This window comes from Amphibacillus marinus (assembly GCF_900110345.1).
Lineage (GTDB): Bacteria > Bacillota > Bacilli > Bacillales > Amphibacillaceae > Amphibacillus_D > Amphibacillus_D marinus.
Genome location: NZ_FODJ01000002.1, coordinates 1 through 230,686 on the forward strand (window position 1 = coordinate 1; position 230,686 = coordinate 230,686).

Below are 230,686 nucleotides of genomic sequence, written 5' to 3' on the forward strand. Positions count from 1 at the left end.
AGTCTTACAGGTAGGTTGCCCACGTGTTACTCACCCGTCCGCCGCTCATTCCACAGCTCGTCACCCCGAAGGGATCTAAACTGCTTCCTGCGCTCGACTTGCATGTATTAGGCACGCCGCCAGCGTTCGTCCTGAGCCAAGATCAAACTCTCATTAAAGTGTTTGCGCTTCAATAGTTATCCTATTTGAATGCTCTTTGCTCGCTTAAAAGCACTAGCTTTTGTCTTACTTCTTTTCTTAACATACTGGTTGTTTTGTTCAGTTTTCAATGTTCAATTGGTTGTGCTGTTCTCTTGCGACAGCTTTTATATTATATAACAGCGTCTCAACTTATGTCAACACTTTTTTTATGGTGGGCCTAAGTGGACTCGAACCACCGACCTCACGCTTATCAGGCGTGCGCTCTAACCAGCTGAGCTATAGGCCCTTATGGAGCGGGTGAAGGGAATCGAACCCTCATCATCAGCTTGGAAGGCTGAGGTTTTACCACTAAACTACACCCGCTTAAAAACATATAAATGGCGCGCCCGAGAGGAGTCGAACCCCTAACCTCTTGATCCGTAGTCAAACGCTCTATCCAATTGAGCTACGGGCGCCTGTGTTTCAGCAACGGAATTAAATATAACATGAAACGCAATCTCAAGTCAATAACTTTTTATGCATTATTTCTTAAGCATTTACAATATCCTTTTCCACCTATACACAATGTGATTTCATTACATAAATTATGCCCTTTTGGACAAGTTCCTTCTTTAATAAATACATTCCCTAAATTAGCACAGCCTAACATCAAAATTCGTTATTTAATAAAAAACAATTGACATTTACGTTACGTAAAGGCTTATTCTTGTCATTAGGAGGTGAACACAATCGAATACACAATTAATAAAATAGCACAACTTTCTGGTATCAGCGCGCGCGCACTACGATACTATGATGAGATTAATTTGCTTAAGCCCGCTAGAATAAATTCTTCCGGATACAGACTATATGGTGAGAAGGAAATTGATTTACTTCAGCAAATTCTTTTCTACCGCAGCTTAAATGTGCAGCTTGAAGAAATTAAAACCATTCTTACTGCTCCCCATTATAATGTACCAGAAGCATTAGCTGAACATCTGCAAAAGCTATTGTTAAAGAGAGCTGAGATTGACCGTTTAATAGAAGCTGTTAAGAAAACAATAAACCACCATAATGGAGAGGTGACTATGACCAATCAAGATAAGTTTTCTGTCTTTAAACAGGATCTGGTTAATGAAAATGAGTTAAAATACGGTAAAGAAATAAGAAAAAGATATGGAGAAAATGTTATTAATGCTAGTAATAAAAAATGGCTTAAGCTTTCTGAAGATCAATTTAGAAAAATGGATATGATTGAAGAACGCTTAATTGCCGGACTAAAACAACTAAAGAAACACGGGGAGATACCTTCTCCTGAGGCAGAAGCCGTCTTCAAGGATCATAAAGCATGGCTAATGTTTAGCTGGGCAAGCTATAGTTCGGAAGCACACAAAAGGCTGACTGACATGTACATTGCAGATCAGCGGTTTGCTTATTATTACAATCAGAAAGCTAATACAGAAGTCACAACATTACTTCATGAGGTAGTTCATTTCTACGCAACATAACAAAAGGTGCCATACGCCTTTTGTTATGTCTCCAATATTCAAGGCTTTTATTAAAACCTTTGGCTGATTAATAAGGGCTCGCCAAATGGTTACTCATAGTAGCTCACCACAATAATGTCTAGTTGATAAATAATAGTCATTTAATTAGATTCATTCGCCAGAACCATTTTGAAAAAAACCCATCACTAAACTAACAATGGCTAGAACAATTAGACCTGCAATGACAACGACGTTATTTAACTGGCTCGCTACCAACCCTTAACTTAACCATTTCATTAAAAGCAAATTTGATTTATACTAACCTTAAATACAGGAAGGAGAACAATATGAGTAAAACATTCATGGACTACAAAAAGATGATTAATGAAGTAGCTTTACTTGAGAGAGAAAATGAACTAGTCTTGCTTCTGCCTATCAAGGAAAACAAATGGTCGATTAGAGAAATCATTGGTCATCTTTATCATTGGGATGACTATAACCTACAAACCATGGTCAGCCAAATGCGGAATGGCGCAATCCTTCCCAACTTTCCCGATCATGATCAACACAATCAAAAAGGACTTCAATCACTGGAAGGTAAAACAGCCCACCAAATTCTCACTCTTTTTATTGAGAAGAGACAAGCTATAATAGAAGCAATTGAAAAAATTGATATGATGGATAGATTTACAATTGGAAGTAGCAAGCGAGCATTTTCTTCTGAAACCTTTATCAAAATATTCGTAAAACATGATGCACACCACTTGAAGCAAATTAAAGATTTTTTAGTAACCTGTCATTAAAACTATTAAAGAACCTTTCCAACTGAAAGGTTCTTCTTGCATAGCAACTTCATTTTTCTATAATAATGAGCCTTTAATGCATCAAGAGAAAAATAGTAACCTTATTTTTTGTGCGTATTATTGTCCATTTTGTAATTTTAAGCCAAAATCCCCAGCAAGAACAACACGTACATTAACGCGTTAATAAAGCCACCTATTTTTAAATAACGGTTTTGTTTTATTCCTTTCAACGGATTGTTAACAGCATGAATAGGTTCTATGAAGCGCTAAGCATATTTTTTAATAAGATTGCTTTAAATACTCGACTTGGTAGATGACTTGTATTTCTTTTAATATTCGAGTCGAAAATTTCGTGAATTTTAACGATCTGACTTTTCCGTTTCTAATTAGAGCACCGGTCAGGTAAGCTGACTTATCCATGCCAGCATCATATAGCAACCCAGCTCCTTTACTGGGATGAGGATAAAACCATTTCATAATGGCTTGCAGAAAAAAAGGAATACCATTTTTGCGACCCTTTCTTAACGTATTGTTTCCACCAGGATCGACAGCAAGTATTTTTATTCCATCAGCGGAAAGTTCAGCAGCTACCTCCTGTGACCATAAGGATAACGCCAATTTACTTGTCGCGTAGGGACCTATTAATTTCTTAAACTTGTTCGGGTGGATAAGTTCCTCATAGGTAATTTCCCTAAGAAAATTAAACACATTTGTGCTTGTATTGACAACCATTTTATTAGTACCTTTTTTTAGTAATGCCTTTAATTCAGACAGGATTATATAGGGTACCACTGCTTGTATCTCAAAGTGCATTTCTCTAGATTGGGCTGAGTAATACAACTTGTCAAAGCTTCCTCCTGCGTTATTAAATAAGACATCAATTGCTTGCTCACTTTCTTTTATATTTTCAATTGCTGCTCTTAACTCACCAAAATTAGCAAGGTCTGCTTTATAAACTCTAACGCGCTGTTCAAGAATCCTTTGTTGTAATTCATATTCTTCTACAGGAAAATCGGATCTAATTAAAGCGACAATTTGCCAACCCTCACTAATCAATTTCTTTGTCAGTTCTAAACCAATGCCACTATTGGCTCCTGTAATCATTGCTGTTTTAACATTATTTTCATTGTTCATTTTAGCTCTCCTCCCTTTATAATCATAAGTATAAACTTTAGAGTTGACTCTAAAGCAAGGGGGTGTAATGATTATAAATATTAAATTTTCTAAAGGAGTACTAGTTGTGACCTATTCAATAAAACAGCTCGCAAAGATTGTTGCTATTTCACCGCACACCATTCGCTATTATGAAAAAATAGACCTGCTCCCAGCAGCTGTTAGAAATAACAGCAGCTATCGTATCTATAACGACGAGGATGTCGAGCGCCTGAAATTAATTATTTGCCTTAAAAACATAGGCATGTCATTAGCCGATATAAAGCCTTATTTAAACCTAAAGGATTATGAATTACTTTCGGACTACCCTAAGCTAATGGAAAAGGCGTTAAAACACAAAGAGAAAATGCTAAATCAGATAGAAGAATTACAGAAAGTCGTAAAAATTATTGATAGTAAACTTGAGCAGGACACTTTTAGAAACGTTCGCTAAAGCACTAGTGTCGGAACATCAATAATTGTTTTATTGTTCATCAAATCTTCCGTTGATATATGCGGTTTTCTATGGAAATTCAAGCAAAAGTATCCCAAATTCAACATTGGTCGAGTATTAATGAAGTTGTACAAACGATAAAAGCTGGTACACAAAAGGGGAAAGTTGTGTTATCTATTCAAGAAGCAGAACAATAATGGAGAGGCTGTCTATTTATGTCCGAATGACCTTGACAGTCCTTGTCGAGATCATTCACATATTACATACAGTTATCGTTCTAGCAAAACACGACCAGCACCAAGATTTGTTATACAACCAAAAGAAGCACCAAAGCTCGTTAAGCTTTGGTGCTTCTATAATGCGGTCGAGAGGACTTGAACCTCCACGGGTTATTCACCCACTAGGCCCTCAACCTAGCGCGTCTGCCATTCCGCCACGACCGCATGATTAAATGATAAAACAGATGAGCCATGAAGGATTCGAACCTTCGACCCTCTGATTAAAAGTCAGATGCTCTACCTACTGAGCTAATGGCTCTCTATCGTTAATGCCACATCTATCGCTCTTAATAGAAAAGCCTTTAAAACCTGTGGTTCCAAAGGTGTGTAATCCATTGTATCGCTAAAGAAAAAATGGCTGGGCTAGCTGGATTCGAACCAACGCATGACGGAACCAAAAACCGTTGCCTTACCGCTTGGCTATAGCCCAATATTTTTTATGGCGGTCCGGACGGGACTCGAACCCGCGACCTCCTGCGTGACAGGCAGGCATTCTAACCAACTGAACTACCGGACCTAACTTGTACTAAAATGGTGACCCGTACGGGATTCGAACCCGTGATACCGCCGTGAAAGGGCGGTGTCTTAACCGCTTGACCAACGGGCCATCAGACAAAAAAATAATGGCGGAGAAGGAGGGATTTGAACCCTCGCGCCGCTTACACGACCTACACCCTTAGCAGGGGCGCCTCTTCAGCCACTTGAGTACTTCTCCATATTGGCTCCACAGGTAGGATTCGAACCTACGACCGATCGGTTAACAGCCGATAGCTCTACCACTGAGCTACTGTGGAATAATTTAAAAATATGTATTAGCGACGTTAAAAACTATACTACACATTAAATTAAAAGTCAACTCATTCAGATATTTTTTTCAAAAAAGCTAAGCTGTGCGATATAAGCTGACTTAGAATAAAATACCATGAACTACCGAACTCGTCAATAGTTTTTCTTATTTTAAATAAATTATTCTGCCATTACATCGTCCACAGCGATAGCGTGCTACATCCATCCGTTTTTTTCTTGTGTAGTTTTGCTTACATGCTAGGCATTGATAGTGATGGTGTGCCCGCTCTTGCTCTTGATAAGATGGCAGTGTCTTGCAATGTCTTGGTGACCCAGTTTGCTTTAATAATTGCTTAAAATCTTCATCACCATGCCGATAACCCTTGCCTTCGATATGAAGATGGTAATGACATAATTCATGCTTAATAATAGCAATCAGTTCATCTCTGCCAATTTCTTTATAATACTTTGGATTTATTTCAATTCGGCGATTATGAAGCAAATATCTTCCGCCAGTTGTTCGCAACCGCGAATTAAAGCAAGCTTGATCAGCGAACGGCTTATGAAAGTATTGAAGAGATAACTGAGCAACGAGTCGTGTTAATTCTTTATCTGTCATGACTGAGTACCCCATTTTTCATCTTTTACATATGCTATTTTATCAGACGTTTAGGCAAGGAGGATCAATTATGCCCACCTGGTTAAAAAGGCAGTTAGCTTATGCGTTTAAACAAAAGGATGTCGACCAAATTATCATTTTGAATCAATGCTGGTTTTTTTATTATGCTGAGCATATTTAAACAGAGGGCGCCGAAAACGGCGCCATGTCACTTTATTTCTGAATCATCGTGAGCGCAATTCGCTCCTTTTGTAAATCGACCTCTTGAACCCACACCGTTACCACATCGCCGACGGAAGCAATATCCATTGGATGCTTAACAAAGCGGTCCGACATCTTAGAGATGTGGACAAGTCCATCCTGCTTTACTCCGATATCAACAAAGACACCAAAATCAACAACGTTTCTAACCGTTCCTTGTAGCTCTAATCCCGGCTTCAGGTCTTCCATAGTTAGAACGTTCTTCTTAAGTAATGGTTGTGGGAAGTCATCGCGTGGATCACGTTCCGGACTACTTAGCGCCTTAACAATATCCTGTAGCGTTAAAAGACCTAAATCAAGCTCACTAGATAGCATTGCTAAGTCTAATTGCTTTAGTTTAGCTTGCAAGTCTTGAGAACCGAGATCGTTAGTAGAGAAACCTAACATAGTCAATAATTTTTTAGCTACCTGATAGCTTTCTGGGTGGATCGGTGTTCGGTCTAAAGGTTCTTCACCATCATTAATGCGTAAAAAGCCAATTGCCTGTTCATATGTTTTTTGACCAAGTCTCGGAATATCTTTTAGCTGCTTTCTGCTTGAAAATTTCCCAATCTCATCGCGTTGCTTAACAATATTGCTAGCGACTGTTTTGCTTAGCCCAGATACGTATTGTAAAAGTGAGACAGAAGCTGTATTAACATTAACTCCTACTTGATTAACCGCTGTTTCGACAATAAATTTAAGCGACTCATTTAATTGTTTTTGGCTAACATCGTGCTGATATTGGCCAACCCCAATTGATTTTGGATCAATTTTGACTAATTCCGCTAATGGATCTTGAACACGGCGGGCAATTGAAACTGCGCTTCTCTCTTCAACCTGAAGATTAGGGAACTCTTCCCTCGCAAGCTTTGAAGCAGAATAAACACTTGCACCAGCCTCATTGACAATAATATATGGTGTGGTAAGCTGTGCTTTTTCAATCAGATTAGCGACAAATTGCTCCGTCTCGCGCGAGGCTGTCCCGTTGCCAATCGCAATAAGCTCAACGTCATATTCGCTAATGAAGGCTTTTACTTTTTGCTCAGCACCGGTAATATCATGCTTTGGCGCGGTCGGATAGATGACATCAACAGCAACCATCTTACCTGTTTCATCGATCACAGCCAGTTTACAACCTGTTCGAAAGGCAGGGTCTATTCCCAAAATTGTCTTACCCTTTAATGGTGGCTGTAAAAGTAAATTATTTAAGTTTTTCGCAAAAATATCAATTGCTTGTGCTTCTGCCTTTTCCGTCAATAAAGACCGGATCTCACGTTCAATTGATGGTTGAATTAAACGCTTGTAGCTATCCACAATACTTCCGACCAAGAAGTCACGTACTGGAATTCCAGTTGCATCCTTCACTACCTTTCTGGTAAGAAAACCATGAATTCGCTCACTTGGTGGCGTAATCGCGACACGAATAACACCCTCTTTTTCCCCACGATTCATCGCTAACACACGGTGGGCAACAACTGTTTTAACAGACTCGTCATAGTCGTAGTACATTTCGTATACCCGCTTCTCATCCAGCTGTTCATCCTTTACAGCAGCAGTAATCTTTCCCTGTTCAAAGGTTGTCTTTCTTATGTATTCACGATATTGCGCCTCATCAGAAATCCACTCGGCAATAATATCACTTACACCAGCCAAGATCGCCTCTACATCAAATAATTCATGCTCATCCGATAGAAACGGCTGTGCCTCCTGATGGAGATCTGCTACCTGCTGCTTAAAAATTAGTTCCGCCAACGGTTCTAAGCCCTTTTCCTTTGCAATCGTTGCCTTTGTACGTCTTTTTTGCTTATATGGACGATAAAGATCCTCGATACGTTGAAGTTGCTCAGCCACCTCAATTTCTTGCTTCAACTCAGGTGTTAATTTTTCCTGCTCGTCTATTAAACGGATAACTTCTTCTTTACGCTGAGCAAGCTGCTGAGCATATTGCCACTGGTCTTCAATATCCTTAATCTGCACTTCATCTAAGCCACCCGTTTGCTCCTTACGGTAGCGAGCGATAAAAGGTACTGTATTACCTTCAGTAAGTAGATGAATGACTTGTTCAACAATATTTACTTTTAAAGACAGGCGCTTGGCTACATCCGTCATAATCTTTTCTTCTGCCATGTTAATTCCTCCGTTCTTATCTTTACTATTTTAACAAAAAAAAGAGCCATTGACGAAAAAAATGAGATTTGTAAATTATTAATGAGAATAAGCTCTTTTATTAGATAGCGTGTCTTAATTAACCACTTGTATTGGTCTAGTAAAAAAGAGCCACTTTCCCGCTGACACCCCTTAGAAAACAAAAACCACTTTCTTGTGGGAACTTCCGACTCGCACTATCCCCGCAGAACTCGGCTCCTTTTTTTGCTACCGCCTAATTGGAGAAATTATCTTACCAACACTATTTGATATACAACCCAAAAAAACAAGCCTAATCCATTAATAGATTAGACTTGTTAATATTTAATAACGATTAATGTTGTATCGTCTTCACGTTCATTACTCATTTTCGCAGCAAATGCTTCAGTTATATCTGCTACATTTTCCTTTTGAAACAATTTATACGTTAAATCGCGGGAAATTACACCATCAGAAAATAAGGCGAATTTCGTTCCTTGCTCTAACGGCTCCTGAACCTCTTTAAGCGGTCTGGCATATACACCTAAATAGCCTGAAATAGGAATAGTGCGTTTTTTAACTGTATCAGCTCGAATGGTCATCAAGCCAATGTTCCCTATTGAAGCATATGTATATTGCTTATTTCGATAATCCAGTCGTAAAACACCTAAGACAACACCACGTTTGCCTACCAATGCCTCATTACTTGCTTTCACCATACTTTTCGTGTCCCGATAAGGATTCGTTCTAATGGTATCCATAACAGCCTGTGAGGATTCTCTTGCCAATTCACCACTACCTAATCCATCGGCTAGAGCACAGATGAAGAAATCATCGTTCTCATAATAATAATAGCTGTCACCACAATAATAGTTACCTTGCTTCGCTCTTTGATATACTGCGACAGACACGTGTTTTGGCTCTACCATTAATCATTAACTCCAATACCATCAGCTTGTAACGCTTCTCTAAGCTTTAATAAAGCACGTCGTTGAATTCGCGACACGTGCATTTGTGAGATCTCAAGAAGGTCACCAGTTTCTTTTTGACTCTTGTTCTCAAAATACGTATATTGTAAAATCTTCTGTTCACGTTCACTTAAAATAGGCAAGACCTTTTCAAGCAATAAACGCAAATCGGTTTTTTCAAATTCTTCATCTTGATTTCCAATTAGGTCTAAAATCGAGACGGTACTTCCATCCGAATCCGCTTCAATTTTTTTATCAACTGATAAAGCTTTATAACTTTGCCCCATTTCCATCGTCTCTAAAATCTCCTCTTCGGAAACTTCGAGATACATGGCAATGTCACTCACCGATGGGGAACGCTGATTCTTAGTGGTCAAATATTCTGTTGCTTTTTTTATCTTTGGTCCTAACTCTTTAATCCGACGGGGGACATGTACACTCCATGTTTTATCTCGGATAAATCGTTTTATCTCACCGATTATGGTCGGAATCGCAAACGATTCGAAAGATTTACCTAAAGTTGGATCATACCTTTTTATTGCCGCCAATAACCCGAGCATACCTACCTGGACAAGATCTTCGTGAATCGAATTGTTCTTTGCGTATTTTCTAGCAATTGAATGAACAAGATCCTGATAAGTTAAGACGATCTTCTCTTGAATGACTTCATCCCGAGGGTTCTCTTGTAGGTGTTGTATCCATTGGTAAACCTCATCCCCACGTCTATTGTGTGGTTGGGATTTGGTCGTCATCTAAGTCCACCTCATTTAACGAGAGTTTTTTAGTCATAAGTACAATGACTCCATAATCATTTTTTATTTCAACCTTATCCATTAAGGCATCAATAAGAAATAATCCAAATCCACCTTCACGCAAACTCTCGATTGGTTCTGTTTGCTGATATGGCCCTGTTGCTTGCTTAATTTCTGTTAGATCGAAGCTTCCACCATGATCGGCAACCATAATTTCTAAACGATCTTGATAAATACCAAATCCTACCGTTACCTCGCCGTCTTCATTAGCTTGATAAGCATGAGTCGTTGCATTTGTCATCGCCTCTGATATCGCCACTTTAAGATCCTCAATCTCTTCATAAGAAAAACCCATCCGATTTGCAATCCCTGAAATACTAAGTCGTACTACACCAACGAATTCAGGCTTTGCAGGCAGTTTCATTTCAATAAAGTCAAAGCGTTCCATTTAATTTCCACCCCGTACTGTTGTATCAATATCAATTATGCTATCCAAGCTTGTAATCTTAAATAAACGGTGCACTCTTTCTTGTAGCTGGATTAATTTTAATTTACTATCGTGCTCCTTTGCTGATTTCAAAGCACTAATAAACACGCCTAGACCTGTACTATCCATATAATTCACTTGCTCTAAGTCCACAATAACCTCAGCATTTGCAGTCTTCGTTAATGGCAATAACGATTCTTTTAGAATCGGCGCTGTATACGCATCTATTTCACCAGTGAGAACAAGTGTGGTACTCTGATCTTGTTCAACAACCTCTACGTTCAAATTAATATTCATTTACCTTCTTCCCTCCAGCTTGTCGATTAATTTATGTATTACCCCATTCTCGTAAGATTAAACTTCTTTTCTAATTATTATTAAAGTAAAGTCATCTCTTAGGTGGAAATCCTGTAGTCGTTCAAAATATTTATAAACACCTTCTACTGCATCTTGTGCTGGTAAATGAATATAATCTTTAATAACCTGTAAAAATTCATCTCGTTCCACAAAGCGATCGCCTAAACGACACTCTGTTACACCGTCCGTCAATAAAATAATACAATCACCCGTACGAATATGGCTGACAAATTGTTGATAATTCGCATGTTCTGTTGCACCTAATACTAGCCCTTTGGCTTTAATCTCTTCGAACGTTCCTTTCGCTGCATGGTAATAAAAACCAGGCTCATGACCGGCTGAAGCATACGAAAATGTTTCATGCTCAGGATTATATAGCCCATAGAACATCGTAATAAACATACTCGGGTCAACATTGCGTTCTACTACTCGATTCAAGCTTTCTAAAATTACTGAAGGCTCTCGTTGATTCTCCGGGAAGCTGTCCATTGAATATTTAATCATCGACATCGCTAGAGCAGCTGGAATCCCTTTGCCGATGACGTCAGCCAAAGCTATACCAAGTGTATCATCTTTATCCGTCACAAAATGATAATAATCACCATTCATTTGATTAGCAGGAACACTAATTGCACCAATATCCAGACCCTTGATGCATGGTTTTACCGTTGATAACAGTGTCTTTTGCATATTAGCTGCAACAGCAATTTCCGATTCAAGCGCCAATTGTTTCTCACGCAAAAAGTGATTTTCTTGTAACGCTAACCCATACGAGATCATTGCTTCTAACAAAAAATTAAGTGAATCATTAATTTCGCGTGGCAACTCAGGATACAATTCTTTTAAAGCTTCGATATGCACATGAATAATTTCCTCAGGTGAAATATTGTGCTGCACGGAAAGCTTACTAAATTGCTCTGCTTGATATAAGGCTCTTTCGTCTTTTGTTAATAAGTATTCTTTTAATAGCTTACGATAATTGTCTAAATCAAGCTTTATTGCTTTCATCCTTATCCCCCCAAACCTTACCTAACCCATTTAATAGCTTGGATTTCAGTTCCTTTGCCCCATTCCGAATGTATTTCAAAGTGATCCATCAATCGTTTGACACCAGGTAAACCAGCACCAAGCCCGCCAGAAGTTGAGTAACCATCCTGCATAACCTGACTAATATCGCGAATTCCTGGACCTTCATCTGAGGCAACTACTTTTAAACCTTGTTTATCTAATTGATCAATAACCTCGAAGCATACCTTGCCTTTACCTGCATACAAATAGATGTTTCTTGCTAGTTCAGATATAGCAGTTGCAATCCGCGCTTGATCAACAGTACCGAACCCTAATTCTTTTGCCCGTGTCCGTCCTAGCTGTCTCGCCCCTACAATATCCAATTCTTTATTGATGTTTACGCAGGGTTTAAAGTCCATATTCACCCCTCCAGTTCCTGGCGAAGTTTGATCAACCCTTGTTCTAAATCTAAAGCCGTTTGAACATCCTGCATGTGAATGCCTAACTCAATTAGCGTCATAGCTACAGCCGGCTGAATACCCGTTAGTACCACTCTCGCTCCCATCAAATCAGACATCGTCACGACATCACCCAGCACTTTAGCAATGAATGAGTCAATTATATCCACAGAAGTTAAATCAATCACAACACCAGTTGCACCACTCTTATGAATTTTGTTTAGCAGATCTTCTTGAAATTCAATTGCACTTTGATCATCTAGGTCAATTTGTATTGAAATGAGTAAATAATTGTGTAGCTTTAGAATTGGTATTCGCATCTTATCACTCCTTCTCTATTGATCCGATAATATCTTCAATGACTTCCTCTTTATTAGACTCACGATGTATTGTTCGACCCGTTAACTCTAGTGCTGTTTCAAAGCCTTTTCTTAGTGATGATTTAGTTGGAAATTTACCTAAGTCGATACCAAGGTTAACAATAGTTTGAGCAATCTCAGGTCTAATACCCACTAATATACATGTAGATCCAATTAAACGAACGGCTTCAGCTGCTTGAATAATATGGTGAGCAACCATTGTATCGACAACTGGAACGCCAGTGATATCAATTAGCACGACTTCCGCGTTATGTTTAATTACCCCTTCTAGTAAGTTCTCCATAATCTGTTTTGCTCGTTCGGTGTCAATTGTTCCAATTAACGGCATGATGGTAATATTGCGCATGACAGGAATAAGTGGTGCTGATAATTCCTGTAACGCTACCCGTTGTAACGAGACAGTGTGCTCCCAGCTTCCCGAGTACTCATTAACGAGTTTATTGATAATTGGATCAACCCAGCTATCTACCCGATCAAGAATAATTGAGAAGAAATCGGTATCGATCTTTTCATTCTGACCAAGGACAAAGTCAATGGTTACACGTCTAAACGTTTGTAGCCCATCTGTTAAGTAAGACAATGGCCAACCTAAATTTACAAGTCGCTCCGAGAATGCCTCTAGCCCCTTTGTTAGGCTTTGTTGGTCTAAGCTATCAAAAATAACATTAACAAACTCTCTGTTCGTACTTTGGAATAGATCCTCAGAAATTGAAGAGGTATAATCGTTTTTTCTTTTCTCTGACACAATTTCCAACCAATTCTTAATAATAACGTCACTGTTCTCCATGATAATCTTATTTACACGTGTGGGCAAAATGATAACCACCTTTACCTAGATTTAATTACTAATGCTCTTTAATTGTTACAGTTTAATACATATACCCTTATAATTTAACATTTCCAACATAAAAAAACTACTATCAAGTGTTTTATCACCTAAGGTAAATTGTGCAAATGTTTAACAGTTGTAAATCGCGGGAAGAGATTTTACGAAGATACAATAAAAGCACTTGTCTCTAAAATTAGACAAGCGCTTCGAACATTTAAATATTTGCTAAGCCCAGACTAATCTCTAAGGCTTTATCAATTTTCTCCATCATGTGTGCATCTAAATGGGTAATTTTATCTGTTAATCGTTGTTTATCAATGGTTCGCACTTGCTCTAGTAAAATAACAGAATCTCTTTCAAATCCGTACTTGTCTGCCTTAATCTCTACATGTGTTGGTAGCTTTGCCTTTTGGATCTGCGCCGTAATAGCCGCTACAATAACGGTAGGACTAAAGCGATTCCCAATATTATTCTGAATAACTAATACAGGACGTACACCACCCTGCTCTGATCCCACCACTGGCGAAAGATCAGCGAAATAAACTTCGCCTCTTTTTACGATCAAAGCATCACACCCCGCTCACAAGGCGCTCTAGAGTTGTTTCAGCCTCCTCTTCAGCTAGGAAAGATTCTGAAGCGATATTTAAGTTAATCTTTGCCATTTCAATATAGCCTCGTTGCATTGACTCACGAATGTGTTGTTCTTTTTTGTCACGCACGTAAGATTTTGTTGCTTCATAAATGATGTCGTTAAGATCACTGTCTTCTTCTCTAATGAGTCCATCCACCTCGTTTAATAGGTTCTCTGGTAACCGTACAACAATTTCCTGCATGTTAGCTGACAAACCATACACCTCCACTACAAGTTACAAACGATTATTATAGTCTTTTTTATCATATCATTCCCATAACCAATTGCATAGGGATTTTTTATAGTTTTCCAATTAAATTAAGATTACAGCACCTTTGCTGACTATTCTTGAGTGAGATAAATCCGAGGCAGCCGGGCTGTAAATAAACAAGCAACCTCATAATTGATTGTATCCAAATGGCTTGCCACTTCCTCAAGACTCACTTCTTGGTCACCTTGTTTTCCAACAAACGTCACTTCTGTACCAATAGGATACGCACGATCTAGCTTTACCATACATTGATCCATGCAAATTCGGCCAATTAGCGGCATTCGCTTACCGTTAACGAGCACGTCTAGCCCTTGCCACTTTCGTTGAATGCCATCAGCATAGCCAAGCGGAATTGTGCCTACCCATTCGTGCGCTTCTGTATGATATGTCGCGCCATAGCTTATCCCCTCATTAGCGGCTAATTGCTTAACATGCGTAAGCCTTGTCTTTAGACTTAGTGCCGACACCAATTTAAAGGGCCGCTTTTGCTTCATATAGATTGAAGGGTAAAGACCATACATACCAATCCCAAAACGAACCGCATCATACATTAAATTAGGCTGACGCATTGCAGCCGCACTATTACCAGTATGAACAATTACTTCGCCCGTATGGTGTTGTTTAAACTGGGCCAACAACTGATTAAAGCGATTGTTCTGCTGATCGTAGTATGCTAAGTCAGGTTCATCAGCAGTCGCAAAGTGAGTAAATACGCCCTCTACCTTGACTTTACTTTGATCCAGCAAGCGGAAGAAATCGGCCATTTCTGCAGTTGTTCTAATGCCTAGCCGACCCATTCCAGTGTCAAGCTTAACATGAATGGATACCGATCCACTTGTTTGCTGTTGGTAAAAAACAGCTAACCATTCCGGTTGAAATACTGTTAACGTAATCTTTTGATCTATAGCAACCTGAGCGAACTCCGGTGCGACCCAGCCCATCACCAGAATTGGAGCTGTGATCCCATTAGCTCTTAGTGTAACAGCTTCATCCAAAAGAGCGACAGCAAGTGAAGTAGCCCCTGCTTCAATTGCTGCATTTGCAACCTCAACAGCGCCATGACCATATCCATTTGCTTTGACGACTGCTATAATAGCCGTCGATTTATTTAGCCTAGCTTTTAATGCTAATACATTTGCTTTAATTGCTGCTAAGTTAATTTGCAAGCAAGCATAGCGATAACTCAATGATTTCATTACGGCTTCCCCCAATAACTATCCTGTTTATTCAAAACATAAGGCAGTCACGTACCCATGCAAACAAAATGTTTGTTTTATTATCTTTTTTTCATCATATTGTGTCAAGCAACCTGATAGGTTTTAAACACATTTCAAATCAGCAAAACGTGTATGCCAAAATAAAAATGCACCCAATAAAATAGTGTAGATTCACTTCCAGTCTACGTTCTATTTTACTGCGTGCACATAGCTTACTGCTCTGCATATGTTTATTTTTCCATTTGTTGCCCCATAGATTGGGCGACTTCAATCATCTCTTCACGTGTGAGCTGTTCACTAGCTAAATAATAATCAACGCCATTCTCCGACCATGTTAATGATTGATCAGTCATCGCTCCAATCGTTTTTCCGATGTGGACAGGTACTCCTGCTGATAGCTCCGGTTCACGTACAGCTACCATTGCCGTTTCATTATAATCTTGTACAATAGTAAATTCTTTTTCCCCTTGATAAGTTAAGACAACTCGCTTACCCTCTTCTCGATCAAATTCGGCTGTTTCACTAAGTTCAGCTCCCATTAATGCTGTAGGATACCGGACGATAAATTCACTCTGACTATGCTCACCCTCTATTAATCCAACTGGTAAACTAAAAATCCCACTGGTAAGGTTGGCATCAACCTCAAAAAAGTTTGGCTCAAACTCTACCCCAAGCTCAAATGGCTCGAAGGTCACCTCAACAGCGACATTATGATCAGCATCATATATTTTCACAAGATAAGGTGTCAAAGAATCTTGATCAAAGTAAACTTCCTGAATCGGTAACGTTTTATTATGTTGGTAATTTGTTTGGGTCTTAAAAACATAGTATTGGTCTGTTACTTTAAATTCAGCCTGATCATCATTTAATACATCCGCCACTAATGAATGATACAAATAAGGTTGACTAGCATTGCTCGGCCAGTCACTTTGAAATCTAAAGCTCTTATTCAATGCTGGTGTTAACACAAACACTCCATCATCATTCTTTAAAATGATCTGACTGCCTTCCTCGTCACCCTCATTATGCATGAGGACACGATAAAAATGATCAGATTGATAAGCGAGGTCAATCTCATAAAGCTGTGCTGTCTCCCCAGTTAACATTTCCATCTTGGCTTTTGTTTGATAGCTTGTAAGGTCTCCTACAACCTCTTCAAGCTCTTTCTTCACATCCTCTTGGGAAGCTTGACCACAACCCGCTATGATAAAAATCGATAAAAGGATGAGTACCACCCTGACCACTCTATTCATTAAGTCAACTCCTTTTACTCTAGTCAGAGAAAAAGGGAATGAAAGACCGCTATGAAGAACATGTACGAAAAAGCTTGCGGAAGTCATCTAAATACATCGGTTGCAAGTAAGTCTACCTTAGCATGCTCATCTTCAATTGCTAACTGTGCAATCCTATCATGCCGGTAACAGTAATTTGTAATAATTCACAATGTGTTAAGCTGGCTGATGCCTGTGCAAATTGCTTACCATTAGAGCTTGGCACAATTGTATGCGCAGCTTTTAAGACATGATTCACGCACTGAAGCAAAGCAACCGCAATCGTAAATGAACGCGTTGTAATCGCATCGAAAGCTTAATTAATACATCGGGCCACCTCACCTAAATGCCATGTTAAAATGGTCGGTGACTTTGTGCTTTAAAGTTAACAAGGCTATTGTAAAGGAAATACAAATCATCAACCTAACTGTCTCTCGATGGCAATGGCTCATTGTCAATCACGCTCCGTAGTTAACCCGCTCTCGATTCCAAGTGCTAGAATACATAAATGCACAAATGGGTAGCTAGTTGCTTAACACTTGCCATTACTAGCATTAGCAGAAAAGTGATTTCTTGTAGTAATTGGCATTACTTTGTTTTTAGTTGCCACCGTAGACCGAACATTTCCAGACCAGAAAGCTACTTTTGTGGCTATTACACGGGCACCTGGCATCGTTCGAGAGCCAGCAGTTATTAAGTCGTTATCCTTATGGCTATATTTACTTCGTTTAGTTATTCGCTGCCGGCCTGTGCTTGCAGCCATACTTTAGTTTTTGCTTGATTTATTAAATAGTCTGGTAGACCAATCTGACCAATGACTCATTCCTCTAAAACTAAGCAGATTGTTTGATAACGCACTCGGTTTCTGATCTTTAATTTAATTGGGCACAACTACTTTTGCCGCCAATAATACTACAGACGTTTCCGCCGGTAAGCGCACATCGGTTGACAGCGTATTCGCCAGGACCTCTAAACCTGGGTATTAGACCTTATCCAAAATATAATAAGGTATTACACCATCATCCTTTAGCTTAGCATGCTGTACAAGCAGAATCACCTTACCACTATAACCCAGTTTTTTGTCACGCCATGACCATCACTAATGTCATTTCAAGACACAACGACCACTCCTATTTGCATACCAGGTTCTAGTCTTTTTCACGTGATCAGCAACTGCTCGTCCGTCATTTCCCATCAATAATAACCCTGACACCCGATAATCAGACATCTCAATACGATCTTATTCGTACAGCTCATCTGCGGTTAAACCAATCATTTTTGTCCCTCCTACCCGCACTACACTATATGAGTTTGTCCGCCTAAATATGCAAGAGGATCACCGGGTTAATCTTCCAAGATGACTTGCGCTATCGCATAATCCTTACTATGTGAAATAGATAGATGGCTTTTCAAATCCTTATTTTTCACGAAAACTATATAAGGTCCCCCTTGTTGGTTAGTGAAAATTTCAATATCATGAAAGCCAACTTGACCAATTCCCGTACCATATGCTTTAGCAAAGGCCTCTTTAGCCGCAAAGCGACCAGCTAGAAATTCAAGCTGACGTCTGTTTGTTTGTTTTGTTTTAAATAATACCTGTTCTCTATCCGTTAAAATTTTTTTTATGAACCGGGGCTGCCTTCTTAATAACTGCTCAACCCGAATAAGTTCGACGATGTCAATTCCAGTACCTAAGATCATTTCTTCACCCTTCTTTATCACTCATTAAGTTTATCTCGGTTAGTATTATTGAACATGTAATGCAATGATTTGTCAAAGGGCCCTGTTTTAGAGTATGATTTGATAGTAAGATTAATAAAGTTTTTTACAGTCAGTTAATCTGCTGTAAAACTGATTAGCATGTCGTCATAAAGATAAGGAGTTTTACTATGTTTTTTCGAAATGAATCGTTTAAAGACTTTATTCGGTACTATCCTGTTGTATCTAGCATTCTTGCGCTTCAAATTATTATTTGGGTACTGATGTACTTTAATACCGGAATTGGCGAAGTGATTTTTAAAGAAGGTATTGGCTTTAATTATGCCGTTAGTCAGGGCGAGTACTGGCGCTTAGTTACACCGATTTTTCTGCACGCTCCTGCTGGCTTTGCCCATATTGTTTTTAACTCCTTTGCCTTAGTCCTGTTTGGACCAGCCCTTGAGCAAATGCTTGGCAAGCTAAAGTTCGTCCTACTTTATTTAGGCACAGGGATTATCGGAAATGTGTTTACTTATTTTGTCGGGGATATCATGCAATTTCACCTTGGCGCATCAGGTGCCATCTACGGATTACTTGGGCTCCTAATTTATATGGGCTTTTCAAGTAGTGGGCTCATTGATCCTGGCAGTAGACAAATTGTCGTCATTTATGCCGGACTTGGTCTTGTGATGACCTTCTTACAGCCCAATATAAATATAGCTGCACATATCTTCGGCTTCATTGGTGGGCTAGCATTGGGACCTATTCTTGTTCACAATGTTAATCCGTATACGATTAAGTATCGACGTCGACAACATGCTACTTCCAGCGGTGCGACGTTCAACCCTAATCGCTGGCGTGGTAGGCGATTTAGAATTAATCCAAATATTAGCGCCATTCTCTGGTGGATCATTATTGGCTTAGCTTTACTTGGATTTTTAAGCGGCTTTCTATTTTAATTTTTTTTTGAAAAAAGCGTCCAACTCTCATTGTTGAGAGTTGGACGCTTTTTATTAATTAGAACCGCGTTTGTTTTGGAATTTACGATTTCGGCCCTGTGGTTTAGGTTTTCTTGAAAAACTACGTTTATTGTCACCTTTGCCACGATAGTTTTTACGGTTATCATTGCCTTTATACTTACTTTGACGTTTTACACTTACCGGCTGAACCGAAGACAACGTAACTGGTGTTTGTCTGCGCTCTTTTGTCATCATTTTCAACGCAGCCGCTAAAACAGTTACCGAATCATACTGATCAAGTATTTCACTAGCAGTCTCACGATAGTCCTCTAGCTGACCTTTATCAATCATGCGCACTAATTTCTCAACTGTAATCTGTTGCTGACCACGTCGTGCTTCATCAATGCTTGGCGTTTTCATTCGCTTCATTTTACTCTTTGTTACTTTCTCAATTAAATGAAGGTGAGACATTTCTCTTGGTGTAATAAATGAAATAGCTACTCCAGCTTTACCTGCACGACCAGTACGACCAATACGGTGAACATAGCTCTCAGGGTCTTGAGGAATATCAAAGTTATAAACATGTGATACACCCGAAATATCTAGTCCTCTTGCCGCTACATCAGTTGCAACTAAAATTTCCACTCGACCAGATTTAAATTTATTTAATACGCTCATCCGCTTACCTTGGCTTAAATCACCATGGATACCTTCAGCACGGAATCCGCGAGCCTGAAGCCCGTCCATTAATTCATCAACACGCTTCTTAGTTCGACCAAATATAATCGCAAGCTCTGGCACATGAATATCAAGCAGGTTTGTTAAGGCATCGAATTTCTGCTTTTCGTGCACTTCAATAAAGTTCTGATCAATATTTGAAACAGTCATTTCTTTTGCTTTCACCTTGACTTCTTCTGGTGAGCGCATTAACGTCGTAGCAATTTGACGAATTTCCTTAGGCATCGTTGCCGAGAACAACAATGTTTGACGTTCTTCCGGAATTGCCTTAAGAATATCACGAATATCTTCAATGAATCCCATATTTAGCATTTCATCTGCTTCATCCAACACTGCAGTATGGACTTCACTAATATTAATTGTTTTACGGCGAATATGGTCTAATAACCGTCCTGGTGTTGCCACTACAATGTGTGGGCCGTCTTTTAGTCCGCGAATTTGTCGATCCATTTGTTGGCCACCATAAATCGGTAACGTTCTTAAACCTTTAAACTTCGCCAAACGATGTAACTCTTCAGAAACCTGAATAGCTAGCTCTCTTGTCGGAGCAACAATTAGCCCCTGAATTTTACGTTGCTTCTTGTCAATCTTCTCGATCATCGGAATCCCAAAGGCAGCTGTTTTACCGGTTCCTGTCTGAGCTTGCCCAATGACATCCTTACCTGCTAATCCTAATGGAATTGTTTGTTCTTGAATTGGAGTTGCTTCTTCAAAGCCCATCTTCTCCAATGCTTTCATAATTGGTTGCGAAATACCTAGTGATTGAAATGTTGTCAATTTACGTTCATACTCCTTTTTTCTTGTGAATCTCATCTTGCGCACGTTACAACACGTTAACAATATGACCTATTTAAAAAAATAGATGCTTCTCGTTCTGTTGTCTAATTAAACGTCGCAGCTAAACAAAGCTTAATTTAAGCGTCTATTATTTCAATGGCAAATTAATGACATATTAATTGCCTTTAGATTTATAAAGTTTAAATCTAACTCTTAGCGGGCGCTACCCTAGCCGTCATTAACGTGAAAAAGCCTTCCTCCACACAAGGAAGAGGCTTGTTTACGAGCATTCAATGGATTCCTATATAGTAACATATTATAAACATTAATTCTAGTTGTCTGATTAGCTATTTTAACATTAAAAAAATGTAACAGCTTTCATTGCTATTCTAGCTTGATACTTGAAAAAATATACGTAAGTCTTTACTATAATAGTAAACGTTCTAATATTTTTTGCACTTTTTCTAAAAAAGAGACACTCGTAGCACTATAAAAAAGAATAGGTGATAACATGACATTTCAACTTATGACCGACAGTGGCGCTGACCTTTCAGCTAGAATGAAAACTGAGTGGGGGATAAAGGTTGTTCCTCTGTTTGTTCACTTTGGCGAACAGCAATACGCATCGGAACAGTTAACAACTGCAGTTTTTTTGAAAAAGCTAAAGGAATCAAGCCAATTCCCTAGCTCATCAGCTCCTGGCCCACACGAATATCATCAAGCTTTCAAAGCAATTGAGCCAACTAAGCCAATAATTCACATTAGTATCTCTTCCGGTGTCAGTAGTTCCTATAATCATGCGATCATGGGTCGAGACATGCTTCTTGAGGAGGAGCCAAATCGAAAGATTGTCATTATTGATAGTAAATCTGCATCAACTGGCATGATGCTTCTTATTAATGAAGCATTAACGAAGATGGCAGAAAATCTTTCATTTGAGCAAATTAGTATACACCTTGCGGAAAGGGTAAACCATCTGCGAACACTATTTGTACTACAGTCCCTTGACAACTTAATTCGTGGTGGAAGACTAGATAAGGTTAAGGGTGCAGTTGCTAAGACCTTAAATGTTAAATTAATTCTACACGCTAGCTCTGAAGGGAAAATTGAAGTGCTTGAAAAGGTACGCGGAAATAAAAAAGCGACAAGACGCTTTATTGAAAAAATTGGTGAGTATGTCAGTCGTACATCCAATCAGACCCTTGCTATGACGCATTGCAATGCCGCGGATCGCCTAGAAGAATTCTCCACAAAGTTAAAGGATACCTATTCATTTGAGCAAATATTGACTGCTGAAACGGGACCTGTTATTTCGGCTCATGCTGGTCAGGGAGCGATTGTCATATCCTTTTTCAGTGATCATTCACGAAATAATGACTAATTTAATCTAGTAAATCGCTCTAAATAAAACACCAATCTGCAGCTATAAAGCAGATTGGTGTTTACTTATTGCTAAAGCCTCATCCTGTTTAGTCAGATAAGAGAAAACCGCATTAACGACAATATCTTTATCATCCCCTAAGCAAATTAAGTGCTTGGAATCAGCATAGTAAATGACATCAATATCAACAGGAATCTCCTTATTCAAATAATGGGTTGATTTATATGGTACTAAGCCGTCTTGAATGCCTTGAAGGACAAGCACTGGACAGTTGATCTGACTTAATGAATGCTTGGTTTCTTTCATACACTTGAGAAACTCAATATAAGCACGGGCTGGAATTGCACCTCGTTTATGCTTGTATTGCTGATAAGTAAAATTAGCCTCAATCTCACCAAGCATGCGATCCTTAATAATTTGACTTGCTTCAATCGTCATTTGAATGAGATTTAAGTATTTACGTGAAGGTGACAACAACACTAAGCGCGCTGCCGAAAATTTAGCTGCAAGTTGTGCCGCAATCATTCCGCCCATTGAAAAACCAATTAAGAATACTTGATCCACCTTCTCGGCAAGATTTAAGTAAGCTTGTTCAGCATAGTTAAGCCAGTCTTTATGTGTGACTTCATCCAATAAAAGCTCCATTCCATGCCCTGGTAAAGTTGGAACAGCTATTTCCCAATTGGTATTTTTCTTAAGGTAGTCTGTCAGTGGCGCAATTTCATGCGGACCACCAGTAAAGCCATGGATACATAAGCATCCAATCATATTTATCACTCCTATTTTCTTGTATAACAATAGTCTTGCCAAATTTGACAAGACTATGTCTTAACACCTTTAATAAATGAGCTTATCCCTTTTACAATTGGGGTAAATTGTTGATACGTATTAGCAACCTGCCCTGCTGTGTTAAACACCTTATCTAGATCAAACTGACCATCATTATTCTGGAAATACCCCATCACACCTTTAGAGGTTGGGGCTGACTCCATTCCCATCCCTTGACTAGGTGGCGGATACCAACTTTGTTGAAATGGCATTCCAGGCTGCGCTTGATAGGACTGAGGGTTAAAGTGTTGTTGAGGTGGATACCCTTGATTTTGCATCGGCTGTGGATATGGATAATAAGGCATACGATTTACACCCGGTGGGCCCGAATATCTTGACCGCATAATAAACACCCCTAATTTTAATTATTTTCTAAATTATTGTATGCCCTTTAAAGGAAATGGTTCATTTTTTGTCGAGCTGATTAATTAAGTATTCAATTTTATATTTTTGAAAACCAAGAATCTTTTCATTGTTCATCATCACTGCGGGAGTAGCATAGATATTATGCTCTTGCAACTCACTTAGATAGGTTTTATTTTCGCTAATATTTTTCTTAGTATATGAAATATTAAATTGTTCAATTAAGTCAATAACCTGTTCACACTCAGGACAATTATCACTGACATATACAGTAACTTCATTTAGAGCCATTATTAAACCCCTTTCTCTACTCGCTGACTGAAATAGTATTAGCTATTTATATATTCTTTAGGATTTTCTGCCTACTATGCTACTACATATATACCCAGCTTATATTAAGTTAAACATGTCACGCAATATTGCAATAAACCATTATTAACTAACTCAACTTTCACATCAACATATTCAGTTTCAGCTAAAATGGCTGCATGGCCGACGAACGATTAAGTCTACGCATTGCCATGACCAGTAGCTATTGTGCTGAATAATTCCCTTCTTATAAAGCTATCGTTATTAACTCGCAGAGAAATATGTTCCGCTTTTTGGTGCGCATTACTTCACAAAGTAATGCTTAATGGCTTTTCTTCAGTGTGCGAAAGTTGCGTTACTAATAATTAAAAATGAGCAATCTCAAGTAAAACCGAGGCTTTCTTTAGCTTTACTATTGCTCCATCCGCTTAGAAACAGCGAATTTACATGTACAAAAAAACGAGTCCAGGAAATAAATAATTAGATAAGCAAAATCCGAACATTATGCCTGAAAACATATAGCGCTTCGGTAAAACACTGCGCTTAGTCAGAATGTTCGGATTCCCAGTTTCAATATTTAGTTATGCCTTAGCCTTGCTCATTCATGACTTAATCTGTTTTTTTTAGCTCATCTGCATAAATACCAAGTTGCTTAAGCAACTTAATAGCACCCTTTTTTTCATCGGCAGATAGACCGGCGGTAATTTTTTCAATCTGCCGCCAATGCTCGGGAAAAATATCCTCTAACAAGGCTTTCCCTTTCTCAGAAATTGAAGCGTAAGTAATTCGTCGATCCTTCGCACATTGAATTCTGTTAATAAATTCTTTTTTCTCAAGCTTATCTACAACATATGTAATACTTCCACTTGCCAAAAGAATCTTGTCGCCAATTTTTTGCAAAGGTTGTTCACCTGAATGGTATAACAATTCTAACACGCCAAACTCTGTTGTGTTTAGTCCATTTTTCCGAATATCCGCCGCTACCAAATCAGCAACAGAGCGATACGCCTTTGATAGCACGACAAATAGCTTTAATGATGGGTCTTGCTTACGCTCTTGATACTGCTTCCTCTGTTTATCCATTTAAAATCCCGCTCCTACTTCACAATGTGGTTGACATAAGTATACCGCATTAAACCATAAATGATAATAAAAATGCAACTAATTGGATTAATAACTGCATTGCCCACATTAATATATAATAGAATTTGCTCTAGGAATAGTAACGATGGTTGCTGATATAACTTACTTGCGACTTTCTTTGCTCGGTATGATAAGCCAGCCTGACATAGGAGATAAGTGGCAATCACATAAACAGGTAGGAGGATAAACAGATGGATACGACTTGCAACCCAAAACCAACTAGCCAACCATAAGAGCGCAACCCAAACAAGCGTACCTAGAAGAAGCCACTGTGTATAAACCTGCTTCCATTTCTCCATTTGCCAAGGTAATACTAATAGTAATCTCTCTTCAAAGAGCAGGTTAAAGAAGCTGACAGCCATTTTAACAAACAGAAAGATAGAAATAGTTATCCCGATTGCAAAGATATAAAGTGAGTTTACACTCAGTGCAAGTGTAATAACAATCAAGCTAGCAACAGCCTTAATTAATTGTTCCTTCTCTCGAGCGAACATTAGCAAGATAAGCCGATGATAACTACCTTTATCCGATTTGAATGGCAGTTGCATCATTTTATTACGAATAAAATGATGATAGAAGCCTAGCCTTTTCATTGGAGTAGACTTTATCCCAGAAGCAATTCCGACAATCCCACTCTGCCAAATAAGTCGATTATTAACATCTACCGCCTTTGCTAAATCATGAACTTGTTGGCCTTTAATCATATAAAAACCATTTAAACAAATTAAAAAGATACTTACTACGATCGCAAATAAATATTGTAGGCTATATAAAATAGCAATAATGATGACTACCCCAATTACAATACTAATAAATTGGATAACAATCCATTTCATATACCAACGCCCATGAAATAAATACCATTGCGGCATAATCATTAGACATTCAATACCGACTAAACTAACCACTAACCTTATGACAAACAGATTAGTTAAGGGAGTTACAATTGCAATTACCAAACCAACTAATACGTACATAGTTAAGATGGTCTTCATCCGCTCAAGGAAATGGTATTGATACATACGCTTCCGTTGATAAGGTAATACATCTAGCAACAAATCGGCATCAGAGAACAGTAAACCTGGTCTTGCATAACTTAAAGACAGCGGTCTAAAAACACCAATAACTATTATCGTTATCAAAAAATGATCTTCTCCTAGACCCGTTACCCTTAACAGTAAATCCATGTAATTAAAAAGGTAATCTCTAATCAATAATAAGGTAATAAACCCAAAAGGAATAAGGTATATGACTTCTACCCAACTTAAGATGAGATTCCAGGCTAACTTATTTAGTTCCTTCTTTTTCCTACGGCGATTTTTACTTAACCATCTTAATGTCAGATAGACGGATTGGTATTTCATGATTGATCAAACCTTCTTTTTAATTCAAGGAAATTCTCAATTTTACCATGATCAATAATCTCTCCCTGTTGCAGCATCATATAATAATTGGCAAGCCCTTCTAAACGATCCAACTGATGGGTGGTTAACAAAATGGCAGTGCCTCTTTCTGCCTTTTGCTTAATTTCAGCGATTAAAAAGTCTGTCGCAAATACATCCAATCCCATAAACGGCTCATCAATAAGCAGTAAATCGGTTTCAGGTAAAAGTGCACAAATAGCTTGAACTTTCTGACGCATACCTTTCGATAATGCTTCGGGATATTGATTTACTTTATCATGAATTTCAAATGTATTTATGTAGTGTTCAATGCGTTGATTTGTCTTGTGAGGGTCTAGTTGATAGCTCTCTATATAGAGCTGAAAGTGCTGTTGAACGGTTAATTCAGAGAGAAGAAAAGGTTCTTCAGGAATATAAGAAATGCTTGACTTAAATGCTAAAAAGCTAGTAATCTGATCATTCCCAGCTAATTGAATTGTGCCTTCTCTTATCTTTAAAATACCTAAGATAGCTTTTAGTAATGTTGATTTCCCAGCACCATTGTGGCCAAGCAATGCTGTCACACTGCTCGGCGGAAGTTCAAAGCTGATCCCTTTCAAAATAGCCTTATTTTGTATATTCACAGTCACTTGGTCTAAAATTAAGACCGTCATATCGTGATCCCTCCCTAGTTCACAATTTTTTTTCAAAGTAGTGCAAGGTATTCATCGTCTGTGGGTCCTGCCTTGATTGAATATAGTGAAAACCATTTCGTTTAAATAATGCTTGAGCATTGGTATTATTCCAGAATGTATCCGTATTTAAAGTAGCGATACCAGACTGTTCAGCCAGCTTACCAGCATACTTAAAAAATTGGTTAGCCAGTCCTTTACCACGGTATTCAGGATCAATCGCTAAACGCTTTATCGTAAATGCTGAATAGGGCTGTGTCCATTTAATTAAATGATACTCCTCATGCCCACGCTTACTAATGGTACAAATCCCGAGCACCACACCGTTCTCTTCTAGAACAAACAATTCTCCTCTTTTAATATCCTTGGCATAGTCAGCCTCGGCGGGATAACCTTCATGCCATTGCTGACTGCCTTGGCTATTCATAACCTTTACAACCTTGCTAATCAGTGTCATAATCTCGCTCATATCAAATGCTGTTGCCAATCTAATCATACTGTTGCTCCTCTCCACAAATATAAGAATAGACCAAGACAGAAAAATAATTCAGCTAAGAAAAAATCCGAACGTCAATGTCTTAAAGCATTTTGCACTTTGTTCCATTAAGATTGTTCGGATAATTCAGTTCAATATTTAATTATGCACCGGTCTTTTCCTGCTTCAGATCACCTTAGTGCGTTGTAATTTCCTAGCCTCAAACTGTCCGAATATAAACGCGATACCAAATCCAATTAAGAAACTGACCATACTGGTAATTAGATCCATTACCCCTACTGGCCAGCCAGGGAAAATAACAATGCCTGATCCTATTACAAGTCCGATTACAACAGCGTAAGTAGCATGCTGATAATTCAATAAGCAGTATTTAATAAGGCGACTTGTTAACACAATACCTGTTCCCATCCCCAGTGATACAACAGCTAAAATCAGAAAATCTCGTGTATTAACAGCATTCAAAATAGTGTGATAGGCCCCAAGTACAATTAATACTAACGAACCGCTGAGACCAGGCAAAATTAAAGCTATACTCCCTACTACGCCTGCAAAAAACAATTGCAAGTAGGTAAGAAAATCAGGGTCACTGATCACAGTAATATTAGTATCCTGTACAAATATCATTGAAGCTGTTAAAAGCAGTCCCATCATTAGCAGTCCATAATGGAGCTGTTTAAAATTAACTTTAGCATTTGATTTAACGAACAAATAGGGCACAACGCCCAAAACAAGACCTTGAAAGGCAAAAGAAGTCTGCTTAGGATAATATAAAAATAACCAATCTAATAAACCCGCTAACAAAAAAACAGAAGCAACCATACCCAACCCTAAAGGTATCAGAAACCCTAGATGATTCCGCCAATTCTTACTTAAAAATCCATTGATCTCCATAATTAACTGATCGTATATGCCCAGTACGAGTGCCATTGTCCCACCACTCAAACCTGGCACAATAATACTTGCCCCAATTACCATTCCTCGAAACAAATTTATAAACGCCATTTACTGTTCCCCAGCTTTCTATATTTTTAACCTGACTCGTATTATATCAAAACTTGAAAGAAGTGACTATATTTTTTACGATTAATAGGGAGTAACTACCTTTCAAGAAAGTGTATCATTACGCAATTGACGTTTTCTTCTTCCCTATTAATTGTTAGCGACTCAGCCATGCACATAAAGGTAGGACCAAAGTGCGGACAATCTCTGAACGAATCAGGTCTTTACTGCCTGCTAATCTGCAATAAACTCTAAATGAGGTACCCATTGCGCCATGTGGTCTTTGATATTGTGATAATGTCTCTTTACATCTGGTAACTGTGATTCAGTAACCTTATAAAGTGGTTGCATCTTGTAATTATGTGGTACAGTGTGATTGAGTTCAACATAAGTGGGGAGAAATTTCGGGTTCTTTAGTGTAAGCTCACTGCCAGTCTTCTCAATTGTAATTTCAACCATCCCGCCAATTTGTCGGTATAATTGATCCTGCCCCGATAAAAAGTTGCCTAAAGAATAGCTAACAAAAGTGCGTTGCCCACCTTCACCAATTATCCATTCTACTGGTTGCAACACATGTGGATGATGCCCAATTATTATATCGACACCTTGATTTGATAAATATTGCACCAAATCTCTTTGTGCTTCATTCGGCATCCGAACATACTCTTCGCCAAAATGCAGGTGCATAACAATAGCATCGGATACTTCCTTAGCTCGCCTAATATCTTCTGTTATTTGTTGTCTATCAATTAAATTAATGAGATATTCCTTCCCTTCTGGTATACGAATTCCATTCGTCCCATAACTATAACCGAGAAAAGCAACTTTAATTGTATTTTTTTCAATAACCCGAATTTGTTGTCGGTCTTCCTCACTACGATACGATCCTATATAATCAATGTTTAGTTCATCCCAGTAATTAAGTGCAGCATAAATAACAGCTTCACCTCTATCTAAGGTATGGTTATTCGCTAAATTGACAAGATCAACATTCAGATAAGCAAGCAGATCACCAACCTCGTGGGGACTATTAAAGCTGGGGTAACCTGATAAACCAAATGCTTCTCCTCCAATCATTGTCTCTTGATTAGCAGTCAAGATGTCCGGTTCCTGCAAATATGAATAAACATTCTCAACCATTGGGATAAAGTTGAACCCATTGTCAATTCGTGCATCATCATAAACACGATCATGAATAAGAATGTCTCCTATTGCACCAATCGTTACCTGATAGGTGCGCGGTATCGACGCAACCTCCCCTTTGGTATAAATCTGTATTTCCCTTCCTTGGTAGCTTTCCGCATATTTAACCCTACAGCCTACAGCTATTACAAGTAAGCCAATTAACATAAGAACATGCCTACTTTTCTTTATTCGTTTTGTCGTCAAGTTTGGATTCCCCTTTATTCCTTTTCATAGAAGCGCTATAATAAACTAATCTATTAGTTTATCATTATACCAAGAAACGTTGAGAGGATGTCTACTATAATGTTGATGACGAATAATCTTATGCGGGCAATTACCTATGCTACTAAAATGCACGATGGTCAAAAAAGAAAGGTTGATCAGTCCCCTTATATCGCTCACCCTTATCGCGTTGCCATGCTCTTAGCTTCTTATCATTGTGATCAAGATACCGTTATTGCTGGTCTTCTTCATGATGTCGTTGAGGATACCGAGGGAACGATAGAAGATATAAAGCATTTATTCAATGAAAACATCGCCACCCTTGTGCACTATGTAACCGAAATGGATAAGAACGTAAACTGGGAAGAACGCAAGCTTGCGAGTATAAAAAAGATGCAACATGCTCCTCTCGCTGCAAAACTGGTCTCCTGTGCAGATAAAATTGACAACCTTCAATCAATGATTGATAGTGAGCAATTGTTAGGCGTTTCAATCTGGCATGCTTTTGTTAGAGGAAAAGAAAAGCAGATCTGGTACTATACTCAAATGCACCAGAGCATTGCCACCGATGCAGATCACCCCTTAATCACTATGTTAGCAAGCTTACTTCATACGTTTAATAATGGTTAGCTGAATATACGTGCTAGCCATGACATCCTTTCATTTGCTTTAGCCGCACAAGCACTTTAAGTAATGGCCGCTACTACGCTCTTAAAGAGGTAAATCCCTTTAATCCACAACAACCCTACGTACCCCCAGAAATTAAATCACCACTAACCAGCAAAAATACGAAGTAAATCAATGATTTTTTTAACATAAATACAATTATTCGTTATAACTCCCTCTCATAACCATTCAAATTTTAAGCATTATGACGTATTCAGCAAGATACTGGACGATTCATTGGCATAGCGTAGCTGCATTTATCTAATAATTAAATATGCGCTAATATCCTCAATTGTCGTGATTTTCATCATTTGAAGAAAATATTTAATCCGTATACCATTATATAAGTGCATGCCAAGGCCATGCAAAAGTCATGGTTTACTATTTTTATATTGTGGTATAGAAAATAAGGACAACAGAAATCATCTTTTATTTATTGGTGCACACTTGATTTCTAATTAACTTAGGAGGGTTTTTTAACTTGAAGAATTTTGTAAAGTTATTTATGTTTGCTGCTTTGATCACTTTTTTAGCAGCGTGTGGAAATGGAGCTACGAATGATGATGGCGATGCTGGAGGAGAAGGTCGACTAGAAGAATTGCGCGAAGCAAACGAAGTAACCATCGGCTTCTCTAATGAAGCGCCTTATGCATATGAAGAAAATGGTGAATTAAGAGGTGCAGCAGTTGATATTGCCATTGCAGTTTTTAATGAACTTGGGATAGACAATGTTGAAGGGCAACTGGCCGATTGGGGCCAATTAATTCCTGGGGTTCAGGCTGGACAATTTGACGCCATTACAGCTGGTATGGCGATTACACCAGATCGCGCCGAAAACGCACTATTCGGTGAGCCCGAAATGATGTATGGTGAAGGCATTGTTGTTGAAGCTGGGAATCCACACGGTATTTACAGTTTTGAAGACATTGCAAACAATCCTGACATTACCGTTATTGTGATGGAAGGGGCAACAGGCTATGACTTCTTACTTGAGTCTGGAGTAAGTGAAGATCAAATTGATACAGCAGGTGATATTCCATCAACGTTTTCAGCGCTTCAGGCGGGGCGTGCTGACGTCACGACAGGAACTGATGTCACGATGCGCCAAGCGTTAGAATCATTAGGATCTGCTGACCTTGAACTGGTTGAGGACTTTGAACAGCCAGATATCGAAGGGGTGCCAAGCTATGGTGCAGCAGCATTTAGCTTAGATAACGAGGAACTTCGTGATGCCTATAACGAAGCACTACAAACATTGAAGGACGATGGAACGGTAGCAGAGTTGTTAGAAGCTAACGGATTCCACCCAGAGCAGAACTTCGCACCTGAAGATGTAACAACGGAAAGTATTATTAGCGGCGAAAACTACTAATCATTCAAGTTTACTGTTTTTAATATAAGACACCATGGTCCGGTTCCCAGTAGCCAAGGGGACTGGACTATCTTTTTCTAAAATGCTCATTAAATCTAACTACCTAAGGAGTGAATACAATTGAATCCTATTACAGAGATAGCACCTCAACTATTACGCGGTTTACAAACGACTTTAACCGTGCTACTTGCCTCAGCACTATTCTCTTACTTAATGGCCTTTATTGGAGGACTTTGCCGTCTTTCAAAAAATTTCTTACTTCGTAAATTTACAGGCTTGTATATTGAAATATTTCGCGGTACCTCGCTAATCGTTCAACTCTTTTGGCTCTACTACGCCATTCCAATTTTATTCGACATTGACCTTGCCTCCAATTGGGTTATTGGCGTTATCGCAATTGGGTTGAATTATGGCGCTTACTTATCGGAGGTTGTGCGCAGCTCTATTTTATCAGTTGCCCCTGGCCAGTCGGAAGCAGCGACGGCATTAAACATGTCTAGCTTTCAAAGAATGCGATTTGTAATTTTTCCGCAAGCAGTTCGGATGATGCTTCCTGAATTCGGAAACTATACGATTCAAATGCTTAAGGGGACAGCATTAATTTCATTAATTGGCTTGCGCGATATTTTCTATTACGGCGATATTATGCGCAGTACTAATTTAGCCCACGCCCCTCTTATTTATGCAGTTGTATTAATTTTTTATTTTATTTTGGCACTACCCTTAATTTTCTTTACGAGAAAAGCTGAAGAGATTGCTAAGAAAGGAGTGGCAAGCTAATGTGGAGTTGGGATCGATTTAATGAAGCTTTTCCTCATGTATTACAGGGCTTAACAATGACTGTTTGGGTAACCCTATTAACCTTCCTATTCGCCTTAATATTTGGTTTTGTTTGGTTATTCCTGAGACGTATTCCTTTGCGACCATTAAATTGGACGGTAACATGGATAATGGAATTTATTCGTTCAACACCGCCTATTATTCAATTATTCTTTATGTATTTAGCTTGGCCCGTCCTCCCCTATATTGGCGTAACACTTAGTCCAATCACCTGTGCCGTAATTGGCTTAGGTATCCATTTTAGTACTTACATCGGAGAGATCTATCGTTCAGGGATTGAGAGTGTCGGAAAAGGACAATGGGAAGCCGCAACTGCCCTTAATTTTTCACTGATTGATAAGTGGCGTCGCATCATATTACCACAAGCGATTCCACCGACAATCCCAATGCTTGGCAACTATTTTATTATTCTATTCAAAGAGGTACCTATTGCTGCAACGATTAGTGTCCAAGGGATTTTGTACATGGCAAATACCTTTGGCGCAAGGAATTGGGCATACATTGAGGCATTAACGATTGTTGGTATAATTTTACTCGCCTTAAGCTACCCTTCAGCCGTGTTAATTCGCAAACTAGAAGTAAAAATGAACACACGATTTGATAAAAATGCCGTAATTAAAAAGATTGAAAAAGGAGTGAGGCCATCATGACCGAGCCAATTGTTCGTTATCAAGATGTGCATAAGTCATTTGGAGATATTAACGTGTTAAAAGGAATTGATTTAGATATTTTCCCAGCAGAAAAAGTAGCCATTATTGGTCCGAGTGGTTCAGGTAAAACAACCATTATTCGGATGCTGATGACGTTAGAGGAACCTTCTTCTGGTGATATTATCGTTGACGGTACTAATCTATGGAAAATGAAAAAAAATGGAACGATGGTTGAGGCTAATGAGAAGCATCTTCGCTCAGTACGGGGTGATATTGGGATGGTGTTTCAGCACTTTAACCTATTCCCCCATATGACCATTTTAGAAAACTGTATGACTGCCCCAATCCACGTGAAGGGTGAGGACAAGCAAGAGGTTGAAGAACGTTCCATCCAAATGCTTGAACGGGTTGGCTTGGGCGATAAAATTCATAATTATCCAAGTCAGCTGTCAGGTGGACAGAAACAGCGGGTTGCTATGGCACGTGCACTGGTAATGCGACCGAAAATCATGCTATTTGATGAGGTAACTTCGGCCCTTGATCCTGAGCTAGTTGGTGAAGTACTCGAAGTTATTCGTGACATTGCTGAAAATGATGATATGGCAATGGTCCTCGTGACTCATGAAATGGATTTTGCACTTGATATTGCCGACAAAGTGCTGTTCTTAGACGAGGGTGTGATTGCTGAGCAAGGTTCAGCAACAGATGTGATTGAGCACTCGCAAAACGAGCGGTTAAGGGAATTTTTGAGCCGATTTAGAGGCTGATTTTTTTAAGAATGACATCATAATGTGAATGAGTGATCGTGACATGATCACTCATTTTTTATGTTATGCAACTTTAACAATAGTCTTGTCGTCTTTATTGTGAAAAACAATTTAGGAGGCATAGGCAATGATTAAAATAGAAAGTCTCTCCCATCACTTTGAAATGGGCAAGAAGGGCAAAAAAACGACATTACCTGTTTTAAAAAATGTTAGTTTCGCTGTAAATGCAGGGGAGATTGTTTCTCTAGTTGGAAAAAGTGGTTCAGGAAAATCTACATTACTAAATCTTATCGGAGGCTTTATCCATCCGAATTCCGGGATAATCACCATTAATGGACAAGCGGTCACTCAGTTCTCAGAAGCTGACTGGGCAGACTTCCGATTAAATCACATCGGCTTTATCTTTCAAAACTTTCAACTGATCCCCAGCATGACTGCATTCCAAAATGTTGAGCTTCCGTTAATCTTAAAGGGTATTCATGATAGCGATAGAAAGATGAAGACAGAGGAAACACTTAAGCGGGTTGGCTTAGCTGATTACCATGATCATTACCCTAGTGAGTTATCAGGTGGTCAGCAGCAGCGTGTTGGTATCGCACGCGCACTCGTGCTTGATCCGCCATTAATCCTTGCTGATGAGCCGACAGGAAGCCTTGATAGTGAAACAGAAGCTAGCTTATTAGATTTTATTTTACAGCTAAACAAGGAGAACGGGATAACTTTCCTGATTATTACCCATGATCATGAGGTCGCCCAAATTGGTAATCGGACCATTGAAATACATGATGGTGAACTGGTAAAGGGGGCATATGCACATGAGCTTCAAGGATAAAATTAGCTTCGTCCGACAAAATATGCGAAAAAACAAAATGCGCCTATTTATGACTATACTAGCTACAGCAATGGGCTGCACCTTTTTAATTGTACTTGCCTCAGTAGCGTTTGGGTTGCACGATACCCTTTTACAGGATTATATGGAGCACGATCGCATTAATGAAATTGAAGTTTATGGTACAAGTGATCCTGGGCGGGATACTATGCATTTAACTAATGAAGATATTAATTATTTTGAATCCTTAGACCATGTTAAAACGGTTCGGCGCTCAACAACCTTACAACAATATCCACTGATGTCTATCGACAATTATCAGCTTGCTACAGAGGCTAAGAGCGTTTACTATCCAGCTGAACAGGAAGCAGGATTTACGTTAACGGAAGGGCGCTTCCCTGAGCAAGACAACGAGGTCATTGTCGGTTATCATTTTGCGTCTTTGTTAGCACCAACAAATAATGATAACGAGGAACTATACGATGATTATGGCTTACTTAAAGAAGCCTATCAATATGATGGACCAATTGTCGGCGATACTTTTTCCTTAGAAATTGAAAAAATTGATCAGGATGGCGCGGTGGAAATTGGCAAATTCGATGTGATTGTAAGCGGAATTGTAGAGCAGCCAAAACGGGAATGGTTTACTGAATCTACTGTTTACATTTCGGAACAGCTGCTAACAGATATTGAAGCATTTACTGAAACGACAGCAGGGAGCCCCTATATAGAATATCAAGAAGGCCCTGTGTCAGATGAGCGCACATATAGCGATATCGTCATCCACTCTACAACAATACAATATTTGCAGGATCTAACTGAAAAGCTTGCTGAGGAGAATTATTATGTCTATTCAGTTGCTAGCCAAGTACAACAAATGAATTTACTCTTTAATATTGCGAAGGCTGGTCTAATTTTTATTGGCACAATTGCGATCCTCATTGCCTCAATCGGTATTTATAACACGATGACGATGGCGGTTACTGAACGTGCTGGGGATATTGGGATAATGAAGGCAATCGGTGCAAATCCGAAAACAATTAAACAAATTTTCTTAATTGAGAGTAGCTACATTGGGTTGCTTGGTGCATTTTTCGGAACGGTAGTCGCCTATCTGCTTAGCCATGTTGTCAATTGGGTGATTCCAGTGATACTAGAGTCCGCTTTTGACGACACCATACCAGAGGGATTTAAGTTCTCGAGCATCCCATTTGTACTTGTGCTGATTACGATACTTATTTGCTTAGCTGTTACGCTTATCTCTGGCTCACAGCCAGCTAAACGAGCAACACAGGTTGATGTATTAAAAGCAATGCGTCGAGAGATTTAAACATAGTAAAAAAGACTGTCAGAGTTAAACTGACAGTCTTTTTACAATAATGCTACTTTTTCTTCGCAGCCTTCTCGCGTTCATTTTTATTTAAGATTTTTTTACGTAAGCGAATTGATTCGGGTGTTACTTCACAGTACTCATCATCATTCAAGTATTCAATCGCTTCTTCTAGCGTCATTTGTCGTGTTTTACGAATCGTAGACGTTTGATCCTTAGTGGCTGATCGAACGTTTGTTAAATGCTTTTCCTTGGTAATATTAACGGTTAAATCGTTATCACGATTATGCTCGCCAACGATCATCCCTGCATAAACCTCAGTACCAGGTTCAACAAAGATGACACCACGGTCTTCAAGATTCATAATACCATAGGTTGAAGCCTTACCGTTTTCCAGAGCAACAAGTACACCTTGACGTCGTCCACCAACCTGGCCATCAACAACTGGCTCGTAGCTATCAAAGGTATGATTAATAATACCGTAGCCACGTGTTTGGGTCATAAATTCGGTTGAATAACCAATTAACCCACGTGAAGGAACCTTAAATTCAAGGCGAACTTGACCGTTGCCTTGGTTAACCATATCCAGCATTTCACCTTTTCTAGAACCTAACGATTCCATAACAGCACCAGTATGCTCCTCAGGAACATCGACTTGAACGCGCTCCATTGGCTCTGACTTAACACCGTCAATGTCTTTAATAATAACCTGTGGCTTTGATAGTTGAAGCTCATAACCTTCACGACGCATATTCTCAACTAAAATAGATAGGTGGAGCTCACCACGCCCCGACACAATCCATGCATCTGGAGAATCAGTTGAATCAACGCGGAGGCTGACATCTGTTTCAAGCTGCATCATTAGTCTTTCTTCAATTTTACGTGAGGTAATATATTTACCTTCTCTACCAGCAAACGGGCTATTATTTACGACAAAGGTCATTTGTAACGTTGGCTCATCAATGTGTAAAACTGGTAACGCTTCTAATTGGTCAACAGGACATACTGTTTCTCCGACATTAATATCCTCAAGTCCAGCAAGGGCAATAATATCACCTGCTTTAGCTTCTTGAATTTCAATCCGCTTTAAGCCTAAAAAGCCAAACATCTTACTAACCCGGAAGTTCTTTGTTTGACCATCCATTTTCATTAAAGTTACCTGCTGACCAACTTTAATTGAGCCTCTTGAAACTCGACCAATTCCAATTCTGCCTAAATAATCATTGTAATCCAGTAAGGTCACTTGAAACTGAAGCGCTTCTTGGTCATTGTTAACTGGAGCTGGGATATGACTCATAATGGTTTTGAAAACAGCTTCCATCGACTCTTCTTGCGCTTCAGGCTCTTCGCCTGATGTTCCATTTAATGCTGAAGCATAAACAACTGGAAATTCAAGTTGCTCATCATCTGCACCTAATTCAATAAATAAATCCAACACCTCATCAACAACATGCGCTGGGCGTGCGTTTGGACGATCGATTTTGTTTAACACAACAACAGGTGTCAGCTTTTGCTCAAGTGCTTTCTTAAGTACAAAGCGCGTTTGCGGCATACAGCCCTCATAGGCATCAACGACAAGTAATACACCGTCAACCATCTGTAAAATTCGTTCTACTTCTCCACCAAAATCAGCATGACCTGGTGTATCTAGGATATTAATTCGTGTATCATTATAATTAATCGCAGTATTTTTTGCTAAAATGGTAATACCACGTTCTCTTTCAATATCATTCGAATCCATCGCACGTTCGTCAACCTGTTCGTTGTCTCTAAACGTACCTGAGTAGCGAAGCAACTGATCGACCAAGGTTGTTTTCCCATGATCAACGTGGGCAATAATAGCAATATTACGAATATCTTCTCTTAATTGCATCCTTCTACATCTCCTCTTTTTATCGCAAACGATCATTTAACACAGTAACTGAACAATTGTAGCATAAAACGACAACGAAGTACATGTTTTAACAAAAAAATACGTTACTTCAGTATTTTTTAACAATAGACTTTTTCTAACTTGATCCTAATTGTGGTATGCTATAGCTATGACTTCCTGTTCCCTCTAGTGTTTGAAGGCATTGATAATATGAAATGAGGCTTATTTATGACTGAAGAATTAAGTAACCCAGAAGTGTATGATTTGGATGAGGAAACATTGTTTGTCGTTTCCCAAACCTTTAAGGCTTTAAGCGATCCAACCCGGATTCGTATTCTTCACTTACTCGCATGTAAAGAGCATTCTGTTAACGATATCGCTAAAAGTTTGGATCTAAGGCAATCTACAGTGTCACACCAGTTGCGCTTTCTTAAGAACTTACGGTTAGTTAAGTATCGTCGTGAAGGAACAACCCTTTATTATTCGCCTGAGGATGAACATGTGTTTGATATGCTTAATCAAATGATTGAACATGCTTGCCATAATTAAAGCTTTGCATCTGAGCCAAGCGAAATTTCATAACTATGAACACCCAACTAAGTGAAGATAAGCAATGAGCGAGACGCCTGCGGGAAGGGGATGAGCTGAAAATCCACTTTTGGTGCGCATTACTTCACAAAGTGGGGATGTTAGACTAAACCCGTCCTGTCCTGGGACAACGTCTAACTGACATACATCCCGTAGGCCCGAAGCCAGCCTCATGGAAAGCGAATCCATTGCTTTTCAGAACAATATAGCGCGCTGAACTGATAAGAAAGTCAACTAAACAGAAAGTGCCTTGATCAATTATCTAATCGATCAAGGCGTTCTTATCATTTTCTGATATAATGTTGAATTGCTTCCTGCTCAAACGACCACGACCCGTTTTTCTGTTACATAAATGCGTTCTAATCGTTCACCTAGCCGGCTAAGTAGTTCATTAGTAATTGTGCCTGCCAAATCTGCAACTTCCTCTGCGCGCACCACTTCATGACCATCTGAACCAATTAACGTGACAACTTCATCTGGTTGAAGATTAGCCAATGTTGAGACATCAACAGTTAATTGATCCATACATACTCGACCAATAACCGGCACACGCTTGCCTCGAATCAACACGTACGCAGCTTGGTTTGATAATGCCCGTGGAAAGCCGTCCGCATAGCCTATTGAAATAGTAGCAATCTTCATCTTCTGTTTGACTAAATAGCTACGCCCGTATCCTACCTCTTCACCGGGATAAACTGACCTGACAGCAATAACCTTTGCCTTTAACGCCAGGACTGGCTTTAACGCAAGTGAGCTTCTTGTTGGCTCAAGAGCAGTGCTTAATACCCCATACAAGGCAATTCCAATTCTAACGATATCACATGATAGCTCCGGGTAGTTGAGTAAACCATAACTACTCTGAATATGTGTTGGTGGGCAAGAAAGCCCAGTTTGTTCGAGCTTATTAATAATGGTATAGAACCGTTTAATTTGTTGATTAGAAAAATCAACATGACGATACTCTAAGCTGTCCGAAACCGACAAATGCGTATAAATTCCGGTGACAGCAAGATTATGGTAGCTAAAGATAGTCGTAATTTCACTAATATGATCATAGCGCTCACCTAACCGATGCATACCGGTATCAATTTTAAGATGAACTTTAATTGGTTGATTACCTTGTGCAAGCCTCTTAGCATGATCATGGTCAACAATTGTCTGCGTTAAATCGTACATTCTTATCGTTTCGCGTCTAGCTGGAGAAGTATAGCCTAAGATCAGAATCTCCCCTGTTACATTGTGTTGTCTTAGCGAAATCGCCTCATCTATCGTAGCAACAGCAAAGGCTTCTGCACCAGCTTTACTGAGATGCTCAGCGATCTCAATCATCCCATGCCCATAGCCGTTTGCTTTGACAACCGCCATCACCTTTGTTTGGTTACCAGAGGCTTTTTGCAAAACTTTAAAATTATGTTTTAAATGGTTAAGATTTAATTCAAGCCAAGCTCGTTCACCTAACACCATTGCTTGTCACCTCTTTTTTAATCTTTAACCATAGCAAACTTGCTATGAAACTTGCAACTGCGACAGCAACAAAATGGATGAAGCTATTCACAACTAAAATATCCGTTAAATTAACCACTTGAGCAATCGCTCGAATAACGACAATCATAGCGGGATGAATTAAATAGACTAGCATAGCTAAGTCTCTCAGCCCTGATACACTCTTGCCCTGCCAATGAAGCAAGGCATGAAACAAGAAAAACATTGTCGGAATTAGTAAAATATACATACTATCATGTCGTTGCAATGCAAATGTATTAAGAACAAGTGCTTCGATAATCATTAATGATCCTGTAATGATTAAGCCTAACAGACTTACTTTTAATGCGAGTTTTTTACCTTTTTTAGCAATAACTGTGCCTAATAAAATAAAAATCGGTGCAAAAAAGACGCCATTTCTGGTATATGTTGAAATATTGAACAAGACACCATAAATTGAGTTTATAGTTGGCATTTGCTCAATTAAGCCATAGTAGCTATCGCCAAACAAACCGATCATATATAGGAGAGTGGTAAGCAATAGCGCTTGTCTAGTAGTTAAATAGTTTAATAGCAACCACACAATCATCATGCCTAGCATAATTGCAGGTAGATACCACAGATGATAAAAGGTACCATCAAATACAAGCTGTTTTACAAGCGTACTACCATCTAGCCATGATTGGTATGAGCCTGTATAAATATTTAATGGAACATAGAGCAAAATGGCAATGAGATAAAGGATGGCTACTTTTTTTAAAAAAGCTAGTATTTTTGTAAAAGACACCTTCCCTTTTTCAGCACGACCAAACATAAAAAAGCCTGAAGCCATAAAAAAGAAAGGTACAGCTACACGACCGATGGCACGTGTTAAAATAAAATCCCCGCTAACACTATAACTTGATAATGGTGAGGTATGAATTGCCACAACTAAAATGGCTGCAATTAATCGAAAATAATCAATTCCGCGATAATCTGATTTGGTTGATTGCATTTCCTCTATTCCTCCCACAGTGTCACAATTACACTGTCACGATTATTTCCTGAAATCATGTATTGCATACGTTCAGGTATTTCAAATGTGGTCGTCTGCTTTACATCAATAGAAATGCGCACAATTGTAAAGCACTGCCCATTTACTTCAATTTCTAATGACTTACCCAGACCTTCAAATTGCTCGAGAAAATCAATATAGTCTTCTAAAGTAAACTGCTTTAATTTAATTAACTCAGCATGTGGGTGGCCCACATAACGAAAATGCCAAGGCTCATGACCAATGTGAGTACGGTTTGTTCCCCATACTGGATAGCGTTCGATAAAGCCATATTGACTTGCGAGTTGTTTAAACTGCCTGAAGACTCCTTCATCTGGGAACGCGGGGCGAATAAAATCAATTTGTTCATTCGCCTCTGCTAAGTCGATTGCTAATCCCGTCTGATGCTCACTACAGCCTGGCTTTGCTACATACAGATTAGTAAATTCACGCCCATGCTTAACCAAACTATTTTGATAAATAGTGCGTTGCTCCTCAATTGAGCGATAGCCACTAGTCGGAACAATTTGCTCTTGCCCGTTTACTTGTGAAACAAGCAATTCAAGCTGGCTTGCCGCCTTCTTGTTAAACAGGATAGCTGCATACGAGCTAGTTACAGGAGCAAGTTCATTAACAGCAGTCGCTCGCTTAATCGGATTCTCTGCATTTATTAGCATTAATTGCCCTTGGCAAACATCCTGCCATGTTAAAGCTACCGTGCTCATGCCTGCAAAGCCAGTTCAAGCAACTGTTTAACAATATCCTCAAACGACATCCCAATACCTTTTAACATATTTGGATAGCGACTAAATTCTGAAAAACCTGGTATAGTATTTACCTCGTTAAAAACAATTTTCTTTTCAGGAGTTAAAAACATGTCTACTCGTGCAAAACCCGTACAGCCTAGAGCTCGATAAATTTGCTCAGCCGTTTCTTTAATTTCAGTAGCCAACTCATTAGTAATGCGGGCAGGCATATGAATTTTTGCTGTTTTTAACGAATATTTCTCAGTATAATCAAAGAAACCATCCACCAGTTCAATTTCATCTACCTGTCCAATTGTCAACGTGTCATTGCCTAATACAGCACAGCCAACCTCAAAGCCTTCAACACCTTGCTCAATAACTACTTTGTTATCGTATTTAAAGGCAAACTTAACTGCTTGCTCAAGCTCATTCTCTGCCATCACCTTCGTAATCCCAAATGATGAACCGGCATTTACAGGCTTTACAAATAACGGATAATTTAATGGTTCTATTTGCTTTAACAATGCTGGCTTGGTTGGCTTTTGATAAAGAGTGAGCGATGGTGTCACTTCAATGCCCGCTATTTTAACTAGTTTATGTGCCAATTCCTTGTCCATACATAATGCTGAACTAATCGTACTACAGCCAACATAAGGAATACCGGCTAGTTCAAGCAGGCCTTGAATGGTACCATCTTCACCATTTTTCCCATGTAAAATTGGAAAAGCGACATCTATACGCAGAACAGTTAGTTGACCATTTTGATTAATTAAAACACCCTTATGCTTCCGATCAGGAGAAAGAATGGCTGGACTACAGCTGGCTTTATCCTGCCACCATGTATTTTGGCGAATTCCCTCAATAGAGCCATCATACTTAAGCCATTCTCCTTCTCGAGTAATTCCGATTAGTACAAGATCAAACTCCGATTGATTAACGCCATTTATAATTGCACTTGCAGATTGCAATGACACATCATATTCTTCTGAATAACCACCGAATATAATAGCAACTGTTTTTTTCATGATGATACCCCTTTTTTATATTAATTTAATGGTTACATTAAAGGACGAACATATTGACGAGAAAGTTGCATTTTTCTTTTGAAAAAGGGCATAACAGCTTTGTCCTTTTTTAAAAAACGCCGCCTCTTGACCGTTGAAAAGGACCGCTATTGGATAAATAGCAGCCCAAAACTTAATTTATAAGATAATGGTAAAACGAGCACCGCCTAATGGCGATTTCTCACAGTGGACCGTGCCGTTGGAGCGCTCAACGATTGCCCGCGCTATTGCTAGACCTAAACCTGTTTCGCCACCCTTTCCCTTAATAAAGCGCTCAAATAAATGAGGGAGAAGGTCATTTTCTATCCCTGGCCCATCATCATCAATATGAACATGAATACGACCTGAGAACTGGATAACCTCGATAAACACCTTACTCTTCGCATGACGAATAGCATTAGAGACAATATTCATCACTGCCTGGAGCATTTTCTCATCATCAACGTAAATGGTAGCATCCTCTTCAATATGATGATTCAGTGCAATTTGTTGATCAAGTGCTAACGGCAAGGCCCGATCAACGGTAGACTGAACTAACTCACTTATAAATAACGTTTTCTCTTGATAAACATTTTCATCACTATCGAGCTTAGCTAGAAGAATCATTTCATTTATAATCTGCTTTAATCGACTAATCTCAGCCACCATTACTTCTAAACCGCGTTCTGCCTCAATATTTTGAAAAACACCATCTTTAATGCCCTCAGCATAGCCCTGGATCGTCATTAGTGGTGTTTTTAATTCATGACTAGCATTTTGGAAGAATTGCTGCTGTGACTTCATATAGCGTTCAAGCTCTGTCGCCATATCGATAACACTTTCTTCTACTTCTTTAATTTCACCACTTGCTCGTACCCGTTTAATATCGTCGAACTTGCGCTTTTCTATCTTTTTCAATTGGAACTTAAGCTGTGTTAACGGTGTAACAAGGCGATGTGTTAAATAGTGCGTTAGTAAAATAATAATAAGAATCCCAACAAGAAACACGATCATTAACCGGTTAAAAAAAGTTTGTTGTACTTCTTGTAAATCGTCAAGTGGTGTCACTAAAACGACATCCTGCGCAACGAGATCAGGATACATCGGGAAAATTGAGACGACATATTGCTGCTTCCCGTCATGCCAGAGTGGTTGATCAGACTGTGTTAAATCGTAAGTAGTCACCCAATCAACAATTAAATCAACATCCAAAGAAGGCGTATATAGCAAGACCTGATGGCGAACATGGTCATAAACGAACATATATAATTCTTCATTGTCGAGCCATTGTTGAAAGCTTACCTCAGCTGATAAAATACTAGAAAACACTTCAGCTTTCTCTTGCATCTGATTCTTCTCATTTTGAATTAAGTAATCAAGCAATAATGAATGAACCATAACCGCAACAATGGTCATCGTAATCACTAATAACGTTGTAAATGCCAACGTCAGTTGGGTTTGAAGTCTCATGTATTAGCCTCTTCTTCATGGCTAAGTCGATAACCGTAGCCCCAGACAGTTTCAATTGGAACACCATCCATTTTTTTACGAAGTCTTTTAACCAGATCATCAACAGCACGATCACTGCCAAAATAATCATCACCCCAAATTAGGGTTAATAGCTCTTCTCTGGAAAAGGCGCGATTTTGATTTTGGATCAGGTTTGACAGCAGCTCGTACTCCTTCGCGGTCACCTCAATCTCATGATCAGCCCAGAAAACCCGGCGATCATTATGACGTACGATCAAAGCACCCATTTGCAGTTGCTGACCGGACTCATGAGGCTTCTGCTCATAGTGAATCGTCGTTCGTTTAAATAAGCGCTTAACCCGCGCGACTAATTCTCTTGGACTAAATGGTTTTGTCAAATAATCGTCACTACCGAGCTCCAAGCCAAGAATTTTGTCAACCTCTTCATCTTTAGCAGAAATAATAATAATTGGAACATTGCTCTCTTGCCGAATTTTCTTACATAATTCATAGCCATCCATGCCTGGAAGCATAATATCTAAAATCCACATATCAGGTTGTTTGCCTCGTGTTAATTCCCAAGCTTTTTCGGCATTGTCAACCATTGAAACATGGTAGCCATCTTTTTTTAAATAGGCCGACACGATATCACGAATATTAGGATCGTCCTCGACAATAAAAATATAATTAGACATCCGGACACCCTCCTTTCATCTCTCTTTATTTTCCCATATCTCTACTTCTCTGACTAGTTAAATATCTTCCATACTTTTTTCACAATTATACCGAATTATTGCCGAAGGTGCTCGTTATACTAAGAAGTGTAGACAAAAACAAACAAAAAATTTAAAAGCTTGAAAGGAGTGGCTACAATGGACGAGTTTTTTCATAATCAAGAACAAAAGGAGGAGCACATTGAGGAGAGAACGGACCATTACCATCCCTCAAACTCAAATAAAAAACCAAAAACGAGTCTTTTAGCAATTTGGTTAAGTGGCTTAACAGGTGGGTTAACAGTTGCCATTATTGGTTTTCTCCTTTTGTTCAGTGGGATGATTCCTCTTAATACAGTGAATTTAGAAAACGGTACAAGTAGTAATAATGAACCCACCCAGAACCTGATCCAGACAGTAACAGGAGATGATGGTGTCTCATCTGAGGTATTAAGCAATGTTGCGGGTGCAGTCGTGGGTGTAGCTAATATCCAATCGGCTGATCTTTGGGCAGAAACAGCTGATGCTGGAACAGGCTCTGGTGTCATTTATAAAGTAGAAAATGAGCGTGCCTATGTCGTTACCAACCATCATGTTATTGATGGGGCTACCGACATTGAAGTTATCCTAACAGACGGAGAGCGGGTTGACGCTGAGCTTCACGGTTCAGATGAACTAACAGATTTAGCCGTTTTATCAATTGATGCGTCATACATTGATACTGTTGCTGAATTTGGCAATTCTGCTGATCTTATCGTCGGTGAAACAGCAATTGCAATAGGCAACCCATTAGGCACTGAATTTGCCGGAACTGTTACTAAAGGTATTATTAGTGGCTTAGATCGATCACTTGAAATTGATTTGAACAATGATGGCACTGCCGATTGGACTGTTGACGTTATTCAAACGGATGCTGCAATTAACCCCGGTAACAGTGGTGGCGCTCTAATTAATGCACAAGGCCAAGTTATTGGGATTAATTCAATGAAGATTGCATTGAGTTCTGTTGAAGGCATTGGTTTTGCAATACCAATTGATGAAGCACAGCCTATTATTGAGCAACTTGAGCAAGAAGGTGCTGTCTCTAGACCGTTTATGGGTATTAGTGCAATTGACTTTTCATCAGTACCACCACAGCACGTTGAACGCACATTGAATTTGGCTGCCGATCAGCTATCTGGTGGTATTGTAATAGCGGAGATCCATAACGAATCCGCAGCATCTCAAGCCGGTCTTGAAATCTATGATGTGATTACTGAGCTAAATGGTGAACCCATTAACGATATGATGGCGCTAAGACAATATTTATACACAGAAACGGAAATTGGTGATACGATCACTGTTTCATTCTACCGCGATGGTGTTGCCCAAGAGACAACTGTTACCCTCCAGGGTGAGTAGGTATTCATTCATAGAGGTTACCCCATCTCCTTTATGAATTTTATATAAATTAGTGAATGAATGTTATCATCTCATTCACAACCGCTTTTAGTAGATCATTCAAGTACAAGGCATGTCTATTCTACCCCTCTTTAATAGAAAATTGATTCTACCAAAAAGCAAGTCCCTAGCCAACTAAGCGGCTAGGGACGTTTTATTTTTCCAAGACCATATCAACATGCGGGATATTATCCTCGAGGTAGTGAGCGGTCACTTCTTTGAAACCAAATGATTGATAGAAATCCAGTAAGTACACCTGAGCATGGATTTTAATTAATTCTTCCTGCCAGTCATCATAAATAATTTCAATTGCTTTCTTTACTAACTTACGACCATAGCCATCTTTTCGATAGCGGTTGTCAACCATAATTCGACCAATTGAAGGCTCAGCATATAATACACCGCGTGGGATTAGCCGAGCATAAGCAACAATCGTTTCCCCTTCCTGAAGGAACAAGTGATAACAATCTGGATCGTTGCCATCTATTTCAGGGTATGCACATTCCTGTTCAACAACAAATACTTCCACTCGTTTTTTTAAAATCTGATAGAGCTCAGCTAATGATAGCTGTTCAAAACGTTTAACTGACCACTTCATGCTCATCACCCTTCTCTAACAGCATGTCAACATGCCAGATATTAAATTCTAAATAAGGCTCGGAAATAACTTGAAAGCCATACGATTCATAAAGGTCCTTTAAGTAAGACTCAGCTTGGATTCTTACTACCTGTTCGCCCATTTGTTCAGTAAGGTGGTGGACGCCTTTATCTAATAGCTCTCTACCATACCCAAAGCCTCGCTCACTCTCTTTCACAATAACTCGTCCCAGTGAGGCCTCCTGATAATAGTTTCCACTGGGAATTAACCGCATATAAGCAACTATTTGATCATTTTTTTGTAAGAAAATATGTGTGGACACTTGATCGTAATCATCAAGATCACGATATGTACACTTTTGTTCGACAATAAAGGTATCCACTCGTAACTTTGCAATCTGATACCATTCTAATGTTGTAAATTCCGTGAATTTCTTCATCTTCCATTTCAGCATCAAATCACCCCTTCTTACTATTTCTTTTTCATTTTTCAACATTTTGCGGTAAAATTATCATAACAAACTTGGAGGGAAAGTGGTATGGAAATGACTAGCATTGGCTTTATTGGTACAGGTGTAATGGGCCGTAGTATGGCCTTAAATCTATTAAAAGCAGGACATGAGCTACATATTTACACAAGGACAAAGCAAAAAGCAGCGCCGCTATTAGCGGAAGGTGCAACTTGGCATGATTCAATCGCTGAGCTGGCTCCAGCTGTTGATGTTATGATTACCATCGTTGGTTATCCAAGTGATGTTGAAGCCGTTTACTTAAGCGAATCTGGTATTATTAATAATGCCAAGCCTGGCAGCTTGCTCATTGATATGACGACATCAAAACCTTCGCTTGCTGAAGAGATTACGCGCACTGCACAGGCTCGTGGCTTAATAGCTTTGGACGCGCCCGTCTCAGGCGGTGATATTGGCGCACGAAATGGAACCCTTAGCATCATGGTTGGCGGTGATTCTGAAGGATTTGAACGTGCCCTCCCATTGTTTGAAATTATCGGGGATAAAATTATTCATCAAGGACCAGCCGGAGCCGGTCAACATACAAAAATGTGTAATCAAATTGCCATTGCCTCAACTATGTTAGGTGTGACCGAAGCCATTGCTTATGCACGAAAGGCTGGTCTGAACCCAACTCGTGTCCTCGACAGCATTACAACAGGGGCAGCAGGAAGCTGGTCGTTAACTAACCTAGCACCGCGTATGATTAAAGGTGATTTTGCTCCAGGCTTTTATGTCAAACACTTTATTAAAGACATGCTTATTGCCTTGGATACCGCCGAAGAAATGGGCCTTGAAACACCAGGGCTACAGCTTGCCCATTCTTTGTACCAGGATTTAGCCGAGGCTGGTGATGAGGATAGTGGTACACAAGCATTAATTAAGCTGTTTTCATAAAAGCTGAACGTCTATGTTAACTGAATTATTTTTTGGTTTTGCGCGGATAAACTAGCAAGAACGCTAATTTATCCGCTCTTTTTTAACTAGGTACCGCACGGTTATTGTTTAAATTTCCAAGACTCCTTAAGCTATTTCCGCGCACCTCTTCTTTTTTCAACGATTCTTATCGTTACTTCCTTTCACCACGACCACTTACCCTAATTCAGTGCCTCTTCAGCAAATCATTTAAGAAGTTTTTCTGTACTAGCGCTTGAAAGGCATTAACCTGTGGTAAAGTGTCTGCACCCTCACCAATCGTTAACCAATTCGAACGCTTTACTGGTCGATTGGCTAGAACGATAGGTTCAATAATAAATTTGCTTTGATCAAAATCTTTAATTACAGTCTCTGGTAAGACACTTCTCCCGACCCCATGACTAACCATTTGTTTGCATGTTTCAATTTGATCAACTTTAATAGTAGCCAGAGTGTTCTCAAGGAAACGACCTTTAAGCCATTGATTAATGTCGACATGATAGCTACTATCAGACTGGTGCTCGATAAATGGGCGGGCATCTGAACGTTCGTTTATTTCAACATAATAAAGGGGGGCATCAAATAAATGATACGTGTTTTTAGCATCTGGGCGCTGACCTCTAGTGAGCTTGACGTGATAGTTACCTTGTAGGACATTATCTGACAATCCTACTGTTACTTCCACACGAACAGCCGGATAACTGGTCATAAATGTTTTTAATAACTGGGGCATAATGTACTGACCAATTACTGAAGAGACGCCAATTGTAATCGTACCAGATACCTCTTCTTTTAATGCTTCTATCCGTTGTTTCACCACTAATTCCTCAGCTAAGTAATGCTTAGCAAAAGCCAACACCTCTTCACCAGCAGGCGTAAGAACCATTTTTCTGGCGGTACGAACAAAGAGTGGTTCACCCCAATAACGCTCAATTTGCTGTAGGCGTTGACTGACAGCAGGCTGAGAGATATAAAGCGCCTCTGCAGCACGTTGAATTGTACAAAATTGATTTACAGCAACAATTAATTTTAGATCATCAGCCTTCATCTAATCACCTATCTATAAGTTTTTCTTATTAAAATATATAATTATTATATCTTATTCTTATTGAAAAAGCACTGCTATACTTATATGCTGAGGGGGAATTTGATGAAGCAATATATTGGTATTTTAGTAAGTTTTTTTTGTTCAGAAATAAGTAAAACCCTTTATTTCGTGACAATTGCTTGGTTATTATATCAAGTAACCGGTCGGGCTGATTTTACTGGGTTGCTTGTTAGTCTTGGCTTTTTACCAAGTTTACTAAGCAACATATATATCGGTGTCATCGTTGATCGTTTTTCGACAAAGCTCATTGCTTCTATCGCGCTAATTGGAAACCTAATTGCAGTTAGCTTGATGTTCGCAAGCTTGTCGCTTGGATCATTAGTTCCAATTATTGTTTTTTCTATTCACATGTTCCAGCAATTAATGGGAACTGTCTTTCGTACGACGCTACAAGCACATAGTGCGAAGAGTTTCCCACCACAACAGCTTCCTAAAGTTATTGCTTACACCAATGCAGTAACCATATTCGGTGCATTAATTGGTGCAAGTGTTGGTGGTTGGTTAATTAGACAAGAATGGTTGATATTGACAGTTAGCTTAATTATTGGCTTTTATTTACTTGCAGTAGTTACCGTCAACTTTATTAACAGTTCCGCAGTGACAAATCAAGACAAACCAAAAAAAACCAGCCTACATCGCCAGCTTATTGATGGACTACATTACCTAATTAAACATCCCTTTTTATTTCGCTTATTTAGCATGACCATGGTCGGACAGCTTGTCTACCATACGAGCATTGGCTTCCTCTCTGTTTACACCATTGACCACATTAATGAGCAGGCAACAACTTATGGTTGGCTCGATGCAACGCTATCTGTTGGTGGGGGGTTAGCTGGGCTCGTCGGCTTTTGGTGGTTTAGAAAAACAAGACAGTTTCATACCGTTGGTTCGCTAATTCTTACTGGGGCTGGGCTCCTCATCCTTGCCTTGCCAAGTAACTTTACTTTTCCCGCTTTTATCGGGGTAAGTTTAATCGGGTTAGGAACAACTTGGATTCGGGTGTTGTTACAATCCACCCAGCAAATCCTCACCGCCAGGGCCTATCATGGACGGATGTCTAGCTATCGAATGCTAATTAATCACGGTTCCATTGTCATCTCGGCACCATTTCTTGGCTGGATTGCTAATCAATATCGGGCAGCGAATGTCTATGCTTTTCTATTAATTCCTGTGGTGGGCGCCTTAATAATTGCTATCCTTCCACGCACTCTTTCTTTACTCAAGCAAGCAGTTACTCAAAGTCTCTCATAATACTGACTCACGATCCAAGCCAAATCATCATTGCCATATGCCTGCAAAGCTTCTAGTAACAGAAAGGTATCAATATCACCTGCCAGATTTAACTCGACCACGTCCTCCATAATGGTCGTGAGTTTACTAGAGGCTTTCTGATTAGGATATGCTTCTTGATAAAGTTTATAGGGGTCTAACTTATGATTTAAGCACCATTGGGCAAACAGGAGGATCATCTCATTTTCACCTTGCTCATACTGTTCGATAACAAATTGGTCCCGTTCGTTAGTCGCCATATTTTCACGCCCTTTTTCTTCACAATATAACGAGAATCTGGTTAGCTTGCAACTTTTTTGCTACTCTATAAAAAAAGCGATGGGGACGATCAGATATAAACCCTGTTCTTTATTAATAATATTAGATAAGTTAAACTACTGTTTTAAATAACACCCATAATTAACTTAAAGGTTGAAAAAGTATGATAAATTCCTTATAATATAAAGTCGCAAGAGACTATGATGATTACGCCTTAATCCGTATCTTGCAAATACGATGAATTAGGTGATTAGAAAATGAGAGAATATCAAATTTTATTGTACTATCAGTATGTAACAATTGAAGACCCAGAAACATTTGCCAAAGAGCATAAAGCACTTTGTGATTCGCTGGGCCTCAAGGGCCGAATTCTTGTTGCTACTGAAGGGATTAACGGGACATGTTCAGGTCCCGTTGCAGCAACAACAGCCTATATCGAGGCGATGCAGGCTGACCCACGCTTCAGTAATATGCCGTTTAAAATTGATGAAGCTGATGGGCATGCCTTTAAAAAACTTAAGGTCAAGCCACGAGCGGAGCTAGTTACGTTGAGACTAGGTGTTGAGGATATTGATCCGCACCAGGTTACAGGCAACTACCTCAATCCTAAATCATTCTATGAGGCAATGCAGGATGAGGATACCGTTGTGATTGATGCACGTAATGATTATGAGTTTGATCTTGGTCATTTCCGTGGTGCAGTTCGTCCTGATATCCGTAATTTCCGCGAGCTACCGCAATGGATTGATGAGCACAAAGAGAAATTCGAGGGTAAACGTGTTCTCACCTATTGCACGGGCGGAATTCGCTGTGAAAAATTCTCAGGCTGGTTAATTGAAAAAGGCTTTGAAGATGTTCACCAATTGCATGGTGGCATTGCAACGTATGCAAAGGACCCCAGCACGAAGGGACAGCTTTGGGATGGCAAAATGTACGTTTTTGATGAACGTATTAGTGTACCGATTAATCAGGTAGAACATGTAATTGTTGGGAAGGACTACTTCGATGGTTCACCTTGCGAGCGCTATGTCAACTGTGGGAACCCTGAATGCAATAAACAAATTCTAGCTTCTGAAGAAAACGAACACAAATATTTAGGTGGCTGTACAGACAAATGTCGGACCCACCCACGTAATCGCTATATTGAAGCGCACAATCTAACATTAGAAGAAGTAAATAGACGTTTAGCTGCTCTTGAAGCAGAAGCTTTATCATAAGAAAAGGTGGGGACTTAGTCCTCACCTTTTTCAACTCATAAATTCGCTTGCAAGGATGCCCCTCATGCCCAAACAATCTTACCCAACCATTGTTTAGCACAAGAACCCAAGAGAAACCTATCCTTTGACAAACGGATTGGTGCTTGCTATCTTTATCTCAAGGAGGCGAATGTACGTGAGTGTTCATCAGTTTTCAGCAAAGCTTAGCAATGGACAAGTTAAGGATTTATCTGATTATCATGGTAAGGTGCTACTGATTGTCAATACGGCAACGAAATGCGGGTTGAAAAATCAATTTAACGGCTTGCAGCAGCTCTATGACGATTTTAAGGATCAGGGCCTGATCGTACTCGGTTTTCCAAGTAATCAATTTTTAAATCAGGAACCGGGTGATGATGACCAAATTCAACAGACCTGTCAATTAAATTTCGGTGTTGATTTCCCTCTCTTTAGTAAGATCAAGGTTAACGGCAAGGATGCGCACCCACTCTATCAATATCTAACAAAAGAGGCTTCGGGCATTCTAGGTGGAGCAATTAAATGGAATTTCACCAAATTTCTGATTGATCGTAAAGGTGAGATTATTAAGCGTTATGCACCCACAACAGAACCAGAGGAAATGGTTGAAGATATTAAAGCATTACTATAACTAAGTGAAAAAAATCCTTCGAAAAATATAGAAGGATTTTTTTATTATGCTCATTCTTTTTTTGCATAGGAATACCAATCTTGCACACGCTCTATCTCAGGCAGTTTAATGCCCCGAACAAGATAATGTCGGCCAAGAAAATTGTTTAATATCGATGCTTTAATGTTGGCATAGCCTAATCTTCGTTGAATTAAACCAGCATAAGCGGACATGGCCTGAATGCGTGGTCTCTTTAATAAAATCGTTTCTTTAGACAACCAACCCCAAGATTGTAAGGTCAGCTGTTGGCCATTTAAATAACATCCACTCACTTGATATTCTAAAATTATATACAAAAAGCTAGGAATAAGAAAAACGAGAAGCAAGAGATACGGTAATGATAACAAATACCAAACAACTAGACCAACGACTAGTGTTAGTAAACTTGCTAAGCCGATGTTCAAATAAAGATAGCGACGTGAGATCCGCGCAACTTGTTCAGGCATATACGTATATTCAGGTAAAATCTCAGCTAAAAAAATTGCAATCTCCTTTTTCTTAATTAATGGAAAAAGGATCGTTCGCATACTTTCTTTTTGATCAGCTTCACCACCAGCAATCTCTAAATAGATAGTTGCAAACCGTAATGGTAACCGCAGTAAATTTTGCTTGACGACCACACCTTGAATACGCTTTAACGGGAAGGTAAGTTGTTTCTTCTCCCATAGTCCCCGTGTGATTAATATTTCATCCTCATACCTGACCACGGTAAAATCGCCATACTTTATCACCGAGCCAATGACACCTGCTAGCCAAAAGAGCAATAATACAAATGTACTAAGAATAATTAGCGTAATAATCGATTGCGCGGTCAGCCATGATGATACGAAGTCAATGATTTGTTCGGGAATAAATTCTTCCACTCCTAACCCAAAGATAAAGAGAATACTCATTAACACACCAAGTCCACCAGATGTGGAACCAAAAAGAAAAAGGTGCTTGTAGCTTGCTTCATATTTGGGGAGTTTCCTTTCTAACGCAAAGTCATAGTCATACGAGTTACCATCTTCATCATTGACTTGAAACTGTTTTAACAGCTTTCTAATTGCTTGGGCATCAGTCATAGAAAGTGAAGTGAGTTTAGCGTCAACTTTCATATCTCTTCCAGCCGTTTCAATTTGCAGCTCCGTCAAGCCAAGTAAGCGATGCAAGATATTTTGATTAAAGTTAATCGATTGAATGCGCTGTTTAGCAATTGAACGTTTTTGCCTGATAAAAATACCTTTTTCAATCAATAAGCCATCTGTGTTTACCATATAAGTAAATCGCCACCACGATAGCCAGCTGTATAACAGGCTGATAATGACGAACACACCAATTGCAATAAAAATATACTGCTCATAGCCATCAATATTAAAGTAAACAAAAAACGCTGATAAAAATAGCCACAATGATTCTTTTAAGATTTTAAATAGTCGAAAAAACAACGCACTTATATGTAAACGTTTTGACTCAAACATCATCCTGTTCCACCCTTGCTAAGATAGAAATCTGATCACGGAGTTGTTCTGCCTCTTCCTCACTAAGTGCCGGGATCTGATGGGTCGTTGCCGCTGTTGAGATTTCTAAGCTTGCTAGCCTAAATTTCTTTAAGATCGGTCCTTGCTTTGTATCCACGTGCTGGACACGAACCATTGGTACTAAGGTACGTTCAATAATTAACATACCATGCTGAATATAAATCTCCTGCTCAAATAACTGATAACGCCATCTTCGCCATCTAAATGCCGGAATAGCTATGGCAAGGATAGCAATTATTATGGTGACAATTGAAGATGAAATCAGTATCCACTTTGACCAATTGTGAGCATAAGTAAAATAAGCAATTATCCCTGTTACGACAATAAAAAAGCACAAGTAAATTAAACCATGAAGTCTCCAAACCTTTATTGCTGATTGCTCTATTCGTTTCTCTGGCGCCTCACGCATTATGTATCACTCCTCTTCCATATAGACCCATTATAACGGATTGCCCACTATTAACATAGATATATTTCTAATTAAATTCAATAAAACGGAAATCAAACATTTATCTAATGCCACGGTAATTTCACTCAGCAAGCTTAAATATTAAAAAACACCATAACAACTACCTAGATACACGCTTAAACCCCAATCTAAGAAAAAAACTCCCTACCACGTTAGTGCGCAGGGAGACATCTTACATCATACTAACTCTTTAATTAGGTTCGCCATTTCAATGGCAGATAGTGCTGCTTCTGCGCCTTTATTACCAGCTTTTGTACCAGCGCGCTCAATTGCTTGCTCAATCGACTCGGTTGTTAACACACCAAAGATCGCAGGCACCCCTGTTTGCATACCCACTTGTGCAATACCTTTAGCAGCCTCGTTGCAAACATAATCAAAATGTGGGGTTGCACCACGAATAACAGTGCCAAGTGTAATAATTGCATCATACTTCCCTGACTCAGCCATCTTCTTTGTAATCATCGGGAGTTCGAATGCCCCAGGCACCCAAGCCACTGTTACATCTGCTTCCTTAACACCGTGACGGTATAGCGCATCATAGGCCCCGCTTAATAGTTTACTCGTTATAAATTCATTGAATCGTCCGACAACAATACCTATTGATAATCCTGTTCCAACTAATTGTCCTTCTATTCTATTCATCTATTTAGTTCTCCTTCACCATGTAATAGGTGCCCTAATTTAACCTGTTTTGTCATCAGATAGTGACTATTGTTTTGATTAGGGCTAATCTCAATTGACTTTCTCTCAACAACGCTGATTCCATATTGCTTAAGGCCCGTTACTTTTCTCGGGTTGTTCGTTAAGAGCTTAATTTGATTAACGCCAAGTTGCTGTAATATTTGAGCTGCGCTAGCATAATCGCGTAAGTCATCAGCAAAACCTAACTGTTGGTTAGCCTCTACCGTATCAAAGCCAGCTTCTTGTAACTTATAAGCCTTTAGCTTATTGACTAACCCTATCCCTCTGCCCTCTTGACGAAGGTAGATAATAATCCCATTGCCTGCTGATTCAATCTCTGCTAAAGCTTGCTCAAGCTGGGGACCACAATCACACCGCTCAGATCTAAACACATCACCCGTCAGACATTCTGAATGAACGCGTACAAGTGGTGGTTCTCCGGCATTGACCTGACCTTTTACCAGCGCAATTTGCTCCTTACCACTCCCGTTTTCTGTATAAGCGATCATTTTAAAAAGCCCATATGCAGTCGGTAGTTCAATTTCAACTTCGTGATTAATTAGCTGATCATATTGCTTACGATAATGAATTAAATCTTTTATTGTCACAATTTTCATGTTCTCTTGTTTAGCAAGTAAGATTAACTCAGGTAAACGAGCCATTTGACCATCCTCACTCATAATCTCACAAATTACTCCTGCTGGTACGGAACCAGCTAGCTTCGCTAAATCAACAGCTGCTTCGGTATGACCAGGGCGGGCTAGCACGCCCTGCTCCTTAGCAACAAGCGGAAAGATATGGCCTGGTCGTTTAAAGTTGTCGGCTTTCGCATCTGGCTTAAGTAAGCCTTGGACAGTTTGAGCACGTTCATAAGCACTTATGCCTGTATGCGTATCTGCGTGGTCAATGCTAACTGTAAAAGCCGTACCATGCTGATCAGTATTTGTTGTTACCATTTGATTAAGCTTTAGCTGCTGGGCCCGTTCCTGTGTAATTGGTGTGCAGATAAGCCCTTTACCTTTAGTCGCCATATAATTAATCGCCTCAGGTGTAACATGCTCAGCAAGCATGACAAAATCACCCTCGTTCTCACGATTTTCATCGTCAACCACAATAATTATTTCGCCTTTCTTTAATGCCGTTAATGCACTTAATATGGTATCCATCTTCTCACTCCTCATCACCATTAAAAGCCGTACCGTTCTAGTGTTTCCTTGGTTATCTGATTCTTACTTTGGGCAATCTGGCTAGTCTCTAACAGGCGACCCAAATATTTAATTAATAAATCAAACTCCAGATTGACAGCTTCACCTTGTTTCCTCTCACCTAGGCTCGTTGCCAGTTGTGTTTCTGGAATTAGCGCTATTACAAATGTCTTATCTGTTACGCTAAAGATCGTTAAAGACGTACCATCAACAGTTACTGATCCTTTCTCGACTAGATAAGCTAAATCTTCAGGATTAATGGCGATTGAAACGTAACGGGCATTCACCTCAGACCAGACACGCTCAATTATACCAACGCGGTCAATATGTCCGGAAACAAAGTGACCACCAAAACGGCCATTTGCAGCCATTGCCCGTTCTAAGTTCACGACAGTGCCTGACTTAAGCTCAGCTAAGGTCGTACTTCGAAACGTTTCAGGCATCACATCAGCGATAAACTGCGATGCTGTAAATGCTGTAACAGTTAAACAGACGCCGTTAACCGCAATGCTATCACCAATTTTTACATCTTTAGTAACAAGCCTTGCATTCACGATTACTTTGAGACTAGCACGACTATGTTTAATGGATGAAATGGTCCCTTTCTCCTCAATAATACCAGTAAACAATGTTACTCAACCCCCTTGATTGGGCGTGCAATAAGCTTGATATCTCGGCCAACCTGCTCAACTGCTTCAAAAACAAGCTGATAGCCATCCTTCATTTTCAGTGGTGATTTGCCACCAGTAACTGCAATTGCATCTTGCCCTGTTAAAAGCTTTGGTGCGATATACCAATGACAAACTTGAAAAGCGTTAGCCTGAATAAAGCTGGTGAGAATTTGACTACCACCTTCAACATAGACAGACTGAACACCATGATTACCAAGGGCATCTAGGAGGGTGTTAATCTCAATTTCTTTGCTTTTTAACTGTATTACTTTTATATGGGGATATTTTCCCCTGAATAGCTCTACATCTGCTTGACTTCCACAAATAAGCCATGTTGGAGCAGCATTATTAAGAATATGACGATCTCCTTTTATCTCTAAATGAGTTGCTAAAACAATTCGAATGGGATTCTTTCCGTTCTGGGGCTGGCGAACGGTTAAATGGGGATTATCGGTTGCAACCGTTTTGCTTCCGACTAATATGGCATCATACTTTGCGCGTTCATTATGAACATCCTCACGTGCCTCAGCTGAGGTCACCCAGCAGCTATCACCGGTTTGAGTAGCCACTTTTCCATCCATCGTCATTGCCGCCTTTAAAATGACAAATGGACGCTTATACTTTAAATAGTGAAAAAATGGTTCGTTTAATTTTGCGGCTTCTTCCGCACCAAGCCCAACCTCAACGTGTATACCAGCCTGCTGAAGTTGGTTAATTCCTTTACCCGCAACTTGAGGATTGGGATCTGCCATAGCAATGAAAACGCGGCTTACTTGTCTGTCAATTAAAAGCTGTGCACATGGTGGCGTTTTGCCGACATGTGCACACGGCTCTAGTGTCACGTAAACATCGGCTCCCTTTGTTTCTGCTCCTGCTTGTATTAAAGCATATACCTCGGCATGAAGCCCACCCGATTTTAAATGACTTCCCAGACCGACAATTCGCCCATTTTTAACCACAACAGCTCCAACAGAGGGGTTCGGGCTTGTTTGGCCAATTGTCCCACTTGCTAAACTTAGCGCTAACGCCATATAATCTTCTTTTTTCATTTTTTCACCTCCCTAATTATCTGAAAATAAAAAAGCCCTAGATACAAACTTTATCTAGAGCTTTGTGCAAGTTAAATAAGCGTTTATTGCCCATTTCAAAACAATAAACGTCAATATGCTATAGTCTCTATCATCATTTTCTATAACATAAAGTAGACATAACAAATAGCGTTACATCGTCCATTCTTTTTCTCATCCAGACTTTAACTGTCGGCTTTGGAATCTCACCAAATCCACCTTCTCAGCGCAAGCTGATCCGGGTCACGGACTTGAGGTATAGCGGCTACCTCTCACCGTCGGTCGGGAATTACACCCTGCCCCAAAAGAATTTTTCCTATTCGATTGTGAATAGTTTATCATACTTGATTTAAAAAAGCACTTAATTAATTTATAGATTTGTTATAACTATTAAATGAGTTCGTGAAATAGATTGGATTGGTAAAGGCAATTAATTTGGATTGCTGCTTCGCTTGCTCATATAGCTCTGCTCTTATCCATTTTAAATCTTGATACATTCCCGAGAACGTAAGTGAAAAGGTATTTTTCTCCACTGCTAAACGCCCTTTATTTGACACAAGCTCCAGTTGTATAGCTTGGTCATCTCTTAACCAACGTTCTGACCAAGCTCTTACTTCGATCGATTCACCACTAGCTTGAATGCAGTCACCGATTGAATAGATTGTTCCCGCAACGGTAGCCTCTAATAATAATGGCGGACCATATGAAACTGTTAAAGCGCCATTTCGAATGGCAGTAATAAATGTCTCTCTAAAGCTTGCTTGATTAACTATACTTGCCTCATCAACATGTACATATGTATAGGCTAGAGCCAGTTGTTCTTCCTGATTATGATGCCAATCTCGCCCTGAAGTTGCTGATATAGTATAGCCTTTGTTTAACAATGTCGTCCAAAAATCAAATGCCATCTTATTATAGTATCGATTATTCGGATCGCTACCATTCCACACCTCAATAAAATCAATAGCATCAAGATGATTCATCATGAACTCCCAATGGCACCCAGTTCCTAATGGATTTCCAATTCGAAATGGATGCGCTATACCTGCAATAGCTCCATTTCGGTGAATATTGGCTAAACCACGCTCTAGATCAGTTGGACCAATAGAGCGCCAATCTGTATAGGTAAGCTCTTCATACCCTAATGTAAGCAGATGACCATAAAAGGTTGTCCATTCAAGACCATATAAAAGTTGTACCGCTGTATTTTCGTTTATCGCTCTTAATTCTTCAAGTGGGCTAATCGTATTGTGATCGGTAATGGCAACAACCTCTAGTTCAAGCTGTTCCGCCTGTTCAACAATTTCAGTTAGAGATTGACGACCATCACTATGATTGGTATGCACATGCAATTCCGAGCGTAGCCATTTCTTTGCGACTTGTGAAGTGGATGAGGCGTGCTGATCAATCTGGTTAAGCGGGATCTCATCGATAGTTAGACTATGTTGCCAGGGCGAATAAAGCATTGAGCTTGGCGTCTGATTCCTCCCTTCAACTTCAACCTTTAGCTTAAAGGTACATGTTTCAGTTACAAGTGCATGTGCGCTAATGGTGATGGCCCACAAACCTTCTGGTAAACTCCCCTTTAACATACCAGGCGATGCGCTTTGCTCACTTAGGGTAACTAGCTGTGTAGCCTTATGACAGTGGCGTGCTCCCCTAAAGCCATTGGGGTCATCAACCGAAAGCGTTAAAAGATTCTTTATTGGCAAGTGTTTATTAATTTGATTAGCTTCTGTCTCAGCTTCAACCCAACCCTGATAGTGATCGAGCGCCTGTGAAATAATTTGCTTTGCTTGGTTATTATCGTCTAAGAAAGCGGGTGAAAAAGCAAAGCTAATCATTACTTGATTTGACTCCATTGGTACAAAAAAGGTGAATGATGAATGGGATTGCGTGCTTGATTGCTCTAGTGTTGTTGTTGTTTCAAAGATTGTCTGCATAATGGGATACTCCTGTGGTCTTTCGCCAAATTACTTGCTCTGATTGCTCGTGAGTAAGCTGCACTTGAAAGGTTTCATTGAGATGAACGTTAATCCCGGTCTCTTGGTCATATGAAAGAACTTTAATTCCTTTTACAGTAACTGATGGTACTGCATCGTTAATCATTCGAACAGACAGCTTTTCCATATCCGAAAAACGTTTCTGTTCTGGCAGTGGGATGGCTACTGTGAAATGGCGATAAGGACCTGTATAGGCAGCCCAAAAATGATTATTACGCCATTTGTTTAACGAGCTTGAATAGATTGTTATATCATTCTTTAATTGGCAAGTGAAATCAATTGCCGGTATTCCTAACTCGATATTCCAAACAGAAGCCTGCACAAGCAGATAATTCTGCAAGTCTGTTAATTGCTCGCGAGCAAGCTGACGATTTGCCTCCCAAAACATCACGTCATTAATGTAAGGGAATTTCTCCATCACAATTTCTCTTGGTTCCATTGAAAGTTGCCAATGATAGCTCGGTAAGAGCGAGAATGAATAGTCACTGGTAATCTGATCGGTAAAGTTTCCGTTACATGTAGCAGTTTGCAGAATCGGGCGACGATCTTCTATTAGTTCACCATGATAGCGTTTAATTTCATGCTCCGCACCTTGATACTCGATATGATCAATCTTATTTTCCTCAGTCAAATAAACGCGTGCCATATATTCAATATCAAGAAGTCGGCCCCACTTTGCCATTAGTAATTTAGCTGGTGTCCCTTCGTCTTCATGACTAAACACAATATGATATTCAATTACCTTACCATAGGCCCATTCCTCAATAAAATAGATCATTTCTAACGGTATGTCTGTATATAAATTGTCATAATCACTGTAAACAGCCCGACCATAAAGCTTTGGGGCATACTGAAGTGCAAGTTCTTCATCTGACTGATAATCTAACTGTTTTATGATAATTGAATCGACATTTACAATAGGTAACTGGACTGCCTGTGGATGACATGCCTCAAGTTTAAGTTGATGCGTTCCTGATGGAAGCGACCCTAATAATTGTTTATAGTTAAAGGGTGTTTGCCCATAGAAAATAATGAAATCCTGTTGATACGCTTCGTTTAAGTAGAGTCTAATCATAACCCCTTCATTATTCAGCTGTTGCCAGTTTGTATTTGCAGAGGCAATTAATTCAATTGCATAGTGGCCATCTTCCTCTACTTGAATCGATCCGCTCCATGTTTCACCTAACTGTAATGCTTTGTCAACAATAAGTCGCTCCTCCATTTTTTCAGCTCCTTTTTATATTAGCTCAACTCTTTTTTCGAATGCTTCATGTTACTCCAAATGTAAAAACAACCAACAGCAGAGCTCAACAGAAACATGAAAACAGCTAAGCTACTCGACTGGCCAATCTCGTTAAATACCGAAAAGTGCTGTTGCATCGAAACCCCTAGCATTTGTGGGGCGTTGCGGTCAATGAGAAAGGGTGCGGTGAAACTACCGATAATCCCCATAAACAAAAAGGTAATTGCCACTAGCATCGTCTTGTAAGAAAGCGGTAAAATAAAACGAATAAATAGTTGCCATTTCGTTGCACCAACATCTCTTGCCCCTTCAATGATCGAATTAGGAATACCTTGCAAGGCAGATAAAAGTAACATTGTCGTAAATGGAATGTTAAACCAAACATTAATCATAATTAAACCTCGTACATGATAAATAATTGGCAGCATATTATCTGTCCCAATTAAACGCGCAACCCAACCATTATTACGGTAGAAGTTAATAAAACCATATACTGCAATAACACCTGGAATAAACATCGGAATGAGATAGAGCTTATTAATTAGCTTTGAAAAAAAACGCGTACTAAATCGCAAGTAGAGTGCAATTCCATAAGCAATTATTAGAACAAAAAAACAGGAGATAATTGTCACAAACATGGTGTGCCGGATGTTTTGACTAATAAGTGGTTCCGTAAAAATGTAGCGGTAATTGTCCCAGCTCCATTCCCCAGCCCGATTTTGAAGGCTTGTCCGAACAGACATCATGACCGGATAGGCAACTAATACAAGTAATGTTAGGAAAGAGGGCATAACCAGCCCTATTCCTAACACCTTTCCTTTCAAAAGTCTGCTCATTGCGCAGCCACTTCTCTTTGCCAGCGCTTGACTAATTCCTCACTTAGTTCACCACCATTAAAGATGCGATAGCCATCGCTTACGTCACTAAATCGTTCTTGATCTTCTTCTGAAAGAAGATCCCACCTAATACCAGGGTAGCCATACATTTGATCAATGACAACCTCTTGTGCCTCAACAGTTAAAACAAAATCTAGAAAAGCTTCCGAAGCTTGTTTCCGTTCATCAACCCCGTTATCAGCAATCATTAAATAGCTTGGGCCACCAGTAAACGCTGGATTAATCTGCTTAAGCTTTGTTGAGCTTGGTAGCATGTTCGTATTTATTTGTTCTAATGCCATGTCGGACCACGCTGGAATCATATCCACCTCTGAGCTAGCAAGTAAATCTAGTGTCCCTTGATTCTTCTGTGGATAGATACCATCATTATACAAAGAAGATGCTAAGTCTCTTAGTAAAGCAAAACCAGGAGCCCAATCATCCATAATACTCTCATCTTGAATGTTCATTGCCTCATCTGGTAGTTGATTATAAACTGCCGTCAGCACAAACGAGCTTCCAGCGCCGCCGGTACTCGGATCATTATAGGCAAACCTCCCCGGGTTATCCTTTATCCACTGATAGAGCTCTTCGGCTGTGTCAGGAACATCAGCAACAGCATCTTCATTGTAGGCTAGCACCACAGAAGAGGCACGGTAAGGAACAGCCATATTATTAGCACCTGTTAAATTTGATTCGTCAATATTTGATAGGTTAGGAATACCTTCCTCATCCAACTGATAAAATAACCCCCCTTCATTTTCACTGCGAATAATATCAGACAGGGTCCCTTCATAAATATCAATGCCCGAATCGTTATTTGATTGCTTGGCCGCTATTAACCGATCCATTGTTGATTGTCCACCTGTCCCTGAGGGAATGAACACAAGGTTAACTTCGATCTCGTCTTGTGTCTCTTCAAACATTGGGATTACTGTTTCCCAATAGGCCTCAACATTTTGTGAGCCCGTACTATAAATTGAAATGGTGGTTCGACCATCAGCATTAGCTCCCTCACCTTCTCCACAAGCTCCTAAAATTAAGCCCATCAGAATAAGCCCTATCACTACACCTATTTTCTTTACTTGTCTAAATTGTTGCATATGCCTCATTCCTCTCCAAATAGTTTTCATTGCTATCTTGAAATGATTGAATTCTTGTCAGCGTAACGTGTACAATCCGTCCTAGCTCTACTGTGTTAATCTCATTTTTATCAATAAACATTTTTAATTGACCAAAGATGGTATGTAGCGTTACCTCAACATAATGACCGAGCATCATTATCTTTGCTACTTTAGCTTCAATACTTGGTTTCCCTTCACTTAACTTAACATCCTCTGGACGAATACCAACAGCCACCTCGCCAATTAGCCCTCGTTCATTGGGGAAAATTAGCTGATCAATTCTAATCCCGTCTGGTTGCGCGTAGCCCTTAATAAAATTCATTCGACCAATAAATTGCGCGACAAATAGTGAAGCAGGCTTATGGTAAATCTCATAGGGTTGTGCGACTTGCTCAATCTTCCCCCGATTCATCACAACGATTCGATCTGAAATTGATAGAGCCTCCTCCTGATCATGTGTGACAAATAGCATGGTCAAATTTTGTTCGGCTTGAATTTCTCGCAATTCCTCACGTAACTCATGGCGTAATTTTGCATCTAAGGCTGAAAAAGGCTCATCAAGTAATAATACTTCTGGTTCTAGTAATAAGGCACGTGCTAAAGCGATCCGTTGTTGCTGGCCTCCTGAAAGCTCACTTGGGTATTTCTTTTCACTTCCTGTCAAGTGAACAAGGTTTAGTGCCCAATCGACTCGTTCAGTAATAAATGATTTTTTCTTCTTTTTAAGCTTTAAGCTAAAGGCTAAGTTGTCATAAACCGTCATATGAGGCCAAAGATTGTAGCTCTGGAAAACCATGGCACTCGGACGTTTTTCTGGGACGACATTCGTCACATCTCTATCGCCAATTCGAATAATGCCTTCGCTTGGGTCAACAAATCCTCCTACGCTTCGTAATACAGTAGTCTTACCACATCCTGATGGGCCTAAGAGTGTCACAAGCTCACCTTTTGCTACCTCAATTGATATGTCTCGAACACCTTCACCTGTCTGATAGATTTTGGATAAGCCTTCTACTGATAATTGTATGGACATGATTCTCTACTCCTTTTGTAACTATTTCAACTTAAACCCGTTAGCAAAGGATTCTGCTCCGACAAATTTTCGAGCTGCTACAAGTAACAAGATAGTCGGTAACGTTAAAATGACTGAAAATACTGAACCAGCTGTACTTGGATAATCGGCAATAATTGAATACATAATGACTGGCATTGTCCGATAATCAGGAATACCAACTAAAAACGTACCTTCCGCTTCATTTAAAGAAGATAAAAAAGTAAATACAGAAGCAACAATAATGCCTGGTTTTGCCATCGGTAACGTAATGTGCCAAAAGACCTTTAATGGTGATGCGCCTACATCACGAGCTGATTCTTCTTGTGAGCGATGAACATTCTCAAACGCAGCCGAAGGAATCCAGGTCATATACATGAGGGTGTTAATGAGATGAATAAGAACAATCCCAACAAATGTATTCATTAAGTTAAGCTGGTAAAATAGGACAGCGATTGAAACGTACAGACCCATTTTAGGAAAAGCATTTGTTAACAAAAATGAAAATAGAAAAAAGCGCCTTAAAGGAAATTGGATGCGCGCAAATGCATAAGCTGCTGGAATACAAATAAGTAATGAAATTAGTGTTACAATTGTGGCAATAAGAAAGGAGAGCCAAATTGAACTAATAATCGCATCGTTTTGTAACACAAATGTCCACCATGTTAGGGACCATTCACTCGGCAAGCGATCTGGGTATTGCCACTCGCCTGAAAATGCCAGCAGTAGTAAATTTAATAATGGACCAAAGAAAAAGATAACAAAGATGAAGAAACAAACAAACCCTGTAAACTTAAGCTTGCCTATTAATTTAATAAACCACAAAAAATCACCTCGCCCTTCCTGCCTGACTTATTAAATAGAAATATAGACCTCTATAGATAATAAAGGGGATAAATAATTAGTTTCATTACTTATACACAAAAGAGGTCTATACCTCTTTAATTAAAATATAACATTAGAGTATTAAGATAGGGTTAGCTGAATGTATAGCTTGTGTTAAGAATCATGGCTAATCCATTTATTTTCCCAAGAAAAAGCCTGATTAGAACTTCAGCACAAACATCCAGACGTTACCATAACCCATTAGCGTGTGCTAAATATTAGATTAGAGCTACAGGAGAATATGACTGGTGTGTCTAATTAGTAGAGGGATAGAATGACAATATAAAAAACTACTTAAGGTTAGTGGTGTCCCTTAAGTAGTTTGCTTAGTTAATAGTCTATTCTTGTTCGTGAGATCGTAAATTTAAAAACGTCATTGCGAAAGTAATCAAAAGAATATAAAACAGGTATATTATGACGATCATAGTGTAGTTGCTTTAAAAGCAAAACAGTTGAATCTGGATGTATTAATAATTTTTGGCAATTTTGATCGGTATGTAGCGGCACGATAATCTCTGATGTAGCATGCCGAATACTAATCTTTGCAATACTTTGTAAATATTGAAACAAAGAACCAATTGAACCTTTTTGAATAATGTCATCTTTCACAAGTTTTGCGGGAATAATATTCTTTGAGAAAACAACTGGCTCATTATTTGCTGTTCTAATCCGTTCATGAATGATGACCTCATCATCTGATAGCAGATTTAATTGCTTAGCCCAATCCTTCTCTGGTTGCTCAATAACGAGCTTCTCCCTTTGTTCACCGTCTTCAAGACCGGCGTGTTTAATCATATCGGTAATACTCATTAATTTCTCCAAACTATTTGGCATTATCGGTAGTTGGTTAACGACAAATGTCCCAACGCCATGCTTGACATCTAATTTCCCTTCATTTGCTAATCGCTGAATGGCAGCTCTTACTGTCACACGACTTACTTTGAATTGTTTAGCTAATTCAACTTCAGCAGGTAGACGATCACCGATACGAAAACGCCCAGCTTCGATATCCAATTCTAGCTCTTCCTTAATCCTGATATATTGTGGCTTCATCACAATCATCCTTTTTTTAACTTTAAACTTTAATTAGCATATCACCAAATCAGTTAAAGTTCTATCAAAAATTCATATCTTCTTGATCAAACCAGACTGCTTTAAAGTCAAGCCAACCTAATGCATTAATGTGAATATTTTTAAAATAGCTCGGATAAATTGCATATTGGTTCAGGCGATAAAGATACATACCATAGAATTTTGCACTAACTTTTTCTTCAAGTTCATCAAGTAATCCCAACGCTTCATTAGGTTGGCGCACCGTTGTCAGACAATTCTCTACCTGACCTTTAAGCGTTGGTGGAAGATGATGTGTTAGCAGACTTTGACTACCCAAAAAAGCTTTAAAATAGGATATTAAAGGATGATCATGAGCAATCTGTTCACCCAAGAGCATATCATATTGATGAAGCTGTTGTTGGAAAAAGTTTTGATAATCAAATACTTTTAATTGTACACGTACACCAATTTTATTTAACCGCGCACAAATCCAATTAGCATCCTGTTCGTTTCCTGCCCCTTGATAACAAGCAAGTGTTAAGACTTCACCTTGATACTGACTTGCTTCAATTAAGTGCTTGGTATCAGGTAAACATTTCCTTGTTTTTTCATGTTGCTCTAATTCTCTTCGCATGCGCGATGCCGTTAGATAGCGATTGCCACCCAATTGTTTAATTAGCTCTGCCGGCTGAACGGCGCTAATAATTGCTTGACGAAGTTGCTCATTTTTTGCTAATGGTCCCGCTTGGGCATTAAAGGTTAATAATTTACTACCGTGATCAATATGCGTATATGCTTGAAAATCTCGTTGTTCATGTTTATAAGGGTAATGATAGAAATTTAAGTTAGCGTACTTAGCTTTGACATCAATGTCAGTATTGTCATATAAGCTCGGAAAGAAATACAAGGTAATCTGATCCAGAAAAGGGCGAGTATGATAATAGTTATTATGCACAGCTAGATTCAGCTTTTGCTCAGTGTTTTCAATTAATTGATACGGTCCCGTCCCAACCATCTTTCCTGCTTGATCCTTGATGAAAATTGCCCCAGCTAGCGTCGTCAAACATGCTAGTAAAAAGGGCATCGGTTTATTAAAGCGGAGCTTAACGGTTAATTCATTAATTGATGCAATACTATCAAGGTGCTCGAACACCCAATGGTACGGGGAGGCATTATCATGTTGGTGAAGTTGGATACAACGACAAACATCAGCAGCAGTTACGCGTTCTTGATGATGAAAGTAGACTGCTTTCCTTATATATAAGGTCCATTTAGTAAATGATTTGTTTACTGCCCAGGTATGAGCTATCCCTGGCCTAACCTCTTGTGAACCTGATTGAAATTGAACAAGCGTATCATACAAATATGACATAAAATGATTTTCTGTACGTCGATCAACGCGGAGCGGATCTAGAATGGGCAACGGTCGATAAGACGGAAAGCGTAAATGATCAGTATCCTCTTGATCAACGTAGCTCAAGATAAAGTCCAGAAAGGTAGCTCTTGTTAAGAATGAATGGTCAGTTTGATATTTTTGGAGAAATGATAGTGCCTGTTCAATTGATTTTTCTAAGACTAACCGTTTTGCTTCAGTTTTAACAACCTGTTCAAGAGTACAAACAAATATAATTTGCGAACGATTCCCTCGGCCAAGTCCACTGTACCATTCAATCCATTTATTATCTTGCATTTTTTTAATAATGTTTTTAACATGTCGCTCAGTACAGTGTAAAAGTCTTGCTAGCTCAGGAATAGTAACAACAACTGTAGCCTGTTGCCCTTGCTTTTCTTTAAGCTCCCACAATAAGGAGAAATACTCTATCAATTTAAAATCACCTACCTTTACTAAAAGGGGAAATAGTTATGACTATAGATTACTCTTTTTTTCATCTTTTTAAAAGCTTATCTTAAGAAAGGGAGGTTTTATTAATGAAGCTTATCTTAGCAACATGGAACAAACAAAAGCAAAACGAGCTGAAAAAAGGGTTAAACCAGCTGCCAATCATAATTGAAGGATTATCTTCTTCGATACCAGATATTGATGAAGTTGGACAATCCTTTCAAGATAACGCTAAACTCAAAGTAAATGTCATTCGTAATAAATTTCCTAAAGATATTATTCTTGGGGAAGATTCTGGACTTGCAGTTGATTACTTAAATGGGTTCCCAGGTGTAAAAACAGCTCGATTCATCTCTGGCACGGATGCTAAACGAGCCCTTTACCTTATGGAAAAACTGAAGGATCAACCAGTTAGTATGCGTCAATGTGCATTTCACAGCATAATTTACCTTCATTTTCCTGATCAAACGCATGCTTTTGCTGCAGGCCGGATGCAAGGCTGGATTAACAGAAATCCTAGTCATTCCATTGAAGGTTATCAAAGTGTTTTTCAACTTGCTAACGGACAATTTTTAAATCAACTTGCACCTGTAGCCTATTTTGCATTTTCCCATCGACAGCAGGCTTTAAGACAAGCCTATCTCTTAATTAAAGAATGGCTAGAGAAAGCTGGTGATTGCTATGAATGATAAGAAGAAAAAGGTAATGGCTTTAGCAAGTTTAACGGGGCTTGCAATTATGGGTGATGCCATGCTGCTAATTGTTTTACCAATCTATTGGATGGACTTCGGACTTACTTCAATCTGGCAAGTTGGTGTGCTTCTATCTGTTAATCGTTTCATTCGCTTACCAATTAATCCATTAGTAGGTTGGCTTTATAGTAAATACTCATTGCGTCTCGGTATTGCGATTGCCTTAATTTTAGCAGCGATCTCCACCTTTTCCTATGGGATAATTCAGCACTTCTATCTGCTACTTATCATGCGTATGCTTTGGGGTATCGCTTGGTCCTTGCTGCGCCTTGGCGGCTATTTGTCCATTGTTAATCTATCTACAGATCAGGATCGTGGTCAGCTTATTGGACTTTATAATGGCACTTGGGGCATTGGAAGCTTAATCGGCATGCTAGTTGGTGGTTTCCTCATTGAATTTGTCACTCTCTTCTGGATTTGCACAGTTTTTTCGTTATTGTGTAGTTGCTCACTCTTATTAATTAGAAAACATATCCCTGCAAACATCGGGAATAACACAACAACAAGTGGCAAACTACAGAGATCTTCATTTAAAATAACCAAAGAAGCTTTGCTGGTTTTGACAACAAGTACAGTCATGGGTCTGCTTATTTTTGGCTTATTTTCTAGTACACTGAGCTTACTAATCGACCTAAATTATCAAGGAAATCTTACTGTTTTATCACTAACCCTCTCCGCCTCAGCTATTGCTAGTGTTATTCAAGCCATTAGATGGGCATGGGACCCGATATTGGCACCCGCTGTTGGCCGTTATCTTGACCATACAAAAAGCAAGAAACAATTTCTTGTGACAGCCTTAATTTGTTTAGCAATCCTATTCTCTGTGCTGACAAGATCGATTCCTCTCCAATGGCTAATTATTATTTTATTGCTATTTCAAATCCTTTCGACTTCATTTGTGACAACAACTGATACGCTTGCCAGTAGCTTTGCTGCTCGCAAAAAATCGGTTTCGATCATGACCCTACACACTGTTCTAGTTGATCTAGGTGCTGCTCTCGGGCCATTGCTTGCCTTTAATCTGCTTGAGATATCCTCGCTGGCAACGGTTTATTTATTAGCTGGCATTGTATTAATTGGATTGGCAGTTGGGTGGTTAGTTAAATTTGACAAAAGAACCCTTGACTCAAACTAGTACATCACTGTATGATGTACTTAACAACATAATGTTAGAGGTGTAATAATGGATCGCGAACAGCTTCGTGGTAGCTTAGACTTAATTATTTTATCTAGAATTATTAAACAGGATAATTATGGTGGTGGTATTATTCGGGAGGTAAGTGAAGCAACTAATCAGCTTATTACGATAGGAGAAGGGACACTTTATTCGCTGCTTAAGCGTTTAGAAAAGAAAGGTTACGTAAAAAGTTATTGGGGTGACCAGCATTTAGGTGGCAGACGGAAATATTACGCCATTACCGAGCAAGGAAGCGATTTATTCTATCAGAAATTAGCAGGATGGCGAGCGATTAATACATTAATCGAGTCTGGACTTGAGGTGAAGTAAATGGGTAGAATCAATGACTACGTTAAGCAAATATTACAACGCATTGAAGTAAATGAGCAAGAATACCAAGCCTTGCATATTGAAATGACAGCTTACTTGCATGAGCGAAAGGAACTTTATCGCAGTGAAGGGTATTCTGAAGATCAGGCAACCGAAATGGCACTTAAGAAGTTCGGAGACTCAAAATGTGTTGGGCAATCACTAGCTAGTTCCTTATTTCTGCAAAGAAAAAAAGCATTATATAGTCTACTATTATTTTCACTTGCTTACACTGTTATTACTACGGTTGTGTTAAGTTATTTCAATAATTATCATCCTTTAAGATGGTTACTTTTCACCAGTTTGCTGGCGACCATTACCTTCGCTTTAATAAAACGTCCACTATTTATTGCTAGACATCGCATAATCTTTATTTTATTTTGCTTTCTTTATCTCATAGCGTGGTTCTATGGTCTTTTCTTAATAGATGTTGTCCCAAATAGCATGTTCACTTGGCTACACGTTGTCCTTTCTTTGCTGTATTTGATCTCTATTATAATAAATATGATCTTAGGTGCCCTCTTTCAACCAATTAATAAACATTTTTCTGACGAAAAGTTAAAAACGAGAAGGCTCATTGTGATCAGTAACTTAATTAGTGGGTTAATTATTTGCAGCTATGTGCTTTCCTTTATAGCAGGATCTTTAATTTTCCTTACTTTTAATCATTTTGCTCGACTGTTTCCTGTTCTCATCATCCTGCTCCTTTGGGTCGGTTCGCTATTACTAAGTGGAAATAGACCGAAGCTCGCTTGGCTAACCACCATTATACAAGCAACACTAGCTATTTACGTATTGTCGATTTGGTTTAGAATAATCTTACTATAAGCAAAACAGCCCCTTACCATGTCTTGGTAAGGGGCTGTACGAGTCAATCTTCACCGATAATCCGAACTTCACGCTCAAGGATTACACCATAATTTTCTTTTACTTTTTTTTGCACCATTTCAATGACAGCAATATAATCCGTTGCGGTTGCGCTATTCTTATTGACAATAAACCCTGCATGTTTAGTTGATACTTCAGCACCGCCAATTCCTTTGCCTTGTAGCTGGCTATCTTGAATAAGCTGTCCAGCAAAATAACCTGGCGGGCGCTTAAATACGCTACCACAGGATGGGTATTCTAGCGGTTGCTTGGATTCTCGTCGCTCTGTTAAATCATCCATAATCGCTTTAATTTGGGCATGGTCATTCTCTACTAAAGCAAAACGAGCCTCAATCACAATATAGCCATTATCCGGGATATTACTTGTGCGATAATCAAGTTCCAATTGATCCGCAGCTAAAGTTAACAGCTGCCCAGTCAGGTCAATAACAACAGCTTCTTTTAAGCAATCCTTTATCTCACCCCCGTAGGCCCCAGCATTCATGTATAATGCGCCACCTACTGTTCCTGGGATGCCACAGGCAAATTCTAATCCTGATAATGATTGGTCCAGCGCATAGTACGAAGTGTCAATAATACGGGCACCACTTTGGGCAATGACAGTATTATGATCACGCGCTATTTTATTTAGCTTTTTTAAATTCATTACAATCCCACGAATTCCACCATCGCGCACAATTAGGTTCGATCCATTACCAAGCAGGGTAAACGGGATCTGCTCACGATCAGCCAACTTAACAATTGCTTGGATTTCCTGAATAGTTGTCGGCATAACAAAGTAGTCAGCCTGACCCCCTAACTTCGTATAAGTATGGTTACATATTAATTCATCTATTAAAAGGTTCTCTTCTCCAACAATTTCAATTAACGCATTTTTTAATGAATGACTTATCGTCATCTCAATCATCCTTTAAGCTTTTGTTGCAAATTCAACTTTGCACAAAGTCAATTATAACAGGACTGGCAGGCATGCGCCAATAGCAATTATCGACGATTTTTGTCATTGTACTATCGCACCAAGCGTTGCTTCAAAATGACCCAGCGCCCATTCATGGCCTGCTTGATTGAAGCTAGCAACAGCATCTTTATGAATAACAATTTTAAAGCCCTTATTATAGGCATCTATTGCCGTATGAAGGACACAAATATCGGTACAAACGCCTATGATGTGTAATTCATTAATATTGCGCTCACGTAGCTTAATTTCTAAATCCGTTCCAACAAAAGCACTATATCGCGTTTTATCTAAATAGTAGACATTATCTTTCTTTTTAATTGATTGATAGTAAGCTTCTAATCTGCCATAAAGTTCACGGCCTTGCGTACCGGCGATATTATGTGGCGGAAATAACTTAGCTTCAGGATGAAGATGATCACCTTCTTCATGGCGGTCAATCGTAAATACAACATAATCATCATTCTCAATAAACGATTTCGTTACCTCAATCACCTTATCCTCAATTGCCTGGCCGGGATCACCACAGGTTAGCTTCCCGTCTGATGCAACAAAATCATAAGTATAATCAACATGTATCAGCGCACGTTTCATTATTGCTTCACCTCTGTCATTTTCTTTCTATTTTAGCTTTATTGGTAAGGTACTGCAAGATGGTGGGGAATCAAATAAGAGCGATCACCCTGTATTCGGCAGGATTCGCTCTTATTTTAATTTACGTGCGCTATTCATTATTTGCGTGCGATTTTACTCATTTGCGTGCGTTCGCACCCATTCAGCGAGATTCGCTCCCATTTCAGGACGTTCGCTCTTATTTTAATTTACGCGCGCTATCCGCTATTTAGGTGCGATTTTACTCATTTGAGTGAGTTTGCACCCATTTGGCAAGATTCGCTCCCATTTTAGGACGTTCACAATTCCGTTCTCTACAAATCTTAATCTGCCATCAACGCAATCATCAGTGCTTTTTGTGCATGTAGACGATTCTCTGCCTCTTGAAAGACGTATGACTGATCACCGTCAATGATATCAGCGGTCACTTCCTCGCCTCGGTGGGCGGGGAGGCAATGCATAAACATATAGTCTGGCTTTGCATGCTTTAATAACGCAGGATTTACTTGGTAGCTTGCAAATAAGGCTTCCCGTTTTTTCTGCTCACTTTCCTGTCCCATACTTGCCCACACGTCAGTATAGACGATGTCAGCATTTTTAATTGCCTCTATCGGGTCAGTCGTTATGGTAATCGTCACCTGATTTGCATCAGCAATTTCCTTGGCACGATCTACAATTGCTTGTTTGGGTAAATAGCCTTCAGGTGCGGCTGTACTAAAGTCCATGCCCATCTTTGCAGCACCGATCATGAGCGAATGAGCCATATTGTTACCATCACCAATATAAGCAATTTTTAGACCTTGTAGCTTCCCTTTCACCTCTTCTATTGTCTGAAGATCAGCTAATACTTGGCAGGGATGAAAATCATCTGTTAAGCCATTAATCACTGGAATTGTCGCGTTGTCTGCAAGTTCTTCAATATCAGACTGTTGAAAGGTTCGAATCATAATACCATCTAAATAACCGGACAATACTTTGGCCGTATCTCCGATTGGCTCACCGCGCCCAAGCTGAAGGTCAGCTGAACTAAGAAATAATCCAGTACCTCCAAGTTGATAAATACCCGCCTCAAATGACACGCGTGTTCGTGTTGATGATTTTTCAAAAATCATTCCTAATACTTTCCCCTTTAACGGCTGATAAATTTGACCAGCCTTCTGCTTTGCCTTTACGTCCTTAGCTAATTGAAGTAAGTATACAAGCTGATCAGTTGTATAGTCTAATAATGTTAAACAATCCTTACCCTTTAAACTTTCAATTGCTTCTACAAACATGGTGACACCTCTTCTTTTAATCTATTTAACTGTTTTCCCTCTTCTAAGTATATACTAAGCGATTTTGGCTCTCCTTGATTAGCCTGTAAAGCATTTAGATAGGCAGTTAGTGTTTCACTGCGGCTTAATACAACAGCACCAACCATTAATCCTTGGGCTCGTATTAGTTGTGATTGATCATCACAAATTAAGTTAAAGTGTTCGTCTTCAATTGACTTAACAGCTTCCTGACTGGATAAAACCTGATCAACCTGATAACCTAATTGTGCCAGTTGATTAGCAGTTTGGGCAGTAGCGGAGACCTTTCCAGCTGTTTTTTCTAAAGCAGTCACAAGCCCTTTGCTAACCTGTGCCAGTGATAAAAATAGCCCTCTCTCTCTCGTAACAGGTAAAAAGTATTCTTCCTTCCAGCCAAATGCTTTTGCTAATGCAATATCCACTGTTTCACCTAACCCAATTGCTTCTCCAGTAGATTTCATTTCTGGTCCTAACAACGAATCAACTCCCGGCAGCTTAACATTTGAAAAAATCGGCATTTTCACTGCGAAGAACGGAATATCATTATGAAGACCCAACTGCCAATTCTGCTGGCTTAGCTTTTCTCCCATTTGGACCTTAACCGCTAAGTCAATTAAATTGACACCAGTCACCTTACTGGTAATAGGAACTGTCCGTGATGCTCGTGGGTTAACTTCTAGAACATAAATGATTTGACGATCCTCACTTAAAACAAACTGAATGTTCATCATACCCTTAACTTGTAGTGCTTCAGAAATCCGTTGGGTATACAACTCGATCAAATATTTTTCCTTTTGTGTAAGACTAGGGGAAGGAAAGATAGCAACACTGTCACCGGAGTGCACACCAGCCTGCTCAATATGTTCAAAAATGCCCGGGATAATAATATCCTTGCCATCACAAACAGCGTCAACCTCTACTTCTAATCCTTCAATAAAACGATCAATTAGCAACGGAAAAATCTTTGTGGAAGTTAATTGCTGTTCGAGCTGATTTAAATATTTCTGTAGCTGATCACCATTGTGCACGACTACCATGCCCTGGCCGCCGATGACATAAGATGGACGAATAAGAACAGGATAACCTATTTTTTCAGCTGTAGCTTGTGCGTCTGCTTTTGAGTTAACTGTAGCACCAGGAATATGTGGTATATTCAATTGATTTAATAGGTGATAAAACTGCTCACGATCCTCGGTTTTCTCAATCATTTCAATATTTGTGCCAATGATATGAATACCATTCTTAGTTAAACCTTCAGCTAAATTAATTGCTGTTTGCCCACCATATTGAATGATCACACCATCAGCCTGCTCTTTGGCAACAATTTGACTAACGTCTTCTTCAGTTAACGGCTCGAAGTAAAGGTGGTTAGCTGTGCTATAGTCCGTACTAACTGTCTCAGGGTTATTGTTAACAACTACCGAGTCAATCCCCTGATTTTTCAGCGAAAATGCCGCATGGACAGAACAGTAGTCAAACTCAACACCTTGACCAATCCTGATTGGACCAGATCCTAGTACAACTACACGCCGTGCCCCCGTTAGTTGCTCAACTTCATCATGCTCTTGCCAGGAACTATAGAAATAAGGAGTATCCGCCGAAAATTCTGCCGCACAAGTATCAACCATTTTATAGCTTGCCTGCAATTGAAAATGAATTAGTTTATCTTGAACTAATGTTTCATCAACTGCAAGAATCTCAGCTAGGCGTTTATTAGATATTGCATATTTCTTTGCCTGCTCAAGATCAGCTTGTGATAGTTGTTCCCAGCTTGTCTTTGCTAAACTTTGCTCAAAATCAAATAATAGCTTTAATTCATCTAAAAAGTATCTAGTAATGTCAGTTAATGCTTGAAGTTTCTCAATACTATAGCCCCGCTTCAATGCTTCAGTTAACATAAACAAACGTTGATCACTAGGATTAGTAATTTCTAGTTCAAGCTCACTATCTGTTAAATGTTCGAGCCCTGGTAACTGGATACTATTTAATCCAATTTCAAGTGAACGGATTGCCTTATTTAAAGCAGCTGGCAAATTACGAGCTAAAGCCATCACCTCTCCAGTTGCTTTCATTTGTGTGCCCAATTGTCGATCTGCTTGATAAAATTTATCAAACGGCCAGCGGGGGATTTTTAAAGCGATGTAGTCAATTGCTGGCTCAAAGCTAGCATATGTATCACCGGTAATTGGATTTAAAACCTCATCTAGGTGATAACCAAGCGCTAATTTAGCAGCAATCCGAGCAATTGGATAGCCTGTTGCTTTTGATGCTAAGGCACTCGAACGACTCACTCTTGGGTTAACTTCAATAATAATATAATCGTTATTAATAGGGTTTAATGCAAACTGAATATTACAGCCACCAATTACGCCTAGTTCACGAATTACTTTTATTGAAGAATTGCGCAGCATTTGATGCTGTTGATCAGTTAATGTTTGCGTAGGGGCAACGACAATACTGTCACCAGTATGGACACCGACCGGATCAAAATTCTCCATGTTACAGATAATGACGCAGGTATCATTTGCATCACGCATCACTTCATACTCTATTTCCTTCCAACCTTTAACACTTTGCTCGACTAAGACTTGTTTAATTGGACTTTGATGCAACCCGTTTTTCACAATTTGCTTAAGCTCTAACTCATTGTTGGCAATTCCTCCACCAGCTCCACCTAACGTATACGCTGGACGAATAATTAACGGATAACCCATTGTTTCCGCAAAACTGCACGCATCGTCCAGCGAAGCAACTGATTGACTTTTTGCAATTGGTTCACCAATCACATTCATCATTGATTTAAAAATTTCTCTATCCTCACCTTTACGGATCGTGTCGAGTGGTGTCCCTAATAAGGTAACATTATACTTCGCTAATACACCCGCTTCTGTCAATGCCATTGCTAGATTTAAACCTGTTTGCCCACCTAAAGTAGGTAATAATCCATCTGGCATTTCCCGGGCAATAATTTGACTAATTGCGTCGAGAGTTAGCGGTTCTAAGTATACCTGATCAGCAATATTCTCATCAGTCATGATGGTAGCAGGGTTATTATTAACAAGAATAACTTCTATTCCTTCTTCTTTTAAAGCCAGACATGCTTGTGTCCCCGCGTAATCAAATTCGGCAGCTTGGCCTATGACAATTGGTCCTGAGCCAATAACAAGCACCTTTTTTATCTCTGTTTGTTTAGGCATGCTGCTTCTCTCCCTTATAACTCAACGCATCAATAAATGCTTCAAATATATAATGTGTATCTACAGGCCCAGGGTGGGCTTCCGGATGAAATTGAACGGTTTGAATTGTTTTTGATTTATGTTTAAGTCCCTCAACTGATTGGTCATTGACATTGATATGGGTTATTTGCCAATCACTCTTACTAACAGATTCCTCAGCAACTACATAACCATGGTTTTGCGAGGTCATCATTACCTTACCAGTAATCATATCTTTAACAGGATGGTTACTGCCACGATGTCCATAAGGTAAACGAATGGTTTCAGCCCCGAATGCTAATGCAATTAACTGGTGACCTAAACAAATGCCTAAAGTTGGATAACTCTCAGCAACTGCTTTAACTGTTGGGAGGTAGCTCGTTAAACTCTTTGGGTCACCTGGTCCATTTGAAAACACAACAGCATCAGGGTCCAGAGCTTGAATTTCAGTATAAGGTGTATCATATGGTACGACAGTAACATCACAACCAGCCGCAAGAAGTGCTCCAGTAATCGACTGCTTATGACCATAATCGAAGACAACGACATGCTTCGCTACCTTGTTATTTAACGCTTGAAAATGCTGCTGCTTTTTTACTGAAACCCATTCGACGACGTTAGGGTTTACTTGTTTCTGCTTTGGACAATCTGAAGGATCATCTGTTATTCTTCCGTATATCTCACCATGCTCACGAATAATTTTCGTTAAAGCACGGGTATCTATATCATAGAGAGCAGGAATTGCGGCAGCTTTAACAAATGTTTGCAACGAATAATGTGACTGACTATGTTCTGGATCAAAACATGGTGTGGCAATAATTAATCCTGCTAATGCCGTATAAATACTTTCCTTAGCATGGTCATTACAACCATAGTTACCTATTAACGGGTATGTTAGCGTAACGATTTGACCAGCATACGAAGGATCGGTTATCACTTCTTGATAGCCCGTCATAGCTGTATTAAAAACCATCTCCCCTTCTTGTTGGATCGGTTCACTTAACCACTTGCCCGCTAGTACATCACCTGTACTTAATACCAAAAAGGCTTTATTTTTATTCAAGATCAATTCCTCCCCAAACATTAACTAATAAATATACCTAATTATTTATATTTATACATTACTATTGATATAGAAAGACTTGATTCTCATCAAGTCTTCGCTCGTTCATTTTAATTTATAATGGGAATATTAATTTGCTTTAACAAGCCAAACTTTTGATTTAGCCATTGCTGATTTTGCTTTAAGAGTGATTCCGCTTGAGTCAACTGCGTCTGCACACGCCCTTTTGCCGTGCCACCTTCAACATCCCGTGCATCGACAACAGCTTTCGGTGTTAACACCTGATAAATATCTTCATCAATATTTTGAGAAAACTGCTTAAATTCATCAATAGTAAGCTCCAATAAATATTTATGCTGTTCAATGCTGTACAGGACAGTTTGCCCAACAATAGCGTGTGCCTCACGAAAAGGAATATTTTTACCTACTAAGTAATCTGCTAAATCAGTGGCATTAGAATAATCTTTAGCTACCGCTTCATACATCACTTTCTTATGGACCTGCATGGTGTCAATCATTGGCGCAAACAAGGCCAAGGCACCCTTAAGGGTCTCAACTGCATCAAACATTCCCTCTTTATCCTCCTGCATATCCTTGTTATAAGCAAGTGGAAGTCCTTTTAATGTGGTGAGCATTCCAGACAAATGCCCGAAGACGCGCCCCGTTTTTCCGCGAACAAGTTCTGGTACATCTGGATTTTTTTTCTGTGGCATCATACTACTCCCTGTACAGAACGCATCATCTAATTCAATAAAATTAAACTCAGCACTTGACCATTGAATAAGCTCTTCTGAAAGTCGAGATAAGTGCATGATAATTAGCGAAGCATCTGCTAAAAATTCGACGACAAAATCGCGATCACTAACTGAATCTAAGCTATTTTCCGTAACCCCGTCAAAGCCCAATTGTTCGGCAACAAAACTGCGGTCAATTGGAAACGACGTCCCGGCCAGCGCCCCTGCCCCTAAAGGAGAGCGATTAACGCGTTTCCAGCTATCTATTAAGCGTTCCGCATCACGGTTCAGCATGAATACATAGGCCATAAGATGATGCGCGAATAAGACTGGCTGTGCTCGTTGTAAATGGGTATATCCAGGCAAGATGGTGTCTAAATGCTGCTCTGCCTGATTAATTAATGCCCGTTGTAAATCTGTTACTAACTCAATAATGATTACAAGGGCTTCTCGCAAGTATAAGCGCATATCAAGGGCAACCTGGTCATTCCGACTTCGACCAGTATGGAGTTTCCCACCAACTGCACCGATCTGATCAATTAGTAATTTTTCTACATTCATGTGGATATCTTCATTGGCAACTGTCAATTCTGCCTGACCTTGCTCAATTCTTTTTGCCACCGCTAGCAGTCCATTCACAATGGTATCAGCTTCTTCCGCTGTAACAATGTCACACTTCGCTAGCATATTAATATGGGCAAGGCTGCCTTGGATGTCATACATGGCTAGCTTCTGATCAAAAGTAATTGAGGCAGTATATTCATCTACAAGTTGATCAGTTGGCTTTGTGAATCTTCCGCCCCATAGTTTCATTGCTTGACCGCTTCCTTTACATCTATCGTTGTTTTCGTAATTGATGGCTTTGCTTGTTGGTGCAAGCCGGTAACTGCCTCATGCACTTGAGTTGGTAAGCCCCAAAGCTTAATAAATCCTAGTGCAGCTTCGTGATCAAACGCATCACCATGTGAATAGGTTGCTAAGTCCATATCGTAAAGTGAGTATTCCGACTCGCGTCCGACGACAAGAGCGGTTCCTTTATAAAGCTTTACGTTGACATTTCCAGAAACAAACTTTTGGGTTTGTTTAATAAAAGCTTGTAGTGCATTTGTTAACGATGAGTACCAAAGACCGTCATAAACCGTTTGGGCTAGCTTCTGTTCGATGATTGGCTTAAATTGAGCAACCTCTCGAGGAAGTGTTAAAGCCTCCAACTCTTGATGAGCTGCAATCAACGTCACTGCAGCAGGTGCTTCATAAATTTCTCTTGATTTAATACCAACCAACCGGTTTTCGACATGATCAATTCGGCCAACGCCATGTTTGCCAGCAAGCTTATTTAATTCTAAGATTAACGTATCTAGTGCTAAAGCTTTATCATTAATTGCTACTGGCTTACCTGCCTTGAAAGTGATTTTCACAATTTCAGGTTTATCCGGTGCGTCTACTGGATCAGTTGTTAGATCAAATGCATCTTTCGGTGCTTCAATCCAAGGATTTTCCAGAATACCACATTCATTTGATCTCCCCCAAAGGTTTTGATCAATACTATATGGGCTTTCTTTTGCTACTGGAACTGGGATGCCATGTTTTTCAGCATAAGCTAATTCTTCGTCACGCGTCATTTTCCATTCTCTTACTGGAGCGACAATTTTCAAAGCAGGATTTAATGCCGTAAAAGCAACATCAAAACGAACCTGATCGTTGCCTTTTCCTGTACAGCCATGGGCTACTGCTACAGCCCCTTCCTTTTCTGCAATATCAACTAATACCTTAGCAATTAGTGGTCTAGACAATGCGGAGATTAACGGGTATTTACCTTCATAAAGTAAATTTGCTTGTAGTGCTGGTAAAACATACTCTTCAGCAAATAAAGCTTTCGCATCGACCGAATAAGATTTTATTGCACCAACATCAATTGCTTTTTTCTTAACAAACTCTAAATCTTTACCTTCTCCTACATCTAGCCCGACTGCAATAACATCATAATTATATTGATCCTGCAACCATTTGATGGCAACAGAAGTATCCAATCCACCTGAATATGCTAATACTATTTTATCCTTTTTCATTTTACTCTCTCCCCTTAGTCTTTTTCTTTAACTATTCGCTTCAATTCATCTTGTGTATTATTATGCATTAAAAAGAATAAAAATTCAACCCTATTTTTTGTATTTTATAAAAGTATTTATTTTACCTTTCCATTAGTGATGTATAAATAAACTAATTAAAGTTAACCGTTATGTATTATCTACAATAAAAAAAGTAAATTCATATTTATTCAATGTAACCTGTTTTAATTTCTAGCGACTAATGCTTTAACAGTTACGAAATGGAGGGATTAGTTTGAAACTATTTATTCGTTTATCGTTAATACTTGTGACAATTGTGATTTTAATTAGCTGCAGCAATGAAGAGACCCTCGATTATAGTGGGTCAATACAACTTAACAGCTCTGATGAGAGCACAATGCACTTTGACTCTGATAGCAATGAAGCTGTGAGTCGATCAGAGGTTAGTGTCAACTTAGACACAGTTAACCGGCAAATTATTTTTAATGCGTATCTCGACTTAAAAGTAAAGGAATATAGTGAAGCATTATCGTATATAGAAGAACAGATTAGCGCTTTGTCAGGCTATATTATCACTCAGCAGACAAGTCAGATTGATGAAAACTTACGAGAAGGACACCTCTCTATTCGGATCCCCCAAGAATCACTTCAATTATTTATTGAACGACTTAATACTGAAGAGATTTTCATTACCTATCAGGATATCAGTGGAGAAGATGTAACCGAAGAGTATATTGATTTAGCAGCTCGACTTGAATCAAAAGAAATTGTTGAAGCAAGATTATTAACGTTTATGGATGAGGCTGACTCAAGCGAAGATTTATTAAATATTTCAAATGAATTAGCTGATGTTCAGCTTGAGATTGAGCAAATTAAAGGGAGAATTCAATACATCGAGAATCGTTCTGAGTTAGCGACGGTTACTTTATCAATGATCGAACAAAGAACCGATCCAGTGCATGAACAAGATTTAAATATTTGGGAGCGAACGAAAGATCAATGGATGAGAAGCTATAATTTCATTGTTATTGCTAGCGCAAATATATTTGTCTTGCTAGTTGGGAATCTCCCACTAATTGGCTTATTAATCACCCTTACTTGGCTAGCCTTCTTTTACTACAAAAAAAGAGGCACTAAGTCTGAATAAAAATTAACAAGACAGCTAACTAATGCTTATCGCAGTTAGCTAGCTGTCTTAACTACTTGTTATTCAAATACAACGCTTTTTAACTTTACTTTTCGGTCGTAGCGTTCAAATGCTAGTTGAATCAAACGATCAATTAATTCAGGATAAGACACGCCGGTTAGACTCCACAAGCGCGGATACATACTTATTTTAGTGAAACCAGGTAACGTGTTTACTTCATTAACAACCAGTCTTCCATTAGCCTGTAAAAAGAAATCCACCCGTGCTAAGCCTTCACAATCTAGCACTTTAAAAACTTGCAGAGCTGTTGTTCTCACTTTTTCAGTATCAGCAGGACTTAGTTCTGCCGGAGCAGACAATATCGCGCCATTCTCATCAATGTATTTAGATTCATACGAATAAAATTCAGTTTGAGGCAGAATCTCTCCTGGTAATGAAGCAATCGGATTATCATTACCTAAAACGGCACACTCAATTTCTCGCCCAATTACTGCTTCTTCAATTAGAATCTTATCATCATATAAAAACGCTGATTCAATCCCCTTATAGAACTCGTTTTCAGTGTTAGCTTTACTCACACCAACAGATGACCCTTGATTCACCGGCTTAATAAAAACAGGTAACCCTAATTTTTCAATTACTTGATCAAAAATAATATCCTGTTTTTGATAAGCTTTAAAAACTAATCCATTGGCAACAGGGATTCCTGCATCCCTCAAGATGCGCTTGGCAAAATCTTTATCCATACTAACTGCTGAGCCGAGTAAATCCACACCAACAAACGGCAGGTTAATCGTTCTTAAAATACCCTGTAAACTACCATCTTCACCCAACGTCCCATGGACAACAGGAAAAATAACATCAATTTGATTAATAGCTGCCTGCGTTGACAAATCAATAATTTGTGCGCTCGCTTCTCCAGGTACAACAGCTACTTCTCGATTAGAGTTAGTAAGGGCTATCTCTTTAGGATTAGATTCATTTATTAAGTATGTCTCAGGATCGTATAAGAACCATTTCCCCGTCTTAGCTACACCTAATAAAACAATATCATATTTATCTCGATTTATTGCACCTACAATATTCTTTGCCGATTGCAGTGATACTTCATGCTCGGCTGACTTACCACCAAAGATGATACCTACCGTCTTTTTGCTCATCTCAATAATTCTCCTTATTTTTCATCAATCTACTATACCTGTAGCTCTGTTTTTGGCTTTTTAAATAAGACCAGCAGACCAGCAATTAAATAAAACAAGCTTCCAAATAGGGCAATGCCGAATTGAAGAAAACCAATTACACCTCCGACAATTAGCACTAATATCCCAGCCGGTTTCGGTCTTTTATTTCCTTTAAGCAAGAAGATACTTACCATTCCCACTATTATTGAAACACCACTGATTGCTATAATTGAAATTCCCCCAGGGAATAGCATGTCAGAAAACTGTTCAAATGTTGGGATATCGTCATCCTCGACCTCTAGACTAATTTGTTCATATGCTGCCAAAGCAGCTTCTTCATCTTGATTAATGATCAACATATTAATTCCAGTAATAGAGAAAAAGGCAAATACTGTTGCTCCCAAAATTATTAACGCTATTTCAATCTTACGACTAATCATTTACTTACTCCTCTCACTTAATAACGCTATTTATCATTCTAACACATTATGCTTAAACAGACTTAATCTGTTTATATTTAAATTAAAATCAGTTAAATCTCAGTTTTAAAATGATTACCCATTCGAGCGCAATCTGAAATAACATGCGCATAGTTCTCAACAACAAATACCGCTTCATTGTAACCGCTATCACTATTCAGAGAAAAAATTTACATAAAAATTCTATTGAATTTTCTGAAAAATAGGTTTATGATAATTTACATAACGTTATATGTTAACTATCTTTACACGGGAGGAGTGTTATTATGAAAAAGATTGAGGCTATCATTCGTCCAGAAAAATTTCAGGTGTTACGTGATGCTTTTGCTGAAATTGGGGTGGCCGGGATTACTGTTACCGAAGTAGCTGGAACCGGTAAACAAAAAGGTCAGACTGGTGTTTTTAGAGGAACCACTTTTGAAGTTAAAGTACTCCCTAAAATCAAAGTAGAATTAGTCGTTCCAGAAGCAAAGAGCAACGAAGTCATTGATTTAATTATTGAAAAGTGTAAAACTGAGCAAATTGGTGATGGAAAGATTTTTGTTTATCCTGTTGAAGATGCCATTCGTATTCGGACCGGCGAACGAGGTCGAGAAGCAGTTCTTTAGAAAATAATAACAAGGAGAGGGTCTTTTATGGTTAAGAAAATTGCATTTTTATTAATTATTGGATTATTACTTGCTTCACCTATTTCTGCTAACACTGGAGAAGCTGCCTCTGTTGACGCGTTAAACATGATGTGGGTTATGTTAGCCGCTTTTCTTGTCTTTTTCATGCACGCGGGTTTCGCTATGGTTGAATCAGGTTTTACAAGAGCGAAGAACTCATTAAATATTATTATGAAAAACCTTTTGACAATTAGTATTGGACCAATCGTATACTTCGTGGTTGGCTACGGGATTATGTTTGGCTCAACAGCTGGATCTTTTATCGGTGCTGATGGCTTTTTCTTGAGCGGTGTTGACGACATTGGTTTCTTTGTCTTTCAGGCCATGTTTGTTGCAACGTGTGCGACCATTATCTCTGGAGCAGTAGCGGAGCGCATTAAAATCGGTGTTTATGCCCTTATTGTGGTGGCTATGACCAGTTTTGTTTACCCGGTAGTTGGGCACTGGATTTGGTCTGACAATGGTTGGTTAGCCGAATTAGGTTTCAGTGATTTTGCTGGATCAACAGTCGTTCACTTAACAGGTGCGGTTGGCGCATTTACTATTGTTAAATTTTTAGGAGCCAGAATAGGAAAATACAGTGGCGATCAAGTTAATGTGATTCCTGGACATAACATTCCAATGGGTGCACTTGGAGTCTTTATTCTTTGGTTAGGATGGTTTGGCTTTAACGGTGGTAGTACATTAGAAGCCGATCCTTCACTCGTACCTATGGTAATTGCAACAACTTTAATGTCTAGCTCAGCAGCTGTTATCTCTTCAGCAATCTATTCAAAGGTTAAATTCAAGCAACTAGATGCTTCACTCGTATTGAATGGCGCATTAGCAGGTCTAGTCGGGATTACTGCCGGGGCGGCGGAAATGTCAATCGTTGGCGCAATTGTTGTTGGATTGATCTCAGGTGTTATCTTAATTGAAGGTATTTCATTTATTGATGCAAAACTCAAAGTCGATGATCCCGTTGGCGCAACAACAGTTCATGGTATTTGTGGTATTTGGGGAACAATTGCTATCGGATTCTTCTCAGTTGATACAGGTTTATTCTACGGCTACGGCATCTCGCAATTAGGCATTCAAGCACTCGGTGTCATTGCAGTTATCGCTTGGACAACAGCAACCGTAGGACTTGTTACATTCGTCATTAGTAAATTTACTTCTATTCGGGTCTCTTCTGAAGAAGAAATTTCTGGACTCGATATTGCCGAGCACGGATCAAATGCTTATGAGTTCAAAGATACAATTTCAAGTAAAGAAGCCGTTCAAAGTGATAGCGATTTTGGATTAGCAGACCGCTTAAATAGTTTATCAGAAACAAAAGCCACTTCTTAAATAAGGTGGAGCAATCGGACTTTTACTGACTGTTAGTCCCCATATAAAGTACTAAGGATAGCGGATACGTACACGCACGTGTATATATCCGCTATTCTTAATATTTCCCCACTATTTAGCTAAGCCATCTGCAAACGCTTTGACATATGGAGGTAAATCTGGCGGCCTCTGACTCGATATAATATGCCCATCGACAACTACCGATTCGTCAATCCAAGTCGCTCCTGCATTTGTCATATCATCCTTTATTCCCGGCGTGCTGGTCACTTTGACTCCATTTAATATCTTAGCTGAAATAAGCACCCAGCCAGCATGACAAATTTGACCAATTATTTTATGATGCTGATCAAAATGTTTAACCAGGCTAATTACTTCAGGGTAGCGCCTTAATTTATCAGGCGCCCATCCTCCAGGTACGAGCAATCCATCATAGTCCTCTGGCTGAATTGCTGCAAAATCAAACGCAGCCTGAGCAGGCACACCGTATTTACCGTAATATGTTTTATTCGCTTCCTGCGCAACTAAATCAACCTTAGCTCCTTCCTCTTGCAGACGTAGGATCGGATACCATAACTCAAGATCTTCAAAGTCCTCTTCCAACAGAGCTAGAACCTTTTTTCCTTTTAAACGCATACACTCATCATCCTTTTTTAATTACTACGGGTATAATAACCTAATTTGTAACTAGTTAAACATAGCCTTAAGAGCTCGAACGGCACTTGTTGGTGAAGTAGCTGCACTAATTGCCGAAATAACTGATACACCATCTGCACCAACAGACTTAATTGACTGAGCATTCGATAGCGAAATACCACCAATAGCAACAATCGGGATGTTACCCACCTCGTCTTTAACGGCCTCTAGCCCGTTTAAGCCAATCGGCTGTTTAGCATCCTCCTTCGTTGTGGTAGAAAAGACCGGTCCTACCCCAAGATAATCAGCACCATCCGCTTTTGCTTGCCGCGCTTGTTCAACATTGGTTGCCGAAACACCAACAACCATTTTACTAGGCACTTCTTTTCGAATTTCTATAATTGACTGATCGTCTTGGCCAACGTGAATACCGTCTGCTCCAATTAGCACAGCTAAATCAACATCATCATTTACGATAAATGGCACCTGATATTCTCGACAAAGCAGTTGCATTTGCCGCGCTAACATTACTTTAGCTTCACCTTGTTTAGATCGCACACCTTTTTCGCGAAATTGAAAACAAGTAATGCCTCCTTGTAAAGCTTGCTCTAATATAGTTAGGGGTGAATGATTATGAGCGCAATTTTGACTCCCTAATATAAAGTAAACTTTTAACCATTCTCGATTAAACATTCTTATTATCACCACTTAAATTTATTAAATGAACACGTTGATAAACGTCATTCTCGCTGGTATAGGATAACGCATCTAAAAAAGCAACCTGAAAACTACCGGGACCATGAACCTTTTCATTAGCTAATTCAGCTGCTACTGTGTAAAACGAGATAGCCGCTACCGCTGCTTTTACAACATCAGCCTCCACCGCTAAGAAAGCCGCCGTAACTGAGCTTAATAAACAGCCTGTCCCCGTTACCTTTGTTAACAGTTCAACTCCATTATTAACCTGTATCATTTGATTATGACTGGCAACAATATCGACTTTACCAGTTACTAGTACAGGAACATTTAATGTTTCAACTGCTAATTTGGCAATTTTTTCATAATTCTGTTCACCCGTTGCGTCAACTCCCCGCATTTCGGCCTTTAGCCCAGCTAATGCACTAATTTCCCCAGCATTGCCGCGAATTAGGCTAAGCTTCACCGTTGATAGAATTCGCTTAGCAGCCTTGTTTCGATATGACGTTGCACCTACCCCGACCGGATCAAATACAACTGGAATCCCTTTTTCATTAGCTGCCTTACCAGCAATAACCATTGCCTCAACTAAGCTTTCTGTTAAGGTTCCAATATTTAATACAAGGGCGTCAGCATTTTGGCTCATTTCAGCTACTTCCATCGGTTCATGTGCCATTACCGGCGCTGCACCAAGAGCATACAACCCATTTGCTGTAAAATTCATTACGACCTGATTGGTTATGTTATGGACGAGTGGCACTTTATTTTTGACAACCTTGATCACTCGGATTATGCTGTCCTTCATTGCGTTTGACCTCCTTGATTCGGCAAACCTTGTAATCGATAGCCCCAATGATTGGTCGGCCCATTTCCATTACCAAGATTAAGCGAATAGTGAATGGCATCAGTAATGAAAGATTTCGCTAGTTTTACTGCTTCAAGCACTGTTACCCCCTTTGCCAATTCCGCAGTTACAACAGCGGCAAAGGTGCAGCCTGTTCCATGGGTGTGCTTTGTTTTATAACGCTCAGCACTCAAATGGTGGATGCTAGCTCCGTCGTAAAGTACGTCTAAGGCGTCAGCTTTTAAATGCCCACCTTTAATCACAGCCGCCTTTGCACCTAATTGATTGACAATATACCTTGCTGCAAGCTCCATGTCAGCCACTGAAGCTATTTTCTGTTCAAATAAAATTTCCGCTTCAGGTAAATTTGGCGTGACGACGCTAGCTAATGGAACTAATAACTCCCTAATAACCTTTCTCGACTCCTCCTCCATTAGCGCATCTCCACTTGTTGCGACCATAACTGGATCCATTACATAAGGAATAGCCGTATGCTTTTTTAAGTATTTTGAAATTAATTCCATCATTTCATTGGTAGCAATCATTCCCGTCTTAATTGCATTTGGGGTAATATCATTAAAAACACTATCGAGCTGCTGTTCAATAAATGACAATTTCATATGCTCTACCGCTTGAACACCACACGTATTCTGCGCCACAGCAGAAGTAAGTACACTCATTCCAAAAACCTCTCGTTCCTGAAATGCTTTTAGATCAGCTTGAATACCTGCCCCTCCAGTAGGATCGGTACCAGCAATCGTTAATGCTGTTAGTATTTTACTCATTAACTAACTCCTCCTTATCGTGCAAATCAATCTCGTTTCCAGCCAATCAAAAAACCACTCTATTTTAGAAAATAGAGCGGTAATCTACAAAAATATTTAAGAGCAATAGATAACAGCTCCACTTCCCTACGTTGGTATTAGCCAAATCAGGTTCAAAGGGACCAAAACCTTTAACGGTCTTTATCTCAGCGTAAACGCGCCCCTAGTGGAAAAATTAATATTTAATTATAGTTAAACCTAACCCATGCAACAGATGCCCAATGACTCGCTAATTAGTGACGCCAATTGAGCCAACCGGCCAAATTCGAAATACAACTTCCCCGATGATCGACTCCTCCGCTATTACACCAAAGTTTCTACTGTCTCGACTAATGGGACGATTATCCCCAAGAACAAAATAGGTTCCGTCTGGCACAACCTGATAACCGTGATCTTGTTCAAGATCATAATTATAAGTGAACAGCTGATCTTCGAATAAATTTTCTTTTAATTCATCTAAGTAAGGCTCATCATACGCCACACCATTTATATAGAGAATGTCATCCTGAATTGAGATTTCATCCCCCGGAAGCCCGATAACTCTTTTTACATAATTATCATTTGTATCTGGTGCCAAGAATGCAATTTCGTCAAAGCGATCGATTGAACTAACCTTACTTATGATAATGCGATCACCATCCTGCAAATTAGGAAACATTGAATCTCCCTTTACAATCGAGGGTGTCATCAGAAACTCACGAACAACAAATACAATGACCAATGCAATAATAATAGCCTTTAACCAAGAGATTATTTCTTTTACCATCTGGCAATTCCCCATTTTCTATTTTATCTTTAATCAATAGGGTTTACTTCATCACCCACCGATTGTTAGCATCACAGGTTTGCACCTATAGGTCTGACCAAAGAACCATCTCTATAAAAATCAAGCTTTTACTGATTGTTAACCTGCAATAAGTCTATTATACGATTTTTTAAAGTAAAAAGCTACCATTTCACCATAAGCAAACTGAATCATTTTCTGATGAACAGGAGAACCTTTAACTAGCGGGAGGTTAATTCTATCGTTCTAAAGCCGCTCGGGCCAATTTACGACATCTCTCTAGGTCAGTATCATCAGCCGCTAAGTCAACTTTAACAATAGGCTCCAATACTTGAGCACCTGTTTTTCTAAATTGCTCAGCCATTTTATCCAACGCCCCACCAAAGACAGGGTAGAATGAGTCGCACGAACCGAATAAGGCAACCTTCTTACCGGTTAGGTCTTCAGCTTCAATATCATCATAAAAGTCTTCAAGCTCATAAGGTAGATCACCGTCGCCCCATGTATATGTGCCAAATAAGATGACATCATATTGAACAAGGTCAAAAGCCATAATATCATCAAGACCTATTTGAAAGATACTAACCTTAGCATTAGATTGCTTTAGCTCTTGTTCAATAATCTCAGCCAGCTCTTCTGTATTACCAGACATACTCGCAAACACAATAACCATTTTCATTAGATCACCCCTCTTGATAAGAGTAATTGATAACGATTATCAGTGTCAAGAAGAATGACTATTGCTTTGCTCTTTCATAGCAAGCAGTAAGCACATCATTCATCATCTGATCAAATTGATATTGATCAAAAACGGACAGCGCGGCTGCGGTAACGCCACCCGGGCTAGCTACTTCATCAATTAAATCTGCCGTACACTTTAACTCTGAATTCAACATTTCTGCTGAGCCTCTTATCATTTGAGCAACAAGTTGTTTGGCGACCACTTCTGAAACCCCTGTTTCTTTTGCCTTATTGATTAACGTGAGTGCCATCCGATATATAAAAGCCGGGGCACTTCCCGTAATAGGTGTCAGGGCATGAAGTTGTTGTTCATTTAGCTTCTTAAACTTCCCAATACTGAAAAGAATCTTCTCTATAAAATATTCCTGCTCATCGGATACATTTTTCCCTGGGGTAAACAAGGTAATGGATTCACCCTTTGCAGCCGCTGTATTCGGCATCACCCATGCAACCGCAGTTCCTTCTGGTAGTCTTTTTTCCAGATAGCTAACATCTATACCCGCCGCTACTGTAATAATAAGCTGATTGGTCATAACCGGTGCTAATTCAGACAAAACCTGCTCATGCGCTTCAGGAGGCATCGCTAGAATTACAATATCTTGATCAGAGACATGCTCCTGCCATTGCGTTGTTGAATCCACATTGAAGCGTGACTCAACCTCCTCCAAACGTTCCTGATTCCCCTTATTTGCAACCATTACATTTGTAAAATCAGCTTTTTTTAAGCCTTTAATAATGGCTTGTGCCATTCTTCCAGCACCTACGATTAAGATTTTTTCATTAGACATTCTCTATTGCTCCTCCTTCTTTTTGAGACCAAAGATTAATTACATCGGCAAAAACGCGTATTTCTTCATCTAAAAGGCCAGAGCTTAAGGCACTCTCACCTTCTACTATGTCAATAATTAAACGATCAAATTCATCTAATTTTTCTTTATGTATTTCTCCACCAAAAACCCCAGTAACTAAGGCATGATCACGCAATGTTTGCGGGTACTCTTGTTCAAATTGTTTATCAGCCATTTCTCCCTCTAACATACAACATAAATACAAGCCAACTTGCTTAGATAGCAAAACTTTTAAATGACGCTCGATAAATTCCTTCATCGCAGCTTGAATATGTCCCATATAAATTGAAGCACCTAAAATAACCAGATCAAATCGCTTTAAATCCGCAGTTTCAAGATGATCAACCGAAATAATTTCCACATGTTCTTGTAATCTTTTTTGCAAATTACATGCTGCCGCCTCAGTTGTACCGTGCCTTGATCCAAAAATAATTGCAACCCTCACAGTCAACACACCCATCTGTTATATTTATTTTTTGTATATATCCTAATATAACGCTATCATCAGGGGATGACAACGTGAATCTAAGAAAAACTATATTTTTGCCGACCACTTTCTATTCAAATTGTCCCGCTCTGGATTTAGTCATTTCTGCAACACCATTTAGTTAAACCAAGCCCTTATCACATATTTAATTTAACTAATGGTCTTGCTAGTAACCTTTTACTAGTCGCTCTATCTTTTGGCCATTCTTATTAATGGACAAATTTTCAGGTCGCTGGATAATTAAAGCCTCGATGAACGTATACCCATCGAGGCTTTAATCGTTAAACTATCTTAACGTCTAACTCAACTTCAATATTCCCTCGTGTCGCTTTGGAATATGGACAAAATTCATGAGCTTGATGAGCCAGATCTTCTGCCTCTTCTTGAGTAACACCTTCAATTTCAATATGCAAGACCACTCCAAGTTTAAACCCATTGTCTTCTTGATCTTTTAGTAGACTTACATCTGCCGATAATGTTGAATTTATCTCTTTCTTCTGTTTTGAGGCGATCAAATTTAACGCGCCATCAAAACAAGCTGCATAGCCCGAAGCAAACAATTGTTCAGGATTTGAACCCTTCTCATCACTTTTCGACGCTGGGTCAACGAGATTAACATCTATTACACCATCGTTCGATTTGACATGTCCCTCTCTACCACCTTTTGCAGTTGCGTGCGAAGTAAAAATAATATCACTCATTCGTATCCAACTCCTTATATAAAAATTTCTTGTCTTTAATTTAACTATTCCTTTTAAATTAAATTTTAAACATATCTTTTTTTCACTTTAGCGCTACAATAATGTCTTAATTAAAATAAAAAAACAACCAAGCCTCTTTATTGCAATAATAAAGGACATGGTTGGCTTATTAAGTCTCCGATAGGGCAATCGTTATTTTGCGGTTTAAAATCGCTTCTGCATTTTTCACACGTTCTTCGGTTGGTGGTTCAACATTCTCTAATGGGTATGCTAGCCCTAGGTTTTCCCATTTGTAAACACCCAACTTGTGGTATGGAAGAACATCAATCCGTTCAACATTAGAGAGGGTTGCAATAAAGTCTGATAGTCTTTGAAGTAGCTGATCATCATCACTTCCCCCCGGCACAAGTACATGTCGAACCCAAATCGGAACTTGTTTTTCATCCAGGTAACGAGCCATATCAAGAATATGTTCATTAGAGACACCTGTTAATTGCTTATGCATCTCTGAATCAATTTGTTTTAAATCGTATAAGATTAAATCTGTCACTTCCATTAACTTATCTAGCGTGTTCAGAAAGCGCGGAGAACGACTGAAACAACCACCCGATGAATCAATACAGGTATGAATGCCAAGTTTTTTGAGTTCAGTAAATAACTCTAGGATAAACTCAGCTTGAATCAATGGTTCGCCACCACTCACCGTAACACCGCCATTAGATGACTCAAAAAATGGCTGATACGTTTTAATATCTTCAACGATCTCAGCTACCGTCATTTCCTTACCAGCCGTCATTTTCCAAGTATCTGGATTGTGACAGAACTGGCATCTAAGCAGACAGCCTTGTGTGAAGATGATATAGCGTAACCCTGGTCCATCTACTGTACCTAACGTTTCTATCGAGTGAATGCGACCTTTCATGTTGTTCTCCCCCTTTAATAATGCAGATAGGAGAAGATTTATCTTCTCCTATCTCCTCCCCTTATAAACTTTCGTGGAATGTTCGGTTAATAACATCAATTTGTTGTTCTCTTGTTAACTTAATGAAGTTAACGGCATAACCAGATACACGGATTGTTAATTGCGGATATTCCTCTGGATGCTCCATTGCATCTAATAATGTTTCACGGTCAAATACGTTAACATTTAAATGGTGACCTTTTTTCTTCGCATAACCATCAAGCATAGCTGCAAGATTAGCCTTCTGCGTATCAAAATCTTTACCTAATGCCTTAGGCACAATTGAAAAGGTATTTGAAATGCCATCTAATGAGTGATTATACGGCATTTTAGCTACTGAATTTAATGAAGCTAATGAACCGTTTTGATCACGACCATGAAGTGGGTTAGCACCCGGCGCAAATGGCTCGCCAGCTTTACGGCCATCTGGAGTGTTTCCAGTCTTTTTACCATATACAACATTTGAAGTAATGGTTAAAATCGATTGAGTATGAACAGCTTGACGATATGTCTTATGCTGCTTAATTTTGTTCATAAATGTTTTTACTAAATCGGCTGCAATTTGATCAACACGATCATCATTGTTTCCATATTTAGGATAGTCGCCTTCAATTTCAAAATCAATGGCGATACCATTTTCATCACGAATGGTGCGTACTTTTGAATGCTTAATTGCACTTAATGAATCGGCCACAACCGATAGTCCAGCAATACCACAAGCCATCGTACGTAACACTTCTCGATCATGAAGTGCCATTTCAATTCTTTCATAGCTGTATTTATCATGCATGAAGTGAATGATGTTTAATGTGTTTACATAAATACCCGCTAACCAATCAAGCATTGTGTCGTACTTCTTCATCACTTCGTCGTACTCTAAATATTCCGATGTAACTGGTGCATAGTTTGGTGCTATCTGTGTTTTTAGCTTCTCATCAACACCACCATTAATTGCGTAAAGTAATGCTTTAGCTAAGTTTACACGAGCTCCAAAGAACTGCATTTGCTTACCAATACGCATTGCTGATACACAACAAGCAATACCGTAATCATCACCATAATGCGTGCGCATTAAATCATCATTTTCATATTGAATTGAGCTTGTTTTAATTGACATAGCCGCACAGTATTTTTTGAAGTTGTCAGTCAACTTTTCTGACCAAAGTACTGTTAAGTTAGGCTCTGGTGCTGGGCCTAGGTTATCTAAAGTATGCAAGAAACGGTATGAGCTTTTCGTAACTAATGGACGGCCATCCTCTGCAATACCGGCAATGGATTCTGTCACCCAAGTTGGGTCCCCACTAAATAATTCATTGTATTCTGGTGTTCTGGCAAACTTAACAAGTCTTAACTTCATTACGAAGTGGTCAACTAATTCTTGCGCAGCTTCTTCTGTTAAGATACCATTTTCGATATCGCGCTCTACATAAACATCTAAGAATGTAGATACACGTCCGAGACTCATCGCTGCGCCATTTTGCTCTTTAATAGCCGCTAGATAGCCCAGGTATAGCCATTGGAATGCTTCTTGAGCACTTGTAGCTGGCTTTGAAATATCAAAACCGTAAATATCACCTAATTGCTTAAGCTCCTGCAGAGCACGAATTTGCTCCATATGCTCTTCACGATCACGAATAATTTCTTCTGACATCACACCATTGCCACCGATTAAAGCTACATCAGCCTTTTTCGCTTCAATTAGCTTATCAGTACCATAAAGTGCAACACGGCGGTAATCACCAATAATACGACCACGACCATACGCATCAGGTAAGCCAGTTACAACACCCGCACGGCGTGCAGCTCTAATCTCTGGTGTATATGCATCAAACACACCTTGATTATGCGTTTTACGGTAATCAGTGAAAATCTTCTCAACTTCTTCATCTAACTTATAGCCATATGACTCTGCCGAAACAGCTGCCATCCGAATACCACCAAATGGCTGCAATGAACGCTTAAACGGTATATCAGTTTGAACCCCAACAACTTTCTCTTGATTCTTGTTTAGGTAGCCTGCATCATGAGACGTAATAGTAGAAACAATTTTAGTGTCTAAATCATAAACACCACCACGCTCCCGCTCTTCTTTTGTAAGAGCCATAACTTGATCCCACAAAGCTTCTGTCGCTTCTGTTGGCCCTGCTAAAAAGTCTTCATTTCCTTCATATAGAGAAAAATTCTTTAAAATAAAATCACGAACATCAATTTCTTTTTGCCAGTTACCTTCACGGAAACCGTTCCATGGGTTGTTTTTTGTAACTTCATCTGCTACTTTCATTTCCGCAACCTCCTCAAATTTAATTAATTTACAAGCAATTAATTATCTTACTTTAAGTATATACCCCTGTTAATTAAAAATAAAGTGAAATAGATCACATTTATGAACTGTTATAGTAAATGTTCATATTTTGTTCAAATTTTAGCACAGTAAAGGATTTAATTAATATAGATATATGTGTAAGCGGTTTAATTATTGTTTTGTCTATGTTTTTTTCTTTGCTGAATTTAGAAACAGCACAAAAAAAATATGCAACAGATTAGCTGTATCATTCTGTTATATTGATATAACATCATAATTATAGTACAGAATCAAACAAAGTTACACTCTTTACTTTGATAACCTAGGCTCGCTAAATTGCATTTTGCTTTACTAAAATTATTAAACTGGCCATTATATAGATAAGGAGGCGATATTTTTATGAACAATTTTGTTTTTCAAAATCCAACGAAACTCATTTTTGGGAAAGGCATGCTTGACCAACTCGTCAGTGAATTAGCTCACGTAGGCAATCGAATCCTACTTGTTTATGGCGGGGGAAGTATTAAACGTAACGGTCTCTATGACAAAGTCGTTGCTATTCTTAATGATGCTAATAAAGATATTTTTGAACTTTCAGGTGTTGAACCTAATCCTCGAGTTACTACAGCAAGGAAAGGAATTGATATTTGTAAACAAGAACAAATTGATTTCATTCTAGCCGTAGGTGGTGGAAGTACAATTGATTGCGTAAAGGCCATTGCTGCTGGAGCGAATTCAGAGCATGATATTTGGGATATTGTCACAAAAAAACACCATGCTAGTTCAGCTCTTCCATTCGGGACAGTGCTAACATTAGCAGCAACTGGATCGGAAATGAATGCAGGGTCAGTGATCACAAATTGGGAAACAAATGAAAAGCATGGCTGGGGTAGTCCATATACATACCCTAAATTCTCAATCCTTGATCCCGTCCACACCTATAATGTACCAAAGGATCAAACGATTTACGGCATTGTTGATATTATGTCACATGCACTTGAGCATTATTTCCACCACGAAACAACGACACACTTGCAGGATCGCATGGTTGAAGGCATTTTGAAAACCGTAATAGAAACAGCACCGCAGCTACTAGACGAACTTGACAGCTATCAACACAGAGCTACCATCTTATACAGTGGTACGATGGCTTTAAATGGTATGGTTAGCATGGGCTATCAAGGTGATTGGGCGACACATAACCTTGAACACGCCGTTTCCGCTGTCCATGATATTCCACACGGTGGCGGACTTGCAATATTATTCCCAAACTGGATGCAGCATGTGCTCGATGAGAATGTGGAGCGCTTTAAGAAATTTGCCCAACGCGTCTTTGATATTGAACAAGGTGAACTTTCAGATCGTGAAGTTGCTATCAAAGGAATTACAGCACTAAGGGAATTCTGGAATACAATTGGTGCACCAAACCGGTTAGCGGACTATAATATTAATGAAAATACAATTGAAGAAATGGCTGATAAAACTGTCACAGCAAATAAAAACTTTGGTAACTTTAAAAAGCTAACTTATGATGACTCTGTTGCGATTTATCAAGCAAGCCTATAGATTGAAAAAGTAGCTACTCTTAGAGCAGCTACTTTTTTTAGGCTTAAATGAGTTAGTTTCACTATAATTACACCTATTATTTACGTGCGATCGCACCTAAATCAGGTTTTTCGCTCTTAAATCACACGATTCGCTCGTAACTTAAAATAAGTGCGCTTTACACTTATTGCGTGCGATTTTTCCTATTTACGTGCGATCGCACCTAAACCGGATTTTTCGCTCTTAAATCACATGATTCGCCCGCAACTTAATCTTAATAAAAACAACTGCTGTTACTTTGTAAGGATAAAAATAAAAAACAGCTTCATACTAATACCATCATTAAAATAAGAAAGTAGGGAACTACATTGGCAAACACACCAACTAAAGAAACAATCATCACTATTTTAAATCAGCATCAGATTGGTACCATGGCGACCGTTGCTCAAAATAAGCCCCATTCACGATATATGACCTTCTTTCATGATCAATTAACATTATATACCGCTACTTCAAAAGAAACACATAAGGTGGATGACTTAGAACACAACCCTTATGTCCACATTATTATTGGCTATACCTTTGATGGTTTGGGTGATGAATATATTGAAATTGAAGGAAGCTGTGCAATTCACGACGATCAAGCAATGAAAGAGAAACTCTGGAATGATCAGCTTAAACCATGGTTTGATGGACCTCATGATCCAAACTATCTTGTCCTAAAAATAACACCCAGCTTGTTTACTTTAAAAAACAGTCAAGGTGGTCAGGAGCAACTCTATCAACCTGAAAATGACTAGATATCAGAGCTGTTACAGTCGCTCATTAGGTAAAAATCACAACAGATAATATCAGGCACGCAAATTCAATTACTATATAAAGACTAGCTAAACCCTTATTAAATAAGGGTTTAAGTATAGTTTTTCTTAGCTCAAATTCATTAATGTGAATCATTTCACAAACCTGTCACAATTGCAGTATTTTGTAAGCGCATACAGATGTTATGATGAAATCAAGGAAGAACAAGGGGGGTATAAAATGATTTTAACAGAGTGGCAAGATTTTGGTACAGATTCTGAATTTTATACGCAAGCTAGTTTTGAAGACGAAGTTAACGATCAGTTTGAAGCAATGAGCTTAAAAGGCGATAAAGAAATTCCAAATTTCATCTGGACAAAGCAATACGTGGTTGTCATTAAAAACAATTCGAGAATGTTAAATGATGTCTCATTTGTTAAGATACCGCGTAACCCTGAAGCTAGTTATTAGTTTTTTATTTTTTGAGTTTAATGCTCAATACTTCACATAAATTTACTAGGAGGAATTCACATGGTTACAAAAATCGAAAAACAAAACATTGTACAGGAGCCTACTGTTGCAGAAAGCATTGATAAGCTAGCAACTAACGCACAGAAAGCACTCAAAGAAATGAAAAAGCTTAATCAAGAACAGGTTAACGACATTATTAAAGAAATGGCTCTTGCCGGTTTAGATAAGCATATGTATTTAGCTAAAATGGCTGTTGAGGAAACAGGTCGTGGCGTTTACGAAGATAAAATTATTAAGAACATTTTTGCAACAGAATATGTTTACCATAATGTTAAATATGATCGAACAATCGGTGTGATAAGCGAGAATGAGCATGAAGGCGTTGTCGAAATAGCCGAACCAATTGGCGTTGTCGCAGGCGTAACACCTGTAACAAATCCGACATCAACAACGATGTTTAAGTCAATTATCTCAATTAAAACGGGTAACCCAATTATCTTTGCTTTCCACCCTTCTGCCCAGAAATGTAGTTCAGAAGCAGCTAATATTCTCTACCAGGCAGCAATTAAAGCTGGTGCGCCGGAGCATTGTATTCAGTGGATCGAAAAACCATCGATTGAGGCAACACAAACTTTAATGAAGCACCCAGGCGTTGCAACAATTTTAGCAACTGGAGGTCCTGGCATGGTTAAATCAGCTTACAGCTCTGGAAAGCCTGCCTTAGGGGTTGGTGCTGGTAATGTTCCTTGCTATATTGAAAAAACAGCTCATGTCAAGCGTGCTGTTAACGACCTTATTCTATCTAAAACATTTGATAATGGTATGATCTGTGCATCAGAACAAGCAATGATTGTAGATAAAGAAATCTACGACACCGTTAAACAAACGATGATTGATTACAACTGCTACTTCCTATCAGCAACTGAAAAAGCAAAGGTTGAGAAATTAGTTATAAATGAGGATACTTGTGCTGTTAATCCTAAAATTGTTGGTATGAAACCGGTAAAGATTGCTGAAATGGCAGGTGTTAAAGTTCCTGAAGATACGAAGATTCTTGTTGCAGAAATCACAGGTGTCGGTCCAGACCACCCACTTTCTCGCGAAAAGCTAAGCCCAGTACTGGCTGCAATAAAAGTTAACAGCACTGAAGAAGGCTTGACACGCGCTGAAGAAATGCTTGAATTTGGTGGACTTGGTCACTCTGCAGTCATCCATGCCACAAATCAAGATGTCATTGACCAATTCGGGGCACGGATGAAGGCTGGACGTATTATTGTCAATGCACCATCGTCACAGGGAGCTATTGGAGATATCTATAACGCGTATATCCCGTCACTTACACTAGGCTGTGGTTCTTACGGTGGTAACTCTGTATCAACAAACGTTGGCACGATGCACTTAATTAACGTTAAAAAAATGGCGAGAAGGAATAATAATATGCAATGGTTTAAAGTTCCACCAAAAGTATACTTTGAGAAAAATTCAGTTCAATATTTAGCTAAAATGCCAAACATTTCTAAAGCTTTTATTGTTACCGATCCAATGATGGTTAAGCTCGGTTATGTTGATAAAGTACTCTATCATTTACGTAAACGCTCTGACTATGTACACTGTGAAATTTTCTCAGATGTAGAACCAGATCCATCTAAAGAAACGGTTATGCGCGGTGCTGAAGCAATGAATGCCTTTAGTCCAGATGTTATTATTGCCCTTGGTGGTGGTTCAGCAATGGATGCTGCAAAAGGAATGTGGTTATTCCATGAACACCCAGAAACAGATTTCAATGGCTTAAAGCAAAAATTCTTAGATATTCGCAAACGTGTTTATAAATATCCAGAGCTTGGTCAAAAGGCGCAATTTGTTGCTATTCCGACTACATCTGGTACTGGTTCCGAGGTTACTTCATTCTCTGTTATTACTGACAAACAACAAAATGTAAAGTATCCTTTAGCTGACTATGAGTTAACACCTGATGTGGCCATTATCGATCCACAGTTTGTCATGACTGTCCCTAAGGTCATTACTGCTGATACTGGTATGGATGTTTTGACACATGCAATTGAGGCGTACGTTTCGATTATGGCCAATGACTACACAGACGGTCTAGCCATTAAAGCGATTCAGCTCGTATTCGAATATTTACCAAAGGCTTATCACAATGGTAGCGATGAAGTCGCCCGCGAAAAAATGCATAATGCTTCAACAATTGCTGGTATGGCATTTGCCAATGCCTTCCTAGGAATTAATCACAGTTTGGCTCACAAGCTTGGTGCAGAATTCCATATTGCACACGGTCGTGCTAATGCGATTTTAATGCCACATGTTATTCGCTATAATGCCCAAAAACCGTCGAAGTTCGTCTCATTTCCTAAATATGAGCACTTCATTGCTGACCAACGCTATGCTGAAATAGCTAAAGCTTTAGGTTTACCAGCAAAAACAACTGCTGAAGGTGTTGAAAGTTTAGTTAATGCGATCTTTAAACTAGCTAAAGAGCTTAACATTCCAATGAGCATTGCGGAAAACGGTGTTAACAAAAAAGATTTTGAAGCAAAGGTTGATTACTTAGCTGATCGCGCTTTTGAAGATCAATGTACAACAGCTAACCCTAAGCTACCACTTGTTACTGAATTAGCTGACGTTTATCGCAACGCTTTTAAAGGATAACTCCCTATTTTAATAGTTATATACCAAATGAAGCCTCGTGTATTTAACACAAGGCTTCATTCCTTTTTATTATGAAGCTGATCAAGGCGCTGTAAGTTTCGCTCAACTAATTCATCTAAGAACTGGTTAATTTCTTCTTGTACTTCTATTTCACCAGTCCGCTCCGTTTCTTTAAACCTCTCGAGTAAGAGAAAAAAGGTATAATAAATCCAGCTACTTGATGGCTCATCTGTAAAAATACTCCGTTCAAGCTCTTGCTGAATTTGCTCAAATAATTTATCTGTCAGAACACTCACCTCACTTTAATCTGTGACTGCAATAAAAATAGGATTTAACACTGCTTGACCATCCGGATACTCATTCGTATAAATAAAGCCTTCAATACTTAAACTATAGGCTTCTTCTGCTTTCCAAGTAATTGCAAAATTAGCAAATTGAATCGTTCTATCTGCTAATAAACCTTCTTCTGGTAGATATGTAAACCAATATTGATCATGGTTATTTTCAACAAGTTGCCAAGCCGTTTGTTGACCTGCTTTCTTCCCATGATCATTCTCATTAATATATTTTCCAGAAAACTGATAAGGAAGTGAGGCATCAATCTTAATACAGATGGTTAACTGCTCAATTGGTTTAGCTGTATGATTTGCGATATAGAAACTAGCATTTAAAATGGAAGATTCATTGACTGCTGTTGCTAGATTTAATGAATGTGTGTAATAGCCTAATAAAACTGGCTCTATTAAATCTTCTTGCTTATGGTTATTTCGGAGTTTCTGATAAAGTTGCTCCCAGCTATTATCAAGCTCAATCAACTTTTCCTTGGTCTTTTCCCAATTTTGCATGGTGGTCCCCTCCTTTTATCTAAACATATGCTAACTAATCAGCATTTATTAATTTGAATACCAACTTGCAAAAATATAGCTACTATCGAAACCAGCCAACCCATCGCTAACTAAAGCAAGAATAATAAAAAAAGAGTTACTCTCACTATTGTGAAAATAACTCTTGAAATCACACTATTTCTTTGGTCCGCACGGTCTGCCTGATCCAGGGAAAACAATTGGACACTGTGGTGGAATAATTGGACTTGGGCATTCATCAATAGCTAATAAATCACGTGGTTCACAGAAGCTTGCTTCTAATTCCAATGTCACATCAGCAACCGATTGAACGCTTTGACAAACAACAAGAGAAACATCCATACTTTCAAATGTAGTGGCCACACAATTTACACTTGCGCTACATGTTACATCTGAAACTCGCACAACAAGTCGTGTACCCTCTGGGGCGCAGAGGAAAACAGACTCCGGAATTGTAATTTCGACTGGATCAGCCAATTCTAGAAATGGTGTTGTTCCGTCAAATCCGCTAAATTCAACAATTAAGCTTAATGTTTTCTCAAATGCTACTCGCTGTAAGGTGACACGCTTACCATCAATGATAAATTCTCTGTCTTCTCTTTCGGCAGTCTCCACTACCGGAATCTCTGCGTTAGGTGGTAACGGCTCCCCACTCAAAGGATCTACTAAATAGCATCTAATTGTTAAGTTACTTACAGTTGGTCCACACGGATCAATTGGCAACACACCCCAGTCGGCTGCAGGTACGTTTTGATTTACTGTTTCCCGTAGAATAACCCAATCATATACCTTCTCCGCATTAAAGCAAAGTAGTTCTTCCCCTGGATGCGGTGGTCGATTCAACATATGCTCTACTCCTTTACTGATAATTTTTTTATTTCAATAACAAAATATGTGTATAACCTGATTATGCTCTGTGCAAAAGTCTAGTTTATAGTCATTTTGTTCAAAACAGGCACCAGCCCAAGCTAAACACGCAAGTAAGCATAGCTGCATATATTAATCAGTAGGCAATACGACGAGGTGAACAGCAATGATTAACCCAAATCAAGATTGGCGAATGCAACAGCAACGCTATGAAAGAATTATTAAAAGCTATCAGCTTAACGATTTAAGCGATGCATACAGTTCATTACAGGAAAGCTACCAGTCGGTTGTCAGACAATTAAATAAATATATGGACAAACAGAAGCAGCTTGAGGATACGCTTGCTATGAAAGAAGTAGAACTTAACACTTTAAAACAACAACGCTCTGATTTAGCAAATCCCATTGATACCTTAGTGGAAGAACAGCTTAGCAACCTATTCATCTATCATATTGAGACATTTGAGCAGCTTCTCGAACTCTTCGTCAATAGCCAGCAACACACGTTAAAGGAGGTGGATACAACAATGTCTGATGATGTGCAACCAGATCAAGCAAAGCAGCTTGGTCAAGGTAAAGTGAGGGAAGCAGAGCAAGTCACTCTTAATGAGGAACCAAAACGTTTTAATTTTAACGATTTAAAATCTTATCAATCAGCCTATATTGTTCCTGATCGCAAAGAAACACAATCAAATTCATTACGCAGTCCTCAAATTTACCTAGATAAGAAAAAAGTACTGATGAAGTTGAAGGAAAAACAGCTACAAAGGCTTTTAGATGAAGCAGAGGCACTTCACCAGTTAACGAAGCGAAAAGAGCAGGTAACGAATGAAGAAGGAACAGAAAGCACACAAAAGGAAGAACATCCCTCTGAACTGACATCAACAACTGAAGAGGCTATCCCAGTTGAAACAAAAGAAGAACTAACTACTATTAAGAAAGATGAGATACCCACTACGGCTAATGAGGAGAAAATACCTGCTATTAAGGAAGAAGCAGCACCTGCAACTAATGAAGAAAAATTACCTACTGTTACTCAAGGTGAACTAACTGGATTCCAGAAGGCCATTGCACAATTAAAAAAGCTCTTCTCTCCCAACGGATAAAGACGAGCTAGTCATTTTCCCAGTCAGTTTTCTAATAACCGCATACGCTATAGTAGTCAAGATGAGGAGGAAACTAAAATGGCTACAAGACGTGTTGTCAAAGCTACTCCTGTCAAAAAGGGTGGCTGCGGGTGTGGCAAGAAAAAGGTAATTAGACGACCCAAGCAAACTAAATAGTACATCAAAAGGCAAGGTGCCTATATTTAAGCACCTTGCCTTTAACCTTAACCAAATGTCTCAATTAGAAATTGAATACTACTCGCCAATGCCGCGATACTAAGCACTGAGATAATAAAAGAAAACACAACTGGAAAGATTGACAAACCAGCTAATAGGAACAAAGCTGACCAAATTGAGACACACCAATGACAGGCGTAAAGCTCGCCAAAATGGTAACGAAATCCTTCTCCTCTGCCTCTCGTGATAATCTCAACAGCCCCTTCTTCATCAAGAGGGTGCTCTATTTCCTCAATCAGAAATGCTCGCAGTCGATTTGAAATATAATCGTAGCGTAATAAGCGCATTAATCTTAGGGTAGCTAACGCAAGCATAACAAATTCAATGGCCGAAAACGTCATTCAAATCACCCACCTTTTTAACAACTACTATAGTCTATGCAGGTAATCTGCTTATTGCTTTTCCTTTTTTAACATCGCCATATTTGTGGACGTTTATGATGCCAACTTAAGTCAACCTCAATCCCAAAGAAATGACTTAAGGTCTGTTTCGTTAATAAATCTTGTGTCAATCCAGAGGCAAACACCTCCCCGGACTTTAGCATTAATGTTTGTTTAAAAATAGGCAATAGCTCGTCGACATGATGTGTAACATACAGAATAGTTGGTGCATTTGCTCTGGAACCGATTGTCTCAACTGCATCGAGGAGCTGCTCTTTAGCTAAGAAATCCAAACCATTAGTCGGTTCATCAAGGATTAGTAATTTAGGATTGCCCATTAATGACCGTGCAATCATAACCCGTTGCCGTTCCCCTTGCGATAGTGTGTAAAAGGGACGATTAGCATAATGAAAGCAACCCAATTCTTTAAGTAAATCTTTAGCACGTTCGCGCATATCATCTGTCGGCGTTGCATACAAACCGATCGAGGCAAACCCGCCACTAAGTATAATTTGATACGCGCTATCCTCTTCATAAAAACGACCCTGTAAGGTCTGAGAGACTAAACCAATATCTTGCCTAAGCGCTTCCCCTAGCTCATCTTTCCCAAACCTCCGACCTAACACTTCCACTTCTCCAGTTGTTGGAAAGTGATAAGCACTTAGCATATGTAACAACGCTGTCTTACCCGCTCCATTTAAGCCTAATAATGCCCAATGCTCGCCTTGCTTTACTTCCCAATTTATCTGATTGAGAATCCAACGACCGTTTCTTAATAAACCAACTTCTCTTAGTTTTAAAACCATACTTCCCCCTCTTTTCGCAACACATTTCTCTTCTATTATCGCTCAATTAACTGAAAATTTCGAGTTTTTTATTCGAGGTTTAAATAACAAATTTGCTTTAAATAAGAGGATTCGAAACAATTTAGCCGAAATTCTTACTTTAACCAAGCTTAAATTCACTTCAACCGAATTTATTCATATTAATTCCGAATTATCGCCCTTTAGCTGATTTGAGCTTATCTTTGAATCGTATTATGATTATAAGCGTGTGAGTTTGTTATGACTTCTCACGAAGAAAGGAGCAGATTTATGATTAAAGATAAGATCGTACTTTCCCCTCCAAACCGTGAGGACGGCAAAGCAATGTGGACAATAGTCACCAACACATCGCTTGATGATAATTCCGCTTATAAATACATTATGATGAGTCACTATTTTAGCGATACCTGTGTTGTAGCAAAGCTAGATGGTAAAGTTGTTGGTTTTATTACTGGCTTTATCCCACCCAAACAGTCCGATACTGTCTTTGTTTGGCAGATTGGCGTCGATCCCAACTATAAAGGGAATGGCATTGGGCTATCACTGTTAAATCAACTTGTTAATCAAGTCAAAGCGCAAGACATTAACTATGTCGAAGCTACCGTGACACCCTCTAATCAAGCCTCTCAGGCACTTTTTAAGAAACTTGCGCTACAGCAGCAAACCGAATGCAATATTGAAAGCTTCTTTACGCAGGACTTATTTCCAGATGAGGAACCATACGAAGAAGAATTAAAATTTAAAATCGGACCATTAAAAGATAAAAAAGACCTAGGGGGTAGTAAAAATGTCAGAAGATATGAAAGTATTTGAAAACTTAGAATCCGAAGTGAGAAGCTATGTAAGAAGCTTCCCAACCATTTTCACCAAAACAAAAGGCTCTAAAATGTGGGACAACAAAGGCAATACCTACATTGACTTCTTTTCAGGGGCAGGGGCATTAAATTATGGTCACAATGATGAGCATATGAAACAAAAGCTAATTGACTATATTTTAAGTGATGGCATTACTCATTCACTTGATATGGCCTCTGAAGCTAAAGCCCAGTTTTTAACAGCTTTTAACACTATTATTCTCGAACCAAGAAACATGGATTATAAAATAATGTTTCCCGGTCCAACAGGCACTAATACTGTAGAGAGCGCATTAAAGCTTGCACGCAAAGTTACCGGTAGGACTGAAGTCATCAGCTTTACCAATGGCTTTCACGGGATGACGCTTGGCGCACTATCAGTAACTGGAAACTCTGCAAAGCGGGAAGGAGCAGGTATACCGTTACAAAACGTATCTACTATGCCATATGATAACTATGTTGATAATCAAAGCTCCATTAATTTTATCGAGCGTTTTCTTGAAGACAACGGTAGTGGAGTAGCTATTCCAGCAGCAATGATTCTAGAAACCGTGCAAGGTGAAGGTGGTATTAATGCCGCTAGCTTTGAATGGATGAAGGAAATTGAAGCACTGTGTAAGCGTTGGGGTATTCTCCTAATTGTCGATGAGGTCCAAGCAGGTGTTGGGCGAACAGGAAGCTTCTTTAGCTTCGAACCAGCTGGAATTAAGCCTGATATTATTTGCATGTCAAAATCACTAAGTGGTTATGGCTTACCATTTGCCGCTACACTCATTCGCCCTGAAATTGATCAATTCGCTCCTGGTGAGCACAACGGGACTTTTAGAGGAAATAACCATGCCTTTATTACCGCAACAGCAGCACTTGATTATTGGAAAGACAACAAGCTGGGAGCGCGTGTTAATCATTTAGCAACAAAGACAGAAGATTTCCTTAATGACCTTGTCATTCGTTATCCCAAACTGCAAGGGGAGGTGCGAGGTAGGGGCTTAATGACAGGTGTTGCCTGTGGAGTTAAAGACTTAGCGAATAAGATTACTGCCAAAGCCTTTGAGCTTGGGTTAATTATGGAAACAGCTGGTGCTAAAGATGAGGTCTTTAAGCTCTTTCCTGCCTTAACTATTAGTGACGAAGAATTAGGTACTGGACTAAAGATTATTGAAAAAAGTGTTGAACTAGTTTTAGAAACAGAAACACAACTTGTGTAAGGAGGCTATTATTATGAAGGTTGTTTCATTAGATGATGTATTAGGAACAGAGCATGAAGTTGACGGTGGTAACTGGATTAGTAGACGGTTAATTATGAAGAAAGACAACATGGGTTATTCAGTAAATGATACGATTATTAAAGCTGGTACAGAGACACATATTTGGTACCAGAATCACCTTGAATCTGTTTATTGTATTGAAGGTGAGGGTGAAGTTGTTACACTGAGTGACAACAAGGTTTGGCCCATTAAAGCAAACCAACTATATGCATTAGATCAAAATGACGAGCACTTATTACGTGCTCAAACAACAATGCGAATGGTTTGTGTTTTTAATCCAGCATTGTCAGGTCACGAAGTTCATGATGAGCATGGTGTCTATCCAGTTGATGACTCACAATAGACCTAAAACGATCACAGAAATAATTTTTGTGATCGTTTTTTCGTATACTTTTATCTTATTTGCAGATCTAGCTTATTGGATACTTCAAAAATACTTTTATTAAATAAAAGTTTAGTTACCATCTCTTTTTGGTATACTAATAACGAGGTGATTGTCCAATGCCAAATATTGATGATTATTTAAATGAAGGTATACATGGCTCTAGGCAGACTAAGCCTGATGAGCGTAGAAAGTTTTTAGGCAGCTTAAGGGAAAGAACAGCTTTTGCCTTAACAATTGAACAGGTTGAGGCTGAACAAGGGCTTGAGCAATTTGCCAATAAGCTATCAAAAAATAAAAAAGCAGAGCTTCTCCTTAATGGTGTAATCTCTATAAATCTACTTAAGCCATACCGCAAATTAGCAAATGATTATGACATTCCATACACATTAATTGACGATAAAGATTGTCAGAATGCATTTGGCCTTGTCCTTTGCTACAAGCAAGCTATTGATTCTGCTGAAATTTTATATGTGGAGCAACAATTAGAACAACCAGCTCAGAATAAGCTACCTTTTTGGAAAAAACTACTTGGTTATCAAGAATAGAAAGGCTTGATCGCACATTAAGAAATTATTTGACCCGATTCAATTTCAAGGACATTTAAATAAAAAACATTACTTCGAAGGCTGGTATTTTAAACAAGTTAGTACCAGTTCAGATAAAATTATTTCTTTTATTCCAGGTATTAGCTTAAATGCCAATGACAAGCATGCTTTTATTCAGGTGATTGTAAGCTCACCCATTCGTACTTATTATTTCAAGTATCCAATCGAGTCTTTTCAACTACGCAAACACCCCTTTGCAATCACAATTGGAGACTCTTACTTTTCAAAGAATCGAATCAAGATTAACTTAAAGAATAGTCACGTGCACCTAATTGGGAGCCTGAGCTTTAGTGATCACCTACCAATAAAAACAAGTCTAGTAACACCTAATATCATGGGTTATTTTGCTTATATCCCAAAGATGGCTTGTAATCACGGTGTTATCAGTATGAATCACCGTGTTAATGGACAGATACAATTCAACGATCAGCAGTTTATCTTTGATCAGGACTGGGGCTATATTGAAAAAGATTGGGGAACCTCCTTTCCTGACCGCTATATATGGATTCAAGCTAATCATTTTAACCAGACTGACTTATCAGTCATGTGTAGCATTGCCACTATCCCGATGATGAAGACTCAATTCATTGGACACATTTGCAACTTAACAATCGCTGATGAGGAATATCGCTTTGCAACCTACAATGGAACAAAAATTATTAAGGCGGAAGTATCAGAGCAACAAGTAGCTATTCAGTTGCAGCGAAAGCAGACATCACTGTTTATTAATGCAATTCGCTCAGAGGCTGGTGAGCTAAAGGCACCTAATAAAGGGCAGATGTCAACACTTATAAAAGAGGGACTGGGTGGCTCAGTAAGCTTTAGATTAGTAGAATCAGGACAGACTATTGCAACAGGAACGAGCGATTATGCAGGTATTGAAGTGGTAAATTTTTAATGCTCATCATTACTTACCCACATTGCAAAAAGAACACTAATTAACAATGAACTAATTTACGGTAATAAAGATCAGTTCACGAGTTAATTAGTGTTTTTAATTTTTTAAAGCGATTAATTATTTAAGTGTAACACTTACCTTTGGCTAGAACTAATCACTCAATTAATTAGCATTCGCTTCGATCTAGAAAACGGACGATATCTACTATATTAATATTTTAATCACTTTGTACATTAGCTCATTTCCACTAAATTAAATACATTAATTAACCGGCTCATCCCTTCAGCAATTAAGTCAGGTGTTGCATGTGTGAAATTTAGTCTTATTGTTGTTGGGTTACCATCACCGACATAAAAAGGTGCGCCAGGGACAAAGGCTACACCATGCTCGACAGCTACCTTTAATAGCTCCGTCGGATTCATATGATCCGGCAGGTTGAGCCAAAAGAACATGCCCCCCCTTGGCTCAATATAGCTTAATCCTGCAATGTCTGCTTCATCAATTATTTTCTTCATCACTTGCATGCGTTCAAAATAAGTTGTCCGAATGGTTTCAATGTGTTGATCAAGGTCATAATCCGTTAGCAAATGTGACAGTGCATGCTGACTTATTGAGTTGGTATGTAAATCGGCTGCCTGCTTAGCTTGGGCAATTAGCTTAATTATTGGTGTCGGACCAGTAATCCACCCAATCCGCATTGCCGGTACTACAGTTTTGGAAATCGTACTGGTGTAGACAACATGTGCACATTCATGATCTAAAGCTGCTAAGCTTAACGGTATTGCTGCTGGATCGAATTGAATATCACCATAAGGATCATCTTCCATCACAACCAACTCTTCATTTCTTGCTACCTCAAGCAACATTTCTCTCCGCTCCAGCGACCACACCTTACCATCAGGATTAGAAAAAGTTGGCACGACATAAATGCACTTCGGCTTGAATTGGCTAATTTTCTCTACTAAATCTGCTTCAATTATACCATCCTGATCGGAGTCAACAGCAATTACCGTTACTTCATAAGAAGCGAATACCTGCAAGGCAGCCAAGTAGGTTGGGTTTTCGGTAAGCACGACATCACCAGGATTAAACATAATACGCGAGAACAAATCAATTGCCTGCTGAGAGCCCGAAGTAATTAAGATATCTTCAGCAGAGCGGACAATTCCTTTTCGTTCCATTCTCGTTGCTAGCTGTTCTCGAAGCCGATAAAGCCCTTCGGTTTCTGCATATTGTAACGCCTTATTTCCAGAAGTAATTGCCTTAGAAAAAGCCGCTTCTACCGCTTGAACAGGAAACAGGTCTTCATCTGGTAAACCACCTGCAAACGAAATGACGTTCCCTTGATTTACGACCTTTAAAATGTCACGTACTGCTGAGGAATCAAAGTAGCGTACGCGATCTGCAAAGCTATACTCCATACCATTCCCTTCTTTCTGCTAATATCTCTTACAATTGACTACCGCACTCACCGTTCAAACAAAAGTCTCTATCTAGCGCTTAGAAGATGAGTCGTTAGTCTATCTATCCTAGTATAGCACGGTCATCACCCATTTGCTCACCACGAATGCGCTGGAACTCATGAAGGAGCTTTTCGATGGTCAAAGCTTGTTTCTCAGCACCAGATATATCAAGAATAATTTGACCTTTATCCATCATAATTAACCGATTGCCCAGGTCCAAGGCCTGTTGCATATTGTGCGTGACCATTAACGTTGTTAGACCAGTCTTCTCCACGACCTCCTTCGTTAAATTGGTAATTAACGCGGCCCGTGAAGGATCAAGTGCTGCAGTATGCTCATCTAGCAAGAGAATATCAGGCTCGGTAAAGGTTGCCATCAAGAGTGAAAGTGCTTGCCGCTCACCACCCGATAGCAGACCGACTTTCGCATTTAAACGCTGTTCTAGACCAAGGTGTAAGGTTGCTAATGCTGATTTAAAGAAGGCCCGGCGATTTTTATTAACGCCTAGCTTTAACGTACGTTTCTTGTTTCGAGAGTATGCCATTGCTAGATTTTCTTCAATCGTCATCGTAGGTGATGTACCCGCCATCGGGTCTTGAAAGACGCGGCCAATATAATTAGAGCGCTTGAACTCCTGTAATAAGGTGACGTTCTTTTCATTAATCGTCACCTTACCCACATCGGGGAAAAGTGCGCCTGAAATAATATTCATCAAGGTTGACTTTCCTGCCCCGTTGCTTCCAATTACCGTAACAAAGTCACCTTTATTAAGCTTAAGCTGGATATGCTGTAGTGCTTTTTTTTCATCTGGTGTGCCTTCATTAAAGGTCAGAGAAATATGGTTAACTTCTAGCATAGTGTTCCCCTTCCATTTGCTTTTCTAAAGCAAGACGTTTTTTGCGTTTGCGCTGGATCTCCTTATGATTTGCAAGCAATTTAGGAATAACGAGCGCAATAATAACAAGTCCAGAGGTAATAAGCTTCATATCACCAGTGTCTAAAAACTGTGACCTTAATGCGAAAGCAACGACAATTCGGTAGACAACAGCACCCAGGACAACCGCCAACGTTGTCCGGGTAATTGACTTCGTTCCGACAATCGATTCGCCAATAATAACAGATGCTAAACCGACGACAATCATCCCAATGCCCATGTTTAAATCAGAAAAACCAGCATATTGGGCATATAATGCCCCAGCTAGTGCAACTAGTGCATTTGAAAGTCCTAAGCCAACAATTTTCAAATGATCAGTATTGGCCGAGAAGCTCCGAATCATTTTTTCGTTATCACCTGTTGCTCGGAGCGCTAAGCCCATTTCTGTCTTAAGATAAAAATCAATGCCAAGTTTAATTAAAAACGTCACAATGGTCATGATTATTAAAATTGACCACGTACTCGGGGGACGCTCTATCCCTATACTGACTAGCATATTAGTCAACGCTTGATCTACACCTAGATCAGACCAACTTTCACGCAATTGTGTAAAAACCGTTGATTGATTAAGTAATGGAATATTTGATTGGCCCATAATTCTTAGATTTATTGAATATAAGGCAGTCATCATTAAAATTCCAGATAATAATGGATTGATTCGTCCCTTTGTGTTTAAAATCCCCGTTAGAGACCCGGCAACAAAGCCAGCAATTAGTGCGAACAACGTTGCTAAGATAGTTGGCACACCGTTTACAATCGATATAGCAGCAACGGCAGCTCCAGTAACGAAGCTTCCATCTACCGTTAGGTCCGGAAAATCAAGGACACGAAATGATAAATAGACACCTAATGCCATAATTGCATAGATAACCCCAGATTCCATGGCATTAAAAATAGAAATAAACACATCATAACTCCCCTTCTTAATATGAAAACCGACCATGTCGCAAATGAACAACATGTGTCGGTTCGTCAATGCTCGTTATTGCAACTCTGCTAGCTCATCCCAATCACTGTTCCACTCAATACCCTGTTCTTCTGCTGCAGCTTCATTCAAATACAGCTGCATTTCTGGTGGGTATTCTACGTCAATTTCAGATGGTACTCGCTCACCAGTTAAAATCTCGACTGCCATTTCACCAGCACGATAACCAATTGTATAGTAATCAATGCCAAACGTTGCAAAGCCGCCTCTTTCTAATGAGTCTGGTTCCCCAACAATAAGCGGAATGTCCTGGTCATTTGCCACACCCACAACACTCTCTAGCGCTGAAACAACTGTGTTATCAGTAACGATGTATATAACATCAGCTTCACCCACTAATGAGGTGGCAGCTTGCTGTACTTCTGCTGAGGTTGAAATTGTCCGTTCAATTGTTGATAGGCTTGTGCCTTCAATCGCTGCCGTTACGCTATCCACCTGAGCGACTGAATTTTGTTCACCCGCATTATATATTAACCCAACTGCTGATCCTGAAAAATAGGTATCTATGAAATTAACAGTCTCAATAATCGCATCAGGATGCATATCCATTACACCTGTTATATTTTCACCAGGCTGATCCATCGCTTCGACGAGTCCTGCCCCGATTGCATCCGTTACTGATGTAAAAACAATCGGAATATCTGAAGTTGCTTGTAGAGCTGACTGTGCACTTGGGGTAGCATTGGCAAAAATTAAATCAACATTATCTGCGACAAAATTTTGTGCAATCGTTGCTGTATTGCTCTGATCTGCCTGAGCACTTTGGAGATCATATTCAACCTCAAGTCCAGCATCAGCAATAGCTGCTTTGAAGCCTTCATATGCTGCATCTAGTGAGGGATGCTCGACAAACTGAGACGCCCCTATTCTATATACTGTTGTTTCCCCACCGTTTGCCTCGGTTTCATCCCCTTGCTCCGCTTCTGGGTCCGTTTGGTTCTCCACATTATCATTGTCACTGGTTCCACATGCAAACAGCAACAATAAAGTGATGGAACACAATAGTCCAATTAACCATTTCTTGTTCATTTAATGATCTCCCCTCAACTAACAATATTTTTTAATTTTCTGAATTTATGCGCATTATTATATCACATATCCATTTTATCCCGCAATACGGATTTCAAAAAATAGGGGAACTATTGATTTGACAGGGTTTTTAAATGTTTCAAAATAATGAACAATGCAGAATAATGCATAAAAACGAATGGAATTGGGGCTGATTGGGGCTACTAATATATAGCGTGGGCATATGTATGTGAACGAAAGCTTCTCGGACAATACAGTAATCTATTCTAGAGCATTTCTAGATAGTCAAAAAACGCCATCCCTTATAGGACAAGCGTTTCATAGAGTGACTTTAAATAGGGTGACTTTATAAATCAATATTTGTGTTTGATTTTAAGGATTGCTGTCCAAATTGGGCGACAGGAGGACAACAATTTTATACAATATAGCCTTTACCTCACTGACATATTTCCAACCATTGTATAAATGTCAAATTGAGTGACCCAATTTTGCTCGACACATGTATGCTTTAAAATACAAAACATCTTAGGGTGTTGTAATTAATTCTTGCTATAACGGTGGGAAACCACCGTCGTCTTTGCTATTTACTAGTTTTTTCAAGATCCCTGGAACCGGTAACGAACATAATTCTGCCTTCTCAACTACTCCTTTTAACTCACCCCAAACTATCCATAGCGAGAGAACAGTAAGGAAAATCCCTTCAGGTAAACCATTAAATGAAATTATTCCATTTAAAGCATTTCCTAGAGCTAATAAAACATAAGGCCAAATGAATAATTGCAAACTTCTTTGAAAAGAAATATAATCATTATTTTCAACTCGATTAGATGCAATCCTTAAACAGAAATGAATACTGGTTGTAACTATTATTGTGTAGTTGATGGCTGTAAAGCCGCCAATCAGTGAAGAAATTGAAGAAAAGAAAATAGTAAAAAAAAGCCTAATACCGGGCGATTCCAAAAAATCATTCCAATTTTTTTTCATTTCATTTAGCGATAGCAAAGGGAATCCTAATAAGAAACTTCTCATTTTTACGCCCACCTTATTATTAGGGTATAATATTCTATGCAAAAATGATTTAGGTAATACCATTTCTTTATTATGTTTTCCCTCTTTTTTAATTTCCATGCCTGATAACTGATTATATTCTAAACTTTTTTCTAATAATCCAATAAATTCATTATTAACAGGATTACCGGCCTCTTTCTCCTCTAAAATAGTCCAGTATAGAGATCTGCTGTAATTTAACAGGTTCTCTAATCCATTTCTTATCTTTATATTATCATTGTGGATCTCTTTCCTTTCCTTTCTGGTTTCATTATTACTTATGAGTCTCAAGTATTCTTCATTTCTGAGTGCCATCTTCCACACCTCTATTCTATTTGAATATCATGTTAGAATTGCATCAATAACTTCTATTAGAAAATTTGATTCGTTAGTCATTAGTTCACCAATATTTTTAAAATTAACTTGAGTTCTTTCTTTCATTCTTGCTATAGCGTAATTATTTTCATCTACACCAAGATTTAGATTTATTGCTTTCTCTTTAATAACAGTAGAGATAGTAATATCTACTAGATTTATCTCCCCTATAATATTTTTCCCGTTAAAGATATTAGCGGTTTTCTCAATAAACAACTCGTGACTGCCATCTGAAAATAAACTCATCAAGATAATTTCTTTTATCTCCAAGTTATCGTTGCATTCATTACTTATGTATAATGTTTTAAGAATAAATTCAAGTTCATCAGTAAATTTCAATTTGCTATTGATGAATAAATCAATTCCGATACTTGATTTATTAATATAAACCCTACCAACTGAAGACCCATTACTAAATTTTATTGCATTTTTCGTTTCTTGAATGCTGTCAAATTTATATTTATCGTCTAGCTTTGCTCTTATATTAACAAAATCTACTTCTTTAATTCTCTTAAATACATCTTCTTCAATTTCAATTCTTAGACCGACTACAGCAGGTTTTTGTTCTGGGTTTTTCAAGCTTACCCCTCCCTTTGCTAAAAACTTAGATACATCTTTCAGTAGTCTTATGTACCCATTAACGATTAAACTCCTTGTATTATACTTAAAAAAGAAAAGAAAAACTAGTATTTATTTGAAAATATAGTAATTACATGAGTTAATTCCTGATTATTTTGAACTATTTCCACTTATATATTAGTATATTTCGACATAACCAATAAACTTCCTGCCTTTTTTTTAAAAAAACAATATAAAACAAAAAGAGAGCCTTATAACAAGAATTCCTTTATCAATCTATATTTACTTCAATCCATAAGCCTCTGCCATTATAGCAGCTTGCAACGGGCTATGCTCCTGATCTCTCCCTAGATCATAGCTAAACCTCCCTTAAAAAATACGCCTAATGTGAGCGTAATTACTTTACCAATTTCTCTACTTCCCTTTCTGTGTCTTTTATTCCCTCTTTGTAAGCATTGCTTAATTTTTCAAGAAAATCTCTTGATGAAATCTCTCCATATAAATCGTTAATCTCAACGTCTTTAATTTGCCAATAGATTTTATCAAAAACTGAACGAATTTTTACCGGAAAGTAATAGTAACCATCTAATAACACTGGATATATTTTATCTTTAAAGACATCAACATCGAAATGATAAGCATGCATACTTTCATTATTTGGGCCATTTAATCTATCGACTTTTAATAAATTATGCAAGGCCTCTACTTTTTCTTTTTTCACTACATTCTTCTGATTTCTTTTATCTGATATCAATTGAAATACATAGCCTAACAAAGCACCAAATGCTACTGAACCTAAAGTTACAATAGTTTCAATCAATTTAATCCCTCCTTTCTGCCTGCTTATTTCGACAAATGAAGGTGAATTCCTGCAACATATTAAAAAGTACTTGTGAGGTCACTTAACCAACAAAATATAAAAACGATCGATAAACTAAAAACAAATACAATAAGCACATAGCTGGCTTAATTACTGACCTAGGTAATTTTAAAAAAATAAGAACATGACCAATAATTAAGACTACCACAAAAGGGATAAAAAGCACCTTCGCTAAATCCCAAGCCATTTGATTTATAACAGTATTATCAACACCATCAAAAATAGTTTCCATATCATTCTCCTAATAATACTTAAGCATAACATCTTTATAGTAAGACGAAATTTTAATTTTTACATTAGTGTATTTCAGATTAGATGCCTACTTTCTAATTCTCCTTTTTCGATATGGGTGTATTTCTTCAATTTCAATCCTTTTTTCAATTAACATGTCAATCAATCCAATACCATACAAGTTTTTTTCTTTAATTTTCTTTTGACCTTGATCATATAGTCTAACAATGAAAATAATAAAAATATAAATAATTAACCCCGCAATAATTCCCCCGATTTCGCCTTCAAAAATGAACTTTGGGATAATTTGAAATGACATTCCTACTGTTGCACTGAAAAGTATTAGTGGTATTTCGAGATTATAAATAGTATTCGCTTTTGAGGAGATTTTTAATTTTAGTTTTTCTAATTCAAATAGAGTTAACCCATCTACTCGCTGACCTGGGAAGTATATAGAGGGTTCTAATAAAGAGCTTACTTCTTGTTCTAAATTCTTAATTTCCTCTTTAATCTGTTTCATTTAATCACTCCTTCACCCTTATATCGGCTCAAAGAGTGTTAATATCAACCATGCAAATTAAAAGGAAGCCTTAAACAAGACTCCCCTTCACCAATTAATATTTACTTCAATCCATACGCCTCTGCCATTATAGCAGCTTGTAACGGACTATGCTCCTGTGCCTGATCTATTTCAAAGGTTTGCTGTTCTCTCACAATGGCTTCCATCTGCTCTTTCCGTTGCTTCTGTATGCTGCTCATGTTCTGCTCCTTGAACTGTGCTTCTAGTGGCGCGTCACCATAACCGCCAAGCTTTCTTAGTGCCTTAATGTAAGCTGGGGCATGTGGAGAATTAAGATCGACTTCTTTTTGAGCTAACTCAAGAAGCAGTTCTTCTTTTCCCTTATAAGACTTGGCCAACTCATCAGCTTTTTCCTGATTACGCATTTCCTTGAGGATTTCCACATTAACATTATCCCCTAACCCATCATATTCAGCGCTGATATAAGCCTTCTCTGCTTCAAGCTTTAATTCTTCTAAGGCTCTTGGTATACGTGCATTGTAATCATGCTTAATAGCTGTCATTTCCTGTTCTAAATCGCGAATTTGTTGGGCTTTGTAATCCTTTGAATACATGGCGCTCTGTCTAATCTGATTAATCTTAGTAGCGATAGCTTCTACTTTTGCATTGCGATCCTTGCGTAATTGCTTAACTTGTTCTAAATTCATGGTTTATCATCCTTTTCTAATTATAATTTGTTGTGTGCAGCTTTTTTTAGGGCTGCCGAAAGTGCCGTTTATCGACGAGTGAGTTTAAGCCATTCATCTACAAAATGTAGCTGGGCAATCTCTAATTGTGTTCTTAATACCCAAAAGGTTTGCTGGTGCATGTGCTTGGGTTTGAATGTCGGTTTCTCATGTATATCTGTGGTATCCATGCCTAGCTTAATCTGCAACCGCCTTATCTTTAATCCCAGGTATCTTAGCCGATTCCCTGATGACTTAGAAGTCAAATACGTTAGGTTGTTGCATACTCTACACGCAAAGGTACCCTTCACGTTATACACCTTGGCCGTTCGTTCCCCACATGAGGGGCACAATAGCCATGTTCTCATGCCGTAGCCTGTCTTAGTATGGTCTAACCCTATATACTCTTCAACAGGCTCACCAGCTACCGCATAGCGCAACATAGCATGGTCTTGATACCTTTCAGTAATGAGTGAACTGCCGTTGCTCCATTTAAGCGAATAGGTGTTGCCAGGCTCCATTACTTTAATATCGTTGGCACTGATAAAGGTGGTTCCTTCGACTATTTGCTTTGGCTCCGTCATGATAAAGCTGCATCCTTCCTTATTCGTTGAAACTCCTAAATCTAAAGGGAAATGTAGGTTTCGTTGCATACAACGTTGCACCCTTAAACCTCTTAAAGTATTGGTATAACAGCATTTACAGCATGCACCCTTGTTGCAACACTCGGTGTTCGTTTCGGAAAAGGTTGCATAGCGTTGCACCCTTTTTCATTCTTCTAATTCGATTCCTAATCGTTCTAAATCTGTTGCTACAGCTTCATGGATCCGTATTCTGCCTTGTTCATCGATAAAGAAGTGGCTGGTTGCAATCTTGATCATGTTGGAACGGCTAAGGTAGATGTACAAGTACTCATCAGTGGTGGTCAACTTGGTAACCACTTGAAAAGTAGAATAAAGTCCATGTCTAACTGCATTCTTATTGCCGTACTTAGGCAACGTATTGCCCTTGTTCCCTCCTGCCATGCTATTCCCTTTCATGAACCGCCCCCGATCGTCACGCTGCATAGTGAAGCCCTCCTATCTGTGTACCGCATTGAATTTCATGACGGTTTATCTTTTTGATAAGTGGTTCGTCTCCTTTTTTGGGACTCCATTAAATCCGGAAATTCTCTTTAAGGGCTCTAAATACCCTTGATAGGTCAGCCGATATTTCGACCGTCATCTTTTTAGGGACTCGGGTTTCTCGGTATAACCCTTTTTTAAGGTGGCAGAAATGACAGGATAACGTATCATCCCATTCCAAAGAAATCCTGAAACAAAGCGTCCATTTCCATCAAATCAGCTCGAGACAGTTTCAAACGCTGCTTGCTGTTTGTTGATGGGGAGATCTGCTCTTCCTCATCAAACTTCTTAAATTGATCCTTGGCCACTTCGATTAATGGGCCTAACTTATCCTCATGTTCTATGCGTAAATCCCTGTATGCTTGAAGGGACATACCCTTATTGGCTGCTAATACATCATCATTAATTGGAATACCCTTAACGCGGTATTTCTCTGCTAAGAAAGCACGCTCTGCTTCTGACATTTGCTTTAAGCTGCTGTATAAGATTTTCATATTTTGCTTTTCAAAATCAGCTAGAATATCAAAATTAGAATCATAGTAAAGCCATTTTCTCAAAAAGTATTTGACCTGTTGCCTTGACTGCCGCATCCTCACACCCCCACCATTTCAAGTATGCTGCTGAAATCAATGTCCAAGGTATCGTTGCTAAGTGCCATTCCTTCCGTTGATGGTTCTGACTCTATATTCCGCATATGGTTCATGGCTTCCTCGATCTCAAGTATTTCCTCATAGAAGGCTAACTCAATTTGATTTAGGTCACCACCAACTGGCTGATTCCTGTACCTGTTTACCAAATAGCTTCTTTCTTCATCACTTAGCGATTGAAGATAGTCCTCTGCATAACGCTCTTTCTTTCTTAAACCCTGTATGCGCCTTTCCAGCATGGCAACCATATCCACAAAGCTAACGACTTCCTTAGCAACATTAAACCCAACAGAATGAACACCTAATTCAGTTGCCTGGACACTACTTATAAGCGACTGATCGTAGAATTTAATCCTGGCCTTCTTTATACTTTGACTGATCCGCTGCACCTCATCATCAATGTTTAAGTAGAAATAAATCTGCTGTTGTTTTAATCGATCAAATTCCACTCATGTACCACCACCTTTATGCACACTTTCTATATTGGTATAGATGTCGTTATCAATTGAACCGACAGCGGATTCGGAACCTTATAAATTTAAAAAGTTCACTCCATTTTTCAAATAAGTACCAAGCGCAAATTTGCGTTGGGCAAATCCTCAAAATGGGGAATCGCGATAGACTAGACGGACTAATACGCAATTTGTGTACTGGAATGGCGCACTTATGCACAGGGTAAAAACTGTAGACAAATTGACGACAATCCATATTTGGATTATCAATTGAACCATCCTCAATTTGCGGATGGTTCCTGTCAAATTGACGTGACCCTTTAAATAAACTAACGTGATTAGTTAGCTCATAGCTGCTGTATTATCTGCAAATCGGATAATCCTCATAATTTCAGCGTGCTTTTTACTAATATGACTTGAGCTATAACAAAGCTCTTCTGCTATATCCTCCAACGTCTTACCCTCAACATATTTCATCCTTAGGATCTGGTTTTCTAAGCCTTTAAACTTACTAATTAATTTAATTAACTGCTGCTTTTGATCTTGTTTAATTCTTAAAGCTTCTTTACTTTTTTGAATTATCTCTTCTAAATTTGAGGCCTTAGATTTCTCATTCAAGTGCACATCTTGCAAGTCACCTTCAACCCAGCGCTTGAGTTCTGTCTTGTAGCGCTCAATACTAAATTCTAGATAATCAACTTCTTGAGAAATATTCTGGAAATCTTTCAGCCACTCATACAAGCTTCGTCACCCGCCTCCACTTAAATTTTCCAATAGCTTTAAACTACGTTTTATCTCAGCGTGCCTATTGTATATATACTGCGGTGAGTATTGTAATTTATAAGCTATAACTTCCAGAGTAAGTCCATCAATATATTTCATTTTTAATATTTGATTATCTAAGCCACGGAATGAGTTAATGAGTTCCAACAAATCATTTTTAAGCTGATGCTTTTCATTTAAGACATTTTCTAGATTAATCAGTGCTTGTCCCAGTCTTTGCTGTTGTGAGACAGCCGTTTCTAACCTGTTTTTATTAAATAGATCACCATTCCTTTCCCAACGCTTAAGCTCTATCTTGGTTTTACGAATATCCCATTCTATTAATTCAATTTCATCTTGAATTAAATCGTACTTGACCAGCCATTGAATGCTTTTCATCACACGCTCCTTAAATCTTGGCTTTAAACCATTCCTAACAAGAATTCGAGCCCTGGAATCAAACCAGGGCACAATAAATTCATCTAGCATAGAACACCTAACTTTTTGTTCCCTGTTGTTGCATTTCTTTGGCTTTTGCCTCCCAATAACGCCGATTGTTCTCTTTGACCTTTTCGGGATTATTTTGACGCCATCTTCTTAAGTATTCATTACTCTTCTCCCTGTTCTTGCTTCGCCACGCTCGAGCATACTCTCTACGTGCTTCCTTTGCCTCTTCACTCATTGTCATTAGTGTTCACCTCCTTGTTTTAATGGGTTATAGAGCGATTGGAGCTTCATAGGTCTAATTGCATTAAAGCTCACTTATAGCCTGTTATGGATTAAATTAAGTGCATTCTAATCACTCCAATCGAACTTATCAGGATCGTTCCCCTCTATAATCCAATTTTGGAATGCAATCTCTTTATCGCGCGGATCGACTTGTGAAAGTGTTCGAAAGTTTTTGTCTTTACTAGATTTTAGAAACAATTGATCATACCTTTTTCGTAACTTCCCAGGCGATGATACATTTATCATTTCAAAATCATCTTGCTGCACCCATTGCATTAAACGTTTAATATCTTTCTCATTGCGCTTATCAACCTCCATCATCAAACGAATATCATTAGACCAATTTTGAAAGTTTGGTTTCTTGTGATTAGGATTGTTTTCTTGAATTCGCTCAAAAAGGTATTTGGCTAATTTAAAATAAATTGAAGTTTCCTCGTAAACTCGTTTGCGAGTATTTTTATTTAGGTTTTTATTTAAGTTCTTTATTTCTTGGTTGTCAGTTTCGCCAAAGGTACCTTTGTTACTTTCGCCAACCCTACCTTCGTTAGTTTTGCCAATGGTCGAATCAACAACACTTCTACTACCCTTGTTACTTTCGCCAATAGTTGAGTCCCATAAATCATGATCTTTTACAAAGGCTATTGTTCTACAACTTCCATTTGCGACACTTTGTTTAATGATTTTTCTATCTTCTAAACTTGTTAGCTCCCTTTGAATGTTTCTTTTGTCGCATCCTGTAGCTTCACTAAGAAAAGATAAAGACAATTTATGTTCAATTCTTTTGAAACCGTATGTGTATCTCCAAATCACAAATAATATTCTGTATTGAGTGGGGCTTAATTTAATTTTCGCCATATTCTCTAGAATTTCATTTGCTATTTGCGTAAATCCATTTTCAACTTGTACGTTAGCCATATCACCCCAGCTACTTTCTAAAAACATTGATTTTCTTTGTAACAACTGTATAATTTAATTAAATTATTTCTTTTCCCTAGCCATACTCCCTTTGGCTCTTTCGGCTTCAACCTCAGTAAAAAAAACCTTAGAGGGAGTGGTGCGTATGTTAAAACTAATTTCTTCTATGCAGGGATTAAAACTATCACACGAGACGATAATTTTAGCTTTAAGTTATATTATTCTTTTCAGCACCATTACTGAGGTGCCGGGGAAAAGAAATAATTCCTTGTACAATTGAAGCAAAGAACAGAAGCATTTCTAGCTGAAACATCTCTGATTTTAAATAATAACAACTAACCTTGTTAAGCAACTTCATTTCATCACCTGTAAATGATCTGCCTTCTTTTTCTGTCTCTGCCTTCATGAAGCTGCTTCCTCCTTTGGCTTAACGGCTAATGTTTCAATGATTCTACTAGCCTGCTCCATTTCCTTGTGACTTTCTTCATGAATTGATTTTAAGATTCTATGGATGGCCAGTAACTGTTTTGTAATAATTCCTTCTTCCACATAGTGGGCTGATATTCTTGGATGCTCTCTCATGCCCTCTAGCGTGCTATAAAACAATTCTAGCGCTCCTTCCATATCCTCTAAATTAGTGATTGTAAGACCCGTACTACATTCCAATTCCAGTACTGCTGAAAAATCTGTCATTGCTTTATTCCTCCTAGTAGATTAATAGATTTCCATTACATACGTATGCCCACGTCTTTTATTATTTGATTTACCATTTCTCATAAACAATCTCTCTAATCACTGGAACCAACTCATCATAAAAATACATGCGTTTTCGTGACTTCTTACGCTGGATAGCTCTGATCCTTATGTCTGACAAGAATTCATCTTCAATGAATCGTTTGCTTAAGCACATCTTCTTGGCCAAGGTGTCCACATCAATCATAATTAGTGAATCTCTTAGCAGCTCATCAATCCTTTGCTTAATGTGCTGCGCTATTTCAGCCTCGTTGATCTCTACATTAACTTTTGCAGGAATCATCTTCTCACCTCCTTAAAGCGGTCAGCTTAATCGTTTAGAACGACTTCCGAAATTCGGAACTGGTTACGAACTAATCAAATTGAACACTTGCTACAATAGTGGCTTCTTCTTTACGCGACATAACCTTATAACCTAAACCAGCTGCATAACGTACTGGTTCATTATTGCGGTAGTAAATAGTACGATACGACTTACCCTCATTTCTCAATTGCTGTTCAAGCCTTGAAACCACATGAATGTTAAAACAAAATTGCGTGTCGCCCGCTGAATAGATTACCCATTTTTCATGTGTGGACATGCTTTAAACCTCCATTTCGATTGTTATATCAATCACTTTAATTAAAAAAATATTATGAATATCAACACCCAATCCATTCGCAATCTTATAGGCAACTTTAGGCGATGGATTATTCTTTTTTGAAAGAATTTGCGACAAGTAACCTTGAGAAATGCCGACTTTCTTAGCAAAAGAACCCAAACTGTTTCCAGTCTCTGCGATCATAAGTTTTGCTTTTACGTTGTCCTTTAATATTACTTGCATCAATTTAGCCCCCTCTCTTTCAATCGTTACTTTTAATTTAACATCGGGTGATTGTTATGTCAATTGTTTTATTAAAAAATATTGTTTAATCAATCAATAAAATGTATAATATGAAATAAAGGACGGTGATTAAAATTAAAATAGGTGAAATAATCAAAGAATTGCGTAACAAAAAAGGTATATCTGCTAGGGAATTATCAAGGCGATCAGGAATATCGCAACCATATTTATCACAGTTAGAAACAGGGAAAAATAATAATCCTACAAATGAAGTTCTGAAAAAAATTGCATCTGGTTTAAGTATAGAGTTTGTGGAGTTGATACATTTATCCAATTATTACAATGCTGAGGAAGTAGAAAAAAATAAAATTAATAAGCTTCTTTCTGAAATGACTGATTTAAAAGGTTATTTTCTTCCTCATTTAAAAGAAGATGTATTTTATGCTATAAGGGAAAGTAATTTATATATGGCTCATGCGTTCCATAATGCTTCTGATGCATCTGGGTATGAAAGAATGTTTACAGATTATTTTTTAAATAAAAATGATGAATGGACTTATTCTGAACGTGATCATGAAGATATGGCCAAAGATTTTGATAAAGCCTACAACATTAGAACAATGCTTGAAGTAATAGAACAAGGAGAAACAACGATTGAAGAATTAGAATCCTTTTCCAATTTATTAAATGATATTGCAAATAAACACAATATAGCTATAACCGGAAACGAAGAAGTTGAAGCGGATCTATACAAGGTTATAAAACATAAAAATGTTCATTACAAACAAAACAAATTGAACGACAACGACAAGATAATAATAGCCGCTTATTTAGATGGTTACTTTTCCAACGAAGGAAACAATTAGTTCTATCATCATTTTACGTCATTTCCTTTTGTTCTGTTGGCTTTATTCATCATTCAACACTATTCTTTAGGGGACACTTAAAATGCTTGTGCATGCTTTTAAGTGCTTTTATGAATAATACAAGATTTCAATTAAAAAAAATAAAATGAATAAAACGACGGAGTATCAGACCTATAATTTCCTTCGCATGCGTATGCCCACGCTAGGAAAGGAATAGTCAATATGGCTAAGCTACACAAATCAAGTAAGGATCCTGAATTGTATTACTATTTTAACAGGAAAAAGGAAAAGCTTTGGTGTTTTCGCCACAAGTATTATGACGAATTAGGCGAAAGGAAAGAGAAGAAGAGAAGCAGCTTCACAACAGAAAAAGAAGCCTTAAGAGTTTTACTAGAAGTAAAAGCCTTAACGCTTCGAGGATCGAGTAGACAAATAGAGTATGATAGCATAACCGTTGAAAAGTGGTTTGACCTTTGGTATGACACCTATAACCAGCAATGGAAAAAGTCAACATGCTATCACAGAAAGGCATTGATTAAGAATCACATTAAACCCTTGTTAGGCAGCTATAAGCTTTCTAAACTTGATAAGACAACATACAGAAGGGCTTTTATTAACAAGCTGCTTGATAAGGGCTTTAGCCCAAACACTGTAAAATTGTTTCACTGTATATTTAACACAGCGATAAATGCTGCCGTTGATGATGAAGTACTTCCACATAACCGTTTTAGAAAGGTGAAGATTACTAAGGCTGATACCTTTGAAAATTTTCTAACTCCTAATGAGTTGAACACATTCTTAGACACAGCAAAGGAATACGTTTCAGTTACTGGCTATACCCTTATGCATTTGCTCGCATACACAGGCTTGCGCAAAGGGGAAGCATACGGATTAAAGTGGAAAAACATTGACTTCGATAAAAGGACCATAACAGTCGAATGCACAAGAGATCATTATGGCCCTAGATCACCAAAAACTAAAAATAGCTATCGCACTATTCCAGTTGATGAAGTGGTTACCAGTCAATTAAAATTTTATCAAAGACGGTGCATGGAAGCAAAGCTTAAATTCGGCATGCAGCTTAACAAGGAAGACGACTTCGTTTTTATCTCAGAACAAAGTGGGGAGCCTTGTAGCTACACGCTCCTACAGCACGCATTTACAGCCTTGTACAAGTATCTTGAGCTAAAGGATATTAAGATTAAGAAAATCACTGCACACGGCTTAAGACACACGCATGCTACCATTTTAATTAATAAACGGATCTCACCTAAAACGATTGCGGATCGACTAGGAAATACAGTAGAGATGATTTATAAAGTATATGCGCATTCATTTAAAGAGCTTGAGGATACAGCGGTAACTGTCTTTAGTGAAAGCCTAAATGGGGCTAAAATTGGGGCTAATTAATTCTAAACAGCCCCTAATCCTTGCTATATAAGGCTTCTTGATAGGGGCGCATTATTATATCACATATCCATTTTATCCCGCAATACGGATTTTGTTGGTAGCAAGAATATTAAGTTAGCAAGCTTGTAGATGTTTCTAATTAATGAACACGACCTATAGTTAAAAAAGTAGTGATGGTCTTAGACCATCACTACTTTTATTCTGCTTTCGTTTCAATCGGCAGCTCTGGATACGATATCCAATCACTGAAGCTTCCAGGATATAATTTAACATTTTTATAGCCTAATGCGGTTAATGCTAAATAATTCATACACGCCGAAACGCCAGAACCACAGGAAAGAATAATCTCCTTATTGGGATCAAGCTCTCCAAATATTTGGGCTAGTTCCTCTTTTGAGCGCCATTTTCCTTCCGCTGTTAATACTGCCGTCCAATCAAAGCATTTGGCTCCTGGAATATGACCTGCTTTCCGATATAGTGGCTCACTTTTTCCTAGGTAACGCTCTCTTGAACGGGCATCAATTAGGATTGTATTCATTACTTCTTTAGACGCTTTCACATCATCAACGTTTACAATCATTGACAGATCAGGTTGTTCCTGATAATTTTGCCGCAATGGGCGCTTTACCACAGAAGTAATCGGTAGCTTCGCGTTTATCCAAGCTGCTATCCCACCATTTAATATGTATTTTGATCTATGACCGTAATGCTCAAGTAACCAATATAGCCGAGCTGCAAACATAGCATTACCTTGATCATAAATCACAACTGTCGTTTGTTTAGTTATCCCTGCTTCACTTAATTTGCCCAAGAAAACATCTTGGTCTGGTAACGGGTGACTACCGCCATGCTTTTTAGGCTGTGCAGAAAGATCATTATGTAGACTAAAATATTGAGCCCCAGGAATATGGCCTTCCTTATACAGTTGCTCACCTTTACTAGGATTAAGTAACTCAAATCTTGTATCGATAATAATGACATCTGAAATTTTTTCATATAATTCCTGCGCATTTATTAAAAACTCCATTGGTACACCTCCATTTCCTTATTATTATTTATATTATCATGGTTTTTTTAAAAAAAGTCCGAAAAAAAAGCACTGCTCCAGATTATTATAGCATAAAGAAGCAGGCTTGCACTTTTACATTTATGTTAAAATTATCCGTTCAGTTTGCCTAAGCTCCGCCAAGCTCGCAACACCCAACCCAAACATTGCCATTTTAAGCTCCATTTCACGTACTTGCATAACTTCCAGAACCGCTTCAACTGAGGTGGTTGCTTCTTTTAAAATAGAGCGTGCAAATCCAACATGATCTGCCCCCAGTGCGATTGCCTTCGCAGCGTCTACTCCTGTTTTCATGCCTCCGCTAGCAATAATGGAGCGATTCGAGACCTGTTCTTTAACCGCCAGCAGACTGTCAACTGTCGGAATACCCCAATCTACAAAAGCTTCTGCAGCAAGCCTTTTAACAGGGTCTTGTGATCGCAGCTTCTCTACCTGACTCCATGATGTACCGCCAGCACCAGCAATATCAATAAATTGAATGCCTACTTGACTTAGCTGGTAAGCTGTTTGTCCATCAATACCCCAACCAACCTCTTTAACACCAATAGGTAAATCCATAGCTGTACACAGCGCCTCAATCTTTGGTAATAATGCCGAGAAATTCGTATCGCCATTCGTTTGAACAACCTCTTGAATAGTATTTAAATGTAGGACGAGTGCGTCAGCCTCCGTTAACTCCATAATCTGCTTGCACTGATCAATCGTAAAACCATAATTAAGCTGAACTGCTCCTAAGTTAGCGATTACCGGAATACTTGGCGCATACTTACGAACTTGAAAGGACTGACGATAGCTTTCATTTTCAATTAAGGCTCGCGTTGACCCTAGAGCAAATATCCAGCCACGCTCTTCGGCGGCGATAGCCAAGTGACGATTAATTTGATCGGCCTGTTCAGCTCCACCAGTCATTGAACTTATTAGAAAAGGCGTTTTAATTTGTTGTTTAGTAAGAAATGAAGACCCAGTATCTATTTGGTCAAAATCTATTTCTGGGAGAGCATTGTGAATTAATTTGACTCGCTCCATCCCAGAGGTAATTAGCTTCCCCTCGACCTGGTCAGTTAGGCACAACTGAATGTGCTCAGCTTTCCGTTTATCTATTTGTTCTGACATCATGCTCACCTCTTTAGGCTCAAAATTTTGTTAATTGAAGAAGCAGCTTGTTTTTCCGCTGATTAGTAACGATCGCACGTCTTTCAAACACTTGAAATTTATTTTCTTTAACAACTTCAATAATCTCACGATAATACGTTGCTGCCAGACGTAAAGTTAAGGCACTTTTTGTTGGATAGCTACTAATGAACGCTAATCCTATTTCAAACCACTTATCAGCTTGGTTAATTAAATGTTGAATAACCCGACAGAAAGGATCATTAATAATTTGATTTTCCCAATCATGCTCAGTATAACCATAAAGTTGCATAATTTCTAGCGGAATGTATCGTCTGCCAAGCTTTTGATCAGCGCCAATATCTCGGATAATATTGACAATCTGCATTGCTTTGCCTAACGCAATTCCTGATTCAACTACTGATTGACCAGGCGCAGGGTGCAAAATCGGGACAATCATCTCACCAACAGATCCCGCTACTCGGTAGCAATAATCTTCAAGTTGGGCAACGGTTGCATATTTTTGTTGCGCATAGTCTAAGCGCTGACCACTCATCTGTAAGTAGTAAGGGGCCTTATTTAAGTTATACGTTTCCATCACCCATCTTAGCGACGGCCAAATAAAGTGACCTTTGGCTTGCTTAAGGTGTGAGAAATGCTGTTCAAGCTCCTGTAGCGAGTATGGGGAAGCTTCAGGCTCATCAACAGCATCATCAATGAGTCGACAAAAAGAATAAATAACATAAACAGCTTCTCGCTCCTGTCTTGGTAGGTACTTGAAAGCGTGATAAAAGCTTGACGACCCTTGCTTCATCATGATTTTACATGCTTGTGCTAAATCCCGATCTAACATCACCATCTACTCCCCTTTAATAATCTCGTTAACTAATAAACGTGCACCTTGCATAACAATTGGTACACCGCCACCAGGATGAACCGAGGCTCCAACTGCGTACAACCCTTTAACAATTGGATGTTTAAATTGCGGCCGGAATGCTCCTGATTGATTAAGCAGTGGAGCAACGCCAAAACTCCCTCCCCCATATAATCCTTCTTTCTCAGCATCTCGAGGTGTACGAATAGTTTGCCACTCAATCTGTTGTTTTAAGTTCGGAAATTGCGCTTGCTCAATTCTATTAACTTGTTCATCGACAAAATGATCTAGCTCTTGCTCTGAACATCTTAGCCGAGCAGGTACTGGTATTAACAGGTACAACGTGCTCTTACCTGCTGGTGCTGATTCAGGATCTATCGTAATTGGATTAAAGACATAGCAAGAAGGATCAGCTGGTAAATCAGTCGATTCTGAAACGTGTTTCATATAAAAGTCAAAATCTCTAGAGAGAAAATATTGATGCGTAAGGGTATTAAGGTAGCGATGCTTGACTCCTATATAAACAAGTACACAGCCTGAGGATGGAACGTACTTTGCTTTTCCGCGGTTTTTCTCTTTCTTCAGAAGTCTATTAATTAATGGGTAGTCGCCATTAAAAATGACTTTTCCAAATTGAAAATCGCCTTTAGAGGTCCTTACTCCCTCTACCCGTTTTTCTTCGACAATAATCTCCGTTACCGCAGTTTTTTTAAAGAAATTTACCCCTTTTTCAAGGGCGAGCTCTTCTAGCTTAGGAATTAATGAATAATAACCACCTTTTACATACCAGATGCCAAAGGCGTGTTCACTATATGAGATTAGTCCATAGAGAGCCGGTACTGTATGAGGGGCCCCACCAATGTAAAGCGTTTGCAACGCATAAGCGTGCTGGAGCTTTAACGAATCAAAGTATTCAGCAAGATAGTTCGACACGGTCCGGTATGATTTCGATGCCAGAACGAACTTTATATTTTTAAAGGAAAGAAAATCGCGCTTAAGTGCAAACGTACGTGATAAAAAGGCCTCGGTTCCAAATTGATATATATTACCCATGTCTGCTAAGTATCGTCTAAAGCCTTGTACCTGGTCTGGAAATAGATGCTTTAGCTCATTTACCTGCTGATCCTCTTGCTGCCATTTCCGATAAGTACTGCCATCCGAATAATGAATGTCATATAATGGATCGCAACGTACTAGTTCAATATCTGTCTCCTTAAGTCCACACGCTTTTAATAATTCAATTAAAAGCTGTGGTAACAATACGATCGTAGGACCTTGATCAATCGTATAGTCTCCATTTGTCTCGAAGGTAAGCCTTCCACCTAACTTAGCTTCCTTTTCAAATAAGGTGACCTGATAGCCATTATCCGCAAGCAAAATGGCGCTTACCAAACCACCAATCCCTCCGCCAACAATTGCAATACTCATGATATCGACTCCTTACTTGGGCTAGCTGGCTTTTTCTTGTATTGCTGATCAAGTAGGCGTGTACTAATAATTGCTGATTGAAAAATTGTCGGCAAGCCACTTCCCGGATGGGTTCCGCCACCAACTAAGAAGCAATGCTCAACATCTTGGAACTTATTGTGTGGGCGTAAGTACATCATTTGGGCCAAGTTATGAGCTAAATTAAATGTTGCCCCCCGATATACATGGTAATCCGTTTCCCAATCCTTTGGCGTAATTATTTTTTCGACCTCGATATGCGCTGTAAAATCTGCTATTCCCGTTTCTTCAGCGAGCCTTGTCAGCACTTGCTCCCGTAGCCTTGGCGCTTCAATATTCCAATCAATTGCCGCATCTAGATTTGGTACTGGAACTAGAGCATAAAGAGCTGTTTTACCTTCTGGAGCAAGTGTTTTATCTATCACCGATGGATTGTGAACATACATGGAAAAGGGATCACTTAAAATTTGGTTAGCCGTTACATCTTTCACATTTTGTTCATAGTTTTCCGTAAATAGAACCATGTGATGAGGCAAATCTAAAGGTTGATCAATCCCCAAATAAACCATGAAGGTAGATAAAGAAAGGCCCTTCTTCTTTAATTTGGATTGCTTATAAGCGGTTAAATCTTTTTGCTTAAAAAGGTTGGTAACGGCATAGCCAAAATCAGCATTAACGACAACATCATCAGCATAAATGCGTTCTCCTGTTGCTAGCTCGACACCAACAGCTGTTTTATTGTTCACTAATATTTGGCTCACAGGAAGGCTACAATGAACCTGCCCACCAAGCTCCTCAATCACCTGTGCCATCGCATGGCAGACTTGATTGACTCCCCCAATTGGATGAAACAAACCCTGGCTATGCTCTAAAAATGACAAAATAGTAAACGTACCTGGACATTCCCATGCGGACATCCCTAAGTACTTTGATTGAAAAGAAAATGCCCATTTTAATCGTTCATCAGAAAAATATTTTGAAAGTCTACCATAAACGGTATCAAATGCATTCAAATAGGGTAAAGCAAGAATAAGCTCCTTCGAGAGGTAATCGCTCCACTTACTAAAGGGCTTTTTCAGCAAAGCAACAACACGTTCAAATTTCTTTGCTTCTTCTGATAGAAAGCGTTGATAGCCTGAACCGTTTCCAGGAAACAACTGTTCAATGTGCTGACGTGTTTTTTCATAATTTCGACTTGGTGTAAAAGCGACATCACCAAACTTTAATGTATATAACGGATCTATCTCTTTCATTTCAAGATAATCCGCTAGATTTCGCCCACAATTGTGAAAGACTTCTTCTAGAACAGCAGGCATCATGTAAAAGGTTGGCCCTAAATCAAACTGATAATGATCAAGTTTAAGCTTAGAGGTGCGTCCACCTACTTGAGCTTGCTTCTCAAAGACAGTTACCTGATAACCCTTAGCACACAATTGCATAGCGGCAGCTAACCCACCTGGCCCCGCACCTATTACAACAACGTGTTTTTTCATTTTCTCCCCGACCTTCTCTTAGCTGAGCTTAATTTATTTAGCTACTATTATATAACCTTTGTATAACTTTTGTATAGAAATAAGACTTGTCGTCCATCTGTTAATTTTCATAGAGAATAGTAGATAATCATTGGCTATTTTGAAAAAATCTCATATAATTACTAATAGATTATAGAGAAGGTGATTGCATCATGTACGGGATCCAGAAGGTAGCTCAAATAATAGGTATTACCCCAATCACACTTAGAGCTTGGGAGAATCGTTATGGGGTCATTAAGCCCGCTCGCACAAATGGCGGCACAAGAATCTATTCTGAACAGGATCTTGAGGAGTTAATATGGGTTGTTGAGCAAAGAAATACAAAGAAATTAACAGTTAAACAGGCCATGGCTCTTTTACAAGCAAAAAAAGACACCCTCAGCACAATACCGTTAACAAGAGCTTCCTATTCAGATTATACAACTAAAGTATTTAATTTATTGAGTAACTTCCAAGCAAAGGAAGCTACCTTGTTATTAGATGAGCTGATAAAAAAAGCTGATCATGAAACGATTTTTCATCATATCCTTGCCCCTGCATTAATAAAGGTTGGTGAGCATTGGGAAAATAAAACGTTAACTGTCGCTCAGGAACATTTTATTAGTCACTATATTCAGCAAGCAATGGCACAGCATTTCTACGCCTTCGAACCTTCACATTACCTAGGTAAGGCGATTTCAGTATGCCCGCCTAACGAGATGCATCAAATAGGGTTATTGCTCTTTTCCTTATTTTTAAAAAGACGCAATATTGATGTCATGTTTATTGGGCAGGATACACCCATTACAGATATTCTCTTAATGATTGAAACCGAAGCAATTGATCTGGCCTGCTTTTCAATTACACTCTCTTCACACATGCCGAATCTAGTAGAGCTACTAGACCAACTTGCTAGGCATTATCCTCAGGTTGAAATTGTCATTGGTGGACCTAGTGCACAAAAGCTTCCCGAGAATTATCAAGCCTTCTATATGACTGGGAACTTAGATGACTGGGAAGACTGGTTTAGTAACCGTTTTAAGCGAAACACCTAAAATTTTCGATAGCTTGCGCTGTCGATTATGCTAGAATAGAAACACCTATATTTAAAAATGGAGATGAAGTTAACATGAAGCAGGCATTAATTGATCGTTTAACTACCTATGTGAAAATAGATACACAGTCCAATAGTAACAACAGCTCTTGTCCTTCTAGTGAAGGCCAATGGGATTTAGCTAAGCAATTAGCTGATGAGCTAACAGCAATCGGCTTGCAGGAGGTTAGCTTAAATGAGAATTGTTATGTGATGGCGACTCTACCAGCAAATACAGATAAACAGGTTGAAACAATTGGCTTTCTTGCCCACCTTGACACCGCTACCGATTTCACAGGTAAGAACGTAAAGCCACAACTTGTTGAGAATTATGACGGTGGTAACATTGTTTTAAATCATGAACAAGAAATTATTCTAAAGCCGAGTGAGTACCCAGCGTTAAAGAACTACCAGGGACAAACGCTAATGACTACAGATGGCACTACATTACTCGGGGCAGACAATAAAGCAGGTATTGCGGAAATTATGACGGCAATGGCGTTTTTAATTGAGCACCCTGAAATCAAGCATGGGAAAATTCGAGTCGCCTTTACACCTGATGAAGAAATTGGCCGTGGTCCCCACAAGTTTGACGTTGATGCCTTTGGAGCGCAATATGCTTATACGATTGATGGTGGACCTCTTGGAGAGTTGCAGTATGAAAGCTTTAATGCAGCTGCCGCTAGAGTATGCTTCCAAGGAAACAATGTCCACCCTGGCACTGCCAAAAACAAAATGGTTAACTCAATTAAGCTTGCAATGGCTTTCCAGGATCGACTACCTGCCGAGCAAGCGCCCGAATTTACCGAAAAGTATGAAGGCTTTTATCACTTATTAAGCTTTAGAGGCGATACAGAGGCGTCCACCTTAGCCTATATTATTCGTGATCATGACCGGGAGAAATTCGAAGCGAAAAAAGAACGCCTTAAAAAATTAACCTTGGAGTTTAAACAAAAATACGGCGATAAAGCCGTTACGCTTGAACTCTCCGATCAATATTACAACATGCGTGATAAAATTGAGCCGGTGAGCCATATTGTTGACATCGCTGCCGAGGCAATGAAAAGCTTAGCTATCAAACCTATTATTGATCCGATTCGTGGTGGTACAGATGGTTCCCAGCTTTCTTACATGGGGCTGCCAACCCCAAATATTTTTACAGGTGGCGAGAACTTCCACGGTAAATTTGAATTCATATCGATTGATCACATGGAAAAAGCCGTACAAACCATTGTGAGGATTGCCGAACAATTTGTTAATAGAGCTGAATAAACGAGCATAAAGCGTACCGATTAATCGGTACGCTTTATTTTTAAAGAATATAATTAATCACAAACCACATGATTGCGAAAAAGATAATTAAGTAGGTTGCATATTTGATAAAGGCCACGCCAACCTTACTTGTATCTGTCTTCTTCTCTGTTCTTTGCACCTCAACATCCTTATGTTGGTCCATCAAAATCCAGCTCCCTTTAGCATTCATTGTTTATCTATCCAATACCCCGTCTCACCAATCTGAAACGTTAGATTATAAAAGCTGGGTAAGCATGGTTTCAATTTTCCAATCAAGCTTCTTTATGCGGTCAATTGCGAGTTGACTCGGGATCTGTCGATAATGATGAGCTCCACCAGCCTCTTCTACTTCAGTATCTGCTTGTGCCACGACTGTTTGTAACGGTGATAGTTTTAAAGAGCCTTCCGGTAAATAAGAGTCGGTATGAAGTAAGACGGCTAATGCGATCGCTTTAGCTACTTTGTAATCCTCACCTAACCGAATAAGCAATTTATGGGCACGCTCTGCACCCTTGATCGCATGAATGTCATTCTCTTTATAAAGATCGAAGTCCCATTTGCCATTATGATACCATTGGTAATGACCAATATCGTGTAAAAAACCTGCTTTTGCTGCATAATCTGGATTAACGCCTTGCTTGAAGGCAATCTCTACCGCCCGTTCAGCAACATCAATCGCATGCGCCATCCCAGACCGATTTACATATTTTTGCACAATATGATGATCGTATAGCTGCTCAATTGTCACCTTCCTCATCGCATTCACCTCCAGTAACTGCTTATCAAAAGGTATATTGTTTAATAAAATAGCATATTTACAAGCCTTTTTCCACTAAAAAAATGTTAAAATTCATTATATGGTGACTAGCAAACATTAGAACTGGAATGTTTATGTTAATTATTATTTACCCTCAAGATTATCTGACAAACGCATGCAAGCATTTTGTGATAAGATATAGGTTAGAATTAATGTAGACAAGGATGATTAGAAATGAATAATAATAAAGCAATTGTTGTTTTTAGTGGCGGACAGGATAGCACAACCTGCTTGTTTTGGGCATTAAAACAATTTAATGAGGTAGAGGTTGTTACCTTTGATTATAATCAAAGGCATCAGGAAGAAATTAAGGTCGCTCAAGAAATTGCAGATGAGTTAGGTGTTAAGCAAACGATTATGGACATGTCATTACTTAACCAATTGGCACCAAACGCTTTAACACGAAATGATATTGCCGTTACCGAAGGAGAAGATGGGGAGCTACCATCAACGTTTGTCCCAGGTCGGAATCTCTTATTTTTATCTTTTGCCACAATCTATGCGAGTCAAGTCGGGGCAAAACACATTGTAACAGGTGTTTGCGAAACAGACTTTAGTGGTTATCCAGATTGTCGCGATGTGTTTATTAAATCACTGAATGTCACACTTAACCTATCAATGGATACACAATTTGTTATTCACACACCGCTAATGTGGTTAGATAAGGCTGAGACTTGGGCGCTTGCTGATCAATTAAATGCCTTCGAGTTTGTTCGTGACAAAACATTGACTTGCTATGAGGGGATCAGGGGATCAGGCTGTGGTGAATGTCCCGCCTGTAAACTACGTCAAAATGGATTAGATCGTTTTCTGGAGAAATGAATAAAAAGGGGCTAGCTAACATAGCCCCTTTTTATTCATTTACTATGCTGTAATAAATGGTGATACAAAGCACCATAAAGATTAGCAGCACTTCTAAAGTGACAGGTAACAATTTTAGGATTTGCCACGTGGACCGTGTTCACTGCCTTAATCTGTTCAATTGCTTTATTTATTCCATCAAGTACTGCGGGTTGTACACTTATTCCACCACCAAGTGCAAATACATCGGGATCAATCACATACTGTAGGTTAAGAATTTGACTTGCGACATTATAACAAAACCGATTAAAAATGGTCAATGCCTCCTCATCACCTTGATCAATAAACTCGAAAACACCAATGCCATCTGTTTCATCAAGACCTTTTAATGTTGCAATCGCCTTCACCATTTTGGCTGCTGAGCAGGACGTGCCGACAAATCGTGCAACATTATTATCATAATTAAAATCATCCATGACATAGCTTTGCTCACCCGCTTCTAAGTGAGCACCACGGTGGAGCTTACCATTAATGATAATGCCACCGCCAACTCCCGTACCGAATACGAGCACAACACTGTGCTGATAGTCTTTTACACTACCCTGCCACTTTTCGGCAAGTGCAGCACACTTCCCATCATTTTCAATTGATGCCTTAACACCACAACGTTCTTCCAACATATGGACAAGATTATATTCATGGAGGTACTTTAACGCTCCACCATGGTAAACAACACCACTATTGACATCAATTGTTCCTGGGCAGCTAATAGCAATCCCGACTATATCCTCGCTCGATTGTGAGAAAACAGCAACCATTTTATCAACTAAATCCTCTGTACTGACATACGGGGTGCGAAACTTCCCTTCATTAACTTGTTCGCCTGTCCCAGTCATCCACGTATACTTAACAAATGTTCCACCAATATCAAACACCAAATACATTTATGAGCACTCCCTTTCGCCATCATGCTTTACCTTATTATACAAGCGCTTTCAATTTTTTTGTAGTCTTTTTTCCAAAACACTTGTAAGTTGCAATTCATTAACCGCTGGGAAGATAGCTAGTACACGATCCAATATCAGTTACTCCAATTTTAAAAAACGGACCACATTGATCGAGTTAGCTATCCTAAAATCGATCAGTGTGGTCAATTATTTTTATCTGACTGGAAGCTCCCCACCACAATTAGAAAAGGCAAAATTCTACTATGTTTTGTGGGGCAACAGTCAGTAGAAGCCCGATTGGTTCACGGGCCGCGGTTTGGTATACCTTTAGGTGCAAGTGTTTTTGGTGGGGCGAGTAACCGCAAATCACTTCGGTGGGACGAGTAATCGTATTCCCATGCCTGTGGTAAAAACAATCAGTGGATAGATCGCCACTGATTGAAGGTTCACTTTATTTTATTTTCTCCATCAGGTTAATCCCTAATCCCATGAATATAACACCCATTAATAACAGAATAGAAACGGGTTGAATAACATCTAATAAGCTATCATTATAGACGATTGTTCTAATTAACGCCTCTAACCCGTAGCGTATTGGCACAAGTCGCGCTAGAAACAGCAGAATATTATTCGTTACAATTTCCAATGGCCAGAAGGCACCACCCAACATTGCCATTGCTGTTGCCACAATCGGTATTGCTGCCTGTAGCTGTTGGGATGATCTGACTAAGCCCATTACTAGCATACCAAGCGCCACAATCGAGAAGACATAGGCCATCACGACGGCTACAATTGTTAACAGCTGGGTCCCGAAATTATAACCAAGCATGAAGTGGAATAAGACAAAGCTTATGATAATTTGCAGCATGCCCAGCATAAAGTGATGAGCAAGCTGTCCAATGTAAATCTGTGTTTTCTTTAACGGGGAAATAATTAAGCGATCCCATGTCCCGGTCTTCTTTTCTAAAACAATATTTGAAAGGTTAAATAGAATGGTGTAGATGACAAAGTATAAAGTCATACCAGCAACTACATGTAAACCCATCTCATCATGCTCTGAGACATTTGTACTCAAAGTCTTTACATCTGACTGAACATAATGCTCAATAGATACTGTTTCATCCGTTAATTGTGCATTCACTTCGTTAATCCTTAAATATGATTGAAAAGTCTGCATAATATGTTGATTAGCAGCAGCTATGAAGTGAGAGTCCTGCCCAACCAAAAAGCTGTAATTATCTGCTTCTAAATTAAGAGCAAAACTAATCTGACTCATGCGCAACTCGTTCTCTACTTCTTCTCGTTCATTATAATTAAACGTATACGTATCGGATTCATTTAATCGTTCTAGCCAAACAGCTACTTCCTGCTCTGACAAGGTATCGCTAAAGGTTTGAATTGTAATTGTCGAACTCCCCTGAGAGCCTGCCAAGAAAAAGACAAAACCAATTGTTAGCCCAAAAAAGGTAAACACAAGAACAGGCTCTCGTATTAGCCGTAACCATTGTAAGTTAAATACCGTTAACATTAGGCAATCCTCCTTTTGGGAAAAATAATGAGCGCAATAACAATTAAGACAACAGCCATTACAATGACACGATAGAGCAATGGCATAATTGACGTTAATTCAAAGCCTTGAATAAGCTGCATATAGGCGGTCATGATTGCACCATTTGGGGTCCAATTGCCGAGTGCTCTAATAAACGGCGAAATCTGCTCAACTGGAGTAAAGCTACCACCCAAAAAGGCGAGGATCGTTACAACTCCACCGGAGAAAATTCCTGAGACTGTATCTTGACTTGATTGCAGCGTAATAGCTGTTAATAATGTTGCTAATCCACCAATTACAAATGAAAAAGTAAATGTAATGATAAACATACCTAGCCAATATTTGCTTGACTGACCCGAAAATGTACCAAATAATAGATTGGACAAGCTAAACAAGATCGTTAGTTGCATAAAGGTTAGGATGGTCGCAGCGATTGCCTTACTTGTCAAATAGCGTAGTGGTCGTTCTCCAGCCATAATCAGTCGGGCGAACACATGGGTGTCTTTTTCTTTAAAAGCATTTGCAGATACTGTCGCACCTACATATAAGGCAAACATAGCTGCCATCCCAATAGTATAGTATTGAAAGGCCGTCACTGGCTTCGCTCTTGACACGGTAGTTACTTGGCCAAAGTCTTGTTCGGCAAAGCTTGCTTCAATTGGCTCTCCATCATTTGCTACTAGAATAGACGTTTCGAGATTGTAGCGATCGGTAAAGGTTTGAATTAAATTCTCGATCACACTTGCACGAATTTGCTCGCGGTCCTGAACAGCCAATTCAATAACCGATTCCGGCTCTTCATTTAAAAAAATACTAGCTAAAGCATGGTAAGAAAACTGCTTAGGGATCGTAATAACAGCTACTACTTCATCAGCTTCAAGATCTGCCGCCGCATCAGCAGCTTGCTCATATGTTGTTAGCCCAATAAGCTCTTCAAGCTCCGGGTCTTCTAATAAGTCTAAGAATACTTGCGCAGGATCTGCTCCTTTAGCACCTGCAACTATTTCTTCAATTGCTTCACTTGGTATACCTTGTTCAAGTAACAAAGCTTCAAAATCAGCCAAATCGGCCTCTTGGTCATTTTCTATTACAAGCGCAACAGGTATTTGGCTAATTGAGGTCTCACCTTCAATTAAACCGCCTAATGCAAAACCTAAAATTGAGATTAGAATAAAGGGCATGCCAAGAAGCATAATGACTTCAGAACGATCTCGGGAAATAGTTAGTAAATCTTTTTTAAAAATGTTCCACATAGTCTCTTCCCCTTTAATCTCTTAGTTTTCGTCCAGTTAAATGCAGAAACACATCTTCTAGTGTTGGTGTTTGGACATGAATTCCAATAATCTGAACTTGCTCACGCTTTGCTACATCAAAGATATCTGCCAGTAATTGATCTGCTTTTGTGGCAATGATTTTAAAGCCCTGTTCCACCTCAATAACCTTTTGAACAACATCTAGTTCTGATAGTTGATCAGCGAAGCCTACTTGTTTTTGTTGTAATTCAACTAAAACCGTCTCCTCACTTGATAAAATGCTCTTCAATTCCGATTTTGTACCTGAAGCAATTACTTGACCGTGATCCATAATATAAATACGATCACACAGTTTTTCAACTTCTTCCATATAGTGACTGGTATAGAGCACAGTCATTCCCTTTTCACGATTTAAATTCTTAACCATCTCTAAAATATAGCTTCTGGATTGTGGATCAATCCCGACTGTCGGCTCATCCATAATTAACACTTCTGGTTCGTGTAACAAAGCAACAGCAATGTTAATTCTTCGTTTCATTCCCCCAGAGTAGTTTTTAATCTTATCTTTTTTTCTGTCCTCTAAACCAACCAACTCAAGGACTTCGGCAACTTTATTATCCAGCTTCTTGCCTGATAACCCATACACCCGCCCAAAAAACTTCATATTCTCTAATGCGGTAAGCTCTTCGTATAACGCAATTTCCTGAGGCACCATACCCAGTACCGGTCGAATAATTTCCGGTTGTTTCAGGATGCTTTTCCCATTATAGCGAACATCACCATCTGTAGGCGATAGTAGTGTCGACATCATTGAAATCGTTGTTGATTTACCTGCACCATTCGGCCCTAATAACCCAACTGATTCCCCTTTTTCCAAATAAAGATTCACCCCATCAACGGCTGTAGTCGTTTTAAACTTCTTTCTTAGTTCCTCAACCTCAAACATATTAGCCACCTACTCTCATTCATTCTTAGCTTAAGTATATAAAAAGAGAGACAGTAAACATACTGTCTCTAGTCATTAAGATGAAGCTATAACATGACCTCAGTCATCTTTTAAAGCCACGATAGCAATTTATTGAACAATTTTATGACGAAGCGCATAAATGGCAATTTGGGTACGATCCCGCAATTCAAGCTTATCAAGGATCACTGAAATATGATTTTTTACGGTTCCAATGGAAAGAAATAGTTGATCAGCAATCTCTTTATTGGTTAAACCTTCACCAATACCAATGATAATATCTAGCTCCCGTTTTGTTAGATCAGGGTGAATTTCAATTAGTTCCTGATCGCGGATGAGTGCGGGCATAACCTTAGCTGCTACCTGATCCTCAATCGTCAACCCACCTTTAAGACAGCTCCGAATAGCACGGATTAATTCATCAGCATTGGCATCCTTAAGCATGTACCCATTGGCACCATTTTTTAATGCTTCAAGTGCATAGGCTTCATCATTAAAGGTTGTTAGAATCAATATTTTACGATTTGGCCACCGTTTTTTTATTATTCGCATTGCTTCCAGCCCGGACATAATCGGCATCCTAATATCTAAGATAATTAGATCATAATTGAAACGCTCACATAATTGAATGGCCTCTTCGCCATTTACCGCTTCACCCGTTACCCGTAATTCCTCATCTGTCTCAATCATCATCTTCAGTCCTTGGCGGACTAAGACTTGATCCTCTGCTAATAAGATCGTAACCATTATTTACACCACCTTTTCAATTGGGAAAGTTCCTGAAATTTTAAAAATTGCGTCTACTTGGGTAATCACTAAGTTACCACCTAGCTGCTTTAGTCGATCTCGCATTGCGGTCAAACCAAAGCCTTCGTTTAATTCAGCCTTTTTGTTCAGCTGATGACTAACAGTAAATCGAAAGAATTGTTCACCAATTAAACTAAATTCAATTTGACCTTTTCTCACTTGACTGTGGCGCATCATATTTGTTAGAGCTTCTTGGACAGAGCGATAAACGGTAACTGATTGATTATTTGATAATGGCACCGATAAAGCACCTGGATTGACGATAAAGGCCACTCGCAGATGGCTCTCTGACTCTAGTTTTCTAATTAACTGAATAACCGCTGCCAATCCTGTTGTCTCCTCACTTTTAAGTGCCTTGACTGCCTCCCTAGTCTCATCTAGACTCGCTTGTGCGAGGGCTTTTAAATGTTCGAACTTAGCTTTACTCAAGTGATCTTCTGCTTTAATTCGTGCCACTTCTAGCTGCATGAGTAAGGCCGTTAAACGATGACCAACTGAATCATGAATCTCTCTAGCAATTTGATTACGTTCCTCTTGGCGAATCGCTTGCTCATGATCAACAACGCGTCTCTTCATCCTTCTGTATTGGCTATTTGTTTCATCATAAGTTTGTGTTAATGAACGCAGAGAAACGGATATACGAAACCAAACTAGAAATAAAAAGGTTACATAACTGATAAGTAGCAAGGTATAGCTTCCTGCTAAATACTCTCCTGTCCATAAATATGGACTAAGCGATGCAATAACCTGAACAATTAAGAAGAGATAGAGTTTCATCCCCTTTAAGCGATTCATAGCCTCTTTAACAATAACAAGGATAATTAATAGCATAAAAGGATTGGGAATGGATGGCCAATAGGTTAGATAAACGATTGCTGATAAAAGATATAGACTGCATAAGTAAGATCGGCCCTTTACAAGTGGTAAGAAAAAATAAATAATAAAAAATACTGCACTCAATAAGATTGGGATTGGATGATTAAGCTGTCCATGAGTATGTATAAATAGTGCTAGACTCCACGTCAGCAATAAATAAATCATGCTAAACCAGTAAGATAACATTTATTTCATTCCTTTTGAGGTAATGGCTTAAGCATAGCAGATCTAGAGCTTATTTTCATCTTGTTAAAAATATTTATTTATGACAGTTTGAAGCTGATCTATCCCAAATATATCGCTAACAAAGGCTTTAACTAATGTACGCCTTATGTCTAACATAAACAAAAAAGACCCTCTTCTTCTATAAAAAAGTGGGTCTCTAAATAATTCACTTAATCCAATAAGCTTATTCCTTTTTAAAATCAATTGTACTTCTTACCGTATCAATCGGACGCACTGATGCTTCAATTTGCTCCCGTTTCGGTTCTAGAAACGGTGGGAGGGATAGCTTTTCCCCTAACGTTTCGTATGGTTCATCTCCCATAAAGCCCGGTCCATCAGTTGCCCATTCAAACAAGATTTGTGGAGCCACACGAGCATACAAAGACTGGAAGAAGAAGCGGTCAACAAAGCCTGAGGTCTGCAAGCCGAATGTTGGTAAGTAATTAATCCACTCCTCCAACGCTGCGCGATCTTCCACTCTAAAAGCGACATGGTGAACTGTTCCGTAACCCTGACGTCCCTCTGGTAAATCGGTATTGTGTTCAACAATAATCTGGGCGCCATTGCCACCTTCACCAACTTCGAACAAGTAGTGGCTATCATTATTAGCAATTTGGTTAAAATTCAACACCTGTTCTAGCACTTTTTTAAAGAAATCGAAATTACTAATTCGAATATGGATAGGGCCAAGTCCGGTAATTGCATAATTAAGGGGTACTGGTCCATTCTGCCAAGGAATACCTGATTTAACGCCTTGATTTCCTTCGTCTGAGATTAACTGATACTTTTGATCGTCAAAGTCACTAAAATTAATGACTTGCTTGCCAAACTGCGCTTCAATACCGCCATGCTGAACTTCTAGACGCTCGAAGCGCTTTTGCCAATACTCCATGGCGTCATCACTCGGCACCCGAAAGGCTGTCCGATAAATTTCATTCGTGCCATGCTCACCCTTTGGAATGCCTGGGAAATCGAAAAAAGTCATATCTGTTCCTGGATTACCTTCATCATCGGCAAAAAATAGATGATAGGTCTGAATATCATCTTGATTGACCGTTTTCTTTACGAGTCTCATCCCTAAGGTATAAGTGAAAAAATGGTAATTTCGTTCTGCACTACTTGTTATTGCCGTCACATGGTGAATTCCTTTTAGTTGACTAATCATTCTTTACCTCCATATTAATTTATTTTAAATAATCTTTAGTTTAAAATTATCTTTAATTCGAGATAAATATAGCATGGTTACACATAATCGTCAATCATACTGCTTGATATACCCTTTATATTGGCAAGTATGCAGGTTCACGTAAAAAAAGTGATTTAAAATGCATTTTCAAATTTTTGCAATAATTAAACTCTTTTTCTTTCGACTCTCGAATAGAATATGCTAAGATAGCATTAATAACCGTGAAGGGATGTAGAAAATGAAAGGGTTAAGCGTTAATGATTTACTTAAATTTAATTTCGTTCAAGAACCAGTCCAAGCTCCTGACGGCACAAGTGTCATTTATGTTAAACGCTCTATCAACAAAAAAAAGAAATACCAATCACAACTTTACAAAATTGATTTAGTCACGGGTAAAGAACAAGTGTTTACCCAGGATAAGGGTACGGTAGCTTCTCCTACCTTTTCGCCAGACGGAAAAAAAATTGCCTTTATAAGCGATCGTTCAGGGAAAAAGCAAGTTTGGTTGATTGATACCCATGGTGGCGAGGCCAGTCAGCTAACTGATTTTCCTCATGGGGCGAGTGATCCCGTCTGGTCACCAAGTGGCAAGCAACTCATTGCATCAACCTCACTTGAGATCGACGAGACTCTTGAGCAGCCTAAAGAAGGAAAGAATGAGGGAGAGCTTAAAGCATATGCAACTAATCGCCTTGCATATAAAGCTGATGGTCAGGGATTATTAACTGAGAAATATCATCAACTTGTTTTAATTCATTTATCAGATCAACGCACAACTGTCTTAACTAATGGTACTTATAATCATGGTGATGTTGCCTTCTCGCCAGATGAGCAAGTGATCGCCTTTGTTGCTAATCGGGAACAGGATGCTGATTATAGAATAACTTCAGATTTATATACATTAGAGCTTAGTACGCTCGTTCTAACTAAACAAACAAATAGTGATTTCTCACTTAGTAAGCCCAATTTTTCCCCAGATGGTAAGCTGATCTCACTACTTGGAAGCAACCTCGCATTTAAGACCGCTTCTTTGGCACGTGTCATGATTGTCAACCGTGAAACAACTAACCTAACCATTTTAACAAAAGATTTTGATGTACAGGCTAGTGATGTTGCTTTAAATGATATGGGTTCAGATGCTGGCACAGCCGGAGCTGTTTGGGCAAATGATAATCAAAGCCTGTTTTTCTTAGCTAGTCAGAATGGGGCTACTTCGCTTTATCAAGTCGATCTTGAAGGTGTGGTAACAAAGTTAATTGGTGGCAACGAGCAAATCTATCATTTTTCTTTGAACAAGGACCAAAGCCAAGCTGTTATAGCCATTAGTGATCAGCTCACTCCTGGTGATCTATATTTAACTAGCCTGAACGGTAAGGAAAAAAACAGATTAACAAATGCCAATGAAGGGTTATTAAATGAAGTTAGCATAGCACAGGCCGAAGAAATTCAGCTAACCGCCTATGATGGCACAGCTTTACACGGTTGGATTCAAAAACCGATGGGCTACCAGGAGGGTGAACAGTATCCACTTATTGTTGAGATCCACGGCGGTCCTCATATGATGTACAGCTTTGGCTTTATGCATGAATTTCAAGCACTGGCAAATGAAGGATACGGCGTACTCTATATTAACCCTAGAGGCAGCCACGGCTATGGCCAAGCCTTTGTCAATGCTAACCGTGGCGATTATGGCGGTGGCGATTATCAAGATATTATGGCTGCTGTTGATTATGTCCTTGATAACTTTGACTGGATTGATCAAGAGCGGCTTGGAGTAACTGGAGGAAGCTATGGTGGCTTTATGACAAATTGGATTGTTGGGCATACGAACCGGTTTAAAGCAGCCGTCACACAACGGTCGATTTCAAACTGGCAAAGCTTCTATGGTGTGAGCGATATCGGCTACTTCTTCACTGAATATGAGTTGAAAGCAGATTTCTTATCTGAACCAGAACGGCTATGGGATTGCTCACCCATTAAGTATGTAAACCAGATTGAGACACCGCTCCTCATTCTACACAGTGAAGAGGATCATCGTTGTCCTATTGAGCAAGCAGAACAACTCTATGTCGCTCTAAAAATGCGCAAACAACCTACTCGGCTCGTCCGCTTTCCTAAATCAAGCCACGGCTTGTCAAGGAATGGTGATCCGAGCTTAAGAATTGAACGGTTAACTGAAATAATTGATTGGTTTGAAAAATATTTATAAAATGAATCTTTAACTAGTGAGAGCCCTCACTAATGGCATGACCAATGAACCTTCTCTGAACGAATTTGCCTGTTGCTTTACCACTCAGCCTGGTTAAGGTGGGGCTTACAGTCAGTTAATCTATGATAAAGGAAGATTGATATGAAGATTTTATTAACCGGCTTTGAGCCATTTTTGGAGTTGAAATCTAATCCAACCGAAGTCATTGTTAAGCGATTGAACGGAGCACACATTAATGATAAACAAGTCATTGGTCAGGTGCTCCCGGTTGATTTTGCTAGAACCGGCGACGTTCTAATTGAAGCAATTAAGCTATATCAGCCTGACGTTGTACTATCGTTGGGTCTAGCCTTTGGCCGAACCTGCATGACCCCAGAGCGGATCGCCATTAATTGTATTGATGGTGAGAAGGATAACGCAGGGAACGCCTATCAAGATAAGCGAATTATTACTGACGGTGCTGACGGTTATTTCTCTACCTTGCCTATTCGTAGATTTGTTGAGGCTTTAGGAAAGGCAAATCTCCCAGCAAAAATATCGAATACAGCTGGCACCTACTTGTGCAACTTGACAATGTATCATGCACTACATTATGCAAAAGTAAAGCACCTTGACTATCGAAGCGGATTCGTTCATATACCAGCTTCTCATCAACTTGCCATTGAGAAACCCACTATCGCATCATGGTCATTAGCTGACTTACAAGCTGGAGTTGAATTAATGATTGACCAGCTTGCGGAACAATGAAAGTTTCATTAAATAATTTACAATAAGCGAACGCACTCATATTTGAGTGCGTTCGCTCTTATTTTAATTTAAGTGCGATAATTCTTATTTAAGTGCGTTCGCTCCCATTTGGTGGAGTTTCGCTCGCATTTCTAATACCATTCAATCAATTGTAACGCCAACAGTAGATACACATAACCGAAGTGGTTCAATCCCAGACTCTTTCCATAACAGTTTAACCTGTTCTGCCTGATCAGCTTGATTAACAAATGCAATACCACAGTCGCCACCACCAGCTCCAGAGGTTTTTGCAGCGCCGAAAGCATCAGCAATGTCAATGAGCATTGTTAATTGCTCCGTTTCAATATTAACACCACTTACCTGTCCAAGTTGCTTCAGTAGCTGGCGGTTTTGCTTAATCCCCGTTAACACAAGTTCTACGCTCTCTTCATTAAAACCGCGTATAATCTGCTTCACCACTTTGTTGCTATCAGATAAGAAGGCTTGGTAGCTTGCCAAATTCTGCTGTTTTAGCGCTTGAACGTCGTTTACCATTGAACTAGTATTAGCGGCTTGTTTGGTCCAGCCGATTAAAAAATACAGATTGGCAGGTAAAGCTATTGGCGTAATACATAGTGATGGCCATTCTTTTTCAATTAATTCGGGCACCGTTACCCCTTGCGCGAGCTGCTCATCGAGCCAATGGCGATCAAAGCTACGGTAATTCAACCAGCAGCCATAGGTAGCAGCTGCTATATCTGCACAGGATCCGTTGCCTTGCGCTCTCAGGTGAGCAATAGCGGCTAATTTAAATATGGTTAATGGTTGTTCAACAATAGTAGCGACGTTTGAATACTTTAATAACGCTGTTACTAAGGCTACTGAAAGAGCAGCACTTGACCCCAGACCATATTTCAGACCAGAGCGATCATCAAGCTCACTAGTAATTAAAAGCTGACTGGTCATTACCTCCACGCCTAAACCGTTAATCGTTTCGATAATATGTTTAATAAAATGCAATCGTTTGTCAGGCTCTGAAAACTTAACTAGACCTTTTTCAACTTTCCAACTTATGTCTGTTAAGCCCATTTGCGGTAAATCAAGTCGATTTGATCGACTTGATTGAATGTCTATTTCTAAAAATCGATCAACAGCGACCACAATACTGTCTTGATTCGGCTCTGTGATAGCATATTCACCTGCTACAAAAAGCTTACCTGGAGCCCGCACTGTATAACGCTCTGCATTCATGCTATTCTCCCCTGTCATCTATCTAGATAGGTAATACCTGGGCCAACCCGACAGGTATATATGTGATTAACCGTGTCGATTTGGGTCAGTTTATCTATTATAACCGATTCATTACGGGGTTCACAAATAACTTTAACATTCGGTCCTGCATCAATCGTAAAGTAGGCCTCAATCCCATCTTCTCGCAGTTCTTGGATAACCTCCATTACCTGAAACGTCTCGCTTTGCCAATACATAAAGGGAGGGGTAGCACCAAGCGTTGTCGCATGCATCTTTAATGCATTTGCCTCTAGCGTCTCACCAAGCTTAGTAAAATTGCGCATAACAATAGCCTGCTTTAGAGCTGCTAAATCACGTTCTATCGTTTCAAGCCAGCCAGAATAAAATGGCGAGGTTTCGACTGTTCTTTTCATCCCCTCACGACTAAAGATCTTTTTTGCTTGCGTGGTTACTTCAACAGCCAGAACACGCAAATCCCATTCTCCCTGCTCTAATATTGGTACCGCAAAGCTATCCGAACCGTCTTCATGCTGACCTTTCTGCCATTCAACAAATCCACCATATATTGAACGCGTTGCCGAACCAGAGCCTTGACGTGCTAACATGCTTAATTGCTTAAGGCTAAGCTCAATTCCAGTCGCTTTGACTGCTGCTGCTGTTAAAGCAGCATAGCCTGACGCTGATGAGGCGAAACCCGCTGAAGTGGGGACAAAATTGTCCGATTCAATTCGTGCATAAGAATCGACACCCGTATAACGCCTGATTTTCGATAAAAAAACACTTACTTTCTCTTGTTCCTGATCTGTAGCAAGCTCACCATTTAAATAAAACTGATCCTTCGTCATTTCTTGGTCGAAAGAAACCGATGTTTCAGTATAAAAACGGTCAAGCGTGATTGATAAGCTACTATTCATCGGTAAGAAGAGTGTTTCATTTCGTTTACCCCAATATTTAATTAGGGCAATATTAGTATGTGCGCGAGCTTTTGCTTTCATAGTCAATCACCTCGTTTGTTAATTGACAGTACCATGTGTTTTCAGCACCAATCGCTTCAAGTTCTCGTTCAATCTTTAGTGCTTTTTCTAATGAAGGTGCGAGCGCAATCATGCAGCCACCACGCCCTGATCCTGTCAATTTCGCCCCTAGCGCTCCTGCTTCTTTACTAACTTGTACATAGTGATCCAAGCCTGGATCACTAACACCTAGACGCTGTAGTAGCGTGTGGGCCTGATCTAACATTAGACCAAGCCTATCATATCGTCCACTTGTTAAAGCAAAGCGTGACTGATGGGTGAGTTGACCAAGTTGCTCAATCGTTGCCTTCGTTTGATCTTGATTGGAACTATACAACGCTTTAACACTGCTCACTGCCGCATGCGTATCTCCTACTCTACCAGTGTCAGCCACAACAATGTGTAACGTTTTTTCAATTCGAATCGTTTCAACCGGCTTTTGCCGCTCAAACCAAATGGGGTGATTAGCAGTAATTGCTTCTCGATCAATTCCACTTGGATTCCCGTGAGCAAATGTTTCTGCTAAATCGACAAAATCTTGCAACTGCAGACGATTTAGGGGTTTTTGAAAATAGCTGTAAAGTCCTTTTACAAGAGCAACAGCAATGGCAGCACTAGACCCTAGCCCTCTCCCAATTGGGATCGTTGATTTCAGTTGAACGCGAAAATGTGCTATCGGCTGATTAAGCGTTTCACAGACCGCTTTAATACATGCTACAAACCCCTGCATACGCTTCGGCATCTTCTCAAGCTCACCTTGAAAAAAATCACTTATAAATAAAACGGGACCCTCTAAATGCTGGATTTCAGCTTCTATATGAACGGCATCAAACGGGACAGCAATAGCAGGTTCGCCATATACGACAGCATGCTCACCCATCAAAATTAATTTACTATGCGCTCGACCGATGGCGCGCCTTTCTATTCCTCTAATCATATTATAAGTGACTCCTTTTCAAATAAAAGATAATGAAGCAGCTAGCACTGGTTATCGCGTTAGTAGCTGAATAATATACGGTGCGGCATACAACACCATAAACTGCACCCCATAGTTAACGCCTAGCCTGTGCAAGAAGCCCGCTACAAGTGCAATAAGCATCACACCAGCAATATTAATCCATCCGGCATCCATATAAGCTAACAAAACAACGAGTCCGAAAAATAGACCAATCATCGCCTCGTGTGGTACTTTTTTAAAAACAAAAATACATATCTGCTCAGCGTATTTAACAATAACAAAATAGGTAAGTAGAATAGCTACTGCTGCACCGATTAAAGTTGCCCAAACGAACTCATATGTTGATAGAATATGGTGCAAATTATAATCTTCGGTAAAAACAGGTGGTGCGTTAAATAAAGCATTTGCTGGACCAATTGCAACTGGCGACAGCGGTAACCCTAAAGCAACGAGAGGGATTAAAGTACCAGATAAATAAGCAGCATTCGTTAAACCATCCATACTCGAGATAGCTAGCGAGCTTTTTTTAACTGGATCCTTAACAAATCCAGAAACAAATTCACCAAGTAGGATTGTGATACCGACAGGACTCATAAAAAATAATAATGATCCCAGAAAAGATGTTACAGCACTTAAGCTTAATTCTTGTGTAGTTAATATTTTAAATGGATTAGGAATACCTTGATATTGATTGTTTCTATCAGTCGTAATTAACTTTTTATCATACCGTGGTAGTTTTTCTCGCACCTTCCCATTTAGCAGTTCAAATAAAGTCATGACAACGGGACCAATGGTAATTCCCAAGAAGAAGGAGACAAACACATTCGTCCCTTGTGGAACGATGCCTACACCCCAATAAAGGTGACGCAAGCCTTGAATAAGTATAGCAAATGGCACAATTGATGCAAGTGCAATCCATCTTTGCTTTGACATAAGTGCGAGTAAAATGGCACCGAACAAGAAGAGCTGATTGGCATAGCTGCCTACGACTTCGGAATAAGGGGCCAGTATACGCGCAAACAAAAAACTTACAGGGATAGCGACCATCGTTCCAATAACCGAACCCGATACCATTTTCCGAATAGCCAACTCCGGTCTTCCATGTTCTTTAAGTACGAGGGCATGCTCAACCATTGGAGCAGCCATAACACCGCCTGGAATACCCGCTACAGCTACCGGAATGGAATCCGTTAATTTCTTAGCAACAATAGCCGCAATAAAAAAGGATAGAATGACAATCGGTTCCAGACCAGTTAGCACTAGAACAAGCGTAACTGGAGCCAATACAGCCGTCTCATCTGTTCCTGGAGCAATTCCAATTAACGTATATAAAAGAGTCGCAGCCACAGCAGCCGCAACCATTTGACTAATTAGAACGAAATCCACTATTGCTCGCCCCCTTTATCTGCTTCAACAAATCTACGTTTTGGTTTAATAATAATACTCGATATAATAAAGCCAATAACAGCGCCGGATAAACCAAAGATCAACGGAGCCGGATCTTGGTCAGGTGCGATAAAATAACCTGCTAGCGTTGTCGTTACTGTAATAACAACGGCTATAATTAAATCTTTTATATTGACAAGGTCAGTCCAGACTTCTATATTTTGAAACGGTCTATCACCTTTAGTTTCTTTTACTTTCTGTTGCACAATCATTTCCCCCTCTACCTATTATAAAGTAAATCTTTGACCCTTACTGATTGTTAGCCTACAGGTATGACCAAAGTGTAACCTCAGCATAAAATGGGTTTTACTGACTATTAACCCTCATTGATCGATCCGCTTTTGGTTAAAGTGTGTAACTTACAGTCAATTAACCTGCGATAACATAAATATTGAGCCAATCTTCATTATAGATCAAGTGATAATGATTATCAATTAAGACTTAGAGAAAAGCCCGCTACTATCATACCTTAAATGCTTGGCGACCGATACCATTTTGCATTACAACCTTTTTCCAAAATCTAAAAGGTTAGTACTGCCATCTATAAGTAGCGTGCAAAGCTATTTTTTTCAAGAGGAAGAGAATTTGTGGCGGTAACAACTTTAATTCTGGCTCAAGGAGAAGTCTCACAGATTGATAATCAGATTCAACCGCTACCAATAAAAAGCGCATAATCGCAAGTTAGTGATTCACAGCCATGCTTAAGCTCGTTCAAGCTTACCAAATGGATTGATGCCACAGCAATTTCCTTAACTGTAAGCATCAACGGCAACCTTCTTTATCCGCCACTGATTGTTAACACCACAGGTATAATTTATCATATCTCTGTTTAAATGATAGCCAGATTTATTTCTTTTTCGTTTGAAAAAATGGTATGATATGCACTAGGATGATTATTTAGAGGGGGATTTACATTGAAAAAAACACTAACATTGGCTGGATCAGATTCTAGTGGTGGCGCTGGTATCCAAGCTGATCTTAAGACCTTTCAAGAACATAATGTCTACGGTATGACAGCACTCACTTCTATCGTTGCCATGACGCCTGCGAACTGGGGGCATGATGTCACACCAATTGATGTTAATATTGTGGAAAAGCAACTTGATACGATTCTTTCAGTGGGTGTCGATGCCATGAAAACAGGTATGCTTGGCTCAGTTGATATTATCAAGCTCGGCGCTAAAAAAATTACAGCTGAGAACATTGATAAAGTCGTCATTGATCCTGTTATGGTCTGTAAAGGGGAGGATGAAGTACTACAGCCTGAAAACACAGACGCAATGCGTGAATTACTCTTACCACTTGCAACCATTACAACTCCGAACCTATTTGAAGCAGGACAGCTTGCCCAGACTGGTCCAATCAAGGACATCGATGGCATGAAAGCAGCCGCAATCAAAATTATTGAATTAGGCGCACAGAACGTTGTTATCAAAGGTGGTAAGGCACTAGAGCATGAAAAAGCGGTCGATTTGTTTTATGATGGCAAGGAATTTGCATTATTGGAGAGCGAACGACTTGAAACAACATACAACCACGGGGCTGGCTGTACATTTGCCGCTGCGATTACGGCTAACTTAGCTCAAGGCAAAACGGTTAAAGAAGCTGTTATTGCTGCAAAAGACTTTGTTCATACCGCTATTAAGCACGGCTGGAAGTTAAATCAATTTGTTGGGCCAGTGAAGCACGGTGCTTACAACGCACACTAAAGTAGTGATTGAATAGTAGATGTTCTTCATCTACTATTTTTTGTTTTAAAAAAAGCAGCCCAAGTGTAAATCACCATACTATCCACGTGTTTTTTACAGTAAACTAACAATTTTTTAAAAACACGATCATTTACGTTTAATTTTTTTGTGACTGGTTATATAGTTACAAAAGGAGGCGATAATCCATGCCTTGGGATACACAAGACTATCCAAATTCATGGGTGAATTTCGATGACGTTTTGAGAAAAAAAGCAATTGAAATGGCTAATGCAATGCTGGGTGAAGGATACGATCAGAATCAAGCTATTCCAATTGCAACCTCACAGGCTAAGCGTTGGTATACTCGTGCCACTAAGGATGAATTAGACACGATGAGGGATAAGAGCGATCAAGATCTTCGCGCAACTGATCGCAATGCTTCGACGCGAGCTTACTTACTTGATAAGGCTGTCCATGTTTTGCCTGATCTGAACACTTGGACCGTTAAAACTGCAGGTGCAGAACAAGCAGCTAATTGCTATAAATTAAAATCTGATGCAATTGAGCGCGGTAAAGAAATAGCAAAGAACAAGGAAACTTTCTTAACAATTCATCGACAAGACGGTACCATCCAAGACGTCGTATCCTACTAAAGTAGTCAAGGGGGTTGCTGTTCGTGATAAATAACACAACCTCCTTGCATAATTACTTATTTCTACTCTTTTTTATTTGGCGCTACGCCTTTAATTAACATCTCAGTCCATTCTGCTGTGTAAGGCTTAATTTCCTCATAAATCATTCGATTAGAAATTCCTTCGACAATAGCTTGAAAATAGAGCAAAAGAAATTGATCCGAATATTTTAGGTCTACTTTCCCTTCCTTTCGCCCCCGATGAAACAAATCTAACATCATGCCATAACTTTCTGCGTTGAACCGCTCCATTATCACCGAAAGACCTTGATCATTTTTACTGGTCACATAATCCATCATACTCATATAAAAATGCTGATTAATTTTATTTAGCTGCTCTATCTTGCTTTGACTCAATGCAATTAAAGTCTCTTCAAATGATTGATCCTTTGCCATAATTTCTCTTGCAATATTTATCATTCTATTAATAAAGCGATGAAAAACTTCTTGGATAAGATTATCTTTATTACCGAAATATTTAAAAATTGTTGTTTTAGCTACATGTGCATGTGTAGCGACCTCGTCCATCGTCACTTTACTCCCTCTAGTATCTGTGTTCATTAGATCAAAGGCAGCGTCTAGGATTTGACCCTTTTTTTCCTCTGTTCGCTTTTCAAAGCCATTCAAATTAGGCCCTCACTTTCTCTATCTAAAATTTATCTGTTAAAGTAATGCTGTTTCTTCCTATTTATTATATAAAATATTTTTAAAACTATCAATTTTAAAACAGTGTTTTTATCATTGACATAAAAGTAAAACGATTATATTATGAACTTAAATAATAAATTTAGTTTTTAAAATGGTGTTTTTTTAATCATTACCCACTAAAGTGATTAATCAGGTTTTATTTTTAACAGTTGTTCATAAAGTGAATCTTTAACGAATGGGCGCTTACAGTTAGTTAATCTACGAAAAAAACGGATAAAGGGGTGGCATGATGGTGGAAAAGGTAGTTGAGCTCAGCGGTGTACAGAAGAGCTTTGGTAAAGTCCGTGCATTAAAGGATGTTAGCTTCACAGTTAATGCAGGTGAGGTCGTTGGGTTTATCGGTCCTAATGGTGCAGGTAAATCAACCACTATTCGCACATTATTAGGCATTATTAAACGGGATAGTGGCAATGCAACAATCTTTAATATGGACGTATGGAAGCAAAGTCTAGACATCCATAAGCGTATTTCCTACGTACCAGGCGATGTATCGCTATGGGGAAACCTAACCGGTGGTGAAATTATTGATTTGTTTATTAAGTTACATGGGAACGGGAACAAAGCAAAACGTGATAACTTAATTAAACGTTTTGAACTTGATCCAAGGAAAAAAGCAAAAAGCTATTCAAAAGGGAACCGGCAAAAAGTTGGTTTAATTGCTGCTCTTTCCGTTGAATCTGACTTATACATTTTTGATGAACCCACCTCTGGTCTTGATCCATTAATGGAAGCTGTTTTTCAAGAAGAAGTGGCAAGAATTAAACAAGCTGGTAAAGCAATTTTACTCTCCTCCCATATTTTAAGTGAAGTAGAGCGTTTGGCAGATAAAGTGGTCATTATTCGTAACGGGGAGATTGTTGAAATCGGTACACTTGATGCATTACGCCATTTAACAAGAACGACTATTACCATTGAAACAGAAGGAGATGTTGCTGTAATGGCCGATTTAGATGGTGTTCATGATTTTAACCAAACGGATCATCACGCAATATTCTCAGTTGATAACGCATTTATCAACAGCATTTTATTGGTTGCAACAAAGCTAGGCGTTAGAAGGTTTGAAGCTGTCCCACCGACACTTGAAGATTTATTTATGCGTCATTATGAAGGGTAGCGTTTAAGACAGGAGGAGAAATTGATGAAGGAGAAATTTGCACGCTGGGATATTCTTTTTTTTCAATACTTAAAGCGAGATTGGAAAAAAATTCTTATTTGGATTTTAAGTCTTGGTTTATTTTCATCGGGATTCGTACCATTTTTTAATGAAATGAGCGAGGGTGAGGGATTAATCGCTATGTATGAAACGTTGCAAAATCCTGCAATGATTTACATGATTGGTCCCACCTCGATTAATTCGGCCGGAGACTACACGTTAGGAGCTATGTATGCACATGAAATGTTACTCTTTTCTAGCTTGTTTGCTATGATTATCTCAGCATTACACGTTGTTGGGCACACGCGCAAAGAAGAAGACCTTGGGCTTACGGAGCTCGTTCGTTCCTTTCAGATAGGTCGACAAGCAAACTCACTTGCTACCATAGTAGAGACGATACTTATTAACGGCCTACTCGCACTATTAATTGGTAGCGTAATGATAAGTTTTGATGCTTACACCATTACAATTGAGGGGTCGTTTCTATTTGGGGCATCAATCGGTATGGCAGGAATACTCGGTGCGACAATTGCACTTATTATGGCGCAAATTATGTCAAGTTCGTCTGGAGCAACAGGTTCTACTCTCGGTATAATTGGCCTACTCTATATTATTCGTGCCGGTACAGATGTAACGAATATCGAATTTTCAAAAGCAAACCCACTTAGTTGGACTTACTTAACCTTTCCTTTTACTGAAAATGACGGGAGTTTCCTTATTTATGCGGCCGTTTTTTGTCTAGTGATGGTCATCATTGCATTTACGCTTGAGGGTGCTCGTGATATGGGGTCAGGGTATCTACCAGAGCGAGCAGGGCGAGACCATGCTAATCAATCATTGCTTTCTATCTCTGGCTTGTTCATACGTCTTAATAAAAACGTCATGATTAGTTGGCTCGTTGCTTTCGCCATAATGGGCGCTGCTTACGGCTCCATCTATGGTGACATGCAAGGATTTCTTGAGTCAAATGAACTCATTAGGCAAATGTTCGTCTCTACCGGAATTTCAGTCGAAGTATCTTTTACCAGCACAATTATGATGATCATGATCATACTCGTGTCAATTTTACCAATTGCGGTCGTCAATAAGCTTTTTAATGAAGAAGTCCAATTACACTTAAGTCAGATCTTTGCTACAAAGGTGACACGTAGCCACTTATTTTGGACTAGTATCGGCTTAAGCACTTTAGCTGGAGTAATTGGTATCTTATTAGCTTCCTTAAGCTTAGCATGGACAGCTCTGTCAACGATGACACAGCAGTCACCTCTCAATTTAACTAGCTTTATTGGAGCGGGATTAAACGCTTTTCCATCGGTCTTGTTTTTCATTGGACTTGCTGCTTTAACATTAGGCTGGGCACCTAGATGGGGCAAGGCAATTTATGTTTATTTAGGCTACTCTTTTCTATTAAATTATTTTGGTAGTATTTTAGATTTACCCAAATGGGTAAGCCGTAGCGCCCTGCATAGCTGGGTTGCTCATATGCCACTTGATAGCTTTGAAATAGGAAGCTTTACTGTGATCCTCATGATCAGCTTGTGCCTTATCCTGATCGGCTATAGCGGTTATATCCGCCGCGACCTGCTCGAGGGTGCTTAAAGCACAGGATAAAGTAGGGATTGTCTTTACCCCTCTACCAATTCGCAGCACCATAGGCATGATTAAAGAACGATCCTGAACCAATTTATTGTTAACTTGCAATAAAGCTGAAAAGTCACCGCTATTATTCTACACGCGGTAACTTTTCAGCTTTTGTTTGCTTTATGCTAGGCAGCAACATCACGCTTATTAAAGAAAAAGAAAGCAAGTAGGTGGAACAGAACGAAGTAAAGCAATAACATAACAATAGAGAAAGTTAATGTCATTCCTTCAATGTTAGGCATACCATCAAAATAGACAGTCAAATCTGTGTTCAAGAATAAAATATACTTTGCCCAATCAAAATAAAATGACAAGATATTTGCAGCAGTCCCACCGATCGTTAACAGGAATATTGAAATCCCCACTGCCAATGAGCTATTTCGAAAGACACTTGAAATCATAAAGGCCATTGTCGTTAGCATTAGAATATCAATAGAATAGAGTAGATAACTACCCATTAAATGCAGACCCAGTGCTCGTTCTACTACCTGTCCATTTTGATAAGCTAAGTGGACAGCTTCTTCAGGTGCAGTTCCAAATAAAATAAGTCCTGCAATAGCTGCTAAGCCAAAAGTGATTGATAGCAAAAACAAACTAAATAAAATCACTGTTAGATATTTCGACAACAGTATCTTTACCCGACTAATCGGACGAATGAGCAGGAGTTTAATTGTGCCCGTTGAGAACTCACTTGCTACAATCCCAGAAGCCACAACAATGGTAAATAAACCAACTAGACTAATAATTGCACGGCTTTCTTCTACAACTGTCCAGATATTATCTTCACTGTCTGGTGGAATATTATTTTCTAGCCGATACGTATTAATTGCAATGTTTCGCTCATAGTATGTTTGCATTTGATTATTTTCTAACGTTGACAAGGATTCTTGATAATAGGTATTTTCTTCTTCAAGCACTGCTTGCCAATTATCATCTTGGGTATCATATTGCCCTGCAATGTATTTTAGTCCACCACTTAAAATAATGACGGCTAGAATGGTCATGCCGATCATCACGTACGTGGCTTTCTTTCGCATTATTTTTTCCCATTCGTTAAAAATTAATTTTAGCATACTAACCCTCCTTATGATCCAGTAATTTCAAGGAATCGATCCTCTAATGTTTTAGATATTTTATTAACCAGGTAAACATCAATACTTGCTTCAATTAATTGTTTAAGCAACTTAGCAATGTCTTCTTTAGTCGCTTCAATGGTAAATCCTTCTGCTTTTCTATCAATCTTCCACTCTTTAGTCAAGATCTCATACACTGCACCCAAGTCACTCGTTTCAATATAATAATTATTTGTTTGTTCTTCCTGCTCACCTTTTACTGATTGGATGTCAATCAGTTTACCTTGTTGAATGATGGCAATGCGATCACACATCATTTCCATTTCAGATAGGAGATGGCTAGAAACGATCACACTCATTTGCCTTTCCTTTGTTAAATAACGGAGATGCTCCCGAATTTCTCTGATTCCAGCCGGGTCTAACCCATTGGTTGGCTCATCTAAAATAAGTAGCTTTGGATCATGAAGCAAGCATTGCGCTAACCCTAGCCGTTGGCGCATCCCTAATGAATAGGTTTTGACTTTCCTATGGATATTATCAGTTAGCTTAACAAGATCAACCACTTCATTAATTTTATCCCGGTCTATTCCCTTATGCATCCGACTGTATTGAATTAAATTCTGATAACCGGTTAAATGCTTATACATCTCAGGGTTCTCAACAATAGCACCAACCTGTTTAATGGCTTGCTCAAAATTACTTTTAATACTTGTGCCACCGATGAAAATATCACCTTCACTTAACCGCATTAAACCAACGATCATTCGAATTGTGGTCGTCTTTCCGGCCCCATTTGGGCCTAGTAACCCAAACACTTCCCCAGGCTGGACAGACAAGCTTAATTGATCAATAATCTTCTTCTTCCCAATCATTTTACTGACATTATTTAATGAAAGAATCGGTTCCATTTAAACATCCTCCCTTGCTCTAATTGTAGTTTTAAACCAATCTAACACAGATTGGCCGTGTTCTTCTCTAAGGATTTCAACATTTTCCTGACCTAGTACTTCGCCGTAGTATAAAACTATTATTTCATCAAGTAGTGGTTCAATTTCAGCTATTTCATGAGTAGCGATAATAATGACTTGGTTTTCAAGATCCACATACTGCAATAGGCTTTTAACCGTTTCTTCTCTAACCATTGGGTCTAATCCGGAGAAGGGCTCATCCAACAAAATAACATCAGTGTCTCTAGCTAGTGCTGTTACTAGCTTTAGTCGACCTCGGTTTCCTTTAGACAGCTTTTTTATTTTTTTTGTTGGGTCAAGCTTTAATGTCTTTAATAGCTGTTCTGCCTTCTTCTTATTAAAACTCTTAAATTGACTAGCCACATAATTAATGGTCTCTGTGACAGTAAAGCCTTCATAATGCATATCTAATTCGGTTAGATAGGATACCTGTTCGGCACTCTGCCGTGTCACTACCTGACCATTGAGAATTACCTCACCCTTAGAAGGAAACACCAGCCCTGTCATCAGCTTTAGAATAGTTGACTTTCCACTACCATTGGGACCAACAAGCCCATAAATCTTACCCTTCCCAAAGGTAAGATTTACATTTTGTAAAGCGACTTCTCGAACAAAGCCTTTATTAACATTCCTAAGCTTAATGGTCATACGCATCCCCCTCTAAAAAGCTTTTTACCAGATTAATCATTTCCGAGTTGCTTACTCCAAGTTTTTTCATCTCTTCAACGTATTGACCAACAATTTCTGCTTGCATATTGCATCGTAATTGTTCAAATAAGTTAGGATTATCGACCACAAAGGTTCCTTGACCTCTTTTTGTCTCCACGACACCCATCCTTTCCAACTCCCCATATGCCCGTTGGAGCGTATTTGGATTAACGCCCATTTCAATTGCCATCTCACGCACTGAAAGTAGCTTTGCATTCCTTCTTTGCTTACCTTGAAGGATATTAATGATAATTTGATCAACAATTTGCATATAGATCGGTCGTGATGATTGAAATTCCTTAGGCATTACTTACACCTCAACCTTCCTAGTAAGTAGCATACAGGAGATGTAAAGCAGCAAAAGGACAACCAACAGATAGTACCCAACATAGAAAAGGGGCACTTGAGCAACCTGGAACTGTAGGATCCAATCGCCTTGATTTGTAAGAGCTTGATCCCCAATTATAGAGATTCGCGAGTTAGCAATTAATGATTGCGTCACACTTAAATTCAGCAGTCTGCTCTCTAAAAAAATATAGCCGCAAAAAATTGAAAACAACACAAGCAAGCGCAAACTTTTCTGTGCTATGTACCGATAGAGCGTGTGATAAACACTCCAATAGAAGAAAACAATGATTGAATGAGCTGCCCCAGAAAATAAGAAAAGGAAATAAACAAATATTACGATGCGCACAGCCGTCTCGGTATGAAGATCGCTTAATATATACGGGTCAAATAATTGAATCGTTAATAACCCATACCCAAAAACGATTAGTTGAAAAATAGCTTGATAGCTCAACATAACAATTAGTTTCGAAGCAAACAAGCTGAAACTTGATCTTGGGCTATATAGCCATAGCTGTGTCCTAGCCTCCTTACGTAACAGAATTAACATCATCGCAGGCATAAAAAACACAAGAAAAAAAGTCGAAGAAAACAAAGTAAGCATCATAAATGTATGGTGACCACTTCGATTCGAGCTGATGAAGCCAAGTAGAAAACCTAAAAGGAGTAGTGCTCCTGCTAACCAAATCGTTAAGCTAGCTATTCGATAGTCCTTTTTTAATAAGCCAACAAATGGCGACATAGTATTCACCCCAAAAAAGTATTAGTGTACTATTTAAATAGTACACTAATACTTTTAGTTTAGCAAGAATTTTTTGTTAAGATAAAAGGCATGAGCACGATATCACAGTACCGCACTCATGCCTAACTAACTTCCCTTAAATTCGGTAATGCTTGTTAAAATTTACTTACACACTTTCCTTCTTCGTAATTATATGGTCATATGCTGGTTTAGGCTGACCATTTGCATCAAGTAAAAATGGCCAGTTTTTTCTCCCTCTAACCGGAAAGTCGTTTAGCCAAGTATAGCTGTCTCTGACGCCCCAGAAAGTAACGGACGAAATATGCTCGGCATATCGATTAAATAGTTCAAAAAAGCGATCATAGCGCTCTGCTTGTAGGAAAAGCATCTCTTTACTTGGCTCAGTTAAGTCTGTGCGCTTATCATCAAATGCATAGACTGATACATCCATTTCAGTAATATGGAGTGTTAACCCTAGTTCAGCATAACGTTTGAGTGCAGCTTCAATTTCACCATAGGTCGGATGGTACAAGCTCCAGTGCGCTTGGAGACCCACACCGTGAATCGGCACACCACGATCTAGCATCCCTTTCACAAGCTGATAAATCTTCTCTCGCTTAACCGGATTTGATTCATTATAATCATTATAAAAGAGCAGAGCATCAGGATCAGCCTCATGCGCATAGCGAAAGGCATAATCAATAAAATCCTCACCAATAATAGTAAGCCATTTCGATTGACGATAAATTTGCTCACCATGATCCTCAACCGCTTCATTAACAACATCCCAAGCATAGATACGTCCTTTATAGCGTTTTACTACAGTGTCAATGTGTTCCTTCATTCGTCTCAATAACTCAGTTCGCCCGACATCATTACCTTTATTATCAACAAAAAACCAATCCGGTGTTTGATTGTGCCATACTAAGGTGTGACCACGTAAACCAATCCCATTGTCCTCTGCAAATTGCATGAACTTATCAGCAATTTCAAAATTGTATTGGTTTGGTTCGGGATGAATTTCCTCAAACTTCATTTCGTTTTCAGCAGTTATTGAATTAAAATGCTTGTTTAGCAGCTCCTGATCGGTATCAATCGTAGATTGATTAACGGCTGCTCCAATGAGGAACTGATTGCGAAAATAATCCTTTAAAGCTTTCATTTCAACAAGCGCACCTTCCTATCATCACTATCTAAATTCAGCTAGATCGTGATTAATTTTTTTGGTTGCATGATAAACTTGCTGATACAACTTAAATAATGCTTGATACCGTGACACGTTCTCTGAAATTGGTTGATAGGTTTTCTGATAGTGAACAAAGTCTTGGGCGCAATCTTTTAAAGTTGGATACCAGCCGCTTCCAACCGCTGCTAAAATAGCCGCCCCCATCCCTGGCCCTTGTTCATTAGCTAACGTGACGACTTCTGCATTAAATACATCAGCCTGAATTTGGAGCCATAGATCGCTTTTTGCACCACCACCACTAGCAACAACCTTAGCTATGGTCTTACCTTTATTTCTAAAAATCTCAACGGATTCATTTAGACTAAAGGTAATTCCCTCAATGACAGCACGAGCAAAATCACCGCGGTCATGACTAGCATGTGCACCTACAAAGCTAGCACGAATGGCACTATCAGGATGTGGCGTACGCTCTCCGACAATATACGGTGTAAACAGCATGCCCTTTGCCCCAACCTTAGACTCCCCTGCTTCACGCACAAGTTCATCAAATGAGATATCTTTGGCAAACACATCTTTAAACCAACTTAAACTATAGCCTGCCGATAAGGTGACACCCATTGTGTAATAAGCGTTTGGATCACCATGATTAAAGTAATGGACTTGACCTTGAAAATCCTTGTCGCCTGTTTCTTCATAAGAAAGGACTACCCCAGATGTTCCGGTACTACTTAACGTAAGACCATCTTCAAGGATACCAGCCCCAATTGCGCCACAAGCATTATCAGCACCACCAGCAAACACTTTGCATGTCGTCGATAAACCAGTCTCTTCGGCTACCTCTAGCTGAATTGTCCCTGTTTGTTGGTATGATCCGACAAGGGTCGGGCAGAGTGACAGTGGAATATTATTTTTCTCACACAATTCCTTACTCCATGCTTTTCCGGCAACATCCAAAAGTAATGTCCCTGCCGCATCTGAATAGTCCATACTAAGATCGCCAGCAAGACGGTAACGAACGTAGTCCTTCGGTAATAAAAACAGTTCAGCCTTAGCAAAAATTTCTGGTTCATTTTTCTTTACCCATAAGAGCTTTGGTAAAGTAAAACCTTCTAATGCTGGGTTCTTTGCTAAAGCATGGAGCTGCTCTAAACCAACATTTCGCTCAATTTCCCGGCACTCTGCTGTTGTTCGTGTATCATTCCATAGGATAGCACGCCTTAACGGCTGATTGTCCTTATCAAGTAAAACTAATCCATGCATTTGACCTGAAAAGCTTAGACCTTCTATTTGCTCTGGATCAGCAAGATGATCAGTCAGATCTTTCAGAGCCTCTTTGGTCGCTATTACCCAATCCTCAGGGTCCTGCTCACTGTGTCCTGGTTGATCATGATACAAAGGATATGATTTCGAGATAGAATCAACCACCTCTCCCTGCTTCGATACAAGTAAGACTTTAACCGCACTCGTGCCCAAGTCAACACCAATTACATAGCCCATTAATAAAACCTCCCTTATTACAAATCATGCGAATGGCGCTAAGCACTATTCGCATGATTTTGTCCTATTAGATATTTAATAGATATTGATTGAATTTCGCCTTAATCTTTTCAACTTGACCAGAACGAATATTGATGTCTTTTAAATCAATGGCATGGGCTTCAAGCTCTTTTAAGCTAGACTTACCTGTCACGATTTTCTGACCGAGGTCAGATTTAAATGTTTGATAGCGCTCATCAACAATACCCTCGAAGAAGTTATCGTCAATCATTTTCTGTGCTACCTTTAAGCCAATTGCAAATGCATCCATTCCAGCAATATGCGCGTGGAAAAGATCTTCTGTTTCAAATGAACCACGGCGAACCTTGGCATCAAAGTTCAAGCCCCCACGACCTAAGCCACCATTTTTTAGAATTTCATACATAGCTAATGTCGTTGTATAAAGATCTGTCGGGAACTCATCTGTATCCCACCCTAACAATAGATCGCCTTGGTTAGCATCGACGGAACCGAGCATGCCACTCTCACGCGCAACACGCAATTCATGCTCAAATGTGTGACCAGCTAACGTAGCGTGGTTTGCTTCAATATTAAATTTAAAGTGATCTTGTAAGTCATATTGGTATAAAAATGCAGTTGCTGTTGCAACATCAAAATCGTATTGATGTGTTGTTGGCTCTTTTGGTTTTGGCTCAATCAAAAACTGTGCATCGAAGCCAATTTCCTTCGCATAATTAATTGCCATATGATAAAGATGGGCAAGATTTTGTTGCTCAAGCTTCATATTCGTATTTAATAGCGACTCATAGCCTTCACGGCCACCCCAGAATACATAGTTCTCAGCACCAAGTTCTTTACCTACTTCTAGACCTTTCTTAACCTTACCGGCAGCATAAGCATAGACATCAGCATGAGAAGTCGTACCTGCACCATGAGTCCAGCGTGGGTTTGTGAACATATTTGCTGTATTCCAAAGCAATTTAGTTTTACTGTCCTTCATGTATTCCTTAATCATACTGACGATCTCATCAAGATTTTTGTTAGATTCACGTAACGTGTCACCCTCTGGTGCTACATCAACATCGTGAAAGCAAAAGAATGGTGCATTAATCTTTTCGAAAAATTCGAAAGCGGCTTCAACCCGTGCCTTAGCAAGATCCATCCCTTTCAAGTGATCCCATGGACGAGTTGCTGTCCCTGCGCCAAACGGGTCAGTTCCATTCGCTACAAAGGTATGCCAGTATGCAATACCATAACGAAGTGTTTCCTCCATTGTTTTACCACCAATTTGCTCTTCTGGGTTGTAAAATTTAAATGCATACGGATTATTTGAATGACGACCTTCATACTTTACTTTTGAAACTTCTTTAAAATAGGTCAAACGAAAAACCTCCTAAAATATCATATTATTTTTGCTATTTGTATTCTATCACGTTTAACTTAGTTAGTCTATCGAATTAACTAAGTTAAATTAATTTTTTTTAGCGCTTTCATTATTGTTATATCAGTTTGAGAAGACCTATTGCTTTTGCTAGTTTTTTTAGATAACAAACTTAACATAGTTTAAACAACAGCTATTGGCCTTCACACACCCGAATAGGCCATAAATCCGCCATCAATTGGAATACTTGTGCCTGTAACAAAACCGCTATATGTGTCATCAGCTAACCACAGGAGCGCACCATGCAAATCTTCTGGTTTTCCTAATCGCTGCATTGGTGTATGGCTCAAAATCTTTTCCGTTCGTTCGGTATAAGAGCCATCTTCGTTCGTTAGTAAGCGCCGATTTTGTTCAGTTAGGAAAAATCCAGGTGCTATCGCATTCACACGAACGCCTTCTTTGCCAAAGTGTACCGCCATCCACTGCGTAAAGTTATCAATTCCAGCTTTCGCAGCACTATAAGCCGGCACTTTCGTCATCGGGCTTGGTGCACTCATTGACGACATATTAATAATGCTACCCTTCGTTTTAAGTAACTCATGTGTAAAAACTTGCGAGGGCAGAAGTGTACCCATCAAATTCAAATTAAAAACATGATTAAATCCTTTTTGAGTAAGGTCGAAAAAACTACGAACTTCTGAATCACTGACATCTTCTTTAGCATAAACTTCATTAGTAGTAGAACCTTCTGGATGATTTCCGCCAGCTCCATTTATAAGTAAATCAACTTTACCGAACGCTTGGACGACCTCCGCTTTAGCCTGTTCAACAATCTCTCGATCTGTAACATCGCAAAGAACAGAAATAGCTTCGCCACTATGTGCATTAATATCTTCAGCTACTTTATCACCAAATTCTTTCGGGTAATTTAAAATAGCAATCTTCACCCCATACTCAGCAAGCTTGCGGGCCATCGAGCCGCAAAGAATACCGCCACCACCTGTAACAACAGCTACCTTACCTTTTAAATTAACATGTGCGGGTGTCATTGTTCTTCCTCCTCCAACATATCCCAAAGTCCTTGTAAATACATTGCACCTAAAGCACGATCATAGAGCCCATAACCCGGTCGTCCTTCTTCGCCCCAAATCATGCGACCATGATCAGGACGAAGATAACCCTTGTATTGATTTTTATTCAAAACTTTAATTAAACCTTTTACATCAACAGACGCTGAGTTATCTTTGTGAGCCACTTCGTGAAAATCACCATTTGCTTTATGGGCGACGTTTCTAATATGCATAAACGGAACACGATCCATTGCTATAAATTTATCAAAGATCGTAATTAAATTATTATCCCGGTTTGCACCTAAAGAACCTGAGCATAAGGTAAGACCGTTCTCAGGCTCATTCACCGCTTGGACAATCCGATCTAGATCTTGCTCGTTTTTCACAATGCGTGGTAAACCAAATACAGACCATGGCGGATCATCTGGGTGGATTGCCATTCTAATATTACATTCTTTTGCAACTGGAATAACTTGCTCTAAAAAGTAAACAAGATTGTAGAAGAGACGGTCCTCCGTCATTCCTTGATATTTTTCAAACAACTCTGCAATATGTGCGAGTCGCTCAGGTTCCCACCCTGGCATTGTTAACCCTTTTGAGCTTTCGGTAATCCGATCAATCATTTCTTTGGGGTCAACACCTTCTATTTGGTCACGTTGATAAGAAAGCACCGTTGAATGATCCGGCAATGGCATTGCTAAATCAGACCGTGTCCAATCAAAGATTGGCATAAAGTTATAACAAATAACTTTGACACCATATTTACTTAGAGTACGAATGGTCGCTTTATAGTTTTCAATATACTGATCACGGGATGGTAGGCCAAGCTTAATATCATCATGAACATTGACACTTTCAATAACCTCGAGCTCTAAGTTAGCTTCCTTAACTCGATTATATAATGCCTCAATATCCTGCTCCGGCCACTCATCACCGGCCGGGATATGAAATAAAGCGCCAACAACACCAGTCATGCCGGGAATTTGTTTAATATACGTAAGTGGAACTGTATCCGTCTCACCAAACCATCTGAATGTCATTTTCACAAAAAAGGACCTCCTTTTTTAATAAATTGTTCGATTGTGCTGATCTGCGATACCAGACTTGCGGTAGAAATAAGTATTAATAATATCACGCCATTCTTTAGCAGACCATAACTGATGCTCTAGTCGAGCCTTAACATCGTGATGACGTTGTTCGTCAATATGCTCACTCACCTCATTCCAAATCTTAATCATCGCCTCGACCTGTTCAACACCCTTAAAATGAGTATCATAGATGTGTTGAATAACTGTCTTGCCACTTTTCAGCTGATACGTATACGGCACATGGTGGAAGAAGAGCAATAACTCATCTGGACAGCTTTCCAGCTCCTCATAATACTTGCTATTTGCCTCATGATACTGACCAATGTAACCAGTACCAGACTTTATCGTCCGATCAACACCAAGTCCATCCCGATCGGCAAAGTGATAGGTTCCCCACGCCATATACTCATAGCCATCAATATTAGGTCCATAATGATGGTTGACGTTCACCATCCAACCAATCCCCAACGGTGACGTGTAGTTCTCGTAGGCTTGCCATGATGGCATCACCATTGCTCCTATCGCATCTACAACTGACTTATTAAGGCCAAATGTCTGTTCAATCCACTCTAAAGCAATCTCCTCAGCTGTTAAATCTGGATTCCAGATTAAGCGACCATAGCCATATAAGTTTAGCTGAGCAAAAGTATGACCAGTCCAATTGTAATCCCTACCTACATTTGAAACAGCTACAATACCGGCTACCTTATTATTAAATACTTCTCCACTGACGACATCCTTAACCTTGGTCCCTTCACCTTTAGCGTAAGTATCAAATTCTAGTACCTCCTTCCACTGTGGAATAAGATAAACAAGATGACGCTGTTGCCCCAAATACTCCTGGGCAATCTGAAACTCCAAGAATTGATTGGTTTTTGCTAAGCCGCCAATTAATGGCGAAACAGGCTCTCTTACTTGAAAATCCATTGGGCCATTTTTAATTTGAAGAATAACATTGTCAGCAAATTGACCATCTAATGGCATAAAATGATCATAGGCAGCACGAGCACGGTCAGTTTTGCGATCACGCCAATCTTGCTTGCAATCATAGACAAAGCAACGCCAAATCACTTTTCCACCAAATGGCTTGATTGCTTCAGCTAACATGTTTGCCCCTTCCGCATGATTACGTCCATATGTAAACGGACCTGGCCTGTTTTCTGAATCTGCTTTAACGAGGAAGCCGCCTAGTCGTGGTACTGCTTGATAGACGTTGGCCACAGTGTCCTGCCAAAAACGTTTTACTCCCTCATCTAAAGGATCAGCAGTGTTTAAGCCGCCTATCTCAATTGGAGCGGCATAATTAATACTTAAATACATCGTAATACCATACTGATTAAAAATATCAGAGGTTTGGCTAACTTCCTTTAAATAGGTATCTGTAATCAGCTCTGTTTCTTTTTGATGAACATTAACATTATTAATTGTTAACGCATTAATACCAACTGAGCTAAGTAGCCTTGCATAATCCTGGATACGCTGACGGTCTTGAATAAACTGATAGTCTTCATAAAAAAACGATCGTCCGGCATACCCCCGCTCAACTGAGCCATCCATATCATCCCAATGATTAATCATTCGGACCGGGTTTTTTGGTTGCTCTGTGATGTTAAGGTCACTAAGCTGCGCTTGCCGTTGAATAAGACGAAGCAAATGAAAAGTTCCATACAAGAGAGCTCTGCTTGACCCGCCCGATAAACGTAGAACTTTCTGTGACTCGTTAAGCTGATAAGCTTCCTCAGGTAGTGCTTTATTAATAGTCAAATGAAGGCCTACCTTATGTGTATGTTGATAATCGACAACTGGCGTAAAACCCACCATTTCCTTAAGTGCCACGCTCAGCTCCGTAATACAACTGGAAATTATTTCATTTTCATCTGCAACACTGATCTTACTAAACTGCGCTTTTATGTCGCTAATGTAATCCTGATTTAAAATGGGTTGATACTGGAGCCAAGCACGATAACTTGTAAGTTGCTTTTCTGATAGCCCATCTACACGTTTTTCAGATTGTCTAAATACGTTCATACCATTAGTCACTCCTTAATTCCCCACATAAGTAAGTAAATCTTTAATCAGAGGCGGTTTACCCACTGACTGTTGGTCTCTCAATTACCATAGTTCAATTAACCTGCGATAAGCATAGCGCTTCAAGCCGTTAAGCTCTCAGCGCTTGCTAAGAAAGAAATTATCCTTTTACGCCACCTATCGTTAATCCTTTAACAAAATATTTCTGCAAAAATGGATAGACCATAATAATTGGAACAGAAACAACGACAGTCATTGCTGCCCGAATAGATTGTGGTGTTACCGTTTCAATGACGCCACTTTGTGAGGCAGCAAAGGCTGACTCAGCACCTGCACCAGAGTTAAACGCTGCATTGGAATTGCTCAATACTTTCATTAATTCGTACTGTAATGTACTCAATTCTGGAATGGAAGAATTATAAATGAATACATCAAACCATTGGTTCCATTGGCCTACCGCTACGAACAATGACACCGTTGCGATAACAGGTAAGGCTAATGGTAACGCAATACGAAAAAATTGCGTGAATTCTCCAGCCCCATCCATTCGTGCTGATTCAAATAAGGTTTCTGGTAGCCCTTCGATAAACGACCGGATAACAATGACATTAAAAACACCAATTAATGTTGGGAAAATGTAAACCCAAAACGAGCCAATTAAACCTAATTCTCTATGCAACAAATAAGTTGGAATTAAACCTGCATTCATATACATGGTCATGACAAACGTGATTGTTACAAATTTTTTCAAAAAGAAATGTTGTCTTGAAATAGTGTAAGCTACCATTGCAGATGCAAACACGCCTAAAATTGTACCCGTAACAGTCCTTAGCACTGACGTTAAGCCCGCTCGAAGAATTTGGGCCTCGTTAAAAACATGCTGATAGTTATACCAAGTAAACTCACGCGGCAACAGCCTTAATCCTCCTCTTACTGTGTCCGTTGAAGTATTTAAGGAAATAGCCAAGGTGTTCAGCATTGGGTAGAGCATGACCACTACCAGCAAAAGCATAATTACAATATTAATTGAATCAAAAATCAGATCGTCAACACTTCTTCTTTTCCCTTTTAATCTATTAATCAGATTCATAGTAGCCCTCCTCTAGAATAATCTTGCTTCCCCAAGTTTTTGTGCAATTTTATTAGCAGCAAAGAGGAAAATAAATGATACAACTGTTTTAAACATCCCAGCTGCGGTTGCAAGTGAGAAGTTGGCCATTGAGATACCGTAGCGCAAAACAAAGATATCAAGGTTCTCTGCATAATCCATATTTAACGGGTTCATTAATAAATATTGCGCCTCGAAACCCGATTCAAGAATGTAGCCAATATTCATAATCATTAAAATGACAACTACTGATCTAATGCCAGGTAAAGTAATATAAAAAATTCTTTGTAGTCGCGAAGCTCCGTCAATTTCTGCTGCTTCGTATTGTTCTTGATCAATCATCGTAATCGCGGCCAGATAAATAATGGAGTTCCAGCCTACGGACTTCCAGACATCAGAAGCACCAATGATTCCCCAAAAGTATTGTCCAACACCTAAAAACATAATCGGTTGATCAATAATTCCTAGATTTAGCAATAACACATTAATAATGCCATCCTCCATTGCTAAAGCAGACGATACTAGTCCAGCTACAACCACCCAAGAAAGAAAATGTGGCATATAGCTAATTGTCTGTACAATTCGTTTAAACCCAATTTGTCTAAGTTCATTTAATAAGACAGCTAACGTTATTGCTGTAACAAAACCCAGAATAAGATTAATAATACTCATTGCCAACGTATTCCTCATAACCTCTAAAAAGCGTTGATCTTGAAATAAAAATTTAAATTGGTCAAATCCTACCCAGTCAGATTCAAAAAAGCCCCGAGCAGGTCTGAAATTTTGAAAAGCCATTACCCAGCCACCAAGCGGCAAATACTTAAAGACAAACAACCATAATAGAAATGGAATACTCATTAAAAGTAATTCCTTTTGCTCGCGGCATTTTGTAAAGAAGTAGTTCAAGCCTTTGCGTGGACCTTTTTGCCTTCTTGGCATCTTAGCTTTCTTTATCTCTTCAGTTACAGTTAATGGACGTACAGGTACTCCCATAATAAATTGCCTCCTTAATCATGCATTAATTTAGAAAAATAAATTGACTCGTTAAAGCAAGTCATTAATCAGCTGCGCTTGACTAGCTACCTAACTCTGCATTCTCATTTACCTTTTATCCTACTAATTAGTCAGATCATACCCAGGCAAAGAGCTGTTTTCTGATCTATTTTGCTAAACTAATACATAAAATAATGTCACACCTAAATGATAGGGTTAAAATAAGGCTGATGGTAAACACTGTTTACCATCGCCTTATTAAAATTATCTAAATTGCCAGTTACCGTTGATTCGTTCTCTAACAGTATTTGTAAAGAATTCTTCATAAACATCAACATCTAAGTTGCGATATGCTTCTTCAAATGTAGCCCACTCATCTTCAAAATCAGTCGGATTTGCCAATACAATTCTTGGATAGTGACGCTTGGTTAGCTCCTCTGAACGTTCTGAGAACAGCGCAACATCAGAGCCTTGTTCAATGTTAGCACTCCAAGCTGGATACCAAGGACGATCTTGCGGCTGAGAGAACAATTCAGAGAACGTTTGAATACCGTATGCATCAAGATAGACACGATCTTCTTCATCATAAGTCGCTGATGCTACTTCAGGCTGACGACGTGATTCAACCGCATTTCCATCATTAAATGAACCGTTTAGTCTTGGCCAGTTCCACTCAAATACAGTCATACCAACATCACGACGTTCATCCTGATCACCTGCTAATTCAACCTGCTCATCAGTTCGGTAGTAACGACCATCCTCGTCAACTGAATAATGGCGCTCCTCTTCTCCCCACATTACAAGCTTTTGCATATCTTCTTGAATGAGTCGATCCCAATATTGAATGATACGTTCTGGATTTTCAGCACTAACCGTAATTCCTACCCCACGGTTTTGTGTAAACGACGGTGGATCAATATATTGATCTGTAATTGATTCGTCTAAAACGACTGGCAGTGCCATATATTCTTTCTCTGGATCACCTAAATCTTCAATGGCTACTCGAGCTTGGCCAAACTGCCAACCATAATCGAAAAAGCCGAGAACACGCCCAGAAGATAGCTTAGCTAAATAATCATCGGTATTCATAACAAACATTTCTTGGTCTAAATAACCACCATCATTTAATTCATTAAGTGCTTGCAAGTAACGTTTAGCATATTCAGAGTCGGCATAAACACTTGCCTCATGTGTATCTAAGTCGACCATGACACCACCATCATTTGGAAAGCCCGCTAAATGATTCGGAACATTTGAGAAGGTAAAAAAGCTCGTGTCATAGGTCAATCCTGTAAATGGAACGGTATTCATCCCATCAATTTGCGGATTTTCATCTGCATAACGTTTAATAACATCAAAATATTCTTCTAATGTATTAATTTCAGGGAAATCGTATTCTTTTAATACACCCCTTTGAATCCAAAATGCACCTTGATCAATATTAGGGTTTGGCACAAATTCATTAATTGTTGGTCCGAACGGAATGTAATAAATATTACCGTCAGGCATTGTGAAACGATCAAGATAATCATCATACATAGCAAGAATGTTCTGCCCATGCTCTTCAAGTAAATCGTTTAACGGAATAAACGCATCTGCATCAAGCATCATGTCAATACCGTGGTCTGGCACTACAACGTCAGGATATTGCCCGCCTGCAACCATAACGCCTAATTTCTCCATTAAATCGCCAACTAGGTATTCCATTTGAAAATTAACACCTGTCTCATCTTCAAGCATTCCACCAATTTCTGTTTCATTTGTGTGAATATCACTACCAGAGGCACCAATAAAATAGTGATAGGTTACTGGATCAGTTGATCCCTCTTCGCCAGCATCTGTTGGATTGTCATTAGTCGCTGTTGATTGATCATCATTACCACCACAAGCAACTAGTAACATAAAAAAGCTAATAAAGATTAGTACGGACAGACTTTTCTTTTTAAACATTTGACTAACCCCTTTCATTAATTAAAAACTATTAACTCGCTTATGAAAGCACTTTCATTATAGCGCTTACTACGTTGTTATTCACCATGATAAACTAAAGAGCGAGCCTTAAAAAATATAGATGTTTTTTTGCTCTATGCAAGATAGGCTTAGGCATTTATTCATATATAACTGAACTTTCGCATCAACATATTCAGGTTCTGCTAAGCTGACTGAAGGGTTGACGAAGCAGCAAATCCCATCTCTTAGCTTGTTGACCGATAATAAGCACTATTTTCGTTTCTACTCCTAACTTTGCACGGTTGGAATGATTCATTGATGAAGAACACCCGACTAAGTGGAGCTAAGCAATGGCTGAGACTCCTGCGGGAATTGGATGAGCTGAAGATTCGCTTTTGGCACGCATTTCTTCACAAAGTTGGGATGTGTCCCGTCCTGTGACAACGTCTAAATGACCTACATCATGTAGGCCCGAAGCCAGCCCTCTGGAAAGCGAATCCTTACTTTCGGGAACGATATCGCACCAAATGGATAAGAAAGTCAACATAGGTATTGCCTACCGACTCTTCCAAACACCTTAACTGCTTGATGACTATTTTCAGTGTGTGAAAGTTGCGTACATAACAAAAACAAACAAAAGCATGATCAATCAGCTTCTGTTTGTTTTTGGTGGAGCAAATCGTATTGTATTGGCTAGCATATCTTTAAGCACACTTATAAAGCAAAAGTCTGTCGAATAGATGTGCTTAACAATTTCAAGTAACTAAACAGAACGTTGAAGCAGTAGCAATGTAAACCAGCTCGTTATTCTAATACTGCTTGGGTTGGAATTCTAATTTCAATTGTTGTTCCTTTTTCTTTTTCAGTTATTAAATTAAACGCAAATTCCTGTTTATAATACAGCTTTAAACGATAATAAACATTTTGAATACCGACATTCTCACCCATACTCTCTTCATTTTTTAATTTCATTAATATCCTGTCTTTTTGCTGTTGACTCATACCAACACCATTATCCGTTATCCTAAAAATAATCCTGTCTTTATCCCCAGTAATCGTTATCTCTATTCTGCCATTCTCTTTTAATGGCTCAATACCATGAATACTGGCATTCTCGACAAATGGTAAGAAGACGAGATTAGGTATTCTCTGCAACTTAATAGCCGGGTCAACGTTCACCTCATAGCTAAGCTTATCACCAAATCGATACTTTTGAATCTCGAGAAAGGCGTAGATGAGTTTTAACTCATTTGCGACGGGTACCCAATCTTTGCCCCAAGTAAGGGCATTTCTAAAGATACCTGCCATATGTTCAATTATTTGCGCTGTCTCATCCTCACCTTTAAAATAGCTTCTCATTCGAATGGTCTCCAACGAATTAAAGAGAAAATGCGGATTTATTTGACTTTGCAGCGCACTTAGTTGTGCTTGTTTTTCTTTTAATTGTAAATCTTTTTTTTCTAAATTAGCTCGAAACACATCATTAAACAGCTGATTTATTTTCCTAGTCATTCGATTAATTTGCCGGGTAATCTGACCAATTTCATCTGCATATTCTACATATGGATACTCCTCAAAGTGCTGCTTTTCAATTTTCTTCATGTGCCTAAGCACCTTACCTAATCGGGAGTGAATAGACTTTGATAGGAAAAAGATAATGAAAGTCGGTAAAATAAAGTTAACTAAACTAAGTATTAAGATATAGCTACTATCTTCTATCTTCTCTTGGAAAAAAATCGCCGAGTCTACAACGCCTACAATTTCCAATTTCTCAAAATAGTTATCACTTAACAGGCGTCTTGTCACAATATGATCGTCTGACAATTCTAAATCAGCTAACTGGACATCATAATCTCCCCAATTCAAGTCAGGATCATTTGTGTAAACAATATAACCTGATTCATCTAACAAATACAAATGCCCTTGCAAAGTAACATTGTTAAATATTTGTCTAAAAGCAACTGGGTTTAGTTTAATTTGAAGAATTTTCTCATAGCTATCATAGAGATAGAAGTAATTCAACTTCTTAATAACAGAAATTTGTAGCTCTTCACTTGTATTACGATCATGATAAAGAAATGGTCGATTTGTCTGCTGAATTTCATCGTACCACGGTTCATTAATAACCGTCATGGTAATCGGACTAACACCGCCAGAAAAGATAAAGGTAGGATTATTTGTATAAAAGATTAAGTTCTGAATGGAATGGTATAGCGGTGTTGATGTATTATATTGTCTAATTACTTCATTGTATGCTTCAACATAGTCAATCGGAGAGGCATAATTATAGTCAAGAAAGTCGTAAAGCCTTACATCCAAGAACAATGTCGTTGTCAGACCAATTGCTTGGTCAGTTAAACGCTTAAATTCATCTTCTACTTGATCAACAACTAAATTAATATCTGTCCGTTTCTGCTCTAGAAATCGATCTGTTGTTCTTAAATAAAAAAAGTAATTAGAAAAGACAATGGGAATAAACACGGATAGAATATAAACAATCAAAAATTTATTCCGTAATTTTAAATGATTAAATAATTGCATTATTTTTTTCACTGTCGTCAGTCCTTTAACCTTTACATTGGGTAGGTTGAGGAATTTAAGGACTCGCTTAACTTCCCTTTTTTAGCTTTGTCTATATCCTGCTGTGCCAATTGCAGTCTCTTGGTATCAAGCTTTTTGAAAGCTCGAAGTGCATGCCACATAACGAGCCAACCTATTACACTGGACAAGTAGAAAGGGATTAGACCTGGTAATAAATAAAACGCGGCACCGGCAAGTAACAATGTAATAATTAATGATAATACTTTGATAGGATTAAGCAGCGCGATAATAATACTTGCTTTTAAATAATTAAAATATGTCATCTGGTAGTGTACGTAGAGGGGTAATAGAAACAGTGCCATAAACATAAACACAATGACTAACACATACCACAGAATGACTATGCTAAGGTATTCTAAACCAGAAATGACCCCAAGATAATGATAATTAAACCAAATTAAATAACCAAAAAAGCAAACCGTGTAGCCAAGTAAATTTGCTTTAAGCAGTGATTCTTTAAATACTTTAAAGAAAACTTGAAATATATTAAGCTCTTGCTCATTCATTAGCCACTTTCTTAGTACGCCATAAAGAGCAGCTGTAGCTGGAAACAGTGTGATAAGACCAAGACCAGCTATGGAAAATCCCAGCCAAAGCAGATGTAAATAAGCCATTTTCCAGATCCAAATGGTCACCTGATAAAAACGTGTTGAAATAAAGCCATTGTTATTCTCCATCACTAGTCATCCCCTCATAACCAATCTTTAATTAGTTGCTTTGCAAGTTGCTGATGTGGGCTCGTTGACACGACACCTACTAATAATTCTTGCTCAAACGCTAACCCTAGTTCCTGTACAAATTGACTTTCGCTTGTTAGCGGGATCGCATATAAATGATCTGTACCTGTTTCTTCGTCTGTGCGAACGTAATCGGTTTTATTAACGCTCGCAGTAATCTGTTGCTCAAACTCATCTAATGGCGTTAGCCCGTATGGATCAAGTAAGATGTTTTGATAATTATTATCCACAACAAACAGATCAACCTCTCTGTTATAAATCTCCAGCATTAACTTCTCATGTGAGGGTAACGTTATGATAACCTCGAGTGCCATGTGCTCACCAAGCTGATCTGCCAAGAGCGCTGACGCATATTCCGATATGGTTTCTTGGTATGCCGGCGGTACACTTGACACAAACATAACTCGAAAGACTTCCAAATCATGATTTCCCTCAATATCATTACAGCCAGTAAGTAGAAACAGTAATAAACAACAGCCAAACAATAGTAATCGGCTTCTCACCTTCTATGTCACCCTTTTCCTAGTGAAAATTAATGCTATACCCAATTATACTACATCATAATTAAAAGCGCTTTCAACATAAAAAATAAAGAGCTTTATTTAAAAAACTTAGATTATGAATTAATGCACATTAATTTGCAGGTAAATCTATAGTTTTTGCACTAAATTCTATAGATCTTACCCTTAATTTAAAACGCTTTCTTAGTTAGAATGAAAGAGTAATAGTGGCAAGATAATGCGTAACAAAGAAAGGTAGCTGAAGCCGTAACACAATAGTAAGTTGCGCTCCTAAAGACTGACATTGGATAACAACTATCGTCTACTTAATATGAAGCAAACAGCTACTATGACCTTAATAATAATTGTATAGATGGAGGTGGCATGTTGCCATGAAGGGTGCTTATTATACCGACTCCTACCAGAATTTTTTTACTAAACATGGTATTGAGCCAAGCGCTGTTGAAGCAAAAGTAAAGCTGACCTGGGAAAAGCTGTTCACCGATCATTATCCAGAATCACAAATTTACTTTGAGGCGGACGAAGATATGGGCTACTTAGTTGATACCGGTAACCATGATGTTCGAACAGAAGGGCAATCCTATGGGATGATGATGGCAGTGCAGATGGATCGTCAGGACATTTTTGACCGTATTTGGAAGTGGACGAAGACTTATATGTATATGGATTCTGGTCTACATCAAGGTTATTTCGCTTGGTCTTGTCAATTAGATGGTGTTAAAAATGCGCACGGACCAGCGCCTGATGGGGAAGAATATTTCGCACTTGCCCTTTATTTCGCTGCAAATCGCTGGGGTGATCACGCTGATCCTTTTAATTATTCTGAGCAAGCAACTGAATTACTAAGCCGATGCATCCACAATGGCGAGCATGATAATGGGCATTCGATGTGGAATCGTGACAATTATTTAATCAAATTTGTCCCTGAGGTTGATTTTTCGGATCCATCCTATCACCTGCCCCATTTCTATCAGTTATTTAGTGAGTGGGCTGACGTGAAAGATCGAGAATTTTGGCAAAAAGCGACCGTTGCTAGCAGAGATTACCTTAGACTTGCGGCTGATCCGAAGACAGGCTTATCGCCTGAATACGCTTTTTACAATGGCGAACCTAATCATATTCGCGGCTTTGGTCATTTCTTTAGTGATTCCTATCGCGTAGCTTGTAATATTGGTTTAGACTACCAATGGTTTGGCAGCAACCAGACACCAATAGAGATTAATCAAAAACTTCAGCATTTCTTTAAGAAGATACCGATACATGATTATCGACGATACAACATTAACGGCACACCCTTCAATGAGCAAGCATTGCACCCAATTGGTTTACTGGCGAGCTTAGCAATGGCTTCCTTAGCTACCGAAGGCGAGTTAAGTAAGCAGTACATTTTACAGTTCTGGCAAACACCCTTACGCACTGGCAAACGACGTTATTATGACAATTGTTTATACTTTTTTAGCTTACTTGCGTTAGCGGGCCAATTTAAAATATGGAAATAATGGAGGATTAACAAATGAAAATAACAAATCCAATCTTATCAGGTTTTAATCCAGATCCAAGTATATGTCGGGCTGGTGAGGACTACTATATTGCGACATCAACTTTTGAATGGTTTCCTGGCGTAAGTATTCATCATTCTAAGGACTTGAAGAATTGGCGGCTAGTTGCTCGCCCACTAAATCGCGTTTCCCAATTGGATATGAAAGGAAATCCTAATTCAGGAGGTGTTTGGGCACCACAGTTATCCTATCATGACGGTCAGTTTTGGCTCATTTACTCCGATATTAAAGTTACTGATGGACGTTGGAAGGATTCGCACAATTATTTGACGACCTGTACAACCATCGATGGTGAGTGGTCAGAACCTATTTACATGAACAGCTCTGGCTTTGATCCATCACTATTTCACAACCCTAATGACGGTAAGAAGTATTTTGTTAACATGGTCTGGGACCATCGTCAGGACCACCACAATTTTTATGGCATTGTTCTCCAGCAATATGATCATGAGCAACAAAAACTTGTCGGTAACAAGGAGATCATTTTTAAAGGGACTGATGCTAAATTAACAGAAGCACCTCACTTGTATTATATCAATGGTTATTACTACTTACTAACCGCTGAAGGCGGAACTAAATTTGACCATCAATCAACATTAGCACGTTCAAAAAAAATTGAAGGTCCTTATGAGCTCCATCCTAATAATCCCTTAATTTCATCTTGGGCTCACCCAAGAATTACGTTACAGAAAGCAGGGCACGGAGCCATACTTCAGACGCATACCAACGAATGGTTTTTTGTTCATTTAACTGGACGTGTACTACCGAAAACAGCTGATCCACTGCTTGATCCACGTGGTTATTGCCCATTAGGCCGTGAAACAGCGATTCAACGCTTAGATTGGAAAGATGACTGGCCTTATATTATCGGGGGGAATTACCCTCAAGATGAAATTGAGGGGCCTGAAATTAAAGAACATTCCTTCACTCCAGAGCCAACCAAGATAGATTTTAATCGTGAGTCATTGCCATTGGACTTTCAAACATTACGCGTCCCTCTTAGTGAACAGGTTGTTTCACTAAAAGCTCGACCTGGTTATTTACGTATTTCAGGACGAGAATCGCTAACGTCATTATTTACTCAAGCTCTTGTTGCACGTCGTTGGCAACATTTCCGCTTTATTGCTGAAACAAAAATTGAGTTTGAGCCAACTACCTTTCAGCAGTCTGCTGGTTTAGTTAATTATTACAATACTGAGAATTGGAGTTATTTAAATATTACTCACAACGAAGAAAAGGGTCGTATTTTAGATATTATGGTTAGCGACAATACGGTATTTTCTCAGCCACTAAAAGGAGCAGAGATTACTTTATCCGCTCAGCAAACAGCCGTATATTTACGAGTGATCGTCAACAATAATGATTACTATTATGCCTTTAGTTTAGATGGTACAGCTTGGACTAATATTGGTCCTGTATTTAAATCATACAAGTTGTCTGATGATTACATTCAAGGTGGTGGTTTCTTCACTGGTGCTTTTGTCGGAATGACCGTTCAAGATACATCCGGTGAACAGCTGCATGCTGACTTTGAATACTTTAGCTATTCACCAAGTCAAAACTGAATGATTTAGAACAGATTAATAATAGCTTACACAAAAATGCCTGAGCTCACGTCAGCAGTGACACAAGCTCAGGCTTTATCATTAGTTAATAATGCCTTGACGATATTTAGAAGGCGTACTGCCCTCTATCTTTTCAAATTGCGTAACAAAATAATCCGGACTACCAAAACCAACCGCTTCTGCTACTTGATAGATCCTCATATCCGTTTGCCGCAAGATCTGCTTTGCCTTTTCAATTCTAACCTGCAACAAATAATCTTTAAAATAAACACCATACGTTTTTTTAAACAATTGTCCCAAATAAACAGGATTCATAAAGAAGCGATTAGCCATTTTCTTTAATGTTAGATTCTCATGGTAATAATTATTAATATAGCGTTTTACCTTGTAGATTTCCCCATTATATTTTTCTTTATTTAACCGACACAACACTTTGCCAGCTTCAAGTGCATAGGCTGTTAGATTCTCTTTAAAAGCTTTTAATGTTTTTTTCTCATTAAATGCCTCGATAATTGAACCAATTATCTCCAGTGAATCACCTTGTTCTGAAACGCGTTGCATAGTTGTCTTTAGCTCCCGTTCAAGCTGAAAAACAGACAATTTAATTGCATCAATTGGGGCGCCTAGTTCTTGAATTTCGTATACCCATTGGTCAATAATTGCAATAATCGCTTCCGGTTCATTCTCTTCTATCTTTTCTAGTAGTGCTTGCATGAGTGTTGGGTCAAGTTGTTTCTGTTCTTGCTCACAACTTGCCAAATGATTATTAAACATTAATGGCGTGTCATCCAACTGGCTATATCTGCGTTTACTCGCAACTAAAGCTGTACGATAAGAGTCTCTAATTCCATTTAAACCACGCCCTACTTCTCCGGCAAAGACAAACACGTTCTTGCCAATTTCTTGTTCAATATAGTTTTTCATTCTTAGGAGAAACCAACTTAGCTCATTTAAATGTTGTGAAAAATGTTGTTGCTGCAGAATAAGGCCAAATCCCTCTCGCTCGAAAGCATGGACAAAAATGTTGGGATCACCGCTAAAAGTAGCGAGTGCTTTATTAATCTGCTTATCAAATGGTTCAGTTATGACAAAATCACGAATATCAATAATGACGTAACAGACTAACTGATTAGACTGGGTAATTAACCTAGCTAACTCATCTACTGATGGTTGCTCTCTTTCAGCAATAATTCGTTGAAAAAGCTCCAAATTTATATAGCGCCGATTTGCTTGCTCATCAACACGCTCTTGCTCAATTAACGGCGACAACTTTAGCAATGTCTGTTCCAATTCCTCTCGATCAACTGGCTTCAAAATAAAATCATTTACACCTAATCTTACTGCACGTTGGGCATATTTAAAATCGTTATAGCCACTCAAAATAATAAATTTAGGGACTTTTTGTACGCTTTCCTTTACATATTGGATTAATTTTAATCCATCGTAAACGGGCATTCTAATATCTGTTAGAACGACATCTGGTTCCTTTTGTAGAATAAGGTCCAATGCATCTTCTCCATTGCTCGCTTCACCAACAACCTGATAATTAATTTTATCCCAATCGACTAAAGCGATAATGCCTTTTCTAACAAACTGTTCATCGTCAATAATAACAATTTTATCCATTTCACCCCTCCTCGATTGTAAGCGCTAACAATAAAGCGCATTATAATTAGGTATACAACAGATAATTCGTATTCCCACCTCTATTATATCGTTACACACTTAATTTAATCACTAAACAAAGGCAACGTCAAGGAGCTTAAGTTAATTTTAATTAGGGATAAGGTAATAAAAAATTATTATTGCTATGTACAGCCACACCATCTCCTAAAATTTTAAGCAGGTCCGTTAACATCATTAGCCGCTTCCATGTCCACTTGAATATTTTCATTATAAAAACGTTCCGTTCAGAGTTACATTTATATGCATAGCTGACTAAAAAAGACGTTAAGATAATTGGCTTAAACAATCATCTTAACGTCTAGGTAAGTCATATTCTTCTCAATACCAGCTATTATTTGCTTAGCCACTAAGTTTATAAATAATAAGGAACACGTTTCTATATAACAATTTTAAAGTCTCTTAGCTGTTACTATTTAGTTGATGCATTAAGGCCATTAATTGGTCCTCTTGCTCAGTATTAGCTGCTAACTTGTTGCATTTGACTAGCCGACACACTGTACATTGGTGCACAACCTGATAGCCTTTTTTACTTGAATACCGCCAATCAATTGGTTTCATTAAACCGTTGCACGTATTTAATCGGTCGCCTAGTTTAATGTCGACATGCTTTGAATAAAAGCAGTGCGGACAATGATTACGATAGCCCCCATTTGTAACTGGGGTAACAATTAAGCCACAATTCAAACAAGTAAATGCTGTATTTTCTTCTTTTCTTCCCATTTATCTTCCCTCCAAGAATTATTTCTCTCTTGGGAGAAGGGTTCCGTTTCGCTTTCCGAGCTCATTTGTCGTTCTAGGCTTTAACGTTATAGTGACTCCATTCACCGCTATTGGCTTTTTAGCGATTACTTCTAGTTCCAGCTTCATTTAGACTTGTTGCATCCTAAAATCCGAACCACGACCAGCTTTAACATTGTACTGGCCACTGTAAGACAGGCTTCCCCATCTTCCACTAGTAGGTGTATAAAGTTATCACTAGCATTGGCAATCGTCCCCTAAAGGAGATAAATGGTGCTCAATTTAAAAATAAGATCACTCCCTTACCATTCATTATTTAAGCAGTTAACGCATTTACACATGTACCCAATAGCTTTGCCCATCTTTGCTTCGATTCATAAACCCATACTCTATTAAATAGCGTCTAACTGTAACATAATCGAAAAAAATTGTTTTTAACAGCTCATTAACCTCTCGCTCATGATAATTCACCGTTCGATCAAACTTTTTAATGACTTCCTGTAAAATAATAAGCTTTCTTTTTTCCTTACTTGGAAACTGATTTACTCGCCCTTGCTCGTCAAAGTAGGAGCTAATCACCTTCTCACGCTCTGCTTCTGTTATTGCATAACGATCATCCACCATTGTCGCCCCCTTGTGTATCGGTACAAATTCATCAGATGTATCCACTAAATCCATTATTGCTAAAAAAATATTTGCTTGCCGCTCCTTCTCGCGAAACTTAAAGCGATGATTCCGTATCGTCGACACCGATAGATCAAGCCGTTTAGCAATGTCCTTATCTGACATCCCTTGAGAAAACAGGGTCAATAACTGTGTCTGATGATCGGATAAACCCGTCTGTCGTTTATCAAGAGTAAGTAACTGGGTTAAAGCAGATTGGTGATCCTGCTGAACATGAATTTGAATTGCTCGTTCTGCGGTAAAAAAAGCATCATCGATCTGATATATCTGTCCTTCCTTGTTTACCTGATCACAATATATGCAATAATAGGTGTTATCTTCTTTGTAAAAACCATTTCGATAATCAATTGTTTTATAATCAAATTCGTTTTTCATCTATAAATAAACAAACCTTTCTAATTAAAGTTTATTTAATATTAACACAAAGATATTTTCAGAGCAAGGGGAGAAGCCAACCAATCATTTATATACGTTAGGAGCTAAAACCGCTATACTAATTAAAAAGGAGTGTGGACGATGTTAACTGCCCCGTATCATATTGCAATTCCAACTGCATTTTATTCAGACGAATCATTGAATACTAAAGCAACTATCGCTTACATAAAATCCCTTTATAATCAAGGGGTAGCATCCGTTTTAGTCTGTGGAACAACCGGTGAGCAACACAGCATGAATATTGAGGAGAAACTTGCTTTACTTGAAACTCTCTCCTTAGAAAAGGCATTGCTTGAGAACATGGAGATCATCTTTGGTGTCTCTGCTATTAGACAAACGGAGGCAACTCAACTAGCCACAGCTATCAAGCAAGTTAAGATCGCAGGTATTCTTGTTGGATTCCCACCATACCTTGTACCAACACAAAATGAAGCCATACAATACGCTCGAGATATTGTACAGCATTGTCAGAAACCTACCATTCTATATAATAATCCGAGACGAACAGGATTTAACTTAACGACAGAGAGCCTAATAGAACTAAGTCAAGAGGGACTAATAGTCGGATTAAAAGAAGCTGGTGATATGTATCGCGTCCCGTTATTAAAAAGCGAGCTGAGCGAATCATTTTCCTTTTATGCTGGTGGTGAACTGGATCTAGCAGAGAAGGTACAACTGGGGTTTAACCGTTTGTCATCTATCACTGGTAATCTTAAGCCTTTAGCAATTGGAGCTTGGTTTTTCAGTTTATTAAATAACAAGCCGATAACGATGCAGGAGCACAATGAGGTGCTAGAACTTATTAACGAAACACTTACAGGATCTGCATTGCCATATATTAAGCAACAACTAAATCAAGCTGGCTTTAATATCGGCATTTGCCGTCGCCCACTTGGTCAGGATAACCTTGATTTAAAGGAGACTACTTATGACAATATTAATTGAAGACGGCTCGGTTTTTTTACTAGTTCCGTAGAATCAAGTACAAATATAGTTAATAAGTTATAATTTGGATATTTAAGAACGGAGGATGATGTTTATGTTTCATGCAAAAGCAATGGTATTCGACCTTGACGGGACCTTACTTAACTCAAACAAACAGCTGTCAAAGCGAACGATTACCGCCTTAATAGCAGCACGGGATAATGGTATTAAATTAATTTTTGCCACGGCTCGTCCACCTCGTGTGACCAGCTTTGCTAATATTGAACTAGCCCAATTGGGGACAATGGTCTATTATAATGGTGCTTATTTTTCCTGTCCAGTTACCAATATAGAAAAGCACTATGCTATTCCACACAGACTATCTAAAGAAATTATTCGTAAATGCCATGAAGAGGATGCTAACCTTAGCATTGAAGTCATGGACAAGTGGTATAGTCTAAAACCATTAAATTATCGTGCATTTATGCATGTTAATCATGATCCAATCCCCTTACCATTTGCACAGTTAATTCAACTACAAGCAACCAAAATCTTATTAACTGATTTTCCTTTAAATGCGCCACTTCTCAATCATTATCAAGATGAACTAAATATCTTGATAACAGACAATAATCGTTTAGTTCAGATTATGGCAAAAGAAGTAGCTAAAGAACATGCTACCGCTTATCTACTAGAAAAATTAAAACTAACTTTCTCAGAGGTAGCTTGCTTTGGCGATGATTATAATGACTTTGGTCTATTTAAGAAATGTGGCTTTCCAGTAGCGATGGGCAATGCCGTATCTGCACTAAAACAAATTGCTCGGCACCAAACAAGTACAAACGACCAAGATGGTGTTGCGGTTGTCATTGAGCAGATGCTTTGCTATTCACGAAGTTCTAACCCAGCAACATAATTGGCACCTAGCGCTTGAATAATAGTTCCTGCTGTGACAATGAACTGCCCGACCTGCAAGCTGTCTGATTCTACCACTACTGCACCAACAGCCTTCAACCCAGCGCCGAAAGATTGGGCGGCATTACCAACCATAAAATCATATGCCTCCAATTCATAATTAGACAATGTAGCCATACCTGCCCCAATTGTTTGTAAGCTGTCCCCTAAAATAATTAGCCTTGTTCCTTCCTCATCTTCAATTACATCATAGCGGTTAAGTGCGACACCAACAGCAGCAGTTGCCGCACCAATACCATCGGCCCAATTTCCAAAAAAGCTTAGCCAATCAGGAAAAGTAGTAACGCCTAATAAAAAAGCACCAAAGGCTTGAAAACCGTCGCCAATTATTGATAATAAGTCATTATCAAACTGATCCTCTGCTAGGTTTATCGTCTCTGCAGCAGAACTTATCGTTGTTCCGAATGCTATTATGAGTGCACCAAGTTGGTTAAGCTCTTTTTCGTCTGTTTCGGCCATACTGATCACCTTCCTATCCATTATCTTATTTACTCAGATAGAATTGTGCTTGTAGGAATGGCGTAAATTGGCTTAATTATTTTGGGAAAATCATATGTTTTTTTGTTTCCTTATAATACGCTAATCGATCAGCCAAGGTCCCGGTATGGAACTCAAATTTGTGACCATCTGGATCTGTAAAATAAATGGATTGCTGGTCCCGTTCATCGCGTTGTCTACCTGGTAAAATATTTACCTTTAAGCTAGTAAGTTGGGCTAAAGCATGCTCATATTCTTCATGCTTTATTGTAAAGGCAATATGTGTATATGATTGGTTAATTTCACCCCGTGGGATATCTGTCTCTTCGTTTAAAGCAAGCCATAAGCCTGCTAAATCAAAGTAGGCTGTAGTCCGCCCCTTTACTAAAAGCTTAGCAGCAAATACATCCTGATAAAACTGAATTGATCGGTCTAGATTAGCGACTGAAAATAACAAATGGTTAAGCCCATCAATCTTCATAATGATTATTCTCCTTAATAAATCGTCGTTGGCAACTATCTACTAGTGGACAGCCCTCACAAATCGGCTTCTTCTTACAATGAGTCTTAGCGTGCGTTACAATAAGGGCATGAAATTCATTAAATAGTTGCACATCTAGCGGTAACACTTGTTCAAATTGTTGTCGTATTGCCTCATAAGAACTAGGCAAATCGAAGCCGATCCGTGTCATTAGTCGGCGTAAGTAGGCATCAACAACAAAAACCGGTCTGTTACATGCATACAATAGAATTGAATCTGCTGTTTCAGGTCCAATACCGTAAATTGTCAATAGCTCTTCCCTTAGTGTAGCTGTACCGTGCTGATTTAACTGCTTGTGATCAAAGTTATACGTGAAATACCATTCTAGAAAGGCTTGCAATCGCTTCGTTTTAAGCCGAAAAAAACCACTTGGACGAATTAATTGTTCTAATTGTTCAGTCGGCATGTTTCGCAATAGGGCTGCATCTAGATAAGGCATTAACAACTTAAGCGCCTTTTCAACATTTGTCCAGGCTGTATTTTGTACAAGAATAGCCCCGACCATCATTTCTAGCGTTGTCTCAGCGGGCCACCACTCTTGGTCACCATAATAATTATGCAATTTAGTGAATATATCTAAATAAGTTACACTCAAGATAGCACCTCTTACTAACAAGGGGAAATTTAAATACTTCGAACGCATAAAGGAATATAAGCTCTTCCTATGCTTTGTTGCACAAGAAGAGCTTATCTTATCTTAACTGCTGTTGAATGGTTAACTGCTGACCTGTTTCATATGCAATTTCAAGTTCATAACTATTAATTTCCTCAATGTTGACATCCATAACCTCAAATAAATCTCTTTTTATCTCTATAATAGAACGATCCGAAGTAATAGGAACTCGGTTTAGCAAAACATCTACGGCTGCTAGTGCCTGATCACCTGTGCGTTCACTACCATCACGCTGAAGGACATAAGCTTGGTCAGCAGTCCGATCAAACTGATAATCTAACCTATCACTATCCTCAAATTCAATTACTAAGTTAAACTGCAAAACCGGCGCATATTCCTCAGCTATTTCTTCAGCAAAAACATGAGCGACTGTTAGTGTTTCATCATTGCTAAACAAGAACTGCGCCTCAAAGCCCTCAAACTCATTGGTATCTAGTTCAAGAAAGTCGAGACTATAATATTGAATATTGCTAATTGAATGTTGCAACGACATATTTAAATGTGCCAAAAACAGCTCAATTTCGCTTGCTGCAGCTTCACCAGTGATAACCACATCATCGTTACGTTCAATTGTTACCTGCTGCTGGCTATAGTCCACCCCTAATGCTTGACCGGAATCCTGGATTACGTCGATCCGTAGTTCATTAACAGCTAAAGGTTCGGTAGCTGCTTCTACGCTCTCATCAGTATTTCCAGGCTGACCCAGCTCATTTTCTGATGGCTCTCCTTGATCTTCTATACCCAATCCAGCATTGTCAAACGGCTCTTCAGATTGATCACCGCAAGCAACAAGAGAAACTAGAGCTAGGGCTATTATAATTGACCGCATCCTTTTCTTCCTCTCTAAGTACAAACCTACTAATTAAAATATTATCCGACTTTAAGGCGAAAAAACACATCTTTATTTTATAAAATAAATCTTACCATAATAGCTGCTTTGTTTGCTACCTCTGTTTAGATTATCTGGTTAAGAATATGATTAAACTTTTTTTATTGCCTTTGTTATAAAATAAGCGTAAACTATTTCTTATTACATAGAGAAGAGTGGGATGCCTTATGGAGGATAATCAAGTAAAGATTGGAAGTATTGCTGCTGCAAGTGCCTATTTAATTTGGGGTTTCTTACCTTTGTTTTGGAGGGCTGTTGGATCAATCTCACCTGGTGCCATTCTCAGCCATAGAATTGTTTGGTCATTTGTGTTTATGATTTTATTAATTGTATTAACTGGAAATGCAAAGGGGTTTATTAAAGAAAGTCAACTAATCTTTCGTGATGGTAAAAAGACTGCTGCATTATTATTTGCTTCATTAGTCATAACTGGTAACTGGTTACTTTTCATTTGGGCAGTTAACAGTAACTATGTGGTCCAAGCAAGCCTCGGCTATTATATAAATCCTCTCATTAGTATTCTTTTAGGTGTCTTCGTACTTAAGGAGTCATTAACTAAAGTTGAAATAACCTCTGTGTTTCTGGCTGGATTTGGAGTGGTCTTTTTAACTTTTTACTACGGGGTCTTTCCATGGGTATCTTTAGTATTAGCATTAACCTTTGCGCTCTATGCACTTGTTAAAAAAACTGTTGCTATCTCAACAATGAGTGGCTTAACTTTAGAAACGCTGATCGTCCTGCCCCCAGCCCTCATTTATCTGTGGGTCGAAGGTGAGTCGCTTGAAATCATGTCTGGCTCACTGTCAATGGCTGGTTTACTAATGTGTGCAGGTGTTGTCACGGCTATCCCTTTACTACTCTTTGCCGTTGGTGCAAAACGAATTCCGTTATCATTAATTGGCTTTCTACAATATATTGCACCAACACTTATGCTTATCATTGGTGTCTTCCTGTTTAATGAATCCTTTACTTACGCACACTTTATTGCCTTTTTATCAATCTGGGCAGCGCTTGGCATTTACACTGCATCAAGATTCATGAGAATTCGCCAGTTAAAACGACAATTAAAAAGAGTTAACTAATTTTCCATTATCATAACCGAGGCAAGCAGATAAGATTCTGCCTGCCTCGGTTAAACTGTTTAATAGTCAGAGTCTGTTGTTTCGCCTTTTACGATAGCTATACCAGCACTTGCACCGATGCGTGTAGCACCAGCATCTACTACGGCCTGAGCACCGTTCTGATCACGCACACCACCAGAAGCTTTAACGCCAATATCACTACCTACTGTTTGTCTCATTAGAGCAATATCTGCTACCGTTGCGCCACCTGTCGAGAAGCCAGTTGATGTTTTTACATAATCAGTTCCTGCTGAAACAGCAAGTTGACAAACTTTAACTTTCTCTTCGTCAGTCAATAAGCTCGTTTCAATAATGACCTTTACTAATGCTTTTTCGTTAGCAGCATCTACTACTGCGCGGATATCCTCTTCAACTAACTGATAGTCTTTATCCTTTAGTGCACCAATGTTAATGACCATATCTACTTCGGTTGCGCCGTTAGCAATGGCATTTTTCGTTTCAAAAGCCTTAACCTCAGGTGTCGATGCGCCGAGCGGGAAACCAATCACTGTACAGACTGCAACCTCACTACCAGCTAGTTGCTCAGCTGCAAGCTTTACCCAAGTAGGATTAACACAAACTGAGAAGAAGCCATACGCTTTAGCCTCTGTACATAATTCTAGAATTTGTTCTTTAGTTGTATCAGCTTTTAATGCCGTATGATCAATTAATTTAGCCAATGCTTTACTCATTTTATCTACTCCCTTTAACGTTTACCGTTCTTCTTTTAAGTCACTTGCCAAAAAAGCACCTGGTAACAGCTCTGCCACCGTTGTTTCAAGTCGGTCTCCAGCTATATTTGTTAAAATAACTGGCATTTCCGGGTCACATAGCTCACTAATTACTTGACGACAAGCTCCACAAGGTGAGACTGGCCGATCAGTATCCGCGACAACAACTAATAAATCAAAAACATTCTCGCCATGAGCAAGTGCACTAAATAGAGCTGTTCGCTCAGCACAGTTAGCCATTGAATATGCCGCATTCTCAATATTACAACCATGAAAAACTTGGCCATTTATGGTGCGAAGTGCTGCACCGACTTTAAACTTTGAATAAGGTGTATATGCCTTTTTCCTTGCCTCAATTGCTTCTTTAATCATTTGATCTACTGTCATAATAACCGTCTCCCGTCATTAGAAAAACCCATCATTATTTAAAACCTTATATTCACATTTAGGCTAAGCGAGCAAGAATAGCTTTAACAAAATCTAAAAACGCTTCTCTTACTTTTTCAGTCGTTTCAATAACTTCCTCATGATTAAGTGGTTGATCTAAAATACCAGCAGCCATATTCGAAATACATGAGATTCCTAGTACATCAATACTAGCATGGCGTGCCACAACAACCTCAGGAACTGTTGACATGCCGACCGCATCTGCACCCATTGTTTGCAGCATTCTTATTTCTGCAGGCGTTTCATACGATGGACCTGTATTCCAAACATAAACCCCTTCCTTAAGATCAAGCTTTAATTCACTTGCTACTTCTTTAGCTAGCTTCTGAAGGTCACGGTCATAGGCAGTTGACATATCAGGAAAGCGCACACCTTGTTCAGCATCGTTTGGTCCAATTAGCGGATTCTGCGCTGCATTATTAATATGATCAGTAATTAGCATTAAATTACCTGGCTCAAAACTAGGATTAACGCCACCAGCTGCGTTGGTCACAATTAGTTTTTCAATGCCTAAGGCCTTCATAACCCGAACAGGGAAGGTAACAGTCTCCAATCCATAGCCCTCATAATAATGAAAGCGGCCCTGCATCGCAATAACATAGACACCCTTTAGTTCTCCACATACAAGTTGGCCTGCATGGCCCTCAACAGTTGATACTGGGAACCCTGGAATATCTTCATACTTAATTTTCGTTGGCTTTTCAATTTCGTCTGCTAACATCCCAAGGCCTGACCCTAAGATTAAGCCCACTTTGGGTTGCTGTGCTAATTGATCGGCAATAAACGTTGTTGCTGCTTGTAGCTCTTTTGACTTCATAAAAGTGCCTCCTTAGTCCTCGATTAAATCAGTTAAGAAACTCTCACCATATTCAGGCAGTTTCACATTAAAGTTATCCGCTATCGTTGCACCAATATCAGCAAATGACTTCCGAATTGGCAAGGCTTTTCCGGTGTCAATCCTCTTATGATGGACCAATAACGGTACATATTCGCGTGTATGATCTGTACCATGATGAACGGGATCATTGCCATGATCTGCGGTAATAATAAGCAAATCGTCTTCCGCTAATTTCGTTAGTACCTCTGGCAAATAACGATCAAACGCCTCTAATGCCTCACCATAACCTTGTGGATCGCGCCGATGTCCATACTTAGCATCGAAGTCAACCAGATTTAAAAAGTTTAAGCCATGGAAATCTTGGTCGATGGATTGAGTGAACTTTTCCATGCCATCATCATTATCCGTCGTGCGAATAGCTTCGGTCACACCTTCACCATCATAAATATCAGAAATTTTCCCTATTGCAACAACATCAAGACCTGCGTCCTTTAATTCATTCATGACCGTACGTCCAAACGGCTTAAGAGCATAATCATGTCGATTAGATGTACGTTCAAAGGCACCTGGCTTGCCAACAAATGGTCTGGCAATAATACGTCCAATCATGTACTTATCATTCATTGTCATTGCACGGGCTGTCTCACAAATCTGATAAAGCTCATCCAATGGTACAACAGCTTCGTGTGCTGCAATTTGAAGCACGGAATCAGCTGATGTGTAAACAATTAAGTCACCCGTTTTTATATGTGCTTCGCCAAGTTCATCCAGAATTTCAGTGCCTGATGCTGGTTTGTTTCCTATTATACCACGACCTGTTGCCTTTTTAAGTGCATCTAATAAATCATTAGGAAAGCCATTAGGAAAAGTTTGAAAGGGCTGATCAATGTGCAAACCCATCATTTCCCAATGTCCAGTCATGGTGTCCTTACCATTTGACGCCTCTTCCATTTTCGTATAGTGCGCCACCGGATTGGCCACTTTATCAATACCTTTAATTTCTCTAATATGACTTAAGCCAAGCTTTGAAATATTTGGCATATTCAGGCCATCCATGTGCTCTGCAATATGACCTAACGTATCAGCGCCAACATCATTAAATGCAGCGGCGTCAGGTGCTTCGCCAATACCGACAGAATCAAGTACGATTAGAAAAACACGTTTAAATGCTTTTATCATCACGCTTCCTCCTTAATTAACTAAAAAAAGTTCTAATATAATCGACAATTACACCACCAAAGTAGACACCAAATACGCCAACTACTGCCGAAAAGACTGGTGGTGCCGGTAATGGTAGCTTTAAAAATTTAAATATAATCCCGGCAATTATGCCCGCAATCAATGCTAAAAATACTTCTTTCATGATAAATCTCCTCAATGTTTATTCGGTAATAACCTGATAAATTAATGGTGGTACGGTTGGCTTTTGATCTGTGATGGAATAGGCTGCTAGCACCTTACTGGTTACTGCTGCAACATCTGATTGGTTGCTATGAAGCGTAGCAATTGGCTCACCTGCTTCAACATAATCGCCAACCTTCTTTTTAAGAATAATGCCAACCGCAAGATCAATTTCTGATTCCTTCGTCATTCTTCCTGCCCCTAGCATACTTGCAGCAATGCCAATTTCATCAGCGATAATCTCAGCAATATAGCCTGCACAGGGTGCTTGCACATCAGTAATTGAGCCTGCTCTTGGTAAACGTTCGGGTTGATCGACAATTGTTTCATCCCCACCCTGGGCACGGATAAATGTTTTAAACACCTCAATAGCCTTACCAGAACGCATCGCTTCCTCTAGCCTGGCACGCGCATCTTCAATGGAATTTGCCTTTTTCGCCAAATAAACCATATGACTACCTAGTGTTAGACATAGTTCAGTCAAATCGGCTGGGCCATTACCGTTCAAAGTCTCAATTGCTTCGACCACTTCTAGAGCATTCCCAACTGCGTAACCCAAAGGTTGACTCATATCAGAAATAACGCCTATCGTTTCTCTACCAGCGCCGTTACCAATTGCAACCATAGCTTTCGCGAGTTCCTTTGCACCCTCAAGCTCCTTCATGAAAGCACCAGATCCGGTTTTCACATCTAACACAATTGCATCTGCGCCGGCAGCAATTTTCTTACTCATAATTGAACTTGCAATTAATGGGACAGAATTAACAGTCGCGGTTACATCTCTTAAAGCGTACAATTTCTTGTCAGCTGGTGTTAAATTCCCACTTTGTCCAATCACCGCAATCTTATTTTTATTAACAAGCTGATTGAAAGTCTTATTATCTAACTCGACTTTAAATCCTTCAATTGATTCAAGCTTATCAATCGTTCCTCCCGTATGACCAAGTCCACGACCAGACATCTTGGCAACGGGCACGTCAAGGGCAGCAACAAGTGGTGCTAAGATAAGTGTAGTTGTATCACCGACACCACCAGTACTATGCTTATCGACTTTAATTCCTTCAATATCTGACAGATCAATCTGATCGCCAGATTCAACCATCGCCATTGTTAAATTGACCCGCTCTGCTGTAGTCATATCCTGAAAATAAAGGGCCATCGCCATTGCTGACATTTGATAATCAGGGATCTCATCAGAGGTATAAGCCTTAATCATAAACTCTATTTCTTCTTTTGACAAAGCATGACCATCACGCTTTTTAGCAATCAAATCAACCATTCTCATTGATATTCTTCCTCTCTTCACCTTTATTTCAAACTGTTTTATAAAGTGAATCTTTAATCAGTGGGGCTTACAATCAGTTATCTGCGATAAAAATTATGTTAAATACTTTTGCAACTAGTATAAGCAAGCTATCCGTTCTTATCCTACCCAAGATAGGACGTCCAACAACTTGATTAAGAAAGTAATCCCTTATGCAAAGGGATTCTCTATTCATTATACTGATCAGACGTCCAACAAGTCAATCGATACTCACATAGTAAACCAACCTTTTTAAAAAATCCTCTTTCTAAAAACATTAAAGCTCACCTGATCAGATCGAAAGAAATTTAAAGAATACAAAACCGGGTGATCATTAAGGTCATAGTGCGTCTGCTTCAAAATGAGCAGCGGTGTATCGGGCTCACATTCAAGTATATTAGAAATATCCTCATGATAGCCAACCGTTTTAATATCTGCTTTCGCGTAGCTAATCGTTACACCCGCATCGGACTGAAGTGCCTCTAGCATGGATTCATTACTTAACCGATAATTTTCAGTCAATAAGGTAGCAGGGATTTTGTCAATACAATACACCAATGGTGCTCCATCGGCTAGTCGCAAACGCTTAACAAGAAAAACCTTCTCACTTTGCTCAAGATTAAGCTCAGTACGATCCTCACTATGAGAATCGGCATAGCCTGAGAATAACCATTTCGTAGACGGGGCTTTTCCTTCGCGCTTAATCATATCCGTAATACTAAACAGTTCTTCAAGACCTCCAGAAAAGACTGGCTTCTTGTTGACAAATGTCCCAATACCATGTTTACGAATAATGATGTTCTCTTCCTCTAATATTCTTAAAGCCTCTCTGAGTGTATTTCTTGATACACGTAGTTGCTTAGCAAAATCCATTTCTGAAGGAAGGCGCTGACCGGGCTCAAGCTCACCAGAAGTGATTTTTTCCTTCATCTGCTCAATAACGAATAAATAACGTGGCGCTTGATAATTATAGCTCAATCTTAAGGCCCCCTCTTAAATCGGTTTTGTGTTTACTATCCAACATTATAGCATTAAAAATTAGCAAAACAAACTATTGATCATTCTTTGAAATAGTTATCCGATATTGTCCTCAGACCAATAATAATAAATAAAGCTGACTTCTTGCCCATTGATTATCACTTTCTCACCTTTGCTAGACTGGCGTTGAAAGTTGTGCTTCTCCAGTACTTTTTGAGAGCCAATATTATGCGCTGTTGTTTGTGCCTCCAGTTTGTTAATATTTACACCACTAAGGTCTTTAATTAATATGGAAAGTGCCTGAGTCGCTATCCCTCGTCCCGCATATGCTCGTCCAACCCGATAGCCAAGCTGACCACTGCTATTTTCTCGATCAATATCGGTAATGTTTATTCGTCCGAGAATGTTACCTTGATCATCCTTAATTAGATAGAAGACAGACAGTTGTTGTTCTTGTTCGTTAACTAATTCCTCTTGAATCGTTTTAAAACTCGCAAATTGTTGGTACTGCTCTGGCCTTGGCGGAACCATTTGTTCAAAAAAGGTACTGTTCTCTTGTTCGAATCTGAATAATGCTGGATAATCTGTATCCGTTAGTTTTGCTAAAAAAATCCCCATAACGTTTATCTCCATTCAGCTTTTTCATTGTATTTTAATGAGCCCTAGAATAGGCTTATCTACCTTTTAAAATAGACCAGCGCCCTATCCACTTCATCCCCTTATCACAATCAACCATTGACAATAAAGCGATTGATCGAAAACATCGCCAAATCCTGGATGGTTGTCTTATTAACCATACGATCAGCCAAACTTTCACCGATCCCACTTGCAAACTTAAAGCCGTGACCAGAGAATCCAGCTGCTAGCCAGATATGCGAATGCTCTGGATGACAATCAATGACAAAGTCTTCATCCTCTGTCATTGTATATAAGCACGTTTTCCCCTTGATAAGTCGGCCGGCTGCCTCTGGTAACCATGTAGTCAGAAATGAGCGTAGCTCAGCTTCGTCTGCAGCGCTAAAATCTCGATCAAAGTGATTAGGGTTAACTGGAGTACCATAATCGTGTCGACCCACCTTGACACCACTTCCATCAATGCTAGGAAATCCATAGAAAAGACCAGTTTCTGTTTCCGCTGTAAAACCGGGGAAAACAGATGCATCAAACAAAGCTTCGTTTGCTTCAAACCAACCAATCATTTGGCGTTTCACCGTCAATTTAACATTAAGATTTAAGGTTTTAAACCATGTAGGTTGCCAAGCACCGGTCGCCAATAACAGCTGCTTACCAGTAAAGACCTTCCCTCGTGAATACACAATGATATCGTCTTTATTAATTTTAAGATGATCAACGGGATGATTAACTTTCAAATGTGCGCCTGCTTCAATAGCAAGTGCACGGTATGACCGCAGGGCTTGATCAACATATAGGACTCCAGAGCTTGGCTCAAAACAACCCATATGCTCAGCCTTTGGAAGTCTTAAACCGGCGAACCTCTGTTTAAGCTGCTCATGATTATACAGTTGCAAAGGCAGGTGATGGTCATGAGCACTGGCCTGGATTTCTTTGATAAAGGACGATTCCGTCTGAGCAAAGCTTAGCACGCCTGTTTTTTTTAAGATCGGCAGCCTAACCAATTGCTGAAGCTCATCCCAAAGCCCCTGTGAACGAATCGCTAGAGGGGTGTAGCCTCTTCCTTCTCCATAGGCATGCCTAATTAATCGTGTCTCTCCACCATGGCTCCCTTGCTCGTGTGGCGGATCATACGCGTCTAGCATCAGAACTTGTACACCTTTCTGCGTTAAATAATAGCCAGTAGCAAGACCCATTGCACCCGCTCCGACAATGATCACATCATAATTCATCTTTATCCTCCTTACCTACCGCTTCATAGTTATACTTAGAAAATAAAAATGAACTAAATTAATTCATTTCATTTTTTTATCATTCAAGTCTATTTTCCCCTTTAAAATAGTATAGCATTATCAATTGACTTCTTTTATTAAAATGACTAGCATAATAGATAACGCAATGTTCTAAAAAGAGGATTTATCAAGGAGCGAACAACATGAAAAAACTACTACTTATACTCAGCGTGCTATTCATTATTGGTTGCCAATCCGCACCTGATGGGCGAACTGCTGAACAAAATCAAGGTAAAGAACATGAAAATGAAGAAAAAACCCAAAATCCTATAACTAATGATGAGGGTGAAGAAGAGCGTGAGTCAAACCAAACAGAATCACAACCAGATCAGGATGATGAGCAAGAATCAACTGACAAAACTGATGATACTTCTAATGGCGAGATGACTGAAGAGGATGCAATCGCCCGCGTTCGTGACTATTTCGATGCAGAGGTCGGTGCAAGTATTGAGATGAATTACATGGTCGACAGCGAAGATGAGAATGGTCATTATCTTATTCAAGTGTTTGAAGTTGTTGATCATGGAGAGGGCGAGACACATACAGCTACTTATGGCTGGTATCGTGTTAATTCCGATACAGGTGAAGTTATTGATATTATGAACGAATAGTTTTTAATAATAAGTAAACAACAAGCGGCAGAAATTTATTCTGGCGCTTGTTGTACATTCTTCTAATTACGAATTGGTGCAATTGTTATACCAGCGTTTGTTAGCGCACCTGCTAGTCTGCTTGCCAGCTTAATTGCCTTTGGATGATCACCATGGAGACAAATCGTGTCAGGGTGAAGCGCTAGCCAGCTTCCATCGATTGCTTGTACTCTGCGCTCCTTAACCATAGTAATTACACGGTCTATAATCACCTGTTCATCATTAATAAGGGCACCAGCTTCTCTCCTTGGTACAAGGCTACCATCGCGATTATAATGTCGATCAGCAAATACTTCCTGTGCATAGCTTAAGGACAGCAGCTTAGCAGCCTCAATTAACGCACTATTTGCTAAACCATAAATAATAATCTCCGAATCCACTTCCTTTACACCTTCACAAAGAGCAACAGCTAGCGTTAGATCTGTTGCAGCCTGATTATAAAGTGCACCATGTGGCTTTATGTGGTGGACCTTGTTATTCTTAGTAAAAGCCATCAAGGCACCCAGCTGATACTTTAGATCAGCTTTTGCTTCTTCAGGACTGAGCATCATCACTCTGCGACCAAATCCAACGCGATCAGGTAAACCAGGGTGCGCTCCAATCTCGACACCGAGTTGTTCGGCCAGCCTAACAGTGTTAGCCATCGTAACTGGGTCTCCCGCATGAAAGCCACAAGCAATGTTTGCTGATGAGACAATAGTTAATATAGCTGGGTCATCGCCTAAGTGATAACGCCCAAAGCTTTCACCTAAGTCACTATTTAGATCAACTTTTTTTATCATAATTTCTAGCCCCCTTAACGTTACGCATAGATAATTTTATCCTTACCCCTTTTTTGTCCTGGTAGGTAAACGCACTAAGCTGTGCCCCCTCGACAACTTCAATTAATTGCTTCACTTGATCAACACACGCCAAGCCCGCTTTAGGTTTTATAGCGGATTGATTTAATTGCGCTTGTTCTTCTATCAGCAGTTGCGCTTCTTCCACTGTAATTCTGGTAAAGTTAATCGGTACACGTTCTGAACATTGAACAAGCTTCGGCAAATCAACTGATGCCACCACCCCAATGACTGGGTAGCCTCCCGTTGTTTGACGATCCATTAATAAAACAATCGGATGACCATTAGGCGGGATTTGAATCGCACCACATACAGTTGCTTCTGAAATCATCGTATGCTCATGAGCAAGACGATCATTAGGAGCGATTAAACGATACCCCATTCGATCTGCCTGAGCTGAAATATGAAAAGACATCTGTTCAAAATCCGCTAATTTCCCTATTGAAAAATAGTCAAGATCAGCACTGGCAAGATAACGGACTCGTAATGGGTGATCCTTATTTAAAGTGTCATGCTTACATGTCAATTCGGGCAAACTTCCGTCCTGTCCACTTTCCCTAATTTGCAGTTGATCCCCGGGTTGGAGTGCACGTCCCTGATAGCCACCCAACTGATAGCGTATGCTTGTCGATCGACTTCCTAACACAGCGTCAAGTACAAAGCCACCTTGAACGGATAAATAAGAAAAGCGGCCATCCACAAGATAACCGATTGCTAACTCATCACCAGCCCGGATTATGATTGATTCATACATTGCAATAGACACATCATTGAGCTTGGGTTGACAATCTGCCCCAGTAATGGCTATTACCGTAGACTTAGTAAATAAAAAGGTTCCCCCTGTTAACATAATTTCTAGGCAAGCCTCATCTATCGTATTCTGAACGAGTCGATTAGCTAACTCTAAAGCTTGTCGATCCATTGCCCCAGCAACTGAGAAACCTAAATGCTGATGGGCGATTCGTCCAAAATCCTGCACGGTAATATGTACACCAGATTTAATTACTTTTAAACCCATTTACCTTTCCTCCCAAACAATTTCACATTGGTACTGATTATGTTTTACCGCGCGAGAAATTGTGTGATACTGATTTTTATCAATTGGAATAAAGCGCATGTAATCTCCAGGCTCATATAACATGGGTTGCTCTCGCTCCATTGAAAAAAGCTCGATTGGGGTTCGACCAATTATGCGCCAGCCTCCTGGTGATTCAACAGGGTATATCCCTGTTTGATGACCAGCGATACCGACAGAGCCAGCTGGGATCTTTACACGCGGGCTATCTAAGCGTGGCATCGCCAACTGTGGGTCTAGTCCACCCAAGTAAGCAAAACCAGGCAAAAAACCAAGCAAGTAAATTAAATAGTTGGTCTGACTATGACGTTTAATGACTTCATCTATTGAAAGTTTATTATAATTCGCAAGCTCCGCTAAATCATAAGCAAAAGCTTTATCGTAACAAACGGGAATCGTAATAATCTTTTTGGGCTTAGCTGACGTACTTAAATCAATTTTAAGTAAGGGCTCCACTTGACTTATCAGCTTCGCAAGCTTAATTAGAAGAGGATTGTATACCACCGTTATTGTTCTGAACGACGGAATAATTGTCTGTACTCCTATAATTGCTGCCGTTCGTAATCGTGCTGTTAGGTCATGTACCCTGGCATTTAGGGCTGGGTCAATTTGTGCTTTAAAGCGAATATGGATAGCATGATCTCCTTCAGGATAAATGACCGGTTTCATAGACGACACCCCTCTTTTGTTTGGCTTTCACTCTATTTTACTACAAATCAACAAAAAAACTGGCAAATACTTATCGAGTATCCGCCAGTTCATTTTCTTTATCTAATTGTTATAGTAGTAATGGTAAGCTCTGCTTCATTAACAAGATGAATCGAACGATATTCATAATCCCGGACAACCCCTTCAATTAATTGATAAAAATCTTCAATTGACGCTAAATTATTAGCACGATAGCTTATTTCGGCTTCCTCCCCTTCAACACTTACATCCTCTATCGTAATATCTGTAGGGATAGCTGAAATAAACAAGTCAGTTTGATTTTCAGTCATAGCTTCAATAACATCCTCAAACTCACTTTCCGCCGTTATCGTTTGATCGAGCTGGTAAAACGGTACATATACCGCTTGATCAGTATCCGCTTCTGATTCAGTTAGCCTTGCATAGCCTCGATTATGCTCTATTTCAAGAGGTAGCGATTCAATATTTCCCATTTGTCCATAGTCAATACCAGGTTCGTCATGCACATAAAAAACCAGCTCATCTATACCGTACCAAGCACCTAAACGCGTAAGCATTTGATTAAGGTGCAACGATTCTGTTGATGCCAAGCTTGCAAGCATGTGCTCCTCCGAAAAAACGAGCGTAGCAATAGAATCCTCAACGGTCACCTCTAATAGCTCCTGAAAAGACTGATAACCTGTTTGATCACTTGCTACAAGCGCCCTCATCAATTGCTCCTCTTGTGAAAGTTCTTCTTCAGTATGCTCTAATGTAACAGTTAAATAATCCTGACCCTGTTCCTCGATCATAACAACATTTATGATTGGTATTAGCGTTCCTTCACGCATTATTGGTTCATACTCAGGTGCTTGTTCTTCTGGATCATCAGATTCATCCGGCTCTGGAACAGGATCCGTTATCACTTCATCACCTTGACCATTACCAGGTTCAGACGTGTCTTCATCCTCAGCTGTTCCACAAGCTACCACTAAAAGAGACAATATAAATAATAACAATAGCTTCTTCATTATTTTTGTTCCCCCAATCTACATTATTATGTAATTACCCTATTTTCATTAGATTAAACTGCCAGTTAATCTTCAGCCAATATGGGTTTATAATCTGTTAAAAAAGGTAATGTTATAGAGAATAACACAGATGCTAACATGGAAGGAATTGATTGAATGACCGAAAACAAAGTTTTTCGCTTTCTTATCTTCGCGATCTTAACATTTACTTTAATTTTTTTACTCAGCTTAACGCGCTTTGTTTTCGTACCGATAGGAGCAGTCCTTGCTTCAGTGGCAGTACCACTTATTGGTGCTGGTTTCTTTTATTACATTACCAAACCATTACTGAATTTACTTGAACGGTTTAAAATCCCACGACTTTTAGCAATATTAATTGTATTTCTCGTGCTTATTGTCGTTATCTTCTTAAATATATATTTTATAATTCCACCTATTCAGGAACAAATCAATAGCCTAATTCAAAATTGGCCAGCGATCCAAAGCTGGGGTGAGGATTTAATTGCCATGTGGCGTAATGGGCAAGAATTTATTCCAGCAGGTATTCAGGAAACCATTGATGACTTTATCAACAACCTGGGAAATTACACAGAAAATATTGCGACCTCCTTATTTAGCTTCTTAGGTGCGTTTGTTAGCTTTCTGGTTTCATTTGTGCTAATTCCGTTTTTTCTGTTCTTTATGTTGAAGGATAGTGAGTCGTTTGTCCCTTATGTGACCAGCTTCTTTAGTAAATCCAAAGGTGAAAGCTTAGCGCGTTTACTTAACAATATAAATGATTCTCTTGGTTCATTCATTCAAGCTCAAGCACTCGTTAGTCTAAGTGTTGGGATCATGCTACTAATTGGCTACTTAATCGTTGGGCTTGATTATGCCTTGATCTTTGCAGTATTTGCGCTGTTTATGAATTTTATCCCTTATATTGGCCCTTGGGTCTCGGCTATTCCAGCAGTCATTGTTGGTTTTTTTCAGGATCCGATGGTCGGTGTCTGGACAGCCGTCGTCATGATTGTCGCCCAACAGGTTGAAAGTAATTTAATTGAACCTAATATTATGGGGAAGGTTTTGAAAGTCCATCCGTTAACGGTCGTTGTCATTATTCTAGCAGCCGGAGCAACAGTTGGCTTCGTAGGCCTTATCCTGGCTGTCCCTGCTTATGCTGTTATTAAAACAATTGCCGTCCACTTTTATGAAGAGTATAAAAAGATGCGACCTGTTGGTAAAAAAAATATCTGGTAAACACACAATAGCGCCCATACTTTTTAAAGTATGGGCGCTATTGTCATAAGTACTAGCTAAACTCAACACGACTAGCTATTAACTCGGACTAACTTGTGCTTTAATCGGCATTCTTAGAAGTAAGAAAAAAATCGAACTTGGCTACATCTTCTGGCTCTTTAGATAGTACAATTCTTTGAATTGTTTATATGGTTATTTTCTAAGCTTTAAATGCTACTACTAAACGTAACTAATTATTTCTTCTGAAAAATTTACTTGTCCTTTGTAAAATAGTGTTCAGCAAAGTCAACCGCTTCAACTATTGAGAACAGACGTGATTCAGCTTGACCAATTAACCCCTTGTTAACCTGAGCCATTTGTTCAAATTGCTCACCCAATGCTAAGAAGCAATTATCTCGATAAACAATATCGTGGTAGTTCTTCCAAACCTGCTTGCCATTTTCAAGTAGTGCTGCACCTCTTGTTTCAATTTGGTGTGGTGCACGGTATTCCGCTAAGTGAAAAGCTGTATTTGTTTCATAGGTTGTGCCAATGAACAGCACTTGTGCATCACACTCATAGAGGCGGGCAAGTGGCGAACCCTCGCCTAGACCATTATTTAATTGATGATTATTAATAATTTGCTCCCGTAATTTGCCCCACGCAGCAAACGATACTGTGGGATGCGCACTTCTGCGGACTGCAGGATATGTGCGAAATAACTCTGCAATTTTACCCATACCACTTGTTGGTGTTTTAGCTGGATCGTAAGCGGGCATCGTTGCACGAATTTCTCTCCACCACTCCTTCGGTACCGGTGGATTTTGCCAATTAGCAGGGTCACTCCAATCGGCACTTTGAGTTGGCATCACGATCGTACCCGTTGAACCCACCGCCTCTATTAAAGCGTCAACAACCGCAACGGCTCCCCCGTTTACCCAACCTATCTTAGACAATGAGGCATGGACCAACAGGACACTACCTTTTCTCACACCAAGCTTGGCAAGATCTCTTTTCAATGATTTCATTGTATAAAGCTGTTTTGATCGCTTAACGATTTCTTCCAAAAATATCAGCCCCTCTCACTAGTGTTTATGATAAACTAATTTTAGCATGAAGCAAATCTAGTTAAGAAGGTGCGCGCAATGATTATCTTAAAGCAAACAAAACAACTAAACCAAGATCAGGTACTGGAATTATATAACAGACTAGGTTGGACTGCTTACACAAGCGAGCCTGAGCAACTTATGAAAGCAATTGCCAACTCATTATCTGTAGTGACAGCTTGGGATAAGGACAAGCTTGTTGGTCTTATTCGAGTAGTTGGTGATGGGCTAACGATCATCTATATTCAAGATATTCTCGTTCAACCTAGCTATCAGAATAATGGGATTGGCACGCAGCTGATCGAACAGATATTACGACAATTTCATAATGTCCGACAAAAGGTCCTTTTAACTGAAGAGGATAGTAGGGTAAGGCATTTTTATCAAAAGCATCAATTTCAATCCTGCGATCAAGGAAACATTGTCGCCTTTGCCCGATTAGAAAACAAGGAGTAAGGACATGAGGAATAAAAACCATTTATTAAAGCACCTGCATATGGACGAGGAGATTGTTTTAAGTGCAGTTTGTACGGTTGAAATTCACTTAGCCGGAAAAAAGCAATACTTGGGCAGGTTAGTGTTAACGAATGAGAAAATGCTATTTGCTTTTAATTCGTTTAACAGAAATGGTCGAGTTGTTCCATATTACTATCAAAAAATTAGTATGCTAAAAAAGAAAAAAGGACTACTTGGCAATTATTTAGCTATACGTTACGATCACGCGCTGGTAAACTTTAAGTATTTTGTACCCGCAGATCTTAATGCAGTTTATAACAAGCTGTTATTGTGTTTAGTTAAAAAAGCAACAGAATAAAACTGTTACGAACGCCGTTTCACGTTATTATTTTTGAGCATAGCTTATTGGACAGGATTTTTTTAAGCAACCACGAATAATTTATCATTTTTTTGAAAAAATATTGACGAATAATTCATAATCACATATACTAAACATGTAAATATGATTATGTGTTCATATAACAATATTAATTAGTGAAGGGATGAGAAACATCATGGGAACGGCATGTAAAAAAGATAGCCACCACAACCATGATCATGATCACGGACATGGCCATAATCACGATCATGGTAACCTGCCAGTTATTATGTTTTTTATTGGCCTAGTCGCTTTTGCGCTTGGGTTTGTCTTTGAAAGCAGCAGTATGCTTATCGCAAATTTATTTTTTGCCGCGGCAATTCTAACCGCTGGCTATCATATCATTGGTGAGGGTTTTGGCGATACATTTACAGACACGAGAAGACGAAAAAAATTCACGCCAAACATTCATTTCCTGATGACATTAGCGACAGCCGGAGCTGTAGCGATTGGGAATTTTGAAGAAGGTGCACTTTTAATTGTAATTTTTGCCGCAGCCCATTTTCTAGAGGAGTATGCTGACGGTAAAAGCAAGCGCGAAATTACTAACCTATTAAAGATGAATCCAACCGAAGCCCGGTTAATCTTAACTAACGGAAGCACTAAAATTGTTCAGGTTGAAGAGGTAAAGGTTGGGGATATCTTACAGGTCTTAAATGGTGACCAAATTCCGACTGATGGCATTATTATCAATGGGGTTACTTCAGTTGATGAATCAGCAATTAACGGCGAGAGCATGCCCAAAGAGAAATCCTCTGGAGATGAAGTGTTTGGTAGTACGATTAACGGTTCGGGTAGTTTTACCATGGAGGTCACCAAGGATAGTAAAGATACCGTATTTGCGAAAATTTTACAAATGGTGGATCAAGCGCAAGGAAGTTTGACTAAGACAGCTACATTAATTAAACAGCTAGAGCCGATCTATGTCACAGTTGTTTTAGTTTTACTACCACTTGTTATTTTATCAGGACCATACCTTTTCGGATGGACCTGGAATTTAAGCTTGTACCGCGGGTTAGTCTTCTTAATTTCGGCATCACCTTGTGCGCTTGCTGCCAGTGCCGTACCAACCACATTATCAACCATATCTAACCTGGCAAAAAGAGGCGTGCTTGTTAAAGGCGGTGCATATCTATCTAAGATTGTTGAACTAAAGGCAATTTCCTTTGACAAGACTGGAACACTAACTAATGGAAAGCCAGTGGTCACAAATTATGATTTTAGCAAAAATGTTGATGAAGCGGCTATTTTAGAAGTTATTGTAGCTATGGAAAAGCAGTCCAATCATCCATTAGCAACAGCAATTATCAACAAATTTACTAACAATACTCGGCTAGATATAACGGTCGAAAATGAAATTGGTAAAGGGTTAACAGCACGATATAATGGCATTAATTATCGCATTGGTAAACCAGATTCTTTTACTGACGTTTCAACAACCTTTCAAAACAAACAACAGGCATACGCATCCGATGGAAAGACTGTTGTTTATGTCGCTCAGGATGACGTTGTCATTGGCTTAATTGCCCTAATGGATGTTCCAAATGAGCAGGCACAGCCTGCAATTGCCTACTTTAAGGAACAAGGAATTCACACAACCATGATTACTGGTGATGCAGTTGCCACTGGGGAAGCTGTTGGAAATCAGGTAGGAATTGATGAAGTTGTTGCGAATGTTATGCCAGAGGATAAAGCCACAATTGTTAAGCAACAGCAAGAGCGCTATGGCTCAACAGGAATGTTAGGTGATGGCATTAATGACGCACCTGCTTTAGTAACAGCAGACGTCGGTATTGCAATGGGAGAAGGGACAGATGTAGCCATTGATGTTGCTGATCTTGTTTTAATGAAGAATGATTTATCGAAGCTTGTCTATGCACATCGGTTAGCACAGAAAATGAATAAAGTTATTTGGCAGAATATTTTCTTCTCACTGTTTGTTGTGGTAACACTAGTTACCTTAAACTTTTTAGGCAAAACAGATATCGCTATTGGAATTATCTTTCATGAAGGAAGTACTTTAGTTGTTATATTAAATGGCTTAAGGTTGCTGTTGCCTCCTAAACAACTAAAATAACACCGGATTTTCTCCATAAAAAAACGGATCATGTCGATGTTAATGTCGACTCGAGCCGTTTTTTTAAATTTTAGCTTACTGCATCATTTGTTCAATGAGTTTCTTGTTTCGTTTTTTAAAGTGATCATTATGAGAAGAAACCATCGCATATTCGTCTGCTTCTGGCGTAATGTATTGCTTAGCTTGATTGACCGCATTCGCTGCATCTTGAAATGCACCTGCAATTAAATGAAGCTTGCCATCAAATTTCAGAATATCACCTGCTGCGTAAACACCGTCTAAAGATGACTGACCATGTGCCGTACCCGACACGTAAAAATCCTCAATTCGATCGATTTTAATCTCACTATGATTAAGCAGCTCTGCTTCTCGATCGTAGCCATGATTAATCAACACTTCATCTACCTCAAGCATTTGCACTTCATTAGCTTGACTATTAAATAGCTCAACCTCTTTAATTGTATTGCCATCATTGTCTGCAATCAGCTTTGAGATCGTGGTATGAAAATAACAGTTCGCACTACTTTCCAGCAGTTGTCTTATTGGTGCTTCATGACCACTAAACGCATCGTTACGATAGATAACATGAACCTCTTCTGCAATTGGCACAAGTGCGTTGGCCCAATCAACCGCGGTATGTTTACCACCTGAAATTAATACTTTTTTGCCTTTATAGGCTTTTAATGACTTCGCTTTATAACTTAGATTGGTTGATTCAAATTTTTCTGCACCTTCTATCTCAATACGCTGTGGCTTTAAAATTCCACCACCAATAGCTAGAATAATTGTTCTAGAATAGTGTACCTGTCCTGATTCTGTTGTTATTTCAAACAGCTTATCTTCCTGCTGATTAATCGTTGTTACTTTTTGATTTAAAACAACTTCTGGAGCAAAGGTTAAACCTTGCTGTGTCATTTGCTTAATGAGCTGTTCACCTAGTAATGGTGGCATACCACCAACATCCCAAATCATTTTCTCGGGATAGACATTTACTTTACCGCCTAAAACTGACTGAAATTCAATAATTTTAGTCTTCAAATCTCTAAGACCACTATAGAAAGCAGAGAATAACCCAGCAGGTCCTCCGCCAATTATGGTTACATCAAATAGCTCATTATGTTCCATGCTAACCGCTCCTTAGAATAACGATACTGATAATCATTATCAATTATAAAGGATTTGTTTCTTGATGTAAATCAATTTCGCTACTTTCCTTAAATTTAAAAAGTGTCCTGGGCGTTTTTATACATTTTGTACATTCCTTGTGAACGGGGGGCCGTGTAATTAAAGCCAAATTGTTGGTAGAGACGGTCAGCTGGAACATCAGCGATTAAACTCACATAAGACCCTACATATGTATGGTGATCAAGATACACTGTCAATTCCTTCATAATGGTTTTGCCAAGTCCCTTGCCTTGATAATCCGGCTTGACAACAACATCAACAATTTGAAAAACAGTACCACCATCACCGATAATGCGCCCTAGACCAATTAATTGATCTTGATCATATATACAGACGGTAAACAAAGCATGCTGTAAGCCAACCCTTGCTGCTTCGAGTGATTTAGTACTCATCCCAGCCGCTACTCGTAAGTCGATATAGGCCTGTGGTTCAGGCGGCTGATAACTAATTCGATCGTACATCCTAAATACCTCCACTCTTCTGAATAATACTGAACTGGCTTCCCTTTACGATGAGCATAGTCAATTTCTTCTCTCGTACTCTTTCCGATGAATCGATTAACATCAATGACAAATATCTGGTCGGCCAAATCGATTTTATCACGATGAATAGATTCGAATAGCTCTTTCTGATTTATAGTGTCGGCTATTCTTCACTTCACTTGAAAGAAAAGTTAATAAAGCAAGACCGTGGACAAAGATAGCCTCATCTAACGGTTATTAATCCATTTACTTCCTTTTATAAAGATACATCGTCAATGGCGCAAAAATAATGATTAAACCAAGTGAGATGATGCTGACCCAGAGCACAGCTTGATAATCTGGCGTTCCTTCCATAAAGCCACGAACTGCGCGTACCAAGAACGAAACTGGATTAACGCCAACAAAAGCCTCTAACCATCTTGGCATTGTCTCAGGTGCGACAAATACATTACTGACAAAAGTTACTGGAAAAAGAATCATCATGCTGGCTGCCATTAGCGATTTTTCCGAACGCATAATCATGCTCAATGTCGTCCAAATCCAAGAGACACTAAAGGCGAACAGCAATAGAATTGCCAGCCCTAATAAAATACCTCCGAAGCCAGCTTCAGCACGAAAACCTAAAATATAGCCAAGCACAAGCATTATTGTCGATGCAATTAAATAACGGACTAAATCAACCATTAATGCACCCACTAAAACAGATGGATTCCAAATTGGTAGGGTTCGAAAGCGATCAAAGATCCCCTTCTTGATGTCATTATTTAATTCAATGCCAGTATACATGGTGATCATCACCACTGTCATAACCAGAATACCAGGCAAAACAAATTGCAAGTACGTTGCCGTTGAGCCAGCAATTGCCCCGCCAAATAAGTAGGTAAACATTAGTAAATGAATAATAGGAAACATTGTGATATCGAATAATTGCTCAGGAACATACTTTATTCTTAACAGCATCCGCCCACTGAAGGTCAAGCACGCAGACAATGCACTTGCTTTTTTCGGTCGTACACGATTCGATAGTGCTTTTTCAATCGCTTCTGCTTGTGTAATGTTACTCATCCTGCCGCCTCCTCTTTCGTTTGATCATCTGCTGGTTTGCCCGTTAATGTTAAGAAGACTTCATCAAGGCTTGGCTGGCCAAGCGAGAAATCACTAATGTTAATGTTAGCATCCTCAAATGCAAGTAATGCCTTTGAAACAAGCTTGGTATCAGAGACCTGAGCCGTTAACACAAGAGGGTCCGTGCCAAGCAGTACCTTTGTTTGAATGGTTTGTTCCAGCACCTGCGCGGCATGCGCCCTTACCTCTGGGTCATATACCCTCACATGTAGCTTGCCACTACCAATCGAAGCCTTTAGCTCACCACTGGTTCCTTCAGCAATAACCTTACCATGATCAATAACCGCAATACGATCAGCTAGCTCATCAGCTTCATCTAAATATTGTGTTGTTAATAGGACGGTTGTTCCAGCTTTTACGAGTAATCGAATAATATCCCATACTTGGTTTCGACTTCTCGGGTCAAGTCCGGTTGTTGGTTCATCGAGAAATAACAAGTCTGGTGAAACAATAATACTGGCAGCAATATCGAGACGTCGCCTCATGCCTCCAGAATAATTCTTAACCTGACGTTTAGCTGCATCAAAAAGATCAAATGCGGTTAGTAATTCTTCGCCCCGCTTCTTCGCTTCCCTTCTCGAAAAGCCAAATAACCGACCAATCATCACCATATTCTCCATGCCTGATAAATCCTCATCCAATGAGGCAAACTGACCAGTTAAGCTAATACGTTGGCGCACCTGATTAGCATCATCAATAATATTATAGCCCAATACCTCAGCAGAACCGCCATCTGGTTTTAATAAAGTGGTTAGCATTCGAATCGTTGTTGTTTTACCTGCTCCATTCGGACCTAGCACACCATAAATTGTGCCTTTTTTCACCTTCAAGTCGACACCATCGACTGCGCGATTTTTACCAAAAACCTTTACTAAACCTTTCGCGTCAATCGCCCACTGCTCTTGGTTTAATTCTTCCATGTGTTGCACCCCTTTACTTTTTATTCGCTTGATAGCGTAACAGGACATTGCCTGACGCAAAAGCTTTTGCTTCTATTAAGTTTAGTGAAACGGTTGTGGCCATATCCCGAAAAGCCGATTTTCCTCCCCCAATCAAGACCGGGGTAATCATTAGTTGGTATTCATCAATTAGTTGGTGCTGGGTTAGCAAACGAACCAATTGACCACTACCTAATAATAAAATAGCATCTTCATGTTGTTGCTTTAATTGCTCAACAGTTTTAACGATCGGTGTTGCGATAATCTCTGTTTGCGGCCAATTCGTATTCGTTAAGGTTTGGCTAAGGACAAACTTAGGCAAACGATTCATTTCTTTTGCAATTTCAGGTGAGGCGGTCCTTGCTTCATGCGTCGGCCAGAATTGCTCCATCAATTTAAATGTACGACGTCCCATCAATAGACATTGAGCATCCTGTAGTAATTTCTTTGCATAGCTGTTGTAGTCGTCATCAATAATATGCCAATCAATCTTATTATTTATCCCACAATAATAACCATCTAATGACACAACTAACTGTGAAATGAGTTTAGCCATTTACATCAGCTCGCTGATAACCCAAGAATACAACACCTGATTGAAATGCTTTATGATCGACAAGGTTAAGCTGCTTTAACTCGGGTATATTTGGGAAAAATCGTTTGCCACTTCCAAGTATGACAGGATGAACATAGAGATGATAACAATCAATTAAATCATTTTCCATAAATGATCCAGCTACTCCTGCTCCACCTAAAAGGAGGTCTCCACCTGGCATCATTTTCTCATGTTGTACAGCTTGTTTAATAGAATGACTAACAAGCTTGCTATTCCAGCTTACCTCGGTTAATGTTGTTGAGAACACCAGCTTTTTCACCTGTTGCCATTGACGCGAAAAAGCCTGTTCAGAAGCTGATGCACTAGGATTATGCTCTTGCTCTGGCCAATAGCTCGCCATATTTTGATAAGTGCGTCGCCCATACAGGTGTGTATCAACTGTCAGCTCCTGCTGATTAATAAAGGCAAATAATTGATCATCTGGTACACCCCAATCAATCTCTCCTACAGGTCCTTCAATAAAACCATCTAGTGACACCATTTGTGAATAAATAACTCGACGCATCAATAAGCCCCCCAAAAAAATAGCTATCCTAACTTTACTGTTTTTTAAATCTGAAAACTTATTCTAAATTGCGATTATTAGTGAGGCTATTAAAGCTTAAGTGTTTAACAGGTGAGCCCGGACAATTTGCACAAGCCTATCTTGCTCCGATTCTGGCAGCGATTCAGATAATCTGGCACCAGCAATAATGGGCAACCAAATTAAAATATCAGCTTGCTTATGTGCTGTTTTTCCTAAATAAAGTGTCAAGTAACATTCCGCAACGGCCGGCGCAAACCCGCCATATAAAAGATACGTACGACACACGTCTGCAAGCGGTTGTCCAGCACTTGCATCAAGCCAATCAATAATCGTAACCCCTGTCTTTCCTTCTATTAAATTATAACAGTGAAAATCACCATGACAAAGTTTATTTTCCATTGGTTTACTATTTAATTGCATTAAGAGAGCTGTCTTTTCAGAGTCTGTTAACAAACCTGCGGACTTAATTTGCCGTGCTAATTTATCCGCCATCGGCTCCAAGCCAACTGCATTAATCGCATGCATCTTTTGTTGAACATCAATTGACACTCCTAAATAATGATCAAGCAAGTCCATATCGGTCTCAATAAGCTGACCAAGTGTTTTTCCTTCAACAAATGCCATGAGCAGTGCAATTTTGCCATCTATTTTATTAATCCCTAACGGCTTTGGTACTTGGAGGCCCTTTTGATAGGCAAACGCTAATTTACTTTCTTCATATGTAGCAATTTCTTCCGAAAAATGAGACTTATACAACTTAATAACCCTATCTTCTTGCACGTACACATCAGCCGTATTACCTTGTCCAATTGCTTTCTTTAAGTCACCAATCATCTTAAAACCTCCAATTGTTTGATGCATTCCAGTTTAGCTCTAAGATAAGGCGAAGCGATGAGGTTCTTACGCTTCACCTCACTACTAAATTCTGCTATTCTACATATAGACTAACAAAAAAAGTTCAGGTTTAAATCGGGCTAGCGACTGATTACGCTTAAGTATTCTGGCTGGCTCCGACCATTATCATTACCTAACAAAGGGGACATCAAAGTGGAAAAACTTATTCAACAGATTAAACAAATGAGTGCGCTAGAGAAAAAAACATTGGAGCAGATGGGTTTGAAGCTTTCCGAAGAATCTGGTGAGGTCTCGCAGGCAATCCTGTCTTATGTGAAAGCAAGCGGCAATGCCTATAAAGAGCTTGGGCTTAATGATGTCAAAGAGGAATGTGTTGATGTAATGTTAATTGCATTTGCCTTGTTTTTCACGTTATCGGATTCAGAAGAAGAGCTAACAGCATTAATGACCAAGAAGATGGGCAAGTGGAAGGAGAAGGTGAGTAATTAAGCTCACCTTCTTGCATATCCGTAGTTGAATTAAATAGTTAGTGGACTAAGCCAAGCAATAAGATCAGACTGATACATTCTGGAGATGCCGTTTAAGTCTTCATTCATAAAATGATCAACATCTAGATAGCTTAAAAATGTCGCCTCTTTACCTTTAGTTGTTTCTTTAAATAATTTAATACTTACTTGAACAGGAACATAAATATCCTTCTCACCAAAGATAAACAAGGAAGGAACAGTGATGGTATTAAAACAATCGAGGGGCTGAAAATCAAGCTCATAATACCATTTCGACTCAGTTACCTTCGCAGGTAACGTTGCATTTAAAGGTAGGTACGCATGAGCATACCAATCCTCAGCAAGCCTTTTCTTTAAGGCAGCTTGAACGTCTTCTTTCTCTAGATGTCCTCTAAAATATCTATCGACCATTTCTCGTAAGCTTGTTGCTTCTTGAATAACCTTTTCTGAGAAGCCCGCTTCCGTTAACGAGCAAGCGGCAGCATAAATCATCTGTTTAGCAGGAGAAACGGCGGGTGTTGACACCATTATTAAGAAGGTGACATCCTTGCCCCGTGATGCCACTAAAGAAGCAATCCAGCCGCCTTGACTAATGCCATACAAGCCAATAGCTTTTATTTCTTCTTTCTTTTTCAGCATAGCTATAGCTGCTAGCGCATCATCAGCTAAATCATAAAAGCTACACGTTTTAAAAGTGCCAGTTGATTCTCCACTACCCCTGCGATCGTAGATAAAGACACCCATCCCAGAACTTGTGAGCATTTCTCTCAAATGAACATAGAACTTACTTTTACGTTCACCTAGATTAGCGGCATGTAGAATAACTGTAACTGGATATGTAGTCAGATTAGCGGGTTTATATAAAGTCCCCATTAATACTGCATCTTTGACATTAATAAGCATAGCTTCTGCAACATTCAAACTTCTTTCCTCCTACTATACTTATGTGCACATTATTTTATTATTTTTTCTAATTCATTATGCTTGATAGGGAGCACCTTTACCTTCTTCACAATAATGTTTTAAGCTCTGCAAGAACATCGACCAGTTATAATTACAATAGCGATAACAGCTAGATACCTCTTGCCAACCCGCATGCGTAAGTTCAACAACTGCGTGGTTCTCTTGCTTGTACAATTCAAAGGTTATTGTCGTCCCGATCCATTCTGGCTCTTCATCAGAAGCTACACACTCCCAGCTCACTAGTTCGTCAGGTTTTAATTCTATTATTCTTACTTTAACCCGGTCTTCCCCACCAAAGTAAAATGAGCTAAAGCCGTTAACTTCGTTGGTAACTGACAGTGAGTTTGTCCACACATTTGCTAGCCCCTCTTCTGTCGTTAACGCTTGATAGATCAAGTCAATTGAAGTATTGATTTTTTGTAAGTGTTCGATATTTGCCATAATAAGCACCTCCTATGATAATCATTATACTCACATTCATTTGCAAAAAATGATTGTAAATTGCTAATATGCTCAGAGGTTACTTACTATACATTTTTTTAATGTAAGCGATCTGCCCAATGTGATAAGCATTATGAGTAGTGGCATTGGCCATCACCATCCACCACTGCGCTTCAACTGGAAAACCGTTAACTGGGCTATTCAATCTAGCACTATCCTTCAAAAGCTCTTGCCAGTCTAATAAAATAGTTAATAAGTTTTGTTTTAGCTTTGAAAAGGTAATCTGTCCATCAACCTTAAAGCTCTCCTTGTTATCCTCAACAGAACTGACCTGATTAACATCGCCATTGCGATAGCGTTGCTGCCAAATCGTATTCCAATAAATGAGGTGCTGGGTTAACTCAGCAATGCTATGGCTCGTCTGATTAGGCTTTTGAAAGGCTAGCCCCTCATCAACATCTTCTACTACTTCTTGATAAGACAAATACCAGCTATGGTCATTTGCATTTGCTAGAAATTGATCCAGTAAAAGCTCCTTCATGGTTTCACGCCCCTTTCATCTACTGTATTAATTGTACCATTAATGGCTTTCCCAGACATTGATTTATTGATAACAACCACTTACAATATAGTTGAATAATGATTAAAGGAGAACGATATGATTATATCCTCAGATAAAGATATTCAAGGACTAAAAGAAGCTGGAAAAGTGATTTCTGATATTCGTGACCAAATGATTTCCCAAACAAAACCTGGTATGACAACGAAGGAGCTAGATCAAGTAGCCGAACGTTTATTTAAAAAGTACGGTGCAGAATCTGCACCAATCTTAACTTATAACTTTCCTGGTTATACCTGTATTTCAGTCAATGAAGAGGTGGCCCACGGCATTCCTGGTGATCGTGTTATTCAAGACGGCGACCTCGTTAACATTGATGTCTCTGGAGCATATAAAGGTTATTTTGTCGATACAGGACGCTCAATCGTTGTTGGCAAAGGTGACCAGAAAATTATTGACCTGTTAACTGCGATGGACCAAGTTTTTGACGCTGGCCTTGCCCAGTTTAAAGCAGGGGCTAAGATGAATCGTGTTGGCCATGCCGTTCATGACGCTGCTAATCAATTAGGCTACAAAGTTATTAAAAATCTGACTGGCCATGGCGTTGGCTCATCGTTACGTGACGCGCCTGAGCATATTTATAACTACTATCTCCCTTGGGACAATGCCTTAATGGAAAATGGCTTAGTCGTGGCTTATGAACCTTTTGTCTCGATTATTGATGAAGAAATCGTTGAACTAGATGATGAATGGACGCTCGTTGGTGAGTTGGGTGGTTATGTTGCGCAAAAAGAAGAAACCATTATTATTACCAAGGGCGAACCTATTATTGTGACATAGTTACCTTCATGAAAGAACACTCTAGGTGCTTTAACCTAGAGTGGCGATCATGCTTCTTCGTTTACGCATTCTGGGTTTGCGTTAACCTGCAGCGGCGATGACGCCTCTTCGTTAATGCATCCTGCGCTTGCTTTAACCTGCAGCGCCAGTCGCTCCTCTTCGTTAATGCATCTTACGCTTGCGTTAACCTGGAGTGGCGATCACGCTTCTTCGTTTACGCATCCTGCACTTCCGTTAATCTGGAGCTGCGTTCGCTCTTCTTCGTTTACGCATCCTGCACTTCCGTTAATCTGGAGCTGCGATCACGCTTCTTCGTTAATGCATCCTGCGCTTGCTTTAACCTGCCACGGCAGTCGCTCCTCTTCGTTAATACATCCAGTACCTCCGTCAATCCAGAGCGGCGCTCACCCCTTTTTATCAACATACCTCCTACTAAAGTTAACCAAATATTATACTATCAATCTTCATCTTCAAGCCATACATCTTCAAGATATTTTCTTCCTTGATCCTTTTTAATTTTCCGATAAGCTTTACTCTTGAAAATAATGTCAAAATCATAACCAGGCGGATAAAGCTCCTCAGCAGCAATGGTTAGCTTAAGCCGTTTATGGTTGATGGACAGCTTTTCGCCTTTCACCTGCACAATATAGTTGCCGAGCTGATCAGGTCCTTGATAAACAATAGCGGTCTCATCTGTTGCCTGAATGGTTACATTGTCCCCTTGTGAAAACAACGCAACCTGATCAGCCGCCTTTCTTTTTTTCTTACCAGCATAACGGTTAGTCGCAACCTGCCGAGCAAAGCTCTCTGACTTCAATTCTAGCTCTGAACAGCGCGAGTGGTAGTCTCCTTGATCTCCGTAGGTTAATATATGAGCTTGCTCAATTAAAGCAGGATGAAGACCAAGCTTAAGCGCAATTTCGAATGCTTGACTCTGCCCAGTTTCGCCTAGCAAAAGCTGATAAGTTGGCTTTAGCGTATCCAGATCAAAGGCCATCGCTGCATTTATAAAGCCCTCCGCTTGATCAGCAAAGCTCTTTACTTCGCTATAGTGCGTTGTCGCAAGAATGGTTGCTCCTTTGTTAAATAGTTGTTTTAATATAGCGATAGCTAATCCCATACCTTCACCCGGATCTGTCCCTGAGCCTAATTCATCAAGCAACACGAGTGAGTGATCATTTGCCTGTTGTAGAATGTCAATAATTGAAACGAGACGGGAACTAAATGTGCTTAAATTATCCACAATACTCTGCCCATCACCAATATCTACGAACACGTGTTGGAAAATAGTCAGCTCACTTCCATGCTCTGCAGGTATGAGTAGACCTGACTGAGCCATTACGGTTAATAAACCAATCGTCTTAATCGTCACTGTCTTTCCACCTGTGTTTGGGCCTGTAATAACAAGAGCATGGTCATGTTGGCCAAATGTTACCGATAACGGAACGGCGTTGGCACCCAATGCTGGATGTCGCGCGTCAACAAGGCGGATCTTGTGCTGATCAGAAAAACGAGGCTTAGTTCCGTTGATCTCACGACAATATTTTGCCTTGGCGAAGATAAGATCATAATTATACATGACTTCAATTGCAGTTTTGATAGCATGTTCTCGCTCCATTATTGCCGCTGTTACCTCAAATAAAATACGTTCAACCTCTGCTTGCTCGGATAACTGCAGCAGATTAATTTCTTCTTGAATACCACCCAGTTCTGCCGGTTCAATAAACAGTGTTGCACCTGAAGCGGACTGGTCAAGAATTGTTCCCTTTACTTTATGGCGATACTCCTTCTTCACAGCTAATACATAATGTCCGCTTCTTTCTGTCACTGTCCGCTCCTGTAAAAAAGTGGCGTACTTACTGCCCTTCGCCATCTGAGTAATCCGGCCCTTAAGTCGGTCTGTTAGCACACCCTTTTGTCTTCTTAAATAGCTTAAGTCTTTTGAAGCGTAGTCATCAACCTGACCGTGGCGGATTGCCTTGTTAATCTGCGCTTCTAGTTCAGAAAATTCCTCAACTGAATAGACAAAGCTACTAATAATAGGCGCACGCCATTCCTGTTTTTTCATAAACGAACTCAGCTTCCGACAATGATCCAAAAAAGATAAAACGCGTTCCATTTGATCTGCCCGAATAAAGATACCCTTAGCTGCCTGCTTTAACATAGTCGTGAGCTCATCGACTGTATGAATAGGCACGCTTGCACTTTGCTGTAAAATGGCAATCGCTTCCTCAATCTCATTCATTGATTGGACCATCCAGTTCTTATTCATACTCGGCTTTAGGTCAAGTAAAGCTTGCTTCGCCCGCTCGGTATGGGCATATTTTGAAAGCTCCTGTACCACCTCATTGTATCCAAGCATTGCTAAATCTCCTGCTTGCATGTTAAATGCCTCCTTTTTCTTGTTTTAGTGAGAACGACACGATGTCAGACCGCCCATAGACCGTGTATAAGCAAGGGATTAATTCCTAAAATGAACACACGAAAAAACCACTATGAACAATCGTCCATAGTGGTCCTAATTAAACAAATAGCCACCTACCCAATAGGTAAGTGTTATCTATCATAAGACGTTATCTACCATAAACGTGCTCTTAACCACTTGAAATGCAACAACAAATAAACGTCAGTAAAGACGTCATTTTTTCAACAAATGCATTCAAGCTATCCAATTGGTTGGATTAGTTAAGAACCACCAGATACATAAACATTCTCCTCATACTTGCTTTAACATACACCTTTACTATATGTAAGGCGCAGCGAAATGTCAACTGTAAATATTGCCAAAAACGTGCATGCTTGATCGCGCGTTTCCCACTATTATTAAAGCACAAACATCGGCACAAGTTTTAATTGCTTTGCTTTTTTAACTAGCTCTGATCTAGAATTGACATTAGCTTTAGTAAACAGCTTTGTTAGATGCTGTTCAATATTTCGTTGACTCATAAACAAATCGCATGCTATATCCTCATTACTTAAGCCTTGAACTACCTTTAATAATATTTGTTCTTCAATGTCCGATATTGGGGTCGCTTGAGTCCCCTCTGACAGTTGGCTCGGAATGGTATTTATCCTCTTTAATTGTGCTAATATTTCAATTGGCAAAATCACTTTATCCTTAATGGCACACTTAATTGTGGTGATAAGCTCATCATTGGAACATTGTTTATTAACAAAGCCAACTACGCCAGCTTCAACAAATTGATTAAAATGGCTTGTAATGTCATGAACAGTATAAATAATGATTTTTGCCTCAGGATGACACTGTAAAATCCTCTTTGCGAGGGATAGCCCATTAATATCAGGCATATCTAAATCAATTAGATAAACATCATAGTGCTGGCTTGTAAGACTTCGAAAGAAATTAAGGCTTGATTTCTCGTAGACAATATCAAAACTAGGATCCTTTGATAAAATTGACTTTGTTCCTTCCCCTACAACAGTATGGTCATCAACTATTGCAATCTTTATCAATGATTCCCAACCTCCTTAAGCAAGTGGAATTTGTGTAGCGACCTTTAACCCTTGACCTGTTATAGAAGTAAAGGTAATGGAACCATTAAAGCTATGAATACGTTCTTTAATCCCAAATATACCCATACCGTTTGACTTTGTTTCATTATTTGTTATTTCCATACCTACACCATCATCAATATAATCTAATGTAATACAGCCATTTTTTGTTGATAGAAAAACTTCCACTTCTTCGGCTCGCGAATGCTTTACTGCATTATTAAGTAATTCCTGAATGGTACGATAAAGCATATTTTTATATTCAACACTAAGTAAATCCTCATTAAAGTTGGCTTTAAAACAAATAGATAGCAAAATATTTGATCTTAAATTAAACTTGTCCATTAACTCCATCAGTGTAGCCTTCAATCCTAAATCAGACAGTAGTGAAGGCGCTAATTCATTACAAGTCTCTCGAATATTAAAGATAACATCTTCAATTGATTCCTCTAGCTCTATTAGTTCCCTTTGCACAAAGGCCTGCTCAGCATGATCTTTTAAATCATCAATTTTTCGTTTTAAAATGATAATATCTTGTAAGAAAGAATCATGAATATCACTAGCAAGCTTCCGCCTCTCATCTTCAGACCAATTAAAGATTAACCGGTTTATCCAATTTGAACCTGAGCTTTGACTATGCTTTAATTGAACAAGCAATGCTTCTATTTTCTCAATGTTTTCTAATGATACACTTGTATAATAGGCAAGTGTAGAGAGCCATTCATATTGATCTCGACTTAATAAGCGATGGCGACTTAGCATGCCCATAAAAGCAATGTAATCATGCTCCTTTTCACCGACGATCACACCGAAAGCAGCCCCAACTTGCATAACCGTTCCAATACTTGCGCCTTTACTTTGCATTTGCTTAACAAGTTGACGATACTGAGGTTCAACGTCTGCTTTGAGCTTATCTTGCTTCGCAATATCAAAGAATAGATCTTGATTTGTATTCAGTACGTCATCCACTTCTCTTTTAAGCATTTTCAAGATGCCGACCGTACTATTTTCACTTTTAAGACACTCACTAAAACGATAGATACTTCTTTGGTAATAGTCTTTCTCAACAAATAATGCCGCTCTTAGTAGTCGATCGAGAAAGCTTTTAAAATAGAGTGTAAACATTAGAAAAAATAGCCCTAAAAATATTTTCCAGCCAGCTGTCAGCCCGTTTACTAATACATCTGGTACGATATAGTATATACCACTAACTAAAAGAATTAGTAAGAGTGATAGGGATAGATAATAAGTAAGTTGCCGAATGTGAACCTTAATCAGGTACATCTTACCTGTAACGAGCAAATATAAGAAAACAATAGGTAACGTGAAAGTAAATAATATAGCTATTTCAGCACTCAAAAAATAAATTTCCCAGATCAAAAAGGGAATAATATGTAAAAAAAGGTACGGTGAAATTGCTATGACTAGCGTTTTAAAGATCCAGCTATATATGCGCTTTAGCTTTCTATTCTTAATTCTAAAAAAGCCTATGGTTAATATGACTGCTATTGTAAGTAGAAAAAAAACAAAAGTTAATAGTAATAAATTTTTAACATTATTTGTTAATAACTTAAAGGTCACACCACCAAAAATTATTAGTGCTATTGTATAAAGCAGATAAATTATTTTCTTAGAAAACCACCCTACTCCATTCTCTTCCATGTAGCAATAAACAAAATGTAAAAAAAGAATTGGGATTACTAAAAGTGAGAAATCAACTATTATAAATCCTAAGGTAATGATACGTATTGATAAGCTAGCGCCCATGTAGCCAGTACCTAATAATAGCGTTAAGTAGCCTAACAACAGTGCACTTTTCTGTGTATAGTTCTTTAATAATGTTATGCCCACTATTAAACTAATTACATAATGAATAAACGGGATTAGGGTATATATAATAAGTTGCTGTAATAACTCAGTTGAATAACCAACCTCATATGTTTCCAGCTGGTCAGCTCGACGGATTGTAATTGTCTCTGCGCCTTCAATTCTATTATCTGTAAGAACCACCGAAAATTTATTTGGACTTTCACCATTAATTAGCTCAATGATATCACCATGCTCAATTCCATTATAAAAAGCCCAGCCAACACTAGTTGTTGCCCTAACATAGTAGTCACCTGATTCATTATCACTTACATGTATACCTATAAGAGGCTGCCTATTGAGCTGAATAATTTGATAAGTGTATCCTAAAGCAATAGTAATAATAATAATTAGTTTAATCGTTTTCTTCATAGTAGCTTGTTATTATCTCCAATATTTAGTATCTAAGTCTCCGGATTCAGTCGCAGTAAGTATGGCACTCAGCTCACTGTCACCTATTCCTAGTAGGCTCGCTTTTCCTTTTTTAATAAGCTCTAATACATCTAAATTAGTACTTAAATAATAAACAATATCTTTCATAAAAAACTCTCCTTTAAAAAAAACGAGTTAGTTGCTCCTTATAAGCAGAAGAGATATCAAGTTTACTGATTTGTTGTAATGCTTTAATTCGCTCAAGTGCTATAATAGTTTTCGTATACCTCATCGCACCCAACAATTCCATTTCTTGAATAGCTAACTGTTTTTCACTATATATTTGACTAAACGGGGTATCTGTTTGATAATATGTCTTTATTATACTCTGATCCGGTATATCTAGCATATACAAAATTGGCAATGTCTTCTTTTTGCTCGATATATCACTTTTCTTTTCCCAATGATACAGATCATTAAGATCATTTAAAAGCTGAGAGATGATGCCCATTTTCTCCGCATACTGCCTAATAATATTTATTTGCACGTCTTGCGCCTTAGCCATAGTCGCACCAATGAGGGATGAGAATCTTATTAAAGCTGTTTTGTTCTTTACAACTTGGAAATAGTCTCCTTCATTATTAATATCATTTTTCAAATCCAGATGCTGTCCAACTAATGATGAAAATATTGCCGAGTAGAACAGTTTACTTGCTAACTTCTCACTTATCTCTGTGTACAGATCAAGTGTTTGTTTACCAAGTAGAAATAGACCAACAGCAATATTCGTTACAAGGGATGAATCCAATTTTCGCCAGGGTGCATCGACGTTATCCTGATCCTGTAGATCATCCAGAATATCACTTGCTAATGCAAGCATTTCAACTGCTGCTGCCGCTTGATAAATGTCACCTTGCTCTTCCCCATTAAACATTTTATAATGAAGGACAGTTATCTGAGCGAAAAGAAAGTCTCTCTCTTTAGCTTGGTAGTCAAAAAAATCCATAGCTAAAGATTGGATTTCATCTAAGTTAAAGGATGATCGGACTTGATCCTTTATTGTTTCTCGAATAAACTTTCGCATAGCCCCTCCCTTTCTTTTTCACTATGCATGTGGAGGTATCTATCCACCAGCAATATCCTAATCTTTTATCTTTAGATAAGTTTGGCATGGAAGGTGAAGGCATATTAATGCTTCTGAGTGGTGTAGGTTCGTAGATGAAGAGTAGAAAAAACATAATAACTGTAAGATAACGTACACAATCTATTATAGCAAAGCTAAATCTAGATTACACTACCATATCGCTACCTTTTTTCATATTTACAATCGAGAAAATGCTTTGTTTTTTTCAAAAGCTCTTAGTAGACTTAGACTGACTGGTAATCCATCTGCTGCCTAATTTGCTCTTTTACTTCTGTTCCAGCTAGTTTTTCACATAAGAATAAACCTAAATCAATTGATGAGCTTACACCCCTAGCTGTTATGACATCCCCTGCCTCAACAATGCGTTCCTCTTTTACAACTGTATATTTAGCTAGTTCTTGATACGCATTTGGATGGGTGGTCGCCTCTCTATTAGTTAGAAATCCAGCCGCCCCGAGTAATAATGAGCCGGTACAGACCGATGCTTTTAACGAACAATGCTGTGCTGTTTCTAGCCAGGTAATAAAACTAGTATCCGCCACTAAAGTACGTGTCCCCAACCCCCCTGGGACAACGATCATATTATAATTAGCTAAATCAGGTTTTATTTGCGTTGCCGTAAACATAAGTCCAGTGTGATCCCTGACTTGTTGACAATCAGCACAAATATCCCAGTTCAAATCTGGGATAAAACCCATCGTCTTTAAACGGGTTAGTGCATCATATACGCCAATAAAATCTAAAGCTGTCATTCCATCAAATACAATAAAAGCAAGCTTCATACTTGTTCACGCTCGCGTTTCCTTTTTAAATAATAGCTGATCATGTAATAAGCAACCCAAAACAGCAAGATAACTAGAAAGGCAATGTATTGAGAGTCAGGAAGTACGAAAAAGGCAATTAGGCTAATGATAAAAAAAGGTGGCATTAGATACCAATACAATTTATCCTTAAAAATTTTCACTGTTAATCACTCCTTCATTTTTCTAAATTAGTAATAACAATTAAACTTAATTACTTATTTATGTTTACATTGCTATAGCATTTTCACTTATCGAGAACGCACACCGTGCATTAGCTTGCTAATCACAAGCATGGCCCTCGGTTATCTTTTACCTGTTACTAGTATGAAAGGGACAGCTAATGATGTGGTCGTCAATCATTCCGACTGCTTGCATAAACGAGTAAATAATAACTGGCCCAACAAATTTAAAACCACGCTTTTTTAAATCCTTACTCAATTGCTTGGAAAGCTCTGTTTCTGCCGGAACTTGACTTTCATCCTCCCAGCAGTTAATGATCTGTTTACCATCAACATATTGCCACAAAAAGTCCACAAAACTATTGTATTCAGTTTTAAGAGCAAGTACAGCTTGGGCATTACTTCTAATTGCTTTAAGTTTTGCGCTATTCTTTATAACCCCACTGTTTACGCGAATTTCCTCAAGTTGTTGATCAGTCAGCTTAGCGCAATAGGTAATATCAAACTTCTTAAAGGCTTCTTGATAAGCCTCCCTTTTTGCAAGGACAATACTCCACGACAAACCTGCTTGAGCACCTTCTAAACAAAGCAACTCAAATAAATACTGGTCATTTTTAGTAGGCACACACCATTCCTTATCATGATATGCAAGCATTATTTGATTCTCACCTGGCCATGAACATGCTTTCAATATAATTGCCCCTTTTCCTGTAATCGTTGTAGCTAGCTTAGTTACCGAATAAGATTATGAATTTCATCAATATCAAATGGCTCATTTACTTTTACACCGTTAACATAGACTGAGGGAACTGTTTCAACATTCAACCCTCTTTGGTACCTTCTTGACACGTTCATTGAATCAAGCTCTGGCTCTTGAAGCATTAGCTCAGAATCCAGCGCAAATTCTGCAACAAGATCACTAATATAAGCATCAGTTCCCCAATAACCATCATCGTCCTCTGATTGGGAATCTTGAATAATGCGGCGCGCAACAGCAAAGTATTGTTCAGGTGCATGACGAATAATATTCTGATCAAAATTGGCAAGTCTTAAAGAAGCATTATCTAAAAAAGTCATTGCTTGAATTCTAAATGTAGCCTCTCCAGTTGTAATATATTCTTCCTCTAACTCAGGAAGCACCTCTTCCATCCAGACCTTACACCACGGACAAGAATAGTCTAAAGCCAGTAAAATCTCTGTTTCTGCATCTTCATCACCTAAGTAAACAAGTGGCTGATCATCAACGGGTGTTGTATCATACACTGTTACTGATAGCGCTCGTACTGTTAACCAAATTGCTAAACCAATTACGACAACACCAAAAGTACTTCCTAATATTATTAAATTTCTTTTAGACAAGTTCATACACTCCCTTAACCAAGTAGATAAATTTACTTTACCTCATCTTGGGTCTTTTTGCTAGAAATATAAATGATTTGTATTAGCTTTTCATTCATTACTTGGGGGATACTCTGTTTCTGCCTTAACGCATTAGGTGCTTACGTTGACCTGAATTGGATTTTTGCTTCCCAAGTTAACGCATTCGGCTTTTCCGTTAACTTGGATTGGCTTTTTGCCTTCCACGTTAACGCATCCGGCTTTTCCGTTAACCTGGATTGACTTTTCGCCTTCCACGTTAACGCATCCGGCTTTTTCGTTAACCTGGATTGGCTTTTCACTTTCCACGTTAACGCATCTGGCGCTTCTGTTAACCTAGAACAAGCAGGTATCCTTTTATAGATTGGAAAAACCAATTAATAAATAAAGACTAAATAAAATGAGATTTCTTTCCATTATTAACGAACTTCAAATGCTGGTTAAGTACTTTTCTGCACCAGTGTTTTGAAACTATGCCTCCACAAAGATCAAACAACTTAGCTGTGGTCAATCTTGACCCAGAAAATAACAATCGATAAGCTTTTATGTTAGACAAGATACCTGTTTCACAACTTATTAGATTTTTGCAACGCTGACAATGAAATTGCTTGGTACTTTTTGCGAAGAGCAAACCCGAACAGTCCGAACAAAATATTCCTGCCTTTAAAGCACCTAAACTATACTCTGGAATTTGCTCAAATCGAGAGTTATCTAATTGATAGGAAAGGAGATGGCTAGCAAGCTTTTGATCATAGATACTCGGTTGATTTAAGCCAATTGTCTTTTTAAGAAAACGACTAATTTGCTAATAGAAAATAATAGGATCATGAGGTGAGGCTTGGTAGAGGACAAAAGAAGGATTCGTAAAAACGACGTAGCTCTCAACTTGGGCTTTTAACTTTGCAGCATGCAACGCTCGTCTTAAAACTGATGCTGTCCTTTGAATTTGCAGAAGGGGATTTTTAATCTCTAATTTCAAAGCCATTCAATACCAACAATCATTTTCGAGATAGTAATCGCCTTGATAATTCTTTACTTCAAGGACGTATAACTGTTGATTTTTCACTATCAGTGCGTCAATCTGCACCTCAGTTTGGTTAATACTTATTAACAAGTCTTGCAAATATACCCCATTTACCTTAGACTGTTGAATCGCTTGACCAAGTTGAACTTCCCCCTCATAGCCTAATTGTAAATGCTCAAGATAGTTAAGTTGTTCTAGCGACAACTGCATTCTCAAGTTAAGATGTTCATAAATAGCAAGCAGTCTTGATTTTCACCTATTTACTAGTTGAGACATTTAATCCCCTCCCTTCACTAGCTTAAATAAAGTATTCGACACTTTCGCGAGATCTCCCTCTTTTAACTATAGATTGTTTTTTTAAAAAAAGTCTATTAATTTTAACCAGTCTATTGAAGAATACAATCAAGATCTGTTTTTTAATCATCCATACTGCCCTAATTATTTTTTGTGCAATTCACTTGAAAAGATTCTTCATTTTTGCTCAAACCAGCAAATTCAGCTCGTTACCTAGCCTTAGAGCAGTTCAACTAAACAAACCACTTTAGTTCAATTTAAAAAATTAGCATTATTTTCAATTTCTATTTCTTGTTATTTTACATCTGTTCATAAAGCGGGAATAGGTTAGCCTAAGCTACATATTAAAGCCTGGGCTTTAATATTAAAACCCAGGCTTTAAGCTTACTATTTTAATTCCTTTAATACTTCTAACTGCGCTAATGCAGCTTTAATGACTGGATGCTCTACATCTAATTCGGTTACCAACGCAAGCGCTTTTTGGTAGCCATTTTCTTTAACTGACCATTGTAACTCCTTAGCCTCTTGATCTTCTACAAAATCATAGCTTACTGCCGCCGCAATTGCTTTAGCTAAGTAAGGAGGTGCCTCGCCAAATAAATCTAAATAAAGCGTTGCTGGGCGAATAAATCGGTCATTTTTACCGAGCTTCCGGAGCGGACCGCGCGCAACACGGGTTAATTCATCCGAAATATGCGGGTTTAAGAAGCGCCCAATAATTTTTTCAATATACGCTTCATGCTCAGCTTGGTCAAACCCAAATTGCTTGACAATGACGCGGCCTGTTTCGGATAGAGCGCCTTTGACAATATCAAGAACCGGTGGCGAATCCATAGCCTCCTTAACCGTATCTAAGCCTAGATAGTAGCCTAGATAGGCGGCGACTGCATGCCCTGTATTAACGGTAAATAACTTTCGCTCAATGAAAGGTGCTAAGTCTGAAACATAGGTAATTCCCTTAACATCAGGCTTCTCACCTTTAATACCTTGCTCATCAACAACCCACTCATAATAAGGCTCAACAGAAACGGTCAATAACTCTTCATGCGATTGATTCGGAACAATGCGGTCAACAGCAGCATTTGGGAAGCCGACTAGTGCTTCGACAGCAGGACGCTGAATTTCCGGTATTCTTTCAAGAACATGCTGCTTTAATAAATCACTACCACCAATCATATTCTCACAAGCAATCACATTAACTGGTGTCTGATTATTTTCAAATCGCTTTAATAAACCCTTTGCGATAACATCGGCGATTAATGGTAAAATACCTGCCCCTACAGCAGTGGTTATGACGTCTGCTTCAACAATTGCTTCAATGACTGCATCAGGATCTTTAATGCTATTAATTCCTGAAATATTTTCAATAACCTCCTGTTGCTGGGCTTCATCCGCTAAGGTTACCGTGTATTTTTGCTTTTGATTAATCTCATTAATGACTTTCTCATTAACATCGACGAAAACAGTATGGTAACCAGCACGGTATAACAACATGCCAATAAAGCCACGACCAATGTTCCCCGCTCCAAAATGGACAGCCTTCATTTAATTCACCCCACTAAATAAGTTAAGGATCTCTTCCTTCGATGATGCTTGAATTAATTTTTGAATATTCTCTTCTTCGGCACAAACTAGTGCAATTTTCGATAAAATCTCAAGGTGCTCATCACCTTTGCCAGCAATACCAATTAAGATATTGACGGTATTACCATTAAAATCGACACCACTTGGCGTAATAACGACAGATAGTCCGGTTTCTTTTACCGCTTTCTTAGCGTCATCGGTACCGTGAGGAATGGCAACATTGTTACCGATATAAGTCGATGTAATTTCCTCACGTTCTAACATCTTCTCAACATACGATGCTTCTACATAACCATTCTCTACTAGAATTTTCCCTGTAAACCGAATAGCTTCCTCTTTACTACTTAAATTAGCACCTAACACAATATTATCTGCTGTTAAAATTTCTTTCGTCATGTTGAACACTCCATTCATAATTTTTCATTTATAAATTGATTAAGTTGCTGAGCCAAGTATTGTTTTATTTTCCCTTTATCATTGGACTCAAACAATTCAATTGTCTTTTCATTTCTAATAATTAATGCACTAATATGACTTAGAATTTCTAAGCCCTCATTCTGGACATCCTTCGGTGATAGCATAACCAACAACACCCGACTCTCCATCGGCTTATTATCCATTCCCATTACTTCAACAGCACTTCCTAAGCTAAAAATAATGAACAGTGGCTGCCTGATTTGTTCGTGCCTAGCATGAAAAAGCGTTAATGCTGTATTTGGAATGCCTAGACCACCTAGCCGCTCACGCTCAAGTAGCACTTGATAAATCGGCTCACTATTGTCCAGTCGCTGGAGCGCTTTAATTTGCGTGCTTGCTACATGAAGCGCCTCATCCTTAGTTGGCTTTCCTGAAATCTGATGAACATCAAATTGTTGTAATAAATCAAACGTTATTTTACCATAAGCTTGCATTTTTTTTAACCGATTTAAAATTTCCTGTTCATTAAGCAAGCCCTCCTGAGCGGGCTTTATTTTTTTTCGATTTACCTTTAATGCCTTTTGATTAATAATTGTCTTAAGTTCAG

240 protein-coding genes, 10 tRNA genes, 1 rRNA gene, 1 pseudogene and 2 riboswitches (1 of these 254 cut by a window edge) are annotated in these 230,686 nt (G+C 39.0%); of the genes and pseudogenes, 60 read left to right on the forward strand and 192 right to left on the reverse strand.

Annotated elements, in window-relative coordinates:
* From BM000_RS03920 to BM000_RS03935, 4 genes are all read right to left on the reverse strand, one after another.
* Positions 1-158, reverse strand: a 16S ribosomal RNA gene (locus BM000_RS03920); the annotation flags it as partial.
* Positions 159-350: 192 nt separating this feature from the next.
* Positions 351-427: transfer RNA gene (locus tag BM000_RS03925), tRNA-Ile, on the reverse strand.
* Between the two features lie 3 nt (positions 428-430).
* A tRNA-Gly gene (locus BM000_RS03930) sits at positions 431-504 on the reverse strand.
* A gap of 15 nt (positions 505-519) precedes the next feature.
* Positions 520-596 (reverse strand) — tRNA-Arg (locus BM000_RS03935).
* Between the two features lie 264 nt (positions 597-860).
* Between BM000_RS03935 and BM000_RS03940 the strand changes: the two genes are divergently transcribed.
* Together BM000_RS03940 and BM000_RS03945 are read left to right on the forward strand one after the other, a co-directional pair.
* On the forward strand, positions 861-1,628 hold the full coding sequence (locus BM000_RS03940) for a MerR family transcriptional regulator (RefSeq protein ID WP_245751569.1): 768 nt from the start codon (positions 861-863) through the stop codon (positions 1,626-1,628).
* A gap of 326 nt (positions 1,629-1,954) precedes the next feature.
* Positions 1,955-2,410, forward strand: a complete 456-nt coding sequence (locus BM000_RS03945) for a DinB family protein (protein ID WP_091495060.1) — start codon at positions 1,955-1,957, stop codon at positions 2,408-2,410.
* A 279-nt stretch (positions 2,411-2,689) separates the two neighbouring features.
* Here BM000_RS03945 and BM000_RS03950 read toward each other — a convergent pair whose 3' ends face one another.
* Positions 2,690-3,544, reverse strand: a complete 855-nt coding sequence (locus BM000_RS03950; RefSeq protein WP_091495062.1) for an SDR family NAD(P)-dependent oxidoreductase — start codon at positions 3,542-3,544, stop codon at positions 2,690-2,692.
* Positions 3,545-3,650: 106 nt separating this feature from the next.
* On the opposite strand from BM000_RS03950, the gene BM000_RS03955 reads away from it, so the two are divergent.
* Both BM000_RS03955 and BM000_RS17070 read left to right on the forward strand, forming a co-directional pair.
* A complete protein-coding gene (locus BM000_RS03955; RefSeq protein ID WP_177178201.1) occupies positions 3,651-4,016 on the forward strand; it encodes a MerR family transcriptional regulator in 366 nt (121 codons plus the stop codon).
* A gap of 71 nt (positions 4,017-4,087) precedes the next feature.
* On the forward strand, positions 4,088-4,213 hold the full coding sequence (locus BM000_RS17070; RefSeq protein ID WP_281245843.1) for a hypothetical protein: 126 nt from the start codon (positions 4,088-4,090) through the stop codon (positions 4,211-4,213).
* A gap of 162 nt (positions 4,214-4,375) precedes the next feature.
* Here the strand turns inward: BM000_RS17070 and BM000_RS03960 are convergent.
* The 8 genes from BM000_RS03960 to BM000_RS03995 form a co-directional block, all read right to left on the reverse strand.
* A tRNA-Leu gene (locus BM000_RS03960) sits at positions 4,376-4,459 on the reverse strand.
* Positions 4,460-4,480: 21 nt separating this feature from the next.
* Positions 4,481-4,553: transfer RNA gene (locus BM000_RS03965), tRNA-Lys, on the reverse strand.
* 96 nt (positions 4,554-4,649) lie between these two features.
* Positions 4,650-4,724, reverse strand: a tRNA-Gln gene (locus tag BM000_RS03970).
* Between the two features lie 10 nt (positions 4,725-4,734).
* Positions 4,735-4,811, reverse strand: a tRNA-Asp gene (locus BM000_RS03975).
* A 15-nt stretch (positions 4,812-4,826) separates the two neighbouring features.
* A tRNA-Glu gene (locus BM000_RS03980) sits at positions 4,827-4,901 on the reverse strand.
* A 17-nt stretch (positions 4,902-4,918) separates the two neighbouring features.
* Positions 4,919-5,009 (reverse strand) — tRNA-Ser (locus BM000_RS03985).
* Positions 5,010-5,013: 4 nt separating this feature from the next.
* Positions 5,014-5,088: transfer RNA gene (locus BM000_RS03990), tRNA-Asn, on the reverse strand.
* Between the two features lie 158 nt (positions 5,089-5,246).
* A complete protein-coding gene (locus BM000_RS03995; RefSeq protein WP_091495066.1) occupies positions 5,247-5,699 on the reverse strand; it encodes a SprT family protein in 453 nt (150 codons plus the stop codon).
* A gap of 70 nt (positions 5,700-5,769) precedes the next feature.
* Between BM000_RS03995 and cmpA the strand changes: the two genes are divergently transcribed.
* Positions 5,770-5,880 (forward strand): cortex morphogenetic protein CmpA, encoded by a 111-nt coding sequence (gene cmpA / locus BM000_RS04000; protein WP_091495068.1) that lies wholly within the window; start codon positions 5,770-5,772, stop codon positions 5,878-5,880.
* 32 nt (positions 5,881-5,912) lie between these two features.
* Here the strand turns inward: cmpA and BM000_RS04005 are convergent, their stop codons facing one another.
* From BM000_RS04005 to acpS, 15 genes are all read right to left on the reverse strand, one after another.
* The gene (locus tag BM000_RS04005; protein WP_091495070.1) at positions 5,913-8,069 is read right to left on the reverse strand and encodes a Tex family protein; all 2,157 of its coding nucleotides are present in this window, start codon (positions 8,067-8,069) and stop codon (positions 5,913-5,915) included.
* Positions 8,070-8,404: 335 nt separating this feature from the next.
* The gene (locus BM000_RS04010) at positions 8,405-8,995 is read right to left on the reverse strand and encodes a SpoIIE family protein phosphatase (RefSeq protein WP_091495072.1); all 591 of its coding nucleotides are present in this window, start codon (positions 8,993-8,995) and stop codon (positions 8,405-8,407) included.
* Complete coding sequence (gene sigB, locus BM000_RS04015) at positions 8,995-9,786, reverse strand: RNA polymerase sigma factor SigB (protein ID WP_091495074.1); 792 nt, start codon at positions 9,784-9,786, stop codon at positions 8,995-8,997. Before sigB ends, BM000_RS04010 begins: the two co-directional genes overlap by 1 nt.
* A complete protein-coding gene (rsbW, locus tag BM000_RS04020) occupies positions 9,758-10,234 on the reverse strand; it encodes an anti-sigma B factor RsbW (protein WP_091495076.1) in 477 nt (158 codons plus the stop codon). The genes sigB and rsbW overlap by 29 nt, the downstream gene beginning before the upstream one ends.
* The gene (locus BM000_RS04025; RefSeq protein ID WP_091495078.1) at positions 10,235-10,570 is read right to left on the reverse strand and encodes an STAS domain-containing protein; all 336 of its coding nucleotides are present in this window, start codon (positions 10,568-10,570) and stop codon (positions 10,235-10,237) included.
* 57 nt (positions 10,571-10,627) lie between these two features.
* Positions 10,628-11,638 carry a PP2C family protein-serine/threonine phosphatase gene (locus BM000_RS04030; protein ID WP_091495080.1) on the reverse strand — a complete coding sequence of 337 codons (1,011 nt, stop codon included), beginning with the start codon at positions 11,636-11,638 and terminating at the stop codon, positions 10,628-10,630.
* 17 nt (positions 11,639-11,655) lie between these two features.
* Entirely contained in the window at positions 11,656-12,057 is a 402-nt protein-coding gene (locus tag BM000_RS04035) for an anti-sigma regulatory factor (RefSeq protein ID WP_091495082.1), read from the reverse strand.
* 2 nt (positions 12,058-12,059) lie between these two features.
* The gene (locus BM000_RS04040) at positions 12,060-12,416 is read right to left on the reverse strand and encodes an STAS domain-containing protein (RefSeq protein ID WP_091495084.1); all 357 of its coding nucleotides are present in this window, start codon (positions 12,414-12,416) and stop codon (positions 12,060-12,062) included.
* Between the two features lie 4 nt (positions 12,417-12,420).
* On the reverse strand, positions 12,421-13,290 hold the full coding sequence (locus tag BM000_RS04045) for an RsbT co-antagonist protein RsbRA (RefSeq protein WP_177178202.1): 870 nt from the start codon (positions 13,288-13,290) through the stop codon (positions 12,421-12,423).
* A 229-nt stretch (positions 13,291-13,519) separates the two neighbouring features.
* Positions 13,520-13,870 carry a type II toxin-antitoxin system PemK/MazF family toxin gene (locus tag BM000_RS04050; protein ID WP_091495086.1) on the reverse strand — a complete coding sequence of 117 codons (351 nt, stop codon included), beginning with the start codon at positions 13,868-13,870 and terminating at the stop codon, positions 13,520-13,522.
* A 4-nt stretch (positions 13,871-13,874) separates the two neighbouring features.
* Positions 13,875-14,138, reverse strand: coding sequence for a CopG family ribbon-helix-helix protein (locus tag BM000_RS04055; protein ID WP_091495696.1), 264 nt, complete (start codon positions 14,136-14,138; stop codon positions 13,875-13,877).
* Positions 14,139-14,278: 140 nt separating this feature from the next.
* On the reverse strand, positions 14,279-15,403 hold the full coding sequence (gene alr, locus BM000_RS04060; protein WP_091495088.1) for an alanine racemase: 1,125 nt from the start codon (positions 15,401-15,403) through the stop codon (positions 14,279-14,281).
* 251 nt (positions 15,404-15,654) lie between these two features.
* The gene (locus tag BM000_RS04065) at positions 15,655-16,677 is read right to left on the reverse strand and encodes a LolA family protein (protein ID WP_091495091.1); all 1,023 of its coding nucleotides are present in this window, start codon (positions 16,675-16,677) and stop codon (positions 15,655-15,657) included.
* Between the two features lie 550 nt (positions 16,678-17,227).
* Positions 17,228-17,458: a hypothetical protein gene (locus BM000_RS16610; protein WP_143063889.1), complete on the reverse strand. Its 231-nt coding sequence runs from the start codon at positions 17,456-17,458 to the stop codon at positions 17,228-17,230.
* A 581-nt stretch (positions 17,459-18,039) separates the two neighbouring features.
* Positions 18,040-18,396, reverse strand: a complete 357-nt coding sequence (acpS, locus tag BM000_RS04070; protein ID WP_091495093.1) for a holo-ACP synthase — start codon at positions 18,394-18,396, stop codon at positions 18,040-18,042.
* Positions 18,397-18,584: 188 nt separating this feature from the next.
* Between acpS and BM000_RS04075 the strand changes: the two genes are divergently transcribed.
* Positions 18,585-19,352 (forward strand): rhomboid family intramembrane serine protease, encoded by a 768-nt coding sequence (locus BM000_RS04075; RefSeq protein WP_091495095.1) that lies wholly within the window; start codon positions 18,585-18,587, stop codon positions 19,350-19,352.
* 54 nt (positions 19,353-19,406) lie between these two features.
* Here the strand turns inward: BM000_RS04075 and cshA are convergent, their stop codons facing one another.
* Complete coding sequence (gene cshA, locus BM000_RS04080) at positions 19,407-20,867, reverse strand: degradosome RNA helicase CshA (protein WP_091495097.1); 1,461 nt, start codon at positions 20,865-20,867, stop codon at positions 19,407-19,409.
* Positions 20,868-21,378: 511 nt separating this feature from the next.
* Here cshA and BM000_RS04085 point away from each other — a divergent pair.
* Positions 21,379-22,248 carry a DegV family protein gene (locus tag BM000_RS04085; RefSeq protein ID WP_091495099.1) on the forward strand — a complete coding sequence of 290 codons (870 nt, stop codon included), beginning with the start codon at positions 21,379-21,381 and terminating at the stop codon, positions 22,246-22,248.
* A gap of 42 nt (positions 22,249-22,290) precedes the next feature.
* Here BM000_RS04085 and BM000_RS04090 read toward each other — a convergent pair whose 3' ends face one another.
* From BM000_RS04090 to BM000_RS04130, 9 genes are all read right to left on the reverse strand, one after another.
* A complete protein-coding gene (locus BM000_RS04090; RefSeq protein WP_091495101.1) occupies positions 22,291-23,016 on the reverse strand; it encodes an alpha/beta hydrolase in 726 nt (241 codons plus the stop codon).
* 53 nt (positions 23,017-23,069) lie between these two features.
* Entirely contained in the window at positions 23,070-23,420 is a 351-nt protein-coding gene (locus BM000_RS04095; protein WP_091495103.1) for a YppG family protein, read from the reverse strand.
* A 61-nt stretch (positions 23,421-23,481) separates the two neighbouring features.
* On the reverse strand, positions 23,482-23,730 hold the full coding sequence (locus tag BM000_RS04100; protein ID WP_091495105.1) for a glutaredoxin family protein: 249 nt from the start codon (positions 23,728-23,730) through the stop codon (positions 23,482-23,484).
* Positions 23,731-24,357: 627 nt separating this feature from the next.
* On the reverse strand, positions 24,358-24,831 hold the full coding sequence (locus tag BM000_RS04105; protein ID WP_091495107.1) for a MarR family winged helix-turn-helix transcriptional regulator: 474 nt from the start codon (positions 24,829-24,831) through the stop codon (positions 24,358-24,360).
* Between the two features lie 14 nt (positions 24,832-24,845).
* Positions 24,846-26,255, reverse strand: a complete 1,410-nt coding sequence (locus tag BM000_RS04110; protein ID WP_091495108.1) for a hypothetical protein — start codon at positions 26,253-26,255, stop codon at positions 24,846-24,848.
* Entirely contained in the window at positions 26,252-26,947 is a 696-nt protein-coding gene (locus BM000_RS04115) for an ABC transporter ATP-binding protein (RefSeq protein ID WP_091495110.1), read from the reverse strand. The genes BM000_RS04110 and BM000_RS04115 overlap by 4 nt, the downstream gene beginning before the upstream one ends.
* A gap of 19 nt (positions 26,948-26,966) precedes the next feature.
* Complete coding sequence (locus tag BM000_RS04120; protein WP_091495112.1) at positions 26,967-27,461, reverse strand: GNAT family N-acetyltransferase; 495 nt, start codon at positions 27,459-27,461, stop codon at positions 26,967-26,969.
* 165 nt (positions 27,462-27,626) lie between these two features.
* Positions 27,627-28,463 (reverse strand): DUF368 domain-containing protein, encoded by an 837-nt coding sequence (locus BM000_RS04125; protein WP_091495114.1) that lies wholly within the window; start codon positions 28,461-28,463, stop codon positions 27,627-27,629.
* 231 nt (positions 28,464-28,694) lie between these two features.
* Entirely contained in the window at positions 28,695-29,849 is a 1,155-nt protein-coding gene (locus tag BM000_RS04130; RefSeq protein ID WP_245751570.1) for a CapA family protein, read from the reverse strand.
* A gap of 99 nt (positions 29,850-29,948) precedes the next feature.
* On the opposite strand from BM000_RS04130, the gene BM000_RS04135 reads away from it, so the two are divergent.
* The 7 genes from BM000_RS04135 (at position 29,949) to BM000_RS04165 (ending at position 36,321) form a co-directional block, all read left to right on the forward strand.
* A complete protein-coding gene (locus tag BM000_RS04135) occupies positions 29,949-30,497 on the forward strand; it encodes an HD domain-containing protein (RefSeq protein WP_245751571.1) in 549 nt (182 codons plus the stop codon).
* 517 nt (positions 30,498-31,014) lie between these two features.
* The gene (gene ehuB / locus BM000_RS04140; protein WP_245751572.1) at positions 31,015-31,905 is read left to right on the forward strand and encodes an ectoine/hydroxyectoine ABC transporter substrate-binding protein EhuB; all 891 of its coding nucleotides are present in this window, start codon (positions 31,015-31,017) and stop codon (positions 31,903-31,905) included.
* 120 nt (positions 31,906-32,025) lie between these two features.
* Positions 32,026-32,685 carry an amino acid ABC transporter permease gene (locus BM000_RS04145; RefSeq protein ID WP_091495116.1) on the forward strand — a complete coding sequence of 220 codons (660 nt, stop codon included), beginning with the start codon at positions 32,026-32,028 and terminating at the stop codon, positions 32,683-32,685.
* Positions 32,685-33,395, forward strand: coding sequence for an ectoine/hydroxyectoine ABC transporter permease subunit EhuD (ehuD, locus tag BM000_RS04150; RefSeq protein ID WP_091495118.1), 711 nt, complete (start codon positions 32,685-32,687; stop codon positions 33,393-33,395). The genes BM000_RS04145 and ehuD overlap by 1 nt, the downstream gene beginning before the upstream one ends.
* Positions 33,392-34,162: an ectoine/hydroxyectoine ABC transporter ATP-binding protein EhuA gene (ehuA, locus tag BM000_RS04155; protein WP_091495120.1), complete on the forward strand. Its 771-nt coding sequence runs from the start codon at positions 33,392-33,394 to the stop codon at positions 34,160-34,162. Before ehuD ends, ehuA begins: the two co-directional genes overlap by 4 nt.
* A 127-nt stretch (positions 34,163-34,289) precedes the next feature.
* A complete protein-coding gene (locus BM000_RS04160) occupies positions 34,290-34,994 on the forward strand; it encodes an ABC transporter ATP-binding protein (RefSeq protein WP_091495122.1) in 705 nt (234 codons plus the stop codon).
* Positions 34,978-36,321 (forward strand): ABC transporter permease, encoded by a 1,344-nt coding sequence (locus tag BM000_RS04165; RefSeq protein ID WP_091495124.1) that lies wholly within the window; start codon positions 34,978-34,980, stop codon positions 36,319-36,321. The genes BM000_RS04160 and BM000_RS04165 overlap by 17 nt, the downstream gene beginning before the upstream one ends.
* A gap of 52 nt (positions 36,322-36,373) precedes the next feature.
* Here BM000_RS04165 and typA read toward each other — a convergent pair whose 3' ends face one another.
* Positions 36,374-38,194, reverse strand: a complete 1,821-nt coding sequence (typA, locus tag BM000_RS04170; protein ID WP_091495126.1) for a translational GTPase TypA — start codon at positions 38,192-38,194, stop codon at positions 36,374-36,376.
* A 228-nt stretch (positions 38,195-38,422) separates the two neighbouring features.
* On the opposite strand from typA, the gene BM000_RS04175 reads away from it, so the two are divergent.
* Positions 38,423-38,743: an ArsR/SmtB family transcription factor gene (locus tag BM000_RS04175; RefSeq protein ID WP_091495128.1), complete on the forward strand. Its 321-nt coding sequence runs from the start codon at positions 38,423-38,425 to the stop codon at positions 38,741-38,743.
* Between the two features lie 357 nt (positions 38,744-39,100).
* Here the strand turns inward: BM000_RS04175 and vanT are convergent.
* From vanT to BM000_RS04200, 5 genes and pseudogenes are all read right to left on the reverse strand, one after another.
* A pseudogene (gene vanT / locus BM000_RS04180) lies at positions 39,101-41,258 on the reverse strand (serine racemase VanT catalytic subunit).
* A gap of 5 nt (positions 41,259-41,263) precedes the next feature.
* Positions 41,264-42,022 carry a D-alanyl-D-alanine carboxypeptidase family protein gene (locus BM000_RS04185; protein ID WP_091495130.1) on the reverse strand — a complete coding sequence of 253 codons (759 nt, stop codon included), beginning with the start codon at positions 42,020-42,022 and terminating at the stop codon, positions 41,264-41,266.
* On the reverse strand, positions 42,019-43,071 hold the full coding sequence (vanG, locus tag BM000_RS04190) for a D-alanine--D-serine ligase VanG (protein WP_091495132.1): 1,053 nt from the start codon (positions 43,069-43,071) through the stop codon (positions 42,019-42,021). The genes BM000_RS04185 and vanG overlap by 4 nt, the downstream gene beginning before the upstream one ends.
* 174 nt (positions 43,072-43,245) lie before the next feature.
* On the reverse strand, positions 43,246-44,556 hold the full coding sequence (locus tag BM000_RS04195; protein WP_091495134.1) for a sensor histidine kinase: 1,311 nt from the start codon (positions 44,554-44,556) through the stop codon (positions 43,246-43,248).
* Positions 44,553-45,251: a response regulator transcription factor gene (locus BM000_RS04200; RefSeq protein ID WP_091495136.1), complete on the reverse strand. Its 699-nt coding sequence runs from the start codon at positions 45,249-45,251 to the stop codon at positions 44,553-44,555. The genes BM000_RS04195 and BM000_RS04200 overlap by 4 nt, the downstream gene beginning before the upstream one ends.
* Positions 45,252-45,428: 177 nt before the next feature.
* On the opposite strand from BM000_RS04200, the gene BM000_RS04205 reads away from it, so the two are divergent.
* Positions 45,429-46,670 (forward strand): S1C family serine protease, encoded by a 1,242-nt coding sequence (locus tag BM000_RS04205; RefSeq protein ID WP_091495138.1) that lies wholly within the window; start codon positions 45,429-45,431, stop codon positions 46,668-46,670.
* Positions 46,671-46,863: 193 nt separating this feature from the next.
* On the opposite strand, the gene BM000_RS04210 is transcribed toward BM000_RS04205, so the two are convergent.
* Entirely contained in the window at positions 46,864-47,307 is a 444-nt protein-coding gene (locus tag BM000_RS04210) for a GNAT family N-acetyltransferase (RefSeq protein ID WP_091495140.1), read from the reverse strand.
* Positions 47,291-47,761 carry a GNAT family N-acetyltransferase gene (locus BM000_RS04215; RefSeq protein WP_091495142.1) on the reverse strand — a complete coding sequence of 157 codons (471 nt, stop codon included), beginning with the start codon at positions 47,759-47,761 and terminating at the stop codon, positions 47,291-47,293. The genes BM000_RS04210 and BM000_RS04215 overlap by 17 nt, the downstream gene beginning before the upstream one ends.
* 84 nt (positions 47,762-47,845) lie before the next feature.
* Between BM000_RS04215 and BM000_RS04220 the strand changes: the two genes are divergently transcribed.
* Entirely contained in the window at positions 47,846-48,712 is an 867-nt protein-coding gene (locus BM000_RS04220) for an NAD(P)-dependent oxidoreductase (protein WP_091495144.1), read from the forward strand.
* A 205-nt stretch (positions 48,713-48,917) separates the two neighbouring features.
* Here the strand turns inward: BM000_RS04220 and BM000_RS04225 are convergent, their stop codons facing one another.
* Positions 48,918-49,778 carry a LysR family transcriptional regulator gene (locus BM000_RS04225; protein WP_091495146.1) on the reverse strand — a complete coding sequence of 287 codons (861 nt, stop codon included), beginning with the start codon at positions 49,776-49,778 and terminating at the stop codon, positions 48,918-48,920.
* Positions 49,779-49,880: 102 nt separating this feature from the next.
* Here BM000_RS04225 and BM000_RS04230 point away from each other — a divergent pair, with 102 nt between their 5' ends.
* On the forward strand, positions 49,881-51,089 hold the full coding sequence (locus BM000_RS04230; RefSeq protein ID WP_177178203.1) for an MFS transporter: 1,209 nt from the start codon (positions 49,881-49,883) through the stop codon (positions 51,087-51,089).
* Here the strand turns inward: BM000_RS04230 and BM000_RS04235 are convergent.
* Entirely contained in the window at positions 51,074-51,367 is a 294-nt protein-coding gene (locus tag BM000_RS04235) for a hypothetical protein (protein ID WP_091495150.1), read from the reverse strand. The two genes, BM000_RS04230 and BM000_RS04235, sit on opposite strands and share 16 nt — an antisense overlap.
* A 276-nt stretch (positions 51,368-51,643) precedes the next feature.
* Between BM000_RS04235 and trhO the strand changes: the two genes are divergently transcribed.
* Both trhO and BM000_RS04245 read left to right on the forward strand, forming a co-directional pair.
* A complete protein-coding gene (gene trhO / locus BM000_RS04240) occupies positions 51,644-52,603 on the forward strand; it encodes an oxygen-dependent tRNA uridine(34) hydroxylase TrhO (RefSeq protein WP_091495152.1) in 960 nt (319 codons plus the stop codon).
* 175 nt (positions 52,604-52,778) lie between these two features.
* Positions 52,779-53,252 (forward strand): glutathione peroxidase, encoded by a 474-nt coding sequence (locus BM000_RS04245; RefSeq protein WP_091495154.1) that lies wholly within the window; start codon positions 52,779-52,781, stop codon positions 53,250-53,252.
* Between the two features lie 50 nt (positions 53,253-53,302).
* Here BM000_RS04245 and BM000_RS04250 read toward each other — a convergent pair whose 3' ends face one another.
* The 14 genes from BM000_RS04250 to BM000_RS04315 form a co-directional block, all read right to left on the reverse strand.
* Positions 53,303-54,754 carry a PH domain-containing protein gene (locus tag BM000_RS04250; RefSeq protein ID WP_091495156.1) on the reverse strand — a complete coding sequence of 484 codons (1,452 nt, stop codon included), beginning with the start codon at positions 54,752-54,754 and terminating at the stop codon, positions 53,303-53,305.
* The gene (locus BM000_RS04255; protein ID WP_091495158.1) at positions 54,744-55,220 is read right to left on the reverse strand and encodes a PH domain-containing protein; all 477 of its coding nucleotides are present in this window, start codon (positions 55,218-55,220) and stop codon (positions 54,744-54,746) included. The genes BM000_RS04250 and BM000_RS04255 overlap by 11 nt, the downstream gene beginning before the upstream one ends.
* Positions 55,221-55,457: 237 nt before the next feature.
* Complete coding sequence (gene ribH / locus BM000_RS04260) at positions 55,458-55,922, reverse strand: 6,7-dimethyl-8-ribityllumazine synthase (RefSeq protein ID WP_091495160.1); 465 nt, start codon at positions 55,920-55,922, stop codon at positions 55,458-55,460.
* Positions 55,919-57,127 carry a bifunctional 3,4-dihydroxy-2-butanone-4-phosphate synthase/GTP cyclohydrolase II gene (locus BM000_RS04265; protein ID WP_091495162.1) on the reverse strand — a complete coding sequence of 403 codons (1,209 nt, stop codon included), beginning with the start codon at positions 57,125-57,127 and terminating at the stop codon, positions 55,919-55,921. Before BM000_RS04265 ends, ribH begins: the two co-directional genes overlap by 4 nt.
* A gap of 20 nt (positions 57,128-57,147) precedes the next feature.
* Complete coding sequence (gene ribE, locus BM000_RS04270; protein ID WP_091495164.1) at positions 57,148-57,795, reverse strand: riboflavin synthase; 648 nt, start codon at positions 57,793-57,795, stop codon at positions 57,148-57,150.
* A 2-nt stretch (positions 57,796-57,797) separates the two neighbouring features.
* Positions 57,798-58,886 carry a bifunctional diaminohydroxyphosphoribosylaminopyrimidine deaminase/5-amino-6-(5-phosphoribosylamino)uracil reductase RibD gene (gene ribD, locus BM000_RS04275; RefSeq protein WP_091495166.1) on the reverse strand — a complete coding sequence of 363 codons (1,089 nt, stop codon included), beginning with the start codon at positions 58,884-58,886 and terminating at the stop codon, positions 57,798-57,800.
* A 180-nt stretch (positions 58,887-59,066) separates the two neighbouring features.
* Positions 59,067-59,217: riboswitch (FMN riboswitch) on the reverse strand.
* Positions 59,218-59,269: 52 nt separating this feature from the next.
* Positions 59,270-60,847, reverse strand: a complete 1,578-nt coding sequence (locus BM000_RS04280) for a CehA/McbA family metallohydrolase (RefSeq protein ID WP_091495168.1) — start codon at positions 60,845-60,847, stop codon at positions 59,270-59,272.
* On the reverse strand, positions 60,831-62,129 hold the full coding sequence (locus BM000_RS04285; protein WP_091495170.1) for a hypothetical protein: 1,299 nt from the start codon (positions 62,127-62,129) through the stop codon (positions 60,831-60,833). Before BM000_RS04285 ends, BM000_RS04280 begins: the two co-directional genes overlap by 17 nt.
* Before the next feature lie 20 nt (positions 62,130-62,149).
* Positions 62,150-62,986, reverse strand: coding sequence for an ABC transporter permease (locus BM000_RS04290; protein ID WP_091495172.1), 837 nt, complete (start codon positions 62,984-62,986; stop codon positions 62,150-62,152).
* Complete coding sequence (locus tag BM000_RS04295) at positions 62,983-64,128, reverse strand: extracellular solute-binding protein (protein ID WP_091495174.1); 1,146 nt, start codon at positions 64,126-64,128, stop codon at positions 62,983-62,985. Before BM000_RS04295 ends, BM000_RS04290 begins: the two co-directional genes overlap by 4 nt.
* Entirely contained in the window at positions 64,115-65,182 is a 1,068-nt protein-coding gene (locus tag BM000_RS04300; protein ID WP_091495176.1) for an ABC transporter ATP-binding protein, read from the reverse strand. The genes BM000_RS04295 and BM000_RS04300 overlap by 14 nt, the downstream gene beginning before the upstream one ends.
* Positions 65,183-65,203: 21 nt before the next feature.
* Complete coding sequence (locus BM000_RS04305) at positions 65,204-66,025, reverse strand: ABC transporter permease (protein WP_091495178.1); 822 nt, start codon at positions 66,023-66,025, stop codon at positions 65,204-65,206.
* A gap of 390 nt (positions 66,026-66,415) precedes the next feature.
* Entirely contained in the window at positions 66,416-67,138 is a 723-nt protein-coding gene (locus BM000_RS04310; protein ID WP_177178204.1) for a GntR family transcriptional regulator, read from the reverse strand.
* A gap of 64 nt (positions 67,139-67,202) precedes the next feature.
* Positions 67,203-68,963, reverse strand: coding sequence for an ABC transporter substrate-binding protein (locus BM000_RS04315; protein WP_091495182.1), 1,761 nt, complete (start codon positions 68,961-68,963; stop codon positions 67,203-67,205).
* A 104-nt stretch (positions 68,964-69,067) separates the two neighbouring features.
* On the opposite strand from BM000_RS04315, the gene BM000_RS04320 reads away from it, so the two are divergent.
* Genes BM000_RS04320 through BM000_RS04335 form a run of 4 tightly spaced genes read left to right on the forward strand, consistent with a single transcriptional unit; the run spans position 69,068 to position 72,104 of the window.
* Positions 69,068-69,667, forward strand: coding sequence for a non-canonical purine NTP pyrophosphatase (locus BM000_RS04320; RefSeq protein WP_091495184.1), 600 nt, complete (start codon positions 69,068-69,070; stop codon positions 69,665-69,667).
* Complete coding sequence (locus BM000_RS04325) at positions 69,660-70,865, forward strand: MFS transporter (protein ID WP_091495187.1); 1,206 nt, start codon at positions 69,660-69,662, stop codon at positions 70,863-70,865. Before BM000_RS04320 ends, BM000_RS04325 begins: the two co-directional genes overlap by 8 nt.
* Before the next feature lie 48 nt (positions 70,866-70,913).
* Positions 70,914-71,237, forward strand: a complete 324-nt coding sequence (locus tag BM000_RS04330) for a PadR family transcriptional regulator (RefSeq protein WP_091495189.1) — start codon at positions 70,914-70,916, stop codon at positions 71,235-71,237.
* Positions 71,238-72,104, forward strand: a complete 867-nt coding sequence (locus BM000_RS04335; RefSeq protein ID WP_091495191.1) for a hypothetical protein — start codon at positions 71,238-71,240, stop codon at positions 72,102-72,104.
* A 43-nt stretch (positions 72,105-72,147) separates the two neighbouring features.
* On the opposite strand, the gene murB is transcribed toward BM000_RS04335, so the two are convergent.
* From murB to BM000_RS04370, 7 genes are all read right to left on the reverse strand, one after another.
* Positions 72,148-73,062, reverse strand: a complete 915-nt coding sequence (murB, locus tag BM000_RS04340) for a UDP-N-acetylmuramate dehydrogenase (RefSeq protein WP_091495193.1) — start codon at positions 73,060-73,062, stop codon at positions 72,148-72,150.
* Between the two features lie 102 nt (positions 73,063-73,164).
* Entirely contained in the window at positions 73,165-73,713 is a 549-nt protein-coding gene (locus BM000_RS04345; RefSeq protein ID WP_091495195.1) for a cysteine hydrolase family protein, read from the reverse strand.
* A gap of 341 nt (positions 73,714-74,054) precedes the next feature.
* Positions 74,055-75,005, reverse strand: coding sequence for an ornithine carbamoyltransferase (argF, locus tag BM000_RS04350; protein WP_091495197.1), 951 nt, complete (start codon positions 75,003-75,005; stop codon positions 74,055-74,057).
* Entirely contained in the window at positions 74,996-78,220 is a 3,225-nt protein-coding gene (gene carB / locus BM000_RS04355; RefSeq protein ID WP_091495199.1) for a carbamoyl-phosphate synthase (glutamine-hydrolyzing) large subunit, read from the reverse strand. The genes argF and carB overlap by 10 nt, the downstream gene beginning before the upstream one ends.
* On the reverse strand, positions 78,213-79,301 hold the full coding sequence (locus BM000_RS04360; protein WP_245751573.1) for a carbamoyl phosphate synthase small subunit: 1,089 nt from the start codon (positions 79,299-79,301) through the stop codon (positions 78,213-78,215). The genes carB and BM000_RS04360 overlap by 8 nt, the downstream gene beginning before the upstream one ends.
* Positions 79,302-79,411: 110 nt before the next feature.
* The gene (gene argH, locus BM000_RS04365) at positions 79,412-80,848 is read right to left on the reverse strand and encodes an argininosuccinate lyase (protein ID WP_091495203.1); all 1,437 of its coding nucleotides are present in this window, start codon (positions 80,846-80,848) and stop codon (positions 79,412-79,414) included.
* Positions 80,845-82,104: an argininosuccinate synthase gene (locus BM000_RS04370; RefSeq protein ID WP_091495205.1), complete on the reverse strand. Its 1,260-nt coding sequence runs from the start codon at positions 82,102-82,104 to the stop codon at positions 80,845-80,847. The genes argH and BM000_RS04370 overlap by 4 nt, the downstream gene beginning before the upstream one ends.
* 274 nt (positions 82,105-82,378) lie before the next feature.
* Between BM000_RS04370 and BM000_RS04375 the strand changes: the two genes are divergently transcribed.
* A complete protein-coding gene (locus BM000_RS04375) occupies positions 82,379-83,251 on the forward strand; it encodes a DUF4349 domain-containing protein (protein ID WP_091495207.1) in 873 nt (290 codons plus the stop codon).
* A gap of 59 nt (positions 83,252-83,310) precedes the next feature.
* Here BM000_RS04375 and ddlA read toward each other — a convergent pair whose 3' ends face one another.
* Together ddlA and BM000_RS04385 are read right to left on the reverse strand one after the other, a co-directional pair.
* On the reverse strand, positions 83,311-84,411 hold the full coding sequence (gene ddlA, locus BM000_RS04380) for a D-alanine--D-alanine ligase (protein ID WP_091495210.1): 1,101 nt from the start codon (positions 84,409-84,411) through the stop codon (positions 83,311-83,313).
* 32 nt (positions 84,412-84,443) lie between these two features.
* Positions 84,444-84,872 (reverse strand): DUF4064 domain-containing protein, encoded by a 429-nt coding sequence (locus tag BM000_RS04385; RefSeq protein WP_091495212.1) that lies wholly within the window; start codon positions 84,870-84,872, stop codon positions 84,444-84,446.
* Positions 84,873-85,177: 305 nt separating this feature from the next.
* On the opposite strand from BM000_RS04385, the gene BM000_RS04390 reads away from it, so the two are divergent.
* Positions 85,178-85,519, forward strand: coding sequence for a P-II family nitrogen regulator (locus BM000_RS04390; RefSeq protein ID WP_091495214.1), 342 nt, complete (start codon positions 85,178-85,180; stop codon positions 85,517-85,519).
* Between the two features lie 27 nt (positions 85,520-85,546).
* Positions 85,547-86,908 carry an ammonium transporter gene (locus BM000_RS04395; protein WP_091495216.1) on the forward strand — a complete coding sequence of 454 codons (1,362 nt, stop codon included), beginning with the start codon at positions 85,547-85,549 and terminating at the stop codon, positions 86,906-86,908.
* A gap of 111 nt (positions 86,909-87,019) precedes the next feature.
* On the opposite strand, the gene BM000_RS04400 is transcribed toward BM000_RS04395, so the two are convergent.
* The 11 genes from BM000_RS04400 to pflB all read right to left on the reverse strand — a co-directional run bounded on the left by BM000_RS04400 (position 87,020) and on the right by pflB (position 96,708).
* Positions 87,020-87,541, reverse strand: a complete 522-nt coding sequence (locus tag BM000_RS04400) for a type 1 glutamine amidotransferase domain-containing protein (protein ID WP_091495218.1) — start codon at positions 87,539-87,541, stop codon at positions 87,020-87,022.
* 51 nt (positions 87,542-87,592) lie between these two features.
* The gene (gene thiE, locus BM000_RS04405; RefSeq protein ID WP_091495220.1) at positions 87,593-88,234 is read right to left on the reverse strand and encodes a thiamine phosphate synthase; all 642 of its coding nucleotides are present in this window, start codon (positions 88,232-88,234) and stop codon (positions 87,593-87,595) included.
* Complete coding sequence (gene thiM, locus BM000_RS04410; protein ID WP_091495222.1) at positions 88,227-89,042, reverse strand: hydroxyethylthiazole kinase; 816 nt, start codon at positions 89,040-89,042, stop codon at positions 88,227-88,229. The genes thiE and thiM overlap by 8 nt, the downstream gene beginning before the upstream one ends.
* On the reverse strand, positions 89,039-89,866 hold the full coding sequence (gene thiD / locus BM000_RS04415; protein ID WP_091495224.1) for a bifunctional hydroxymethylpyrimidine kinase/phosphomethylpyrimidine kinase: 828 nt from the start codon (positions 89,864-89,866) through the stop codon (positions 89,039-89,041). The genes thiM and thiD (BM000_RS04415) overlap by 4 nt, the downstream gene beginning before the upstream one ends.
* A gap of 106 nt (positions 89,867-89,972) precedes the next feature.
* Positions 89,973-90,080, reverse strand: a riboswitch (TPP riboswitch).
* Between the two features lie 54 nt (positions 90,081-90,134).
* Complete coding sequence (gene lepB / locus BM000_RS04420) at positions 90,135-90,671, reverse strand: signal peptidase I (RefSeq protein WP_245751574.1); 537 nt, start codon at positions 90,669-90,671, stop codon at positions 90,135-90,137.
* Between the two features lie 256 nt (positions 90,672-90,927).
* Complete coding sequence (locus BM000_RS04425) at positions 90,928-91,368, reverse strand: flavodoxin (protein ID WP_091495228.1); 441 nt, start codon at positions 91,366-91,368, stop codon at positions 90,928-90,930.
* Between the two features lie 58 nt (positions 91,369-91,426).
* Positions 91,427-92,218 carry a pyrroline-5-carboxylate reductase gene (proC, locus tag BM000_RS04430; protein WP_091495230.1) on the reverse strand — a complete coding sequence of 264 codons (792 nt, stop codon included), beginning with the start codon at positions 92,216-92,218 and terminating at the stop codon, positions 91,427-91,429.
* On the reverse strand, positions 92,211-92,723 hold the full coding sequence (locus BM000_RS04435; protein ID WP_177178205.1) for a flavodoxin domain-containing protein: 513 nt from the start codon (positions 92,721-92,723) through the stop codon (positions 92,211-92,213). The genes proC and BM000_RS04435 overlap by 8 nt, the downstream gene beginning before the upstream one ends.
* Positions 92,724-93,046: 323 nt before the next feature.
* Complete coding sequence (locus BM000_RS04440; RefSeq protein ID WP_091495234.1) at positions 93,047-93,466, reverse strand: organic hydroperoxide resistance protein; 420 nt, start codon at positions 93,464-93,466, stop codon at positions 93,047-93,049.
* 169 nt (positions 93,467-93,635) lie between these two features.
* Positions 93,636-94,388, reverse strand: a complete 753-nt coding sequence (pflA, locus tag BM000_RS04445; protein WP_091495236.1) for a pyruvate formate-lyase-activating protein — start codon at positions 94,386-94,388, stop codon at positions 93,636-93,638.
* A gap of 61 nt (positions 94,389-94,449) precedes the next feature.
* On the reverse strand, positions 94,450-96,708 hold the full coding sequence (gene pflB, locus BM000_RS04450; protein WP_091495238.1) for a formate C-acetyltransferase: 2,259 nt from the start codon (positions 96,706-96,708) through the stop codon (positions 94,450-94,452).
* A 420-nt stretch (positions 96,709-97,128) separates the two neighbouring features.
* Here pflB and BM000_RS04455 point away from each other — a divergent pair, with 420 nt between their 5' ends.
* The 4 genes from BM000_RS04455 (at position 97,129) to adhE (ending at position 102,210) form a co-directional block, all read left to right on the forward strand.
* Positions 97,129-98,295 (forward strand): iron-containing alcohol dehydrogenase, encoded by a 1,167-nt coding sequence (locus tag BM000_RS04455; protein ID WP_091495240.1) that lies wholly within the window; start codon positions 97,129-97,131, stop codon positions 98,293-98,295.
* A 347-nt stretch (positions 98,296-98,642) separates the two neighbouring features.
* Positions 98,643-99,074: a pyridoxamine 5'-phosphate oxidase family protein gene (locus tag BM000_RS04460; RefSeq protein WP_281245844.1), complete on the forward strand. Its 432-nt coding sequence runs from the start codon at positions 98,643-98,645 to the stop codon at positions 99,072-99,074.
* Between the two features lie 238 nt (positions 99,075-99,312).
* Positions 99,313-99,543, forward strand: coding sequence for a hypothetical protein (locus tag BM000_RS04465; protein ID WP_091495242.1), 231 nt, complete (start codon positions 99,313-99,315; stop codon positions 99,541-99,543).
* A 60-nt stretch (positions 99,544-99,603) separates the two neighbouring features.
* Positions 99,604-102,210, forward strand: a complete 2,607-nt coding sequence (gene adhE / locus BM000_RS04470; protein ID WP_091495244.1) for a bifunctional acetaldehyde-CoA/alcohol dehydrogenase — start codon at positions 99,604-99,606, stop codon at positions 102,208-102,210.
* A gap of 56 nt (positions 102,211-102,266) precedes the next feature.
* Here the strand turns inward: adhE and BM000_RS04475 are convergent, their stop codons facing one another.
* From BM000_RS04475 to BM000_RS04485, 3 genes are all read right to left on the reverse strand, one after another.
* Positions 102,267-102,506: a hypothetical protein gene (locus BM000_RS04475; protein ID WP_091495246.1), complete on the reverse strand. Its 240-nt coding sequence runs from the start codon at positions 102,504-102,506 to the stop codon at positions 102,267-102,269.
* A 6-nt stretch (positions 102,507-102,512) separates the two neighbouring features.
* Positions 102,513-103,055: a hypothetical protein gene (locus BM000_RS04480; protein ID WP_091495248.1), complete on the reverse strand. Its 543-nt coding sequence runs from the start codon at positions 103,053-103,055 to the stop codon at positions 102,513-102,515.
* 174 nt (positions 103,056-103,229) lie between these two features.
* Positions 103,230-103,919, reverse strand: coding sequence for a BMQ_0737 family morphogenetic spore coat protein (locus tag BM000_RS04485; RefSeq protein WP_091495250.1), 690 nt, complete (start codon positions 103,917-103,919; stop codon positions 103,230-103,232).
* 187 nt (positions 103,920-104,106) lie between these two features.
* Here BM000_RS04485 and BM000_RS04490 point away from each other — a divergent pair, with 187 nt between their 5' ends.
* Positions 104,107-105,045: a hypothetical protein gene (locus BM000_RS04490; RefSeq protein WP_091495252.1), complete on the forward strand. Its 939-nt coding sequence runs from the start codon at positions 104,107-104,109 to the stop codon at positions 105,043-105,045.
* A gap of 224 nt (positions 105,046-105,269) precedes the next feature.
* On the opposite strand, the gene BM000_RS04495 is transcribed toward BM000_RS04490, so the two are convergent.
* Positions 105,270-105,623 carry a DUF1360 domain-containing protein gene (locus tag BM000_RS04495; RefSeq protein ID WP_091495254.1) on the reverse strand — a complete coding sequence of 118 codons (354 nt, stop codon included), beginning with the start codon at positions 105,621-105,623 and terminating at the stop codon, positions 105,270-105,272.
* Positions 105,624-105,691: 68 nt separating this feature from the next.
* Positions 105,692-106,468 (reverse strand): ABC transporter ATP-binding protein, encoded by a 777-nt coding sequence (locus BM000_RS04500; RefSeq protein ID WP_091495256.1) that lies wholly within the window; start codon positions 106,466-106,468, stop codon positions 105,692-105,694.
* A gap of 288 nt (positions 106,469-106,756) precedes the next feature.
* Here BM000_RS04500 and ectA point away from each other — a divergent pair, with 288 nt between their 5' ends.
* From ectA to BM000_RS04525, 5 genes are all read left to right on the forward strand, one after another.
* Positions 106,757-107,299 carry a diaminobutyrate acetyltransferase gene (ectA, locus tag BM000_RS04505; protein ID WP_091495258.1) on the forward strand — a complete coding sequence of 181 codons (543 nt, stop codon included), beginning with the start codon at positions 106,757-106,759 and terminating at the stop codon, positions 107,297-107,299.
* Positions 107,274-108,548, forward strand: coding sequence for a diaminobutyrate--2-oxoglutarate transaminase (ectB, locus tag BM000_RS04510; RefSeq protein WP_091495260.1), 1,275 nt, complete (start codon positions 107,274-107,276; stop codon positions 108,546-108,548). The genes ectA and ectB overlap by 26 nt, the downstream gene beginning before the upstream one ends.
* A gap of 13 nt (positions 108,549-108,561) precedes the next feature.
* Positions 108,562-108,951: an ectoine synthase gene (locus BM000_RS04515; RefSeq protein ID WP_091495262.1), complete on the forward strand. Its 390-nt coding sequence runs from the start codon at positions 108,562-108,564 to the stop codon at positions 108,949-108,951.
* Positions 108,952-109,109: 158 nt separating this feature from the next.
* Positions 109,110-109,538 (forward strand): YueI family protein, encoded by a 429-nt coding sequence (locus tag BM000_RS04520; RefSeq protein ID WP_091495264.1) that lies wholly within the window; start codon positions 109,110-109,112, stop codon positions 109,536-109,538.
* Positions 109,539-109,716: 178 nt separating this feature from the next.
* Positions 109,717-110,496 (forward strand): tocopherol cyclase family protein, encoded by a 780-nt coding sequence (locus BM000_RS04525; RefSeq protein ID WP_143063890.1) that lies wholly within the window; start codon positions 109,717-109,719, stop codon positions 110,494-110,496.
* Positions 110,497-110,729: 233 nt separating this feature from the next.
* Here the strand turns inward: BM000_RS04525 and BM000_RS04530 are convergent, their stop codons facing one another.
* The 23 genes from BM000_RS04530 to BM000_RS04640 all read right to left on the reverse strand — a co-directional run bounded on the left by BM000_RS04530 (position 110,730) and on the right by BM000_RS04640 (position 125,470).
* Positions 110,730-111,917 (reverse strand): aminotransferase-like domain-containing protein, encoded by a 1,188-nt coding sequence (locus tag BM000_RS04530; protein WP_091495268.1) that lies wholly within the window; start codon positions 111,915-111,917, stop codon positions 110,730-110,732.
* Between the two features lie 103 nt (positions 111,918-112,020).
* Positions 112,021-112,815, reverse strand: a complete 795-nt coding sequence (locus BM000_RS04535; protein WP_091495270.1) for an ABC transporter ATP-binding protein — start codon at positions 112,813-112,815, stop codon at positions 112,021-112,023.
* Complete coding sequence (locus BM000_RS04540) at positions 112,802-113,800, reverse strand: ABC transporter permease (protein WP_091495272.1); 999 nt, start codon at positions 113,798-113,800, stop codon at positions 112,802-112,804. The genes BM000_RS04535 and BM000_RS04540 overlap by 14 nt, the downstream gene beginning before the upstream one ends.
* A 75-nt stretch (positions 113,801-113,875) precedes the next feature.
* The gene (locus tag BM000_RS04545) at positions 113,876-114,907 is read right to left on the reverse strand and encodes an ABC transporter substrate-binding protein (RefSeq protein WP_091495274.1); all 1,032 of its coding nucleotides are present in this window, start codon (positions 114,905-114,907) and stop codon (positions 113,876-113,878) included.
* 549 nt (positions 114,908-115,456) lie between these two features.
* Positions 115,457-116,269, reverse strand: coding sequence for a hypothetical protein (locus BM000_RS04550; protein WP_091495276.1), 813 nt, complete (start codon positions 116,267-116,269; stop codon positions 115,457-115,459).
* A gap of 27 nt (positions 116,270-116,296) precedes the next feature.
* A complete protein-coding gene (locus BM000_RS04555) occupies positions 116,297-116,908 on the reverse strand; it encodes a hypothetical protein (protein WP_091495279.1) in 612 nt (203 codons plus the stop codon).
* Positions 116,909-117,305: 397 nt separating this feature from the next.
* Positions 117,306-117,728, reverse strand: coding sequence for a hypothetical protein (locus BM000_RS04560; protein ID WP_091495280.1), 423 nt, complete (start codon positions 117,726-117,728; stop codon positions 117,306-117,308).
* 82 nt (positions 117,729-117,810) lie between these two features.
* The gene (locus BM000_RS04565) at positions 117,811-118,020 is read right to left on the reverse strand and encodes a hypothetical protein (RefSeq protein ID WP_091495282.1); all 210 of its coding nucleotides are present in this window, start codon (positions 118,018-118,020) and stop codon (positions 117,811-117,813) included.
* Between the two features lie 87 nt (positions 118,021-118,107).
* Positions 118,108-118,539, reverse strand: coding sequence for a hypothetical protein (locus BM000_RS04570; protein WP_091495284.1), 432 nt, complete (start codon positions 118,537-118,539; stop codon positions 118,108-118,110).
* Between the two features lie 101 nt (positions 118,540-118,640).
* A complete protein-coding gene (locus BM000_RS04575; protein ID WP_091495286.1) occupies positions 118,641-119,246 on the reverse strand; it encodes a hypothetical protein in 606 nt (201 codons plus the stop codon).
* Between the two features lie 68 nt (positions 119,247-119,314).
* Positions 119,315-119,848, reverse strand: coding sequence for a hypothetical protein (locus tag BM000_RS04580; RefSeq protein WP_143063891.1), 534 nt, complete (start codon positions 119,846-119,848; stop codon positions 119,315-119,317).
* A 186-nt stretch (positions 119,849-120,034) separates the two neighbouring features.
* Positions 120,035-120,331, reverse strand: coding sequence for a hypothetical protein (locus BM000_RS04585; protein ID WP_091495290.1), 297 nt, complete (start codon positions 120,329-120,331; stop codon positions 120,035-120,037).
* Between the two features lie 224 nt (positions 120,332-120,555).
* Positions 120,556-120,978, reverse strand: a complete 423-nt coding sequence (locus BM000_RS04590) for a VIT1/CCC1 transporter family protein (protein ID WP_091495291.1) — start codon at positions 120,976-120,978, stop codon at positions 120,556-120,558.
* Between the two features lie 2 nt (positions 120,979-120,980).
* Positions 120,981-121,484: a hypothetical protein gene (locus BM000_RS04595; RefSeq protein ID WP_091495293.1), complete on the reverse strand. Its 504-nt coding sequence runs from the start codon at positions 121,482-121,484 to the stop codon at positions 120,981-120,983.
* 345 nt (positions 121,485-121,829) lie between these two features.
* Complete coding sequence (locus BM000_RS04600) at positions 121,830-122,228, reverse strand: sigma factor-like helix-turn-helix DNA-binding protein (RefSeq protein ID WP_091495295.1); 399 nt, start codon at positions 122,226-122,228, stop codon at positions 121,830-121,832.
* A gap of 6 nt (positions 122,229-122,234) precedes the next feature.
* The gene (locus tag BM000_RS04605; protein WP_143063892.1) at positions 122,235-122,648 is read right to left on the reverse strand and encodes a hypothetical protein; all 414 of its coding nucleotides are present in this window, start codon (positions 122,646-122,648) and stop codon (positions 122,235-122,237) included.
* A 97-nt stretch (positions 122,649-122,745) separates the two neighbouring features.
* Positions 122,746-122,937 carry a hypothetical protein gene (locus tag BM000_RS04610; protein ID WP_245751575.1) on the reverse strand — a complete coding sequence of 64 codons (192 nt, stop codon included), beginning with the start codon at positions 122,935-122,937 and terminating at the stop codon, positions 122,746-122,748.
* A gap of 107 nt (positions 122,938-123,044) precedes the next feature.
* Positions 123,045-123,893, reverse strand: coding sequence for a replication protein (locus BM000_RS04615; protein WP_177178206.1), 849 nt, complete (start codon positions 123,891-123,893; stop codon positions 123,045-123,047).
* Between the two features lie 208 nt (positions 123,894-124,101).
* The gene (locus BM000_RS04620; protein ID WP_091495300.1) at positions 124,102-124,299 is read right to left on the reverse strand and encodes a hypothetical protein; all 198 of its coding nucleotides are present in this window, start codon (positions 124,297-124,299) and stop codon (positions 124,102-124,104) included.
* On the reverse strand, positions 124,296-124,586 hold the full coding sequence (locus BM000_RS04625; RefSeq protein ID WP_091495301.1) for a hypothetical protein: 291 nt from the start codon (positions 124,584-124,586) through the stop codon (positions 124,296-124,298). Before BM000_RS04625 ends, BM000_RS04620 begins: the two co-directional genes overlap by 4 nt.
* A gap of 70 nt (positions 124,587-124,656) precedes the next feature.
* Entirely contained in the window at positions 124,657-124,929 is a 273-nt protein-coding gene (locus BM000_RS04630) for a hypothetical protein (RefSeq protein WP_091495302.1), read from the reverse strand.
* A gap of 70 nt (positions 124,930-124,999) precedes the next feature.
* A complete protein-coding gene (locus BM000_RS04635; RefSeq protein ID WP_091495303.1) occupies positions 125,000-125,227 on the reverse strand; it encodes a hypothetical protein in 228 nt (75 codons plus the stop codon).
* 3 nt (positions 125,228-125,230) lie between these two features.
* Entirely contained in the window at positions 125,231-125,470 is a 240-nt protein-coding gene (locus BM000_RS04640; RefSeq protein WP_245751576.1) for a helix-turn-helix domain-containing protein, read from the reverse strand.
* A gap of 125 nt (positions 125,471-125,595) precedes the next feature.
* On the opposite strand from BM000_RS04640, the gene BM000_RS04645 reads away from it, so the two are divergent.
* Together BM000_RS04645 and BM000_RS04650 are read left to right on the forward strand one after the other, a co-directional pair.
* Positions 125,596-126,336, forward strand: a complete 741-nt coding sequence (locus BM000_RS04645; RefSeq protein WP_091495307.1) for a helix-turn-helix domain-containing protein — start codon at positions 125,596-125,598, stop codon at positions 126,334-126,336.
* A gap of 222 nt (positions 126,337-126,558) precedes the next feature.
* Positions 126,559-127,746, forward strand: a complete 1,188-nt coding sequence (locus BM000_RS04650; RefSeq protein ID WP_091495309.1) for a tyrosine-type recombinase/integrase — start codon at positions 126,559-126,561, stop codon at positions 127,744-127,746.
* Positions 127,747-127,942: 196 nt separating this feature from the next.
* Here the strand turns inward: BM000_RS04650 and BM000_RS04655 are convergent, their stop codons facing one another.
* The 5 genes from BM000_RS04655 to BM000_RS04675 form a co-directional block, all read right to left on the reverse strand.
* The gene (locus tag BM000_RS04655; RefSeq protein ID WP_091495311.1) at positions 127,943-128,773 is read right to left on the reverse strand and encodes a sulfurtransferase; all 831 of its coding nucleotides are present in this window, start codon (positions 128,771-128,773) and stop codon (positions 127,943-127,945) included.
* Positions 128,774-128,893: 120 nt separating this feature from the next.
* Positions 128,894-129,925, reverse strand: a complete 1,032-nt coding sequence (gene fni, locus BM000_RS04660; RefSeq protein WP_091495313.1) for a type 2 isopentenyl-diphosphate Delta-isomerase — start codon at positions 129,923-129,925, stop codon at positions 128,894-128,896.
* 19 nt (positions 129,926-129,944) lie between these two features.
* Positions 129,945-130,775: a phytoene/squalene synthase family protein gene (locus BM000_RS04665; protein WP_245751577.1), complete on the reverse strand. Its 831-nt coding sequence runs from the start codon at positions 130,773-130,775 to the stop codon at positions 129,945-129,947.
* 6 nt (positions 130,776-130,781) lie between these two features.
* Entirely contained in the window at positions 130,782-132,224 is a 1,443-nt protein-coding gene (locus BM000_RS04670; protein WP_091495321.1) for a phytoene desaturase family protein, read from the reverse strand.
* A complete protein-coding gene (locus BM000_RS04675) occupies positions 132,221-133,735 on the reverse strand; it encodes a phytoene desaturase family protein (RefSeq protein WP_091495322.1) in 1,515 nt (504 codons plus the stop codon). Before BM000_RS04675 ends, BM000_RS04670 begins: the two co-directional genes overlap by 4 nt.
* 191 nt (positions 133,736-133,926) lie before the next feature.
* Between BM000_RS04675 and BM000_RS04680 the strand changes: the two genes are divergently transcribed.
* Positions 133,927-134,808 (forward strand): MerR family transcriptional regulator, encoded by an 882-nt coding sequence (locus BM000_RS04680; RefSeq protein ID WP_091495323.1) that lies wholly within the window; start codon positions 133,927-133,929, stop codon positions 134,806-134,808.
* Positions 134,809-134,882: 74 nt separating this feature from the next.
* Entirely contained in the window at positions 134,883-136,118 is a 1,236-nt protein-coding gene (gene pepT, locus BM000_RS04685; protein WP_091495324.1) for a peptidase T, read from the forward strand.
* 40 nt (positions 136,119-136,158) lie between these two features.
* On the opposite strand, the gene BM000_RS16730 is transcribed toward pepT, so the two are convergent.
* Complete coding sequence (locus tag BM000_RS16730; RefSeq protein WP_177178207.1) at positions 136,159-136,302, reverse strand: hypothetical protein; 144 nt, start codon at positions 136,300-136,302, stop codon at positions 136,159-136,161.
* Positions 136,303-136,374: 72 nt separating this feature from the next.
* Positions 136,375-136,896: an HD domain-containing protein gene (locus BM000_RS04690; RefSeq protein ID WP_091495325.1), complete on the reverse strand. Its 522-nt coding sequence runs from the start codon at positions 136,894-136,896 to the stop codon at positions 136,375-136,377.
* Between the two features lie 234 nt (positions 136,897-137,130).
* Here BM000_RS04690 and queC point away from each other — a divergent pair, with 234 nt between their 5' ends.
* Entirely contained in the window at positions 137,131-137,778 is a 648-nt protein-coding gene (queC, locus tag BM000_RS04695) for a 7-cyano-7-deazaguanine synthase QueC (RefSeq protein ID WP_091495326.1), read from the forward strand.
* A 35-nt stretch (positions 137,779-137,813) separates the two neighbouring features.
* Here the strand turns inward: queC and BM000_RS04700 are convergent, their stop codons facing one another.
* The 7 genes from BM000_RS04700 to BM000_RS04730 form a co-directional block, all read right to left on the reverse strand.
* Positions 137,814-138,701: an ROK family protein gene (locus BM000_RS04700; protein WP_091495327.1), complete on the reverse strand. Its 888-nt coding sequence runs from the start codon at positions 138,699-138,701 to the stop codon at positions 137,814-137,816.
* 454 nt (positions 138,702-139,155) lie between these two features.
* On the reverse strand, positions 139,156-140,232 hold the full coding sequence (locus BM000_RS04705; protein WP_091495329.1) for an ABC transporter permease: 1,077 nt from the start codon (positions 140,230-140,232) through the stop codon (positions 139,156-139,158).
* Positions 140,232-141,506 carry an ABC transporter permease gene (locus BM000_RS04710; RefSeq protein ID WP_091495335.1) on the reverse strand — a complete coding sequence of 425 codons (1,275 nt, stop codon included), beginning with the start codon at positions 141,504-141,506 and terminating at the stop codon, positions 140,232-140,234. The genes BM000_RS04705 and BM000_RS04710 overlap by 1 nt, the downstream gene beginning before the upstream one ends.
* 13 nt (positions 141,507-141,519) lie before the next feature.
* Positions 141,520-142,452: an ABC transporter ATP-binding protein gene (locus BM000_RS04715; RefSeq protein WP_091495337.1), complete on the reverse strand. Its 933-nt coding sequence runs from the start codon at positions 142,450-142,452 to the stop codon at positions 141,520-141,522.
* 129 nt (positions 142,453-142,581) lie between these two features.
* Positions 142,582-143,217: a response regulator gene (locus BM000_RS04720; protein WP_091495340.1), complete on the reverse strand. Its 636-nt coding sequence runs from the start codon at positions 143,215-143,217 to the stop codon at positions 142,582-142,584.
* A gap of 3 nt (positions 143,218-143,220) precedes the next feature.
* Positions 143,221-144,339 (reverse strand): sensor histidine kinase, encoded by a 1,119-nt coding sequence (locus tag BM000_RS04725; protein ID WP_091495342.1) that lies wholly within the window; start codon positions 144,337-144,339, stop codon positions 143,221-143,223.
* Positions 144,340-144,562: 223 nt separating this feature from the next.
* The gene (locus BM000_RS04730; protein ID WP_091495708.1) at positions 144,563-145,540 is read right to left on the reverse strand and encodes a ring-cleaving dioxygenase; all 978 of its coding nucleotides are present in this window, start codon (positions 145,538-145,540) and stop codon (positions 144,563-144,565) included.
* 262 nt (positions 145,541-145,802) lie between these two features.
* On the opposite strand from BM000_RS04730, the gene BM000_RS04735 reads away from it, so the two are divergent.
* Together BM000_RS04735 and BM000_RS04740 are read left to right on the forward strand one after the other, a co-directional pair.
* Positions 145,803-147,773 carry a S9 family peptidase gene (locus BM000_RS04735; protein ID WP_245751578.1) on the forward strand — a complete coding sequence of 657 codons (1,971 nt, stop codon included), beginning with the start codon at positions 145,803-145,805 and terminating at the stop codon, positions 147,771-147,773.
* 141 nt (positions 147,774-147,914) lie between these two features.
* The gene (locus tag BM000_RS04740; protein WP_091495344.1) at positions 147,915-148,520 is read left to right on the forward strand and encodes a pyroglutamyl-peptidase I; all 606 of its coding nucleotides are present in this window, start codon (positions 147,915-147,917) and stop codon (positions 148,518-148,520) included.
* A gap of 141 nt (positions 148,521-148,661) precedes the next feature.
* On the opposite strand, the gene BM000_RS04745 is transcribed toward BM000_RS04740, so the two are convergent.
* From BM000_RS04745 to BM000_RS04765, 5 genes are read right to left on the reverse strand one after another with little or no spacing between them, the layout of a single operon-like run.
* Complete coding sequence (locus BM000_RS04745; RefSeq protein ID WP_091495346.1) at positions 148,662-149,750, reverse strand: phosphomevalonate kinase; 1,089 nt, start codon at positions 149,748-149,750, stop codon at positions 148,662-148,664.
* Positions 149,751-149,764: 14 nt separating this feature from the next.
* The gene (mvaD, locus tag BM000_RS04750; protein ID WP_091495348.1) at positions 149,765-150,745 is read right to left on the reverse strand and encodes a diphosphomevalonate decarboxylase; all 981 of its coding nucleotides are present in this window, start codon (positions 150,743-150,745) and stop codon (positions 149,765-149,767) included.
* Entirely contained in the window at positions 150,717-151,700 is a 984-nt protein-coding gene (mvk, locus tag BM000_RS04755) for a mevalonate kinase (RefSeq protein WP_091495350.1), read from the reverse strand. Before mvk ends, mvaD begins: the two co-directional genes overlap by 29 nt.
* Before the next feature lie 51 nt (positions 151,701-151,751).
* Positions 151,752-153,107, reverse strand: a complete 1,356-nt coding sequence (locus BM000_RS04760; RefSeq protein ID WP_091495352.1) for a tripartite tricarboxylate transporter permease — start codon at positions 153,105-153,107, stop codon at positions 151,752-151,754.
* Positions 153,107-153,373 (reverse strand): hypothetical protein, encoded by a 267-nt coding sequence (locus BM000_RS04765; protein WP_245751579.1) that lies wholly within the window; start codon positions 153,371-153,373, stop codon positions 153,107-153,109. The genes BM000_RS04760 and BM000_RS04765 overlap by 1 nt, the downstream gene beginning before the upstream one ends.
* Before the next feature lie 708 nt (positions 153,374-154,081).
* On the opposite strand from BM000_RS04765, the gene thiD (BM000_RS04770) reads away from it, so the two are divergent.
* On the forward strand, positions 154,082-154,876 hold the full coding sequence (gene thiD / locus BM000_RS04770) for a bifunctional hydroxymethylpyrimidine kinase/phosphomethylpyrimidine kinase (RefSeq protein ID WP_091495357.1): 795 nt from the start codon (positions 154,082-154,084) through the stop codon (positions 154,874-154,876).
* A 185-nt stretch (positions 154,877-155,061) separates the two neighbouring features.
* A complete protein-coding gene (locus BM000_RS04775; RefSeq protein ID WP_091495359.1) occupies positions 155,062-155,508 on the forward strand; it encodes a DUF2188 domain-containing protein in 447 nt (148 codons plus the stop codon).
* A 62-nt stretch (positions 155,509-155,570) separates the two neighbouring features.
* Here the strand turns inward: BM000_RS04775 and BM000_RS04780 are convergent, their stop codons facing one another.
* Positions 155,571-156,173 (reverse strand): TetR/AcrR family transcriptional regulator, encoded by a 603-nt coding sequence (locus BM000_RS04780; protein WP_091495361.1) that lies wholly within the window; start codon positions 156,171-156,173, stop codon positions 155,571-155,573.
* A 310-nt stretch (positions 156,174-156,483) separates the two neighbouring features.
* Here BM000_RS04780 and BM000_RS04785 point away from each other — a divergent pair, with 310 nt between their 5' ends.
* Positions 156,484-157,368 (forward strand): ABC transporter ATP-binding protein, encoded by an 885-nt coding sequence (locus tag BM000_RS04785; RefSeq protein WP_425425158.1) that lies wholly within the window; start codon positions 156,484-156,486, stop codon positions 157,366-157,368.
* Between the two features lie 24 nt (positions 157,369-157,392).
* Entirely contained in the window at positions 157,393-159,006 is a 1,614-nt protein-coding gene (locus BM000_RS04790; RefSeq protein ID WP_091495363.1) for an ABC transporter permease, read from the forward strand.
* A 167-nt stretch (positions 159,007-159,173) separates the two neighbouring features.
* Here BM000_RS04790 and BM000_RS04795 read toward each other — a convergent pair whose 3' ends face one another.
* The 17 genes from BM000_RS04795 to BM000_RS04875 all read right to left on the reverse strand — a co-directional run bounded on the left by BM000_RS04795 (position 159,174) and on the right by BM000_RS04875 (position 179,026).
* Entirely contained in the window at positions 159,174-160,121 is a 948-nt protein-coding gene (locus tag BM000_RS04795; RefSeq protein ID WP_091495365.1) for an ABC transporter permease, read from the reverse strand.
* Positions 160,122-160,132: 11 nt separating this feature from the next.
* Entirely contained in the window at positions 160,133-161,029 is an 897-nt protein-coding gene (locus BM000_RS04800) for an ABC transporter ATP-binding protein (RefSeq protein WP_091495367.1), read from the reverse strand.
* Positions 161,030-161,737, reverse strand: coding sequence for an ABC transporter ATP-binding protein (locus BM000_RS04805; protein ID WP_091495369.1), 708 nt, complete (start codon positions 161,735-161,737; stop codon positions 161,030-161,032).
* Positions 161,727-162,104 (reverse strand): GntR family transcriptional regulator, encoded by a 378-nt coding sequence (locus tag BM000_RS04810; protein ID WP_091495371.1) that lies wholly within the window; start codon positions 162,102-162,104, stop codon positions 161,727-161,729. The genes BM000_RS04805 and BM000_RS04810 overlap by 11 nt, the downstream gene beginning before the upstream one ends.
* Positions 162,105-162,107: 3 nt before the next feature.
* Positions 162,108-162,884, reverse strand: a complete 777-nt coding sequence (locus BM000_RS04815) for a hypothetical protein (protein ID WP_091495373.1) — start codon at positions 162,882-162,884, stop codon at positions 162,108-162,110.
* A 166-nt stretch (positions 162,885-163,050) separates the two neighbouring features.
* Positions 163,051-164,046 carry an endo-1,4-beta-xylanase gene (locus tag BM000_RS04820; protein ID WP_091495375.1) on the reverse strand — a complete coding sequence of 332 codons (996 nt, stop codon included), beginning with the start codon at positions 164,044-164,046 and terminating at the stop codon, positions 163,051-163,053.
* 27 nt (positions 164,047-164,073) lie between these two features.
* Positions 164,074-165,567: a xylulokinase gene (gene xylB / locus BM000_RS04825; protein ID WP_091495377.1), complete on the reverse strand. Its 1,494-nt coding sequence runs from the start codon at positions 165,565-165,567 to the stop codon at positions 164,074-164,076.
* A gap of 67 nt (positions 165,568-165,634) precedes the next feature.
* Positions 165,635-166,948 (reverse strand): xylose isomerase, encoded by a 1,314-nt coding sequence (xylA, locus tag BM000_RS04830; protein ID WP_091495379.1) that lies wholly within the window; start codon positions 166,946-166,948, stop codon positions 165,635-165,637.
* A 203-nt stretch (positions 166,949-167,151) separates the two neighbouring features.
* Positions 167,152-167,997, reverse strand: coding sequence for an SDR family oxidoreductase (locus BM000_RS04835; protein WP_091495381.1), 846 nt, complete (start codon positions 167,995-167,997; stop codon positions 167,152-167,154).
* Complete coding sequence (uxuA, locus tag BM000_RS04840) at positions 167,994-169,064, reverse strand: mannonate dehydratase (RefSeq protein ID WP_091495382.1); 1,071 nt, start codon at positions 169,062-169,064, stop codon at positions 167,994-167,996. Before uxuA ends, BM000_RS04835 begins: the two co-directional genes overlap by 4 nt.
* An 18-nt stretch (positions 169,065-169,082) precedes the next feature.
* Positions 169,083-171,134, reverse strand: coding sequence for an alpha-glucuronidase family glycosyl hydrolase (locus BM000_RS04845; RefSeq protein WP_091495384.1), 2,052 nt, complete (start codon positions 171,132-171,134; stop codon positions 169,083-169,085).
* A gap of 160 nt (positions 171,135-171,294) precedes the next feature.
* Positions 171,295-172,224, reverse strand: coding sequence for a carbohydrate ABC transporter permease (locus BM000_RS04850; protein ID WP_091495388.1), 930 nt, complete (start codon positions 172,222-172,224; stop codon positions 171,295-171,297).
* Between the two features lie 12 nt (positions 172,225-172,236).
* Positions 172,237-173,181, reverse strand: coding sequence for an ABC transporter permease (locus tag BM000_RS04855; protein WP_245751586.1), 945 nt, complete (start codon positions 173,179-173,181; stop codon positions 172,237-172,239).
* 318 nt (positions 173,182-173,499) lie between these two features.
* Positions 173,500-175,185, reverse strand: a complete 1,686-nt coding sequence (locus BM000_RS04860) for an extracellular solute-binding protein (protein WP_091495396.1) — start codon at positions 175,183-175,185, stop codon at positions 173,500-173,502.
* An 804-nt stretch (positions 175,186-175,989) separates the two neighbouring features.
* Positions 175,990-177,738 (reverse strand): sensor histidine kinase, encoded by a 1,749-nt coding sequence (locus tag BM000_RS04865; RefSeq protein ID WP_091495400.1) that lies wholly within the window; start codon positions 177,736-177,738, stop codon positions 175,990-175,992.
* Positions 177,739-177,758: 20 nt separating this feature from the next.
* Positions 177,759-178,463: a YesL family protein gene (locus tag BM000_RS04870; protein WP_091495402.1), complete on the reverse strand. Its 705-nt coding sequence runs from the start codon at positions 178,461-178,463 to the stop codon at positions 177,759-177,761.
* A gap of 14 nt (positions 178,464-178,477) precedes the next feature.
* The gene (locus BM000_RS04875) at positions 178,478-179,026 is read right to left on the reverse strand and encodes a hypothetical protein (RefSeq protein ID WP_091495406.1); all 549 of its coding nucleotides are present in this window, start codon (positions 179,024-179,026) and stop codon (positions 178,478-178,480) included.
* A gap of 389 nt (positions 179,027-179,415) precedes the next feature.
* Between BM000_RS04875 and BM000_RS04880 the strand changes: the two genes are divergently transcribed.
* Together BM000_RS04880 and BM000_RS04885 are read left to right on the forward strand one after the other, a co-directional pair.
* On the forward strand, positions 179,416-180,543 hold the full coding sequence (locus BM000_RS04880) for a family 8 glycosyl hydrolase (RefSeq protein WP_091495409.1): 1,128 nt from the start codon (positions 179,416-179,418) through the stop codon (positions 180,541-180,543).
* Positions 180,544-180,557: 14 nt separating this feature from the next.
* The gene (locus BM000_RS04885; RefSeq protein ID WP_091495412.1) at positions 180,558-182,168 is read left to right on the forward strand and encodes a glycoside hydrolase family 43 protein; all 1,611 of its coding nucleotides are present in this window, start codon (positions 180,558-180,560) and stop codon (positions 182,166-182,168) included.
* A gap of 81 nt (positions 182,169-182,249) precedes the next feature.
* On the opposite strand, the gene BM000_RS04890 is transcribed toward BM000_RS04885, so the two are convergent.
* The 3 genes from BM000_RS04890 to BM000_RS04900 form a co-directional block, all read right to left on the reverse strand.
* Positions 182,250-183,794: a response regulator transcription factor gene (locus BM000_RS04890; RefSeq protein WP_091495415.1), complete on the reverse strand. Its 1,545-nt coding sequence runs from the start codon at positions 183,792-183,794 to the stop codon at positions 182,250-182,252.
* 459 nt (positions 183,795-184,253) lie between these two features.
* Entirely contained in the window at positions 184,254-184,574 is a 321-nt protein-coding gene (locus tag BM000_RS04895; protein WP_091495418.1) for an RNHCP domain-containing protein, read from the reverse strand.
* Positions 184,575-184,925: 351 nt separating this feature from the next.
* Positions 184,926-185,651 (reverse strand): DUF2087 domain-containing protein, encoded by a 726-nt coding sequence (locus BM000_RS04900; RefSeq protein ID WP_091495421.1) that lies wholly within the window; start codon positions 185,649-185,651, stop codon positions 184,926-184,928.
* A gap of 141 nt (positions 185,652-185,792) precedes the next feature.
* Here BM000_RS04900 and BM000_RS04905 point away from each other — a divergent pair, with 141 nt between their 5' ends.
* Together BM000_RS04905 and BM000_RS04910 are read left to right on the forward strand one after the other, a co-directional pair.
* Positions 185,793-186,656: a dihydrodipicolinate synthase family protein gene (locus BM000_RS04905; RefSeq protein WP_091495422.1), complete on the forward strand. Its 864-nt coding sequence runs from the start codon at positions 185,793-185,795 to the stop codon at positions 186,654-186,656.
* 94 nt (positions 186,657-186,750) lie between these two features.
* The gene (locus BM000_RS04910) at positions 186,751-187,551 is read left to right on the forward strand and encodes an HAD family hydrolase (protein ID WP_177178209.1); all 801 of its coding nucleotides are present in this window, start codon (positions 186,751-186,753) and stop codon (positions 187,549-187,551) included.
* Here BM000_RS04910 and BM000_RS04915 read toward each other — a convergent pair.
* From BM000_RS04915 to BM000_RS04930, 4 genes are all read right to left on the reverse strand, one after another.
* Positions 187,521-188,069: a DUF6944 family repetitive protein gene (locus BM000_RS04915; RefSeq protein ID WP_091495427.1), complete on the reverse strand. Its 549-nt coding sequence runs from the start codon at positions 188,067-188,069 to the stop codon at positions 187,521-187,523. The two genes, BM000_RS04910 and BM000_RS04915, sit on opposite strands and share 31 nt — an antisense overlap.
* 76 nt (positions 188,070-188,145) lie before the next feature.
* Positions 188,146-188,568 carry a metallothiol transferase FosB gene (gene fosB / locus BM000_RS04920; RefSeq protein WP_091495429.1) on the reverse strand — a complete coding sequence of 141 codons (423 nt, stop codon included), beginning with the start codon at positions 188,566-188,568 and terminating at the stop codon, positions 188,146-188,148.
* Positions 188,558-189,223: an endonuclease III domain-containing protein gene (locus BM000_RS04925; RefSeq protein ID WP_245751580.1), complete on the reverse strand. Its 666-nt coding sequence runs from the start codon at positions 189,221-189,223 to the stop codon at positions 188,558-188,560. The genes fosB and BM000_RS04925 overlap by 11 nt, the downstream gene beginning before the upstream one ends.
* Before the next feature lie 97 nt (positions 189,224-189,320).
* On the reverse strand, positions 189,321-190,130 hold the full coding sequence (locus tag BM000_RS04930; protein WP_091495433.1) for a YusW family protein: 810 nt from the start codon (positions 190,128-190,130) through the stop codon (positions 189,321-189,323).
* A gap of 227 nt (positions 190,131-190,357) precedes the next feature.
* Here BM000_RS04930 and rarD point away from each other — a divergent pair, with 227 nt between their 5' ends.
* Positions 190,358-191,272: an EamA family transporter RarD gene (gene rarD, locus BM000_RS04935; protein WP_091495435.1), complete on the forward strand. Its 915-nt coding sequence runs from the start codon at positions 190,358-190,360 to the stop codon at positions 191,270-191,272.
* A gap of 59 nt (positions 191,273-191,331) precedes the next feature.
* Here rarD and deoC read toward each other — a convergent pair whose 3' ends face one another.
* From deoC to solA, 9 genes are all read right to left on the reverse strand, one after another.
* Positions 191,332-192,003, reverse strand: coding sequence for a deoxyribose-phosphate aldolase (gene deoC / locus BM000_RS04940; RefSeq protein ID WP_091495437.1), 672 nt, complete (start codon positions 192,001-192,003; stop codon positions 191,332-191,334).
* Between the two features lie 21 nt (positions 192,004-192,024).
* The gene (locus BM000_RS04945) at positions 192,025-192,429 is read right to left on the reverse strand and encodes a cytidine deaminase (protein WP_091495439.1); all 405 of its coding nucleotides are present in this window, start codon (positions 192,427-192,429) and stop codon (positions 192,025-192,027) included.
* Between the two features lie 58 nt (positions 192,430-192,487).
* Complete coding sequence (locus BM000_RS04950) at positions 192,488-193,306, reverse strand: purine-nucleoside phosphorylase (RefSeq protein ID WP_091495441.1); 819 nt, start codon at positions 193,304-193,306, stop codon at positions 192,488-192,490.
* 12 nt (positions 193,307-193,318) lie between these two features.
* Positions 193,319-194,506: a phosphopentomutase gene (gene deoB / locus BM000_RS04955; RefSeq protein WP_425425161.1), complete on the reverse strand. Its 1,188-nt coding sequence runs from the start codon at positions 194,504-194,506 to the stop codon at positions 193,319-193,321.
* A gap of 16 nt (positions 194,507-194,522) precedes the next feature.
* Positions 194,523-194,690: a XapX domain-containing protein gene (locus BM000_RS04960; protein ID WP_091495443.1), complete on the reverse strand. Its 168-nt coding sequence runs from the start codon at positions 194,688-194,690 to the stop codon at positions 194,523-194,525.
* Between the two features lie 18 nt (positions 194,691-194,708).
* Entirely contained in the window at positions 194,709-196,013 is a 1,305-nt protein-coding gene (locus tag BM000_RS04965) for a pyrimidine-nucleoside phosphorylase (RefSeq protein WP_143063894.1), read from the reverse strand.
* 270 nt (positions 196,014-196,283) lie between these two features.
* Positions 196,284-196,961: a GntR family transcriptional regulator gene (locus BM000_RS04970; RefSeq protein ID WP_245751587.1), complete on the reverse strand. Its 678-nt coding sequence runs from the start codon at positions 196,959-196,961 to the stop codon at positions 196,284-196,286.
* Between the two features lie 144 nt (positions 196,962-197,105).
* Complete coding sequence (locus tag BM000_RS04975) at positions 197,106-197,627, reverse strand: GNAT family N-acetyltransferase (protein WP_177178210.1); 522 nt, start codon at positions 197,625-197,627, stop codon at positions 197,106-197,108.
* A gap of 110 nt (positions 197,628-197,737) precedes the next feature.
* Positions 197,738-198,874, reverse strand: a complete 1,137-nt coding sequence (solA, locus tag BM000_RS04980; protein ID WP_091495449.1) for an N-methyl-L-tryptophan oxidase — start codon at positions 198,872-198,874, stop codon at positions 197,738-197,740.
* Between the two features lie 203 nt (positions 198,875-199,077).
* On the opposite strand from solA, the gene BM000_RS04985 reads away from it, so the two are divergent.
* The gene (locus BM000_RS04985; protein ID WP_091495451.1) at positions 199,078-199,545 is read left to right on the forward strand and encodes a hypothetical protein; all 468 of its coding nucleotides are present in this window, start codon (positions 199,078-199,080) and stop codon (positions 199,543-199,545) included.
* 62 nt (positions 199,546-199,607) lie between these two features.
* Here the strand turns inward: BM000_RS04985 and BM000_RS04990 are convergent, their stop codons facing one another.
* The 4 genes from BM000_RS04990 to BM000_RS05005 all read right to left on the reverse strand — a co-directional run bounded on the left by BM000_RS04990 (position 199,608) and on the right by BM000_RS05005 (position 203,195).
* Entirely contained in the window at positions 199,608-200,366 is a 759-nt protein-coding gene (locus tag BM000_RS04990; RefSeq protein WP_091495453.1) for a LamB/YcsF family protein, read from the reverse strand.
* Positions 200,350-201,441, reverse strand: a complete 1,092-nt coding sequence (locus BM000_RS04995) for a 5-oxoprolinase subunit C family protein (RefSeq protein ID WP_091495456.1) — start codon at positions 201,439-201,441, stop codon at positions 200,350-200,352. The genes BM000_RS04990 and BM000_RS04995 overlap by 17 nt, the downstream gene beginning before the upstream one ends.
* A complete protein-coding gene (gene pxpB, locus BM000_RS05000) occupies positions 201,442-202,167 on the reverse strand; it encodes a 5-oxoprolinase subunit PxpB (RefSeq protein ID WP_091495458.1) in 726 nt (241 codons plus the stop codon).
* Between the two features lie 98 nt (positions 202,168-202,265).
* Complete coding sequence (locus BM000_RS05005) at positions 202,266-203,195, reverse strand: hypothetical protein (RefSeq protein ID WP_091495461.1); 930 nt, start codon at positions 203,193-203,195, stop codon at positions 202,266-202,268.
* A 156-nt stretch (positions 203,196-203,351) separates the two neighbouring features.
* Between BM000_RS05005 and BM000_RS05010 the strand changes: the two genes are divergently transcribed.
* Complete coding sequence (locus BM000_RS05010) at positions 203,352-204,434, forward strand: AI-2E family transporter (protein WP_091495463.1); 1,083 nt, start codon at positions 203,352-203,354, stop codon at positions 204,432-204,434.
* A 251-nt stretch (positions 204,435-204,685) separates the two neighbouring features.
* Here the strand turns inward: BM000_RS05010 and BM000_RS05015 are convergent, their stop codons facing one another.
* Positions 204,686-205,480: an AAC(3) family N-acetyltransferase gene (locus tag BM000_RS05015; RefSeq protein ID WP_091495465.1), complete on the reverse strand. Its 795-nt coding sequence runs from the start codon at positions 205,478-205,480 to the stop codon at positions 204,686-204,688.
* Between the two features lie 78 nt (positions 205,481-205,558).
* Here BM000_RS05015 and BM000_RS05020 point away from each other — a divergent pair, with 78 nt between their 5' ends.
* The 3 genes from BM000_RS05020 (at position 205,559) to BM000_RS05030 (ending at position 208,470) form a co-directional block, all read left to right on the forward strand.
* Positions 205,559-205,975 (forward strand): GNAT family N-acetyltransferase, encoded by a 417-nt coding sequence (locus BM000_RS05020; RefSeq protein WP_091495467.1) that lies wholly within the window; start codon positions 205,559-205,561, stop codon positions 205,973-205,975.
* A gap of 4 nt (positions 205,976-205,979) precedes the next feature.
* Entirely contained in the window at positions 205,980-206,333 is a 354-nt protein-coding gene (locus BM000_RS05025) for a PH domain-containing protein (RefSeq protein ID WP_091495469.1), read from the forward strand.
* A gap of 196 nt (positions 206,334-206,529) precedes the next feature.
* Positions 206,530-208,470, forward strand: coding sequence for a heavy metal translocating P-type ATPase (locus BM000_RS05030; protein ID WP_091495471.1), 1,941 nt, complete (start codon positions 206,530-206,532; stop codon positions 208,468-208,470).
* 75 nt (positions 208,471-208,545) lie between these two features.
* Here the strand turns inward: BM000_RS05030 and BM000_RS05035 are convergent, their stop codons facing one another.
* The 7 genes from BM000_RS05035 to BM000_RS05065 form a co-directional block, all read right to left on the reverse strand.
* Complete coding sequence (locus BM000_RS05035) at positions 208,546-209,595, reverse strand: NAD(P)/FAD-dependent oxidoreductase (protein WP_091495473.1); 1,050 nt, start codon at positions 209,593-209,595, stop codon at positions 208,546-208,548.
* 95 nt (positions 209,596-209,690) lie between these two features.
* Positions 209,691-210,116: a GNAT family N-acetyltransferase gene (locus BM000_RS05040; RefSeq protein ID WP_091495475.1), complete on the reverse strand. Its 426-nt coding sequence runs from the start codon at positions 210,114-210,116 to the stop codon at positions 209,691-209,693.
* A gap of 267 nt (positions 210,117-210,383) precedes the next feature.
* Positions 210,384-211,202, reverse strand: coding sequence for an ABC transporter permease (locus BM000_RS05045; RefSeq protein WP_091495477.1), 819 nt, complete (start codon positions 211,200-211,202; stop codon positions 210,384-210,386).
* A complete protein-coding gene (locus BM000_RS05050; RefSeq protein ID WP_091495479.1) occupies positions 211,199-212,182 on the reverse strand; it encodes an ATP-binding cassette domain-containing protein in 984 nt (327 codons plus the stop codon). Before BM000_RS05050 ends, BM000_RS05045 begins: the two co-directional genes overlap by 4 nt.
* A gap of 13 nt (positions 212,183-212,195) precedes the next feature.
* Positions 212,196-212,756 carry a dihydrofolate reductase family protein gene (locus BM000_RS05055; protein ID WP_091495481.1) on the reverse strand — a complete coding sequence of 187 codons (561 nt, stop codon included), beginning with the start codon at positions 212,754-212,756 and terminating at the stop codon, positions 212,196-212,198.
* Positions 212,749-213,321, reverse strand: coding sequence for a dihydrofolate reductase family protein (locus BM000_RS05060; protein ID WP_091495483.1), 573 nt, complete (start codon positions 213,319-213,321; stop codon positions 212,749-212,751). Before BM000_RS05060 ends, BM000_RS05055 begins: the two co-directional genes overlap by 8 nt.
* Before the next feature lie 96 nt (positions 213,322-213,417).
* Positions 213,418-214,176, reverse strand: coding sequence for a phosphotransferase family protein (locus BM000_RS05065; RefSeq protein WP_177178211.1), 759 nt, complete (start codon positions 214,174-214,176; stop codon positions 213,418-213,420).
* 213 nt (positions 214,177-214,389) lie between these two features.
* Between BM000_RS05065 and BM000_RS05070 the strand changes: the two genes are divergently transcribed.
* A complete protein-coding gene (locus BM000_RS05070) occupies positions 214,390-214,686 on the forward strand; it encodes a MazG-like family protein (RefSeq protein WP_091495487.1) in 297 nt (98 codons plus the stop codon).
* A gap of 29 nt (positions 214,687-214,715) precedes the next feature.
* On the opposite strand, the gene BM000_RS05075 is transcribed toward BM000_RS05070, so the two are convergent.
* From BM000_RS05075 to BM000_RS05085, 3 genes are all read right to left on the reverse strand, one after another.
* Positions 214,716-215,624 (reverse strand): alpha/beta hydrolase family protein, encoded by a 909-nt coding sequence (locus tag BM000_RS05075; RefSeq protein ID WP_091495490.1) that lies wholly within the window; start codon positions 215,622-215,624, stop codon positions 214,716-214,718.
* A gap of 57 nt (positions 215,625-215,681) precedes the next feature.
* Positions 215,682-216,107, reverse strand: a complete 426-nt coding sequence (locus BM000_RS05080; RefSeq protein WP_091495492.1) for an SRPBCC family protein — start codon at positions 216,105-216,107, stop codon at positions 215,682-215,684.
* A gap of 79 nt (positions 216,108-216,186) precedes the next feature.
* A complete protein-coding gene (locus tag BM000_RS05085) occupies positions 216,187-216,648 on the reverse strand; it encodes a DinB family protein (protein WP_091495494.1) in 462 nt (153 codons plus the stop codon).
* Positions 216,649-216,765: 117 nt separating this feature from the next.
* Here BM000_RS05085 and map point away from each other — a divergent pair, with 117 nt between their 5' ends.
* Positions 216,766-217,506, forward strand: a complete 741-nt coding sequence (gene map, locus BM000_RS05090; RefSeq protein WP_091495496.1) for a type I methionyl aminopeptidase — start codon at positions 216,766-216,768, stop codon at positions 217,504-217,506.
* A 265-nt stretch (positions 217,507-217,771) separates the two neighbouring features.
* Here map and BM000_RS16735 read toward each other — a convergent pair whose 3' ends face one another.
* From BM000_RS16735 to BM000_RS05165, 14 genes are all read right to left on the reverse strand, one after another.
* Positions 217,772-217,930, reverse strand: coding sequence for a hypothetical protein (locus BM000_RS16735; protein WP_177178212.1), 159 nt, complete (start codon positions 217,928-217,930; stop codon positions 217,772-217,774).
* Between the two features lie 33 nt (positions 217,931-217,963).
* Positions 217,964-219,889, reverse strand: coding sequence for an endonuclease MutS2 (locus BM000_RS05095; protein ID WP_091495498.1), 1,926 nt, complete (start codon positions 219,887-219,889; stop codon positions 217,964-217,966).
* A 440-nt stretch (positions 219,890-220,329) separates the two neighbouring features.
* A complete protein-coding gene (locus BM000_RS05100; RefSeq protein ID WP_091495500.1) occupies positions 220,330-220,980 on the reverse strand; it encodes a response regulator transcription factor in 651 nt (216 codons plus the stop codon).
* A 15-nt stretch (positions 220,981-220,995) separates the two neighbouring features.
* Complete coding sequence (locus BM000_RS05105) at positions 220,996-223,257, reverse strand: sensor histidine kinase (RefSeq protein ID WP_091495501.1); 2,262 nt, start codon at positions 223,255-223,257, stop codon at positions 220,996-220,998.
* Positions 223,258-223,269: 12 nt separating this feature from the next.
* Entirely contained in the window at positions 223,270-223,425 is a 156-nt protein-coding gene (gene comX / locus BM000_RS05110; RefSeq protein ID WP_091495502.1) for a competence pheromone ComX, read from the reverse strand.
* A gap of 13 nt (positions 223,426-223,438) precedes the next feature.
* Positions 223,439-224,341: a polyprenyl synthetase family protein gene (locus tag BM000_RS05115; protein WP_091495504.1), complete on the reverse strand. Its 903-nt coding sequence runs from the start codon at positions 224,339-224,341 to the stop codon at positions 223,439-223,441.
* A gap of 284 nt (positions 224,342-224,625) precedes the next feature.
* Positions 224,626-225,183, reverse strand: coding sequence for a DJ-1/PfpI family protein (locus BM000_RS05120; RefSeq protein ID WP_091495505.1), 558 nt, complete (start codon positions 225,181-225,183; stop codon positions 224,626-224,628).
* Positions 225,180-225,365, reverse strand: a complete 186-nt coding sequence (locus BM000_RS05125) for a hypothetical protein (protein WP_091495507.1) — start codon at positions 225,363-225,365, stop codon at positions 225,180-225,182. The genes BM000_RS05120 and BM000_RS05125 overlap by 4 nt, the downstream gene beginning before the upstream one ends.
* Positions 225,366-225,513: 148 nt before the next feature.
* Entirely contained in the window at positions 225,514-226,074 is a 561-nt protein-coding gene (locus BM000_RS05130; protein ID WP_091495508.1) for a DNA-3-methyladenine glycosylase I, read from the reverse strand.
* 41 nt (positions 226,075-226,115) lie between these two features.
* A complete protein-coding gene (locus BM000_RS05135; RefSeq protein ID WP_177178213.1) occupies positions 226,116-226,742 on the reverse strand; it encodes a thioredoxin domain-containing protein in 627 nt (208 codons plus the stop codon).
* 1,003 nt (positions 226,743-227,745) lie between these two features.
* Positions 227,746-227,988 (reverse strand): nuclease-related domain-containing protein, encoded by a 243-nt coding sequence (locus BM000_RS05150; protein WP_177178214.1) that lies wholly within the window; start codon positions 227,986-227,988, stop codon positions 227,746-227,748.
* 477 nt (positions 227,989-228,465) lie between these two features.
* Entirely contained in the window at positions 228,466-229,623 is a 1,158-nt protein-coding gene (locus BM000_RS05155; protein WP_091495518.1) for a mannitol-1-phosphate 5-dehydrogenase, read from the reverse strand.
* Positions 229,624-230,058, reverse strand: coding sequence for a PTS mannitol transporter subunit IIA (locus BM000_RS05160; RefSeq protein ID WP_091495520.1), 435 nt, complete (start codon positions 230,056-230,058; stop codon positions 229,624-229,626).
* Between the two features lie 14 nt (positions 230,059-230,072).
* Positions 230,073-230,686 carry the end of a BglG family transcription antiterminator gene (locus BM000_RS05165; protein ID WP_177178215.1) on the reverse strand. It continues 1,480 nt past the right edge of the window, so only the last 614 of its 2,094 coding nucleotides appear in the window; the start codon falls outside the window, past its right edge; its stop codon occupies positions 230,073-230,075.

Bases quoted from the DNA above. Each gene is read 5' to 3' on its own strand.
- BM000_RS04500 (WP_091495256.1), bottom strand. From the start codon at position 106,468: ATGGTTTTAAAACTAAGAGAAGTTGGTTTATTAAGAAACGGTCGTTGG.
- BM000_RS04185 (WP_091495130.1), bottom strand. From the start codon at position 42,022: ATGAGCACGGTAGCTTTAACATGGCAGGATGTTTGCCAAGGGCAATTA.
- ehuD (WP_091495118.1), top strand. From the start codon at position 32,685: ATGTGGAGTTGGGATCGATTTAATGAAGCTTTTCCTCATGTATTACAG.
- BM000_RS04620 (WP_091495300.1), bottom strand. From the start codon at position 124,299: ATGAAGGCAGAGACAGAAAAAGAAGGCAGATCATTTACAGGTGATGAA.
- argH (WP_091495203.1), bottom strand. From the start codon at position 80,848: ATGAAACTATGGGGCGGAAGATTCACAAAGCCAACTGATCAACTTGTA.
- BM000_RS04845 (WP_091495384.1), bottom strand. From the start codon at position 171,134: ATGAACGTATTTAGACAATCTGAAAAACGTGTAGATGGGCTATCAGAA.
- argF (WP_091495197.1), bottom strand. From the start codon at position 75,005: ATGTTTGTAGAAGCAATTGAAAGTTTAAAGGGTAAGGATTGTTTAACA.
- BM000_RS04300 (WP_091495176.1), bottom strand. From the start codon at position 65,182: ATGTCCATACAATTATCAGTAGAAGGCTTATCCAAAATCTATCAGACA.
- BM000_RS05055 (WP_091495481.1), bottom strand. From the start codon at position 212,756: ATGGCTAAACTCATTTCACAGTTAGTTGTGTCATTAGATGGTTATTAT.
- BM000_RS04390 (WP_091495214.1), top strand. From the start codon at position 85,178: ATGAAAAAGATTGAGGCTATCATTCGTCCAGAAAAATTTCAGGTGTTA.
- BM000_RS04115 (WP_091495110.1), bottom strand. From the start codon at position 26,947: ATGACGGTCTTAATTTTAGACCAAGTGACTGTGAATATACAAAATAAG.
- map (WP_091495496.1), top strand. From the start codon at position 216,766: ATGATTATATCCTCAGATAAAGATATTCAAGGACTAAAAGAAGCTGGA.
- BM000_RS04850 (WP_091495388.1), bottom strand. From the start codon at position 172,224: ATGAATCTGATTAATAGATTAAAAGGGAAAAGAAGAAGTGTTGACGAT.
- BM000_RS04675 (WP_091495322.1), bottom strand. From the start codon at position 133,735: ATGAAAAAACACGTTGTTGTAATAGGTGCGGGGCCAGGTGGGTTAGCT.
- BM000_RS04610 (WP_245751575.1), bottom strand. From the start codon at position 122,937: ATGACAATGAGTGAAGAGGCAAAGGAAGCACGTAGAGAGTATGCTCGA.
- pepT (WP_091495324.1), top strand. From the start codon at position 134,883: ATGAAGCAGGCATTAATTGATCGTTTAACTACCTATGTGAAAATAGAT.
- fni (WP_091495313.1), bottom strand. From the start codon at position 129,925: ATGTCAGAACAAATAGATAAACGGAAAGCTGAGCACATTCAGTTGTGC.
- BM000_RS04215 (WP_091495142.1), bottom strand. From the start codon at position 47,761: ATGCTGAAATGGAAGATGAAGAAATTCACGGAATTTACAACATTAGAA.
- BM000_RS04100 (WP_091495105.1), bottom strand. From the start codon at position 23,730: ATGGCTCTAAATGAAGTTACTGTATATGTCAGTGATAATTGTCCTGAG.
- BM000_RS04735 (WP_245751578.1), top strand. From the start codon at position 145,803: ATGAAAGGGTTAAGCGTTAATGATTTACTTAAATTTAATTTCGTTCAA.
- BM000_RS04285 (WP_091495170.1), bottom strand. From the start codon at position 62,129: ATGGAGGAGCGACTTATTGTTGACAAAGCATTACAGTTAGGTGAAACA.
- BM000_RS04250 (WP_091495156.1), bottom strand. From the start codon at position 54,754: ATGATGTTTGAGTCAAAACGTTTACATATAAGTGCGTTGTTTTTTCGA.
- xylB (WP_091495377.1), bottom strand. From the start codon at position 165,567: ATGGGCTATGTAATTGGTGTTGACTTGGGCACGAGTGCGGTTAAAGTC.
- BM000_RS04065 (WP_091495091.1), bottom strand. From the start codon at position 16,677: ATGAATAGAGTGGTCAGGGTGGTACTCATCCTTTTATCGATTTTTATC.
- BM000_RS04480 (WP_091495248.1), bottom strand. From the start codon at position 103,055: ATGCAAAATTGGGAAAAGACCAAGGAAAAGTTGATTGAGCTTGATAAT.
- BM000_RS04690 (WP_091495325.1), bottom strand. From the start codon at position 136,896: ATGAGGAAGGTGACAATTGAGCAGCTATACGATCATCATATTGTGCAA.
- BM000_RS04705 (WP_091495329.1), bottom strand. From the start codon at position 140,232: ATGTTAACGGTATTTAACTTACAATGGTTACGGCTAATACGAGAGCCT.
- BM000_RS04625 (WP_091495301.1), bottom strand. From the start codon at position 124,586: ATGACAGATTTTTCAGCAGTACTGGAATTGGAATGTAGTACGGGTCTT.
- BM000_RS04565 (WP_091495282.1), bottom strand. From the start codon at position 118,020: ATGGAAACTATTTTTGATGGTGTTGATAATACTGTTATAAATCAAATG.
- BM000_RS05095 (WP_091495498.1), bottom strand. From the start codon at position 219,889: ATGCAAGCAGGAGATTTAGCAATGCTTGGATACAATGAGGTGGTACAG.
- BM000_RS04710 (WP_091495335.1), bottom strand. From the start codon at position 141,506: ATGTGGAACATTTTTAAAAAAGATTTACTAACTATTTCCCGAGATCGT.
- BM000_RS04455 (WP_091495240.1), top strand. From the start codon at position 97,129: ATGAACAATTTTGTTTTTCAAAATCCAACGAAACTCATTTTTGGGAAA.
- BM000_RS04530 (WP_091495268.1), bottom strand. From the start codon at position 111,917: ATGGAGTATAGCTTTGCAGATCGCGTACGCTACTTTGATTCCTCAGCA.
- BM000_RS04395 (WP_091495216.1), top strand. From the start codon at position 85,547: ATGGTTAAGAAAATTGCATTTTTATTAATTATTGGATTATTACTTGCT.
- solA (WP_091495449.1), bottom strand. From the start codon at position 198,874: ATGAATTATGATGTGATCATTGTCGGAGCGGGTGCAATGGGTCTTGCT.
- BM000_RS04880 (WP_091495409.1), top strand. From the start codon at position 179,416: ATGAAGGGTGCTTATTATACCGACTCCTACCAGAATTTTTTTACTAAA.
- mvaD (WP_091495348.1), bottom strand. From the start codon at position 150,745: ATGAAAGCAAAAGCTCGCGCACATACTAATATTGCCCTAATTAAATAT.
- BM000_RS04570 (WP_091495284.1), bottom strand. From the start codon at position 118,539: ATGAAACAGATTAAAGAGGAAATTAAGAATTTAGAACAAGAAGTAAGC.
- BM000_RS04345 (WP_091495195.1), bottom strand. From the start codon at position 73,713: ATGAAACGTGCGCTGATACATGTTGATTATACTTATGATTTTGTTGCA.
- rarD (WP_091495435.1), top strand. From the start codon at position 190,358: ATGGAGGATAATCAAGTAAAGATTGGAAGTATTGCTGCTGCAAGTGCC.
- mvk (WP_091495350.1), bottom strand. From the start codon at position 151,700: ATGATTAGAGGAATAGAAAGGCGCGCCATCGGTCGAGCGCATAGTAAA.
- BM000_RS05050 (WP_091495479.1), bottom strand. From the start codon at position 212,182: ATGGAAGAATTAAACCAAGAGCAGTGGGCGATTGACGCGAAAGGTTTA.
- BM000_RS04495 (WP_091495254.1), bottom strand. From the start codon at position 105,623: ATGACGTTTTCGGCCATTGAATTTGTTATGCTTGCGTTAGCTACCCTA.
- BM000_RS04745 (WP_091495346.1), bottom strand. From the start codon at position 149,750: ATGAATGCAGAGCGTTATACAGTGCGGGCTCCAGGTAAGCTTTTTGTA.
- proC (WP_091495230.1), bottom strand. From the start codon at position 92,218: ATGTCTAATGAAAAAATCTTAATCGTAGGTGCTGGAAGAATGGCACAA.
- BM000_RS04025 (WP_091495078.1), bottom strand. From the start codon at position 10,570: ATGAATATTAATTTGAACGTAGAGGTTGTTGAACAAGATCAGAGTACC.
- BM000_RS04855 (WP_245751586.1), bottom strand. From the start codon at position 173,181: ATGCCAAGAAGGCAAAAAGGTCCACGCAAAGGCTTGAACTACTTCTTT.
- BM000_RS05060 (WP_091495483.1), bottom strand. From the start codon at position 213,321: ATGCGTCGAGTTATTTATTCACAAATGGTGTCACTAGATGGTTTTATT.
- BM000_RS04835 (WP_091495381.1), bottom strand. From the start codon at position 167,997: ATGACACCCGCACATGTTAATTTAAAAGGTAAGGTAGCTGTTGTTACA.
- BM000_RS04860 (WP_091495396.1), bottom strand. From the start codon at position 175,185: ATGTTTAAAAAGAAAAGTCTGTCCGTACTAATCTTTATTAGCTTTTTT.
- BM000_RS04990 (WP_091495453.1), bottom strand. From the start codon at position 200,366: ATGATAAAAAAAGTTGATCTAAATAGTGACTTAGGTGAAAGCTTTGGG.
- BM000_RS04010 (WP_091495072.1), bottom strand. From the start codon at position 8,995: ATGGTAGAGCCAAAACACGTGTCTGTCGCAGTATATCAAAGAGCGAAG.
- BM000_RS04125 (WP_091495114.1), bottom strand. From the start codon at position 28,463: ATGGCGTTTATAAATTTGTTTCGAGGAATGGTAATTGGGGCAAGTATT.
- trhO (WP_091495152.1), top strand. From the start codon at position 51,644: ATGAGAGAATATCAAATTTTATTGTACTATCAGTATGTAACAATTGAA.
- BM000_RS04220 (WP_091495144.1), top strand. From the start codon at position 47,846: ATGGAAATGACTAGCATTGGCTTTATTGGTACAGGTGTAATGGGCCGT.
- BM000_RS04230 (WP_177178203.1), top strand. From the start codon at position 49,881: ATGAAGCAATATATTGGTATTTTAGTAAGTTTTTTTTGTTCAGAAATA.
- BM000_RS04165 (WP_091495124.1), top strand. From the start codon at position 34,978: ATGAGCTTCAAGGATAAAATTAGCTTCGTCCGACAAAATATGCGAAAA.
- thiM (WP_091495222.1), bottom strand. From the start codon at position 89,042: ATGAAGGACAGCATAATCCGAGTGATCAAGGTTGTCAAAAATAAAGTG.
- BM000_RS04740 (WP_091495344.1), top strand. From the start codon at position 147,915: ATGAAGATTTTATTAACCGGCTTTGAGCCATTTTTGGAGTTGAAATCT.
- BM000_RS04960 (WP_091495443.1), bottom strand. From the start codon at position 194,690: ATGAAAGAAGTATTTTTAGCATTGATTGCGGGCATAATTGCCGGGATT.
- rsbW (WP_091495076.1), bottom strand. From the start codon at position 10,234: ATGGAACGCTTTGACTTTATTGAAATGAAACTGCCTGCAAAGCCTGAA.
- pxpB (WP_091495458.1), bottom strand. From the start codon at position 202,167: ATGAAACCGGTCATTTATCCTGAAGGAGATCATGCTATCCATATTCGC.
- acpS (WP_091495093.1), bottom strand. From the start codon at position 18,396: ATGATCTTAGGTACTGGAATTGACATCGTCGAACTTATTCGGGTTGAG.
- BM000_RS04235 (WP_091495150.1), bottom strand. From the start codon at position 51,367: ATGGCGACTAACGAACGGGACCAATTTGTTATCGAACAGTATGAGCAA.
- BM000_RS05085 (WP_091495494.1), bottom strand. From the start codon at position 216,648: ATGAAGGAGCTTTTACTGGATCAATTTCTAGCAAATGCAAATGACCAT.
- BM000_RS05040 (WP_091495475.1), bottom strand. From the start codon at position 210,116: ATGTACGATCGAATTAGTTATCAGCCGCCTGAACCACAGGCCTATATC.
- ribD (WP_091495166.1), bottom strand. From the start codon at position 58,886: ATGAAAAAAGAAGATTATATGGCGTTAGCGCTAAGTTTAGCAAGTGGG.
- BM000_RS04295 (WP_091495174.1), bottom strand. From the start codon at position 64,128: ATGCAACAATTTAGACAAGTAAAGAAAATAGGTGTAGTGATAGGGCTT.
- BM000_RS04640 (WP_245751576.1), bottom strand. From the start codon at position 125,470: ATGCAAGTAATATTAAAGGACAACGTAAAAGCAAAACTTATGATCGCA.
- BM000_RS04890 (WP_091495415.1), bottom strand. From the start codon at position 183,794: ATGGATAAAATTGTTATTATTGACGATGAACAGTTTGTTAGAAAAGGC.
- BM000_RS05005 (WP_091495461.1), bottom strand. From the start codon at position 203,195: ATGAAGAAGCTATTGTTATTATTTATATTGTCTCTTTTAGTGGTAGCT.
- BM000_RS05155 (WP_091495518.1), bottom strand. From the start codon at position 229,623: ATGAAGGCTGTCCATTTTGGAGCGGGGAACATTGGTCGTGGCTTTATT.
- BM000_RS04590 (WP_091495291.1), bottom strand. From the start codon at position 120,978: ATGCGGCAGTCAAGGCAACAGGTCAAATACTTTTTGAGAAAATGGCTT.
- queC (WP_091495326.1), top strand. From the start codon at position 137,131: ATGAATAATAATAAAGCAATTGTTGTTTTTAGTGGCGGACAGGATAGC.
- BM000_RS04815 (WP_091495373.1), bottom strand. From the start codon at position 162,884: ATGTCGCCATTTGTTGGCTTATTAAAAAAGGACTATCGAATAGCTAGC.
- BM000_RS04310 (WP_177178204.1), bottom strand. From the start codon at position 67,138: ATGAAGCCACAATATATCAGGATTAAGGAAGAGCTAGAATTGGATATC.
- BM000_RS04225 (WP_091495146.1), bottom strand. From the start codon at position 49,778: ATGAAGGCTGATGATCTAAAATTAATTGTTGCTGTAAATCAATTTTGT.
- BM000_RS04790 (WP_091495363.1), top strand. From the start codon at position 157,393: ATGAAGGAGAAATTTGCACGCTGGGATATTCTTTTTTTTCAATACTTA.
- ectA (WP_091495258.1), top strand. From the start codon at position 106,757: ATGATTAAAGATAAGATCGTACTTTCCCCTCCAAACCGTGAGGACGGC.
- BM000_RS04160 (WP_091495122.1), top strand. From the start codon at position 34,290: ATGATTAAAATAGAAAGTCTCTCCCATCACTTTGAAATGGGCAAGAAG.
- BM000_RS04775 (WP_091495359.1), top strand. From the start codon at position 155,062: ATGCCTTGGGATACACAAGACTATCCAAATTCATGGGTGAATTTCGAT.
- BM000_RS04465 (WP_091495242.1), top strand. From the start codon at position 99,313: ATGATTTTAACAGAGTGGCAAGATTTTGGTACAGATTCTGAATTTTAT.
- BM000_RS04665 (WP_245751577.1), bottom strand. From the start codon at position 130,775: ATGTTAGATCGGGATTTAGCACAAGCATGTAAAATCATGATGAAGCAA.
- BM000_RS04490 (WP_091495252.1), top strand. From the start codon at position 104,107: ATGATTAACCCAAATCAAGATTGGCGAATGCAACAGCAACGCTATGAA.
- BM000_RS04005 (WP_091495070.1), bottom strand. From the start codon at position 8,069: ATGGCAGAAGAAAAGATTATGACGGATGTAGCCAAGCGCCTGTCTTTA.
- BM000_RS16735 (WP_177178212.1), bottom strand. From the start codon at position 217,930: ATGTTGATAAAAAGGGGTGAGCGCCGCTCTGGATTGACGGAGGTACTG.
- BM000_RS05045 (WP_091495477.1), bottom strand. From the start codon at position 211,202: ATGAGTAACATTACACAAGCAGAAGCGATTGAAAAAGCACTATCGAAT.
- BM000_RS04120 (WP_091495112.1), bottom strand. From the start codon at position 27,461: ATGATTAGATTGGCAACAGCATTTGATATGAGCGAGATTATGACACTG.
- sigB (WP_091495074.1), bottom strand. From the start codon at position 9,786: ATGACGACCAAATCCCAACCACACAATAGACGTGGGGATGAGGTTTAC.
- BM000_RS04805 (WP_091495369.1), bottom strand. From the start codon at position 161,737: ATGACCATTAAGCTTAGGAATGTTAATAAAGGCTTTGTTCGAGAAGTC.
- cmpA (WP_091495068.1), top strand. From the start codon at position 5,770: ATGCCCACCTGGTTAAAAAGGCAGTTAGCTTATGCGTTTAAACAAAAG.
- BM000_RS04915 (WP_091495427.1), bottom strand. From the start codon at position 188,069: ATGGCCGAAACAGACGAAAAAGAGCTTAACCAACTTGGTGCACTCATA.
- BM000_RS05115 (WP_091495504.1), bottom strand. From the start codon at position 224,341: ATGCGAAAGTTTATTCGAGAAACAATAAAGGATCAAGTCCGATCATCC.
- BM000_RS04520 (WP_091495264.1), top strand. From the start codon at position 109,110: ATGCCAAATATTGATGATTATTTAAATGAAGGTATACATGGCTCTAGG.
- BM000_RS04630 (WP_091495302.1), bottom strand. From the start codon at position 124,929: ATGATTCCTGCAAAAGTTAATGTAGAGATCAACGAGGCTGAAATAGCG.
- BM000_RS04950 (WP_091495441.1), bottom strand. From the start codon at position 193,306: ATGAAGTCAAAAGAGCTACAAGCAGCAACAACGTTTATTGCCGATCAA.
- fosB (WP_091495429.1), bottom strand. From the start codon at position 188,568: ATGAAGATTGATGGGCTTAACCATTTGTTATTTTCAGTCGCTAATCTA.
- BM000_RS04085 (WP_091495099.1), top strand. From the start codon at position 21,379: ATGACATTTCAACTTATGACCGACAGTGGCGCTGACCTTTCAGCTAGA.
- ehuA (WP_091495120.1), top strand. From the start codon at position 33,392: ATGACCGAGCCAATTGTTCGTTATCAAGATGTGCATAAGTCATTTGGA.
- BM000_RS04210 (WP_091495140.1), bottom strand. From the start codon at position 47,307: ATGAAGTGGTCAGTTAAACGTTTTGAACAGCTATCATTAGCTGAGCTC.
- BM000_RS05035 (WP_091495473.1), bottom strand. From the start codon at position 209,595: ATGGAACATAATGAGCTATTTGATGTAACCATAATTGGCGGAGGACCT.
- BM000_RS04055 (WP_091495696.1), bottom strand. From the start codon at position 14,138: ATGCAGGAAATTGTTGTACGGTTACCAGAGAACCTATTAAACGAGGTG.
- BM000_RS04280 (WP_091495168.1), bottom strand. From the start codon at position 60,847: ATGCAGACAATCTTTGAAACAACAACAACACTAGAGCAATCAAGCACG.
- BM000_RS04885 (WP_091495412.1), top strand. From the start codon at position 180,558: ATGAAAATAACAAATCCAATCTTATCAGGTTTTAATCCAGATCCAAGT.
- BM000_RS04965 (WP_143063894.1), bottom strand. From the start codon at position 196,013: ATGAGAATGGTTGATTTGATTGCTAAAAAGCGTGATGGTCATGCTTTG.
- BM000_RS16730 (WP_177178207.1), bottom strand. From the start codon at position 136,302: ATGGACCAACATAAGGATGTTGAGGTGCAAAGAACAGAGAAGAAGACA.
- ectB (WP_091495260.1), top strand. From the start codon at position 107,274: ATGTCAGAAGATATGAAAGTATTTGAAAACTTAGAATCCGAAGTGAGA.
- BM000_RS04995 (WP_091495456.1), bottom strand. From the start codon at position 201,441: ATGGGTTTAAAAGTAATTAAATCTGGTGTACATATTACCGTGCAGGAT.
- BM000_RS04650 (WP_091495309.1), top strand. From the start codon at position 126,559: ATGGCTAAGCTACACAAATCAAGTAAGGATCCTGAATTGTATTACTAT.
- BM000_RS04945 (WP_091495439.1), bottom strand. From the start codon at position 192,429: ATGACAGTAGATCAAATGATTAAAGAAGCAATTGAGGCAAGGAAAAAG.
- BM000_RS05010 (WP_091495463.1), top strand. From the start codon at position 203,352: ATGACCGAAAACAAAGTTTTTCGCTTTCTTATCTTCGCGATCTTAACA.
- BM000_RS17070 (WP_281245843.1), top strand. From the start codon at position 4,088: ATGGAAATTCAAGCAAAAGTATCCCAAATTCAACATTGGTCGAGTATT.
- BM000_RS04580 (WP_143063891.1), bottom strand. From the start codon at position 119,848: ATGACGGAGCCAAAGCAAATAGTCGAAGGAACCACCTTTATCAGTGCC.
- BM000_RS04090 (WP_091495101.1), bottom strand. From the start codon at position 23,016: ATGATTGGATGCTTATGTATCCATGGCTTTACTGGTGGTCCGCATGAA.
- typA (WP_091495126.1), bottom strand. From the start codon at position 38,194: ATGCAATTAAGAGAAGATATTCGTAATATTGCTATTATTGCCCACGTT.
- BM000_RS03995 (WP_091495066.1), bottom strand. From the start codon at position 5,699: ATGACAGATAAAGAATTAACACGACTCGTTGCTCAGTTATCTCTTCAA.
- BM000_RS04175 (WP_091495128.1), top strand. From the start codon at position 38,423: ATGACTGAAGAATTAAGTAACCCAGAAGTGTATGATTTGGATGAGGAA.
- BM000_RS04895 (WP_091495418.1), bottom strand. From the start codon at position 184,574: ATGGGAAGAAAAGAAGAAAATACAGCATTTACTTGTTTGAATTGTGGC.
- thiE (WP_091495220.1), bottom strand. From the start codon at position 88,234: ATGTTTAATCGAGAATGGTTAAAAGTTTACTTTATATTAGGGAGTCAA.
- BM000_RS04585 (WP_091495290.1), bottom strand. From the start codon at position 120,331: ATGCAGCGTGACGATCGGGGGCGGTTCATGAAAGGGAATAGCATGGCA.
- deoB (WP_425425161.1), bottom strand. From the start codon at position 194,506: ATGATAAAAGCATTTAAACGTGTTTTTCTAATCGTACTTGATTCTGTC.
- BM000_RS05020 (WP_091495467.1), top strand. From the start codon at position 205,559: ATGATTATCTTAAAGCAAACAAAACAACTAAACCAAGATCAGGTACTG.
- BM000_RS05080 (WP_091495492.1), bottom strand. From the start codon at position 216,107: ATGGCAAATATCGAACACTTACAAAAAATCAATACTTCAATTGACTTG.
- BM000_RS04075 (WP_091495095.1), top strand. From the start codon at position 18,585: ATGTTTTTTCGAAATGAATCGTTTAAAGACTTTATTCGGTACTATCCT.
- BM000_RS04715 (WP_091495337.1), bottom strand. From the start codon at position 142,452: ATGTTTGAGGTTGAGGAACTAAGAAAGAAGTTTAAAACGACTACAGCC.
- BM000_RS04040 (WP_091495084.1), bottom strand. From the start codon at position 12,416: ATGCGAATACCAATTCTAAAGCTACACAATTATTTACTCATTTCAATA.
- murB (WP_091495193.1), bottom strand. From the start codon at position 73,062: ATGACGATAAGTCATTCATTAAAAAATGCGTTAATTGAAATTGTTGGA.
- BM000_RS04535 (WP_091495270.1), bottom strand. From the start codon at position 112,815: ATGCTAGAAGTTAACCATATTTCTCTGACCTTTAATGAAGGCACACCA.
- BM000_RS05030 (WP_091495471.1), top strand. From the start codon at position 206,530: ATGGGAACGGCATGTAAAAAAGATAGCCACCACAACCATGATCATGAT.
- BM000_RS04635 (WP_091495303.1), bottom strand. From the start codon at position 125,227: ATGTCCACACATGAAAAATGGGTAATCTATTCAGCGGGCGACACGCAA.
- BM000_RS04900 (WP_091495421.1), bottom strand. From the start codon at position 185,651: ATGAAAAACGAATTTGATTATAAAACAATTGATTATCGAAATGGTTTT.
- BM000_RS05065 (WP_177178211.1), bottom strand. From the start codon at position 214,176: ATGATTGGTGACTTAAAGAAAGCAATTGGACAAGGTAATACGGCTGAT.
- BM000_RS04200 (WP_091495136.1), bottom strand. From the start codon at position 45,251: ATGTCTAATTATATTTTTATTGTCGAGGACGATCCTAATATTCGTGAT.
- alr (WP_091495088.1), bottom strand. From the start codon at position 15,403: ATGAAATCATTGAGTTATCGCTATGCTTGCTTGCAAATTAACTTAGCA.
- BM000_RS04030 (WP_091495080.1), bottom strand. From the start codon at position 11,638: ATGAAAGCAATAAAGCTTGATTTAGACAATTATCGTAAGCTATTAAAA.
- BM000_RS03950 (WP_091495062.1), bottom strand. From the start codon at position 3,544: ATGAACAATGAAAATAATGTTAAAACAGCAATGATTACAGGAGCCAAT.
- BM000_RS16610 (WP_143063889.1), bottom strand. From the start codon at position 17,458: ATGGCTGCAAGCACAGGCCGGCAGCGAATAACTAAACGAAGTAAATAT.
- BM000_RS04615 (WP_177178206.1), bottom strand. From the start codon at position 123,893: ATGGCTAACGTACAAGTTGAAAATGGATTTACGCAAATAGCAAATGAA.
- BM000_RS04785 (WP_425425158.1), top strand. From the start codon at position 156,484: ATGGTGGAAAAGGTAGTTGAGCTCAGCGGTGTACAGAAGAGCTTTGGT.
- BM000_RS04255 (WP_091495158.1), bottom strand. From the start codon at position 55,220: ATGCGTGAGGCGCCAGAGAAACGAATAGAGCAATCAGCAATAAAGGTT.
- BM000_RS04485 (WP_091495250.1), bottom strand. From the start codon at position 103,919: ATGTTGAATCGACCACCGCATCCAGGGGAAGAACTACTTTGCTTTAAT.
- BM000_RS04670 (WP_091495321.1), bottom strand. From the start codon at position 132,224: ATGAGTATTGCAATTGTTGGCGGAGGGATTGGTGGTTTGGTAAGCGCC.
- BM000_RS04515 (WP_091495262.1), top strand. From the start codon at position 108,562: ATGAAGGTTGTTTCATTAGATGATGTATTAGGAACAGAGCATGAAGTT.
- pflB (WP_091495238.1), bottom strand. From the start codon at position 96,708: ATGAAAGTAGCAGATGAAGTTACAAAAAACAACCCATGGAACGGTTTC.
- BM000_RS04095 (WP_091495103.1), bottom strand. From the start codon at position 23,420: ATGCGGTCAAGATATTCGGGCCCACCGGGTGTAAATCGTATGCCTTAT.
- BM000_RS04545 (WP_091495274.1), bottom strand. From the start codon at position 114,907: ATGAACAAGAAATGGTTAATTGGACTATTGTGTTCCATCACTTTATTG.
- BM000_RS04325 (WP_091495187.1), top strand. From the start codon at position 69,660: ATGAATGATAAGAAGAAAAAGGTAATGGCTTTAGCAAGTTTAACGGGG.
- BM000_RS04335 (WP_091495191.1), top strand. From the start codon at position 71,238: ATGGGTAGAATCAATGACTACGTTAAGCAAATATTACAACGCATTGAA.
- BM000_RS04575 (WP_091495286.1), bottom strand. From the start codon at position 119,246: ATGAATTTAGAACAAGTTAAGCAATTACGCAAGGATCGCAATGCAAAA.
- BM000_RS04370 (WP_091495205.1), bottom strand. From the start codon at position 82,104: ATGAAAAAGGATAAAATAGTATTAGCATATTCAGGTGGATTGGATACT.
- thiD (WP_091495224.1), bottom strand. From the start codon at position 89,866: ATGAGTAAAATACTAACAGCATTAACGATTGCTGGTACCGATCCTACT.
- deoC (WP_091495437.1), bottom strand. From the start codon at position 192,003: ATGAGTAAAGCATTGGCTAAATTAATTGATCATACGGCATTAAAAGCT.
- BM000_RS04970 (WP_245751587.1), bottom strand. From the start codon at position 196,961: ATGAAGGAAAAAATCACTTCTGGTGAGCTTGAGCCCGGTCAGCGCCTT.
- adhE (WP_091495244.1), top strand. From the start codon at position 99,604: ATGGTTACAAAAATCGAAAAACAAAACATTGTACAGGAGCCTACTGTT.
- ddlA (WP_091495210.1), bottom strand. From the start codon at position 84,411: ATGAGCAAAAAGACGGTAGGTATCATCTTTGGTGGTAAGTCAGCCGAG.
- BM000_RS04905 (WP_091495422.1), top strand. From the start codon at position 185,793: ATGTTAACTGCCCCGTATCATATTGCAATTCCAACTGCATTTTATTCA.
- BM000_RS04605 (WP_143063892.1), bottom strand. From the start codon at position 122,648: ATGAAAAGCATTCAATGGCTGGTCAAGTACGATTTAATTCAAGATGAA.
- BM000_RS04910 (WP_177178209.1), top strand. From the start codon at position 186,751: ATGTTTCATGCAAAAGCAATGGTATTCGACCTTGACGGGACCTTACTT.
- BM000_RS05025 (WP_091495469.1), top strand. From the start codon at position 205,980: ATGAGGAATAAAAACCATTTATTAAAGCACCTGCATATGGACGAGGAG.
- BM000_RS04105 (WP_091495107.1), bottom strand. From the start codon at position 24,831: ATGGATAAACAGAGGAAGCAGTATCAAGAGCGTAAGCAAGACCCATCA.
- BM000_RS04265 (WP_091495162.1), bottom strand. From the start codon at position 57,127: ATGGATACCATATTAAGTGCATTAACGGCATTAAAGAAAGGCGAAATA.
- BM000_RS04795 (WP_091495365.1), bottom strand. From the start codon at position 160,121: ATGCTAAAATTAATTTTTAACGAATGGGAAAAAATAATGCGAAAGAAA.
- BM000_RS04400 (WP_091495218.1), bottom strand. From the start codon at position 87,541: ATGCGTTTAAAAGGAAAAAAGGTTCTAGCTCTGTTGGAAGAGGACTTT.
- BM000_RS04290 (WP_091495172.1), bottom strand. From the start codon at position 62,986: ATGAGCAGACTTTTGAAAGGAAAGGTGTTAGGAATAGGGCTGGTTATG.
- BM000_RS04330 (WP_091495189.1), top strand. From the start codon at position 70,914: ATGGATCGCGAACAGCTTCGTGGTAGCTTAGACTTAATTATTTTATCT.
- BM000_RS04110 (WP_091495108.1), bottom strand. From the start codon at position 26,255: ATGAAATACCAATCCGTCTATCTGACATTAAGATGGTTAAGTAAAAAT.
- BM000_RS04385 (WP_091495212.1), bottom strand. From the start codon at position 84,872: ATGATTAGTCGTAAGATTGAAATAGCGTTAATAATTTTGGGAGCAACA.
- BM000_RS04820 (WP_091495375.1), bottom strand. From the start codon at position 164,046: ATGAAAGCTTTAAAGGATTATTTTCGCAATCAGTTCCTCATTGGAGCA.
- BM000_RS05105 (WP_091495501.1), bottom strand. From the start codon at position 223,257: ATGAAGAAAACGATTAAACTAATTATTATTATTACTATTGCTTTAGGA.
- BM000_RS04035 (WP_091495082.1), bottom strand. From the start codon at position 12,057: ATGGACTTTAAACCCTGCGTAAACATCAATAAAGAATTGGATATTGTA.
- BM000_RS04195 (WP_091495134.1), bottom strand. From the start codon at position 44,556: ATGAGACTTCAAACCCAACTGACGTTGGCATTTACAACGTTATTAGTG.
- BM000_RS04800 (WP_091495367.1), bottom strand. From the start codon at position 161,029: ATGGAACCGATTCTTTCATTAAATAATGTCAGTAAAATGATTGGGAAG.
- lepB (WP_245751574.1), bottom strand. From the start codon at position 90,671: ATGGTAAAAGAAATAATCTCTTGGTTAAAGGCTATTATTATTGCATTG.
- pflA (WP_091495236.1), bottom strand. From the start codon at position 94,388: ATGAAAGGTCGCATTCACTCGATAGAAACGTTAGGTACAGTAGATGGA.
- BM000_RS04440 (WP_091495234.1), bottom strand. From the start codon at position 93,466: ATGAGTGATATTATTTTTACTTCGCACGCAACTGCAAAAGGTGGTAGA.
- ribH (WP_091495160.1), bottom strand. From the start codon at position 55,922: ATGAATAGAATAGAAGGACAATTAGTTGGAACAGGATTATCAATAGGT.
- comX (WP_091495502.1), bottom strand. From the start codon at position 223,425: ATGAAAGATATTGTTTATTATTTAAGTACTAATTTAGATGTATTAGAG.
- BM000_RS04985 (WP_091495451.1), top strand. From the start codon at position 199,078: ATGAAAAAACTACTACTTATACTCAGCGTGCTATTCATTATTGGTTGC.
- BM000_RS04930 (WP_091495433.1), bottom strand. From the start codon at position 190,130: ATGCGGTCAATTATAATAGCCCTAGCTCTAGTTTCTCTTGTTGCTTGC.
- BM000_RS04655 (WP_091495311.1), bottom strand. From the start codon at position 128,773: ATGGAGTTTTTAATAAATGCGCAGGAATTATATGAAAAAATTTCAGAT.
- carB (WP_091495199.1), bottom strand. From the start codon at position 78,220: ATGCCTAAACAAACAGAGATAAAAAAGGTGCTTGTTATTGGCTCAGGA.
- BM000_RS05120 (WP_091495505.1), bottom strand. From the start codon at position 225,183: ATGAAGCTTGCTTTTATTGTATTTGATGGAATGACAGCTTTAGATTTT.
- BM000_RS04870 (WP_091495402.1), bottom strand. From the start codon at position 178,463: ATGGAGAATAACAATGGCTTTATTTCAACACGTTTTTATCAGGTGACC.
- BM000_RS04425 (WP_091495228.1), bottom strand. From the start codon at position 91,368: ATGAAAATGGTTATTGTGTTTGCGAGTATGTCTGGTAATACAGAAGAG.
- BM000_RS03945 (WP_091495060.1), top strand. From the start codon at position 1,955: ATGAGTAAAACATTCATGGACTACAAAAAGATGATTAATGAAGTAGCT.
- BM000_RS04975 (WP_177178210.1), bottom strand. From the start codon at position 197,627: ATGGGGATTTTTTTAGCAAAACTAACGGATACAGATTATCCAGCATTA.
- BM000_RS04720 (WP_091495340.1), bottom strand. From the start codon at position 143,217: ATGGTTACGATCTTATTAGCAGAGGATCAAGTCTTAGTCCGCCAAGGA.
- BM000_RS04725 (WP_091495342.1), bottom strand. From the start codon at position 144,339: ATGTTATCTTACTGGTTTAGCATGATTTATTTATTGCTGACGTGGAGT.
- BM000_RS04205 (WP_091495138.1), top strand. From the start codon at position 45,429: ATGGACGAGTTTTTTCATAATCAAGAACAAAAGGAGGAGCACATTGAG.
- BM000_RS04550 (WP_091495276.1), bottom strand. From the start codon at position 116,269: ATGGCACTCAGAAATGAAGAATACTTGAGACTCATAAGTAATAATGAA.
- BM000_RS04810 (WP_091495371.1), bottom strand. From the start codon at position 162,104: ATGCCTAAGGAATTTCAATCATCACGACCGATCTATATGCAAATTGTT.
- BM000_RS05160 (WP_091495520.1), bottom strand. From the start codon at position 230,058: ATGACGAAAGAAATTTTAACAGCAGATAATATTGTGTTAGGTGCTAAT.
- BM000_RS04700 (WP_091495327.1), bottom strand. From the start codon at position 138,701: ATGTATTTGGTGTTTGATATTGGTGGAACATTTGTTAAGTATACGTGG.
- BM000_RS04135 (WP_245751571.1), top strand. From the start codon at position 29,949: ATGTTGATGACGAATAATCTTATGCGGGCAATTACCTATGCTACTAAA.
- BM000_RS04680 (WP_091495323.1), top strand. From the start codon at position 133,927: ATGTACGGGATCCAGAAGGTAGCTCAAATAATAGGTATTACCCCAATC.
- BM000_RS04320 (WP_091495184.1), top strand. From the start codon at position 69,068: ATGAAGCTTATCTTAGCAACATGGAACAAACAAAAGCAAAACGAGCTG.